General features: G+C 49.1%; 209 protein-coding genes, 7 tRNA genes, 1 pseudogene and 1 riboswitch (1 of these 218 cut by a window edge). Of the genes and pseudogenes, 111 read left to right on the forward strand and 106 right to left on the reverse strand.

Annotated features, from left to right (window positions below; all coding sequences use genetic code 11):
* The first annotated feature begins 72 nt into the window (after positions 1 to 72).
* Genes V5J35_RS06655 through rimI form a run of 3 tightly spaced genes read left to right on the forward strand, consistent with a single transcriptional unit; the run spans position 73 to position 2,936 of the window.
* On the forward strand, positions 73 to 1,620 hold the full coding sequence (locus V5J35_RS06655) for a 2-isopropylmalate synthase (RefSeq protein WP_354010496.1): 1,548 nt from the start codon (positions 73 to 75) through the stop codon (positions 1,618 to 1,620).
* Between the two features lie 6 nt (positions 1,621 to 1,626).
* Positions 1,627 to 2,472, forward strand: coding sequence for a uracil-DNA glycosylase family protein (locus tag V5J35_RS06660; RefSeq protein ID WP_354010497.1), 846 nt, complete (start codon positions 1,627 to 1,629; stop codon positions 2,470 to 2,472).
* A gap of 11 nt (positions 2,473 to 2,483) precedes the next feature.
* The gene (gene rimI, locus V5J35_RS06665; RefSeq protein WP_354010498.1) at positions 2,484 to 2,936 is read left to right on the forward strand and encodes a ribosomal protein S18-alanine N-acetyltransferase; all 453 of its coding nucleotides are present in this window, start codon (positions 2,484 to 2,486) and stop codon (positions 2,934 to 2,936) included.
* A 9-nt stretch (positions 2,937 to 2,945) separates the two neighbouring features.
* On the opposite strand, the gene V5J35_RS06670 is transcribed toward rimI, so the two are convergent.
* On the reverse strand, positions 2,946 to 4,259 hold the full coding sequence (locus tag V5J35_RS06670; protein WP_354010499.1) for a hypothetical protein: 1,314 nt from the start codon (positions 4,257 to 4,259) through the stop codon (positions 2,946 to 2,948).
* 252 nt (positions 4,260 to 4,511) lie between these two features.
* On the opposite strand from V5J35_RS06670, the gene V5J35_RS06675 reads away from it, so the two are divergent.
* From V5J35_RS06675 to V5J35_RS06700, 6 genes are all read left to right on the forward strand, one after another.
* A complete protein-coding gene (locus tag V5J35_RS06675) occupies positions 4,512 to 5,528 on the forward strand; it encodes a GIY-YIG nuclease family protein (RefSeq protein ID WP_354010500.1) in 1,017 nt (338 codons plus the stop codon).
* A 761-nt stretch (positions 5,529 to 6,289) separates the two neighbouring features.
* A complete protein-coding gene (locus tag V5J35_RS06680) occupies positions 6,290 to 7,597 on the forward strand; it encodes an NCS2 family permease (protein ID WP_354010501.1) in 1,308 nt (435 codons plus the stop codon).
* 107 nt (positions 7,598 to 7,704) lie between these two features.
* Positions 7,705 to 8,790, forward strand: a complete 1,086-nt coding sequence (trmA, locus tag V5J35_RS06685) for a tRNA (uridine(54)-C5)-methyltransferase TrmA (RefSeq protein ID WP_354010502.1) — start codon at positions 7,705 to 7,707, stop codon at positions 8,788 to 8,790.
* A 66-nt stretch (positions 8,791 to 8,856) separates the two neighbouring features.
* On the forward strand, positions 8,857 to 10,080 hold the full coding sequence (locus tag V5J35_RS06690) for a hypothetical protein (protein WP_354010503.1): 1,224 nt from the start codon (positions 8,857 to 8,859) through the stop codon (positions 10,078 to 10,080).
* A gap of 74 nt (positions 10,081 to 10,154) precedes the next feature.
* Positions 10,155 to 10,823 carry a SanA/YdcF family protein gene (locus tag V5J35_RS06695; protein WP_354010504.1) on the forward strand — a complete coding sequence of 223 codons (669 nt, stop codon included), beginning with the start codon at positions 10,155 to 10,157 and terminating at the stop codon, positions 10,821 to 10,823.
* A 24-nt stretch (positions 10,824 to 10,847) separates the two neighbouring features.
* On the forward strand, positions 10,848 to 11,603 hold the full coding sequence (locus V5J35_RS06700) for a substrate-binding periplasmic protein (protein WP_354010505.1): 756 nt from the start codon (positions 10,848 to 10,850) through the stop codon (positions 11,601 to 11,603).
* 5 nt (positions 11,604 to 11,608) lie between these two features.
* Here the strand turns inward: V5J35_RS06700 and V5J35_RS06705 are convergent, their stop codons facing one another.
* The 5 genes from V5J35_RS06705 to V5J35_RS06725 all read right to left on the reverse strand — a co-directional run bounded on the left by V5J35_RS06705 (position 11,609) and on the right by V5J35_RS06725 (position 16,255).
* Positions 11,609 to 12,316, reverse strand: coding sequence for a P-loop NTPase family protein (locus tag V5J35_RS06705; RefSeq protein WP_354010506.1), 708 nt, complete (start codon positions 12,314 to 12,316; stop codon positions 11,609 to 11,611).
* Between the two features lie 13 nt (positions 12,317 to 12,329).
* A complete protein-coding gene (locus tag V5J35_RS06710; protein WP_354010507.1) occupies positions 12,330 to 14,930 on the reverse strand; it encodes an SLBB domain-containing protein in 2,601 nt (866 codons plus the stop codon).
* 172 nt (positions 14,931 to 15,102) lie between these two features.
* A complete protein-coding gene (locus tag V5J35_RS06715; protein WP_354016295.1) occupies positions 15,103 to 15,342 on the reverse strand; it encodes a hypothetical protein in 240 nt (79 codons plus the stop codon).
* Between the two features lie 78 nt (positions 15,343 to 15,420).
* Positions 15,421 to 15,951, reverse strand: a complete 531-nt coding sequence (locus V5J35_RS06720) for a hypothetical protein (RefSeq protein ID WP_354016296.1) — start codon at positions 15,949 to 15,951, stop codon at positions 15,421 to 15,423.
* Entirely contained in the window at positions 15,923 to 16,255 is a 333-nt protein-coding gene (locus V5J35_RS06725) for an STAS domain-containing protein (RefSeq protein ID WP_354010509.1), read from the reverse strand. The genes V5J35_RS06720 and V5J35_RS06725 overlap by 29 nt, the downstream gene beginning before the upstream one ends.
* A 501-nt stretch (positions 16,256 to 16,756) precedes the next feature.
* On the opposite strand from V5J35_RS06725, the gene V5J35_RS06730 reads away from it, so the two are divergent.
* From V5J35_RS06730 to V5J35_RS06780, 11 genes are all read left to right on the forward strand, one after another.
* Positions 16,757 to 17,803, forward strand: a complete 1,047-nt coding sequence (locus V5J35_RS06730) for a GGDEF domain-containing protein (RefSeq protein WP_354016297.1) — start codon at positions 16,757 to 16,759, stop codon at positions 17,801 to 17,803.
* On the forward strand, positions 17,754 to 18,809 hold the full coding sequence (locus V5J35_RS06735) for a putative bifunctional diguanylate cyclase/phosphodiesterase (protein WP_354016298.1): 1,056 nt from the start codon (positions 17,754 to 17,756) through the stop codon (positions 18,807 to 18,809). The genes V5J35_RS06730 and V5J35_RS06735 overlap by 50 nt, the downstream gene beginning before the upstream one ends.
* A 25-nt stretch (positions 18,810 to 18,834) precedes the next feature.
* A complete protein-coding gene (locus V5J35_RS06740) occupies positions 18,835 to 19,923 on the forward strand; it encodes a glycosyltransferase family 4 protein (RefSeq protein ID WP_354010511.1) in 1,089 nt (362 codons plus the stop codon).
* 58 nt (positions 19,924 to 19,981) lie between these two features.
* Positions 19,982 to 21,412 carry a lipopolysaccharide biosynthesis protein gene (locus V5J35_RS06745; protein ID WP_354010512.1) on the forward strand — a complete coding sequence of 477 codons (1,431 nt, stop codon included), beginning with the start codon at positions 19,982 to 19,984 and terminating at the stop codon, positions 21,410 to 21,412.
* Positions 21,413 to 21,421: 9 nt separating this feature from the next.
* The gene (locus V5J35_RS06750) at positions 21,422 to 22,951 is read left to right on the forward strand and encodes an O-antigen ligase family protein (protein WP_354010513.1); all 1,530 of its coding nucleotides are present in this window, start codon (positions 21,422 to 21,424) and stop codon (positions 22,949 to 22,951) included.
* A 35-nt stretch (positions 22,952 to 22,986) separates the two neighbouring features.
* Positions 22,987 to 24,117, forward strand: coding sequence for a glycosyltransferase (locus V5J35_RS06755; protein WP_354010514.1), 1,131 nt, complete (start codon positions 22,987 to 22,989; stop codon positions 24,115 to 24,117).
* Between the two features lie 202 nt (positions 24,118 to 24,319).
* Entirely contained in the window at positions 24,320 to 24,832 is a 513-nt protein-coding gene (locus V5J35_RS06760; protein WP_354010515.1) for a hypothetical protein, read from the forward strand.
* Positions 24,825 to 26,333 (forward strand): GumC family protein, encoded by a 1,509-nt coding sequence (locus tag V5J35_RS06765; protein WP_354010516.1) that lies wholly within the window; start codon positions 24,825 to 24,827, stop codon positions 26,331 to 26,333. Before V5J35_RS06760 ends, V5J35_RS06765 begins: the two co-directional genes overlap by 8 nt.
* Positions 26,330 to 27,454 carry a glycosyltransferase gene (locus V5J35_RS06770; RefSeq protein ID WP_354010517.1) on the forward strand — a complete coding sequence of 375 codons (1,125 nt, stop codon included), beginning with the start codon at positions 26,330 to 26,332 and terminating at the stop codon, positions 27,452 to 27,454. The genes V5J35_RS06765 and V5J35_RS06770 overlap by 4 nt, the downstream gene beginning before the upstream one ends.
* Positions 27,447 to 28,676 carry a glycosyltransferase family 2 protein gene (locus V5J35_RS06775; protein ID WP_354010518.1) on the forward strand — a complete coding sequence of 410 codons (1,230 nt, stop codon included), beginning with the start codon at positions 27,447 to 27,449 and terminating at the stop codon, positions 28,674 to 28,676. The genes V5J35_RS06770 and V5J35_RS06775 overlap by 8 nt, the downstream gene beginning before the upstream one ends.
* A gap of 4 nt (positions 28,677 to 28,680) precedes the next feature.
* Positions 28,681 to 29,322, forward strand: a complete 642-nt coding sequence (locus V5J35_RS06780; RefSeq protein WP_354010519.1) for a sugar transferase — start codon at positions 28,681 to 28,683, stop codon at positions 29,320 to 29,322.
* Between the two features lie 15 nt (positions 29,323 to 29,337).
* On the opposite strand, the gene V5J35_RS06785 is transcribed toward V5J35_RS06780, so the two are convergent.
* The 3 genes from V5J35_RS06785 to sctC form a co-directional block, all read right to left on the reverse strand.
* Positions 29,338 to 30,261 (reverse strand): gluconeogenesis factor YvcK family protein, encoded by a 924-nt coding sequence (locus V5J35_RS06785; protein ID WP_354010520.1) that lies wholly within the window; start codon positions 30,259 to 30,261, stop codon positions 29,338 to 29,340.
* A 79-nt stretch (positions 30,262 to 30,340) separates the two neighbouring features.
* Positions 30,341 to 31,909 (reverse strand): glycerol-3-phosphate dehydrogenase, encoded by a 1,569-nt coding sequence (gene glpD, locus V5J35_RS06790; RefSeq protein ID WP_354010521.1) that lies wholly within the window; start codon positions 31,907 to 31,909, stop codon positions 30,341 to 30,343.
* A 103-nt stretch (positions 31,910 to 32,012) separates the two neighbouring features.
* Positions 32,013 to 34,202 (reverse strand): type III secretion system outer membrane ring subunit SctC, encoded by a 2,190-nt coding sequence (sctC, locus tag V5J35_RS06795; RefSeq protein ID WP_354010522.1) that lies wholly within the window; start codon positions 34,200 to 34,202, stop codon positions 32,013 to 32,015.
* 309 nt (positions 34,203 to 34,511) lie between these two features.
* Here sctC and sctX point away from each other — a divergent pair, with 309 nt between their 5' ends.
* From sctX to sctV, 3 genes are all read left to right on the forward strand, one after another.
* Complete coding sequence (gene sctX, locus V5J35_RS06800) at positions 34,512 to 34,883, forward strand: type III secretion apparatus assembly protein SctX (RefSeq protein ID WP_354010523.1); 372 nt, start codon at positions 34,512 to 34,514, stop codon at positions 34,881 to 34,883.
* Between the two features lie 12 nt (positions 34,884 to 34,895).
* Complete coding sequence (locus V5J35_RS06805; protein WP_354010524.1) at positions 34,896 to 35,195, forward strand: tetratricopeptide repeat protein; 300 nt, start codon at positions 34,896 to 34,898, stop codon at positions 35,193 to 35,195.
* 61 nt (positions 35,196 to 35,256) lie between these two features.
* A complete protein-coding gene (gene sctV / locus V5J35_RS06810; protein WP_354010525.1) occupies positions 35,257 to 37,344 on the forward strand; it encodes a type III secretion system export apparatus subunit SctV in 2,088 nt (695 codons plus the stop codon).
* An 11-nt stretch (positions 37,345 to 37,355) separates the two neighbouring features.
* Here sctV and V5J35_RS06815 read toward each other — a convergent pair whose 3' ends face one another.
* Both V5J35_RS06815 and V5J35_RS06820 read right to left on the reverse strand, forming a co-directional pair.
* Positions 37,356 to 37,880 carry a GNAT family N-acetyltransferase gene (locus V5J35_RS06815; protein WP_354010526.1) on the reverse strand — a complete coding sequence of 175 codons (525 nt, stop codon included), beginning with the start codon at positions 37,878 to 37,880 and terminating at the stop codon, positions 37,356 to 37,358.
* Positions 37,881 to 38,175: 295 nt separating this feature from the next.
* Positions 38,176 to 38,328: a hypothetical protein gene (locus V5J35_RS06820; RefSeq protein WP_354010527.1), complete on the reverse strand. Its 153-nt coding sequence runs from the start codon at positions 38,326 to 38,328 to the stop codon at positions 38,176 to 38,178.
* Between the two features lie 227 nt (positions 38,329 to 38,555).
* Here V5J35_RS06820 and dcuC point away from each other — a divergent pair, with 227 nt between their 5' ends.
* Positions 38,556 to 39,914, forward strand: a complete 1,359-nt coding sequence (dcuC, locus tag V5J35_RS06825; protein ID WP_354010528.1) for a C4-dicarboxylate transporter DcuC — start codon at positions 38,556 to 38,558, stop codon at positions 39,912 to 39,914.
* Between the two features lie 188 nt (positions 39,915 to 40,102).
* Here dcuC and mnmL read toward each other — a convergent pair whose 3' ends face one another.
* Positions 40,103 to 41,008 carry a tRNA modification radical SAM protein MnmL/YtqA gene (gene mnmL / locus V5J35_RS06830; RefSeq protein ID WP_354010529.1) on the reverse strand — a complete coding sequence of 302 codons (906 nt, stop codon included), beginning with the start codon at positions 41,006 to 41,008 and terminating at the stop codon, positions 40,103 to 40,105.
* A gap of 172 nt (positions 41,009 to 41,180) precedes the next feature.
* A complete protein-coding gene (locus tag V5J35_RS06835; RefSeq protein WP_354010530.1) occupies positions 41,181 to 41,486 on the reverse strand; it encodes a hypothetical protein in 306 nt (101 codons plus the stop codon).
* A gap of 205 nt (positions 41,487 to 41,691) precedes the next feature.
* Between V5J35_RS06835 and V5J35_RS06840 the strand changes: the two genes are divergently transcribed.
* The 3 genes from V5J35_RS06840 to V5J35_RS06850 all read left to right on the forward strand — a co-directional run bounded on the left by V5J35_RS06840 (position 41,692) and on the right by V5J35_RS06850 (position 44,894).
* Positions 41,692 to 41,976 (forward strand): hypothetical protein, encoded by a 285-nt coding sequence (locus tag V5J35_RS06840; protein ID WP_354010531.1) that lies wholly within the window; start codon positions 41,692 to 41,694, stop codon positions 41,974 to 41,976.
* Positions 41,977 to 42,168: 192 nt separating this feature from the next.
* Positions 42,169 to 44,373, forward strand: a complete 2,205-nt coding sequence (locus V5J35_RS06845) for a DUF1631 family protein (protein WP_354010532.1) — start codon at positions 42,169 to 42,171, stop codon at positions 44,371 to 44,373.
* Positions 44,374 to 44,534: 161 nt separating this feature from the next.
* Positions 44,535 to 44,894, forward strand: coding sequence for an Hpt domain-containing protein (locus V5J35_RS06850; protein ID WP_354010533.1), 360 nt, complete (start codon positions 44,535 to 44,537; stop codon positions 44,892 to 44,894).
* Here the strand turns inward: V5J35_RS06850 and V5J35_RS06855 are convergent.
* The 4 genes from V5J35_RS06855 to V5J35_RS06870 form a co-directional block, all read right to left on the reverse strand.
* Positions 44,885 to 45,505: a MarC family protein gene (locus V5J35_RS06855; protein ID WP_354010534.1), complete on the reverse strand. Its 621-nt coding sequence runs from the start codon at positions 45,503 to 45,505 to the stop codon at positions 44,885 to 44,887. The two genes, V5J35_RS06850 and V5J35_RS06855, sit on opposite strands and share 10 nt — an antisense overlap.
* A gap of 87 nt (positions 45,506 to 45,592) precedes the next feature.
* Positions 45,593 to 46,543, reverse strand: coding sequence for an MBL fold metallo-hydrolase (locus tag V5J35_RS06860; RefSeq protein WP_354010535.1), 951 nt, complete (start codon positions 46,541 to 46,543; stop codon positions 45,593 to 45,595).
* Between the two features lie 62 nt (positions 46,544 to 46,605).
* On the reverse strand, positions 46,606 to 47,295 hold the full coding sequence (locus tag V5J35_RS06865) for an SDR family oxidoreductase (protein WP_354010536.1): 690 nt from the start codon (positions 47,293 to 47,295) through the stop codon (positions 46,606 to 46,608).
* Positions 47,288 to 48,295, reverse strand: a complete 1,008-nt coding sequence (locus V5J35_RS06870) for an adenosine deaminase (protein ID WP_354016299.1) — start codon at positions 48,293 to 48,295, stop codon at positions 47,288 to 47,290. Before V5J35_RS06870 ends, V5J35_RS06865 begins: the two co-directional genes overlap by 8 nt.
* A 92-nt stretch (positions 48,296 to 48,387) precedes the next feature.
* Here V5J35_RS06870 and V5J35_RS06875 point away from each other — a divergent pair, with 92 nt between their 5' ends.
* Positions 48,388 to 49,101, forward strand: a complete 714-nt coding sequence (locus V5J35_RS06875; protein ID WP_354010539.1) for a hypothetical protein — start codon at positions 48,388 to 48,390, stop codon at positions 49,099 to 49,101.
* A gap of 201 nt (positions 49,102 to 49,302) precedes the next feature.
* Here the strand turns inward: V5J35_RS06875 and frdD are convergent, their stop codons facing one another.
* The 16 genes from frdD to V5J35_RS06955 all read right to left on the reverse strand — a co-directional run bounded on the left by frdD (position 49,303) and on the right by V5J35_RS06955 (position 63,892).
* Complete coding sequence (frdD, locus tag V5J35_RS06880) at positions 49,303 to 49,653, reverse strand: fumarate reductase subunit FrdD (protein WP_354010540.1); 351 nt, start codon at positions 49,651 to 49,653, stop codon at positions 49,303 to 49,305.
* 13 nt (positions 49,654 to 49,666) lie between these two features.
* Positions 49,667 to 50,053: a fumarate reductase subunit C gene (locus V5J35_RS06885; RefSeq protein WP_354010541.1), complete on the reverse strand. Its 387-nt coding sequence runs from the start codon at positions 50,051 to 50,053 to the stop codon at positions 49,667 to 49,669.
* Positions 50,053 to 50,802, reverse strand: coding sequence for a succinate dehydrogenase/fumarate reductase iron-sulfur subunit (locus V5J35_RS06890; RefSeq protein WP_354010542.1), 750 nt, complete (start codon positions 50,800 to 50,802; stop codon positions 50,053 to 50,055). The genes V5J35_RS06885 and V5J35_RS06890 overlap by 1 nt, the downstream gene beginning before the upstream one ends.
* Before the next feature lie 12 nt (positions 50,803 to 50,814).
* The gene (gene frdA / locus V5J35_RS06895) at positions 50,815 to 52,599 is read right to left on the reverse strand and encodes a fumarate reductase (quinol) flavoprotein subunit (RefSeq protein WP_354010543.1); all 1,785 of its coding nucleotides are present in this window, start codon (positions 52,597 to 52,599) and stop codon (positions 50,815 to 50,817) included.
* Positions 52,600 to 53,152: 553 nt separating this feature from the next.
* Entirely contained in the window at positions 53,153 to 53,815 is a 663-nt protein-coding gene (locus tag V5J35_RS06900; RefSeq protein WP_354010544.1) for an HrpE/YscL family type III secretion apparatus protein, read from the reverse strand.
* A complete protein-coding gene (locus V5J35_RS06905) occupies positions 53,794 to 54,489 on the reverse strand; it encodes a SctK family type III secretion system sorting platform protein (protein WP_354010545.1) in 696 nt (231 codons plus the stop codon). Before V5J35_RS06905 ends, V5J35_RS06900 begins: the two co-directional genes overlap by 22 nt.
* A complete protein-coding gene (gene sctJ / locus V5J35_RS06910) occupies positions 54,486 to 55,241 on the reverse strand; it encodes a type III secretion system inner membrane ring lipoprotein SctJ (RefSeq protein ID WP_354010546.1) in 756 nt (251 codons plus the stop codon). The genes V5J35_RS06905 and sctJ overlap by 4 nt, the downstream gene beginning before the upstream one ends.
* 101 nt (positions 55,242 to 55,342) lie before the next feature.
* Positions 55,343 to 55,783, reverse strand: a complete 441-nt coding sequence (locus V5J35_RS06915; protein ID WP_354010547.1) for an EscI/YscI/HrpB family type III secretion system inner rod protein — start codon at positions 55,781 to 55,783, stop codon at positions 55,343 to 55,345.
* A gap of 86 nt (positions 55,784 to 55,869) precedes the next feature.
* Positions 55,870 to 56,244 carry a type III secretion system chaperone family protein gene (locus V5J35_RS06920; protein WP_354010548.1) on the reverse strand — a complete coding sequence of 125 codons (375 nt, stop codon included), beginning with the start codon at positions 56,242 to 56,244 and terminating at the stop codon, positions 55,870 to 55,872.
* 37 nt (positions 56,245 to 56,281) lie between these two features.
* Positions 56,282 to 57,490 carry a TyeA family type III secretion system gatekeeper subunit gene (locus V5J35_RS06925; RefSeq protein WP_354010549.1) on the reverse strand — a complete coding sequence of 403 codons (1,209 nt, stop codon included), beginning with the start codon at positions 57,488 to 57,490 and terminating at the stop codon, positions 56,282 to 56,284.
* Positions 57,491 to 57,545: 55 nt separating this feature from the next.
* Complete coding sequence (locus V5J35_RS06930) at positions 57,546 to 59,081, reverse strand: hypothetical protein (protein ID WP_354010550.1); 1,536 nt, start codon at positions 59,079 to 59,081, stop codon at positions 57,546 to 57,548.
* Positions 59,082 to 59,109: 28 nt separating this feature from the next.
* Positions 59,110 to 60,243: a type III secretion system translocon subunit SseC family protein gene (gene sctE / locus V5J35_RS06935; protein WP_354016300.1), complete on the reverse strand. Its 1,134-nt coding sequence runs from the start codon at positions 60,241 to 60,243 to the stop codon at positions 59,110 to 59,112.
* Between the two features lie 4 nt (positions 60,244 to 60,247).
* Complete coding sequence (locus V5J35_RS06940; RefSeq protein WP_354016301.1) at positions 60,248 to 60,691, reverse strand: hypothetical protein; 444 nt, start codon at positions 60,689 to 60,691, stop codon at positions 60,248 to 60,250.
* Positions 60,669 to 61,163 carry a SycD/LcrH family type III secretion system chaperone gene (locus tag V5J35_RS06945; protein WP_354010552.1) on the reverse strand — a complete coding sequence of 165 codons (495 nt, stop codon included), beginning with the start codon at positions 61,161 to 61,163 and terminating at the stop codon, positions 60,669 to 60,671. The genes V5J35_RS06940 and V5J35_RS06945 overlap by 23 nt, the downstream gene beginning before the upstream one ends.
* A 23-nt stretch (positions 61,164 to 61,186) precedes the next feature.
* Complete coding sequence (locus tag V5J35_RS06950; RefSeq protein ID WP_354010553.1) at positions 61,187 to 62,053, reverse strand: hypothetical protein; 867 nt, start codon at positions 62,051 to 62,053, stop codon at positions 61,187 to 61,189.
* Positions 62,054 to 62,197: 144 nt separating this feature from the next.
* Positions 62,198 to 63,892 carry a hypothetical protein gene (locus V5J35_RS06955; RefSeq protein ID WP_354010554.1) on the reverse strand — a complete coding sequence of 565 codons (1,695 nt, stop codon included), beginning with the start codon at positions 63,890 to 63,892 and terminating at the stop codon, positions 62,198 to 62,200.
* A gap of 142 nt (positions 63,893 to 64,034) precedes the next feature.
* Between V5J35_RS06955 and V5J35_RS06960 the strand changes: the two genes are divergently transcribed.
* From V5J35_RS06960 to V5J35_RS07045, 18 genes are all read left to right on the forward strand, one after another.
* A complete protein-coding gene (locus V5J35_RS06960) occupies positions 64,035 to 64,655 on the forward strand; it encodes a trimeric intracellular cation channel family protein (protein WP_354010555.1) in 621 nt (206 codons plus the stop codon).
* 7 nt (positions 64,656 to 64,662) lie between these two features.
* Positions 64,663 to 65,688, forward strand: a complete 1,026-nt coding sequence (locus V5J35_RS06965; RefSeq protein ID WP_354010556.1) for an ABC transporter substrate-binding protein — start codon at positions 64,663 to 64,665, stop codon at positions 65,686 to 65,688.
* The gene (locus V5J35_RS06970) at positions 65,672 to 66,397 is read left to right on the forward strand and encodes an ABC transporter ATP-binding protein (protein ID WP_354010557.1); all 726 of its coding nucleotides are present in this window, start codon (positions 65,672 to 65,674) and stop codon (positions 66,395 to 66,397) included. The genes V5J35_RS06965 and V5J35_RS06970 overlap by 17 nt, the downstream gene beginning before the upstream one ends.
* Positions 66,397 to 67,149, forward strand: coding sequence for an ABC transporter permease (locus V5J35_RS06975; RefSeq protein ID WP_354010558.1), 753 nt, complete (start codon positions 66,397 to 66,399; stop codon positions 67,147 to 67,149). The genes V5J35_RS06970 and V5J35_RS06975 overlap by 1 nt, the downstream gene beginning before the upstream one ends.
* A 74-nt stretch (positions 67,150 to 67,223) precedes the next feature.
* Entirely contained in the window at positions 67,224 to 67,490 is a 267-nt protein-coding gene (locus V5J35_RS06980) for a hypothetical protein (RefSeq protein ID WP_354007673.1), read from the forward strand.
* Complete coding sequence (locus V5J35_RS06985) at positions 67,487 to 68,530, forward strand: UPF0236 family transposase-like protein (RefSeq protein WP_354007956.1); 1,044 nt, start codon at positions 67,487 to 67,489, stop codon at positions 68,528 to 68,530. The genes V5J35_RS06980 and V5J35_RS06985 overlap by 4 nt, the downstream gene beginning before the upstream one ends.
* Before the next feature lie 132 nt (positions 68,531 to 68,662).
* Positions 68,663 to 69,190, forward strand: a complete 528-nt coding sequence (gene ppa, locus V5J35_RS06990; protein ID WP_354010559.1) for an inorganic diphosphatase — start codon at positions 68,663 to 68,665, stop codon at positions 69,188 to 69,190.
* Positions 69,191 to 69,292: 102 nt separating this feature from the next.
* Positions 69,293 to 71,197 (forward strand): protein-disulfide reductase DsbD, encoded by a 1,905-nt coding sequence (gene dsbD / locus V5J35_RS06995; RefSeq protein WP_354010560.1) that lies wholly within the window; start codon positions 69,293 to 69,295, stop codon positions 71,195 to 71,197.
* Between the two features lie 144 nt (positions 71,198 to 71,341).
* Positions 71,342 to 71,785: a type II 3-dehydroquinate dehydratase gene (aroQ, locus tag V5J35_RS07000; protein WP_354010561.1), complete on the forward strand. Its 444-nt coding sequence runs from the start codon at positions 71,342 to 71,344 to the stop codon at positions 71,783 to 71,785.
* Between the two features lie 106 nt (positions 71,786 to 71,891).
* Positions 71,892 to 72,350 carry an acetyl-CoA carboxylase biotin carboxyl carrier protein gene (gene accB, locus V5J35_RS07005; protein ID WP_354010562.1) on the forward strand — a complete coding sequence of 153 codons (459 nt, stop codon included), beginning with the start codon at positions 71,892 to 71,894 and terminating at the stop codon, positions 72,348 to 72,350.
* Positions 72,351 to 72,360: 10 nt separating this feature from the next.
* Positions 72,361 to 73,716, forward strand: coding sequence for an acetyl-CoA carboxylase biotin carboxylase subunit (gene accC / locus V5J35_RS07010; protein WP_354010563.1), 1,356 nt, complete (start codon positions 72,361 to 72,363; stop codon positions 73,714 to 73,716).
* 163 nt (positions 73,717 to 73,879) lie between these two features.
* A complete protein-coding gene (gene prmA / locus V5J35_RS07015; RefSeq protein WP_354010564.1) occupies positions 73,880 to 74,764 on the forward strand; it encodes a 50S ribosomal protein L11 methyltransferase in 885 nt (294 codons plus the stop codon).
* Between the two features lie 111 nt (positions 74,765 to 74,875).
* Positions 74,876 to 75,724: a DUF3426 domain-containing protein gene (locus V5J35_RS07020; RefSeq protein ID WP_354010565.1), complete on the forward strand. Its 849-nt coding sequence runs from the start codon at positions 74,876 to 74,878 to the stop codon at positions 75,722 to 75,724.
* 449 nt (positions 75,725 to 76,173) lie between these two features.
* On the forward strand, positions 76,174 to 77,223 hold the full coding sequence (dusB, locus tag V5J35_RS07025) for a tRNA dihydrouridine synthase DusB (RefSeq protein ID WP_472924761.1): 1,050 nt from the start codon (positions 76,174 to 76,176) through the stop codon (positions 77,221 to 77,223).
* On the forward strand, positions 77,220 to 77,522 hold the full coding sequence (gene fis, locus V5J35_RS07030; protein ID WP_082212067.1) for a DNA-binding transcriptional regulator Fis: 303 nt from the start codon (positions 77,220 to 77,222) through the stop codon (positions 77,520 to 77,522). Before dusB ends, fis begins: the two co-directional genes overlap by 4 nt.
* A gap of 341 nt (positions 77,523 to 77,863) precedes the next feature.
* Positions 77,864 to 79,465 (forward strand): bifunctional phosphoribosylaminoimidazolecarboxamide formyltransferase/IMP cyclohydrolase, encoded by a 1,602-nt coding sequence (gene purH / locus V5J35_RS07035; protein WP_354010566.1) that lies wholly within the window; start codon positions 77,864 to 77,866, stop codon positions 79,463 to 79,465.
* A gap of 220 nt (positions 79,466 to 79,685) precedes the next feature.
* Positions 79,686 to 80,972, forward strand: coding sequence for a phosphoribosylamine--glycine ligase (gene purD, locus V5J35_RS07040; protein ID WP_354010567.1), 1,287 nt, complete (start codon positions 79,686 to 79,688; stop codon positions 80,970 to 80,972).
* A gap of 194 nt (positions 80,973 to 81,166) precedes the next feature.
* Complete coding sequence (locus V5J35_RS07045; protein WP_354010568.1) at positions 81,167 to 81,874, forward strand: hypothetical protein; 708 nt, start codon at positions 81,167 to 81,169, stop codon at positions 81,872 to 81,874.
* On the opposite strand, the gene V5J35_RS07050 is transcribed toward V5J35_RS07045, so the two are convergent.
* Positions 81,799 to 82,974, reverse strand: a complete 1,176-nt coding sequence (locus V5J35_RS07050) for a hypothetical protein (protein ID WP_354010569.1) — start codon at positions 82,972 to 82,974, stop codon at positions 81,799 to 81,801. The two genes, V5J35_RS07045 and V5J35_RS07050, sit on opposite strands and share 76 nt — an antisense overlap.
* 308 nt (positions 82,975 to 83,282) lie before the next feature.
* Here V5J35_RS07050 and V5J35_RS07055 point away from each other — a divergent pair, with 308 nt between their 5' ends.
* Positions 83,283 to 85,640 carry a response regulator gene (locus V5J35_RS07055; RefSeq protein ID WP_354010570.1) on the forward strand — a complete coding sequence of 786 codons (2,358 nt, stop codon included), beginning with the start codon at positions 83,283 to 83,285 and terminating at the stop codon, positions 85,638 to 85,640.
* Here the strand turns inward: V5J35_RS07055 and hemE are convergent, their stop codons facing one another.
* The 10 genes from hemE to V5J35_RS07105 form a co-directional block, all read right to left on the reverse strand.
* Entirely contained in the window at positions 85,641 to 86,702 is a 1,062-nt protein-coding gene (gene hemE / locus V5J35_RS07060) for a uroporphyrinogen decarboxylase (protein WP_354010571.1), read from the reverse strand.
* A 98-nt stretch (positions 86,703 to 86,800) separates the two neighbouring features.
* A complete protein-coding gene (locus tag V5J35_RS07065; protein WP_354010572.1) occupies positions 86,801 to 88,231 on the reverse strand; it encodes an FAD-dependent oxidoreductase in 1,431 nt (476 codons plus the stop codon).
* Between the two features lie 59 nt (positions 88,232 to 88,290).
* On the reverse strand, positions 88,291 to 92,748 hold the full coding sequence (gltB, locus tag V5J35_RS07070; protein ID WP_354010573.1) for a glutamate synthase large subunit: 4,458 nt from the start codon (positions 92,746 to 92,748) through the stop codon (positions 88,291 to 88,293).
* 450 nt (positions 92,749 to 93,198) lie between these two features.
* The gene (gene aroB, locus V5J35_RS07075; RefSeq protein WP_354010574.1) at positions 93,199 to 94,296 is read right to left on the reverse strand and encodes a 3-dehydroquinate synthase; all 1,098 of its coding nucleotides are present in this window, start codon (positions 94,294 to 94,296) and stop codon (positions 93,199 to 93,201) included.
* Entirely contained in the window at positions 94,296 to 94,820 is a 525-nt protein-coding gene (aroK, locus tag V5J35_RS07080; protein WP_354010575.1) for a shikimate kinase AroK, read from the reverse strand. The genes aroB and aroK overlap by 1 nt, the downstream gene beginning before the upstream one ends.
* A 125-nt stretch (positions 94,821 to 94,945) precedes the next feature.
* Positions 94,946 to 97,072, reverse strand: a complete 2,127-nt coding sequence (locus V5J35_RS07085; RefSeq protein ID WP_354010576.1) for a type IV pilus secretin PilQ — start codon at positions 97,070 to 97,072, stop codon at positions 94,946 to 94,948.
* A gap of 123 nt (positions 97,073 to 97,195) precedes the next feature.
* Entirely contained in the window at positions 97,196 to 97,720 is a 525-nt protein-coding gene (locus tag V5J35_RS07090) for a pilus assembly protein PilP (protein ID WP_354010577.1), read from the reverse strand.
* Complete coding sequence (locus V5J35_RS07095) at positions 97,717 to 98,337, reverse strand: type IV pilus inner membrane component PilO (RefSeq protein ID WP_354010578.1); 621 nt, start codon at positions 98,335 to 98,337, stop codon at positions 97,717 to 97,719. Before V5J35_RS07095 ends, V5J35_RS07090 begins: the two co-directional genes overlap by 4 nt.
* A complete protein-coding gene (locus V5J35_RS07100) occupies positions 98,334 to 98,903 on the reverse strand; it encodes a PilN domain-containing protein (RefSeq protein ID WP_354010579.1) in 570 nt (189 codons plus the stop codon). The genes V5J35_RS07095 and V5J35_RS07100 overlap by 4 nt, the downstream gene beginning before the upstream one ends.
* A complete protein-coding gene (locus V5J35_RS07105) occupies positions 98,903 to 99,967 on the reverse strand; it encodes a pilus assembly protein PilM (protein ID WP_354010580.1) in 1,065 nt (354 codons plus the stop codon). Before V5J35_RS07105 ends, V5J35_RS07100 begins: the two co-directional genes overlap by 1 nt.
* Positions 99,968 to 100,268: 301 nt before the next feature.
* On the opposite strand from V5J35_RS07105, the gene V5J35_RS07110 reads away from it, so the two are divergent.
* Positions 100,269 to 102,788: a penicillin-binding protein 1A gene (locus tag V5J35_RS07110; RefSeq protein WP_354010581.1), complete on the forward strand. Its 2,520-nt coding sequence runs from the start codon at positions 100,269 to 100,271 to the stop codon at positions 102,786 to 102,788.
* On the opposite strand, the gene V5J35_RS07115 is transcribed toward V5J35_RS07110, so the two are convergent.
* Positions 102,766 to 102,954 (reverse strand): hypothetical protein, encoded by a 189-nt coding sequence (locus V5J35_RS07115; protein WP_354010582.1) that lies wholly within the window; start codon positions 102,952 to 102,954, stop codon positions 102,766 to 102,768. The two genes, V5J35_RS07110 and V5J35_RS07115, sit on opposite strands and share 23 nt — an antisense overlap.
* Before the next feature lie 188 nt (positions 102,955 to 103,142).
* On the opposite strand from V5J35_RS07115, the gene V5J35_RS07120 reads away from it, so the two are divergent.
* The 3 genes from V5J35_RS07120 to V5J35_RS07130 all read left to right on the forward strand — a co-directional run bounded on the left by V5J35_RS07120 (position 103,143) and on the right by V5J35_RS07130 (position 106,163).
* Positions 103,143 to 103,937, forward strand: a complete 795-nt coding sequence (locus V5J35_RS07120) for a hypothetical protein (protein ID WP_354010583.1) — start codon at positions 103,143 to 103,145, stop codon at positions 103,935 to 103,937.
* 97 nt (positions 103,938 to 104,034) lie between these two features.
* Entirely contained in the window at positions 104,035 to 104,214 is a 180-nt protein-coding gene (locus V5J35_RS07125) for a hypothetical protein (protein WP_354010584.1), read from the forward strand.
* Positions 104,215 to 104,366: 152 nt separating this feature from the next.
* A complete protein-coding gene (locus V5J35_RS07130) occupies positions 104,367 to 106,163 on the forward strand; it encodes an RCC1 domain-containing protein (RefSeq protein WP_354010585.1) in 1,797 nt (598 codons plus the stop codon).
* Between the two features lie 41 nt (positions 106,164 to 106,204).
* Here the strand turns inward: V5J35_RS07130 and V5J35_RS07135 are convergent.
* The 3 genes and pseudogenes from V5J35_RS07135 to rpmE all read right to left on the reverse strand — a co-directional run bounded on the left by V5J35_RS07135 (position 106,205) and on the right by rpmE (position 108,797).
* Positions 106,205 to 107,456 (reverse strand): annotated as a pseudogene (locus tag V5J35_RS07135) (malic enzyme-like NAD(P)-binding protein).
* A 232-nt stretch (positions 107,457 to 107,688) separates the two neighbouring features.
* Positions 107,689 to 108,573: a thermonuclease family protein gene (locus tag V5J35_RS07140; protein WP_354010587.1), complete on the reverse strand. Its 885-nt coding sequence runs from the start codon at positions 108,571 to 108,573 to the stop codon at positions 107,689 to 107,691.
* An 8-nt stretch (positions 108,574 to 108,581) separates the two neighbouring features.
* The gene (gene rpmE, locus V5J35_RS07145; RefSeq protein WP_354010588.1) at positions 108,582 to 108,797 is read right to left on the reverse strand and encodes a 50S ribosomal protein L31; all 216 of its coding nucleotides are present in this window, start codon (positions 108,795 to 108,797) and stop codon (positions 108,582 to 108,584) included.
* Between the two features lie 293 nt (positions 108,798 to 109,090).
* Here rpmE and V5J35_RS07150 point away from each other — a divergent pair, with 293 nt between their 5' ends.
* A complete protein-coding gene (locus V5J35_RS07150; RefSeq protein ID WP_354010589.1) occupies positions 109,091 to 111,319 on the forward strand; it encodes a primosomal protein N' in 2,229 nt (742 codons plus the stop codon).
* 12 nt (positions 111,320 to 111,331) lie between these two features.
* Here V5J35_RS07150 and V5J35_RS07155 read toward each other — a convergent pair whose 3' ends face one another.
* Together V5J35_RS07155 and V5J35_RS07160 are read right to left on the reverse strand one after the other, a co-directional pair.
* Positions 111,332 to 112,099: a DUF2059 domain-containing protein gene (locus V5J35_RS07155; RefSeq protein ID WP_354010590.1), complete on the reverse strand. Its 768-nt coding sequence runs from the start codon at positions 112,097 to 112,099 to the stop codon at positions 111,332 to 111,334.
* 79 nt (positions 112,100 to 112,178) lie between these two features.
* Positions 112,179 to 112,889 (reverse strand): 16S rRNA (uracil(1498)-N(3))-methyltransferase, encoded by a 711-nt coding sequence (locus tag V5J35_RS07160; RefSeq protein WP_354010591.1) that lies wholly within the window; start codon positions 112,887 to 112,889, stop codon positions 112,179 to 112,181.
* 204 nt (positions 112,890 to 113,093) lie between these two features.
* On the opposite strand from V5J35_RS07160, the gene V5J35_RS07165 reads away from it, so the two are divergent.
* Positions 113,094 to 114,299, forward strand: coding sequence for a hypothetical protein (locus V5J35_RS07165; RefSeq protein WP_354010592.1), 1,206 nt, complete (start codon positions 113,094 to 113,096; stop codon positions 114,297 to 114,299).
* Between the two features lie 40 nt (positions 114,300 to 114,339).
* Here the strand turns inward: V5J35_RS07165 and V5J35_RS07170 are convergent, their stop codons facing one another.
* The 14 genes from V5J35_RS07170 to V5J35_RS07235 form a co-directional block, all read right to left on the reverse strand.
* Positions 114,340 to 114,636, reverse strand: a complete 297-nt coding sequence (locus tag V5J35_RS07170; RefSeq protein ID WP_354010593.1) for a hypothetical protein — start codon at positions 114,634 to 114,636, stop codon at positions 114,340 to 114,342.
* 157 nt (positions 114,637 to 114,793) lie between these two features.
* On the reverse strand, positions 114,794 to 115,546 hold the full coding sequence (tatC, locus tag V5J35_RS07175) for a twin-arginine translocase subunit TatC (RefSeq protein WP_419095789.1): 753 nt from the start codon (positions 115,544 to 115,546) through the stop codon (positions 114,794 to 114,796).
* Positions 115,534 to 115,902: a Sec-independent protein translocase protein TatB gene (gene tatB / locus V5J35_RS07180; RefSeq protein ID WP_354010595.1), complete on the reverse strand. Its 369-nt coding sequence runs from the start codon at positions 115,900 to 115,902 to the stop codon at positions 115,534 to 115,536. The genes tatC and tatB overlap by 13 nt, the downstream gene beginning before the upstream one ends.
* A 35-nt stretch (positions 115,903 to 115,937) precedes the next feature.
* Positions 115,938 to 116,183 carry a twin-arginine translocase TatA/TatE family subunit gene (gene tatA, locus V5J35_RS07185; protein ID WP_354010596.1) on the reverse strand — a complete coding sequence of 82 codons (246 nt, stop codon included), beginning with the start codon at positions 116,181 to 116,183 and terminating at the stop codon, positions 115,938 to 115,940.
* A 42-nt stretch (positions 116,184 to 116,225) separates the two neighbouring features.
* Positions 116,226 to 116,570, reverse strand: a complete 345-nt coding sequence (locus V5J35_RS07190) for a phosphoribosyl-ATP diphosphatase (protein ID WP_354010597.1) — start codon at positions 116,568 to 116,570, stop codon at positions 116,226 to 116,228.
* The gene (hisI, locus tag V5J35_RS07195) at positions 116,548 to 117,012 is read right to left on the reverse strand and encodes a phosphoribosyl-AMP cyclohydrolase (protein ID WP_354010598.1); all 465 of its coding nucleotides are present in this window, start codon (positions 117,010 to 117,012) and stop codon (positions 116,548 to 116,550) included. The genes V5J35_RS07190 and hisI overlap by 23 nt, the downstream gene beginning before the upstream one ends.
* A complete protein-coding gene (ubiB, locus tag V5J35_RS07200; protein ID WP_354010599.1) occupies positions 116,994 to 118,595 on the reverse strand; it encodes a ubiquinone biosynthesis regulatory protein kinase UbiB in 1,602 nt (533 codons plus the stop codon). The genes hisI and ubiB overlap by 19 nt, the downstream gene beginning before the upstream one ends.
* A 55-nt stretch (positions 118,596 to 118,650) precedes the next feature.
* On the reverse strand, positions 118,651 to 119,310 hold the full coding sequence (locus V5J35_RS07205) for a ubiquinone biosynthesis accessory factor UbiJ (RefSeq protein ID WP_354010600.1): 660 nt from the start codon (positions 119,308 to 119,310) through the stop codon (positions 118,651 to 118,653).
* Complete coding sequence (gene ubiE, locus V5J35_RS07210) at positions 119,310 to 120,173, reverse strand: bifunctional demethylmenaquinone methyltransferase/2-methoxy-6-polyprenyl-1,4-benzoquinol methylase UbiE (RefSeq protein WP_354010601.1); 864 nt, start codon at positions 120,171 to 120,173, stop codon at positions 119,310 to 119,312. Before ubiE ends, V5J35_RS07205 begins: the two co-directional genes overlap by 1 nt.
* A gap of 128 nt (positions 120,174 to 120,301) precedes the next feature.
* Entirely contained in the window at positions 120,302 to 120,679 is a 378-nt protein-coding gene (locus V5J35_RS07215) for a gamma-butyrobetaine hydroxylase family protein (protein WP_354010602.1), read from the reverse strand.
* Between the two features lie 67 nt (positions 120,680 to 120,746).
* Positions 120,747 to 122,084 (reverse strand): hypothetical protein, encoded by a 1,338-nt coding sequence (locus V5J35_RS07220; protein ID WP_354010603.1) that lies wholly within the window; start codon positions 122,082 to 122,084, stop codon positions 120,747 to 120,749.
* A gap of 241 nt (positions 122,085 to 122,325) precedes the next feature.
* Entirely contained in the window at positions 122,326 to 123,663 is a 1,338-nt protein-coding gene (gene hslU, locus V5J35_RS07225; RefSeq protein WP_354010604.1) for an HslU--HslV peptidase ATPase subunit, read from the reverse strand.
* A gap of 107 nt (positions 123,664 to 123,770) precedes the next feature.
* Entirely contained in the window at positions 123,771 to 124,316 is a 546-nt protein-coding gene (gene hslV, locus V5J35_RS07230) for an ATP-dependent protease subunit HslV (RefSeq protein WP_354010605.1), read from the reverse strand.
* A gap of 79 nt (positions 124,317 to 124,395) precedes the next feature.
* Entirely contained in the window at positions 124,396 to 125,004 is a 609-nt protein-coding gene (locus tag V5J35_RS07235) for an SPOR domain-containing protein (RefSeq protein ID WP_354010606.1), read from the reverse strand.
* Between the two features lie 293 nt (positions 125,005 to 125,297).
* Here V5J35_RS07235 and argS point away from each other — a divergent pair, with 293 nt between their 5' ends.
* Positions 125,298 to 127,043, forward strand: a complete 1,746-nt coding sequence (gene argS / locus V5J35_RS07240; protein ID WP_354010607.1) for an arginine--tRNA ligase — start codon at positions 125,298 to 125,300, stop codon at positions 127,041 to 127,043.
* Between the two features lie 51 nt (positions 127,044 to 127,094).
* Here argS and dtd read toward each other — a convergent pair whose 3' ends face one another.
* On the reverse strand, positions 127,095 to 127,532 hold the full coding sequence (dtd, locus tag V5J35_RS07245; protein ID WP_354010608.1) for a D-aminoacyl-tRNA deacylase: 438 nt from the start codon (positions 127,530 to 127,532) through the stop codon (positions 127,095 to 127,097).
* A gap of 192 nt (positions 127,533 to 127,724) precedes the next feature.
* Here dtd and V5J35_RS07250 point away from each other — a divergent pair, with 192 nt between their 5' ends.
* The gene (locus V5J35_RS07250; RefSeq protein WP_354010609.1) at positions 127,725 to 128,990 is read left to right on the forward strand and encodes a hypothetical protein; all 1,266 of its coding nucleotides are present in this window, start codon (positions 127,725 to 127,727) and stop codon (positions 128,988 to 128,990) included.
* Between the two features lie 86 nt (positions 128,991 to 129,076).
* On the opposite strand, the gene pip is transcribed toward V5J35_RS07250, so the two are convergent.
* The 4 genes from pip to V5J35_RS07270 form a co-directional block, all read right to left on the reverse strand.
* Positions 129,077 to 130,033 (reverse strand): prolyl aminopeptidase, encoded by a 957-nt coding sequence (pip, locus tag V5J35_RS07255; protein ID WP_354010610.1) that lies wholly within the window; start codon positions 130,031 to 130,033, stop codon positions 129,077 to 129,079.
* A 237-nt stretch (positions 130,034 to 130,270) separates the two neighbouring features.
* Positions 130,271 to 131,116, reverse strand: a complete 846-nt coding sequence (locus V5J35_RS07260) for an alpha/beta hydrolase (protein WP_354010611.1) — start codon at positions 131,114 to 131,116, stop codon at positions 130,271 to 130,273.
* A 387-nt stretch (positions 131,117 to 131,503) separates the two neighbouring features.
* Positions 131,504 to 133,318, reverse strand: coding sequence for a translational GTPase TypA (gene typA, locus V5J35_RS07265; RefSeq protein ID WP_354010612.1), 1,815 nt, complete (start codon positions 133,316 to 133,318; stop codon positions 131,504 to 131,506).
* Between the two features lie 13 nt (positions 133,319 to 133,331).
* Complete coding sequence (locus V5J35_RS07270; protein WP_354010613.1) at positions 133,332 to 134,003, reverse strand: protein kinase family protein; 672 nt, start codon at positions 134,001 to 134,003, stop codon at positions 133,332 to 133,334.
* Positions 134,004 to 134,444: 441 nt separating this feature from the next.
* Between V5J35_RS07270 and V5J35_RS07275 the strand changes: the two genes are divergently transcribed.
* Complete coding sequence (locus tag V5J35_RS07275) at positions 134,445 to 136,310, forward strand: DNA cytosine methyltransferase (protein WP_354010614.1); 1,866 nt, start codon at positions 134,445 to 134,447, stop codon at positions 136,308 to 136,310.
* Positions 136,311 to 136,363: 53 nt separating this feature from the next.
* Here V5J35_RS07275 and V5J35_RS07280 read toward each other — a convergent pair whose 3' ends face one another.
* The 3 genes from V5J35_RS07280 to V5J35_RS07290 form a co-directional block, all read right to left on the reverse strand.
* Positions 136,364 to 137,506 (reverse strand): hypothetical protein, encoded by a 1,143-nt coding sequence (locus tag V5J35_RS07280; protein WP_354010615.1) that lies wholly within the window; start codon positions 137,504 to 137,506, stop codon positions 136,364 to 136,366.
* 9 nt (positions 137,507 to 137,515) lie between these two features.
* Positions 137,516 to 137,728: a helix-turn-helix domain-containing protein gene (locus V5J35_RS07285; protein WP_354010616.1), complete on the reverse strand. Its 213-nt coding sequence runs from the start codon at positions 137,726 to 137,728 to the stop codon at positions 137,516 to 137,518.
* Between the two features lie 198 nt (positions 137,729 to 137,926).
* Entirely contained in the window at positions 137,927 to 138,982 is a 1,056-nt protein-coding gene (locus tag V5J35_RS07290) for a PDDEXK nuclease domain-containing protein (protein ID WP_354010617.1), read from the reverse strand.
* A gap of 364 nt (positions 138,983 to 139,346) precedes the next feature.
* Between V5J35_RS07290 and V5J35_RS07295 the strand changes: the two genes are divergently transcribed.
* The 3 genes from V5J35_RS07295 (at position 139,347) to hldE (ending at position 142,719) form a co-directional block, all read left to right on the forward strand.
* On the forward strand, positions 139,347 to 140,297 hold the full coding sequence (locus V5J35_RS07295) for an ABC transporter permease (protein ID WP_354016302.1): 951 nt from the start codon (positions 139,347 to 139,349) through the stop codon (positions 140,295 to 140,297).
* 52 nt (positions 140,298 to 140,349) lie between these two features.
* Positions 140,350 to 141,162, forward strand: a complete 813-nt coding sequence (locus tag V5J35_RS07300; RefSeq protein ID WP_354016303.1) for an ATP-binding cassette domain-containing protein — start codon at positions 140,350 to 140,352, stop codon at positions 141,160 to 141,162.
* Between the two features lie 111 nt (positions 141,163 to 141,273).
* Positions 141,274 to 142,719 (forward strand): bifunctional D-glycero-beta-D-manno-heptose-7-phosphate kinase/D-glycero-beta-D-manno-heptose 1-phosphate adenylyltransferase HldE, encoded by a 1,446-nt coding sequence (hldE, locus tag V5J35_RS07305; RefSeq protein WP_354010619.1) that lies wholly within the window; start codon positions 141,274 to 141,276, stop codon positions 142,717 to 142,719.
* A gap of 83 nt (positions 142,720 to 142,802) precedes the next feature.
* Here hldE and V5J35_RS07310 read toward each other — a convergent pair whose 3' ends face one another.
* The 3 genes from V5J35_RS07310 to V5J35_RS07320 all read right to left on the reverse strand — a co-directional run bounded on the left by V5J35_RS07310 (position 142,803) and on the right by V5J35_RS07320 (position 146,744).
* Complete coding sequence (locus V5J35_RS07310; RefSeq protein ID WP_354010620.1) at positions 142,803 to 144,440, reverse strand: hypothetical protein; 1,638 nt, start codon at positions 144,438 to 144,440, stop codon at positions 142,803 to 142,805.
* Between the two features lie 266 nt (positions 144,441 to 144,706).
* Positions 144,707 to 145,513: an aldo/keto reductase gene (locus tag V5J35_RS07315; protein WP_354010621.1), complete on the reverse strand. Its 807-nt coding sequence runs from the start codon at positions 145,511 to 145,513 to the stop codon at positions 144,707 to 144,709.
* Positions 145,506 to 146,744 carry an NAD(P)/FAD-dependent oxidoreductase gene (locus V5J35_RS07320; RefSeq protein WP_354010622.1) on the reverse strand — a complete coding sequence of 413 codons (1,239 nt, stop codon included), beginning with the start codon at positions 146,742 to 146,744 and terminating at the stop codon, positions 145,506 to 145,508. The genes V5J35_RS07315 and V5J35_RS07320 overlap by 8 nt, the downstream gene beginning before the upstream one ends.
* A 143-nt stretch (positions 146,745 to 146,887) precedes the next feature.
* Between V5J35_RS07320 and V5J35_RS07325 the strand changes: the two genes are divergently transcribed.
* Both V5J35_RS07325 and rsuA read left to right on the forward strand, forming a co-directional pair.
* Positions 146,888 to 147,625 (forward strand): YccT family protein, encoded by a 738-nt coding sequence (locus V5J35_RS07325; RefSeq protein ID WP_354010623.1) that lies wholly within the window; start codon positions 146,888 to 146,890, stop codon positions 147,623 to 147,625.
* 27 nt (positions 147,626 to 147,652) lie between these two features.
* Entirely contained in the window at positions 147,653 to 148,345 is a 693-nt protein-coding gene (rsuA, locus tag V5J35_RS07330; protein ID WP_354010624.1) for a 16S rRNA pseudouridine(516) synthase RsuA, read from the forward strand.
* Positions 148,346 to 148,353: 8 nt separating this feature from the next.
* Here rsuA and V5J35_RS07335 read toward each other — a convergent pair whose 3' ends face one another.
* The 5 genes from V5J35_RS07335 to V5J35_RS07355 form a co-directional block, all read right to left on the reverse strand.
* On the reverse strand, positions 148,354 to 149,298 hold the full coding sequence (locus V5J35_RS07335) for a CNNM domain-containing protein (RefSeq protein ID WP_354010625.1): 945 nt from the start codon (positions 149,296 to 149,298) through the stop codon (positions 148,354 to 148,356).
* A gap of 105 nt (positions 149,299 to 149,403) precedes the next feature.
* The gene (locus V5J35_RS07340) at positions 149,404 to 149,976 is read right to left on the reverse strand and encodes an ATP:cob(I)alamin adenosyltransferase (RefSeq protein ID WP_354010626.1); all 573 of its coding nucleotides are present in this window, start codon (positions 149,974 to 149,976) and stop codon (positions 149,404 to 149,406) included.
* Positions 149,977 to 150,060: 84 nt separating this feature from the next.
* Complete coding sequence (locus V5J35_RS07345; RefSeq protein WP_354010627.1) at positions 150,061 to 151,926, reverse strand: TonB-dependent receptor domain-containing protein; 1,866 nt, start codon at positions 151,924 to 151,926, stop codon at positions 150,061 to 150,063.
* Positions 151,927 to 152,850 carry a cobalamin-binding protein gene (locus V5J35_RS07350; RefSeq protein WP_354010628.1) on the reverse strand — a complete coding sequence of 308 codons (924 nt, stop codon included), beginning with the start codon at positions 152,848 to 152,850 and terminating at the stop codon, positions 151,927 to 151,929.
* Positions 152,851 to 153,042: 192 nt separating this feature from the next.
* Positions 153,043 to 153,239: riboswitch (cobalamin riboswitch) on the reverse strand.
* 57 nt (positions 153,240 to 153,296) lie between these two features.
* A complete protein-coding gene (locus V5J35_RS07355) occupies positions 153,297 to 153,884 on the reverse strand; it encodes a cob(I)yrinic acid a,c-diamide adenosyltransferase (protein WP_354010629.1) in 588 nt (195 codons plus the stop codon).
* A gap of 174 nt (positions 153,885 to 154,058) precedes the next feature.
* Between V5J35_RS07355 and V5J35_RS07360 the strand changes: the two genes are divergently transcribed.
* From V5J35_RS07360 to V5J35_RS07395, 8 genes are all read left to right on the forward strand, one after another.
* Positions 154,059 to 155,432 (forward strand): glutamine synthetase family protein, encoded by a 1,374-nt coding sequence (locus tag V5J35_RS07360; RefSeq protein WP_354010630.1) that lies wholly within the window; start codon positions 154,059 to 154,061, stop codon positions 155,430 to 155,432.
* 18 nt (positions 155,433 to 155,450) lie between these two features.
* On the forward strand, positions 155,451 to 156,842 hold the full coding sequence (locus tag V5J35_RS07365; protein WP_354010631.1) for an aldehyde dehydrogenase family protein: 1,392 nt from the start codon (positions 155,451 to 155,453) through the stop codon (positions 156,840 to 156,842).
* Between the two features lie 25 nt (positions 156,843 to 156,867).
* Positions 156,868 to 158,037, forward strand: a complete 1,170-nt coding sequence (locus tag V5J35_RS07370; protein ID WP_354011376.1) for an iron-containing alcohol dehydrogenase — start codon at positions 156,868 to 156,870, stop codon at positions 158,035 to 158,037.
* Entirely contained in the window at positions 158,037 to 158,741 is a 705-nt protein-coding gene (locus V5J35_RS07375; protein WP_354010632.1) for a type 1 glutamine amidotransferase, read from the forward strand. Before V5J35_RS07370 ends, V5J35_RS07375 begins: the two co-directional genes overlap by 1 nt.
* The gene (waaA, locus tag V5J35_RS07380; RefSeq protein ID WP_354010633.1) at positions 158,731 to 160,128 is read left to right on the forward strand and encodes a lipid IV(A) 3-deoxy-D-manno-octulosonic acid transferase; all 1,398 of its coding nucleotides are present in this window, start codon (positions 158,731 to 158,733) and stop codon (positions 160,126 to 160,128) included. The genes V5J35_RS07375 and waaA overlap by 11 nt, the downstream gene beginning before the upstream one ends.
* Complete coding sequence (gene nth, locus V5J35_RS07385; protein ID WP_354010634.1) at positions 160,128 to 160,763, forward strand: endonuclease III; 636 nt, start codon at positions 160,128 to 160,130, stop codon at positions 160,761 to 160,763. The genes waaA and nth overlap by 1 nt, the downstream gene beginning before the upstream one ends.
* Before the next feature lie 85 nt (positions 160,764 to 160,848).
* Entirely contained in the window at positions 160,849 to 161,991 is a 1,143-nt protein-coding gene (dapE, locus tag V5J35_RS07390; protein ID WP_354010635.1) for a succinyl-diaminopimelate desuccinylase, read from the forward strand.
* Positions 161,992 to 162,006: 15 nt separating this feature from the next.
* Positions 162,007 to 162,393: a hypothetical protein gene (locus V5J35_RS07395; RefSeq protein ID WP_354010636.1), complete on the forward strand. Its 387-nt coding sequence runs from the start codon at positions 162,007 to 162,009 to the stop codon at positions 162,391 to 162,393.
* A 143-nt stretch (positions 162,394 to 162,536) separates the two neighbouring features.
* Here the strand turns inward: V5J35_RS07395 and V5J35_RS07400 are convergent, their stop codons facing one another.
* A complete protein-coding gene (locus V5J35_RS07400) occupies positions 162,537 to 163,580 on the reverse strand; it encodes a hypothetical protein (RefSeq protein WP_354010637.1) in 1,044 nt (347 codons plus the stop codon).
* 235 nt (positions 163,581 to 163,815) lie between these two features.
* A complete protein-coding gene (locus V5J35_RS07405) occupies positions 163,816 to 164,010 on the reverse strand; it encodes a hypothetical protein (protein ID WP_354011397.1) in 195 nt (64 codons plus the stop codon).
* A 71-nt stretch (positions 164,011 to 164,081) separates the two neighbouring features.
* Here V5J35_RS07405 and V5J35_RS07410 point away from each other — a divergent pair, with 71 nt between their 5' ends.
* Together V5J35_RS07410 and plsB are read left to right on the forward strand one after the other, a co-directional pair.
* Complete coding sequence (locus V5J35_RS07410) at positions 164,082 to 165,458, forward strand: ETS domain-containing protein (protein ID WP_354010638.1); 1,377 nt, start codon at positions 164,082 to 164,084, stop codon at positions 165,456 to 165,458.
* A gap of 175 nt (positions 165,459 to 165,633) precedes the next feature.
* Positions 165,634 to 168,123 carry a glycerol-3-phosphate 1-O-acyltransferase PlsB gene (gene plsB, locus V5J35_RS07415; protein WP_354010639.1) on the forward strand — a complete coding sequence of 830 codons (2,490 nt, stop codon included), beginning with the start codon at positions 165,634 to 165,636 and terminating at the stop codon, positions 168,121 to 168,123.
* 65 nt (positions 168,124 to 168,188) lie between these two features.
* Here plsB and V5J35_RS07420 read toward each other — a convergent pair whose 3' ends face one another.
* The 3 genes from V5J35_RS07420 to V5J35_RS07430 all read right to left on the reverse strand — a co-directional run bounded on the left by V5J35_RS07420 (position 168,189) and on the right by V5J35_RS07430 (position 171,575).
* Positions 168,189 to 169,619, reverse strand: a complete 1,431-nt coding sequence (locus tag V5J35_RS07420; RefSeq protein ID WP_354010640.1) for a PAN domain-containing protein — start codon at positions 169,617 to 169,619, stop codon at positions 168,189 to 168,191.
* 203 nt (positions 169,620 to 169,822) lie between these two features.
* Positions 169,823 to 170,629: a class I SAM-dependent methyltransferase gene (locus V5J35_RS07425; RefSeq protein WP_354010641.1), complete on the reverse strand. Its 807-nt coding sequence runs from the start codon at positions 170,627 to 170,629 to the stop codon at positions 169,823 to 169,825.
* A gap of 142 nt (positions 170,630 to 170,771) precedes the next feature.
* Complete coding sequence (locus V5J35_RS07430) at positions 170,772 to 171,575, reverse strand: undecaprenyl-diphosphate phosphatase (RefSeq protein ID WP_354010642.1); 804 nt, start codon at positions 171,573 to 171,575, stop codon at positions 170,772 to 170,774.
* A 212-nt stretch (positions 171,576 to 171,787) separates the two neighbouring features.
* On the opposite strand from V5J35_RS07430, the gene V5J35_RS07435 reads away from it, so the two are divergent.
* Positions 171,788 to 172,936, forward strand: coding sequence for a C1 family peptidase (locus V5J35_RS07435; protein WP_354016304.1), 1,149 nt, complete (start codon positions 171,788 to 171,790; stop codon positions 172,934 to 172,936).
* Positions 172,937 to 172,940: 4 nt separating this feature from the next.
* Here the strand turns inward: V5J35_RS07435 and tsaB are convergent, their stop codons facing one another.
* Positions 172,941 to 173,612, reverse strand: coding sequence for a tRNA (adenosine(37)-N6)-threonylcarbamoyltransferase complex dimerization subunit type 1 TsaB (gene tsaB, locus V5J35_RS07440; protein WP_354010644.1), 672 nt, complete (start codon positions 173,610 to 173,612; stop codon positions 172,941 to 172,943).
* Between the two features lie 12 nt (positions 173,613 to 173,624).
* On the reverse strand, positions 173,625 to 174,275 hold the full coding sequence (gene adk / locus V5J35_RS07445) for an adenylate kinase (protein ID WP_354010645.1): 651 nt from the start codon (positions 174,273 to 174,275) through the stop codon (positions 173,625 to 173,627).
* A 263-nt stretch (positions 174,276 to 174,538) separates the two neighbouring features.
* Between adk and V5J35_RS07450 the strand changes: the two genes are divergently transcribed.
* Complete coding sequence (locus V5J35_RS07450) at positions 174,539 to 175,027, forward strand: hypothetical protein (protein ID WP_354010646.1); 489 nt, start codon at positions 174,539 to 174,541, stop codon at positions 175,025 to 175,027.
* 52 nt (positions 175,028 to 175,079) lie between these two features.
* Here V5J35_RS07450 and V5J35_RS07455 read toward each other — a convergent pair whose 3' ends face one another.
* Entirely contained in the window at positions 175,080 to 176,693 is a 1,614-nt protein-coding gene (locus tag V5J35_RS07455; protein ID WP_354010647.1) for a hypothetical protein, read from the reverse strand.
* Positions 176,694 to 176,906: 213 nt separating this feature from the next.
* Between V5J35_RS07455 and V5J35_RS07460 the strand changes: the two genes are divergently transcribed.
* Positions 176,907 to 177,218, forward strand: coding sequence for a hypothetical protein (locus tag V5J35_RS07460; protein WP_354010648.1), 312 nt, complete (start codon positions 176,907 to 176,909; stop codon positions 177,216 to 177,218).
* A 79-nt stretch (positions 177,219 to 177,297) separates the two neighbouring features.
* Here the strand turns inward: V5J35_RS07460 and ppc are convergent, their stop codons facing one another.
* Positions 177,298 to 179,931, reverse strand: coding sequence for a phosphoenolpyruvate carboxylase (gene ppc, locus V5J35_RS07465; RefSeq protein WP_354010649.1), 2,634 nt, complete (start codon positions 179,929 to 179,931; stop codon positions 177,298 to 177,300).
* A 480-nt stretch (positions 179,932 to 180,411) separates the two neighbouring features.
* On the opposite strand from ppc, the gene V5J35_RS07470 reads away from it, so the two are divergent.
* Entirely contained in the window at positions 180,412 to 181,080 is a 669-nt protein-coding gene (locus tag V5J35_RS07470; RefSeq protein WP_354010650.1) for a nucleoside recognition domain-containing protein, read from the forward strand.
* Between the two features lie 2 nt (positions 181,081 to 181,082).
* Entirely contained in the window at positions 181,083 to 181,547 is a 465-nt protein-coding gene (locus tag V5J35_RS07475) for a YjiG family protein (RefSeq protein ID WP_354010651.1), read from the forward strand.
* 86 nt (positions 181,548 to 181,633) lie between these two features.
* Here V5J35_RS07475 and V5J35_RS07480 read toward each other — a convergent pair whose 3' ends face one another.
* Entirely contained in the window at positions 181,634 to 183,220 is a 1,587-nt protein-coding gene (locus V5J35_RS07480; protein WP_354010652.1) for an alpha/beta hydrolase family protein, read from the reverse strand.
* 619 nt (positions 183,221 to 183,839) lie between these two features.
* Here V5J35_RS07480 and V5J35_RS07485 point away from each other — a divergent pair.
* The 13 genes from V5J35_RS07485 (at position 183,840) to V5J35_RS07545 (ending at position 195,358) form a co-directional block, all read left to right on the forward strand.
* On the forward strand, positions 183,840 to 184,505 hold the full coding sequence (locus V5J35_RS07485) for a nucleoside recognition domain-containing protein (RefSeq protein ID WP_354010653.1): 666 nt from the start codon (positions 183,840 to 183,842) through the stop codon (positions 184,503 to 184,505).
* A gap of 2 nt (positions 184,506 to 184,507) precedes the next feature.
* Positions 184,508 to 184,981 (forward strand): YjiG family protein, encoded by a 474-nt coding sequence (locus V5J35_RS07490; RefSeq protein WP_354010654.1) that lies wholly within the window; start codon positions 184,508 to 184,510, stop codon positions 184,979 to 184,981.
* A 151-nt stretch (positions 184,982 to 185,132) separates the two neighbouring features.
* On the forward strand, positions 185,133 to 185,417 hold the full coding sequence (locus V5J35_RS07495) for a DUF406 family protein (RefSeq protein WP_354010655.1): 285 nt from the start codon (positions 185,133 to 185,135) through the stop codon (positions 185,415 to 185,417).
* 336 nt (positions 185,418 to 185,753) lie between these two features.
* Positions 185,754 to 186,173 (forward strand): DoxX family protein, encoded by a 420-nt coding sequence (locus V5J35_RS07500; RefSeq protein ID WP_354010656.1) that lies wholly within the window; start codon positions 185,754 to 185,756, stop codon positions 186,171 to 186,173.
* Positions 186,174 to 186,650: 477 nt separating this feature from the next.
* Positions 186,651 to 187,265 (forward strand): hypothetical protein, encoded by a 615-nt coding sequence (locus V5J35_RS07505; RefSeq protein WP_354016305.1) that lies wholly within the window; start codon positions 186,651 to 186,653, stop codon positions 187,263 to 187,265.
* 169 nt (positions 187,266 to 187,434) lie between these two features.
* Positions 187,435 to 188,691, forward strand: a complete 1,257-nt coding sequence (locus V5J35_RS07510) for a hypothetical protein (protein WP_354016306.1) — start codon at positions 187,435 to 187,437, stop codon at positions 188,689 to 188,691.
* A gap of 68 nt (positions 188,692 to 188,759) precedes the next feature.
* Positions 188,760 to 189,467, forward strand: coding sequence for an alpha-ketoglutarate-dependent dioxygenase AlkB family protein (locus V5J35_RS07515; protein ID WP_354010659.1), 708 nt, complete (start codon positions 188,760 to 188,762; stop codon positions 189,465 to 189,467).
* On the forward strand, positions 189,454 to 190,077 hold the full coding sequence (locus tag V5J35_RS07520; protein WP_354010660.1) for a tRNA-uridine aminocarboxypropyltransferase: 624 nt from the start codon (positions 189,454 to 189,456) through the stop codon (positions 190,075 to 190,077). The genes V5J35_RS07515 and V5J35_RS07520 overlap by 14 nt, the downstream gene beginning before the upstream one ends.
* A 171-nt stretch (positions 190,078 to 190,248) precedes the next feature.
* Entirely contained in the window at positions 190,249 to 191,727 is a 1,479-nt protein-coding gene (locus V5J35_RS07525) for an ArnT family glycosyltransferase (RefSeq protein WP_354010661.1), read from the forward strand.
* An 82-nt stretch (positions 191,728 to 191,809) separates the two neighbouring features.
* On the forward strand, positions 191,810 to 192,418 hold the full coding sequence (locus V5J35_RS07530) for a TetR/AcrR family transcriptional regulator (protein WP_354010662.1): 609 nt from the start codon (positions 191,810 to 191,812) through the stop codon (positions 192,416 to 192,418).
* A 21-nt stretch (positions 192,419 to 192,439) separates the two neighbouring features.
* The gene (locus V5J35_RS07535; protein WP_354010663.1) at positions 192,440 to 193,372 is read left to right on the forward strand and encodes a phosphatase PAP2 family protein; all 933 of its coding nucleotides are present in this window, start codon (positions 192,440 to 192,442) and stop codon (positions 193,370 to 193,372) included.
* Positions 193,373 to 193,416: 44 nt separating this feature from the next.
* Entirely contained in the window at positions 193,417 to 194,409 is a 993-nt protein-coding gene (locus V5J35_RS07540; RefSeq protein ID WP_354010664.1) for a nucleoid-associated protein, read from the forward strand.
* A gap of 145 nt (positions 194,410 to 194,554) precedes the next feature.
* The gene (locus V5J35_RS07545) at positions 194,555 to 195,358 is read left to right on the forward strand and encodes a hypothetical protein (protein ID WP_354016307.1); all 804 of its coding nucleotides are present in this window, start codon (positions 194,555 to 194,557) and stop codon (positions 195,356 to 195,358) included.
* Positions 195,359 to 195,362: 4 nt separating this feature from the next.
* On the opposite strand, the gene V5J35_RS07550 is transcribed toward V5J35_RS07545, so the two are convergent.
* Positions 195,363 to 196,031: a class I SAM-dependent methyltransferase gene (locus V5J35_RS07550; protein WP_354010666.1), complete on the reverse strand. Its 669-nt coding sequence runs from the start codon at positions 196,029 to 196,031 to the stop codon at positions 195,363 to 195,365.
* 183 nt (positions 196,032 to 196,214) lie between these two features.
* Between V5J35_RS07550 and V5J35_RS07555 the strand changes: the two genes are divergently transcribed.
* Entirely contained in the window at positions 196,215 to 196,403 is a 189-nt protein-coding gene (locus V5J35_RS07555) for a DUF3094 family protein (protein WP_354010667.1), read from the forward strand.
* A 37-nt stretch (positions 196,404 to 196,440) separates the two neighbouring features.
* Positions 196,441 to 197,766: an NAD(P)/FAD-dependent oxidoreductase gene (locus V5J35_RS07560; protein ID WP_354010668.1), complete on the forward strand. Its 1,326-nt coding sequence runs from the start codon at positions 196,441 to 196,443 to the stop codon at positions 197,764 to 197,766.
* Between the two features lie 90 nt (positions 197,767 to 197,856).
* Here the strand turns inward: V5J35_RS07560 and V5J35_RS07565 are convergent.
* From V5J35_RS07565 to V5J35_RS07600, 8 genes are all read right to left on the reverse strand, one after another.
* Positions 197,857 to 197,932: transfer RNA gene (locus V5J35_RS07565), tRNA-Lys, on the reverse strand.
* A 50-nt stretch (positions 197,933 to 197,982) separates the two neighbouring features.
* Positions 197,983 to 198,058 (reverse strand) — tRNA-Lys (locus V5J35_RS07570).
* 88 nt (positions 198,059 to 198,146) lie between these two features.
* Positions 198,147 to 198,222: transfer RNA gene (locus V5J35_RS07575), tRNA-Asn, on the reverse strand.
* 7 nt (positions 198,223 to 198,229) lie between these two features.
* Positions 198,230 to 198,305, reverse strand: a tRNA-Lys gene (locus V5J35_RS07580).
* 36 nt (positions 198,306 to 198,341) lie between these two features.
* Positions 198,342 to 198,417: transfer RNA gene (locus V5J35_RS07585), tRNA-Asn, on the reverse strand.
* A gap of 41 nt (positions 198,418 to 198,458) precedes the next feature.
* A tRNA-Lys gene (locus tag V5J35_RS07590) sits at positions 198,459 to 198,534 on the reverse strand.
* Positions 198,535 to 198,608: 74 nt separating this feature from the next.
* Positions 198,609 to 198,684, reverse strand: a tRNA-Asn gene (locus V5J35_RS07595).
* A 181-nt stretch (positions 198,685 to 198,865) separates the two neighbouring features.
* The gene (locus V5J35_RS07600) at positions 198,866 to 199,423 is read right to left on the reverse strand and encodes a TetR/AcrR family transcriptional regulator (RefSeq protein WP_354010669.1); all 558 of its coding nucleotides are present in this window, start codon (positions 199,421 to 199,423) and stop codon (positions 198,866 to 198,868) included.
* A 95-nt stretch (positions 199,424 to 199,518) separates the two neighbouring features.
* Here V5J35_RS07600 and V5J35_RS07605 point away from each other — a divergent pair, with 95 nt between their 5' ends.
* Positions 199,519 to 200,058, forward strand: a complete 540-nt coding sequence (locus V5J35_RS07605; protein WP_354010670.1) for a dihydrofolate reductase family protein — start codon at positions 199,519 to 199,521, stop codon at positions 200,056 to 200,058.
* A gap of 124 nt (positions 200,059 to 200,182) precedes the next feature.
* On the opposite strand, the gene V5J35_RS07610 is transcribed toward V5J35_RS07605, so the two are convergent.
* On the reverse strand, positions 200,183 to 200,785 hold the full coding sequence (locus tag V5J35_RS07610; RefSeq protein ID WP_354010671.1) for a peroxiredoxin: 603 nt from the start codon (positions 200,783 to 200,785) through the stop codon (positions 200,183 to 200,185).
* 293 nt (positions 200,786 to 201,078) lie between these two features.
* Here V5J35_RS07610 and V5J35_RS07615 point away from each other — a divergent pair, with 293 nt between their 5' ends.
* Both V5J35_RS07615 and bfr read left to right on the forward strand, forming a co-directional pair.
* The gene (locus V5J35_RS07615) at positions 201,079 to 201,846 is read left to right on the forward strand and encodes a class I SAM-dependent methyltransferase (RefSeq protein WP_354010672.1); all 768 of its coding nucleotides are present in this window, start codon (positions 201,079 to 201,081) and stop codon (positions 201,844 to 201,846) included.
* A 179-nt stretch (positions 201,847 to 202,025) separates the two neighbouring features.
* Positions 202,026 to 202,499 (forward strand): bacterioferritin, encoded by a 474-nt coding sequence (gene bfr, locus V5J35_RS07620; protein ID WP_354010673.1) that lies wholly within the window; start codon positions 202,026 to 202,028, stop codon positions 202,497 to 202,499.
* A gap of 90 nt (positions 202,500 to 202,589) precedes the next feature.
* On the opposite strand, the gene grxD is transcribed toward bfr, so the two are convergent.
* The 3 genes from grxD to V5J35_RS07635 form a co-directional block, all read right to left on the reverse strand.
* Entirely contained in the window at positions 202,590 to 202,916 is a 327-nt protein-coding gene (gene grxD, locus V5J35_RS07625) for a Grx4 family monothiol glutaredoxin (protein WP_354010674.1), read from the reverse strand.
* A 104-nt stretch (positions 202,917 to 203,020) separates the two neighbouring features.
* Positions 203,021 to 203,830, reverse strand: a complete 810-nt coding sequence (locus tag V5J35_RS07630; RefSeq protein WP_354010675.1) for a M48 family metallopeptidase — start codon at positions 203,828 to 203,830, stop codon at positions 203,021 to 203,023.
* Positions 203,831 to 203,926: 96 nt separating this feature from the next.
* Positions 203,927 to 205,195: a pyridoxal phosphate-dependent aminotransferase gene (locus V5J35_RS07635; protein WP_354010676.1), complete on the reverse strand. Its 1,269-nt coding sequence runs from the start codon at positions 205,193 to 205,195 to the stop codon at positions 203,927 to 203,929.
* A 203-nt stretch (positions 205,196 to 205,398) separates the two neighbouring features.
* Here V5J35_RS07635 and V5J35_RS07640 point away from each other — a divergent pair, with 203 nt between their 5' ends.
* Positions 205,399 to 205,797 carry a hypothetical protein gene (locus tag V5J35_RS07640; RefSeq protein WP_354010677.1) on the forward strand — a complete coding sequence of 133 codons (399 nt, stop codon included), beginning with the start codon at positions 205,399 to 205,401 and terminating at the stop codon, positions 205,795 to 205,797.
* Positions 205,798 to 205,833: 36 nt separating this feature from the next.
* On the opposite strand, the gene metE is transcribed toward V5J35_RS07640, so the two are convergent.
* From metE to V5J35_RS07655, 3 genes are all read right to left on the reverse strand, one after another.
* Positions 205,834 to 208,116 carry a 5-methyltetrahydropteroyltriglutamate--homocysteine S-methyltransferase gene (gene metE / locus V5J35_RS07645; RefSeq protein ID WP_354010678.1) on the reverse strand — a complete coding sequence of 761 codons (2,283 nt, stop codon included), beginning with the start codon at positions 208,114 to 208,116 and terminating at the stop codon, positions 205,834 to 205,836.
* Between the two features lie 171 nt (positions 208,117 to 208,287).
* Complete coding sequence (locus tag V5J35_RS07650; protein ID WP_354010679.1) at positions 208,288 to 209,877, reverse strand: ATP-binding protein; 1,590 nt, start codon at positions 209,875 to 209,877, stop codon at positions 208,288 to 208,290.
* 59 nt (positions 209,878 to 209,936) lie between these two features.
* Entirely contained in the window at positions 209,937 to 210,650 is a 714-nt protein-coding gene (locus V5J35_RS07655; protein WP_419095778.1) for a winged helix-turn-helix domain-containing protein, read from the reverse strand.
* Positions 210,651 to 211,472: 822 nt separating this feature from the next.
* On the opposite strand from V5J35_RS07655, the gene nrdA reads away from it, so the two are divergent.
* The 16 genes from nrdA to V5J35_RS07735 all read left to right on the forward strand — a co-directional run.
* Entirely contained in the window at positions 211,473 to 213,743 is a 2,271-nt protein-coding gene (nrdA, locus tag V5J35_RS07660) for a class 1a ribonucleoside-diphosphate reductase subunit alpha (protein WP_354010681.1), read from the forward strand.
* Between the two features lie 57 nt (positions 213,744 to 213,800).
* Positions 213,801 to 214,931: a class Ia ribonucleoside-diphosphate reductase subunit beta gene (gene nrdB, locus V5J35_RS07665; protein WP_354010682.1), complete on the forward strand. Its 1,131-nt coding sequence runs from the start codon at positions 213,801 to 213,803 to the stop codon at positions 214,929 to 214,931.
* A gap of 58 nt (positions 214,932 to 214,989) precedes the next feature.
* Positions 214,990 to 215,271 carry a class I ribonucleotide reductase maintenance protein YfaE gene (gene yfaE / locus V5J35_RS07670; protein ID WP_354010683.1) on the forward strand — a complete coding sequence of 94 codons (282 nt, stop codon included), beginning with the start codon at positions 214,990 to 214,992 and terminating at the stop codon, positions 215,269 to 215,271.
* 55 nt (positions 215,272 to 215,326) lie between these two features.
* Positions 215,327 to 215,821 (forward strand): hypothetical protein, encoded by a 495-nt coding sequence (locus V5J35_RS07675; protein WP_354010684.1) that lies wholly within the window; start codon positions 215,327 to 215,329, stop codon positions 215,819 to 215,821.
* Positions 215,822 to 215,969: 148 nt separating this feature from the next.
* Positions 215,970 to 217,781, forward strand: a complete 1,812-nt coding sequence (locus V5J35_RS07680; protein WP_354010685.1) for an extracellular solute-binding protein — start codon at positions 215,970 to 215,972, stop codon at positions 217,779 to 217,781.
* 80 nt (positions 217,782 to 217,861) lie between these two features.
* Positions 217,862 to 218,758 carry a bile acid:sodium symporter family protein gene (locus V5J35_RS07685; protein WP_354010686.1) on the forward strand — a complete coding sequence of 299 codons (897 nt, stop codon included), beginning with the start codon at positions 217,862 to 217,864 and terminating at the stop codon, positions 218,756 to 218,758.
* A gap of 332 nt (positions 218,759 to 219,090) precedes the next feature.
* On the forward strand, positions 219,091 to 220,011 hold the full coding sequence (pyrB, locus tag V5J35_RS07690) for an aspartate carbamoyltransferase (protein WP_354010687.1): 921 nt from the start codon (positions 219,091 to 219,093) through the stop codon (positions 220,009 to 220,011).
* A 30-nt stretch (positions 220,012 to 220,041) separates the two neighbouring features.
* Positions 220,042 to 220,497, forward strand: a complete 456-nt coding sequence (gene pyrI / locus V5J35_RS07695) for an aspartate carbamoyltransferase regulatory subunit (RefSeq protein ID WP_354010688.1) — start codon at positions 220,042 to 220,044, stop codon at positions 220,495 to 220,497.
* 144 nt (positions 220,498 to 220,641) lie between these two features.
* Positions 220,642 to 221,559, forward strand: a complete 918-nt coding sequence (locus V5J35_RS07700; protein ID WP_354010689.1) for a DMT family transporter — start codon at positions 220,642 to 220,644, stop codon at positions 221,557 to 221,559.
* A gap of 91 nt (positions 221,560 to 221,650) precedes the next feature.
* On the forward strand, positions 221,651 to 221,956 hold the full coding sequence (locus V5J35_RS07705) for a hypothetical protein (RefSeq protein ID WP_354010690.1): 306 nt from the start codon (positions 221,651 to 221,653) through the stop codon (positions 221,954 to 221,956).
* Between the two features lie 66 nt (positions 221,957 to 222,022).
* The gene (locus V5J35_RS07710) at positions 222,023 to 222,172 is read left to right on the forward strand and encodes a hypothetical protein (protein ID WP_354010691.1); all 150 of its coding nucleotides are present in this window, start codon (positions 222,023 to 222,025) and stop codon (positions 222,170 to 222,172) included.
* 247 nt (positions 222,173 to 222,419) lie between these two features.
* Positions 222,420 to 223,622 carry an ATP-dependent RNA helicase RhlB gene (rhlB, locus tag V5J35_RS07715; RefSeq protein WP_419095790.1) on the forward strand — a complete coding sequence of 401 codons (1,203 nt, stop codon included), beginning with the start codon at positions 222,420 to 222,422 and terminating at the stop codon, positions 223,620 to 223,622.
* Between the two features lie 283 nt (positions 223,623 to 223,905).
* Positions 223,906 to 225,309: a PhoH family protein gene (locus V5J35_RS07720; RefSeq protein ID WP_354010693.1), complete on the forward strand. Its 1,404-nt coding sequence runs from the start codon at positions 223,906 to 223,908 to the stop codon at positions 225,307 to 225,309.
* A 190-nt stretch (positions 225,310 to 225,499) separates the two neighbouring features.
* Positions 225,500 to 226,945, forward strand: coding sequence for a TolC family protein (locus V5J35_RS07725; RefSeq protein ID WP_354010694.1), 1,446 nt, complete (start codon positions 225,500 to 225,502; stop codon positions 226,943 to 226,945).
* A gap of 1 nt (position 226,946) precedes the next feature.
* Positions 226,947 to 228,215: an efflux RND transporter periplasmic adaptor subunit gene (locus tag V5J35_RS07730; RefSeq protein ID WP_354010695.1), complete on the forward strand. Its 1,269-nt coding sequence runs from the start codon at positions 226,947 to 226,949 to the stop codon at positions 228,213 to 228,215.
* Positions 228,212 to 230,686, forward strand: the 5' portion of a protein-coding gene (locus tag V5J35_RS07735; RefSeq protein ID WP_354010696.1) for an efflux RND transporter permease subunit. It continues 690 nt past the right edge of the window; only the first 2,475 of its 3,165 coding nucleotides appear in the window; it begins with the start codon at positions 228,212 to 228,214; the stop codon falls past the right edge of the window. Before V5J35_RS07730 ends, V5J35_RS07735 begins: the two co-directional genes overlap by 4 nt.

A 230,686-nucleotide genomic window follows, 5' to 3' on the forward strand; every position in this document is an offset into this window, starting at 1 on the left:
GGTTAAAAGGTCGCCAGGATCACGGTTAAAAACAAATTACTAACTATTCCCAAAAAAACCAAGGACTGCATTATGGACAATGAACAGGTGATTATTTTTGACACCACTCTGAGAGATGGTGAGCAAAGCCCCGGCGCATCAATGACCAAAGATGAGAAACTGCGCATCGCCAAAACACTGGAAATGCTGAAAGTGGACGTGATTGAAGCGGGCTTTGCCATGGCCAGCCCCGGCGACTTTGATGCTGTCAAAAGCATTGCCAAAACCATTAAAGACAGCGCCGTCTGCAGCCTGTCGCGGGCTCTGGAAAAAGATATTGACCGGGCAGCAGAAGCCTTGAAACCTGCAGATCGGGGGCGTATTCATACGTTTATTGCCACATCTCCCATCCACATGCAGCACAAACTGCGCATGACTCCGGGGCAGGTTCTTGAACAGGCCGTCTTTGCCGTCAGACATGCCCGCAACCTGATTGATGACGTGGAGTTTTCCTGTGAAGACGCAGGTCGTTCAGAGCTGGACTTTCTGTGTCGTATTATTGAAGCAGCCATTGATGCCGGAGCGTCGACCATCAACATTCCGGATACCGTCGGTTATGCGGTACCCCATCAGTTTGGTCACACCATTGCTCAGCTGATCGAGCGCATTCCCAATGCTGACAAGGCTGTCTTCTCGGTTCACTGCCATAACGATCTGGGGCTGGCTGTTGCCAACTCCCTGTCTGCTGTGGTCAATGGTGCGCGTCAGGTAGAATGTACCATCAACGGTCTGGGCGAACGGGCGGGTAACGCTTCCCTTGAAGAAATTGTTATGGCGATCAGGACCCGTAAAGATGAGCTGAATGTGACGACGGGCATCAATACCGCTCAAATCGTACCCGCCTCGCGACTGGTTTCCGGTATTACCGGCTTTCCGATTCAGCCCAACAAAGCCATTGTGGGTGCCAACGCGTTTGCCCACGAGTCCGGTATTCATCAGGATGGTATGCTGAAGCATCGTGAAACCTATGAAATCATGAAGGCAGAAGACGTAGGCTGGCACGCCAACCGCCTGACGCTGGGGAAACTGTCTGGCAGAAATGCATTTAAGACGCGAATGTCAGAACTGGGCATCACATTTGCTGATCAGGAAGAGTTGAACGAAGCATTTGCCCGCTTCAAAGTGCTGGCAGACAAAAAATCAGACATTTTTGACGACGACCTGCAAGCATTAGTGAGTGACGTTCGCAACACCACCCCCCGGGAAAAATACCAGCTGGTTGACCTGCAGGCCTATTCCAGAATGGGAACCATGCCGGAAGCGAAGCTGGTTATCAACATTGATGGTGAGGCAACAGAAGTGCGCAGCCAGGGAGATGGCCCCGTAGACGCCATTTTCAAAGCCATTGAAACAATTGCTAATTCACGCGCCCGTCTGGCATTGTATAATGTCAGCGCAATTACCAGTGGTACCGATTCTCAGGGCGACGTCAGTGTTCGCCTGGAGAGGGAAGGTCGCATTGTGAATGGCTCTGGCGCAGACACTGACATTGTCATTGCTTCTGCCAAGGCTTATATCAATGCGCTTAACCTGCTGGAATCGGATCACAGCAAAACCAATCCACAAACAGGAAATGTCTGACCGTTAATGACTGGCAGGATTACAGAACAGAGTCGACAGGACTATCTGGATGCGATGGGAATACAGACGTGGTTCCCTCGCACCGTCCTGCCTAACGCCCTGGCTCATCGCGACTTCGATTTTCCGGAAGCGGTCACGGAGCCGGAAGAGTCTCAGGAGCTTACCGCCCGGGAAGCTATGCTGGCACTGGGTTTACCGGAGCATCTGGAGCAGCCGGAACCCGTTCCGGAGCCACCTGCCCGCCCGACTCTGGTGACGACTCCGGCAAAGCAACCAGAAAAGCGGGCGTCAAAAGCGCCTGCAACGGTTAAAAAGGACAAACCGGCACCAGCCACCAGCAAATTCCGTCTGGTGACCCTGGCACCCAATGACGAGTGCCTGGTGATTGCAGAAATGCCGCATTCGGGTCTGAACCAGTTCACACGCTTCCATATGCGGCTGCTAAACGACATTTTACGTGCGATCAGGCACACCTCACAACCAGACCTGCCCATGAGCGAATTTGTCTGGCCTCTGGGTAATGTCGGTTTGATTGGACAGATGGACCAGGACGACCATGCTGCCACTGACGCTGTCTGCGCCTACCTGAGCAACCAGTTCGGGCTGGCACGTCGTAAACTGGTGTTGCTCTTTGGTCCGGCTGCCGCCCGTTTTGTTATAGACCCTGAGCGCAGTTTCGAAGAACTGCGAGGCGTCCAGCCCGGCATGCATTCCGATCAGCGTTTTGCTGTCAGCCACGGACTGAACGAACTCATGAAACTGCCCAACCTGAAGGCTGAAGCCTGGAAAGACCTGAAGCCTCTGCTGACTGGCCAGCCATCATTGCCAAAGCCTTCCACTGAAGAGAATTGATACCGCACAGTATGCTGTCCTTTCGTGATATGACACTGCAGGATCTCCCCTGCGTTACCCGGTTGGAAACTGAAGCCAGCGAACACCCCTGGAAAGCCCGTCACTTTGAAGACAGTCTGGGCAAAGCCGGATATATCTGCTGCATTGCCAGTCTCAATGACCAGCACATCGGACACGGTGTGTTAATGACCGTTGCCGATGAGGCGCACCTGCTGATCATAACGATCAGCAAAGCCTGTCAGGGCAAAGGCTATGGCAGACAGTTGCTGCAATACCTGGTTGAACAGGCTCGCCAGCACGCCAATACACTGTTTCTGGAAGTCAGGGAGTCCAATGTGCCGGCGTTTAATCTGTACCTGAATGAAGGACTGAGCGAGATTGGCCGACGCAAAAACTACTACCCGGCAACGGGGCTTCACCCATCGGAAGACGCTATTGTTATGGCGCTGGACCTGAGTGTTTAACTTAACGGTTCAGGGGCAGTCACTCATCGGGCTGCCTGTCGCCGGATCAAGCCCACAGCCCTCATCAGGCGATGAACGAGGCACCAGAGAGTATTCCACTTCAAATTCCTGCCCTGGCGGCAGCTCAGGTGCCTTGAGAGATTTACGATAATCGTAACTGGCTTTCAGGCTGAAAAACCGTAGCTGCTTATCGTCGAACACTGCCCGGTGCTCTCTCCGGGCAAAATACCATTTCTGTTCTATAGCTCCTCCGGCAAAACAGCTTTGCAGGGATAACATCTGATTCATCCAGGTCAGACAGTAGCTATATCCCGCCAGCTTGTTGAACAGTCGTTTATTCTCCAGGTCAAAACGCCAGATACGATCATCACCGTCACAGGGTTTCACAATAACCCTGGTTCCCACATAACACTGTTCACCTTGTACAACACCTGACTCACACCCTTCAGGCAGGTCTAACCCGAGACAGGATGTACTTTCTCTTACCGAAAGACGGAGATCACTGGTTAGCCATTCTGACAACCAATAGAGATTGTCAGGCTTCTCTTCCCAGGTCACTGGTTCCGAAGGCAGGGACTGCACCTTTTCCGGCTCTTGTTCCGGCTCTTGTTCCAGTTCTTGTTCCGGTCTTTGTTCCGGTCCTTGTTCCGGTCCTTGTTCCGGTCCTTGTTCCTGCTCTGGTTCCTGATTCCTGTCCTGATCGCCACCACTGTCAGGCAGCCAGATTACATTATCTCCAAACTCCAATGTGCCACACATTTTTTTATCATTAACCGGGCTTAGAAAACACTGCCACTGGCCATAATAAATGTACTTAAACTGCAAAGGCTGAAGAACAACATTATCGCCTTTCAGCAAATGCAGGTAACTGCCACGACCGTCTTTGTCTACAGCACTGGACAGCAAGCCCGACTGATCAAATGTCCAGACCTGACCGCGAATACTGCGGCTACAGGGCAGAAGCTCAACCGAATCCACCATTCTGCTAAGACACATGGAGACAGGATAAGCTTTACTGTGAAGAGTTTTTGCAGCGAAATTATAAGTCCATAGTTGTTCAGATTTCTCTGCATTACAGCTGATAAGGGCAGTGCGGTTGCGTGGATAGCATTTACTACTGTCATCCGGATCCTGATAGACACAGGTACCCGAATCCAGATCACTGGTGGTTATTTCCAGACATGCAGCCCCATAATGCTGCAATACAAAAGCTTCAGCCACCACCGGTTCTTCAACGATGACAGGCGCTGCACAAACCGATAAAGAGATCATTCCGGATAGCACCAGAGACAGACAACAGGTTGGCAGATAAAGTCTGGTCATTTGTCCCTCCATGGACAAAATGAAGTGGTTTCCCGAGATACCGATTCAGAAATTAAAAGTTCTTTTTCTTATATTTCACTTTAGAAAAAGTAGAAATTTCGGCAACTAACATGAAGAATCAGTTGAAATAATGCCTATTTATTCATCAGGCAACAAACATAGCGAAAAATACTGAACAATACCCACTACCCAGCTGCAAATCGGCAGGTATAATTGCGCGCCTGTTATCGTCAGTAGAAAGGTTCTTCAGCGTTGATTATCTTCACCGTCACCAGCAACATCACAGGTCAAGTCTATGTCGGCAGTACCCGTAACGAGCTTGAAAGCCAGTGGGAAAGAATGGTGGCTGCAGCGCAGCAAGACTTGGACTACCCGCTCTATCGCGAGATAAGAATCAACGGCGAAGACGCCTTTACCGTTGATGAGTGGGACAGAGCCGAGGATCGTCAGGAACTGCTTGAACTGGAGCAGGAAGCCATTGACCATTTTGGGGCCAAGAGCCTGCGGGGCTACAAAACCAGTACCGTCAAAATTCTTCCGAAGAAGAAAACCCGCCAGCGCAAGTCGTCTATCGAAAAAGAGCTGGCAGCCATTTTCTCCGGAGAGGAGTCTGACAGTGAAACACCACCAAGTCTGACCATCAAGTCTTCCGATTCAAAAAATACGGCTACAGCCTCTCCCTCAAAGGCTGCACCTGCAACCAGCAAACCGGCTGAACCCAAGCCTGTCAGCAAACAAGAGATTACCAAAGAGAGCATCAAGGCCGCCCTGGCAAAAATTGCCGAGGAAGAAAAAGCAAAAGAAGCCGCTGAAGCTGCCAAAAAAGCAGCTGCCGTTCAAACCACTGCCGGCTCCCAGGCTAATGCCACGGTACAGATGAAAAGCATCAGTCTGAGTGATGACATCAGCGCACAGCTGGCCGCCATCACAGCCGCTGCAGACGCGGTTCTGTCGGGCGACAGCCAGGCAGCAGAGAGTCTTCAGCAGATGCCTGAAGCAGAACCTGAAAGTGCCGCAATAGAAGAAGAGGTCGTTGCAGCTCCTCAGCCTGTTGTCGAGGAGATCAGGTCAGAGCCGGAACAAATCGCTAAGCCGGTTTGTCCAAAAGAGCTGCGTATTATTGAAGCGATTGAACGCCATCGTACTCAGCGCGCCCAGAAAAGCCAGGAAGCCATTGAGCAGGAGCGTAACAGCCTGGCTGGTCTGCTGGCAGAACTGGATGCTCGGGCTAAAAATATGGAGACAGGAGTGCTGGCAGCGGTTGCCTGATTGCAAAGAGCTATTCAGTATACAGCTATTCAATATACAACTCTGGCCCGCTATGGTCTGACCATAGCGGGCTTTTTATTTTGCACTGAGACAATTAACACTCTGTCCTGTCAGGCCGTAAAGGTATTTATCCACCGTTGCTACGCAACTTCGCCAGAAGACCAGAAATACCCACAAAATACATTACACATGTTGTATAAAAATAATAAAAAGCATGGATAAAGGCACACCTTTCTGATTCAGGCTAACCACTCTGTTCAGAACCTTCCCCCTGAAAAAAACAATACTTAAGTCGTATAACAAGTTGAAAACGCTGTTTTTTCTGTCAGATATCTCTTACAACCTGAAGATATTTCATTCGTAAATATAAATACTTAGACGTATAAATGCAGAGTATTTTTCAGGCAGATTTTACCTTATGAAATAGTCACAACTTCTGTGGATAACTCTGTGAAGTACTCAATAAAAATGTCACAGACCCCTTGAAAGACAACCCTCACAACAAATTGACTATTTTTTATACAGCGCTTTTCAGCACCTCAATATATTGTGGTACCGGTACTGACCAGCCCCTAGCAGACTGAAGACTGAGTGATAGAACCGCTATGAGTACAGCGCAGCATTTCGATAATCACCAATATTCCACCAAGGAATTAAAAGCATATAATTCAAAACTTTAATTCAACGCCAGCGTAACCAAGATACCTGAACGAACGTTCAATCTTAAAGAACGCAACACCGCTGTAAACAAAGAGGAACCTATGCTCAGCAGGGACTCACTAGATCGCTTTTTTGGGCTGAAAGCTCATGGAACAGATGCCAAAACGGAGGTGATCGCCGGTTTCACCACTTTTATGACCATGGCGTATATCCTGATCGTCAACCCGCTGATCCTGAAAGATGCTGGCATGGATTTTGGTGCGGTATTCTCGGCAACAGCGATTTCTGCCATTATCGGTACGCTGGTTATGGCGCTGTGGGCCAAACTGCCCTTTGCCCTGGCTCCGGGTATGGGTCTTAACGCTTTCTTTGCCTATGGCGTTGTACTGGGCATGGGCTATTCCTGGCAGATGGCACTGACTGCCATCTTGCTGGAAGGTATCATCTTTCTGATCCTGACAGCGTTCAATATTCGTGAAGCCATCGTTAACAGTATCCCATTAAGCCTGAAAAAAGCCGTTTCCTGCGGTATTGGTTTGTTCATTGCCTTTATCGGCCTGCAAAACTCCGGCATCGTCGTAGGGAATGAAGCCACAATGGTGACTGTTGGCGCCCTGACCGATCCACAACCTCTGCTGGCCCTGATTGGTATTCTGATTACCGGTGTTATGCTGGTGAAAGGGGTTCAGGGTGCGCTGCTGATTGGTATCTTCGCGACCACCCTGATCGGTCTCCCCATGGGCGTGACTGCGCTGCCTGACTTCAGCAATGGCCTGACACCACCGGATATTTCCCCTATCTTCTTCCAGTTCCAGTGGGATCAGGTGTTTACCATTGATATGGCTATCATTCTGTTCACCTTCCTGTTCGTTGACATGTTCGACACCGTTGGAACCCTGGTCGGCGTATCAACCAAAGCGGATATGCTGAATGAAAAGGGAGAGGTACCGAACTGTAAGCAGGCCCTGTTTGCCGATGCGATTGCAACGACTGCCGGTGCGTGTCTGGGTACCAGTACGGTGACCACTTTCGTTGAAAGCGCGTCGGGCGTATCCGCTGGCGGCCGCACAGGTCTGACGTCCCTGACCGTAGCAGGTCTGTTCTTTGTAGCCCTGTTCCTGTCTCCACTGTTCCTGATGGTACCTGGTGCAGCGACGGCTCCTGCGCTGGTTCTGGTCGGCCTGTTTATGATGTCACCGATCAAGGAGATCGACCTGGATGATTTCAGCGAATCCATCCCTGCCTTCCTGACCCTGCTGTTCATGCCTCTGACTTACAGCATTGCTGAAGGTATTATCATTGGCATGCTGTCTTACATTGGTCTGAAAGCGCTGAGTGGCAACGCCCGCCAGATCTCCATCGTTTCCTACACTGTTGGTGTTCTGTGCCTGGCCAAGCTTGCCATGTAACACCCGACCAACGAGTCTAACTCACTGTAGAGAATAAAAACCGGCGACCTCGCATTCAGTACCTTGTATAATGCGCGCCGGTTTTTATTTACCCCCTGAACATCATCATGTCATTAGCCGTAGTACAGCCCGAAAGATACGAAGAACAACTGACAGAGAAGGTCAGCCAGGTTTATGCCGAGTTTGAGGCTTTTGATATTCCGGAACTGGAAGTTTTCCGGTCCCAGCCTGAACATTACCGGATGCGTGCCGAGTTCCGCATCTGGCACGAGGGAGAGCACAGCTTTTACCGCATGTTCGACCCCGAAACCCGTCAGCCATTCAGCGTACAGGACTTTCCGGCGGGTTCCAGACGTATCAATGAGTTGATGCAGCCATTGATGCAGCAGATCGAACAGAACGATCACCTGCGTAAGCGTCTGTTCCAGATCGAATTCCTGACCACACAGACCGGAGAAGCCCTGGTTTCACTGCTCTATCATCGTCAGCTCGATGATGCCTGGCAGGAAGCGGCAACAGCCCTGCAGGAAACTCTGGATATCAGCATTATTGGCCGGGCCCGCAAGCAGAAAATCGTGCTGCGAAGGGATCATGTGACGGAAGAGCTGACCGTCAATAACCAGCCATTCCGCTACCAACAGGTTGAAAACAGCTTTACACAGCCTAACGCTGGCGTTAACGAGCACATGCTGAGTTGGGCCAGTGATGTCTGCCAGAGTGCCGGACAAGATCTGGTTGAGCTTTACTGTGGTAACGGCAATTTTACCTGCGTTCTGGCAAAACAGTTTGACCGGGTTCTGGCTACCGAGATTTCCAAAACTTCCGTTCATTCAGCCCATGAAAACTTCAGAATGAATGGCGTTGAGAATGTTGCTATCGCGCGCCTGTCCAGTGAAGAGTTCACCCAGGCAATGAATGCTGAACGAGAATTCCACCGCCTGAAAGACATTGATCTGGAAAGTTACAACTTTTCAACGATTCTGGTTGATCCTCCCCGCGCCGGTCTGGATAAAGGCACAGAGGCTCTGGTTCAGCGGTTTGAAAAAATTGTCTATATTTCCTGCAATCCTGAAACACTGAAAGAGAATCTGGAAACGATTAATCAAACCCACAAGGTTGAACGAATCGCCCTGTTTGATCAGTTCCCTTATACCCATCATCGTGAAATGGGCGTTTTTCTGACCCGCCGTTAGCCTGATGGTCGAGCACAGCTCCCGGTGGCGCTGTGCTCAACTACACTGAAACCTGCTTGAACAAGAATGATTAATGCAGGTTATCTTCACCCGATGGAAAACAGGGATTTTTTATCACGCTGGCCTGGGCTGTTCCTGAGCATAGTTCTATTCGTCGTTTTAGTGCTATTAGCGGGTACAGTACTAACAGGATGCCTGCCCGCCAGGCATGACTCCCGTCAGCTGGATGTGCTGTTTGTTGCCTACGACCAGGGAGAAAGCAATGCTTTCCTGCAACTGGAAAAAGCTTTACAACAGCACCAGATCAATTACCGGATCCTTGCCTTTGGCCGGGCCAGCGAAATTTTCAAAGAGCACCCATACCGGCTGGAAGCTTTGGTAGAAAACCAGTTATTACTGCAAAACGACCGAACCAGAGAACTCTCATCATTTGAGCTTGAAGACATTATCAAGCCCATTCGTCCCGGCATTGTCTACTCAGGCATGTCCAGTGTTGTTCAGGCTCAGCTACTCAATGCCTTTAAGAGCAAGGGCAGCTATACCATTGCTTTCTATGACAACTTTGACCCTGTTGCAGATAAAGAGTATGTGCAGCCATTCCTGAACAGGGTAATTCCGCCCGATGAGTATCATATTCCGAGTATCGCCACACGCAGCAGCTTTGATGGTCAGCCTGCCTTTGCAACAAGCGTCCTTACAGTCAGTGGCACTCCTGCTCTGGAAGCCTGGGACAACATTTATCAACAGACCAGTACCGATATTGTCCGTCAGGAGCTGAACATTGACAAAAACCAGCCCGTTGTCGTTTTTGCCGGGGGGTATGACACCACTTATGAAACTTACCTGAGAATATTTGTCGAGGCAGTAAGGGCTATGCCGTCCATCCTGTTCCTTGTTACCTCTCACCCCAAAACCGACGGCAGTCTGGAAAGAAAGGTTGTAAAAGAGTTGGCCGCAGGTAACGTCAGAGTGATCGACAAGGGTGCGCATTCAACCACGGTTTTAAGCAAACTGTCCGTAGCCGTTGTGGTACATAAATCCTCGATTGCTGCCCAGGCCCTCTACAAAAAGAAACCTGTTCTTTATGTTGCAGAGCCCGAATTCAACAACTTCCTGACTCGAAAGCAACTGGCATTTGTTGCGTCATCACCAGAGCAGGTGAAAAGCAAACTGCTGTCAGCCATCCAGACGGACAGGGACAGCCTGGGGCTGGAAAGTATCGGAGTGCCAGATCATCCTTCAGAGACCGTTGCCGGAATTCTTCAGCGCCGACTTCAAAGCAGTAAATAGAAAGCCTCTATTGGTTGAAATAGCGGTTTGTGGTTAACTGTGCAGAGCATCAATTTGTTCAAGGAGAGCTCTGCATGGGAGCCAGCCTGACCCGTTTACAGGTTGTAATGGGTTTGCTTGCCACTGTCGTTATTGTTGCATCCACGTTGTTGGTGGTTGCCAATCTACTGATCAATGTAAGCACAGAAAGTTACCTTTATTCCGATATCGACAAACTGCCTGACAATAAAGTCGGGGTATTACTGGGAACCAGTAAATACTCAAGAACCGGTGGCCAGAACGACCATTACCGGCTTCGTGTCGATGCTGCCAGCAAATTATTCAAAGCCGGTAAAATTCAATACATCCTGATCAGTGGTGATAATGGCACCCCTTATTACAATGAACCCAGCACCATTCGCAGGGATTTGCTCAAGCTCGGCGTGCCAGCAGAGAATATCTACAGGGACTACGCGGGCTTCAGGACCCTGGATTCAATCATTCGCGCCAGAGATGTATTTGGGCTGAGTCAGTTTACCGTTATTTCACAGGCGTACCATAACAAGCGGGCGATTTATATTGCCCTGAACAACGGCAGCAATGCCGTTGCATTCAATGCCGGAGAGGGCAAAAACAGTGACCTGACCAATCGCACCCGGGAGGTTCTGGCCAGGATGCTGGCGCTTCTGGAGGTACACTGGTTTGATACCGAGCCTAAATATTTGGGGCCAGTGATAGATATAGGAAGTACACCCCCTACATAAAAGCCAGACGGACAGCAGACAATAATGTACAGATTTCCCACCCTGATTATTGCTGTTATTTTTAGTGGATTTGCCTTCGCCAACCCGGACGTCAATACAAAAAATGATGCCAACCAGCGGGAAACCCTTCTGGTTGGTGTTTTCCCTCAGGATTACCCTCCCCTTTACTGGCATGACGAGCGCAAAGGGATTATCGAAAAGCTACTGGATAAAGTCAGCTCTGTCAGTCGTTTTGACTTTGCCTACAGAAGTGTACCTTTTCATCGCCTGATACAGAGAGTGGCAAAAGGAAAGATCGATCTGGAAGCCTGGACATCCCGATCCTGGCGGTTCCGGGTAAAAGATAACGTGTATTTTACCTCACCTTATGCTGATCATTGTGAAATCATGATTTTCCAGAAAGATCACGTTTTTCCTGTCAACCAGCCTGCCGACCTGGCTGGAAAGCGCCTGGGGGTGGTAAAAGGTTATGTTTACAACTCCTTCACAGAGCTATTCGCTAAAAAAACCATCTACCGAATCAATTCCAGCAACGAAGAACGGGTACTGAACCTTCTGAGCTACGGAAGAACCGATGCTGCCCTTATTGACCAGCTGATTGCTGATTACCTGCTCAGTACCACTTATCCACAGGCGTTTGCCAGAGGCAATAAATTTGACTGCGTACCAGTGAGCTTTATGTTCAGCAAGACTAAAATCAAACAGGGAATGGAAATCAGTAAAGTGTTACAAACACTGAAAAATGAGGGTTTTATTGACCAGCTGCTGGAAGAGTTCTGAGAAGCTTACAGTTCGAGATTGAGAAATGACGACCTTCTGACATATTTCCTGATTTTTTCCATCGTCTTGGGAAGCCATTTATCAAGACGCCTTGTTTCCCTGACCAGCTCATCAGCCAACCTGGGGTTGTGCAAATCATTGAAGACAAACCCAACCAGGGTAGCTTCGTTAAGTCGCAGCTTTTCCACGGATTTCTGTAAGTCAGTCTGCCGGGTAACACCCGCCATGACCATCATCACAACCCCATCCACCATGGCGCAAATGGATTCTGCCGGAATGTTATTGCGATTTATTGCCCTGACCGGCGAGGTATCAAACACGACCACGTCATAATGCTCCAGCCAGTGCTCCATCAGTTTATTCATATTGCTGAGGTTACGAAACATCAGGGCATCGGTATCACAGGGAGCCGGAAGAATATCAATTTCTGCTTCATCATCGTGCATGATGCAGGCATCAGCAGAGTTGGGATCAGGCATCCAGTCAGTATGAAGATGGCCCGATAAGTCGCCCAGTTCCGGGTGCAAAAGATTTACTTCCACCAACAGGGCATGTTTGCCGTCAGCCTCTGCCCGTTTACTCAGGGCATAAGCCATGGTACTGCAACCTTCTCCGGGATTCGTCGAAGTAACGGCTAATGAACGTAAACCGCGCCCAATAGAATTACTGTAAACCATCTCGACTTCGATGTAGTTAATCGGCAGTTTTATCATTTGCTACCAGATTCTACTTAGCCAACGCAAATATAGACACTATACCTACAGCATCTCTTACAATATCCATGAAGTAAGCCCACTTTGTATTTTTTACATCAGGAATAAAAATCGTATCGCCCGCCCTCAAAACCGGCAATTTGTCCAGATCCGGGTCTTTCATAAACTCGACAAGGTCAAATGTATAAGCCTGATTTTTATCAGCGACAGTGTTTACGATAATAATTTTTTCAACCAGTGCAGTATTCGTAGGGCCTCCAGCCTGAGCCAATATATCAAGGATGGTCATGTCAGAACTGAAATCATATCGTCCGGTTGTTTTTACAGAGCCAAGAACACGAATGGTTTCGTAGCTTTTTTTCTGAACCCAGCTTCGGTTTCGGGAAGGTATGAAAATACTGTCGCCATTGGAGACATGGGGTAACAGGGTTTCATCGCCGGTTTCGAAATATTCAACCAGATTCAGGCGACTGACCCTGGGAGCCAGACCGTTTCTGTGAATAATCCGGATATTGGTCAGATCAGATTCTTCTGTTGGCCCCTGGGCAGCAGACAGAATATCAAGAACACCCATCTCATCACTGAAGGCATAACGCCCCGGGGTAACAACCGCCCCCATGATGTAAATAGCCTGCTCACTGGATAAACGAATCCATTGAGCCTTATTATCAGACGGGTCTTCCGGCAGTTCTGGAAAAATCACTGTAACACCACCACTCAACTTCGGCAGTGAATTCCAGTTGCCGCCACGTTCTATAAAATGCTGTAGATTGAACTCCCTGCTGATAGCTTTACCATTATCCCCGGTGCTGACAATCCTTACACGGGCTATATCCGCTTTGGCATTGGGTCCTCCGGCATGCGACAGCATATCCATAAAATTAATGCCTTCAGACCATAAATAGCGTCCGGGTTTCTGAACCGCGCCGATTATTCGTACTGATGTATTGGTAGGAATCTTTAACCAGGAGTCATCAACGAGCGTACTTTTCTGAGGTATAAATATTGCGTCGCCCGGCAGTACCCTGGGCAATTTAGCGTCACCTCCCTCGGCATACTCCTGCAAGTTGAAACGAATAACATTCCCGTCAGCTCTGAGAATACGAACCATACTATTATCCGCATACCGGTTTGGTCCCCCCGCATTAGCCAGAACATCCAGAAAACTGACTTTTTCACCAGTTTCAAAAGCACCGGGTTTCTGAACCTGTCCCATAACATAAACGGTTCGGCCACCACCATTAACCGCATCAACCTGCTTGGGTACAAACACGGTTGCCCCTTCCTTCAAAATAGGCAGTTGTCCTAAGTCGCCGATATCAAGGTAACTTTTCAAATTAAACAGAATCGGCTCACCATCATCAATCACCCGAATTTGCTCAACGCTCGAATAACGAGTGACCCCTCCTGCCCGAAGCAAAGCATCAATAATCGTCATCCCTTCAACAAAAGCGAAACTACCGGGTCGAATCACTTCACCAAAAACTCTTATGGCTGTTCTGTCTTCTGTTGGGTCGATACCAGAAGCAGAATCCGTCCCCGCCTGACCATAAACGCTACTTAAATCAGGGGAAGAAGGAACAAAAATTGTATCCAGAGACTTCAGTGGCGGAATCATCACTGCGTCACCGGTATCCAGATATTTTTTAAAGTTAAACTCTATTATTTTGTCACCACGCTGAAGCTGGAGTTTGTTGAGCTGAGCACCGTCCTTCAGCCCCCCTGCCAAACTGATAGCTGTCTGGACATTGCCGGTATCTGGCATTTCAACCTGCCCGGGGGTTTCCACAAAACCCAGAACGGTTACTAATAAGCGACGCTCTTTAACCAGAACCGATAATTTATCCAGGCCAAGGTAAACACTGGAAAGAGCCTGATAAATATGTTTTTCAGCTGCCTCAAGTGACATACCACCCAGCGATACCTGACCAACCTCAGGCAATGAAAGAGTCCCATTCCTGTCAATAAGAAAATCGTTATTAAAGCCTTCTTCTCCAGGCAGATTAACTGTAACAATATCTCCGGGCTGAATGATATGACTTCTGGACAGGCTAATGTCTGAAAGTGCTTCTTCTTTCTTTTCTGAAGCCTGCTTCTGACTGTTTTTTTCCGATATTTTATTTTGAGAAGCTATCAGATTACGAAGCTGATTAGCCATATCGGTTTGTTTTTGAGTGTGCTTCTCCATCATCACTCTATTATTTTCTGAAGTCAGTGATTTTGTATTCCGACTGGTATGAAGTTCAGGGTTGCTCTCATTGTCTGATATTTCATGATCAGCTTTTTTCTGGCCTTCAGTGTTTTTTCTTAGTGACAATAAATAAATATCACCATCCATAACCACTACATCTTTCAAAGATTTCTCAGTAAGTCGTTTTTCACTATTACCCCGAATCACGGTAATATCAGCTTCGAATAATTTGTGATCATATAACGTGTTAAAATAGTTCAACTGCCACACAGGTGATGATTTTGGCTGTAGGTAGCTTCCAGGCTGCTTAATATCACCAAGAATAGTTACTCTGGCCAGTTCATTATCTGTGTAAATAACAGCGGAATTGATCGGATAGACCTCCCCTATGATTCTTTTGAGCGTTTCAGAAACAGAGGTCAACTCAATTCCAGCAAGGTCAATACTCCTTTCACCAAGTATGAGGACTCCGTGTTTATTAACTGAAGTTATTGGAATTATGGGAACATTTTTATCATCAAACAGAACAATACTACTGCCCGGTTTTACAGTGTTAGACCAGGAAAAATCCGGTACTAACAATATAAACAAAAGGCTAATCAACGAGGTGAATTTCATTGTTCTCCTCCTGTTTAAGCTTGATGACTCTCAAATTCTTATTTAAATCTTTTATCAATGCTCGCTGCTCAGGTTTTACCGATGCAACTTCAAACCACATACCATCTTTACTCACGTTATGTTTACCAGGCTTAATGTAACGAACCTGAATCTGCTCCTTTCTGGCACCATGATTAGAAAAATAAAGCACTATTTCTTCAACCTGCTCTGAAAACATACTTGAATAAATATTGATACTCAGCTGATTAAAACTATTCAGAGAGTTAGCTGCCAGCTTGAGTCTTCTTTGAAAGTCCTAAGCCAGTTTTCCATCATCAGTAATCTGATCGCACTGGCAGTTCAACAGATCACTTAACGTATCTAAATACTTAGTCACTACGTCTTTATCTTTGTTTTTAGCGTTATATTTGAAACTGTTAAGGCATTCACTACCTTCAACCAGTCCTATCATCAGGTCTGCGGTATAATCGAGCTGCCCCATAAGCTGAACAAGACTGAACTCAGCGCCAAGATATAGTCTTTTATCAAGTTCCCTTTTCGCAACTGACAGCAAATTTTTGGCTCTGTTCACTTGCCCCGGTAAGCAGTATGAAGCGCCATTACTTTCAAGAATTTCCAAACGCGCAATAGATATGTTCAGGATTCCTTCTACATACCCCTTATCAGCATCTTCCTCAATACTACCAACAGGCTCTGGCCAGCTACTACAACCAGTTAATACTGCAAACAGCAAAAATACCCCGAAGGAACGACCTTCAGGGTATTTGTTATTCAGTACGGCTTTTCTGATAAACGATTTAATGATTCGACATATAATCATCAACATTATCGTATTGTTTAATCGTTTGATTGATTCTCAGCATAGTCAACAATTCATTAGGTTTACCGCTTACACCCAATAGAGCCAACTGACGATTTTCAATTTTCAATCGCTTATAGAGAAAGACCAAAGCTCCGATCCCGGAAGAATCAAGTTCTTTAACCAAACTCATATCAACGAGAACATCACCTGCGCAATCTTTAATGAGACGATCAAAATGAGATCTTACATCATTGACTGTCTCAGCATTAAACTGACTATTCAGAGCAATAACATCACAAGACTGGGCATTCCATGTTGCGTAATCCATTACCTTCTACTCCTTTCCTTTCAATACAGCAGCCAGATATTGTTAATGTTCTGAAACCACTGATGAACTAACGCATTTTCATTAAGGCTACCTTCCAGATTAGACAAACAGACCAGACTAATTAGCTATAGATATAATAATTAGAAATATTCAACAGCAGTAAAATAGTGATTTCCACTCAAAATCTCAATTAGTCAAAACATTCACTCTTTTTTTATAAAAACAACAAAAGCAGAAAGCCAACAGACAATTAATAAGCCTACAAAACAATAATTTATAGCGAAAAAATAATTTCGTTTTTTTATTAAAAAAAACTGTTGATCTCTCTATAGTTAAAGTCACGATGTTTGAAGAATCATGAACAGCTCGACTTTCTAGCCAGACAACCTGATTCTTCTATTCAAAAATACGAATGAAAACATTTCTATCAGCCAGACAGCATTCATCGACGTATTTCTGTAGAGATTTTTTGAATGGATGGCATTACAGAAGTAAGACTGTATGAATACTGAACAGGATTTAAACCTCAAACAGAAACTCTCGATGAAGCTGCTGAAAGTGGTGCTTCTGGCAGCTTTCTGTCTGGGATTTGCACTCAGCCTGATTCAAATCTTCATTGACGCCAGACAGTCCAGCCTTGCCATTGATTCTGAAGCCGAACAAATGCTCTCCATGATTCGGGAACCATCCCTGAGAGCTGCTTACCGAATTGAACCCCAGATGGGCGAAGAAATTCTTACCGGGCTTCTTGAGCACAAGTCTGTCCATGTAGCCGCTATAAAAATCCCCGACGAGCCCGAACTCGCTGTTGTTGAAAGACCCCTGTCCACCTCAAGGTACAGGCAGTTTTCAGATTATATTTTTGAACCAATCCGCATCTATCGGGTCAGCCTGGATACCAGGCCCCCTGACAGAGAGCATTACGGTGAACTGCTGCTGGCCATTGACACAGCCTATTATGGTCGGGAGTTTATCCAGCGCTCCTATATCGTTATGTTATCAGGACTAGTGCGTTCACTGGCAATGGCGCTGTTACTGTATTTCATCTACACACTGTTATTAACCAAACCATTAAACCGGCTGATTCGAAATCTGGCAAAAATCAATCCGGACCAGCCAGGTCAGCACAAGCTCCCTATGCCCAGTGGACACAGGCAGAACGAGCTGGGCCTCTGGGTTCGAACAGCCAACCAGCTGCTTGATTCCATTGAACGCAACTTCCAGCTTCGCCAGAAAGCCGAAGAGCAGATTATGCGTCTGTCTCAATACGATTACCTGACGCGCCTGCCCAATCGCCGTACATTGCAGAAACACTTACAGAAGCTGATCTCCCAAATCGATGAAAACCAGCAGAAAATGGCAATCCTCTGTCTGGGGCTCGATGATTTCAAATCGCTGAATGCACAGTTCAATTTCAATGCAGCAGAGCATATTCTGGTCAAAATCTCCGACCGCCTGAGAAACCAGATTGGTAACCGGGCTTATATCGGCCGTCTGGGTGAAGACCAGTTTTGCCATTGTCCTGTCACCACTGGAACAGCCCTATGAAGCGGCTGAAATGGCTCAGGAACTGCTGAAGCAGCTCGCCAGGCCTTTTGCAATCAATGGCGAACATATCACCATCAGCGCCACAGTAGGCATTACCCTTTACCCCGACGACGGGCAGGATGTCGACAACCTTTTACAACAATCTGAATTTGCCATGATCATGGCAAAGTCCCGCAACAAAAATCGTTACCAGTTTTATATTGCCACGATTGATACTGAAATCCGCCAGCGCAAAAAACTGGAAATGGATTTACATCTGGCACTGGAGCAGAGTGAACTGAGCCTGAGGTTTCAACCACAGGTCAACCTGAACAGTTCAAGAATCATTGGCGTTGAAACCCTGTTGCGCTGGAAGCATCCGGACAAAGGGCTTATTTCACCCGATACATTTATCCCCATGGCCGAAAACAGTCTGGATATTATCCCTATTGGCGACTGGGTGCTGGAATCTGCCTGCAACCAACTGAATGTCTGGCGTCAATCCGGATATACAGAGCTGAGAATGGCCGTCAACCTGTCTGCGGTTCAGCTTCAGGATAAAAATATTGTTGAACGGGTGGAGTATTTGCTGAACAAGTACCAGATTCCTGCCAATAAGCTGGAACTGGAAGTAACCGAAACCTCGATTATGGAAGATATCGAAGTGTCTTCCGCACAACTGCAACGCCTCAAGCAAGCAGGCGTGATTCTGGCACTTGATGATTTTGGCACAGGCTATTCATCACTGAGTTACCTGAAACGATTCCCGTTCGACAAAATCAAAATCGACAAATCCTTTGTTGATGGCCTCCCGGGCAGCAAAGAGAACACCGTGATTGTCGAGGCCATTATCCAGTTAGGAAAAAGCTTTGGACTCGAAGTGATTGCCGAGGGCGTTGAAACCGCTGCCCAGGAAAGCCATTTGCGCCAGGCAGGCTGTCTTGAGGGGCAGGGATATTTTTATGGCAAGCCAATGCTTGATGATGAATTCCTCGATGTACTGAAAAACTGGGACAGACACCAATAACGCAACAGAGCATGGAATGGATGTTATGGACAGCCCTGATATTGCAATATTTCTGGACTCCCGTCAGCAGGGAGGTATCGAAACCCATGCACTCCATCTTGCCAGAGGCCTGAAAAAATTCGGTTACTCGCCTTCCATCCTGTTTTATTGCCGTTATAACGCAGATCATCCTATCGAGCCATTGTTGCACCACCACCAGATACCTTTTGAATACCTTGATGGCAAAATCAACAGTGCAGGCTTGTGGTGCCGCAGACATTCGCCTCTGCTTATCCATACACACGGCTATAAAGCAAATATTATTGGCAGACTCGCTGCCAAATTGACCGACACACCGATTGTATCCACTTTTCATAATGGTGACCGGGGCAGCGGGCTGATAAGGCTCTATCACTGGTTTGACGAACTCACCAGCAGACTTTCACACAATATTGCCGTCAGCCCGGAAATAGCCCTGCGCCTGCCAGAACCGGTCAAGCTGATGAATAACTTTATCGAAGCGCCCCGGTGGTCAGCCACAACCGGTCAGGAAGTAGCCTTTGTAGGGCGACTAAGCCATGAAAAAGGTCCTGATTTATTCCTGCAGCTGGCCAAGCATCTGCCTGATTTGCATTTCACGGTCTACGGCTCTGGCAATCTGCACGAAACTCTGGCTGCCAGTAAAGCACCCAACGTCAAATTTGCCGGGCAAGTCACCAGTATGGAGCCTCACTGGCAACAGGTTGGCCTGCTTTGCATCACGTCCAGAGAGGAAGGTCTGCCACTGGTCGCACTGGAAGCCATGGCCCACGGTATCCCGGTGTTGAGTTTTGCCGTTGGTGCCTTACCTGAACTGATTGAAGCAGGCAGCAATGGCTGGATTATTTCAGAGGGAAATATTAAGCAGATGAGCAAGCAGATAAGGCACTGGCAATGCCTGTCGGATGAAGATAAGAAAAAACTGGCCCAAACCTGCATTGAAACGATCAGAAAGAATTACTCTTATGACGCTGTTATTCCTGAGCTTCTGACGCTCTACCGGCATGCCGTCAATAAAGCCGGCTACATCTGGCCTGAAATGCCAGTACAGGAACAGGCACAGGAACTATTACAAGAACTACCGCGAGAGCAATAACGGAGCCGTCAGCAGTCACTCCTGCCATTTATTGCCGTATAAACAATGAGGCAACCACATGGAAGTGGGTCATAACGTTATAAAAGGTCTGAAGGTCGGTGCCATGCTCAGACTGGCTGCCCAGATTTTCACCTGGTTAAGTACCCTGATTCTTATCCGTCTGTTGACGCCGGATGATTATGGTTTATTTGCCATGACTATGGTGTTTATCGGCGTATTTGCCCTGATGGGTGACTTTGGCATCGGAAAAGCCATTATTCAGGTGGAAAACTTAACACCACAAATGCTAAGACAGTCGTTTACCGTCAATATTATTTCCTGTGTGGCATTTTTTCTGCTGTTTTATTGTTCGGCCCCGTTGATTGCAGACTTTTTTTCCGAACCCAGAGTGGCCATTCTGGTGCAGGCCATGGCGGTTCAACACCTCATCATGATTTTTCATACCCTGCCCTATTCGCTGGCCAGCCGTAATATGCTTTATAAGCAAAGGGAAAAAGTACAGTTTGTCACAACCCTGAGCACCAGTGTCTTTACCTTGATACTGGCAGCATCAGGAGCAGGTGTCTGGTCCCTGGTGCTTGGACACCTGTTTATGCGTACCGTTGCTATGATCGGCTTTTTCCGGTTACAACCCTGCTGGATTCTCCCGGCCATGAGCTTTCGTGGTTTCACTAAGGTCGCAGTTTTCAGTGGCATCGCCACCATTAACGATGTTCTTCGCTATGCCTATAACGTTTTTACCAGCATCAGTATCGGACGCCTGCTGAGCAAAACCGAGCTGGGAGTATTTTCTGTCGCGCATAACCTTGCCAACCTGCCTGGCGATAAAATGGGTGAACTGCTGACTCATCTGGGTCTGTCATCCTTTGCCAAACTCCAGAATGAAAAAGAAGTTGCCGGTCAGTACCTGCTAAAGTCAGTGCAGCTGGGTAGCCTGATCCTGTTTCCCATGTACTTTGGTATGTGTGCCGTGTCGCCGGAACTGGTTATTCTGGTACTGTCCGAGAAATGGCTGGCAGCCATCATTCCCTTCCAACTTCTTTGCCTGGCCAGCCCGTTCCGCTTAATGTCAGAAATACTGGCGACCGCTATTACCGCCATTGGCAAACCTGAACGCAACACCTATACACTGGCAGGCTCTATCCTGATGCTGCCTATGGTTTTTCTGGGTATTCAGTACGGAGTGGAAGGCGTTTCCATAGCGTGGTTAGGCATTTCCGTGGTTAGCTTTGCCCTTCATGCAAAAATCATGCTTCCCCTGTTTTCGGTGTCAGTCAGGCAATTGCTGGGGGCTATGCTGCCAGGCTTTATCAGTTCTGCCATCATGCTGGCAGGTCTGCAGTGGTTCCGGTCATTTTTTGCAACAGAACTTAACAGCTGGCTGTTCTTTACCCTAACAGTCGTCATGGGCGCTTTGTTGTTTGGGTCAGTCATGCTGACGGCCTTCAGGCAGCAGGCTCTGACTGTCGTGCGATACCTAAGGCACTGAGTAATCCAGATGAACACCATAGAGGAGCTGAACAAAGCAGCTTTACAGGAATCCTGGATCGGATCACTCCTGAACAGTAAGTACAAGAACAAGTTCGTGATGGTGTACTGCCTGCTGGCCGCCTTACCGCCGTTGATTCTGCCTCACCCTGTAGCGTTGATGCCGCTGGCGGTTATACCACTGGGTTTGCTCTTTATTCTCAGAAAACCCTTTGTCGTCTGCCTCACCTTTATCCTGTTTTCATTTTTCCGGCTGCATGAAGTCGTTCCGCAACTGGACCCGATCAAGATACCGTTATTAACGGCACTTGGTTCTTATTTCGTACTGGCATGGCACATTATTCTGACCCGAAAAGTTAAGGTTTACTGGCGGCGCGAACACACTATTTTCGCCCGCTTTTTCGGCTGGGTCGTTCTCGGCATATTGTTCTCCAGCCATCCCCCTTCAGCCTTTGGCACCTTCACCAGCGTTTATGTAAAGATCGGCATCATGGTACTGGCCATCTCCTGGCTGATGACCGAGAAATGGCACTTTAAACTGGCACACCTTCTCATTATCTGTGCAGGACTGATCGTAGGAGCTGTCACCCTGTATAACAAAGCCAATGGTATCGGTATGGTTGAAGAAACCCGTGTAACCATACCCGGCACCAGTCTGGGTGACCCCAATGACTTATCTCTGGTGCTGAGCTTTCCAATGAGTTATGCCATTGCTTTCGCGGTCACCCGGGGGACTGGAAAATTTAAAACACTGCTTGGTCTTATTGGATTTGGCGTCTTTATTTCTGCCATTATCGCTACCCAGAGTCGGGGTGGCTTGCTGGCAACCATTGCGGTCCTGGGGATCTTTGGTCTGCGAATCATCAAGTCCAAATTACTATTGATCAGTATTGGCAGTTTTGGCCTGATGATTCTGGTCGCCGCAGCCGGTATCAGCGACCGTAAATCCGGCGGCGCCCAGGAAGAGGGAGTGGACGAGTCCGCAATGGGTCGAATACATGCCTGGGAGGCCGCTTTCTATATGGGACTCAGAAACCCGATGACGGGAGTAGGATTATCGATGTTTCTGGATAATTACTGGGACTACGCCACCCATAGCAAGGCAGAAGGAAAGGCTCATGTTACCCACAGTACCTGGTTTCAGGTGCTGGCTGAGTCTGGCTTTGTTGGACTGGGGCTGTTCCTGTTTATGATTTACACCATTTTTCTGTCAATCCGCGCCAGCCTTGCCCGGCTGGATAAGCTGAGGGGGACACCGGACTACAACCCGCCGATATCAGCCATCACTGTAGGAACCTATGCCGGTCTGGTGGGTTTCTGCATTTCCGGCAGCTTTCTTAGCCAGGGCTTCTTGTGGCCCATCTACATTATCACCTCTATCAGCATCGCCATTGCCAACTTCATGGATAACCATTACCCCGAATCTGAGTCTGAATTAAAGAATGAAGAAGGTACGGCAGATAAAAAAGGAAAGTCTGCCAATCCCCTGAAGGGAAAAGGTTATTCGAATGCTAAACCGGTTAAAGTCCCGGATTATTAAGACGCTATCCACAATCGCTCCAGTGGAGAATTACGATGGCTGACCTTGTGGTGTTCGGAGAAGACTGGGGAGGACTGCCATCCAGTACGCAGCACCTGATCAGCCATTTATTAAAAAAACACAGGGTGATCTGGATTAACTCGATTGGCATGCGAAGCCCAAGGCCCGGCTTTAAAGATTTAATGAGAGTGATTAACAAACTCAGGGCTATGATCGGACTGTCTAAAACACCTGAAATAATCAACAATAGTCCAAAACCCATTATCCTGAACCCCAGAGTTATCCCCTTCCACGGGCTGTCACTGGTTCGAAAAATCAACAAACGCTGGCTGACCAAACATATTCAGTTAGCCTGTGCCAAACATGACTTCAAAGACATTGTTCTATGGGTTTCTCTGCCTACTGCGGTTGACGTGGTTGGAGCGCTCGATGAGAAAGCTTCCATCTATTATTGTGGCGATGACTTTAACGCTCTGGAAGGCGTCGACCATTCAACCGTTAACCCCATGGAGCGCGAGCTGGTCAGAAAAGTTGACCTGATTCTGGTCGTCAGTGAAGAGCTTGCCCAAAAGTTCCCCGGACCAAAAACCGTTATGCTGCCCCATGGCGTTGATTTTGATTTGTTTTCAACGCCTGCCCCTCACCCCGGTGACTTTCCGGATGAAGGCCCAACGGCCGGATTTTATGGCAGCCTGTCGGAATGGCTGGATGTAGAAATGATGGCACAAACAGCCACCGCCATGCCCAGCTGGAACTTTGTATTTGTCGGAGCGGTAAAAACAAAAGTTGGCGTTCTGGAAGAACTCCCTAACGTTCATTTCCTTGGTCCCAGAGCCCATTCTCAACTACCAGGCTATGTCCAGCACTGGGATGTTGCCATGCTCCCGTTCAGACACAATCGTCAGATTGAAGCCTGTAACCCATTGAAACTACGTGAGTATCTGGCTTCCGGAACAGCGATTGCCAGTACCGATTTCCCGGCAGTCAGGGTTTATCAGGAGCAGGTAGCCATTCAAAAACACAAGGAACCCTTTTCAAGGGTAATACAAAGAGCTTTTGAAAATCGCGACCACACACAAACAAGGCAGACCATGGTAATTGATGAGTCATGGCAGCATCGGGCAAACCAGCTGGAAGACCTTGTCAATCATCTGGCAGAACATTGATGACTGCCACCCCGCCAACCCTGAAAATTACAACTACAATTAAATATAACCTGAGCATCTAAGGGACTGATGTAGAAGTAAAAATCCGTCAAAAACCAATAATAAAACGACTGCTTTCTACTTCCAGAACTGAAGCTCTTACACATAATTGACGCTACAGGTATTTAACTGGCAAACCTGTGATGTGAAAGGAAACCTTGCAGTGAAAAGGATATTCAGTTTCCAGACAATCACTCTCTGGCTCATGATCATGCTGCCAGTGCTCTCTGGCTGTGCCAATAAAAACGGCCAAATGGGTCCGATTCAGGCAACCATGGCTGGTACTGAGGCAGAACCAGCAACGAATCAGCAATTACTGGCTTCCATCGAAAAGATGATTGAAGAGCATAGAGGCAAAGGTTACAGCGACCATGCTTTTGTGCGCAAAATGTCGCTTCACTATGAACCCAGTATTCGAATGCTGACCGATCAGCAAAAGAAAATCATTGAGTTATTTTTTCAAACACTACCAGCCAATGATTCGATCAGTATTATTATTTCGATCTCTCCCACATCCAAAGAAAATGGTTTTGAAGACCTGCATACCTCCTGGTTGCGAATACAGGGTCTTAAAAACCTGTTACAAAGCTATACACCAGACATTGAAGAGCTGTACCAGCCCGGTCAGGCCAGGGACACAGTAGTCATTCAGGTGTTCGGAGGAAAAGGTGTCTAACGACGTACTATTAAACCTTTTCCGACTCCTGAATATTGCCTGGGTGAGGCGTTATACCATTGTCATACCCATGTTGATCATGCCTGTGATCGGTTTCGCTGTAAGTTTTCTGACACCCAAATTTTATGAAGCTCACACCACGATTCTTTTGCAGGATACCAGTGAACTCAACCCGATCCTGGAAGACTTTTCTATATCTACCAACCTGGAAGAACGACAGGCGGCTCTGAAAATTCTTCTCAAAAGCCGGAACGTTCTTGGGGCTGTGGCAAAAGATCTGGGCTATATCAACGACGATTCCCCACAGAATGTAGTGGATGAGCAGCTGGCTGAATTGTCTAATTCACTGTCAATTGTTTTTGGTGGTGAGCTGATCAAAATCTTCTATCGTTCAGAAAACAGAACAGACATCGCCTTTCTGCTTGAGACGGTCACCAAACACTTTCTGAAAATTGTACTGGCTCCCCATAAATCCTGGACCAGTACCTCAGAAGACTTTTTGGAAAATCAACTTGACCGGCAAAAAACGGATTTGAAAGCGGCGGAAAAAAGGCTGTCTGATTACAAAGCCAGATACGCACTGGAACTGCCTCAACTTCATAAAGCCAATATCACTCGTCTGGCTGAGCTAAGACAGCTGTTGACGGAAAAAATGACAGACCTCGCTGGTGCTGAAGCGTCTATGGAAGAATTCAACGACAACCTGGCCCAGACCAATCCTGTAATCGGTAAACTCGAAGAGCGCCTGATCGCCATTCGTGCCGACCTGAGTATGCTGCGATCCCGTTACACAGAGCAGCACAGTAAAGTGCGTGCCGCTGCCAGAGAGTTCGAACGTCTTGAATCCGAGAGAAAACGGTTAATATCGGAAACCTCTCAGCTAACGCCGGAAGACATTAAGCGACTCTGGAACCTGGCTGCCACCAGTGCTGGCAATATGGATATTGGCAACCAGGGTACAACCACCACCATTCTGGCATCCCAGTTACAGGCCGTGCAGGATGCTAATGCCAGAGTGATTGGCTTGAAAAATGAGGTAGAAAGCATTCGAAAACAGTCCGAGAATCTTGAAAACAGCGTTCGGGATTTTGCGGAGGTGGAACGCAGCCTGACGGAATTACAGCGGGATTACGACGTCAAGCTCAAACTCTATGAAGACTTCCTGAATCGTTATGAGATGGCCAGGGTGTCGGGCGACCTTGGCCGCTATGAAGAGATGGAGCGGGTAAAGGTCATCGATAAACCTTTTACTCCCAGCCGGCCTAATGTCATACCAGCTGCCCTGTTTATTGTTGCCGGCTTATTTGCCGGGCTTGGTATAGGCACAGGCCTGGCCGCTATTTCAGAAATCTCAGACACCAGTCTGCGTTTACGAGAAACCGTGGAGACAATGACCGGTTTACCGGTTATCACCCGTTTGCCAGCCATGCCCCAGGCACTGCCACTGACTTATAACCCGCAGACCGACTCATTCTCACATGAAGAGGGGGCCAGCGCATGAAACAACCTGTTATAGCCCAGATTGCACAGCAGCTTGCTCCCGGCGGCATTGAGACAATGGTTCTCGATCTGCAAAGCGGTGCAGAAAACCCTGAGCAGGTACACATTATCAGCCTTGAAGGAACAGAGACTTCTCTTAAGGACAACTGGCCAAGATTGCAGAATGTTCCCCGCCTGCATGCCCTTAACAAGCCGCCGGGTATTCAGCTGTCGACTATCCGCCAGCTGGCAGATTTACTTCGCTCTCTTAAGGTTGATGTCGTACATACACACCATGTTGGCCCTATGCTGTATGGTGGGCTGGCCGCAAAAATGGCAGGCTGTGGTCATGTTCACACGGAACACGATGCCTGGCACCTGGCCAACCTGAAACGCAGAATCCTGGTTGGCACCTTTTTCCATCTGCTCAGGCCAACTGTTATTGCTGACGCCCGGCTGGTAGCACAGAGCATTCAGCGTTACATTCCAATGTTCCCTACTGAAGTCATCATGAATGGCATCAGCACTGAGCGCTTTAAACCCGGTGACCAGAATCTGGCCCGTCAACATCTTGGGCTTCCTACAAATGTGCCTGTTATTGGCTGTGCAGCCCGGCTGACCGCCGTAAAATCTCACGATATTCTTCTATCCGCTTTTGCCTTACTGCCCAAAAACACGCACCTTGCACTGGCGGGTGGCGGCGAGCTGGAGACATCATTGCGCCAACAGGCTGTATCTCTTGGTGTTTCAGACCGGGTGCATTTTCTGGGTGTGGTCGAGAACATGCCGGAATTTTTCCAGGCCATTGACGTCTTCTGCCTGGCTTCACAGCGGGAAGGTTTGCCCTTGTCGCCTTTAGAGGCACAGGCCTGTGGCAGACATGTTGTTATGACCGATGTCGGGGGCTGCAGTGAAGCCACTGCTCCGGATTATGGTTTACTTGTGCCTGCTGGTGATATCGACAGCTTATCAACCGCCCTGCAACGTCAACTGGAAGAAGGCTGCTCTGACAATGCCAGACAGTCTGCCAGAGCCTTTGTGAAAGAACACGGCGACCTGAAGCGCATGATTGCCCAGTATCAGGGTTATTACCTGCACAACCTCGGCAGACAGGAAAGACCCGGGGAGGGCTGTGATGCTTGACGGATTAGCCCTTACCCTGTTTATTGTCGCGTGCATAGTGATTATTTATCACCATGCCGGATACCCTTTGTTACTTCGCGTACTGTCTAAAAAACACCCCTCGCCGCCGCCCTATTTTCACCGCCATTTTAACGTTACGCCTCTGGACCTGATGTTGCCCAGAATCTGTCTGGTCATGCCTGCCCACAATGAGGCCGACACCATTTCAGACAAAATCTACAACCTTGGCACACTGGACTATCCGGAAAATAAACTTCGCATCATTATTGTCTGCGATGGCTGCACCGATGAAACGGCTGACATCGCCCGGGGTGCCGCAAAAGCCAGAGAGAACAGGCATCTCATCATTGACGTGGTCGATAAGCCGGACAACTGTGGCAAAGTCGCTGTTCTGAATGAAGCGATCAGTCTCTGCGACTGTGATGTAGTGGTTCTGTCTGATGTTTCAGCCCTGCTATCGATAGACAGCTTATTGATCACAGCCTCCCAGCTTAGTGAAGAAGATACCGGTGTTGTGTGCGGCAGCTATCAGTTTTTCCAGTCACTGAGTGCAGGCGAACAGGCTTACTGGGCGTACCAGCGTCAGATTAAGACCCATGAGAGTGCGATTGGCGCTACTCTGGGGGTCCATGGCGCATTTTATGGATTCCGTCGCAAACTGTTTGAACGACTGCCTCCGGATACCATCAATGACGATTTTGTTCTGCCCGTCAATATCGTCATTAAGGGCTACAAATGTCTTTATGACCCAAGGATTGTTGCCGTCGAACTGGAACAGGCCTGCAACGAGATGGACTTCAGTCGTCGCAAACGAATTGCGGCAGGCAATGTTCAGCAGGCTATTCGCTGCATTGGTTTATTGCAGCCACGGTTTGGCAAAATCGCCTTTAACTTTTTCTCTGGCAAATTCCTGCGGCCAATGATGCCTGCTTTTCTCTTGCTGGCACTGGTCTCATCAGCCTGGCTGGCTCCCAACCACTGGTTTTACGCACTGGCTTTTGCCGGACAGTTGGTCGCTTATCTGGTTTCAGTGCTTTACATACTGACAGGCAGCCAGCCCGACTGGAAGCCTTTGAGAGTGATTTATTACATCGTTTCCGGACACCTTGCCATGGGCATCGGGTTACTCCGATACGTCCTTGGCCTGGAGTCAGGGCAATGGAAAAAGGTCGAATCCGATTCGGCAGCCAAAAGAAGTAAGGGAAGTACCCAAGGAGTATAACGTTATGAAAGACGTCACTTATGTTCACCCTGTTACTGCCATTGGTAAACGGGCAATGGACATGACGGTAGCTATTATCGGGCTGGCGCTGACACTGCCGCTGTTCCCGCTTATCGCCATTGCGATCAAAATGGATAGCCCCGGGCCTGTCTTTTACCGGCAGATGCGAATCGGCTACCAGCGCGACAACTATATCAGCCTGTTCCAGATGATTAAGTTTCGCTCCATGTGTGCCAACGCCGAAGCCAAAAGTGGTCCGGTGTGGGCGCAGAAAAATGACCCCCGAATCACCAAACTGGGTCATTTCCTGAGAAAAACCCGTCTGGATGAACTGCCACAGCTATGGAATGTACTGGTTGGCGATATGTCCATTGTCGGACCAAGACCAGAGCGCCCCGGCATGTGCAACAGGCTGGAAAGTAATATCCCCTTTTATACAGAGCGCACCTACGACGTCGTACCGGGTCTGACCGGTCTTGCGCAGGTTAGTCTTGGATACGATGAAAGCATTGATGACGTTCGCAACAAAGTGGCCTACGACCACGCTTATGCGCTGGCGCTGAGCAGCCCGCTGGACTGGTTGAAAATGGACACGTTCGTTATGCTCAAGACATTTTCGGTCATGGTACTCGGGAAGGGGCAGTAATCCGGATTACTGCCCTTAACAGACTTTATTGGTGAGATGCTGCTGGACAAGAAGGTCCAGGGCATTTCTCATGGCTTCCCGGCTGTGCGCACCTTTCTGATGCGGATCAGAAAGTGACAGCTGTCGTATCGCACAACGAACCCCTTCCGGACGGTCATACTCTTCAGGCCATAACAACACATCAGGATAAACCCCCGTCATCTCTTGCATCCAGCCCAGTTTTTCGGCAATAGGCTGTTTTCCGACAACGGTTGTTTCCGGATTGATATTACCCACAAACACCTTCAGGGCATCGTGGTTATTATTAATCGCTTCAGCAATATCATTCATCAGCAAAGAAGGCAGGATACTGGTCATGAAGCTGCCAGGTCCCAGAATGATCAGATCGGCCTGTTCAATAACGGAAACAGCTTCAGAGGTCGGCTTGATATCAGGGAGTAGCATCAGCTGGTCAGGCCGTTTATCCAATGCGTCGATGACAGTTTCACCGACTATTTTTTCACCATCCAGCATGGCAGCCAGTCTGGCTGGCTCCTCAGACATTGGAATAAGCTGCGCCCCAACCTGCAACATTTTGCGAATGAGGTTAACAGCATCCAGAGGACGAACACACATTTGGTCCATTGCCAGCATAATCAGGTTGCCCAGGTTGTGGCCACTGAACTCCCCGCTGTTTTTGAAACGATATTCAAACAGGATTCTGGCAAGATTGGGGCTGTCAGAACATAGCTGGTTGAGGCAGTTGCGCAGATCGCCCCAGGCAATACAACCACTGGCTTCCCTGAGCCTGCCTGTTGAGCCTCCATCATCCGTTGTAGCAACGATACCCGCCAGTTTTTCTTCCATAAAACCAAGGCTGGCCATGACACGCCCCAAACCGTGGCCACCACCGATGGCAACAATCTGGCGACACTGATAGAGTGCTTTTAAAGATTCCATTGAATGTTGGATAAGCCAAATAAGAATAATAAAAAGATTATAGATTATTAATAAAACTATAGTCTCGTCCCACCTCTGACTATCCGGCCTTATCAAGGTCTCCTTCAGGCGGAGTGAACCGTTCAGGTATTAACTCGGGAAGCCGTTTCTGCAGGTAATTTTCCAGTACACCAGCCTGGTCATCTGACAGAAACATCCCCAGTTTACTGCGGCGCCAGAGTATATCATCCACACGGTAGGCCCACTCGTTGAGTATCAGATAATCCACTTCGGCGGCATAAAGATCGGCTCCAAAATGTTGCCCAAGGTCATCCGGACAGGACGCTTCCTGTAACCATTGCCTGGACAAAGAGCCATAACTTTGACAAAGCCTGTAGGCAAATGAATCACTCAGCCATGGCCAGGCATTCTGAAGACGTTCCATAAATGCCTCGGTGGACTCAAACCCGTCAGCTCCCGGCAAACGGTGACCCGATGTCCATGACGACTGCATATCCGGAAAATAGCCAGACAACTTATCAGAAGCCGCCTCCGCCAGTTTTCGATAGGTCGTCAGCTTGCCTCCAAAAACTGACAACAACGGCGCCCGGTCTTCCGCAACGTCAAGCTCAATGGTGTAGTCTCTGGTAATCGCCTGTGGCGAATCGGATTCATCTTCACATAAAGGCCGGACACCGGAGTAACTCCAGATCACATCCTCTGGTGATACCCTGCTTTTAAAATGCTGATTAACAACGTCACATAAGTAGCGCTGTTCTTCTTCAGAACAGGACGCTGAAACCGGATCACCATTAAATTCAACATCCGTAGTACCGACCAGAGAAAACTGTCTCAGCCAGGGCGTCACAAAAACAATACGTCCATCCTGATTCTGTAGAATAAAGGCTCTCGGTTCATCGTGAAGCTTTGGCACCACTATATGACTGCCTTTAATCAACCGTATCCGGCGGGGAGCCTGTTGACTGAGTACTGAATCAAATACGGAACTCACCCAGGGACCTGCTGCGTTCACCAGGGCATGACAGGTCACTTCGGTTTCCCTGCCTGTCAGACGGTCTTTCAGCAAAACATGCCAGAGTTGATTGTCACGCCATGCCTTCACCGCTTCTGTCCGGGTCAGAACCGTGCCATTCAAACACTGCAAAGACATCGCGTTCAACACCACCAGCCGGGCATCATCAACCCAGGCATCAGAGTATTCAAACCCCTGAACAAACTCCGGCTTCAAGGGAGATGTTTCTGAAAACCAGACTTTCTGCGACCCGGGCAAAGACACCCGGGAACTGAGGTAGTCATAGAGAAACAGTCCTGCCCGAATTAACCAGGCGGGTCTTAGTTGAGGCCGGTGAGGCAGGCAGAAGCGCATGGGTCTGGCGATATGGGGCGCCATCTTCAACAACACTTCACGCTCAGCCAGGGCTTCCCTGACCAGTCGAAACTCATAATGCTCAAGATATCTGAGGCCGCCATGAATCAGCTTGCTGCTGGACGATGAAGTCGCACCAGCCAGGTCACCTTTTTCGCACAGCCCAACCTTCAGGCCACGCCCGGCGCAATCGACCGCAATCCCTACGCCATTAATACCACCACCAATAACGAAGACATCAAACTTTGTTGTTTTTATTGTTGTTTTTGAAGTGACAGCCATCGCTTTTCCAGCCTTTCAGGTCATGGAAAACTATCATACGACCAATAGTGAATGATTACGAATCGTAAGGGCAGAATGGGTTTGCGGGTATCGTTCAATCTGATCAGGTATCGATACTGATGATCCGGGGAGTGATAAGGAACAGGCGAACCTGCTGGCGATTAACCTTTTTTTCATTCCTGAACAGCGTACCCAGAACGGGAATATCCCCAAGAACCGGAACTTTTGTCGCATTCTCGGTTTCTGTTTCCTGAACAAAACCACCGATCAGCAGGCTTTCAGACTCATTAACAACCGCCTGTGTACTGATAGAGCTGTTACTGATTTTAGGCAGTGAAGCGCCTTCTGCAGTCTCGTCACCACCATTCTGGATATTCACACTCATGTGAATTTTCCGACCTTTTTTCTCGCTAACAATTCTCGGGGTCACCTGAACAACGGTTCCGGATGTCACCGGAAACAGTTCAGCGTCTTCGGTACTTTCCACTTTGACATAAAAGGTGCTGCTGCTATCAAAAACGGCTTCAAGGTTGTCCAGTGTCAATATGGAGGGTCTGGACACTACTTTTGCACGACCTTCATCAGCCAGCAAGCTCAGCCGCGCATTAAAACTTCCCAGATTCATACCCACCACCGTGGTGAATGACTGAAAATCCTGGGCATGAGCAGAACCCGCTGTATCAAACTGAACCTCAGCGCTTTCGCCACGCTTATTATTCCAGTCAACGCCTAATGCTGAGATATCCTGGGAATTCACATCAATAATCGAAACACTGACTTCCACCTGAGCTGAGGGTTTATCCAGCGATTTAATCAGCTCTTCGTACATAGGCATCTTAGACTCAAGATCATGCACAATAATCGCGTTCAGCCGGGGGTCTGCATTAATTAATACTTTCTCAGCCTCTGCTCCTGCATTCAACTGCTGCGCCCCGGAACTGGCAGCATCCTGAGTGGCTCTCGCAGCGGCTTTTCTTTCTGCTGACCGTGTCACGCCCCGGGCAGGCATGAGGGAAGGATTTGCCAGAGTCTGTCGGGTAACCTGGGCAACCCCGCCACCGCTGATAATACTGCGCAACAGCGTAGAAACGCCCGGCACCACAACCTGCTGACCCCGAAAGTTAAACTGCTTGTCTGTCGCCCAGGCGTATTTCAGACGGAACATTCTTACAGACAGCTGACTCTTTTGCCGGTCACCTTCTTTTTGATCCAGAAGCTCTGCGGTCTGAGTCACCATTTCGACATAGCGGGGCGGACCGGACACATAGACCAGCCCATTCTTTGGCTGTTCTTTCCAGAAAAAACGACCATCCCAGATTCCTACACGCTTGAGTGTTTTCTTGAATTTATCAATGCTCATGTAGTTCAGGCTGATAATCTTCTGCTGAGCCGCATTACCGTTGTAAACGTAGAGCGTATGTCCATCGAAATACCAGATAAAGCCATAGACATTCGACATGTGATCCAGAAAGTCAATCGGCGTCAGCGGTCCGATCTTACCATTAACCTGCCCTTCCAGATCTTCAGCCAGAATAGTAGGAATATAATAACTGGCCGCAAAATTCTGCAGAACTTCCGTCAAGTCCTCTCCGCTGCCGTAATAGGCATAAGGACGTTCACCAAAAGCTTCCAGCGATGGCGAAGAATCATCAGGTACGTTTTCCGATGTATTGTCGGACTCATGCATTTCTGCTTCAGTATCTCTTTCCGTTTCAGCTTTTGCCTCGACAGCTAAGTCCTGATTCAGCATTTTGGCATCATTATCAAAAGGCAGATCAAAGCCAGTCTGTTGCGGGCTTTGATTTAAAGGTGGCTTCTGATTCGCTGAATTCAGCTGGTAGTTATAATCAACGCTGTCTACACCTGGACCCATATTCTGGTTGTCCAGCCATTGCTGCAATTTATAATATTCTTCCTGGGTTGGTCTGGCTTCTCTTGGGGGAAATGACTGGGCATCAAGAGAATTCATCTCCTGCATCCCTGGCTGAACCGGCAACTGTTCTATCGGAATATAAATAGTCTGCCCGGTCATCAGCCGGTCAGGATTGGTAATATTGTTGTAGGAAATCAGTTCGTAAATATCGAACCCGTAATTTTCAGCGATAATGGCCAGAGTTTCATCAGGACGAACAATATGACGGCGAGCATTTTCTTTATCAATACGAGCCCAGTTGCTGTTTGAGATAGCATTTGAAGCAACCAGCGTGAACATCACAGGAATAAGCAATGCCCACTTAATGCACCGTTTTTTACACTGATCAATACAACGATGCAGGTTGATAAGAAAGCTCATTACACGAGTGCCTCCATGCAAGTCTCGCTACAGCTTACATCAACTACTTAATCAAACAGCTAACTATTCATTGCAGCTAACTATTCATTACAGTTAGCTGCCCATTACAGCTAACTAGCCATTATTAGTACATCGTCAATTTGCACAAAAAAATAAAGTTTTAATGCTGAAATCGAACAAAAATTTCATTTAATTGACAGTGTATCCAACTCCGCCCCCTAATTCTAATGCTTTTAGACTGATCGCTTTCAGGTCATCACCAGATGGCCGATGAAATGCCTATTCAGTTTTCCCGGGAAGAATACGACTATGGATGTTTCATTTAACAGTGGCCTGTCTGGAATTTCCAGAATTGCCGCAGATGCGGTCGATAAAGACTTTCCTAAAGATAAATCCTCATTTAAGCCTTCTGGCGAAAGCATCCCCGCGCACTTCTGGACAGCCCTTGAAATGGGCCGGACTTTTCAGAATCGGGAAAAACGCTTCGCCATGAACGTCGACTCGTCCTCATTATCATTGTCACCCGATGAACATCACATGATGACCAATCTGGCATTAGCCATTTTTGAGCAACGCAAAAATGAAAGCCCGGAATTTCAAAAGGCGCTTGACGTTTTACAGGAGTCTAAAGAGCTTCAGGAAATGTTGATGATGAGCCGTAACATACTGGTAGCCGGGTAAAGGAGGCCGTCTATGGATAAGACGCTGAAAGAATGGTTATTCGCTCAGGCTGCTTATTATCTTGAATATTTACAGCCCCGCAAATCCATCGCTCTGCTCGAAGCCATGCGTCAGATGGAACCTGAGAACCCTGATGTTCATCGCATGCTGAGCTATGCCTACCTTCAAACTGACCAGCCTGCAGAGTCCATTAAGGCGGCCGATAATTTTCTGCAGTACGTGAAGCCCGGCACCGATATCCGTGCCATAAAATGGATCAAGGGACGCGCCCTGCTCAGGAAGAAAAAGCTGAAGAAAGCAGTTGTACGTTAACCCCTGCTTTCCGTCTGCTTTCTGCCTGAAAGGTTACGCCCCGAACAATCAGGCTGAATGCATGAATCCAGTTCTTATCGGTCTCCAGAAAATGGGCCAGCGCAATGACCTGATGCTGGCTGTTTTGCTGGTAGCCATTGTTGGCCTGATTATCCTGCCCATGCCCACCCCGGTGGTGGATTTCCTGATTGCCCTGAATATGGGCCTGTCCTTTATTCTGATGATGACGTCTATTTACCTGAAGTCGCCCCTGGAGTTTTCGTCATTTCCTGCTGTACTGCTGGTGACCACTCTGTTCAGACTGTCACTGTCCATTACCACGACCCGTCTGATCCTTTTGCAAGCCGACGCCGGTGAGATTGTCTACACCTTTGGTAACTTCGTGGTGGGCGGTAACCTGATTGTTGGTATCGTTATCTTCCTGATCATCACTATTGTTCAGTTTCTGGTGATTACCAAAGGTTCAGAACGTGTTGCAGAAGTGAGCGCCCGTTTCTCTCTGGATGGTATGCCCGGCAAACAGATGAGTATCGACGCTGATCTGCGTGCAGGCTCTATTGAGATGGAAGAAGCTCAGAAGCGCCGTGAACTGGTGCAGAAAGAGAGTCAGATGTACGGGTCAATGGATGGCGCCATGAAGTTCGTAAAAGGGGATGCCATTGCCGGTCTGATTATCATCTTTGTAAACATCACAGCCGGGGTAGCCATTGGTTCCACCATGCTGGGACTGAGCGCTGGTGAAGCCCTTCAGCTGTATGCCATTCTGACCGTAGGGGACGGTTTGATTTCCCAGATCCCCGCCCTGCTGATCTCCATCACCTCTGGTATTATCGTTACCCGGGTATCGAACGAGGACTCCAAAGACCTTGGTAATGAAATTGGCGGGCAACTGCTGGACAAACCCAAAGCTCTTATGGTCGGCGGTATTCTGTTGCTCTGCTTCGCGCTGATTCCCGGCTTTCCAACACTGATTTTCCTGTTTCTGGCAGCCTTTATCGGCGGCGGTGGTTACTACCTGTTGAAGAAAGCCGCCAAAGCTGAACACGATGAGGCAGAAGGCGGTATTCCTGCCATGGCAGCAGCTACCGAATCACCGGACAAAGCCAGATCACGTCTGGATCAACAGGAAGAGTTCACCCAGACTCTGCCACTGATTATTGATGTCCCCACTTCCATTCAGGAAAGTCTGGATACACAATCGTTGAACGACGAGTTACTTAAAGTCCGCAAAGCTCTTTACATGGATCTGGGTGTACCTTTCCCCGGTATCCACCTGCGCTTTAACGACTCCATGGCAGACAACACCTACTCTATTCTTTTGCAGGAAGTCCCCGTCGCCAGCGGCTACTTCCGGCCTGGCCATATCTTTATCCGTGAATCCATTGACCATCTGGAAATGCTGAAAATCCCTTTTGAACAAGAGGACGATTTTCTGCCCGGACTGGATACCATCTGGGCAACCGAAGATAAGAAAGAACGTCTGGAAAAGAACAACGTTAACTTTATGGATGCTCCTAAAATCCTCACCTTCCATCTGGCCCATGTATTGAAAAAATACTCTGAAGAATTTATCGGGATTCAGGAAACCCGTTACCTGCTGGAAAAAATGGAAAGCTCTTTCGGTGAGTTGATCAAGGAAGTACAGCGTTTATTGCCCGTTAATAAAATTACCGAAATATTTCAGCGGCTGGTATCCGAAGATATTTCCATTCGCAACCTGCGCTCTATCCTGCAGTCACTGGTTGTCTGGGGACATAAAGAGAAAGAAGTCGTGCAACTGACGGAATATGTTCGTTCATCATTAAAGCGTTACGTCAGTTACAAATACTCTAATGGTAAAAACATGCTGCCGGTGTATCTGCTGGATCAGGATGTTGAAGACACCATTCGTGGCGGTATTCGCCAGACTTCTGCAGGCAGCTATCTGGCACTTGATCCGTCACAATCGGCACGGTTTGTGGAAAACGTTAAAAATACCGTGGGTAAAATAGGCCACCTGGAACACAAACCCGTACTGATTACATCCATGGACATTCGTCGCTATGTGCGCAAGCTGCTGGAGCTGGAAGTGTATGATCTGGCCGTACTATCACATCAGGAACTGACGGAAGAAATCACCGTTCAACCGCTGGGCCGCATCTCTTTATAAAAGGCTCTTTATTAGGCGTCGGGGTTAACCCGTGCATACAGAAACTGGTCATAAAAGCGTTCACCTTTGTAAATGTGTTTTCTCAGAATACCTTCACGCTGATAACCACACTTCTCAAGGACTTTACAGGAACCTTCGTTGTACTCCACAACATCGGCAAACAAACGGACAATGTTCTTCTTTTTGAACGCATAATCCGAAGCAAAGTCGAGGGCTTTAGACATGATCCCCCTGCCCCAGTGTTCTTCCGATATCCAGTAACCTATCTCGGCGGAATAGCGATGCACATCCAGCTGCACAACAAAACCGATTTCACCGATGGCTTCCTGTCCACTGGCGATCACAAAGCGGGTATCCGATTCGTACTCCTTTACGTGCTGAATCCACGCCCTGGCATGCTCAATACTATAAGGGTTGGGAAAGCTGTCTCTGAGGTTCCGGGCAATATTGGTATTGTTGCCATGGCGGGATAACGACGATGCATCGCCATACAGGAAGCTTCTGACACTATAGCCATCACCCAGATCAAATCGCATATCCATTGCCTTTGAAAAATCATCAACAGATATGTCATCGGCTTAACAAAGATAGCCTTGAAAGTCCTCAGCGGGCTCGGGCTGAATTTTGTCAGACATCCAGTTAACTCGGGTATTTTGCATCTCACAAATTTATGAAAACAAAGAATTTCAAACAATCGTTTGAATCTTGCTTGTACAATTTATTTATGTCGGGAACGCTACTTTCAACACATCCTCCAAAATTTTTCATTCTGTAAGCGATTCAGGTGATAGAGTCTGCCGATCCGTTTCACTCAGGTGATACTCCATTTTTTCAGGTACGTTGCCACTGAGTGCGCCACTGCTTGGTCTGGGCTTTCAGTTCGATGAAGTCCAGTTTGCTGAGTGTGACCTGGGCGCAGGCAAAGGGGACTTTGATCGGATCAGCCGCAACCTTTGAATTGGAGAAAACTTCACGAGAAGGCATGGATGAAATACGGTTGCTCTGGAAAAAATGACAGCTGAAACTATGGGTCACGGAATGCTTACGCTGAAGATCAATACATACGCCCAACATGTTGTTTTTAAAAATAATTATTAATAACAGATGCTTTTTTGACCAGGGTCAATTTAGTTCACATATTCAATATATCAAAACTCAAACTATCTAGGTAAGGTCATCGGCAATCAATTTGTATCCATCAGGAGTTACCCATGCAAGCCTATCTGGCACTACCCATCGTTATCATTGCAGGCTTTTTGATAGTCAAAAAATATAATACCCAAGCCGTATTGTTTTCCACCGGCTTATTAATGATGCTTCTGGGTGTTACTTTTGGAGCAGGTGAATTTCTGCCGAACGGAGTAAACAGTTCCGGTTCCGTATTTTTTGATTTCTTCCTGACTATCAAATCCCTGGCTTCTTCCAACATGGCAAACCTGGGCTTGATCATCATGTCGGTAGGTGGTTTCGCTAAATATATGGATCATATCGGTGCTGCCGATTCCATGGTACGAATTGCAACCAAACCTTTGTCCAAATTCAGCAGCCCCTACATTGTTCTGGCTCTGGCTTACATTCTGGGTCAGATTCTGAACATCTTCATTCCAAGTGCAGTTGGTCTGGCGATGCTGTTGCTGGTTGCTCTGTTCCCGGTACTGGTGCGTATTGGCTGTACTCCGGCATCCACTGCTGCTGTGCTGGCTACCACCGCATGTCTGGACCTGGGTCCTGGCTCCGGTAACTCTAACCGTGCTGCGGAAGTGATTGGTATTGACGCTGCTTCTTACTTTGTTGAATACCAGATGCTGGCTGCACCAGTGATTATGATCGTTATTGCGATTCTGCATTACTTCACCCAGAAGTACTTCGATAAGAAAGACTCTGAAAATGGGGTTGTTAATACGCTGAAAGAGCAGAAGACTGAAGACAAGGGCGCTCCAATCTGGTTTGCCATACTGCCAGTCATGCCTCTGGCATTCCTGCTGATCTTCAGCCGCTTTGCTATCGACAGCATTAACGTTGATGTTGTAACAGCCATGTTTGTCAGCCTGTTCATTGCTATGGTGGCTAACTTCATCGTTACCCGGGATGGCCACAAAGTAGCTGATTCCATCAAGGTTTACCTCAAAGGCATGGGCGATGTATTTGCTTCTGTTGTATCACTGATTATTGCGGCGCAAACCTTTGTTGCTGGTCTGGCTGGTATAGGCTTTATCAGTCTGCTGTTGTCCAGCACTGCCAACCTGGGGCTGGGCATACTGGCAATGACCATTATCATGGTCACTATCATTGGTCTTACCGCTGTTCTGTCCGGTTCCGGTAATGCTGCATTCTTCAGCTTCTCCAGCCTGGCTCCGGATCTGGCCGTTCAAACTGGTGGTGCTGTAGGCTCCATTACTCTGTCCATGCAGCTGACTGCAGGTATTATGCGCAGCGTTTCCCCGGTAGCCGGTGTGGTAATCGCCTGTGCCGGTGTTGCAGGCATTTCTCCAACAGACGTAGCCAAGCGTACCGCTATTCCAATGATTGGTGGTGTTGTAACGCTGCTGATCATGAGTGTTTTTGTCTGATCCTTTTCAGTTAAAGCAGGCAGTGCAGGCGTTGTTCCTGCCCTGCCATTCTCCATTACACTTTTAAAAATTCATAAGCGATCCATCCAGCATTTTTTCCAACCATTTATCTTGAGTCCAGACAGTAATCAGCCAAAAATTCCTGATATAATTGTCATAATTTCCAGGTATTTGGAAAAATTCCCGACTTAATTAGATATCAGACAATTTGCCTCAAGCTTTCTATAAATCAACCCAAGGATATCCCACTTTTTCATTGCCCATTCAGGCGACAGCAGATACTGACGCTCTCCAGACCCTGTCAGGCGATGAAACAGCAAATGCTCAGGCGCACGACGAATGACTTCTGCCATGACATCCGTATATTCTTCCATAGTCATTTCACGGACATTTCCCTGCTTCCAGTCTCTGGCGAGCTGTGTACCTTTAACAATGTGTAAAGGGTGAACCTTAATGGCATCGACGCCCAGGTTAATAACTCTGTCAAAGCTTACTAGCGTGTCTTCCGGTTTTTCACCCGGTAACCCCATGATCAGATGGGTACAAAGCTTTAAACCAATCGCTTTAGCCCGCTTAACCGCATCTTCGTATTCCGCAAATCCATGACCACGATTAACAGCGATCAAAGATGAATCAAACGTAGACTGCAAACCCAGCTCCAGCCAGACTTCATAACCTTTGTCCTGATACTCTTTTAGTAGTGCCAGTACCGGGTCGGGTACGCAGTCCGGGCGAGTGCCAACGGCCAGGCCAATAACATCAGAATCAGACAAGGCTTCGTCATAGTAACGACGCAGGTCTTCAACGGAACCGTAGGTATTACTGTATGACTGAAAGTAAGCAATGAATTTACCCGCACCAGTGCGTTTGGAAACCTTCACTTTTGCGGATTGAATCTGGGCAGTAATGTCACCCGCGTTGGTGGTGTCAGGACTGAATGAAGCATTATTGCAAAACGTACAGCCACCGATTCCCTTGGTGCCATCCCGGTTTGGACAGGTGAAAGAAGCATTAACTGAAATTTTGTGGACTTTCTCACCGTACTTTGCACGCAGATAGCGTCCAAACGTATTGACGAATCGTGTCATGTCCATACAAGAAGGCACCCGGAGTTTAACAAAAGGACGACAACATAATGCTTGTTGGATCAGCCGCCTATACGCACATCACGTGGAATTGGGAGAAGGTCTGACAGACTGTCCGCAGGAACTCTTGGAATAGCAAAGCTACACAGGCTGATTCGGTCAAAAAAACCTGTGTATTAAGTCAATCTGCTTTTTTCATACGGTCAATGACTTCATCAACAACTGCTTTGACCTGTTCTTCATTAGCCTGGAGAGACAGAGTGTTATCATCCGGAGCTACTCGCCATTCAATGATACGTTTAGCCAGTTTGCGAGCCATAACTCCGACGATGTCATCAAGGTAAGTGTCATTAAACATTGGTAGATGCATGAACCGTAAGTGGACCAGCAGTTGCTCCGGCTGCCCGTCTTCTTTCATGTGAATTGCAAAGTCACCTGGGTCTGTGGTGCTCTGACTGATCGTTAACGTGAAGTGTTCACCGCTCATAACATTCTCCATATCTGACTAAGTCAGTTGTCGGCCCTGACATCAACGGCTGAAGATCATTTTTACACAGATTGGAAATAACGATTCAGCCTGTTTAGAACCGGCACCCTTTGTCTGTCGCACCAGATAAGCAGCTATCTAAAACGGGGCCGATATATCTATCTATAGTAAATAGGTGAATCAGCCCATAAACGGAGACCCCGACATGATCAATAACACGGATGCTGAACCTCTCCGCCCTGATGGCAGTCGCAACCCGGTCGATCCGGTTCAACCCAAGAGTCCGGTTGATGCCATTGAAGCAGATCGCTTCTCTGACATGATGAAGAAAAACAAGGACATGGAAGCCGCTGCAAGTGATAACCAGACAGCTGAAGGGGAAATATCTCCGGAAGAACTTCAAAGGCAAATTCGGGAAGGAATGTTCAAAACCGGATTCCAGAAAGCTATTGAAAGAGCAAAAGAAATGACAAAAGAGATGAAACAGTAATGTCTGATGTTATGCCTCCCTTACTGACAAAAAATTGACAACAAGAATATAGTTACGTACTGATATGAAGTAATTATCTAAAAAACATCCTGTAAATAAATTACAATAATTAAAATATGTTTTTTTCAAGCTCAATCTCAATAACCAAAACATTTTCTAATGAGATACGCATAGTACAGGGAGTTAATGTACATGTCTGAGCAACGTAGCAACGTCGTTTCTATCAATACAGCTGCCTCACCTGTTGTGCAGTTTGAGATTGAAATGCTATTTGAGAACCTGTTAAACCAATATATTATTCCCCATATCAATCCTGCCGTTAATGCTTTAGCTGATTATGTATCAGAAAAGCAGCTGGCTGCTGCCAGCGACATTGACCTGATGCAATTAATTGAAACAGAAAAAAAAGTAAAGTCATCCAAAACAGAGATTATCGAATCATTCACCAACCATCTGTTCAACCGTATTAACGACTGGACTGAAACTGACAAAACAACGGATGCTTCCCTGCCTGTAAGCGACTTATCTTTGGTTGACAACACAATTCTGGAACAAAAACTGTCCTGGCAAGCTGCCGCCAGGCAAATGGAAATGTGCGAACAACTGCAGAATCTTTACAACTGTGAATCACGCCTGCAAGACTTTACACCTTCAGACTCTATGCAACTACCCATTGGGTCAATGGCGCTTTGTGAAACGTTTGCCAGTGCGCTGGCATCATTAAATCTGGAGCTTGATACGGTTCACGAATTTTTATCACTGTTCGCTAAACATCTAAAGTTCCCAGCTTCACAAATGTGGCAACAAGCTGATACCGATCTTGCAGAGATGGGGCTGAAACTGAATACACCTAAAATATCTTCTTACACGGAAACGGTTGGTAATAGCAGCTCTCAAAATAATACTAACCAGTCAGAAGAAACTAATACTGAGACTGAGATGGTAAACCAGATTGCTCAACAGGTAGTTTCAAAAGTTGAATCGATGATTGGTCAGCAATTTAGCAAAACCATGAGTGAAACAGGAGCCGACTCCTTTATAATTTCTGCAGCGAGTTATCCAACTCAGGATCTTGCCTTAACGTTAACCAGCATTCAAGATGAGTTATCAGGACAACATTCAGCCATTTCAAACTTATCAGAATCCATTAAAAATGCATTAACAGACCGTGGAATTACTCAGAGTCTTTCCCCCAGACAGGAAGACCTGATTAATATGGTCGGTCTATTGTTTGAATACATCATCGACGATCACGAGCTACCCGATATCATAAAAAAAATTATTGGGCTTCTACAAATACCCGTTTTGAAGCTGGCTTTAATTGATCATGATTTTTTATGCAACAGAGAACATCCCGGCAGACAATTACTGAATGATATGACATCCGCAGGCATGCACTGCAAAGATGATGATGAACCGATTGTTCAACTCATTGAAAATAACGTCATGACGATTATCCACAGCTTTACAGACAATCCCAATATTTTTTCTGAATGCCTCCGTGAATTTAACAAAAATCTGTTATCAATAAACAGACGTTCAATGCAGGCTGCTGAAGAAGATCAGTGGGATACCGAAGGTGCAGAGGAAGCAAATCTTAACAGTGTGGAGTCAACAAAAGAATGTTCAGAGCCGGTCACCGACCCAGCCAGCAATACGATCGCTGCATCCCCTGTGGATGACATCGTGGATTCTTATCTCACCCGGCATAATGTCCCGAAGTCGCTTAACGACCTGGTATGCTCAGCCTGGAAAGACGTTTTACAGTTCTCTCTTGAGCAAAACAGTTCCGATGAACACTGGTTCCACAGAGTCAACATTCTGGATATGCTACTGTGGAACCTTCAGGAGAGTCACCAGAAAAGCATACCCGACGATGACTGGAAAATACTGAAAGCCTATCTTATTGAACAGTTTCATGAAGTTGATATGAATCCATTTGCCGTAGCGGAATGGTTTCATATCATCGACTCCATGACCAATAAACATATTGATCTGGAAGAAGAAATTGTTATCCAGAAAACTACCGACCAGCAAAAAAACCAACAAATATTTACAACGGATGAAATCAGGGAGTCTGAACTCTCGGATCAAGAATTCGACATTACCGTTCCTGATACCCGGCGACAGCCATTTTCTGATACAGAAATGCCTGTTGTTGGTCAATGGGTTGAGTTCATCGGTAAAAATGACCATCGTCTGCGCTGTAAGCTGGCGACTATTCACTTACATACAGACCGTTATATCTTTGTTAACAAATCGGGCATGAAGGTAGCTGAGTGGTCAGGTCTGGAGCTGGGAAAAGCCATACAACATCACAGAGTTGAACTGCTGAACGATCAGCAATTTTTTGACCGCGCGTTACAAGCGGTCATGAATAAATTCACAAAATTTTAAATTACATGGAAGATTAGTACCCAACCACATGAAATCATATTTTCTGACTCATTGTTCAGGCACTCTGACTGCGTTGCAACTCTGGTCACATAGCTTGCTATGCTCCCGTCGTTGCGCCTTGCATAGTACCTGCTCAATAAGCCAGAAATATTCGATTCCACATGGCTGGGTACTTACAGGATCGGAGAAAAGCCATGCTGGACCTGACTAACCTTCAGCTGATCACTGATGGTAATAAAACCTTGCTTAACTCTCTCTTAACGGAGTTTATCCGCACGACAGATGACGACCTAAAAGAGTTAAACAATGCCATAAAGGACCAGCAACACGACTCAATAATCAGACTCTCTCACCGAATAAAAGGGGCGGCTGCGATCGTTGGTGCCTCTGAACTCGTTGAGTTAACCGCTGAACTGGAAGCTGCTGGCTGTCAATCCGGTCTGAATAATTCATTAGAACTTCTGAAAAGAATCATGCATTGCTACGAAAATGTGTCTGAGGAAATCAATCACTACAATTGAGTGGGCGGCCCGACACCCAGCCCTGCAAACCCCTGTAGTACAATTTCAACCGCCAGCGCACAAAGCAGCATTCCCATAACTCGAATTAAAATTGCAGAACCGCCATCACCCAGCCAATGATGAAGTGTATTTGCCATCCTGAGCAGCAGATAGGTAATCACAAGGACACTCACCATAACCAGTGCGGTCAGTGCCTGATCCTCGATCCCATGCAGACGGTTATCGGTTAACACCACAACAGCAGTGAGTGCGCCAGGACTTGCCATCGAAGGAACTGCCAGAGGGAATACGGCTATATCATGACCAGGTTCCGCACGATCTTTAGAGTGAGATACATCATCACTGAAGATCATCTTCAGGCCAAAAATGAACAGGATGCAGCCACCTGCAATCTGGAATGAAACGAGCCGTATTCCCATTGCACTCAGCAATAACTGACCAATGATCAGGAATGTCAGAAGAATAGCTCCACTGTACAGTGTGGCTCGTAAAGCCACCCTGTTTCGATCTTTAGCTGAATATCCACCAGTGATCGCCAAAAACAGTAGAAGTGAGCCTATGGGATCAATAACAGCGAAAAACAACACAAAGTCATGGATCAGTTGCTGCATAGATGCGCCGGTTAGTTGAGAAACAGAAGGCTACTGGTAACTACCTATTGGTAACTATCTACTGGTAGCTATCGACCATTCTCAAACTTACTTCTGTAATGCCTGCCAAACCTGTTTATCCCGCTCCGCTGTCCAGATGGAAGGCGTGCTTAAACCGGAAGCTTCATCAAAAGCTCTGGATACATTAAATGGCAGACAGTGCTCGTAGATCACCCAGGACGAGTAATCCCTGTCCATTTTCATGCGGATATAGTCGAAAGTATCAGCGAGCTTCATACCCAGGGCGACAGCCTCACTGGCATATTCATAAAGCCGTGAAACGTAGCCTCTGGTGGCGGATATGGCAGTTTGCGAACATTCCTCAGTTCTCATCGCTTTGCCGCGACCCGGGAGTAACTGCAAAGGTTCCATTTCCAGCAGTCGACTCAGCGTTTGTGGCCAGCATTGCAGATAGGCATCACCACAATAAGGCGTAGCACCCGACTCGACCAGATCTCCAGCGAACATTATGTGCTGCTCAGGAAGCCAGAGAATCGTATCCCCCCCTGTATGCCCGGGACCTGGATGAATGATTTCAACCTTCAGATTACCCAGATCGATTGTCAGGCACTCATCAAACAGAATATCCGGCCTTGTAAGGCCGGTGATTGTCTCTTTGTTTTCAAACAACCTCGGAAAACGTCTCAGTTCCGATTCCCAGTCCTGCTCTCCCCGCTCGGTAATCAGTTCAGCCGTTGCATGGCTGGCAACCACCTTAGCCCCGGAAAACGCTGAAGCCCCAAGCGTTCTGACCGCATGGTAGTGACTGAGTACCACGTAGCTGACCGGCAGGTCTGTCACGTCTTTGAGTGCATCCAGAACCTTCTGTGCCATTGCCGGTGTGGCCTGACTGTCAAAAACCAGAACCGCCTCACTGCCTATCACTATACCGGTATTCGGATCACCTTCTGCTGTAAACGCATAGACACCTTCAGAGAGCCTTTCAAAAGTCATCGTTTTTGAGGTCAGATCCGCTGAAGAGGCAAATGATTTGGGCATGATAGAGGTCGCACTGGAGAAAGATGGAACCTCAGTATAGTTCCATCTTCAACAAGCATGGCTTACCAGGAGATGGTCGAGCCGTCGTAGCTGAAAAACTGCCCGGACGTATCAACAGTTAGCTGCTCCATGACTTCACGTAAACCATGAATGGATGTTTCAGTGGTAATCAAAGCGTTAGGGCCACCCATATCGGTCTGAACCCAGCCCGGATGACAAATAGCAACACTGATGCCTCTGCCAGACAGATCATGGGCAAGGCTTTTACCAACAGCGTTTAAGGCGGCTTTAGACGAACGATAGATATAGCTTCCACCGGAAGTATTGTCTTCAATACTGCCCATTTTGCTGGTCATCAGCAGGACTTTTCCGTCATCAGCCATCAGGTCAACCAGTTCCTGAACCACCAGCAAAGGAGCGACCGTGTTAACACGCAGAACCTTCATCCACTCCTGTTCAGTCACCTCACCAAATGACAACCGCTCACCATACATCCCGGCATTATTAATCAACAGGTCAATGCGCTGCCCCTGCAATGTATATTTCAAATTAGTCAGCTGAGCTGTGTTAATAACATCCAGTGGAACGGTTTCAAGCCGATCTTCAGCCTCCTGCTTAAGCTTCAGCAACTCACCCGCAGATTCCGGTGAACGACAGCAGGCGTAAACCTTATGACCGTCAGCCAAGTATTGTTTGCAGAATTCCAGCCCCAACCCTCGGTTGGCACCGGTAATAACGATGGTTTTACTCATGCTTGTGAGACTCCTTAAAAGCGTTTTCAAGTTGTAGCAGATAACCGGCTCTCAGCTCATCACTGATAAAGCTGGCATTAAAACTGTTTTTTATTAGCTGGTAGATTTCATTGTCTGTTAGCGACAAGGCTGCCTGAACCGCCCGAAAGTTGTCATTAACATAGCCACCAAAGTAAGCCGGATCATCAGAATTGACCGTCACCAGCAGCCCTTTGTTTAACATAGATTTAAGATTGTGTTCTTCAAGGAGGCTGAATACTTTTAATTTTTCATTCGACAAGGGGCAAACGGTTAAGGGTACCTGATGGTCAACCAGATAACTGACCAGCTTAGGGTCATCCTCACACCGGACACCGTGGTCAATGCGTTCAACCCCAAGGCTCTTTATAGCTCCCCAGATATAATCTGCAGGACCTTCTTCACCGGCATGAGCGACGGCTTTTAAACCATAATGTCTGGCCTTATCAAATACCGCCTGAAATTTTTCAGGTGGATGACCGACTTCAGAAGAATCCAGCCCTACACCAATGATCCATTGATGCCATGGGCGCGACATTTCCAGAGTATCCATAGCCGCTTCGGCACTTAAATGACGCAGAAAGCACATGATGACCTGGCTGGTAATGCCCAGCTTCTGTTCGCCGTCCTGCAAAGCTGAATGAATACCCTCTATGACCGTTTCAAAGTCAATACCACGGTCTGTATGGGTTTGAGGATCAAAAAAGATTTCGGTATGGACGACATTGTCCTGCTGGCAGCGCAGCAAATAAGCCCAGGTCAGGTCATGAAAATCCTGTTCGGTTTGTAATACCCCTGCTCCGGCATAATAAATATCAAGAAACGATTGCAGGTCATTAAACTCATAGGCTCGACGAACGTCCTCGACACTGTGGTATGGCAACTGAATGTTATTTCGGGCAGCCAGTTCAAACATCAACTCCGGCTCTAATGTTCCTTCAATATGCAGATGCAACTCAGCCTTTGGCAACGCATGGGTCATAGAAGAAGCTCCATCAGATAATTCGGGCTATTATGTCAATAATGGAGTAATAATAAGTCTAATGATACCTCTAAACTCAGGGATTGAAGGTCATGTCAAAGATTGACGGCAACTCAGGTGTTACACCACCCCAGCAACCTGCAGATCACAACAAGACCGAAAAAGCTGTTGGGACATTAGGCGACAAAACGGTTTCCCCTCTCTCTCTTGATGAAAACCTGCAACAGGAACTGCAGACCAAAGTCTCCCCTGACATAGACATTTCAGACCGTTTCGTATCTCATCCACCGCTGAATAAGGAAACACTCAGCCTGCTTCGCAACCTGGTCAGGGAAAAGTCGTGGGAAGGTGTTCGTGAGGCATTGGATCAGCGGGTAAAATCACTCGAACACTTTGACCAGCTGGCGCAGATTGCTCCCGATAACCTTCCTCTGGAAGCTCAGCAACTGATCATTAATCGCTACGCCGGTATTGCAACAGAACGGATTGTGGGTCATCTGACTAACCTGAAGGGCAGTGCGCAGGAGCAGCTCGACAGCCTGAATTTATACTTTATTCGCCCAGACAGCCCCCATAATGCCGTCAAAACCGTATGCCGGTCTGTCAGTGATGATTTTATGCAGGCCAGCAAGTTTCAGTCTTCTTTAGGGCAATCGCTGAAAGATCAGCTGGAAACCCGTTCATTTGGCTTGTTAAAGCAACACCTGATCAGTCTGGACCGACAGGTTGCCGCTAAAGGCAGTCCGGAACAGATACAAAAAAATAACTGGCAGATTAACCAGCGTAACATTGAAGTAAGAGAATAAGCCGGGAATTTAAGAAAGCACCAGCGTAGAATAAATCCATCACACCCAAAACAAATAAGAATGGTTTTTATTTAGATTGCTATTTGAATTAAGAGGATTTTAAATTATACTCAGTTCGCTAATACTTGTCGTACTCTTACAAACTAAAAAAGGGGCAAGCCCGGAAGCTAACCCCTTCTTTTTCAGCTGTTTAGCTCTTTATCAGAACAGTACAGCGACTACCGTAGCAATGCTCAGTACCAGAGTACCGCCGTAGCACAGGGCTTTAACAGCAACACCAGGGTGCATACCCAGGTCATGGGAGCCGTGGTAGATACGGTGGATACAAGCCCAGTAAGACGGTACCAGTACCGCCAGCAGGGCCAGCTGACCAAACAGATTGTTCAGGAAGAAACCGGACATACGCTCATAAGACAGAGCTTCAGCCGGAATCACACCCAGAGAGGACAGCAGGACAACCAGGATCATCGCCGGGAAAAACAGTGCGATGGTGGTACCGCCAGCGCCAAACAGGCTCCACAGCAGGGGTTCAATATGACGTTTCTGACTCATCTTATTTACTCCCTTAAACCAGTGCCGCTGCAGCCAGAATCACAACAGAAATACCTGCCAGACCTGCGTACATCAGCTTGTTAACAACATTGTCAGCGACTTTCTTGCGAATGAACTGAGGCAGTACGCGCGGAGTCATGTCGAAGTAAGTCACTGCGTGGTACAGGGTCATACCCAGAGTTACGACAGTAAACAGGATCATCAGCGGGTTAGCCTGGAAAGACAACCAGCTGCTCCATGCTTCTTCACCTTTACCCAGCTGCAGGATACCCCAGAACAGGTTAACCGCGTACAGGGCATCGAACACACAGGATGCTTCACGCACCATGTAGTTACGGTAGTACGGGTGGTCCATGAACCAGGTACGCTTCATCGGGCGTACGTAAGGGCGACGACTCATCACTTTGCTCCTTTGCGTGGCATCAGGAAGGACAGAGCCCAGTCCTGGGAGCCTTGCAGCTTGTTCTGGTTGATAGCAGCAGCCGGGTCAACGTTCTTAGGACAAACCTCTGAACAGTAACCAACAAAAGTACAGGACCAGACACCGTTCTTGCCCTGAATCACTTCAGTACGCTGATCGTAACCGTCGTCACGGGAGTCCAGGTTGTAACGGTGACCCAGAGCGAGCACCGCAGGACCCGTGAACAGAGGGTTCAGACCCATCTGCGGACAGGCGGAGTAACACAGCATACAGTTGATGCACATGGAGAACTGCTTGTACAGGCCCAGCTGCTCAGGTGTCTGCTTGTTCACACCTTCTTCAACCGGCTTCTCCATCGCATTGATGATGTAAGGCTTAACAGATTCCAGCTTCTTGATGAAGTCAGCGGAATCGACCACCAGGTCACGCTCGATCGGGAAGTTAGCCAGAGGCTCAACTTTGATGGCATTCGGGTAGTAGTCGCGCAGGAAGGTTTCACAGCCCAGCTTTGGTGTGCCGTTGATCACCATACCGCAGCTACCACATACCGCCATACGGCAGGACCAACGGTAGGACAGGGAAGAGTCCAGTTCGTCCTTAATGTGCTCAAGAGCGTCCAGCATGGACCAGTCTTCAACGTAAGGAATCTCAAAGGTGCCGTAGCTTGGCTTTTCATCGGTTTCCGGATTGTATCGCAGAATCTCGATGCTAATCGTTTTATTGCTCATTCACGCAACTCCTTACTTGCCCTTATCCGCTGCAGCGCCTTTCTCAGCTTCCGCACCGTATACACGGGCTTCTGGCTGATAACGGGTAACGTTTACGTCCTGGTAGTCCAGACGTGGTTCAGCGTCACCATTGAAGTAAGTCAGGGTGTGTTTCAGGAAGTTCTCGTCATCACGGGCTTCGAAACCGTCGATACGCTGGTGCGCACCACGGGATTCCTTACGGTTCACACCACCAACAGCCATACAGTGGGCAACGGTCAGGGAGCTTTCCAGCTCGAACGCCTGCAGCAGTTCAGTGTTGAAGACCTTGCTCTTGTCTTCAATTTTCACGTTCTTCATGCGCTCACGCAGTTCGGCCATCTTGTCAACGCCTTCCTGCATCTCTTCACCGATACGGTAGATGCCGAAGCATTTCTCCATAGTCAGTGCCATTTCCTTACGGATATGGGACAGTTTCTCTGTGCCGTTAGCATTGCGCATGCTCTCAATGCGATCCAGATGAGCACGAGCCTGATCCAGCAGCTTCTTCTCGTCAGACATAGTGGCCTGCTTAGCGAAGTCAGCCGCACGGTCACCGGCAACCGCACCGAAGACTACGGTTTCAGCCAGAGAGTTGGAGCCCAGACGGTTCGCACCGTGCATACCTACAGAAGCACACTCACCCGCAGCGTACAGGCCAGTGATGTCAGTCGCAGTGTTGATGTCAGTGCGGATACCCCCCATGGTGTAGTGAACCGCAGGACGAACAGGTACAGGTTCTTTAACCGGGTCAACGCCCAGATAGTTCTTGGCCAGGGAGCAAATCAGAGGCAGACGTTCCATCAGCTTCGCCTCACCCAGGTGGGTCAGGTCCAGCATGACTGCATCACCCAGTGCAGTTTTTACAGTATTGCCCTTACGCTGTTCCTGCCAGAAAGCCTGAGACAGCTTGTCACGAGGACCCAGTTCCATGTATTTGTTCTTTGGCTGACCAACCGGAGTTTCCGGTCCCAGACCGTAGTCCTGCAGGTAACGGTAGCCGTCCTTGTTCAGCAGGATACCGCCTTCACCACGACAACCTTCGGTCATCAGTACACCAGAGCCTGGCAGACCGGTTGGGTGGTACTGAACGAATTCCATGTCACGCAGAGGTGCGCCAGCACGCAGAGCCATACCGTGACCGTCACCGGTAACGATAGCGCCGTTGGTGTTGAAGCGGAAAATACGACCGGAACCGCCAGTTGCGAAGACAACAGACTTACCCAGAAATACCTTAGGTTCACCGGTCTTAACTTCGATAGCAGTAACACCTTGAGCACGGCCATCTTCCATGATCAGGTCAGTCGCGAAGTACTCGTCGTAACGCTCGATAGACGGGAACTGAGTGGAGGTCTGGTAAAGGGTGTGCAGCATATGGAAGCCGGACTTGTCCGCAGCGAACCAGGTGCGCTCGATCTTCATACCACCGAAAGCACGTACGTTTACGTCGCCGTCGGCTTTACGGTTCCATGGGCAGCCCCAGTGTTCCAGACGAATCATTTCGTTGGTGGAGTTCTGAACGAAATAGTCTACAACGTCCTGGTCACACAGCCAGTCACCACCGGAAACAGTATCCTGGAAGTGGTTTTCAAAGGAGTCGTGATCCTGGATTACACCTGCAGAGCCACCTTCAGCGGCCACAGTGTGGCTACGCATTGGGTAAACCTTGGAGATCAGAGCCACTTTCAGACCCGGATCTTTTTCCGCTACTGCAATGGCAGCTCGCAGACCGGCACCGCCAGCACCTACGATAACTACATCGGCCTTAATGACCTGCATTATGCCAACCTCTATGAAGGTCCGGTGTACCCGAATCGCAAGCGCCTCTGGTTCCGGACGGGTTATTGGAAATTGCTCGAAAAGCATGAACCAGAATGGGAATAGCAGCTTTTACGACGACTATTCACATTCGGATTAAGGCTTTCTGAAAATTAACCAGACTCATTCATCAAACAGTCATCTTAACGGTTGGTTACGACACGAAATCGAATACTGAATGTATCAGGCTGGCTTGACAGTATTGAGCCATAATCGCGTAATCAGGAATAAAAGCTCTGAAGTGTCACAGAAACTGGACTGAACAGGTCATCAGTATAGCTGCGATAATGACTTCGGCTTCCCCACTAGCCACGACGTCGATTTATACATACTGTCAACAATTAATTTGTTAGCGAAATTTAGAGATTTAGGGGGGAAAACACAATCACGAAATCCCTCAATTAAATCCGTATTTGACGTAGGACAAAGGCAGGAACGAAGTCATTCAGAGGCGCAAAAACATGAACAGAAACGTCAGTAAAAGCTCGTAACAAGTGCAACAGCATTAACAGCTTCAATCAAGCCCCAAAAGGCTGTCGTCATTACTGATACTCTTAACGGCAGAGCTGTGGATTTTCTCAAAGCGCTTTTGCAATGCAGCAATCTGCAGATCAACACTGGCGTCAACGACACCGATTTCACTCTCCATAATACAGTCACCGGTTGAAAGACGCTGGTCGGCTACAAGGTCAATAAAGCCAACGCCCTTATATTCAGCGAGAATGTCGTTTACTTTCGCCTTGACCATCTTGAACTGACTGGGGGGAATACGAATCGTTACCTGTTTTTCATTTCGGACATGCTGCAGGGCATTGCGAACCAGGTTAACGGCCAGTTCTTCCTGGTCAAATTCACCAATGATCTTTTTCACTCCGGACATAAGGATCTCGGCCAGCGCTGTTTCCACTTCCGCAAGATAATTAATCGTACGGCTGACGACCTTCAGCATCTGGTCGGCCTGATCGATCCTGCTTTCCGTCACACCGTCTTCATAGCCTTTTTGCTTTTCCTGCTCATAGGCGGCTTTGGCGGCTTCAATAATCTGCTCCGCTCTTTGCTCAGCTGACTGGATAATATCTTTTGCTTCCAGATAGCGGGCATAATCCGTGGCTTTTAAAACTCTGGCTGCCGGATCTATATGCAGCATTCCATCAGTCAGGACAACAGGAGACGCCATTCTTTGTCCACCTCCCTGTAAGTCTTGACCAGTAAATTCACACAGTCGGTTTCAGACAGGTTCACTGTACTGGTATTCGTCAATGCGTCTTTGCATGACTGGGGTAGCTTTAACTCCAGACGCTTTCTGAAAGAGAGCGGTGCCTGAGAAAAAGCCTTGCCAATCACCTGTACCCCACTGGTTTGGAGATACTGTTTGAAGCGTTGCAGATGATTCCAGTCAATCAACAGGCTTGGTCCCTGTTTGCTGGCAGCACGGCTGACAAATTGTGCTTTTTTAACCGCAAACCGATAGGCATCAGCCCCAAGGCATTGTTCCAGAGCTGCCCGCTCATCCCGGCGAACAGCATTCCGAATAACATCTTCGTTGAGAATAATGCCAATATAAGTAGCCGTTTCTAAAAGCACTTCTGTCTTTGCCAGTACGATGCGTTTAGCAGGCTCCTCAAAATCGTAATCATAATCTTCGTGCAGGGAGAACTGGGTCAGAAGATAATGGGAAAGGTGGAAATCGGCATTCCCCGCTTTTCGCAGCTGTGACACTAATGGCGACAGTTTCACCGTTTTCAGCCAGGTCGAGTCGATATACCGGACAAGATAGAGGTTGAACTCAGCCACCCGCTGAAACAGGTCCAGACTCTGTCGACCATCAATTAGCGGGTGAGAGGCATTCATTTAGCCTTACCTCCGGAATTAGCCGGAGTCCGCATATAAAACCACCAGTAAGCACCACCTGTTCCCCCCAGAATAAGAACCACCAGCCCAAGCAGGATAAAAATAATCATTGTGAAGTTTGATCTGGTCTTATCGGGAGCCAGCAGATTGTCCTGGTTGATACGAGTGGCCGGGAACAGGGAAACGGTAATTTTGTCCAGAGACAGACCTTCAATACTGTTTGAAACCAGTGTTTTTACTTTAGGTATAAAGCCAGCCAGCTCCAGTTCTGGTGTGTATTTTATGAAAACAGACGCTGAAGATGGGTAGTTTACATCGCTCAGGGTGTCCTGTTCCTGTGGCAATACCACATGAACACGAGCGGTTATCACGCCATCAATCATCGACAGGGTTGATGACAGTTCCTGAGACATTGAGTAAGTGTAACGAGCCCGTTCTTCTGTCGGTGAAGAGATCAGACCGTCTTTGGGAAAAATATCACCAATGGAGGAGTACTTTACTTTAGGGTAACCCAGGCTCTTGAGGAGTTTGATGGAGTGGGATACTTCATCCGACCCAACCATCAGCGTGACCTGCTTGTCTTTGTCGAGTGTTTTCTCCGCAGCCACTCCGCCATCCAGCAAAATAGCCAGCATTTCATTGCCTTCTTTCTCACTGAGACCGGAATAGAGTTCAACCTTACAAGCCGCAAGCAGTAAACTGAAAAAAATGACGCCCAGTATTCTGAGCCTGCGTTGTAAGTTGTGCTTCATCAGGGAGCAACCTGCTGGTTACAGTGTTCCAATACTATGTTCCAAACTACTGCTTTTACACTGCCGCTTTACACTACTACCTTCAAACCAGTGCAGAAGGCTTACTGGTTCTTCAACAGCGTATCGAACGTTTGAGTGCTCTTACTGACGATTTTACCGATGTAATCCTCAGTCACCATCAGGTTGGTCATCGCCATCTGAGTCTTAAACATCTGTTGCATGTTCATGACCTCACCTTCCTGAGGTGGTGTCATGGCACTCTGGACATCAGCCCTTCCTGCCTCTACATGGTCTCTTAAACCTTGCATACCCCTGAGGATTTTATCCCCAAGAGTTAATGCCTCCCCATCAACCGGAGGTGTTTGTTCAACACCTTCTGCCAGAACATTTTGTCCGTTAGCATTTTTCCCCGGGTTTTGTGAGAGCAGTTCTCCAAACTTTTCTGCTGCTGAAGCATCGGCCTGATCGGGAGATGCCACCGGCTCCAGAGATTCCAGAGCCTTTTCAGCCAGCTGGCTGGAGTTGGTAATATTTTCGGCCATTTTCTGGACCTCTTGAGTCGCTCTTGCGTCGCTGTGGTACTTCCCTTCAGGTGATTCCAGTAAAAGACCAGACCACCAGTTTTAATTCAGGCATTACCAATTTTTTCAAATTGCTGAGTTAGTGTATCGATAGTCGTTTCAATATTAGGTCTGGAAAACTCCTCATTAGCCAGATAGATAAACAGCAAAAGCTCTTCATCACCTTTTAAGCCCACCTGCATTGGAAACTTCGACGCTTTCGTGTAATGGCATTCTTTTAAGGCCCCAACAAGTAGCCCAAGGCAGTCATGAACTGGAATAGAGCGCACCAGATACATCAATACGCCATCTTCCTGCTGTTCAAGATACAGTTCCCCGCGATGCTCAAAATCAAGACTGAGTACACCGCTCTCGCCAAAGCTGAGATTCTCAATCCCCATTCCTTTGCCTATATCGGCAATGACGTCATCTCGCCAGTCCATAGCGTTATTATCCCAAGCTGTTATTTTTTACGGGTGGTTAACCATTACCACCTTCACGGGGTCTTTTAACAGACGACAAATCAACAGCAATTTCACCAATAATACTGTCTGAATCCTGCTGACTGATGGCCATATCCTCTTCAGCTTCCTGCTCAATCTTCGAGTCCAGCCCTTCGGTAGCAGCAGCGATAATAGCCAGTTTGGTATCGTCATTAGCAAAGACTTCTTCCGGAATCATTCTGACCATGGCAACCACTTTCGTCAGAGTAAATATCTGTGCGTCAAGCTGCTGAACATTCATGGCATCGGGTATTTTTTCAAAGTCTGCTTCAGTCACCCATTGCTGCTGAACCAGGTTGAGCAACTGCCCCATCAGGATATTCTCATTCAGTTCCGTTTCCGGATACGTTCTTACCAGCTGCTCTTCTGTTTCAATACAACTATCGTGAATAGCCACCAGCTGTTTCAGCTTGCTCAGGTCTTTAACAATGGCATCGAGATGCTCAGGTGGCGCTGACGGTTCCATGGATGCCATTTCAGATGAAAGCAACTTCAACTGCATAAGAATGGCTTCTTCGACATCGTCGGTACCGTAGTTTTCAGTAAGGAACTGGTGCAGTTTTTCCAGCGACTGGTCGTCACGAACGTAGGACTGAACATTGCTGTTGTAGGCTTCCCGAATATCCCGTACACCACCCAGATGAGAGAATTCAGCAGCATCTTCCGAGATGTTAGGCGCAGCAGTGATCAGTGATTTATGTTCAGCCCTGATATCATCCCTGACTCCCCGTAACTGATCCGCTTTTTGTTTGTCACCCAGTTGCTCAAAGTAATCAGCCGCAATATCCAGAGCGGTAAACTGATCAACAGGATCATCCGAAAACTCTTCCAGCTTTTCACGAATTTGCTGATTCGTGAGATTTTTCAGGGCCTGGAAGTTATTCAGAAGGTCTTTAACGCCCTGTACACCCTGAATGGTCTGGATTTTCTTGACGCGCTCGAGGATAGAAGCAGATAGTCCGCTACCTGTTTTGAATTTACGCTTATCAGACGTTTTGTTTTTAAATTGTCCTGCAACGAATGACATTTCCTCTGCAGCATCAGCAAATTTGGATGCAGCGTTAGAGGTGGCAACCAGTCCTTCACCCTGCAGCTTGCCCTGAAGTCCCTGAGGGCTTTTACCGCCTTCAAGTTGCTTGGTAGGGCCTGGATGCTGAGTGAAATGTACACCACCGGTATCAATCATTCATCTTCTCCCTGAAAACAAAAAGCCAGCTCAGATGAGCTGGCTTATTTTTGTGTTATCCGTTTACTTTTTTGAACGTATCGTTCCAGGAGCGGATAATTTCATCCATTCGATTTTGCACATTCTTAACCATGTCACCCTGTAACTGCATCCACTCACTTTCACTGGTTGCAGTATTTTCATGAGTTTTCTGCAAGGCTTCTTCTTCTTTCTGTTGTGCCTGTTCCTGAGCAACCTGATATTGAAAGCCTGCCCCTGCAGTCTCACCAGTACTTCCCACCATGGTTCCGACAGCAGATGTCTTCTGCAACTGGGAGTTGGTTGCAGTGGATTGCATTTGAGACTTGGTATTAAGGTCAGCACCTTCCGGAGTATCCACTTTGGTGCTTTTTGCCGCACCGGCCATAGAGATACCACCCGAAGCGATTTTCATGGTACCGCCAACAGTACCTGCTAACAGCGAATGAAAACCTGCTTTCCTTATGTCATCTGCCTGACTGAGTACTGACTCTTTGGCTGCATCATACTCAATAGCCCTTGACTCCCTGGCAATCTTACGACCGATAATACTCATCTCAAACATGAGTTCGAGTACGACAAAGATATCAGCCAGTGCCTTGACCAGAGGGTCGCCTGGATAGTTACCCTGCAACAGATTGTTGGCAGTGTTCACCGCTTGTTTCAAAAGGCTTATTTGCTGGCTGTTGTTACCCGAAATGACACCCTGACCTTTAAGCGTTCCCGGATCGGAAAACGCCAGAGCAACCTTTGCCTCTTGCTCACTGAGTCCGAGATTCATCAGCTGTTGTAACTGCTGGGCATTTCCCTGTGTTTTCCCTTCAAGTAATGCCAGAAAGCGCCCGGCCTGTTCCTGACTGAAGCCCAGAACCCCCAGTTTGGCTTTATTCCCGGTTGCCTGGTGCATGGATACCAGCGCATTTCCTTCATCATCAGGGTCAGCCAGTGCCATCAGCGCATCGATCTGTGCGTCACTGAATCCCATACTTTTCAGTGAGTCTTTTTTACCCTGCAAAGCAGCCGAACCACCGTGCATGGACTCAAGAGAATTGCCTGCATCATCAGGGTTTGCCAGCGACATTAATGCATCCATTTGCCGCTCACTGAAGCCCATTGAAGCCAGTACTGATTTTTTCCCTTCTGAACCGGAAGCGTGTCTGCCACTGATCTGATTCAGGAACGAAACCGTACCCTTTATCGTTTCAGAGAACTCCTTCAGCTTTGCCATCTGCTCAGAAGAAAGCTTACCCTCTTTGGCATTTCGAACCATATCAAAGGTGCTGCTCAGAGCGTTCTCGGTGGCCTTTTCCACCTCATCCAGATCACTTTTTGCCTGCGCAAGGTGATTGGGCTTAACCCCGCCCGGCTGATCAATGTCCGGCATTCGGGTTTCCTGTCCCTTGAGAACATTAGATTCATCTGCTTTTTTGCTGGCACTGATATGCTGTCCGTCAAGGTTGCCGGAGCCGACCTTATCTACATTGTCTGCATTTTCACTGCCCTGTAACGCACTGGCTTGTGACGCCACATCTACGTTAACGGTCGAAGCTACCTGCCCTGGTATATTTGACATAACCAATCTCCTTTTAAAAACAAATCACTCAAGCTTTTACGTTACGTGCAAGAGTCGATTTCGTATCATGGTTAGCTTTAATGATGTTGGCAGCAACGCTGTAGCCTGCCTGAAGTTCATCTATAGCTCTTTGAATCCCTTCCATTGCATCATCAATCTGCTGTTGAATTCTCAACATGAACGCTTTTTCTTCCAATGCATCGGCTTTAAGATTTTCTGCCTGATAGGTATAGGTGGAAGAAGCCGCCTGAGAGCTTCCGTCTCCCATGGTGGCAGCCCCCTGTATCGCCTGGGCAATCTTTTTAAGCTTATTCATCATCTCGGTCATTTTGGATGTTGTGGCTGCAGCCGTGGAAGCCGTATTGGTAGCCGTTGCAGTCACTGACGCTCCGGTTGAAGCACCTGTGGCAGCACCTGAGGTCGCAGCATTAGCCGCTACTTTGGAAGCTGTGGACGCCGCATTAGCAGTACCACTTGCGGCACCTGCTGCACCCAGAGACAACACGATAGAAAGACCCGTCCAGAAAGCCATTGCCCCTATTTGTGCATCTTTACTGTCGCCAAAAATTTTCATCATAAAATTGTTAGTCTCTGATGAAACAACCATTGTGGCTGTAAGCGCCAGAGCCGCGATCATCATACCCGCTGCCACGGCTCCAACCCCTGTCGCCACCATTGCAACAGCTGCGACAGCCATCACAGCCATGGCAATATAACCGAATATTTTTCCAAAGAAGCTGCTTTGCCTGGCTTTATTGGCCTTCTCGATAGCTTCTGTAATCTGACTGATTCGCTTATCACTGGCTTCATTTCTATTCATTTGCCCCAGTCGAATAGTCTGCTCATCAAACTTGATTCTTTCGTTTTGAAGCTGACTCTGAAGCTTGGTAATCATTGTTGTCGCAGAATCAATATCCAGAAGATCCTTACTGTTCAAAACGGATTGCGTTAACTTTGTTACATCTTCCTGAATCCCTTTTTTCAGATCATCAGGTATCTCTCTTATCGCTGAAAATCGAGTTAAGACATCTTCAAAAGCATTGTATAGTTTGTTGAGCTTTGGCTGACCATTGGCCGCAAACAGATCTTTCATACGCGCAGGGGCTGAGTGCATGGATGACAGAGAGTTATCCGGATCATCGGGGTCTGCAAGGGCTGTCATACCATCAATTTGAGCTTCGTTTAAAACCCATTTTTTGCAACTCAGCCTTTTTACCCTGAAGGGTCGAAATCTGATTCGCCAATGGCTTTTTCTGGAACTGTTCAACGCTTTTACCCAGCGTTTCAGCTAACGGCGCACTCTCATCCTTCTCATACGTCTTTAAAGCTTCCGTTGTCGCTTTTTCTGACTCACCTTTATCAGAAGGTTTATCCAGATTCGGTTTAGGAATTTGGGAGGCTGGAGCAGCGTCTTTCTGATCCCCTTCAGTTCTGGAGTAAGAGTTTTGCCCACTGAAACCTCTATCTACAGGTTTTTCAGCTTCCTGAACTTCGGTTTCTGCTGAAACCAAACCAGCCAGTTTCGTTTGGTCTGCATTCCCTACAGAACTTGTATTAATTCCGCCCATTGATACTACTCCCTGTGAATTATTCGCTTTCGTCAGAATCACTCAAGTTATCAAGCATTTCTACAGCACGCTGTTTTTCATCATCGTACTCTGAAGACTCAGAAGCCCACTCAATAGCTGATTCATAAGACTGCCTGGCTTTTTCCTTATCTCCCATTGCCAGATGACAATCGCCTATGTAAATCATCGGGCGGGGATCATGCTCATCCAATACCAGGGCAAAAGTAAAAATTTCAATCGCATTTTCAAATTGCTTTTGCATTTGCTGGCAAGCACCTAAACCTAAAAAGTACTTGCGATTAAAGTGGTCATAAAAGCAAAGAAACTGGAATACCTTCTGAGCTTCCTCGTACTTACCCCCCTGGTAGAGATTGTATGCAACGCTGTAAATAGCCTCCATTGCATCCTCACTCATGTTTTTCAAGTCTTTGAACGTTCCACCTTTGCCAAAGAACTCCATGAGCATATCTTCCATTTCTTCACCAGGTATCTGGTCGATATTTTGATTATTCACGCGTCATTCCTCCTTGAATTAAATCAGCGTAGATTCTGTATTATTGTACCTATTGATTGATAGTACTTATTAATAAAGTTAGACAACATCTCGAAAGACTGGTTGTATTTATTAATCGTTTGTTGAAGCTTAGTTGTTTCCAGTTGAGACTGACTGGTCAGGGCTTCTATTTCCTTTTTCAGGCCTTCAATATTAACATCCCATTGAGAGGAGTTATGATCATTGCTTTCGTCATAGAACTTTGCACCATAACTATTCCAGAACTTTTTAAATTCATCTGTAAATGTGGTCGTTCCGGTAGACCCTTTTTTAGCCGCTTTGGCTTTTTCATTTTTTGCCTTAACCAGCCAGTCATTCGCCTCTTCTAACCGTTTATTTTTTGCCTGAATCGATTCAATCTGTTCACGAAGCTGAACTTGAATAATATCAGCCCTGGCAGTCAGAACCGACATAACCAGCGCATCCAGACTGGGCTTGGAAAAATCTACTTTCTCACCCAGAGTGTATGCATTGATCGTGGCCGCGCCAGGCCCTATATAATTGTCGCCTTGCCAGTTTGAGGGGTTACTGACCTGATTCAGCATTGAAACGGGTGTCTGAACATAAACAATTTGCTTAGCCGCTTCATTCAGTTCACCGGCATATTTAAGGGCATTTAATGTCGATTTATCAACCGCATAAAAGTGTGTTGGAGTCAGCGAATTCCCCTGGTCATCCGGATCAGCCAGAGCCATCAGAGCCTCTATCTGGGCATCACTAAAACCTGAAGCCCTGAGAGAGCTTTTTTTACCCTCATTGATAGTGACAGGCGTCGTTCCTGTTCCGGTGCCAGTTCCACCACCATTAACAACCCCACCATTGCCTGCCCCATCTACTGACGCATCTGCCATCTGTTAAGAACTCCCTGTCTTTCGTGCAAAGAATTAATTTTGCACATTACCTTTAATCTAGGTTATTCCTGCCATTCGGCATTAAAAATGTCTGAGACTTCGGTATTAAATCTCAATTGGTTATATTTAATATTTTTTTAATTTCTATATAGTTAATTTTCTGAAACGTCTCTGACCGTTCACTATTTCATCAACTACCTGCTGATGAGCGACTACAGCCGGGTCCTGTTTAAGCCGCTCTATAAAAGATGTTCCGGGAATTCCATCCGGAGAAGACAATACACCATAAGCAGCATACAGAATCTTGTTGGCTTCCTGTTCTGAAAAATCAGGACTTATTTTATTAATAAGCTCCGCTTTCAAAAGGAAATAGTGACGCCTGTTTGTTAAGTTTTCTAAATTAAGATGATCATTTGGACCCAAACCCAGATTTTCACCTCGTTCAACTTCTGCAATCTTACCTTTCTTATGAAGTCGCTCTGGTTTCCTGGCCACCGGTGGTGGCTGCCTGCTTTCCTCTGTGCTTAGTCGATTCAAACGATCATCAATAGCATCAACATGAGCTTTTAAAACCACTTTTGCTCTATTTGGCAGACCCGGAGTCTGCATCAGAGCAACGGCGCTTGGGCGATATTTCATCAGCATATCTTTATTCAGGTTTGGCAGGTGGTCCAGCATTCTCTGAGTGCTGCCATACATTTCTCCCGCCAGCTCGTCTTCTGGCATCTGTGGACTCTCCACCACTCTTTTTACGGCATTACAAACCCCTGATACTGCCTTCCAGCCTGCTTCAGAACAGTCAAACCCTGCTTCACGCAATACAGGAGCCAGTATTTTGGCAATTCGGTTTGAAAGCGGCTCGCTGCTATCGCCCCTCATCAGCTCTGCTTCAAGTCTGTTAATATCCTCCGGGTTTATCCTGCCTCTTTTCTCCAATAACTCCTTCATCCTTCGCTGAGCTTCTTCCTGCTCAGGCGTTAAACCTTCAGCACCCCGGAAATCAGGATTTTCCACTGCCAGAAAATCATTCTTTGGCACCGAAGGCTCAGGAGTATCATCCGGCTGATTACTATCATTTTCTTTTTTCTTCTTACCTGAATCCGGAGATGGAGGAGGCGGAGAGGGCTGGGAACCATCATCACTGTACATAAAAGCCAGTGACGTCGACAACATCATGGCACCCACCGAATAAAGGAGCGCACCAGCAGGGAAGGTGGCCATCCCGACTCCAATCAGAACAGCCCCGATAACAGATCCTGTCAGGTATTTTTTATAGGGTATTTTATCTATAAAAGAGAGACGCTTAGTAAGCCCTGCCTCAATTTCCTGCTCCCTCGCCTGATCAGGATCACCATCAACGTCTTCTGTTGATGTTATTTGAACATTTCTTCTGCCTGTAGGGGCAGGAGGCTCCTCACGAACCGGGGGCGTTTCTTCCGGAGGCTGGTCAGGAGCGGGCAGGTCTTCATCAGGTCGGCGTGGCTGCCTGGAAGGTCTGGCGGAGCTTGTGTCGTCAGGGTGTTTCCTTCTTAATTCCTCATTCAGAAGCTCATCCAGATCACCTGAAGCATAACTTTCATCTTCAGATTGATCATCAAGCCCCTCCGGGTCCAGGCTGTCAATGTATTTCTCGGCAGTACGCTCGTGGATGCGCTTGCCAGGACGACTCTCATCAGGAGCTTTTCCTCTGCCCACAACCCTTCTGCCACGCTCAGAAGTAACACTGTTACTGCGATGCCTTCCTACTTCCGGGTGCTTGGTTCTTTCCGGATCCAAAGATCCGCCAATCGAGCTAGCTGGTCGGCTCGCGCCATCGGCTCCGCCTGGTGGGTGTGCCATAAAAAGCTTATTCCAAAGATCCTTTTCGTATACTTGATAAAGTCTAGTTTAATTGTCTCTGTATAATCGGCATTCCAGAGCTATATAGAGACAGAGCCTCCACATTTGCCCCAGACTAACCGCTGATACAGGTAAAGCCGCCTTGCTCGAAATACTCTACATCGTAGCGATCACCGTAGAAGCCATGTCCGGAGCCATTGCTGCTGGCAAGAAACAGATGGACCCTTTTGGCATACTCATTATTGCCTGTGTGACGGCTTTTGGTGGTGGAATGCTGCGCGATATTGTTCTGGACAATCACCCCCTTGTCTGGATTGGTCGACCTGATTTTTTGATAATTACCTGTTCAGCTGCTTTACTCATCATCCTGATTCGCCCGTGGATTCGGTACCTGACAGAAGCCTTTATGGTTCTGGATGGCATAGGGCTGATCACGTTCAGTATTATTGGCGCTCAAAAAACACTTCAGTTAGGCCACAGCTATTTTATCGCCAGTATTATGGCGGTATTTACTGGTGCTTTCGGAGGCATTATCAGGGATATTCTCTGCAATCAGGTGCCACTGGTTTTCAGAAAAGAGCTTTATGGAAGCATCTCTTTTCTGGCGGCATGGTTGTACTTTGGCCTGACCATGACATCACTGTCGATGACAACCTGCATTGTCATCACCCTGATTACAGGCTTTGCCCTGCGGATGCTGGCCATCACTATGAATCTCGAGCTGCCTAAATTTAATTTCGACGATCAGAATAAAAAAGGCTGACAACGTCATGAAAATGCTTCACACCCTGTGGTTGGGTTTGCTGGCCTCATTCCAGTTGCTGGCTGCACCTGTACCACATCGGGACTCCCTGCATATCTCATTACTGCCATTTTTTTCCTCTGCCGCTGTTTTTATTGCAAAAGAAAGAGGCTACTTCTCGGAACAAAATCTCGATGTTGACTTTATACACGCCGGAGCCGCACAGAACGTAGCCCTTGCCGTCGCATCCGGGCAAGCCGATGTTGGCGTAACCGCACTCACTGCCGGTTTCTATAACCTCGCAGGCAAGGGTGAGTTGAAAATTATCGCCGGTCAGTATCAGGAAAAAAAAGGCTGGCCCGGAGCCACTTATCTGGCCTGTAATTCAGCCTTTGAAAAAGGCTTAACCTCTCCGGAAATGACCCTTGACCATAGAATGGGCATCACCCAGACCGGTTCAACCTTTCATCGCTGGTATGGCGCAATGGCTCAAAGTCAGGGAAAAACACTGGAAAACAATCGCCTGATACGGCTGCAAAGCGTTCCGGCCATGATCAGCGCCCTGGTTTCCTGTCAGGTGGACAGCATCATTATGATGTCACATGTTGCCTTTAAACTATCCAGTGAAAACAAAGCGCATATTATCGGCAGAGTATCAGACTACACCCCCGGACAAATGGGCATTGTTTTCACCTCACCTGAGTCTCTAAAGAAACAACCCAATACAATATCGCGGTTTTTGAATGCCTATAAAAAAGCCAGCCAGGACTATTTTGATATTCTCATTACTGGCAATGATGATCATGCCAAACTAACCCTGCTAACCCAGATCAACCAGTATCTGACCCCCAGACTTCCAGAAAAGCTACTTCCCAAAGCAGTCGTTTATCTGGATAGAAACGCTCAGCCCGACATTCCATCCATGCAGGAAAACCTGAACTGGTATCAACAACAGGGATTAGTAAAAAAAAGCTTCAACCTGACCGATATGCTGTCATTAAATCTGCTGAACAACCCTGATGAAAACCCGGATAGCAATGGAAAACTGCATTGAGATCTCTGATCTTGGGTTTGCTTATGAAACCCGGCCAGTTCTTGCCAATGTAAACTTTGCACTGAAAAGGTCTGAGTCCCTGGCTATTCTGGGTCAGTCAGGCTGCGGAAAATCAACGTTACTGCGCCTGATTCATCAGCTTTTGCCACCTGATGACGGCACTATCCATGTTAACGGTCAATCATCCATTCTCTTTCAGGACGACCGCCTGCTGCCTTGGCGAACCTGCCTGGACAATGTGGGGCTTGCCCTTACCCGGCAGTCGCTAACACGCCCGGCTAAAACAGAGCAAACTACGGCTCTGTTTGAAAAACTTCGAATCCCGGAAGTCTGCCATCAGTATCCACACGCCTTATCTGGAGGCATGCGACAACGTGTTGCCCTGGCACGGGCTCTGATAAACCAGCCAGACTTGCTGCTTCTTGATGAACCATTCGCAGCGGTTGATCATTTCACCCGGCAGGCACTTATTGTTGAACTGCACCAGCTGCGCCAGACCAACCCCGTCTCAATGGTTCTGGTTACCCATAACATTGACGAAGCCCTGTTTCTCAGCGATCGAATACTCATTCTGGGCAACATGCCAACATCCGTTCAGCATTCGGTGGAAATACCAGAGCTACCAACAGACTGGCAAAGTTTCTATCGGTCAAAAGAGGTCGCCAGCATAAAAGTCGATATCCTCAGCACTCTGGAAACTGTGCAGTAATGAATTTACCAACAAAATCACGATGTCATTCATCGCTGCTGAGCCTGATAGCCACAGCAGCCATTATCCTCCTTTGGCAGACCGGCTGTGACACCGGCATGATTAACACCAACTTTCTACCTTCCCCCCTTGTCATTGGAACAACATTGTTTGAAGAAACGATGCAGGGTGAGCTTCTTCAACATATACAGGCATCCATCATTCGTCTTCTGAGCAGTGCATCCTCCGGTATTATCTGTGGACTGCTGGCTGGTCTGGCGATACACCTCTCTACAATGACCCGTTCAGTACTCTCACCCTGGATTTCCAGCCTGTTTGCAGTGCCTAAAATAGCCCTGCTGCCTCTATTGGTGATGTGGCTGGGAACCGGCGAGAGCAGCCGCTTTGCCATGATCGCACTGGGGGTTGCCTTGCCCACGGCGATCTACACCTGGCACTCACTGGATCATGTTGAATATAAATGGATAGAGTTGGGTAAAGCATTGCGACTGTCTCGTTACCAGGCGATTCGTCATATACTGTTGCCAGCCGCGTTACCCAATATTCTGACGGGCATTCGCCTGTCCACCACCATTGGCATCATTCTGTTAACAGCTGCTGAAATGCTCGGGTCATCATCCGGAGTAGGCTTTTACCTTATGAATGCAGGGAATCTGGCTCTGGTCGAACAAATGATGTCGGGGATCGTTGTACTGATACTGCTTGCCAATGGTTTTAACCTGTTACTGGCTCTGGTCAGCGGGTGCAATTAAAAGTGTTCCCCGGTCAGCAATTTCCCAGAACTTGGCCATAATGCTAAGAGTTCATTTTTCACCCGATGCGTTCCATGTCTACTTCCAAAACCCTTGCGGAAAAACTTGCTGCCCATCCAGAGCTTGAAAAAAGAGTATCTGAATTGATCAGTCTGGTAGAAGCCAAGTCCGGTCATCTTGACCGGGCTGATGAAGCAGAGGAAGCTGTCATTGAAAACCTTAAAGAACTGGGGAATGAGCTTCTGACGGACTGGGGAGCCCATAAAGAGAAGCAAAAGTTTGAAGAGGCCCACGATCTTCACTCTGAATCAAATACTAAAAAAAAGACCTCCACTGGATGACCACTTACGGCAAAGTTCGTCTCTGTGAGCGATGCTTGACCGTTGCAGGGCATCGTATACGCCCTTTTTCCGAGAATGCCCATATCCACTGTCGTGACTACTCTTTACCGTTACAACGGCGATTGGTGGATTTTGCATCAGACAGTTCTTTTGCAACAGCTTCACAGAAAATGGAAGAGCATTATGGCGTTATCGTACCTGAGTCATCAGTACGAGCCATTACCCTGGGTCACGCCCGCTGCATGAGTGAGCAATCTAAAGCTTCCCTGAAAAATTGTCAGGAATGTGTAGGAGAAGGCAAGCAGCTGATTGGTGAAATGGACGGCAGCATGATTCCAGTGGTTCTTTTTGATGAAGAAGCTGAAGGCGACAAGCGCAAGGCCAGAAAAGTTGACTGGCAAGAGGCCAAGCTTTGCTTGGTTTATGAACAAGGAAGTTGCGATAAGCGACATCGTGTAGTTATGGGAGAGCCCGGTGAAGCAGGCGATCAGTGGTTGAGTTGCGCTATTGAGCAAGGTTTGAATCGGCAGTCATCTATTCATTGTGTAAGTGATGGGGCTAAGTGGATTGCCAGCCAGGCAGACCGCGTATTCGCATCTCAGGGAAGTTTTCTGGTGGATTACTATCACCTTTGTGAGTACATCGCAGATGCTGCTAAAGAGTGCATTGGAAAAGATGAAAAAGCCCGTAAAAAATGGACTGATGAACAAAAAACAAGAATGAAAGCAGGTGAGTCAGAGAGAGTTCTGGCAGAGCTTGAGCCTTATCGTAACGGTAAGGTTGGAAAGGAAGCCAACAAATCGGAAGAGTGTCATCGCTATATCAGGAATCGTCCCGGACAATTTGATTATCAGGCGGCAGAAGCTGCCAATTTGCCTATCGGTTCAGGTGAAATAGAGAGCTCCAATCGTTCTGTTGTTCAAACCCGGTTGAAACTTCCCGGAGCATGGTGGAAACCAGAGCATGCTCACGATATGTTGAACCTTAGAACTTTAAGGGCTAATGGTGACTGGAATAAGTACTGGAAAGCCACTGGATAGAACACTTTTAATTGCACCCCTGGTCAGCCGTTATCTGCTCCAATGGATGGAATAACGAAGACTATTTCGCAAATGCGCATTATAATATCGGTTTTTAACTAGCCTCTAAAAAGCCTGAAAAAGATTTACTATATGAGTTACGCTAACATTCCAGCAGGCAAAAGCCTTCCAGAAGATATCTACGTTGCCATTGAAATTCCGGCCAACGCATCACCCATCAAGTACGAGATTGACAAAGATATTGATGCCCTCATGGTAGACCGCTTTATGGCTACCCCGATGTTTTATCCGGCCAACTATGGCTATATCCCACAGACTCTGGCTGACGATGGCGACCCGCTGGATGTTCTGGTGGTAACACCTTATCCGGTCGTTCCGGGTTCTGTGATTCGCTGTCGCGCGGTCGGCATGCTGAATATGTCGGATGAAAGCGGCCAGGACGAAAAATTGATTGCCGTCCCACACGACAAACTGACCCCAATTTATCAGGACGTTCAGGAATACACCGACCTGCCCCCTCTGCTGTTACAGCAAATTGAACACTTCTTCGAAAATTACAAAGATCTGGAACCCGGCAAGTGGGTTAAAATTGATGGCTGGAAAGGACGTGACGCGGCCTTTGAAGTCATCAAACAGTCTGCTGCCAATTACAAGGGCTGATTAATAGCAGGGTTGATGTATTCCGGTTTGCAGGCTAACTTGCAAGCCGGATATTAACTTCCACAATCAGGGACACTAGAACCACAAGAAAAGCCATACAGAATGTCCGGTAAATCATCCACAGCCTTAATAAAAAGCAGTGCTGTCGCAGGAATATTTCTGTTCCTGGGCCTGTTTCTATTTAGCCAACTGTTACGTGCTGAAGGGTTACAGGGATTAATCAGTTCGTCACCGTCTGGCCAGCAAACCTTCATCCCTGTTGAAGAGGCCTTTCAGCTGTCCGGCGAAATCCTCAACAATCAGGCACTGGTTCATTTTACGGTCACTCCCGGTCATTACCTTTATAAAAAGCGGTTCAGCTTCACTGCCCGGCACTCTGAAACAACACTGGGTGAACCGGTTTATCCATCAGGTAAAGAGAAGTTTGACGAAAACTTCGGAGAGCTTCTGGAAGTCTTTGACCAGAACATAACCATACAACTGCCTGTCAGCAGCTCTCAGAACATGCCGGAAATTGATGTTCGCTTTCAGGGCTGCGCCGAAGCGGGTCTCTGCTATCCGCCCCATACAAAAACTCTGGCCCTGGCCGCCTCTGATGGTTCATTTGTTCCTGTCAGCACCATTCGCTCGCCGGATTCAACCTCTGTTGACGCTTCTGACAGCTATTCAAGTAGCTATTCAAATAACTATTTAAATAACTATGAATCCACCATTTCAGAAAAAAGCTTTGTCGCTTCACTACTACTATTCCTGCTGGCCGGCATTGGCCTTACATTCACCCCCTGCGTACTGCCAATGGTGCCTATTCTATCCAGCATTCTGGTGGGTAACTCAACGGCTTCACGTCCAAAAATCATCAGCCTGACACTGGCTTACATCCTTAGTATGTCACTGACATTTGCCATAGCCGGCACCTTGATGGGACTCTTTGGTGCCAGTCTCAATCTTCAGGCGAAACTGCAGTCTCCCTGGCTTATCGGCCCCTTTGCAGCACTGTTCGTCCTGCTGGCTCTGAGCATGTTTGGGCTTTATGAGTTACAACTGCCTGAAAAACTGCGTAATAAACTGGGTAACTCTGACCAGTCGCAGGGCAAACTGTCCGGAGCCATGATAATGGGAGTTCTGTCCGCTCTCGTTGTATCACCCTGTGTCTCTGCGCCACTGGCCGGAGCCCTGATCTACATAGGAACAACGGGTGACGCCCTGTTAGGCGGGCTATCCCTGTTTGCTCTTGGACTGGGCATGGGGCTGCCACTGTTGCTAATCGGTATCGGTGGGCGCCACCTGCTGCCAAAGGCCGGACAATGGATGGATTCCGTCAAAACATTCTTTGGCTTTCTGCTTCTGGCGGTTGCGATCTGGATGCTGGAACGGGTTATCCCCGGTCCCATCACTCTTTTACTCTGGGGAAGTCTGCTTGTGGGGGGGGGAGTCAGGCTCGGAGCCATAAACTTTCAACCGAAAACAGGCCGGGCAATAGTCAGCCAGACTCTGGGAATCATTCTTCTGGTTTATGGTGGTTGCCTCATCGTGGGAGCCGCCAAAGGCAACACAGACCCTTTACAACCACTTGCTGCAACCATTTCAACAGACCCTGCTTCAGCAATCAGTCCTGCGACCAGTTCTGTGAACAACCGTTTAATCTTTACCAAAACCCATTCAGTTACAGAACTTGACAATTTATTACAGCAGGCCGCACTTCAGGAACGACCCGTTATGGTGGATGTGTATGCCGACTGGTGCCTGTCCTGCAAAGTGGTAGAGCGTACCGTTTTTCCTGACCCGGATGTCCGCCCGCTGCTTGAACAACTGCAACTGCTCAAGCTGGATATCACCGATAACACCCGACACCATCAGGCCTGGCTGAATGACTACCAGCTGTTTGGCCCTCCTGCACTGCTGTTCTTCGACCCTTCAGGGCAGGAAATAAGTCAAATCAGGACACTTGGGGAAATACAGGCTCCGGCTCTGGCCAGCAAGCTGAAAACCCTGTTATCAGGCCAATAACAAACCAAAACAGATCACTGAGTAAAATTCATGCAACAAATTAGCTGAAATGCTTCGTAACTGTCATTAACGCACCGTAACAAGCACGAACTGGACGATTTTCTAACATTACGGCACAATGCAATGCGATTGTGAGAGGAATACATGGCAAGCATACTTGTACTCAACGGCCCAAACCTTAACCTGCTCGGAAAACGTGAGCCGGGGATTTATGGCGCAACCACTTTGAAACAGATTAACCAGAACCTGGTCACACTGGCAGACAGCCAGGGGCATCAGCTGGACACCTTTCAGAGCAACGCCGAACACGAGCTGATTGAGCGTATTCATCAGGCCGGTGAAGAGGGTGTTGCTTTTATCATCATCAACCCGGCTGCCTATACCCATACAAGTGTTGCTATCCGAGATGCCATTCTGGGTGTATCCATCCCCTTTATTGAAGTGCATCTCTCCAATGTCCACCGCCGTGAACCTTTCCGTCATCATTCCTATTTCAGCGATATCGCCGAGGGCGTTATTGCCGGACTGGGGCCCAAAGGTTATGAGCTGGCCCTGAGCTACGCTCTTGAACACATAACCCGACAGTAAGACAAACAAGAACAATGAATTCGAGCTTTCGACCGGGCCTATCCCGTCCAACTCGTACCCCTTTCAACCCTGGCACAAGGTGCCAAACAGAATTTGAGATTGAACCATGGACATCAGAAAAGTAAAAAAGCTCATTGAGCTGCTGGAAGAATCCGGAATTGATGAGCTGGAAATTCATGAAGGGGAAGAGTCCGTCCGCATCAGCCGCTACTCCCAGAACGCTCCGGCTGCCAGCTATGTTGCCCAGCCGGCTCCGGTAGCCGCAGTAGCGCCTGCCCCTGCCGCAGCACCTGCGGCCGAAGCCGTTGCCCCGGCAGCACCTCAGCCAACCGGCCACCAGGTTGCATCGCCCATGGTAGGCACGTTCTACACAGCACCTTCCCCAAGCTCGCCAGCGTTTGTGGAAGTGGGTCAGAACGTCAAGGAAGGCGACGTTCTGTGCATCGTCGAAGCCATGAAGATGATGAACCAGATCAAAGCCGACAAGTCCGGTACTATTGAAGCCATTCTGGTTGAAAACGGCCAACCCGTTGAATACGACCAGCCATTATTCACGATTTCCTGAGAGTAATGCCATGCTGGATAAAATCGTTATTGCCAACCGGGGTGAAATCGCCCTGAGGGTGCTGCGAGCCTGTAAAGAGCTGGGTGTTAAAACCGTTGCAGTCCACTCCAAAGCCGATGAAGACCTGATGCATGTCCACCTGGCTGACGAGTCAGTGTGCATTGGCCCAAACAGCCCGGTCGAAAGTTACCTGAATATTCCGGCGATTATCAGCGCTGCCGAAGTGACGGATGCCACCGCTATTCACCCCGGTTACGGTTTCCTGTCTGAAAACGCTGATTTTGCCGAACAGGTTGAGCGCAGCGGTTTCACATTTATCGGACCGTCCGCTGACGTAATTCGTCTGATGGGGGACAAGGTTTCCGCAATCGCCGCCATGAAAAAGGCGGGCGTACCCACCGTTCCCGGTTCCGATGGCCCTCTGACCAGTGACACCGAACGCACGCTCTCAATCGCCCGTCGCATTGGTTATCCGGTTATTATCAAAGCGTCCGGTGGCGGCGGTGGTCGCGGCATGCGTGTGATTCATGAGGAATCCGAACTGCTGAACGGCATCAGCCTCACCAAGTCAGAAGCCAAGGCGGCTTTCAATAACGATACGGTTTATCTGGAAAAATTCCTGCAAAACCCCCGTCATGTTGAGTTTCAGGTGCTTGCTGACGGCCAGGGTGGTGCAATCCATCTGGGCGACCGTGACTGCTCCCTGCAGCGTCGCCACCAGAAGGTGATCGAAGAAGCACCCGCTCCCTACATCGACGAAGATGCCCGGGCAACGGTTGCAGCCGCCTGCACCCGCGCCTGCATTGAAATCGGCTACAGGGGCGCAGGTACGTTTGAATTCCTGTATGAAGACGGCCACTTTTATTTCATTGAAATGAATACCCGTGTTCAGGTTGAACACCCGGTCACCGAGATGATCTCCGGTGTCGACATCGTCAAAGAGCAGCTCCGCATCGCCAGCGGGCATCCTCTGAGCATTACTCAGGAAGACGTTGTGCTGCAGGGGCATGCCTTCGAATGCCGGATTAACGCAGAAGACTCAACCACCTTCATGCCTTCTCCGGGCAAAGTGACCCAGTTCCATGCGCCTGGCGGCAACGGTGTTCGCGTGGACTCGCATCTTTACAACGGCTATACGGTACCGCCTTACTACGATTCGCTGATAGCCAAACTGGTGACCTTTGGGCCGGATCGCGAGACCGCCCTGAAAAGGATGCGCAATGCACTCGACGAAGCCGTGATTGAAGGTATCCGAACCAATATTCCTCTGCATCAGGAGCTGGTTCGTGACACCAATTTCCAGAAAGGTGGTGTCAATATCCACTATCTTGAGAGCAAGCTGGCAAACAAACTGGCTGAAGACTGATTCGCCAGAGCATCAGCCTCGTTCTCACCGCCGCTGGTTTTACAGCGAGCAGTGGGAGCGAGTCTTGCGTGCAGACCTGAAGCCAACTCCCTGCTAGAATTACCCCCGTTTTCTGCAGAATTCCTGTTCTGCCTTTCTTCTCTTTTTTACAAGTTCTCTTCTCATGCCCTGGATACAAATCAGACTTGATACCAATTCCGATCACGCCGCAGAACTGGAAGATCTGCTGCTTGAAGCCGGAGCCAGCGCCGTTACCCTGCAGGACGGAAAAGACCAGCCCCTGTTTGAGCCAGAGCCAGGCAGCACCCCACTCTGGCACCATACTGTCGTCATTGGCCTGTTTGATGCCCACACCGATATGGATGAAGTGATCAGCATTCTCAAACACCAGTACCAGCGCGACCCCTTCCCGAACCACAAAATTGAAATTGTGGAAGACAAGGACTGGGAACGCGAGTGGATGACTCACTTTGTCCCCATGCAGTTTGGTACCCGTCTCTGGGTTTGCCCCAGCTGGAAAGAAGTACCAGAACCCGATGCTGTCAATCTGATGCTGGATCCTGGCCTGGCCTTTGGAACCGGTACTCACCCAACAACAGCACTGTGTCTTGAATGGCTGGAAAAACAGGGAGACCTGAGTGAGAAAAGCGTTGTCGACTATGGCTGTGGCTCTGGCATCCTCGCCATTGCTGCCCTGTTGCTGGGTGCCAGATGTGTTACCGGTGTTGACCTGGACCCTCAGGCACTGACCGCTACCATCGACAATGCCGAGCGAAACAGGATTGCTCCGGAAAAGCTGCAGGTATTCCTGCCGGAAAAAGCACCGCAGGAAAAAGTGGATATAGTCCTCGCCAACATTCTTGCCGGACCTCTTGTACAACTGGCCCCTACCCTGGCTGAGTATCTCGAGCCAGGTGGCAAAATCGCCCTGTCAGGTATTTTGTCTGAACAGACTGATAGCATCGTTGCCACCTACTCCGAATGGTTTGATCTTGAGCCTGTCGTTCACAATGATGACTGGATTCTGGTCACCGGCACCCGCCGCTAACCTGTTTACTGCCAGTGCAGCACTCTACCCCGAAGGCTGCACTGGACTCACCACCGGCTCTTTGCTCTAATTCCAGAGTAACTGTTTATTACTCTGGAATTGATACGCTAAATGACGCCCTCAAGGGTTAACACAACCCGCTGCCCCAAATGCCAGACATCGTTTCGTGTCACACAGGCCCAACTACGCGCCGCCGGAGGCTCTGTTCGCTGTGGTTCCTGTCTCCATGTCTTTAACGCTGGCACTGATTCACCAGAAGACACCATAAGCCCTTCAGAGCAACAGGCAGGCGCTGCGCCTCCGGAAATCCAGTCTCCGGAGCAGCTGTCTGAAAAAACGACGCCAGAGTCCTCTCTTACTTCGCCTGCCATAAACAGTCAAAGCAGTCAGAGCCAACCCTTAAGTTCATTACTCAATAATCTGGATAAAGAGCAGGTAGACATTCGTCAGGAGAAACGACCACGTCGGCCAGAAACCAGCAAAAAGCGAATGATTCAATACATCGTCGCCTTTGCTGCCTGTCTGACTCTCGGGACACAGTACCTGTGGTTCAACAAAAATGAGCTGTCTCTGGACCCTTCATTTCGTCCCTGGTATCAGTGGCTGTGCCAAACACTGAACTGCACCTTGCCCCCCGTTGTGGATATCAATGAAATCCAGAGTTCCCAGCTGTTGGTTCGTATACACCCAGACATCAGCGAGATAATGATGGTCGACGCTGTCATTATTAATAAAGCCGATCACCCCCAGCCCTGGCCAAAACTGTCACTGACATTCTCCAACCTTCACGACCAGCCCGTTGCCAGCCGCACCTTCAGTCCGAAAGAATATCTGGGCGGAGAGCTGGCAGGTACAAAAGAAATGCCTGCCAATCAGGCGATTCGCCTGAGCCTTGAACTGCTTGACCCGGGTCAGGACGCAGTGAACTATCGCCTTACCTTTAAGAACAAAACACCATAGATAACGGAAAAACACCTGTAAACACTATCAAACAAATACTGATAGATACTTAATATTTAAAGTATTAAGCATTTGATTTAGATCAAGAATCGGTCAGATTCCAACGGCAATAGCTTGAGGTTTTTACCAGATAAGTCACTATATAAAGGCCGATGAAAAAGATTATTTATCTTTAGTTGCCCCCATGAAGGTTAAATTCACCTTTTAAATATGACTTTATGCATATCCTTATGGTCAGGTAACTGAAGCGGCTGACTGACTGAAAAATTTCGTACTTTTCCACTTCCGTACATTTTTTGTACAGAGTATGATGAAAAGTCGGATCATGCTTAAGCAACTGTTCGGCTGATCTGTCAGGTGGCTATTTACCGGAGCTATTTTACAGTAGCTATTCACCCGGAGCTGTCCACTCACGTTGTACGTTGTTTTTCGTAGTCAGAGGCATCCTTTTGTTGAAGATTGGCCCATACACCATCGAGAACCCCGTTATTCTGGCGCCTATGGCAGGAGTAACGGATCGCCCATTCCGACAGTTGTGTCTGGAGATGGGGGCTGGCATGGCGGTATCCGAAATGGTTACCAGCAACTCGAAGCTCTGGAATACCCGAAAGTCCAGGTTGCGTATGGACCACAGCGGTGAGCACGAACCACGTTCTGTGCAGATAGCCGGCAGCGAACCCGTCCAGATGGCGGAAGCAGCCAGGGCTAATCAGGAACGGGGTGCGCAGATCATTGACATCAATATGGGATGCCCGGCCAAAAAAGTATGCAATAAAGCCTCTGGCTCCGCTCTGATGAAAGAACCGGAACTGGTCAGGCAGATACTGCAGGCGGTGGTAGCGGCAGTCGATATTCCAGTCACTCTGAAAATCAGGACAGGCTGGAGTCCGGAGCAGAAAAATGCCCTGGATATAGCCAGAATGGCGCAGGATTGTGGCATACAGGCTCTTTCCGTACACGGAAGAACACGACAGTGTATGTATAAAGGCGAGGCCGAATACGACACCATCCGCACCGTTTGTGAGGCTATAGACATACCGGTGATTGCCAATGGCGACATAACAACACCGGAAAAAGCGAAGCAGGTGTTTGAGTGGACCGGCGCAGATGCCGTGATGGTAGGCAGGGCAGCCCAGGGAAGACCCTGGATTTTCAGGGAGATCAACCACTACCTGAAACAGGGTGAGATACTGCCTGAGCCTGCTGCGGATGAAGTACAGCGAATCCTTCTCGGACACCTCAACGCCCTTTATGAGTTCTACGGAGAACATCAAGGCGTGCGCATCGCCAGAAAACACGTTGGCTGGTATTTGCAGGCTAAGCCATCAGGTTCCGAGTTGAAGAAACAGTTCAACAGCCTGGAATCTGCAGAAACACAACAAAACTGCATACTGGAGTATTTTCAGAGTTTTTCAGAAAACAACACAACCAGATATTCAGAGACCTCACTGGAAAGTGCGGCTCAGGATAGGGGTAACGGAAAGGACATAGCAGCATGACAGCCACACAAGTGTTTGTAGAAGACCGAAATGCAGGCGCTCATCATCTGGTCGGCAAAGTCGAGAGCGAAAGCCAGACTCTGCGTGACAGCGTTGAGAAAGCCATGAACAATTACTTCGCACACCTGGACGGCCAGGAAGTGACCGACGTATACGAAATGGTTCTGTCCGAGGTTGAAGCACCTCTGCTGGAAACCGTAATGGCTTACGTTAAAGGAAATCAGACAAAAGCAGCCATCCTGCTGGGTCTGAACCGTGGCACTCTGCGCAAGAAGCTGAAACAGTACGGTTTGCTGTAATAAACGGCAACGCTATTATGAAAGGCGGCTTTTTAGTCGCCTTTTTTGTTGTTTCAATTTTTTTGAACGAATATTCAGAATAATTGCTGCAAAAAGAGGCAGTTCCGGCTAAAATCTGCCAGCTTATACCAGTTCCGCCCTCTAAACATGACCATGAGCAAGCCATTTTGGGCAGCTGGGCAAGGCGGAATGACGAGTAATAGCGAGCTATTGCGAGGAATTCCAACGCAGATCCAGCTGTTCAAAGTGGCTGCGCAATTTATGTTTAGAGGGTGGAATTGGTATTAACAGGCAATACTAACCTTTAGTCGCATCATGCGGCTATTTCAGAGAAAGGAAAGATGGCAGTAGATTCCCCTGTATCTCCTATTCGTCGAGCCCTTATCAGCGTTTCTGATAAATCCGGTATTATAGAATTTGCCAGCGCGCTGCATCAGCGTTCTGTAGAAATTCTCTCCACCGGCGGCACCTATAAGCTGCTGGTTGAAAACAACATCCCTGCCATTGAGATCTCCAGTTACACCGGTTTTCCTGAAATGATGGATGGCCGTGTTAAAACCCTGCACCCGAAAGTTCACGGCGGCATTCTGGGACGCAGTGGCCAGGACGAAGCAGTGATGGCAGAACATGGCATCAATCCGATTGACCTCGTAGTCGTGAATCTTTATCCATTCGAGCAGACCATCGCCCGTGATGACTGCGATCTGCCAATGGCCATCGAAAACATCGATATCGGCGGCCCGACCATGGTGCGCTCTGCGGCCAAAAACCACCGTGACACTACCATCGTCGTTAATGCCAGTGACTATACCCGGGTTCTGGAAGAAATGGATAGCAACGACAATGGCGTTTCTGCCGCTACCCGTTTCGATCTGGCAGTCAAAGCCTTTGAACACACTGCTCACTACGACGGCGCTATTGCCAACCACCTGGGTAAGCTTGTCAACCCTGTCAGCAAGAGTGACAACGATTCAGACGCTCATTTCCCTCGCACGTTCAACACCCAGTTCCATAAAGCGCAGGACATGCGTTATGGTGAAAACCCTCACCAGAAAGCGGCATTCTATGTTGAAGAGAACGCGCCTGCCGGAACCATTGCCTCCGCTCAACAGATTCAGGGTAAAGCACTGTCCTACAACAACATTGCTGACACCGATGCTGCCCTGGAATGCGTTAAAACCTTTGAAGAACCAGCCTGTGTGATCGTCAAGCACGCTAACCCATGTGGTGTAGCCGTTTCTGAAACTATTCTGGATGCCTACGATCTGGCTTATGCTACTGACCCAACCTCGGCTTTCGGAGGCATCATCGCCTTTAACCGTACGCTGGACGCTGAAACCGCTAAAGCCATCATCGACCGTCAGTTTGTTGAAGTGATTATCGCTCCTGCAATAGAAGACGCGGCCAGAGACATTGTTGCGCAAAAGAAAAATGTCCGCCTGCTGGACTGCGGTTCTCTTCCTGAGAGCCCCGTTCCATTCCTCGACTTTAAACGTGTTAACGGCGGCCTTCTGGTTCAGGATTGCGACCAGTTTGTGACCACCCACGCCAACATGAAAGTCGTGACGGACCGCGCTCCAACCGAAGCCGAGCTGAAAGATCTGCTGTTTGCCTGGAAGGTAGGAAAATTCGTTAAATCCAACGCCATCGTTTACGCTAAAAACAGCCAGACCATTGGTGTCGGTGCCGGTCAGATGAGCCGCGTTTACAGTGCCAGAATTGCGGGTATCAAAGCAGCGGATGAAAATCTGGAAGTCCCCGGATCGGTCATGGCATCCGATGCCTTCTTCCCGTTCCGTGACGGCATTGATGCAGCAGCCAAAGCTGGTGTTACTGCAGTGATTCAACCCGGCGGCTCCATGCGTGACCAGGAAGTGATTGATGCGGCGAACGAAGCCGGCATCGCTATGGTCTTCACTGGCGTTCGACATTTTCGCCATTAAAGAGCGTCATTGAAGAGCGCCATTGAAGAGCGTCATTAAAGAGCGCCACTGAACATTATTGTTTTGTAGGTTGGGACGAGCGAAGCGTTTATGCCCTTGGGTAATTCCCAACACGGTGAACAACAATTAGCTCCCTTATTGGGAACCCAACCTACATGATTCAATTTGCATGATCGGCAACAGCCGATCCTTACAAAAGCACCTGAAGGACAGGCAAATCATGAAAGTGCTGATCATCGGAAACGGCGGCCGCGAACATGCCCTTGCATGGAAGGTGGCCCAGGATCAAAGCGTACAACAGGTTTTTGTTGCCCCCGGTAATGCCGGAACCTATCTTGAACCTGGTATTACTAATGTCAGTATCGGCGTTCTGGAGCTGGACAGACTGGTCGCTTTTGCTAAAGAAGAAGCCATTGACCTGACCATCGTTGGTCCCGAAGCTCCCCTGGTGGCAGGTGTTGTTGATCGTTTTGAGGCAGAAAGCCTGAATATCTTTGGCCCGACACAGGCGGCTGCCCAGCTTGAAGGCTCCAAGGCATTTACCAAAGACTTTCTCGCCCGCCATAAGATTCCAACCGCTGACTACCAGAACTTTACCGAAATCGAACCCGCCAAAGCCTATGTGCGTGAAAAAGGCGCTCCGATTGTTGTTAAGGCTGATGGTCTGGCAGCCGGTAAAGGGGTCATTCTGGCACAAACGGAAGAAGAAGCCTTTGCCGCTATCGACGACATGCTGGCTGGCAATGCCTTTGGTGAGGCCGGACACCGGGTGGTGATCGAAGAGTTTCTGACCGGCGAAGAAGCCAGCTTTATTGTCATGGTCGACGGTAAAAATATTTTACCAATGGCCACCAGTCAGGATCATAAAGCCCGTGACAACGGCGACAAAGGTCCAAACACGGGTGGTATGGGGGCTTACTCACCCGCGCCGGTGGTCACACAGGCTATTCATGACCGCGCCATGAAAGAAGTCATTATTCCGACTGTGGAAGGTATGGCGGCGGAAGGCAATGTTTACAAAGGCTTCCTGTACGCCGGCCTGATGATTGACGCTGAAGGGACACCCAAAGTACTGGAATACAACTGTCGTTTTGGTGATCCGGAAACCCAGCCAATTATGATGCGTTTACAATCCAGCCTTGCTAAGCTGTGCTTTGCCGGAGCCAGGGGTGAGTTGGATTCAGTGCAGCCTAAGTGGGACTCTCGCACTGCCTTGGGGGTTGTCATGGCAGCTGGCGGATATCCTGCCAGTTACCGCAAAGGCGACCTGATAACAGGTATTAACGATGCCAACAATGACGACTGTAAGGTATTCCACGCAGGCACCCAGCTGGAAGGTAAAGATGTATTAACCGATGGTGGCCGGGTACTCTGTGTGACGGCGCTTGGCGGCTCTGCCGGAACGGCGCAAAAGGCCGCTTATGAAGGTGTTACAAAAATTCAGTGGAACGACGTTTATAACCGAACAGATATAGGCTACCGTGCCATTGCCAGGGAAGAAGCATAAATCGGTATCAGATCAAACCAGCTCTGTTACTTTATCGTAATGACCGGATGAGAACCGGATAAAAGTTTCTGTGATCAACCAAGGGAAAGATCTGGCTGGTGAGCGTCATCCGCCAGATCACCTCAGAGCTTATTCTCCGGAACATTTCGGTGTCATAAGTTTTTGACAAATGAGTAATAACACAGGAGCTTTTTATGCCTAAGTCGCGTCATGGCTCTCCCCCCTCTGGCAAGCTCGATCGCTTTGCTGAAGGCAATGTCTTACATTTAACCAACCCCGAAAAGTTTCAAAATACGACAATAATACCGGGTGCTCGCTATATCCCTGCTAATAGATCCACATCCTATGGGGCAACCGGCTATTTTTCAGGTTATGTCTTTCGGGCTGACGAAAATCCTCCTGAAATTATTTTCAAAAAGGGGATTGTAAAGCACTCACCAGTCGTCTCAATGAGTCAGGTTGAGGTAATAGCAGGGGCAACCAGCACCGGGTCAAGGTGGGATCTGAGCATTTGTACACACGTTTGCGCTCAGGCTGCTGCCATGCATGACGAAATCTGTGGTTTTGACGAATTACTTGGATACATCTACCTTTTGGACGCTATGGATATTTCTGGTTATACCGTTTTTACCCATCGCAGCACCGGCCCAATGGCAAAAAGGTTTCCCATTATGCAGGAAATAGATGAAGTCAACTTTATGCATGGCATCCCAAACACCAGCGTTATAGGTGCTGTATCGGATGTAGAACCGTCATGGTTTTGTCCGTTGCAGTTTCACTGGGACCAGGAACCCAAAGAACTTTGGCTGACTGTAAATACTGATTATCAAGGAGGCATAGAGGGGGCCAGGGAAGTTGTAGACCTCTTTAATGCATCTGAGGCCGAGGAAGATGCCCGTTGACACTCGATCAACGCTTCAACACCCTCCCGGGTATTTTTATCGGTCAGGTATCTCCCGAGACGATAAGAGGAGAACATATACCCAAGGTAACCTTCAAACGAGCAAAGATTTATATACTGTTCCTTCCTGTTTTTATTGATGCCAATATCAATCAGCTCAATCTTGCCAATCCGCTTGATTTCACCAGACTCGTATTCTACTTCGACATGAATATTTTCAGGAGACAACGACGTATAATGATCCGGGTTTTCTTTCATGATTTGCAGCATTTCCATCACGGCTTCAGCCACAGGTTCCAACTTATCCATCACGCTCGCATCCATCAGCCTGTTCACATTGAGATAAATGGTCGGATCAGTTGGGTTATCAAGGTTAAATCCGTAGATGCCCAGCTCAAGAAGTACTTTGGTCAGCGATACACCTTCACTTTTCTCCGCTAGCCGGAACATGCCCGCCGGATCACAGTACAGGTATTCTGGAACAGAGAATGCTCCGGGCTTACACTCCATCCAGAACTTTGAACTCTCAATATCCTTTAATACAGAGTTCAGAGATTTGTCATTAGGGTGGGTAATTTTAATCACTTTGCCTGGTTCGTCCCCGGATTGACTAATGACTTCGTAAACTCCGGAGTTTGATCCTATTCCAAGAAGGTTGCTCTTAAACGTTATGCTCTGATTATCTCCGTACCGAAAGCTAATGGTATTATCAGGAGCATTGGCCGCTCCCGGTTTCAGTTCCGCAGCAATTTTCTTCATATAGTCGTTTAATTCGCTTCCATTTCGGGGCCGCTCAATGACCTTATCGTTTATAATTAAACGCTGGCAATTTCCAGCCACCTCATCAGAATCGAAGTTTACAGGCTTTTTAGGCTTGGTTTTCTTCAATTCGATCGGTCTTTTAGTGCTTAATACACCGCTATCCGACCCGGCAGACTTTTTACAAGACTCACTACTGAGTCCCACCACACTGGTATATCGCTCAGGAGCAGCGGTCTTTTCTACCTGAAGTGACAACCAGCTTGCACTTCTTTCAAGCTTTGAGAGAGCTGCATCAGAAGAAGGGAATATTGTGGCTCCCGGGCGCTGTATACCATCCATGTTCGACTTGTCCTTATCATCTTATACTTTTCTTCCGGACAGACGCATTTAACCCCCTGCTGATCAGAGGGCAGTTACAGGTTTGCCCGACTACTGGTTAAGACAAGGAAAAGATAAAAACGTTCAATATCATTGTCGCCCCCCTCTCTAACCACACTGACCGTGCAGCTGACTTTTTAAATCCTCGTAAAAAAAGAAGGGCATCTCAACAAGTGTAAAGTATTGACAATTTAGTATTACCCGGCTTTTTATCAGACACCTGTTGCGTATAATCAAAGCTAATAAGAAAAAGGAATTTCGTGGTTGTTATGGCTTTATTATCACGACAACTCTCTCATTTAGCCGCTCTGGCCGCACTGCTTATCCTGATTACAAGTGCAGGCATATTACACGCACACCCAGTCCCTCTGAATTCTGACATTGCCATACTGTTTGATCCGGACAGCAAACTGACTATCAAAGAGGTCAGCTCCGAACGTTTCCAGTTTCGCTTTGAGCCATGGCAGAAAGAATCATTCAGTTTTCGACAGCAGAAAGGCAGTGCCTGGCTGCGGATACCACTCTCTCCCAGTCAGCCAAAACCAAAGGAAACAGACCTGTTAAGTGTTCAGGCTCTCAGCACTGTCAATCTTAATGTGTACAAGGTTTACGGTAACCGTATTGAGCCAGTTACCGTCCATTACAACAGTCACCTTAATAACCATCTGTTTAATCTGTCAGGTTCGGAGCAGGCAGGATTTCTCTATATAAATACCGATGCCCGCAGCATTCGTACTCTGTACCTGAACGTCGGACCCGCCGGTCATCTGCTAAAACATCTGGAAAGTCTGAATTCCCACAGCGGCTGGCTTTTTGCTCTTTTTGCAACTATCGCAGGCATCAACCTGATTGCCTGGCTTAAAACCCGACACCAGCAAACCCTGATGATGGCGCTGTCCAGTACAACCATCATCAGCATTATGCTGCTGTGGCATGGTTATGTTCAGTGGCCCTTCAGCACCAGCGATGCAGTACCACGAACGCCGTTGTCTATATTGTTGCTCATTGCCACTTTATTGCTGGTGTCCGGTATCCGTCATTCCTATGAATCAAGAACCCGGTTACTAAATGGCTATTTCACCAGTATTGTCTCGATATTGATTCTGACCGGCGCCAGCATTCTTCAGGGTGTAGCGCTGTCCAGCGAAGTTCTGCTGACACTGATACTGGGTATCGGCATTTCCTGCTGCCTGACCTACCTGATCTCCAGAAGCAGGCACCCTGTCGGCGCTAATACACTGGTCGCTGCAATCATGGCTATAGCCCAGCTGGTTGCCCTGTTGTCGATTTCGGGTGCTGTCAGCCTGAACTTTATTGAAACCACGTTAGTTCTGGCTCACTGTCTGGCTATCTCTATGATCATTCTCACTTGTGAACCGTTGCTCAGACATCCCTTCCCAAGACATCCCTTCCGAAGACACTATGATACTGCCCATAACGTGGGCAAATTGTCTGCCGGCAGCACCATGACAAAACCAGCGAGAAGCATCGATTTTACTGTTTTTGACGCAATGGGACATGAACTAAGAACACCACTGAATGGGGTTCTGGGACTGTCTGAACTACTGCAAACCACGCAGCTGTCACAAAAACAGAGTGAATACCTGTACACTCTGCAAAGCTCGGGCAATGACTTAAATAATCTGGTGAATCTGCTGTCTAACGCCTGGCAGGAGAACTCGCCAACTGAAATGACGCTGTACAATCCACAGGAGCTGATCAGCAACAGTCTCAGCAAATTTTCCCATCAGGCCGAGCAAAGCCAGGCAGAAATTATCAGCTCAATCGATTCCAGTGTCCCTCATTACAGTGAAGGAAGCCCTGCCATGGTTTCTCTGCTGCTGGAAAGCATACTGACTCATGCGTTTCAGCATCTTGAGCAGGGCGATATTGTCCTGAATGTTACAACCGCTGGAAATAAACATCAGCAGATTATTTTTGAAATACATCTGGATCATTCTCACAAAGTACTGAGTTCATTTGATCAAAAGATGAGTTATAAAGCGTACAGAAACAGCATGGGAATGGAGCTGAGCCTGTTCCTTGCCCTGCAGCAAACGGCGCTTGGTTCTTCAAATATTCCAGAACTCAGTGACGACCTGAAGCGCTTCAGGTTTGCCGTTGATCACTCAGCACAATCACACTTTGGTAATAAAGCAGACGATGATCGCCTGTTCTACTCCTGCCACTCTCTCAAAGTACTGATCGTAGACGACAACCTGACCTGCAGGCGGGTACTGGCAGAACAGTGTTCACTGCTAGGGCTAAACTGTATCGAGGCAGGATCAGGCCATGAAGCTCTGGCCATAATCAGAAACGAGCATCACCTTAAACGACAGTTTGACGGCATTATCCTGGATCAGGATATGCCGGGAATGAAAGGCATCCAGCTGTTAGAGAGGGTTGCCGAGGAACTCCCTGAAGCAGAAACTCCTTCGGTCATAATGCTTTCTGGCACCAGCAACCCGCCAGACTATGCTCAGGCTCAAAAGCTTGGTATTCAGGTTATCCTGACAAAGCCGGTTACCCGCTTTACCCTGAAAAAAGCACTGTCGCAAACCATCGACAGAACAAAGCAGCCTGCCTGCAAAATCAGGCCGCAGATTAAAACGACTGAACCAGCTTAATCAGTGGTAATCCTGAGATAACTCATGCACCGCATGAATAAATACCGCTGCTTTTTCCGGCTCTACAAACTGATGAATACCGTGTCCAAGATTAAAGACATGCCCTGTGCCAGAACCAAAGCCCTGAAGGATGCTGCCCACTTCCTGACGTATACGCTGATGAGAGGCATATAACACCGACGGATCCATATTGCCCTGCAAGGCTACCTTGTCACCCACCCGGTTCCGGGCATCATCAATAGACGTTGTCCAGTCCAGTCCAAGAGCATCCGTTCCTGTTTCTGCCATCCACTCCAGCCACTGCCCGCCATTTTTGGTGAACAGAATCACCGGCACCGGGCGACCTTCGTTCTCCCTGACCAGCCCGGAAACAATGTTCTGCATATAGTTCAGAGAAAATTCCCGGTAACAGTCCGGAGACAAAACACCGCCCCAGGTATCAAAAATCTGAACCGCCTGGGCTCCGGCTTTTATCTGGGCATTCAGATACGCTTTAACGGAATCAGCCAATACACTCAACAACTGATGAAGCGCCTGAGGCTGGTCGTACATCATCGCTTTTATACGTCGAAAATCTTTGCTGCTGCCACCCTCGACCATATACGTTGCCAGTGTCCACGGACTACCGGAAAAGCCTATCAGGGGAACACGCCCATTCAGCTCACGCCGAATGACCCGTACTGCATCCATCACATAGCCAAGGTCTTTTTCCGGGTCAGGAACACTTAACTGTTCAATATCGGCAGGTGTCCTCACCGGCTTTTGAAACCGGGGGCCTTCACCGGTTTCAAAATAAAGCCCAAGCCCCATAGCGTCAGGAATCGTCAGAATGTCAGAGAACAGAATCGCAGCATCCAAGGGAAATCGTTCCAGCGGCTGCAAAGTGACTTCACAGGCAAACTGCGGGTTCTGACACAACGACATAAAATCGCCCGCTTCCTTCCTGAGCGCCCGGTATTCAGGCAGGTAGCGCCCGGCCTGTCGCATCATCCAGACAGGCGTTACATCGACCGGTTCCCGCAACAGAGCCTTTAACAGACGATCATTTTTTAATTCAGTCATTTTTACCTCTGACTCTGACCCGAAGCTTTTTTTACCGTGAAAATTTTTTCATCACCGGAGGTGACGAAAAAATATTTCATTCGCTCATGGCTGTTTATTCAAACATCCAAATAATCCAGAATGCCTTCGGCAGCCTGTCGTCCTTCCCATATTGCCGTCACAACCAGATCTGAACCCCTGACCATATCGCCCCCGGCAAAGACTTTCGGATTAGAAGTCTGGAAGCTGAATTTCGCCTGCTCCGGTGCTACTACACGACCACCTTCGTCCAGCTGAATATCGTGGTCTTCAAACCATGTGGCCGGGCTTGGGCGGAAACCAAAGGCTACCAGCACGGCATCCGCTTCCAGGATTTCCTCACTGCCGGGAATCACCTGTGGACGACGGCGACCGTTTTCATCCGGTTCCCCCAGTTCAGTAGACACCAGTTTAATGCCTTCTACCTTGCCATTACCGACAATTTCAACGGGCTGACGATTGAACAGGAACTTCACACCTTCCTGTTTGGCATTGGTTACTTCACGACGGGAGCCGGGCATATTCTCTTCATCGCGGCGATAGGCACAGGTAACACTGGCAGCCCCCTGACGAATGGAGGTACGGTTACAGTCCATAGCCGTATCACCACCACCGAGTACCACCACCTTTTTACCTTTCAGGTCAATAAAATCCGCTTCGTCCTGCTCATGACCAAGGTTACGGTTTACATTGGAAATCAGGAACGGCAGGGCTTCATAAACACCCGGCAGGTTTTCGCCCGGAAAGCCGCCTTTCATATAGGTGTAGGTACCCATACCCATAAATACGGCGTCATACTCCTTCAACAGCTCAGCCATCTGCACATCTTTACCAATCTCCGTATTCAGCTGGAACTCAACGCCCATCTCGGTAAAGATTTCACGACGACGGCTCATTACATGTTTTTCCAGTTTGAATTCCGGAATACCGAAGGTCAGAAGCCCGCCAATCTCAGGGTATTTATCAAATACCACCGGATTCACACCATTGCGTGCCAGAATATCGGCACAGCCCAGACCAGCAGGACCAGCGCCAATAATGGCCACCTTTTTATCCGTCCACTCAACCTTCGACATATCCGGACGCCAGCCCAGCGCCAGTGCCGTATCCGTAATGTATTTCTCGGTAGCGCCAATGGTAACGGCACCAAACCCGTCATTCAGGGTACAGGCACCTTCACACAGACGATCCTGTGGACAGACCCGACCACAGACTTCCGGCAGGCTGTTGGTCTGGTGCGACAACTCCGCCGCTTCAAACAGGTTGCCCTCTGACACCAGTTTCAGCCAGTCCGGAATATAGTTGTGTACAGGGCATTTCCATTCACAGTAAGGATTACCGCAGGAGAGGCAGCGATGCGCCTGCCGCTTTACCTCGGTTTCACTGAATGGCTTGTAAATTTCTACAAAGTCCTGCTTTCGGGCTCTGAGTGTTTTTTTCTCAGGGTCTTTGCGGTTCACTTCCACAAACTGGAAGTTATTGTTTAATCGGTTGCTACTGTAATGTGACATTCTGTCTGACCTCATTCGCTGTAATCGTTAACGTTTATGCAACACGTCTGCAAAGCGCCCTATTCAGGACGCCCGCGAGTGGTTGCCAGCAATGAGTCCAGATCCGCAGCCTTGGGCTTCACCAGCCAGAAACGACCACGGTAATCATAGAACTCTTCATACAGCTCTCGTCCCCATTCGCTGCCGGTTTTGTTGGCGTAATCTTCCAGCAGTTTCATCAGGTGCGACTGGTACATTTCCATGCTTTCGGTATCAATACGGTGAATCTCTACCAGTTCATGGTTGTAACGGTCTACAAAGTGGCGGTGCAGATCGAGTACATAGGCAAAACCTCCGGTCATGCCCGCGCCAAAGTTGTGGCCCGTCTCTCCCAGAACCGCGACCAGACCACCGGTCATATACTCACAACAGTGGTCGCCTGCCCCTTCGACAACAGCAGTAGCACCGGAGTTACGAACGGCCAGTCGCTCACCTGCACGACCAGCGGCGTACAATTGTCCGCCAGTTGCGCCGTATAAGCAGGTGTTACCGATAATAGAGGTTTCATTGGATTTGAAGGTACTGCCCTGTGGTGGACGAATCACCAGTTCACCGCCCGTCATGCCCTTACCCACGTAGTCATTAGCATCCCCTTCCAGATGCATGTTCAGACCACCGGCATTCCACACACCAAAGCTCTGTCCGGCAGAACCGGTCAGGTTCAGCTGGATCGGGTTGTCGTCCATACCGTGATTGCCATAGCGTCTGGCTATTTCCCCGGATAAACGAGCGCCGATAGAACGGTCACAGTTGCCAACGGTATAAGTGAACTCACCACCCCGGCCACTTTCAATAGCGGCCAGACAGTCTTTCACCATCTGTTCTGCCAGTTCACCTTTATCAAACGCGGGGTTACGCTCGACCTGACAGGTGTGTGGCTTGTCTTCCGGAATCAGGTCACTACCGAGAATGGCGCTTAAATCCAGATGCTTCTGTTTGTCGCTGACACCCGGCAACTGCTCCAGCAGGTCAGTACGGCCAATAACCTCCTGCAGACTGCTGACACCCAGTTTTGCCAGAATCTCACGAACTTCTGTGGCCACGAACGTGAAGAAATTCATGATCATTTCAACAGTGCCGTTGAAATGGTTGTCGCGCAGATTTTTATCCTGGGTCGCCACACCGGTCGCACAGTTATTGAGATGACAGATTCGTAAGTACTTACAACCCATAGCAATCATGGGAGTCGTACCAAAGCCATAACTTTCAGCACCAAGGATGGCTGCCTTCACCACATCCAGACCGGTTTTCAAACCACCATCCGTCTGCAGACGCACCTTACCCCGCAGATCGTTGCCACGCAGAGTCTGGTGCGCTTCACTCAGTCCCAGCTCCCAGGGAGAACCGGCATACCGAATAGACGTCAATGGACTAGCGGCTGTACCACCGTCATAACCGGAAATGGTAATCAGGTCAGCATACGCCTTGGCAACACCGGCAGCGATAGTACCTACGCCGGGTTCAGAGACCAGCTTCACTGAAATCAATGCTTCCGGATTCACCTGTTTAAGGTCAAAGATCAGCTGTGCCAGATCTTCAATAGAATAAATATCGTGGTGGGGTGGCGGGGAAATCAGCGTGACACCCGGTACCGAATGGCGCAGACGGGCGATCAGGCGATTCACCTTACCACCCGGTAACTGACCGCCTTCACCCGGCTTGGCACCCTGTGCCACTTTGATCTGCAACACTTCAGCATTGACCAGATAATGAGGGGTTACACCGAACCGACCCGAGGCAATCTGTTTGATTTTGGAAACACGATTGGTGCCATAGCGATTCGGATCTTCGCCCCCCTCACCAGAGTTAGAGCGACCACCCAGGGTGTTCATGGCCTGTGCCAGCGCTTCATGGGCTTCCGGAGACAGTGCGCCCAGACTCATTGCGGCAGAGTCAAAGCGTTTAACGATATCCCCCACAGACTCAACCTTTGCAAGATCAATCGACTGCCCTGTTTCTTTCAGGGCAAACAGATCACGCAGGGTGGCTGCCGGGCGCTCATTCACCAGCTTTGAGTACCGGCGATACTCTTCGTAATCCCCAGTTTTGACAGCTTTCTGTACCTGCTGTACCACGTCGGGATTGAAAGCATGGTATTCACTGTCGTGTACATACTTAAGCAACCCGCCCTGCTGGATAGGCTTGCGTTTTTTCCATGCGTCATTCGCCAGCAGCAACTGTTCATACTGGAACTCAGCAAAACCAGCGCCTTCAATACGACTCTGAACGTCTTTAAAGCACAGATCAACGACTTCAGTCGCCAGACCAATGGCTTCAAAAAGCTGTGCCGCACGATAGGAAGCGACGGTGGAAATACCCATCTTGGACAGAATTTTCATCAAGCCCTTATCAATGCCTTTACGGTAGGACTTATAGGCATCCAGAGGGTCAGCCAGTACCTCACCGGAACGAATCTGGTCGTTAACGATTTCATAGGCAAGGTACGGATAGATAGCGGTCGCACCAAAGCCCAGCAACACCGCAAAGTGGTGAGAGTCACGGGCAGTGCCTGTTTCCACCAGCAGGTTAGCGTCAGAACGAAGCCCTTTGTCAATCAGCCGGTGATGAACAGCACCGGTTGCCATTGCCGCATGAACGGGCAGTTTGTCTTCAGCAATATCACGGTCAGTCAGGTGAATAACGACCTTGCCATTTTTAACCGCTTCTTCAGCCTGGTTACAGATAAATTCAATGGCGGCTTTCAGGCCCACAGCCGGATCGTAATTCAAATCAATACGTTCCACCTCCAGATCGTCCATCTGATGGTGGGCGTTGATCAGGTTCAGGAATTTAGTGGTCGACAGAACCGGAGATTTCAGGACAACCCGGTTAGCCAGCTCTGGTGATTCCTGAAACAGGTTTTTCTCACGCCCCAGACAGGTTTCCAGCGACATAACTATCGCTTCCCGCAACGGATCGATAGGCGGGTTAGTCACCTGGGCAAACTGCTGACGAAAATAGTCGTAGACTGAACGGGTCCGGCCAGACAGTACCGCCATAGGTGTGTCGTCACCCATGGAGCCAACCGCTTCCTGACCGTTCTCTACCAATGGGCGAATCACCTGATCCCGCTCTTCAAAGCTGACACCAAACAGCTTCTGATGCGTATTCAGGGCTGGCGTATCGAGATGTTCGATCCGGTGTGCGTCTTCACGGAAATCTGATCGGATACGGTAAGAATATTTCTTCAGCCATTGCTTGTAAGGCTGACGGTCTTTCAGCTGTTCATCAATATCGTGCGCCTGCAGCAGTTCACCCGTCTGGGTATCAATCGCCAGCACCTCGCCCGGGCCAACACGACCTTTGGCCACCACGTCTTCCGGTTTGTAATCGTAAACGCCAATTTCAGACGCAACGGTCAGATAACCGTTACGGGTAATCACCCAGCGGGATGGTCGCAGTCCATTACGGTCCAGGGCGCATACGGCTTTGCGACCATCAGACAGTACCAGTCCGGCAGGGCCGTCCCAGGGCTCCATATGCATGGAGTTGTACTCGTAGAAAGCACGCAGCCCGGGAGCCATGGTATCAACATTCTGCCAGGCAGGCGGAATCAGCATGCGGATCGCCCGATACAGGTCCACACCTCCCGTCACCAGCAACTCCAGCATATTATCCAAAGTGGAAGAATCGGACCCTGTGCGATTGACCAGCGGGTTAACCTGATCCAGCCCCGGCAACAATTCTGACTGGAACTTCTTGCGGCGTGCCTGAGCCCAGTTGCGGTTCCCCATAATGGTGTTGATCTCACCATTGTGGGCCAGCAGACGGAAGGGCTGGGCCAGTTTCCAGCGAGGCATGGTGTTGGTAGAAAAACGCTGATGGAAGACACAGATGGCGGTTTCAAAACGCGGATCGCCGAGGTCTTCGTAGAAGTTGGCAAGATCCACCGGCATCATCAAACCCTTGTAGGTGATCACGCGGGTCGAGAGGGAGCAGATATAAAAGTCGTCATCGCTTTCCAGCGCCATATTGGTAAAACGGCGCGCCATATACAATCTGGCGGAGAAAGCCACATCATCCAGATCCGCATCACCGATAATAAACACCTGCTCAATAACAGGCAGCTGCTCCAGTGCAATGGGTCCCAGACACTGGTTGTTGACTGGGACTTCCCGCCAGCCTGCAACAGACAACCCCTGATCAGCCAGATCATGTTCAATCTGACGGCGAGCCGTTTGTGCTTTATCTTTATCCTGGCTCAGGAAAATCATGCCAACGGCATACAGTTCTGGCAGAGGTTTGCCAAACTGTTCTCTGGCAATGGTACGGAAAAAGGAGTCAGGGGTTTGAATCAAAAGACCACAGCCGTCGCCTGTTTTACCATCGGCTGCAATCCCCCCCCGGTGTGTCATGCAGGTGAGTGCTTCAATTGCGGTCTTCAGGAGGTCATGACTTTTGTTCCCCTCCATATGGGCAATAAGGCCGAAACCGCAGTTATCCCGAAACTCCCCAGGATTATACAGACCTGATTTCATAGGCAATTTTCATCCACTCAGTCGTCAGTCGTTTGTTATAGGGTTCGAGTGCTGTCTTCCTGACATTGATGACTGCTGATTGAGAAACACTTCCGTTTTTAACGAAAACAACTCATGACCCGACGCCGGTTAATGGCGCAGACTTCTTACAGCAGAGGCTGGCAACCTTTCCTGATAGCAGACAATGATGAATTATTATGATTGAGAAGCCGCCATCTGAAGCAACAACTACCTTACAGGTAAGCGTTTTTATCAGGACAGTGTGGTCACCAGTTCGAACCAACTATTTTGTTTGTTATCCCCCCTTTGCCCCGAACAATGCCGCTTACAATCATTATTGAATAGCATTTTATAGACAAAGGGCTGTCCATTTTACATGGACAGCCCTTTAATCACAAATCTCAAAAAATGACAATAGGTGTTAACTTTTAACCGACTGACGCCCAACCACTAGCAAACACACATTTCAGCCAGCATTTCATCCAACTTGCTTCGGTCAAACTCACTGGTCACCACTGCCTTACCCACCTGTTCCAGCAGCACCAGTCTCAGGCGACTGTCCAGAACCTTTTTATCCACAGCCATAATGCTGAGAAAGTCATCAGGTGTCATACCTTCCGGGGGAAGAACCGGCAGGTTCGCCTGTTGCAGCAGAACTTTGATCTGTTCAACCTGATCCTGTGCAATATCGCCCAGCCTACAGGAGAGTTCGGCAGCCATCACCATACCTGTGGCAACCGCTTCACCGTGCAACCATTCGCCATAGCCAAGATGCGTTTCAATGGCATGACCAAAAGTGTGTCCAAGATTTAGAATGGCACGAATACCAGACTCTTTTTCATCCTCTGCCACGACTTTCGCCTTATCGGCACAAGAGCGATGAATGGCGTAAACCAGTGCATCCGTATCCCGTGCCATCAGTTTGTCGATATTGGCCTGCAGCCAGGCGTAAAACTCAGGATCACAGATCAAACCATATTTGATGATTTCCGCGATACCGGCAGACAACTCGCGATCAGGCAGGGTAGCCAGCAGATCTGTATCAATGATGACTGCGTTCGGCTGATGAAAAGCCCCGATCATATTCTTACCGAGGGGATGATTGACGCCGGTTTTACCACCCACCGATGAGTCCACCTGCGACAGCACGGTGGTAGGAATCTGGATAAACTCAACACCACGCTGGTAACAGGCCGCAGCAAAGCCAGCCATATCGCCAACAACCCCCCCACCCAGGGCAATCAATGTCGTGGTACGGTTATGACGTGCCTGCAGCAAACCATCAAAAACCGCTTCCAGGGTTTGCAGGTTTTTAAAGGCTTCACCATCTGGCAGCACAATGTCGATAACATCAAAGTCGATAACGTCAAAGTCATTCAGCAGGGATTTCAGCTTATCCAGATACAGGGGGGCAATGGTTTCATTGGTCACTATGGCGACTTGCTTCGCCCTGATCCGGGGCGTCAGCTTTGAAGCATCAGACAGTGTTCCGGAACCAATAAAAATAGGATAACTGCGATCGCCAAGATCAACCGTCAACTCAAGCATTATAATCCTCGACTTCGCTCTACGGTCTTGATGATTTCATGAATCAGGGATTTGGGAGAATACCGTTCCGTATCCAGGGTAAGGTCTGCCAACCCTGCATACAGTGGTTCACGCTCTGCCAGCAGGTTTTCCAGCACAGCCTTGCGGTCAGGTCTTTGCAGCAGCGGGCGCTGTTTGTCCTTTGCCGTACGCTCCAGCTGTGCGGCTACTGACGCTTTCAGAAAAACAACCAGCCCATTGGTACCCAGGTGTCGACGATTCTCCTCCTGAGTGACAACGCCCCCGCCGGTCGCCATTACAACCCCACGTTCTTCACACAATTCACGAATCACCTGACGCTCACGCTGACGGAAGCCTTCTTCCCCTTCAACGTCAAATATCCAGGGTATATTCGCCCCGGTACGAGCTTCAACCTCGTGATCCGAGTCATAAAATGGCAGTCCCAGCTCTTTTGCCAGCATCCTGCCAATGGTACTTTTTCCAGCCCCCATGGGACCAACAAGATAAATATTTGTTAACGGCATGTCTTGTCGCCCGACCTCCTGCCTATGTGTAGGCGAGACTAGCGCATAGTACGAGTGTCTGACAAATAAAAAACGGGAGCACTGCCTGTAAACAATGCTCCCGTTCAGAAAATGTTCGCCCGATATCAGCGCAGCGCGACATTCTCATTAATTACGCGAGGTGTGATAAAGATCATCAACTCAGACTTAACATCTTTGTTTGTTTTTCTCCTGAACAGGGCTCCAACATAAGGGATATCCCCCAATAGTGGAACTTTTGCAGCAGTATTGTTTTTAGTTTGTGTGAACACCCCACCCAAAACAACCGTGGAACCATCTTTTACCAACACCTGAGTATTGACTTCATTCTTATTAATGGTTGGCACACCATTAGGAGCAGGATCGCCCTCAGAGTCGTTAGTCACTTTCACATCCATAATGATACTACCCTCAGGTGTAATCTGCGGCGTTACTTCCAGTGATAAAACAGCATCTTTAAAAGCAACAGAGGTTGCGCCGCTTGAGGTCTTTTCTTCATAAGGTATCTCTTTACCTGCTTTTATAACCGCTTTGGTTTTATCCGCAGTGATCACCTTAGGCTGGGAAACCGCCTCACCTCCACCATCGGAAAGGATAGCGGATAGCTCCAGATTCAGTATGGTGCTGTTTGTGGCAAAACCAATAGCCAGACTGGTTGCGTTGGTGGTGCCTGTACTAAGATCAACAAAGGCATTATTGCCCAGAGTCAGTGACGGATTGGCTGCATCCCCACCTTCAGGAGCGTTGCCACGGGTTGTCCCACCGTCGGCGCTGGCAATGGTACCCCTCCCTCCAAGCCCTATTTTACGATGCTCACCACTGGTTAATTCTGAACTGCCCCCCCACTTAACACCCAGCTCGCGGGAGTAATTGGAGTTAATATTGACAATACGCGCCTCAATCATCACCTGCCGGACCGGAATATCCAGCCGGGTAATCAGCGCCCGTATTTCATCCAGCTTTTCCTGCGTATCTTTCACCAGCAGGCTATTGGTTCTGTCAACCACCTGAACCGAGCCCCGATCCGTCAACAAACCGGAATCATCACTTCCAGACAGAACATCAGCTATTTCCTTGGCATCCGCATAGTTAATCTGAATCAGATCGGTATAGACCGGTGCCAGCTCGCGAATCTGCTTGTCGTTCTCCAGCTGTTGACGCTCTCTGGCAGCAATCTCTTCTGCCGGAGCCACCGTCAGCACATTGCCCTCCTGACGCTTATCCAGCCCCTTGGCCTTGAGTACGATATCCAGTGCCTGATCCCATGGGACATTCTGCAACCTCAGTGTCACATTGCCGGTGACGGTATCGGAAGCCACAAGGTTCAGGTCAGTGAAATCTGCAATCAGCTGCAACACTTCACGCACTTTGATGTCCTGAAAGTTCAGGGAAAGCTTGTCACCCTTGTAAGAAAGACCACGACGACCCCGGTTATAATTCTGCTGAGTAGCCGGTTTAACACTGACCGTCACCACATTATCAGCCTGATAGGCGAGATAATCGAACTCGCCTTTGGACTCAATAACAATCACCGCATTGCCATCTTCCGTTTTGGCGTCGATATATTTCACAGGCGTGGCAAAGTCCATAACATCCAGACGGTTTCTTAAGCGTCCGGGCAATACATTTCCCTGAAACTCCAGACGGATACGTCCGGCGACTTCATTCATGTCCATAGGAATGCCAGCATTGGCCAGCGTAATAACAACATTACCCTCACCTTCCTCACCGCGCTGGAAGTCAATATGGGTGATCCCTCTACCACCAGGTTCTACCATCGGCGCACCTGACTCGGCCACCATGGGGGACAGCCCCGGATCGTTGGAATAAACACTCTGCTGGCTATCACCCCCGAGATAAACATAAAGGGCATTGCCATCATTTTTAGTGGAAAAGCTGGTAGGGGTGCGCAGATTTACAACCAGGCGGGTACGGTCACCCGCTTCCAGAACCGTGACACTCTGGGCGTTATCAAAGCCAATTTCATTATATTTAGCCAGAGAACTGCGGGTATAAGGCAAGTCGATGGATATTCTGGGCGGTTGGTCAACACTGTAGCCTTTTGCCTGTGGGGCAGGTCCGTCAAACATCAGTCTCAACTCCACCATACCACCCGGCAGGGAACCTGCATCCATTTTCTTAAGGGTGACGGCCCAGACCGAAGTTGGCATCCACGCCAGCAAAACAAACAGCAGTATGGCTGCCGAAGTCTGCACTACGGGCTTTGTATTCATCGAAATGCCCCATCCCTGAATTTATTATTATTCTTCTATTCGGCACTGTCAGGGAAAAATCCAGCCTCCTTGTGGACCTTATCCGCTTTGTGCCTTTTGGAGAGGCAAAGTTGAATTTACAGGTTACTGGCCACCCAGAATCAGTGACCGTGGTCGCTCTATCCAGAGGTCATCACCTGCCGGAATAATCTCTATGACCCGAAGCTCCTGTTCATCAATGTAATCAATGCGCCCGTGGTTGCGACCCATATAGTCGCCCACCCCCACACGATGAACACCTTCACTGGTACGCACCAGCCCCCATAATCCATCTTCATTACTGATTGAGCCCACCAGAGAAATGGATTCAATATCGAACTGCTCCAGAAAGCTTTTCTCCCGGGTCAGATTCGGCTTAACGTTACTGTTGATCTGGTGATGATTGGATTTAAGAATGACCGGTGGCTCAAATGGACTACGCATTCCTGCCGCCTGGTAAGCAAAGGCTTCATAAGGCTTGAATTCAGGCAAAGGCTCAATTTTCCCGGTAGGCTTGGCGCGCATTTCCCGCATGTACTGATCAATATCAGCCTTACCCGATTGTCCGCCACACCCCATGACAGACAACATTACTCCCGCCAGAAAAACCCACTGCCACCGTTTCATCATTCGGCCTCCCTATCGTTATAACGATAAGTTCTGGCCACAATATCCATTTTCAGTTTATTGCTGCCAGGCAAAGGGTCAATGGAGAAATCGTGCAGGGTAACAATTCTTGGAAGACTGGCAACACCACTGACAAAACTGCCCAGATCATGATAATTCCCCTTCACGGTAATGCTGATAGGCAGTTCAATATAAAATTCCGTCGTTTTTTCCGGCTGCAGCTTAATGGCCTCAAACTGCAGCCCCGCTCCCCGACCGGTAAAGGTAATGTCTTCCAATAACCCCGGCACTTCTGTATCACTTGGCAGCTGCCTGACCAGCGCACCAAAAGAATCCTCTATCTGCCGCATCTGCTCTCGATAGGCTCCCAGGTTTGCTGACTGAAACGCCTTGGTCCGGAACTGCTCTTTAAGCTCTTTCTCCCTGGCGACTTCCCGGTCAAGCTGGGTTTGAAGCCCGCTCAAATGAAACTGATACCCCAGAAAAATAACCAGCAACAAAACCAGCAGGCAGGAAATGATGCGTATCGGCAGGGGCCAGGCACCCACATTTTCAAAATCCAGATCCGCCAGATCCAGTTCCGACAGATTCAGCTTTTTCAGCGATTCACCAATATTCATGATCTGTCACCATCATCATCAGAGTCGGGGGTAGTTTGCTGAATGGTCAGATCAAATTCATTCTGTCGTTCGCCATTAACGGTAACTTTTCTGACAGCAGTCAGGTTAGGAGCGGCAAACCAGTCGGAGCTGTTAAAATTTCGCATCAGGGCAGATATCTGGTTATTAGACTCAGCAATTCCAACCAGTTTCACTGTGCTGTCTTTCATAGACACTTTTTTGAAATAAACTCCCTTAGGCACCACCCTGACCAGCTGATCAAAAACCCGAACACTAACGGGCCGGTTGCCCTGCAGGCTCTGGATAACCTTCATACGTTCCAGCAGTTGCTCACGTTTTTTGCGAAGGTCCTTAAGTTCAGTAATGCTCTTGTCGAGCTTTTTGATATGACTTTTCAGGTACTGGTTGCGACTGACCTGGGCATCAACAGAACCCCTGCTCATCATGTCGCCAGTGAAAATTACAGCGCCGCCAATCATGGCACTCACTGCCAGTGCGGCCAAAAACCGTTTCTTACGTTCTTCCCTGAGCTGTTCCCGCCAGGGCAGCAGGTTGATTCTGGCCATCAGTCAAAACTCCTCATGGCCAACCCACAGGCAATGGCAAGCGCCGGAGCGTTAGAAGCCAGTTTGCTGGCATCCACTTTTCCGGCCACAGACATTTTTGCGAATGGGTTGGCAACAATGGTTTGTGTTCCCAGCTTTTCCTGCATCAGGGCCGCAAGACCATTCAGGGAAGAAGAGCCGCCCGCAAGAATAATGGCGTCAACATCATTAAACCGGGTGGCCGAGTAAAAGAACTGGAGGGAACGGGAAACTTGCTGAATAATGGCTTCTTTAAAAGGCTCAAGCACTTCGGATTCATAATCCCCGGGCAACCCCCCTTCACACTTGGCTTTTTCCGCCTCCTCAGGCTCCAGCCCGTACCTTCTCTGAATCTCATCTGTCAGCTGACGACCGCCAAACAACTGTTCACGGGTATAAATATTCTGACCTTTACTGAGGACATTAAGGGAGGTATTGCTGGCACCAATATCAATAATGGCCACCACCGGATCATCCTCTGGCAGCTCCAGTAAATCTTCCAGCAATTCAAAAACGCGCTCCATGGCAAACGCTTCAACATCCACCACCTTGGCTTTCAGACCTGCCGCTTCCAGTGCAGACTCGCGCAGTTCTACATTATCCCGCCGACAGGCTGCCAGCAGCACCTCGGCACGCTCCGGATTTTTTTCTTTAAGTCCCAGCACTTCAAAATCAATAGCCACTTCATCCAGTGCGTAGGGAATGTACTGGTCTGCCTCTACCGCAATCTGGGACTCCATCTCGTCATCGCTGAGTGAAGCATCCATTTCAATGGTTTTTGTGATCACTGCAGAACCGGACACCGCAATAGCCGCATTCTTGACCCCGGAACGGGAAAGGGCAACGGCTTTGCTAATGGCTTCACCAACCGCTTCGGCTTCCTGAATATTATTTTCAACAACAGCACCCGGCGTCAGCGGTTGCTCGCCAAACGCCTCAACGCGGTACTTATTACCACTGCGGCTGAGTTCAAGAACCTTAACAGACGTCGAACTGATATCGATGCCCAGGACAGAATTAGATTTATTTTTGAACAGTCCTAACACGGATCTGATCCCTGTTCATTTGTTATAAAGGGTATAATTTCAATTAAATATCAGTATTTGCTATTCCGCAATTACCGAAACAAACGAGACCTGATCCTCACCCCGGACTCACCAGAATGTGACAGCTACGGACACAAACCGCCACAACCACCGGGTAACATCGTCAAAATTATTTCAGGGTAACGTAAACTTCCCCGTTTTGTAGGGCATCAGAGTGTTTTCCCTTTATAATGCCCCCACAGGATCGGCTCAATGAGCTGAGAGGCTCAGATAAACTGGATATCCCGGCAGAATGAAGCGAATGGTTAAATTTTTAAAATTCTTACTATGGAGTGGCCTTGCCGGTGGCGGTGGCGCACTGCTGATCGCAGCCAGTGCCTATCTGTACCTGAGCCCTTCCCTGCCATCTGTTGAAACTCTGCGGGACGTTCACCTGCAAACCCCGCTGCGGGTTTTCACCCGTGACGAGAAGCTGCTGGCCGAATTCGGTGAAAAGCGCCGGACACCGGTTCGTATTGAAGAAACCCCGGAATTCCTGGTTAAGGCGTTTATGGCTGCCGAAGATGACCGCTTCTATTCCCACCCGGGCGTTGACATTGTTGGCCTGGCACGTGCAGCAGTGCAACTGGTATCGACCGGCAGCATTCAGTCAGGCGGTAGTACCATTACCATGCAGGTGGCGAAAAACTTCTTTTTGAGCCATGAACGGGTCTTCTCGCGTAAATTCAATGAAATACTGCTGGCTTTGCAGATTGAGCGGGAACTCGATAAGTCTGAAATCCTTGAACTGTACCTGAATAAAATTTATCTGGGCAACCGCGCCTACGGTGTTGAGGCTGCCGCCCATGTTTACTACGGCAAGTCCATTGACGAACTGAACCAGGCCCAGCTGGCAATGATTGCCGGCCTGCCAAAAGCGCCTTCCCGCTATAACCCGATCAACGACCCGGAAAGAGCCCTGATTCGCCGTGACTGGATTCTTGGCCGTATGCTGGATCTTGGTTATATCGACCGGACCGATTACCAGACAGCGGTCAACCAGCCAGTAACGGCCCGCTACCACGGCGCCCGCATTGAACTACAAGCGCCGTATGTCGCAGAAATGGTTCGTCAGGAGATGATCGAAATGTACGGCCCTGAAGCCTATACAGAAGGGTTTCAGGTGTACACGACAGTCGACAGCTCCCTGCAGGAAGCCGCAAATCAGGCCGTAGTCGATGGTCTTTTTGCCTACACAGAACGGCATGGTTATCGAGGCCCTGTTACCAACCTCAACGAAGCAGACCGTAATCTTGAAATCAATAACAGTGAGATTAAGTCTAACGTTGACGTCTGGAAAGAGGCTCTGAAAAATGCCCGTTCCAACAGAATTCTTATGCCAGCAGTGGTCACCGCCGTTGAAGACAAAACAGCTCATATTCTGCTGCGTAACGACAAAATTGACGTTATCGAATGGGACAACCTGAACTGGGCAAAGCGTTACATTAACGTGAATGCTTTTGGTTACGATCCGAAATCTGCGGGTGAAGTTTTAAAAGTCGGCGACCTGATTCTGGTGCGCAAAATGCCGGACGGTCGTTATCGCCTGAGTCAGGAGCCTGAAGCCCAGTCTTCACTAGTGTCCATGAACCCAGAGGACGGTGCTATCCTGTCCCTGGTGGGCGGCTTCAACTTCTTCGACAGCATGTATAACCGCTCAACCCAGGCTGTAAGACAGGCTGGCTCATCGTTCAAACCATTTATTTATGCTGCAGCCATTAATGAGGGTCTGACCGCTGCCACCATGATTAACGACGCTCCCATGGTATTTGCCGACGAAGGACTGGAAGGCACCTGGCGTCCAAACAACGACAACATGAAGTTCAATGGCCCAATGCGCCTGCGGGAAGGTCTATACCGTTCCCGCAATCTGGTCTCCATTCGATTGCTGCGGGAAATCGGCATCAACCGAACCATTAACTTCCTGGAAGGTCTGGGTTTTGAAGACGGCACCATGGAACGAAACCTTGGCCTGGCCCTGGGTAATGTCTCCATGACACCGTTGCAGCTGACCACCGGTTACGCCACCATCGCCAATGGCGGTTATAAAGTCAGCCCCTATCTGATTGACCGGGTTGAAACCATGGATGAAGTACTGTTCAGGGCTTCGCCAGCAACCGCCTGCCCCGAATGTGAAGACCTGCCGGACAACCCTGAAGAACAGACCGCTGCACAGACAGAAATCTCTGAGGCCGGGTCAGGTTCTGCCATCGTTCTGGCCCAGGGAGACCAGAATCACAATGTCGTTGACCTGACCGGCGAGCGGGACACCCAGCGCATAACTCCTGCTGAACAGGTAATGGATCCGCGGGTTAACTACATCATTAACGACATCATGAACGACGTCATCTGGAAAGGTACAGGCCGTCGTGCGCAGGTGCTGAAACGCCGCGATATCGGCGGCAAAACCGGTACCACCAACGACAGTAAGGATGCATGGTTTGTCGGCTTCAACCCGGAAGTGCTGACCAGCGTCTGGGTCGGCATGGACGATTACACGACACTCGGTCGCTGGGAATACGGCGCAAACGCCGCTCTGCCAATCTGGATTGACTTTATGAAAGTCGCACTGGATGGCAAGCCAGAGCAGCGCCTGCCACAACCGGAGGGCATGGTAACACTGCGAATTGATCCGAAAACCGGTCGCCTCGCACGACAGGGCGACAACGACGCGATTTTTGAAATCTTCCGTCAGGAAAAAGCCCCTACGACGGTGAGTGAAGGCTCTGTACCTTCTCTGGATGACTTTGGGCAGTCGTTTAAGCCTGAAGATTTGTTCTGATTACTTGCCATACTGTGGGTACCACACCATTGGTACCCGGCAGTTTATCCTTTTGCTGTTTTATTGTCTCAACCACACCCAGATTGTAATCGTCACCCCAGTTACTCCTGTCACGCATCATCGCTTCCCGTACCGTCTTCGACGTGGATAAAGAATCTGAGGTCATCACAACCTATTCCTTCCAAATCAATCAAAGTTATATAGACCAATTATTTAATAATGATTGCATCCAAAAGAAATTCTATAAATACCATCAGCGTGGTCTTTATAAAAAGTTCATACTTCTTGCCTGAATAATAATTACTCAACCATATGAATTCATATTTTTTGACTCATTGTTCAGGAAAGGTGTATATGAAAAAAGAGCAGTTTAAAGAATTGGTATCTGACTACGCCCTGGATGGATTGTCTTTGGTGGCATCTATTGTTGACGAGCTGACGAACACAAATATTGGTTCTATGATTTCTGACGGTGTTGCCAATATTTCTGAAGCGGCCGGAAGTTCTGAGCCGGCAAGTACCCCTAATCCTCTTTTTATATCGCACGGACACATTTTTGACGGTCAGTCAAAGATAGTTCAACACTATTTTTTTAACAGGAAACTCAAAAAAATTGGTGGTGGCATTTTTTCAGCGGTAGGAAATCTTGGTTCAGCCGCTACCCAGGTTAATGCCACAGGTATTGCCCGTCACGCAAGGGCCGAGGCCAAAACAATCGCACATATCACCAGATTAAAGCAGCTCTCCAGCCGATTTAGCCAAAGTGAATACCTGACTCAACTATGCGCTGTGCTTCTTAAAATGAAAACGCTAAAAGCCATCAGCCGTGGTGGTCAGCTTGCCGCTGATTGTATTCCCATGTCTATTGCCAGTGGTGTAGTGGGGGCAGCCAGTGGTATTGGCGGTGGTATCGTGGCAAATAAATACAGCAGCCTGGTGTTACAAACCTCAATACTATTACATTGGCGAGCCTTCCAGGAATTACAGTTAAGCTCTACATTTGGCGGTAGTGGACCAGCCACGCAGATGGTACACGAATTATTTGGCCAGACCCTGCGCCGTGGTGCTCCTGACTGGTCAAAAGTAGATAGTTATGTTCGCGACCCGGCAGGATGGACTGTCATTCAGGATAAAATCAACCTGATTTGAGGAAGCCACGCATGGAAAAATGTCCGACCACCCTCCCTCTTGCAGTCTCCTCTCTTGTCAGTTTGGCCGTTAGGCAGCCAAACCTGTTGAACTGATAGTGTATACAGCTGTTGAAATCGACCTGCTGGCTCGCTACAAAAAGGCGTTTGAAAAAGATAACCCTGACGTTCGTATTCTCTGGGTGCGTGACTCTATCGGTGTGATGACCGCTAAATTACTGGCTGAAGAATATAGTCCGGCCCGAAACTTAGCTTTATGCCGTCGTATGCATCCGTGACTTATGATTTGCTCTAATCCTGCCCTTTACCAAGCATCCTTCCTTTGATGACTGCTTCTGCGCTGTATTTTCACCTATTACCCATACGTCAAATGACTAATAAAATCTGTCCTGTTGCACAACACAACTAAACACATTTAAGAAGTATTAAAATGGACAGATTAGTCAAAACCGTTGCCATTGTGGGGTTATCTGGCTTGATGGTGGCTTGTAATAGTGATGATTCCGGTTCATCAACTCCACCAAAACCAGTAATTACCAGCCTGACCAAAGCTGGTGACTTAACTCCTGGCTCGATAGTCAAAGCCATCTCTACTTGTGATGATTGCTCGCCTGAAAACACCAAGTACACATGGGTTGTTGAAAAAGAGGGTGCGATAGATATAACTGAAGACAAATACTTCAAAGTACCAGATGAAATTGCTGGAAAAACAGTCAGATTGATAGCAAAAGCACATGGTTCTGACACTGAAGAGTATGTCGTCTTTCAGCGAGTGACTGTAGACTCTATTTACCAGAATGATTATTCATTTGTAGCATTAAGAGACAATGGAAGTATTGTCGCTTGGGGGAACAATAAGTACGGTGGCGATATCCAAGTCGGGAGCAGTGGTGATTTTAGTTCAGGGATCATTGATATAATCTCCACTCCATATGCCCATGCTGCTCTGAAAGAAGATGGTAGTGTCATGGCATGGGGCTGGGACTATGGCGGCGGTGATATCAATATGGGCAGTGGTGGAAACCTTTCATCTGGAATCAAAAAAATCTTTTCCACACAGCAAGCTTTTGCAGCCCTTAGAGATGACGGCAGTGTTATTTCGTGGGGGCATCCAGAGATTGGCAATGTAAATAATGGATCAGGAGGAGACCTCAGCTCTGGAGTTATTGACATAGTTTATGCTTGGTCAGCATTCGCTGCTCTCAAAGATGATGGAAGTGTCGTTACCTGGGGCTTTGGCTATGGTGCAGATTCAAGTAGTTGTGCCAACTTCCTTAGTTCTGACATTACACAAGTTTTTGGGAATACCTATGCATTTGCAGCATTAAAAGAGGATGGAAGCGTATGTGCCTGGGGTGACCCTAGAGGCGGTGGAGATATCACAGTAGGGAGCGGGGGGGATTTAAGCTCTGGAGTAGTCAATATCATTCCGGGAATAATGACCTTTGCAGCTATTAAAGAGGACGGTAGTGTCGTTGCCTGGGGAAATTCAAGATATGGTGGGGATGTAACTGTTGGCAGCGGAGGAGATTTAAGCTCTGGGGTAAAGCAAGTCATTCCTACAACAAATGGCTGGGCATTTTCAGCTTTAAAGGATGATGGAAGTGTCATTGCCTGGGGTAGTTTTACTAACGGTGGTGATGTCAATTTTGGCAATAAAGGTGACCTTAGTTCTGGTGTTGACAGAGTTGTTGCAGGAACCAGAGCCTTCGCAGCAATAAAAAAAGACGGGAGCGTTGTTACTTGGGGGGGCTTAGATACCTCAGTCGACCCAAATAACCCTGATCTTAATTCCGGAGTTATAGATGTTATTCCAACAAATCCATCTGGTCATGATGGCAGTGCTTTCACAGCGATCAAAAAGGATGGCAGTATTGTCGCATGGGGCGATGAGAGCCAGGGAGGAGATATTACCCACGGTAGCGGCGGAGACCTCAGCTCGGGAGTTAGCCATATCTTCGCTACGAGTACTGCCTTTAGTGCCTTAAAAGATGATGGAAGTGTAGTTGCCTGGGGCAACCTGGAGCGCGGAGGGGACACATCTTATGGAAGCAGTGGCGATTTAACGGCTGAAGTTAAGCAAGTTTACAGTAACCGTAACGCGTTTGCTGCGCTAAAAGATGACGGACAAGTTATTACTTGGGGAAATCTGGAAACTGGAGGTTTCAGTCATCATATTGAGAGTGAATTGCAACCCCACGACATAATTATTGAAAGCAGCCTATGATTGGAAGTGCGCCTTTAATCACCAAAGGCGCACTCTGAAAATCAAACGTCGTCCAAAGACTTCAGCGGATAATGCGCCGGATACCCCAGCTTAGCCACACCTACTCTCAATGGCTGCCTCTGCCACCGCCGCAGACACCTTACCCAGCAAACGTGGGTCAGTTGGCTTTGGAATAATATAGTCCGGCCCGAAACTTAGCTTGATGCCGTCGTATGCATCCATCACTTCCTGTGGCACTTCTTCTTTTGCCAGATCACGAATCGCATTCACTGCCGCTACTTTCATGGCTTCGTTAATGCGGCTCGCACGCACATCCAGTGCGCCACGGAAAATAAACGGGAAACCCAGAACATTGTTGACCTGATTCGGGAAGTCGGAACGGCCGGTCGCCATAATCACATCGGAACGGGCTGCGTTCGCTACTTCAGGATGAATTTCAGGGTCCGGGTTGGCACAGGCAAAGACAATCGGGTTCTCTGCCATCGTTTGCAGCTGTTCAGCAGACAGCAGGTTTGGACCGGAAAGACCCAGGAATGCATCGGCACCCAAGATGGCATCGTCCAGTTGACGACGGTCGGTGTCTACTGCAAACAGGGCTTTATACTGGTTCAGGTCATCACGGCCGGTGTGGATAACCCCTTTGCTGTCCAGCATCAGAATGTTTTCCGGATTCATGCCGCAGCTGATCAGCAGTTTGACACAGGCGATGGCTGCAGAGCCGGCACCCAGACAAACCAGTTTTGCTTCTTCTATCTTCTTGCCTGCGATATCCAGAGCATTCAACATACCGGCAGCCGTTACAATGGCGGTTCCGTGCTGGTCGTCATGGAATACCGGAATGTCGCATTCCTCGATCAGGCGTCGTTCAATTTCAAAACACTCTGGCGCTTTAATATCTTCAAGATTGATTCCGCCGAAACTGCAGGCGATATGCTTTACCGTATCAATAAAAGCCTGAGCGCTTTCTGTTTCCACTTCAATATCAATGGAATCAACACCGGCAAAGCGCTTAAACAGCAACGCCTTGCCTTCCATCACCGGCTTACTTGCCAGAGCGCCAAGATTACCCAGCCCCAGAATAGCGGAACCATTACTGATGACCGCTACCAGGTTGCCTTTGCCAGTGTATTTGTAGGCGTTTTCAGGGTTAGCAGCGATTTCACGTACAGGCTCCGCAACGCCCGGACTGTAGGCCAGAGAAAGGTCCCTGGCCGTCTCCGCTGATTTGGTCAGCGCAATTTCAATTTTGCCGGGTTTGGGATGAGCGTGATAATCAAGAGCCGCTTGCTTCATAATGTTTTTGTTCCAACCTACTCAAGAACAGGGAGAGCTTCAATCAACGAAATAATCAAATCGCTTTGATTGACATTGAACTGGCAGAATATAGGAACCCTATTTTGTGAACAAGCTCAGGCAGGTTAAGAAAAGTACATCTACAGACCAAATTCCACGAAATGGAACCGAATTACTTATCGCTGCAACGGTTTAAATACAATTGCACTGACTTTTACGGGTACTGTTTTCTCTAATTTATGCGCTTAATGGCAGGGGAATGATAGATACCCATAATCCAGGGTTTGTACTTTTTGGATTCACGCTTGCGTGGAGTGCTTTTCATTACCCAGCCTCGGGCTTCAATTTTCCGGCCAATCGCGTTTCTCAGCCAGCGTTCATCAGCACCGGACTTGAGTACGCGCAGCACCAGAGGTCCGTTCAGGTCAACCCAGTAGTAATCGCTGTCGCGGGGCGCACGAACCGCCATGACAATACCGCTGACCAGATGAAAGCCTGACGTCATGGGTTGATGACTGATATCAAGAACAGGGTGTTTTGACCAGACGCCACGTCCCGCTTTTCGGGCATCGTTTTCCCGTTCGGAAAAGCAGTCGTTATAGGCACTGCGATCATCGGGGAACAGCTGGAAAGCCAGCCCTTTCTCCAGCAGTATGGCTTCTACAGAACGACCATCCGGCATAAACAGGTGTGCCAGCACTCTGCCATGCTTATCCTCCCCACGTTCGGCTCTCTGCATCTGCAATCTGGGAGAGTTTTTTAACAATCCTCGCAGGGCTTCCGTCGCCTGATCGCCAAAAGGCTCATCCTTCAGCCCATCGTGTGCTGTTTCCGGAGTATTCACCGAAGCAAGGCGTACCTTTCTGCCATCTTCAAGCCAGAGGGTATCGCCATCAACGATATAATCCCAGACAACGGCTTCTGACCTGCCCTTAATAAAGCAGTTAGCTTCCGCATCCACTTCAGCCCATGAAAAAGGAACGAAAGTACAGCTTAAAAAAAAGGCGCCTACCCAATGGTAAAGCGCCTTTTTTTTAAGCTGCTTTAATCGCAGCAACCTGCCCCCGGGCAGAGAGCCCCGAACGAATACGGGGCTGAGTCTGTCCAGGGTAGGCATACTCACAATTACTTGCGAGTGCTGAGCTTGCCGAAACGCTTGTTGAAGCGTTCGATACGGCCGCCGGTATCCATAACTTTCTGGGTGCCGGTGTAGAATGGGTGGCACTTGGAGCACACTTCAATGTGCAGGTCCTTGCACAGAGTAGAGCGAGTCTGGATTTTGTTACCGCAGGAGCAGGTAACTTCGATCTGGTCGTAGTTCGGATGGATTTCCGGCTTCATGATATCTACCTCAAAAAACGCATGCCGCCACTGCACAGCGCCAACATTATAGCTATACAGCATAAGTATGATGTCGGTTATGGAACAGCACCGCACACAAGCAAGCTGGCGCTTTCAGTCTGAAAACACCAACCCCTGGAAATTGAGGGCGAATCATACCAGAGTATCGGTGTCAAGCAAACCTCCCCTGCTGCCCTTACGGTTCAAGGGCTGGCACCCGATTTCTGTACATTGAGGGTACAACCCGAAATGGACTCAGGGTAAACTGCCAGAACCAGTCAAGAGTCCGCTTCATGAGTTCCAGCAACGACATCATTCTCAGCATTGCTGTCCCTACACCATTGCGTCAGCTGTTTGATTATCTGCCGCCCAAAGGGGTTGATTCAGCCCTTTTGCAACCGGGTATGCGGGTTCAGGTTCAGTTTGGCCCCCGCAGACTTCTGGGCATTATTGAAGCGATAAAAGACCAGTCCGACTGCCCGCCCGATAAACTGCGCCATGCCAGCGGCATTCTTGAAAACAGCCCCATTCTACCTGACAGCATTATGACCCTGTGTCGTTGGGCAGCCAGCTATTACCATTACAGTCTGGGTGAAACCTTATCTCTTGCCCTGCCTCAGGTACTCAGGCAGGGCAAACCCGCTTCAGCAGGCTCCATTACGCTCTGGAAAAGTAGCTGCGAGCTGGACAATGCCCTGAGAAAACAACTGAAAGGCGCGAAACGCCAGCTGCAGGCTCTGGAATTAATCCAGGACGCCCCCCTGGGCATCAGTGAAGTGGAACTGAAAGAAGCGGGAATCAGCAAAACCATTCTGACCAGTCTGGCCAAAAAACAGCTGGCCAGCCGCTGCGAACTGGAAGTCCATGACGAACCGTTTGATTCAGCCACCCAGATTCTCAGGGAAGCCCCCCTGACTCTCAACCCGGAACAGCAGTTTGCCCTGGAAGGTATACTGGAGACACCGTCCTTTCACCCGGTACTGTTAGAAGGGGTCACCGGCAGCGGCAAAACCGAAGTCTATTTACAAGCCATTGCTGCCAGTCTGAAGGCTGGCAGGCAGGCTCTGGTGTTGGTGCCAGAGATTGGCCTGACGCCGCAGACCATTGAACGGTTCAGAAGACGCTTCAGAGTTCCGGTAGTCTGTATCCATTCTGGCCTGAGCGATGGCGAGCGCCTGCAATCCTGGCTGGCAGCCAACCGGACCAGCGCAGGCATACTGATTGCCACACGTTCCGGCGTGTTTACCCCCATACCGAAACTGGGGCTGATCATTATTGATGAAGAACACGACGGCTCCTACAAACAGCAGGATACCCTGCGCTACAATGCCAGGGATCTGGCCATCTACCGCGCTAAAATGGCAGACTGCCCGGTTGTCCTTGGTTCTGCCACCCCTTCGCTGGAAAGCCTGCAGAACGCCCGTACAGGCCGCTACAGCCACATTCAGATGAAAAGCCGCGCCGGTGGCGCTAAAGCCCCAACGATTGAATTGCTGGATATTCGCCAGCAGTTGCTAACCGACGGTTTTGCCCGGCCCATCCTTGACCGTATGCAGCGTACTTTGCAGCAGGGACATCAGGTCATGGTGTTTCTGAATCGCAGAGGCTATGCGCCGTCCCTGATCTGTCATGACTGTGGCGCTATTTCAGACTGCCCGCACTGTGACGCTCACATGACCCTGCACCGTCAGCCACCTCACATGCACTGTCACCATTGCGATTACCAGACCGCTATTCCCTGGGCCTGCCCGTCGTGCCACAGCAAAAAACTGCAACCTGCCGGTCAGGGAACCGAACGCAGTGAACAGGTGCTGTCACAATTGTTTCCTGATTACCCGGTGTTAAGGGTGGACAGAGACTCCACCCGAAGGAAAGACGCTTTGCCTGCATTGCTGGATAAGATCAATGAAGGCAAGCCCTGCATTCTTCTGGGTACTCAGATGCTGGCCAAAGGTCATCACTTTCCGGGGGTTACGCTGGTTGCCATTATCAACGCTGACGGTGGGTTATTCAGTTCAGACTTTCGGGGGTTGGAAAAAACCGGCCAATTGATTATGCAGGTGACAGGGCGTTCAGGGCGTGGACAGATGCCCGGTCATGTGATTATCCAGACCCACAATCCTCAGCACCCGGCACTGCAGATGCTGTCGATGAACGATTACACACGCTTTGCCAACAGCCTGTTCAGCGAACGACAGCATTTGCGCCTGCCGCCCTGTGGCTATCTGGCTGTATTTCGCACCGAGTCTGCCTATACGCAGGACGGGATGGCTTTATTAAAGCAGTTACGGGAGCTGGTCTTACAACACTTTGGAGAAACATCGTCGCTCACCCCGCTGGGGCCTCTGCCTGCCATTATGGAAAAGCGTCAGGGGCGTTTCCGGCAGCAGCTGCTGTTGCAGTCCGGTGAACGACCGGTTCTGCACCGGGCGCTGAAATACCTGGTGAGTTATCTGGATGGTTTAAAGCTGCCAAAGCACCTGCGCTGGACGCTGGATGTCGATCCTCAGGAAATGACGTGAAAGGCTTAGTTCTTACAGCATCCGGGCCATTGCCTGCATCTGTCCCCGCTGAAAGTTCTGCATGGCGGATGACCGGGCAAAATCCAGATAAGCCCTGATCTCGTTATCCGGCAAACTGCGATAGGTGTAGAGATAAATGTTACGCATCTCATCACTGATCCCTTTGCGTATAGCCGGCTTTTCCCTGGCCTTGAGAATTTCCGGCGGACGTGTGGGATATCCGTTCTGCACCGGCATGATTTCACGCAGCAATCGCTGAGCCCCCACAGACGCACTGGCCACCAGTTCGGTACCCAGCTCTTCGGCATCCATGGTTTCCATCAACTCTTCAATCAGGCGAATCCGGCTGGTACGGGGCAACTGCTGACTCAGCTTCTCTTCGATATACCCCTGCATACGCAAACGGTTGGCGGGGTCGTTGGCAGCCATTTCAAGGAACAACACCTTCTGGCCCAGATTAGAATTGTACCAGTCCAGAAGCCTGAGCAGCTCTCCGACACTCAATGCCTCATCCAGGGTAGCCAGCATGGAAGACCGGTAAAACGTGCGACTGTACCGCACCTCCACCACCCGGTTGACAGTGTTGATTACGGTTTCTGGCAGTGCGTACTCCTCACGGTTCAGCGTCATACTGGCACGCACCCAGTCAAGCTGCCGCTCCAGCTGGGCATTATCATAAAGCTCATTAAGAAGAACCTGTTTATCGGCGGAGAATGCCTGACCAGACGACAGCAACAGTATGATCAGCGCAACAGCAAATCCTTTTCTGTTTACGCTCATAACCAAGCCATAGTTAGAATTGTTAAAAAATAAACGAACGACTACCCAACAACTCTTCCAACAATAACGCCAAACAGGGTTAATCGTAAAGTTTCGACGTAATGGCCGTGACGGCCGTTTCTACTCTGAGGATTCTTGAGCCAAGGTGAATGCGTTCAAAACCCGCCTCTTCCAGTTTTTCAACCTCGTAAGGTATAAAGCCACCTTCCGGGCCAATCGCCAGTACCACTTCATCCGAGATCTGGTGTGGGCAGGAAATGCCCCCCACTGGGTGCGCCACCATTCCCCGCTTGCCGGCGACCATAGCGGGCAAACGATCTTCAATAAACGGTTTAAAGCGTTTTTCCTGAATCACTTCCGGCAATACCGTATCACGAGCCTGCTCCAGCCCCAGCACCAGCTGTTCATGAACCTTTTCTTCCGACAGCCAGGGGGACTGCCAGAAGCTTTTTTCAACCCGGTAGCTGTTCATTAACACAATGCGCTTCACCCCAAGGGCTGTCAGATGCTGAAGGCTGCGTTTCAGCATCTTGGGTCTGGGCAGTGCCAGCAATACGGTGAGAGGTAAAGCCGCTGGGGGCTGTTCCGTCAGAGACACATCCATTTCCATAAAATCAGCCGACAGGGCAGTGATTGTCCCCTCCCCCATCAGGCTGTTGACCCGTCCAACCCGCAGCGTGTCACCCACCTTTGCCTGATGCACACTCAGTACATGCTGCAGCTGCCGCCCCTGCAGTTTAACCAGAGAGTCCGATACAAAGTCGTCAGGTGTCAGCAACAGTAAATTCATAAATGCGCAAAGTCAGTAAAGTGATCAAATTGGACGCTTATTGTCCGGATTTACAGCCAGGGAGCAAGTCACACACCGCTCTGCTCTGGTTACTGAAAGATGGTTGCTGAAGAATGGATACTGGCTACTGCAATGGAACAGCCAGCAAATGCTTATAACTATAATAACGTCTGCAGGGGAATAAGGTTCTACAGGAGCATAAACATGATAAAGGGATTTTCTGACACGCTGTCATCCGGACTGGGGGCAAAGGGTAAGGATATTAAAGGACTGCTGACCAGCTGCGTCAGCTTGATTGGTAAAGACGCCGACATCTTTAAGCTCGCTTTTCGCATGACCCTGTTCAAAACCATAGCCATGACAATGTGCCTTGCCTGTGTCTACTACTTCATGATTGCTCAGGACTATCTGACAGGAATGCTGTTAATTCTGCTCACTCTTATGGCCGGGCCGGTATTTTCATTTATTCAAATGAGGTACAAAGCCGTTGGGTCATGGATGATTTACGATATTCTGCAGGGAAAAGACACCGATATATCCAGTGGTACCAGAGCTATAAAGGGCATGGGAGTCTCTTTATTTCTCTACTCAATCATTGACTATATGGTCAGATCAAAAAGCTCTGAAGGCTCTGACGAAGATTCAAATGCAGGCAGTAGCTTTTTTACCAGCCTGTTGCTGGGTGTTTTCAGTGAGGTCTGGGATCTGGTAAAAAATTTCTCCATGCCTGCTATTGTGATTGATCAGTCAACCATTCGACAGGTACCGGAGAAGCTGTCCCTTATCAAGAAAAACGTACCGGGAGCCATGGTGGGCGCGCTGGGTATTGACCTGATTGGCAGCCTTATTGGTTCCCTTTCCCTGGTGTTGTTTCTCCCCGCCCTGGCTTTGGGGGCAGGTGTTGGCTATTTGGGTCACTCTCTGTTTCCGGAAAGCTGGCTGATTCTGACAGACAACAATGAGGTGGTTGTTAATACACTGCCAATATTTATATTGTTGTTCATCAGTTTTGTCCTGTCTTCGCTGTTCACTTCCATTGTCGACATCGTTAAAACTTCTTATTTCACAACGTTTTACATAGCGCTCACCCGTCCCGACGACATTCAGGAAGAGCTGCGGTCGAAGGTGACCCATTATCTTGATTACGAAGGCAAGACCGATAACTACACATTCTTTAAAAAACAAGTGCCTGAAGATGAAAAAGGCTATGACTTAAATCCACAGACAGGCGATGACCAGAAAATCATTAGCCGGCTGGCCAATACCTTCAAAATCAATATCAAAAAGGGCATGACTAAAGAAAAAATCCATCAGGCTCTGCTGAAAAAGGGATATTCCAGGGAGCAACTGGATGCAGCCTTGAAACTTTATCAGGCGCATATCAATAAAAGAAAACGTAAACAACCATAAGTGAATGAAACAACAGAGATAAGGTTTCGCTCTTCTGGTCTCAGAGAAGCGCGACACCTTTGCGATATTCATCAATGATGATGTCAATTTCAGCAAGTAGTCTGCGCGCCAGCTGTTTGTCATCCATTTCGGCGATGGCCGCTTTCAGGTCATCAAGGTCTTCAAACCCTTCTGACAGAAGCGATTGCAATGGTGTCAGGCAGAATTCGCGGGCAATGACATTCAATTCGTACAGAATCACCTCGAAAGGTACTTCAAAGGGATTAAACTCCCGGGTAACCTTTCGTTCGGAGTCCTGACCAGACGAGTTACTGGCTGAGGGCTGGGGATACGACATACTTCCTCCCTGAGTACTGCAGCTCTTTTTTGTGGCTCTTTTTTAACTATCTCATAAACACAATAGACAAATATGAGCCGACCGGGCTGCCAACTGTATGACTTCTCCCTGCCATAAAAAACCAGTCTGAAAAAGGAGTCAAAGCGGTGACAGAATGTTACTCCGGACTGGAAGGCTTCAGTTTTGAAAAAACAATGCCTGCCTCGAACAGCAGCCACATGGGAATAGCCAGTAGTGACTGAGAGATCACGTCCGGTGGGGTCAGCAACATACCCATAACAAAGCAGCCCACGACAATATAAGGTCGTTTGACTTTCAGTCTTTCAACGGTAGTGATGCCTGACCAGACCATCAGAACCGTCGCAACCGGTATTTCAAACGCCAGCCCAAAGGCAAAAAACAGTTTGAGAATAAACTCCAGATAGCGGTTGATATCGGTCATCACCGTCACCGATTCTGGCCCCACACTGGTAAAGAAGGCAAAAATCAGCGGAAACACCACATAGTAGGCAAACGCCATCCCCAGATAGAACAGCACCACGCTGGCCACCAGCAGGGGAATCGCCAGACGCTTTTCACGGCTGTACAGACCCGGCGCAATAAACGCCCAGACCTGATGCAGGACGAAAGGAATTGCCAGAAAAAAAGACAGCACCAGTGTCAGTTTGAACGGTGCCAAAAACGGAGAAGCCACCTCGGTAGCAATCATGGTACTACCTTCCGGAAAATGGGCTCGTAACGGTTCAGACACGTACTGATAAATATCGTTGGCAAACCAGATCATGCCGATAAAGACCACCCCGATCACCAGCAGACTGTGGAGTAGCCGGCGGCGCAATTCCAGCAGGTGTTGCACCAGTGGTTGTTCTTTATCGTTTTCCGGTTCCGGAGCTTCGCTCATAAGGCAGATGGCTTATTGTTAGAATGACCTTTACTGTTTTTACTGGCTGGAGTCGCTTCGGAATGAGAGCTTTCGCTATCGACTGCTTCCTTCGAATGTTCATTTACAGGGTCATTCAACGACTCCTGCAAAGAGGCTTTGGTTTTTTCCAGTTCCCGCATGACATTTTCATTGTGAATCTGTCGTTTGATATCTTCGACATTCAACTCCCGTTCCAGTTCCTCCCTGGCGTTTTGAAAGCTGCGCCGCAGTTTGCCCACCCAGTAAGCGGTTGTCCGGATCGCACCAGGAAGGCGCTCTGGTCCCAACACCACCAGAGCGATCACTGCAATCAGAAGAAGTTCCGTGAAACCAATATCCAGCACCCGCTACCTCGTCAGGTTCCCCTTGAAAAAAAAGATCAGACCTTTTTATTGTCCTTCTCATCAGCAAAAGAAGCATCTGCCTGATCTTTTCTGTGATCCGCTCCGACGCTTTTTACATCCTGTTCTTTTCCGTCTTCATCGGTGTTAAGGGCTTTCTTAAACCCCTTAACGGCACCACCAAGGTCACCACCCAGCCCCCTCAGTTTTTTGGTGCCAAACAGCATGACGACGATCAACAGAATGATTAACAATTGCCACAGGCTAATTCCACCTACGCCCATAATTACCCCTCCTTTTCACTATGAAAATGCTGTTTAACGAGATCATTGCCCTCGCGAGGCTTTTTCTTCCAGCCCTGACAAGCCAAAACGACGTTCCAGCTCCTGCAATACATCCTTATGGGACAGGCCAAGATGAGAAAGCATGACCAGAGAGTGAAACCAGAGGTCAGCCGTTTCATAAACCAGATCCGACGTTGCGCCACCGGCTTCACAGGCTTTGGCAGCAATAATGGTTTCCGCCGACTCTTCGCCAACCTTCTTGAGAATTTTGTCCAGCCCTGCCTTGTGCAGGCTGGCTACATAGGAAGCCTCCGCTTCTGCGGTACGTCGCTGTTCCAAAATCTTTGCCAGTTGATCCAGCACATCACTCACTGTTCGTTTCTCCATTCTTTCCATGGGAGCTTCCATAACTCGCCCCATAAATCGCTTCAGGGTCTTTCAAAACAGGCTCAACTGTCACCCACTCGCCCTGCTCCAGACGACTGAAGTAACAGGATTCTCGTCCCGTATGACAGGCCATTCCGCCAACCTGTTCAACCAGCATCAGAATGGAGTCACTGTCGCAATCCAGTCGCAACTCTTTTAACTGCTGCACATGACCGGACGACTCGCCCTTGCGCCACAGTTTCCCCCGGGAGCGGGACCAGTATATGCCACGCTGTTCCTTTACCGTTAATGCCAGTGCTTCCCGGTTCATCCAGGCCTGCATCAGCACCTTGCCGGTTTTCCAGTCCTGGGCAATGGCAGCCACCAGACCATCACTGTTCCAGCGAACGGCGTCCAGCCAGTCATGATTTTCAGTCTGCTTAATCAACGACTCAGAAGCCATACACCTGCTCCTCCCATCATAATTCCCTGCCAGGGCATGACACTGACCCAGCCGGGTTCAAACAACAGGGTACCACCTGCCAGCATCAGGCCAGCGCCCAACCAGTTTAGCCACTTCCTGCGACGTTCTGCCTGCTTATACATATCCATCAGTTTCTGCTGATGTTCAGACAACTGCCTCAGGCTACCCAGAGCATTCTGAGCCATATTCGGCACACTCAGCACCCAGTCTGCTGCGTTCTTTTTTATGGATTTGGCAATGCCCAGCGGCCCGACCTGATCCTTCATCCACTTTTCCAGATACGGCTGCGCTGTTGCCCACAAGTCCAGGTCAGGATAGAGCTGACGTCCCAGCCCTTCCACATTCAGCAGGGTTTTCTCCAGCAGCACCAGTTGCGGCTGAACCTCCATATTAAAACGCCGTGCAACCTGAAACAGCCTGACCAGCAGATGCCCGAAGGAAATATCTTTTAAAGGTTTCTCAAAGATGGGTTCACACACGGTACGAATAGCTGCTTCCAGCTCGCCAACCGCGGTATCTGAAGGGATCCAGCCGGAATCTACGTGCAGTTGGGCCACTTTGCGGTAATCGCGCTTGAAGAAAGCCAGAAGGTTCGCCGCCAGATAGTACTGATCTTCCGGCTCTAACGTTCCAATAATGCCGCAGTCAATACCAATGTATTTTGGTTCCGCCGGGTTTTCGATATCCACAAAAATATTGCCGGGGTGCATATCGGCATGAAAAAAGCGATCCCTGAACACCTGGGTAAAAAAGATTTCGGTGCCACGCTCTGCCAGCTTTTTCATATCCGTACCCCGTGCTTTCAGGGTTTTAATATCCGATATGGGGACACCATAGATACGATCCATCACCATCACCCTTGAGCGACAGTAATCCCAGTGAACCTGAGGCACATACAACAGGGACGACGTCAGAAAATTGCGTCGCAACTGCGAGGCATTAGCGGCTTCACGCAGCAGATCCAGTTCATCCAGAATGGTCCGTTCATAATCCCTGATCACTTCCATGGGACGCAACCGTCTGGCTTCCCAAATCAGGGTCACCAGAATACGGCTGAACAGATACATCAGGGCAATGTCTTTGCGAATCACCTTTTCAATGTCAGGCCGGATGACCTTGATCACCACTTCCTCACCAGAATGCAGCTTCGCGCTATGTACCTGAGCCACCGAAGCGGACGCCATGGGTTCATGATCGAAGCGGGCAAAGAGTTCATCCACCGGCCTGCCCAGGTCTTTTTCAATGATGCCAACCGCCTCACTGGCGGGAAAAGGTGGTACCTGGTCCTGTAATCGCGCCAGTTCGTCACTCACATCTTCTGGCAGCAGGTCTCTACGAGTGGAAAGCAACTGACCAAACTTGATAAAGATAGGTCCCAGTGCTTCCAGTGATTTTCTCAGGCGAACGCCTCTGGGGTCGTGGTTACGAATAAACAGACGCCACGGCAATAAGCGGACAAACCACCTTGCCAGAAAAGGCAGTCGTTCCGGATCCACCAGTTCATCCAGACGATAGCGGGCAATAGCGCCAATGATTTTCAGTAAACGGGTCAACTGCAACACCCTTCACTCCCGTTCCTATTATTAACTGCGTTCATGGCTGACCATGAGCCCGGGTTTATTTATGTTTCGCTTTTATCTGCTCTTCCAGAGCGGAGATTCGTTTAGCTAATTCGTCAGTGCGGTCTTGTAAAGCATTCGCTTCAGACTGCGCGAACTCCATATCAGTCCGGGCAGGCAATACCTGTAGCTCCTCCTGAAGATAGTCCTGAAGACAGTCCGGCACCTGACGGGCAGAGCGTTGAAAAATCTGTTGAAAGCCATCGGATACACGACGAACCCCTTCTGATACAGCATGTCCGGCTACATCTCCCAGGTAGCGACACACCAGACCTTCCCAGTCCAGCTCCATGCCTTTGTGTATTTCCCCAAGATCGGCAAGCAGCGCTTCATCCCCTTCTGTCACCAGTCCCGCCACGTCTTCAAAGGTAGCGAAACGTCGTCCTGCCAGCTCCATAAACGACACCAGAGAGCCTTTAACCGAGGCATCCACCTCACCTTCGTGGTATCCAGCCAGACGTATGCCGTCGGATTCAATCCACAACCACGAAGTGAAGCCCGGCTCCAGGCATTCCACCCGAAGGACCGATCCCTGATGCTTACCCAGCCTTTTTATGGTCACCGGATCAAGGTGAAGTGTTTTGTTTACAACCCCTTCAACAGAAGCAAGAAATCCGGTTTTGATGGATGGATCAAACGCACATTTTTGTTCTGGCATCAGGGCTTGACCCCCTTATGCAGGGCAACAATGCCACCGGTCATATTGTGGTACGTGGTATTCACAAAACCGGCATCTTTCATCATGCTCTCCAGCGTGTCCTGATCCGGGTGTTTGCGAATGCTTTCCGCCAGATATTTATAACTCTCTGAATCATTGGCAATCAGTTTGCCCATTACTGGCAGCAGATTAAAAGAGTACGTATCGTAGACTTTGGTCAGAAGCGGATTACGGGTTTTGGAAAACTCCAGTACCAACAATCGTCCTCCCGGTTTGAGAACCCGGCACATGGACGCCAGGGCAGCCGGTTTGTCGGTCACGTTCCTTAGCCCGAATGCAATGGTGATACAGTCAAAGGTATTATCCGGAAAGGGCAGGCATTCAGCATTGGCCTGAACGTATTCAATATTGCCAGCTATGCCAGCATCCACCAGCCGGTCGCGCCCGACTTTCAGCATGGAGTCATTAATATCCGCCAGTACCACCCGACCGCTATCGCCAACCCTTCGGGCAAACTGTTTCGTCAGGTCTCCCGTGCCACCGGCAATATCAAGCACCTGATGCCCACGCCGGACAGCAGACAGTTCAATGGCAAACCGCTTCCATAGTCGATGAACGCCCATCGACATCAGGTCGTTCATCACATCGTAATTGTTGGCGACGGAATGGAAAACACCGGCCACCAGGCTCTCTTTTTCGTCAGGAGGCACTTCCCTGAAACCGAAATGGGTACTTTCCTGATCCCGAACATTGCTCTGAACATTGCTCTGAACATTGCTCCGAACCTGATGAGTTGTCCGGCACTCACCGTCATTATTATTGAACTCTGACGATGGTCTCCCGCTGTCATGGCTGCTGGTCATCTACTCCCCCGACTCACAAAGGCATTCAATCCGCCTGACTGATACACAGTGTTACGAGATAAACATGCGTACAAATGCGGAGTTCATTGTATATGAATCGCGAGGAGAGTGTAGGGAAATATAATCAATCACATAAGTTTTACAACAGACGCTTCCGGGTCACGGCTGGCACCGGCTGCATGAATCTGACGCAGGTAATCTTCCCAGTGACTTTCCTTATTAATACACAAGTCGTGAAGATAGTCCCAGCTGAACAGACCGCTGTTATGGCCGTCATCAAAGGTCAGCTTGATAGCGTAGTTGCCCACGGCTTCAATGCCTGTGATGACGACATATTTTTTACCGGTCTGAAGTACCGGATTGCCATGCCCCTGAACTTCTGCCGAAGGACTGAAAACCCGGAGCAGTTCGCAGGGGAGTTTAAAGCGTTGTCCATCGCTGTAGGTCAGCTCCAGTTCTCTGGAACGTTTATGCAGGTTAATAGCTGAAGGTACAGGGGGTGTCATCGTAATAGTCTTCCACAAAAATGACGAAGGCAATGAGCTGGCACTATACCATAAAGGTTATTTGAACTTATCCGGACTCTCCCCCACGGATCACTCTGTCGAGATCACCACACACATGATCGTAGGCTTTATCACCTGCAGGCGTGGCATATCCATGAAGCGAAAAGCCGGGCGTATGGCCCCATTGTATAGCTGCCCGGGTATCCTCTAAGGCGGAGCGTAAATTGCCTGCCAGTCGCTTCTGTCCGCAACACAGGAATGATTCAGGACTTTTAAGAATGGCAGGCGGAAGACCATAAGCCATCAGCAGAAATTGCAGCAGAAGTGTAAACGTTCTGCCGTTCGCAGACTTGAAGGGATGAAGCTGTTGTAACTCGGTGGTATAACGGCAAAGAACAGCGATCAGTTCATCTTCATTCCTGCACCGGGCCAGTTCCTGATTCAGCCGCAACAGTGTGTTTTCAGTCAGGTTTTTCAGTTCTGAGCGTGGCGGAGAGACCTTTCGGATATAATGATCGAAATCCTGAGTCAGGCACTCTGTTAGTTTGTCCAGAACTCTTCCTTCTTTATCGCCGCTAAAGAAACGACCAAAGCAAGACGTTGTACGAGTGCTAAGATGCCTGGCCATGACGGAATAAAACTGTTGAACATTCGGATAACTGGCTTCCTGCCTGTTTTGTTTGTGAGCGAGCAGAATAGCCCTGACCGCTTCAGGATTTTCAATATGCCTGAACAATTCTGCGGTCACATTTTTCCCGAGAAGGAGAGGCGCACGAATGGACTCATCTTTATAGCGAAATATAAAGGCTGCTTTCTTCAAGACCTGCTCATCACTCAGACTGCACTGATAGATGTGTTGCTCATAAATATCTTCCGCTTCTGAAAGCCCTTCAGCATCAAAGTAAGGGAGATCACTGTAACAGGAATGGCTCAAAGGCATTATCATATACCTTTGATCAGGCGTTACAAACTCTCCGGGGGAAAATTCCGCATCATGTGCCGCTACCACACTGTGAAGCTGGCACAGTTTTTCAGAGGTTATAACCGGCGCCTCCCCCGGTTTCAGGGCATCTAACCAGCCCAGTATCATCCCCCAGCCTTGAGACAGGGTTTCAAGACAGCGAGGCTCGCGTTCTGCATACGCCCCTAAACCTTTTTCTTTCATCAGCAAGTCCCCATCGACCAGAAGCCTTGGCAGCTGGGGTGCTGGGATATTTTTCACATACTCAACACCTTTAGCAGGATTTGTGGTGAAAGGAACAGCCACAGACGGCACAACCGGTTCCGCTGACACCTCTGCACTCCGGTGTGTCAGAGAAGGTGAGTGATCTCTGTGACCAGAGACAGGTTCGGGGCTACTGATGCCCTCATCTGTGCGCCTGTCCCTGAAGGCAGAAAACTGCATGCTACTGTCTGAAACGGGTTCCATCCTCGTCGACACTCCCTTAGCTTAAAATCAACGGTTTCCAGTCAGGCCTATGCCAACCGGATTTTACAAATTACCGTGTTTAGACAGGGGATCAGCAGAAAAGTGCCACATCGTAGAGAAAGGATGACAGAGGCAGTCGGGTAGGCAGGCAGACAATGAAAGGAAAACGGCTGGCTTCCGACAGAGCGAAAGCCAGCACGCGGTCATTAAACCGTTATCAAAGAATGTAGCGGCTCAGGTCTTCATCCTGAACCAGCTCACCCAGATGATCGTTGACATAAGCCTGGTCAATCAGCAGCGGCTTCTCAGCATGCTCCGACGCCAGGTCCGCAGCACTGTAGGAAATTTCTTCCAGCAGGCGTTCCATAACGGTGTGCAGACGACGAGCCCCAATATTTTCAGTGTTTTCGTTGACCGCCCAGGCCACTTCGGCAATACGATTGATACCGGTCTGGTCAAAATCGATATTCAGGTCTTCAGTCTTCATCAGCGCCTGATACTGCTCGGTCAGGGAAGCGTCCGGCTCAGTCAGGATGCGGTTAAAGTCCTGGGTACTCAGAGCTTTCAGTTCAACACGGATTGGCAGACGACCCTGCAGTTCCGGAATCAGGTCAGAAGGCTTGGCCAGATGGAAAGCACCGGAAGCCACAAACAGAATATGATCGGTTTTGATCATGCCGTACTTGGTGGAAACCGTGCAGCCTTCAATCAGAGGCAGCAGGTCACGCTGAACCCCTTCACGGGATACATCGGCAGAAGAGCCGCCGGCACGCTTGGCTACCTTGTCGATCTCATCGATAAAGACAATGCCGTTCTGCTCTACCGCTTCAATCGCTCGGGCTTTCAGCTCGTCTTCGTTGACCAGTTTGGCGGCTTCTTCATCCTGAACCAGCTTCAGGGCATCTTTCACCTTCAGCTTGCGGGTTTTTGTCTTACCCTGATTCAGGTTGGAGAACATGCCCTGCAGCTGGTTGGTCATCTCTTCCATGCCCGGAGGCGCCATGATCTCAACACCCATGGCCGCTTCGTTAACGTCGATCTCAATGTCCTTGTCATCCAGATCGCCTTCACGCAGCTTTTTGCGGAATACCTGACGGGTACCGGATTCCTTAGGCTGGGACTCTTCGTTGAAATCACGGGCAGGTGGCAGCAGAGCATCCAGAATACGCTCTTCAGCGGCATCCATGGCACGAGGCTTCACTTTCTCCATTTCCTGCTCGCGCAGCATTTTGACGGCGGCGTCCATCAGGTCACGGACAATGGATTCTACGTCACGACCCACATAACCCACTTCGGTGAACTTGGTGGCTTCAACCTTGATAAACGGTGCATTCGCCAGCTTCGCCAGACGACGGGCGATTTCTGTCTTGCCCACGCCGGTCGGGCCGATCATCAGAATGTTTTTAGGGGAGATTTCATTACGCAGCTCTTCATCCAGCTGCATACGACGCCAGCGGTTACGCAGGGCGATGGCCACCGCACGCTTGGCGTCATCCTGACCGATAATGTGTTTGTCCAGTTCGTGAACAATTTCACGAGGTGTCATATTAGACATGGTTAAAACTCTTTAAACGCTGTTTATTCCAAGAATGTTTATTCCGAGAATGTTCGTTCTGGAAATGCCAAACTCATTCAGTAGACACTTCCTGTACGGGAGTGTGTTTATTCTTTAGTGGAAATTTCTTCAATCACGCGGTTGTGGTTGGTGTAAACACACACATCCGCCGCAATTTCCAGACTCTTTTCAACAATCTCCCGGGCGCCCATCTCTGTATTCTGGTACAGCGCCTTGGCGGCAGACTGGGCAAAGAAACCACCGGAACCAATAGCCAGAATGCCATCTTCGGTGACCATCACGTCACCATTACCGGTAATAATCAGGGAGGCTTTCGCGTCAGCCACGATCAGCATGGCTTCCAGACGATTCAAAGTGCGATCAGTGCGCCACTCTTTGGCCAGCTCTACCGCAGACTTTTCCAGACGCCCCTGGTGCTTTTCCAGGTGTGCCTCAAAACGTTCAAACAGGGTAAAGGCGTCAGCAGTACCACCGGCAAAACCGGCAATCACCTTACCTTTGTACAGACGACGTACTTTGTGGGCATTGCCCTTAATAACGGCATCGCCCAGGGAGACCTGGCCATCACCGCCTACCACCACACTGTCAGCTCGACGGACAGACAGAATAGTTGTGCCACGATACTGTTCCAAGGTGGACTCCTTTCATTCAATGATGTAATTCAGGAGTCTATATTGGGCGCATCCACGCATTATCAAGGGTAAAGGCCAATTATTTTAATTTCAGCAGAAGGCTGTCGATCTTCTGTTCAGCCAGAATCCGCCGGGCATTGTCCAGACTTCCCTGGTCATCAAACGGCCCTATCTGCACCCGGTGCCAGGTTTCTCCACCCGCTACATTAACTTTCGAAATACGGGGCGTCAGTCCTGACAGAATCAGATTGGCTCGCAATCGTTCTGCATCCTTTTCACTGCGAAACGAGCCGGCCTGCAAAAGGTAACGGTTATGTTCTGCTGGTTTTGGAGCAGGAGTCCGTGTTGTTGTGGCAGGCTTGCCCTGAGCAGCTGGTTGCGGCGCGGAACGGGTGAGCGGAGTGACTTCCGGCTCAGGCAGAACCACCTCACTTTCCGGCAACAGCGTATAAAAATCGAAAACCGGATTCGGCTCACTGCCTTGTTCCGAAGCCTTGCCATCCGGACGCTGCGGCACAGGTACGTCTATGGCGGACGGCGTCAGGTTGATCAGTGACGCGACAAAAAAGCCCAGTGCAAAACCGGTCACCAGGAATAACCATCCCGGCACCTTGGGTTTTCCGCTACTGGATTTACGGGCGTTGCCTTTACTGGCTCCCCGTCGGCTGGTTGCTCTCTGGGCACTCATTCGGCTGACATTCCAATCTTCAATCTTACAGAGTCACTCAGCCCCTATTATCACCGCTGGAACCAGCATCAGGTCAAGCCTCACAGGTCAATGTATGTTGTTTAAATGCGCTATTTTCGCTAGCATTCGCAGCCAAGATCGCCCTCATTCACCCCTGTTATCCCGCCTGTTTTCTCCCTCCGGGCGAACCTTTTCAGGGAACCGACTGAGAGCAACCCCAACATAACGACTGTCGACGGCCGGGAAGGTTGTCGAAGTAAAATTGACACGAGTTTCACATCAAGGACTCATCCATGAATATTCTCAAGCTGCTTGAAGACAGAGTCATCAAGGCGCTGAACGCCGCCGGTGCTCCAGAAGACACGCCTGCCATGGTACGCCCAAGCGCCCGCGCTAACTTTGGCGACTACCAGTGCAATGCGGTAATGGCAGCTGCCAAGAAAATGGGTCAGAAGCCCCGTGATCTGGCTCAGACCGTTGTTGATCATCTGGATCTGGACGGTATCGCAGAAAAAACCGAAATTGCCGGTCCGGGCTTTATCAATATTTATCTGGCACCAGAGTTTCTGTCTAAGGGTTTGCACACTGCCGTGTCTGATGAACGCATTGGTGTCGAGAAGGTAGAAAAGCCGCAGACCGTTATTGTGGACTACTCTGCCCCCAATGTTGCCAAAGAGATGCATGTAGGCCACCTGCGCTCTACCATCATCGGTGACTCTACTGCCCGCACCCTGGAGTTTCTGGGTCACAAGGTAATCCGCCAGAACCATCTGGGCGACTGGGGTACCCAGTTCGGTATGCTGATTGCTCACCTGGAAGAACTCGAACAGAGCAACCAGGAAGAAGCCATGGATATGGAACTGTCTGACCTGGAAACCTTCTATAAAGCTGCCAAAAAGCGCTTTGACGAAGACGAAGCCTTTGCCGCAAAAGCCCGTGACTACGTGGTTCGCCTGCAAGCGGGTGAACCACATTTCAAAAAGCTGTGGAGACGACTGGTCGACGTTACCCTTTCTCACAACCAGGAAGTCTATGAGCGCCTGAACGTGTCCCTGACTCCGGGTGATGTGATGGGCGAAAGCGCCTACAACGACAGCCTGCCAGTGATCATCAAGGCACTGGACAGCAAAGGTCTGCTGAGCGAAGACCAGGGTGCCAAAGTGGTCTTTCTGGATGAGTTCAAAAACAAAGACGGCGACCCGATGGGTGTGATCGTCGAGAAGTCCGGTGGTGGCTTCCTGTACTCTACCACCGACCTCGCGGCTATCCGTCACCGTGTTCACACTCTGAACGCTGACCGTGTCCTTTATTATGTTGATGCCCGTCAGGGCCAGCACTTCGAACAGGTTTACACCATTGCCCGCAAGGCAGGTTTTGCGACAGAAGACGTGCAACTGGAGCACCACGCATTTGGCATGATGCTGGGCAAAGACGGCAAGCCGTTCAAAACCCGTGCTGGCACCACCATTAAACTGGTTGACCTGCTGAACGAAGCAGAAGAACGTGCTGCCCGCCTGATCGCCAGCAAGGACAGCGACCTGAGCGAAGAGCAGAAAGTCAACGTGATCAAAGCGGTGGCCATGGGTTCCGTGAAGTACGCTGACCTGTCCAAGAACCGCACCAGCGACTATGTGTTCGACTGGGACAACATGCTGGCCTTCGAGGGCAATACCGCTCCTTACATGCTGTACGCCTACACCCGTGTACAGAGCATCTTCCGTAAGGCGGGTCTCAGCGAGTCTGACCTGCAGGGCGATATCGTCATTGGTGAAGCAACCGAGCGCGAACTGTCCCTGAAGCTGGCACGCTTCAGTGAAACCGTTGAACAGGCAGCCCGTGAAGGTATGCCACACATCGTCTGCGGTTATCTGTACGAGTTGTCCGGAGCCTTTATGAGCTTCTACGAAGCCTGCCCGGTGAACAAGGAAGGCGTTTCTGAAGAACTGAAGAACTCCCGACTGCAACTGTGTTCCCTGACCGCCAGAACCATTAAGCAGGGTCTGGATCTGCTGGGTATTGAGACTGTCGAGCAGATGTAACTAGCGGCAGGTAATTACCACATCGTCATCCCCGCGCAGTGGGGATGACGTTTACACGTTCAGATTAAACGTCACCGGGCCATCATTAAGAAGAGAAACTTTCATATCGGCAGCAAACTGGCCGGTTGCAACATCAGCATGCAGCGTTTTTGCGTGCTGGACAAAATAATCATACATCGCCTCTCCGTGTTCAGGGCTGGCTCCTGAACTGAAACCGGGTCGCAACCCTTTGCGGGTATCAGCCACCAGAGTGAACTGCGAAACGATCAGCAGACCGCCTCCGGTATCTTTCAGTCCCAGATTCATCTTGCCCTGCTCATCCGAAAAAACACGATACTTCAGCACCTTTTCCAGCAGTTTATCGGCTTTGGCCTGGTCGTCGTCTTTCTCTACGCCCAGAAACAATAACAACCCCTCACCAATCTCACCGACTGTTTCACCATCAACTTTTACACTGGCAAACTGAACCCTCTGAATAAGTCCGCGCATAACCGGATCAACTCCTTTAGTTTCTTCAAAAAAATGGCAACCCGCAGTGAACTCTGCTTTTTACATAATCTGAGAAAGCAACCTGTTAGCTGAGGTAACAAAAATGGTCAGTATTCCTGACACCACTGAATTTTCCACAAATAAATGATCCAAACAGGCAGAAATTTATTTTAAACAGGAATTTTGACTGCCATGGACATTTCTACACCATCTTCCTCAGCCCAAGAGTACCCATACTTAGTAAGCAGCGAGCCTGCACCTACCAGCTCCCCACTGTTCTCTGGCTGGTATACGACAGCCAGGGCAGGAAGCTCTACCTTTAAACCCGAGGCATCCTCTCAACCATACAGATCAGGTAATATCTCATCAGGCAAGAGCATAAACACCTATTCCGTGAGAAACGTGATGCCCGGTGAAAAAAATTCTCAGGTATCTACCTATAAGGACATGATTAAGAAAGCGATTGAAAGTGCGCCTGGACAAAAAATGCTGCTTAACGAAATATACCAATGGTTCCAAAATGAACAGCCTGCTTATATCGCGAAAAAAGGTGACTGGAAAAACTCTATCCGTCATAACCTCTCTTTACACTCCCAGTTCGTTAAAACTGGGTTCAACAAATCAGCTAAAAGCAATTATTGGGGAATTAATTCTTCCAAATCAAAGCAAGATAAAAAATCCAGCAAACAACGAAAGCGGCAAAAATCAGGGGCATCAGCGAGTAGTACTACACTGACCAGTACCTCTTCTACTGTGCGTGTTAATCAGCTACCGGCAAAGGATAGAGTTGAGACACCGGTATCCACTACTCATTGGGAACCCAGATTAAACCTTTCAACAAACATCGGATTCAGTCAGAGTCACTTCCACACACCTTCCAAAATTCTGCCGGAGTATTGCTCAACAGCCATTGATCGGTCTGACTCAATGACCTCAGAATATAGTCTGCCTGGAACCTCCTCATTAAAGCCAAATTCTCCACTGCTTCAGAGCTGGCCGGTCAACAATAGGCTGCAAACTCCACCATCTATAGAGATTAGTGAGGATAGTTCACCAGCGTCAGCCGACTTTGGCTTACATCAGGAAGCAACTTTAACAGGCAAGAACCCAGACAATACGGAAGTACCGGTGGATAAGCTAGAACCATCGTTAGTTAGCCCACCTTTTCAAAGATTCACCCCAGACGTCATTTCATGGCTACTTGATCCTGATAGTACTGATAGACCTTATGTAGGCTGGCAAAGCCCCCAAATGAACAATCCGACCAGTAATACCACTCACGGATGGACAACCCACACTGGCGACACACCCTATTATCTGGCTCCTTTGGATGGCTTCTCACCTGAACCATATGGTTACTTCCGACCTACAGACAATCCATACGGTGGAAGCAGCACGTACAGCTCAGAGCTATCAGCCAAACCAAAAGGCGCCGGAGGCAGTTCTGGAAACGACTGACGGCGGAATATCAGGCCAGAGAAGCCGTATGTGCGCTTTAATTAATCGGAGAGAACTCTCTCCTTGCTTGTTACGATTAAAGCCGGCTAGGCTTCGAACTGGCGGGCAAACTTGTCCGAAGCGCGCACCAGAGCATCGGTAATAGATGCTTCACTGGCAGCATGGCCGGCATCCCGAATCACCAGCAACTCGGCCTTCGTCCAGTGTCTGGCAAGTTCTGATGCATTATCCAGTGGACAGACCATATCGTAACGACCATGAATGATAATGCCGGGAATCTGGTCGATCAGCCCCATGTTACTGATGATTTGTCCCGGTTTTAAAAAGGCATCATTAACAAAGTAGTGGGCTTCAATCCGTGCGATAGCCATAGCGAAGTGTGGGTCAGCCGCTTCATCTTCCATCTCCTGACTGGGTCGCAGTGAACTGATTCTGCCTTCCCAGAGAGACCAGTGTTTGGCGGCATTCATACGGGCCAGTTCGTTATCTCCCATTAAACGACGATGATACGCCTTCAGCATATCGCCGCGTTCTTTTTCAGGAATAATCTCTTCAAAATGCGCCCAGTGGTCAGGAAAGATCCGGGCGGCACCATCAGGCTTGTAAAGCCAGTCCTGATCCTGCTGCCGGGCAAGAAAGATGCCGCGTAGGATAAGCCCCTTAACCTTTGCCGGATGAGCCTGGGCATAGACCAGAGACAAAGTCGATCCCCAGGAACCTCCAAACAGCACCCAGCTGTCTACTTTGAGAAAAGTGCGAATCTTTTCAATATCCTCAACCAGATGCTGAGTGGTGTTGTCTTTCAGTTCCAGATGCGGTCTGGAATGACCACAGCCACGCTGGTCGAAAACAATAATCCGGTACTTTTCCGGATCAAAAAAGCGCCGGGACTTTTCTGTACTCCCTGCCCCGGGACCACCATGAATAAACAGAACCGGAATGCCATCCGGGCTACCACTCTCCTCGACATACAGTTCATGAAGCTTATCCACTTTCAGAAAATGGGTGGCGTAAGGTTTGATGGCAGGGTAGAGCGTATGCATGGGTATTCCTTCAAATGCGACTAATGGTCACAAACTGGCAAGTCAACCATTACTAAAACATACCCTGAAAACCCGCTCAGTAGAAGTCAAAGCGACAGAGAAAACCACTAAACCTCAACTGGGATCCCGATAACCGGGACAGGCAGGCTAACAGCCTGCCGTTGCATACATCCCGCAAGTACTGACAATGACTCTTTTACCTACATAAAGCCGTGTCGTTTTATTTTCTGTAAACGATTACAGGTCTGATTTCAGTAACCATCGCAGCATGTCAGGGAACCGCTTTGCCCAGTCTTTCTCTGAATGCATACCTTCGTGGTCAATGTTCAGGCACAGCCGTCTGGTAAAGGGTTTCCGGGACAATTGCTGGTAGAATGACCGGACACCCTCAAGGTAGATATCGGGAAAGCACTGCAATGATGAATCGCTGGTTTCTCTGGTGCCAATATCCATGTAGATGGAGAGTGATTTAACAAAATCAGTCTCATCAATAAACGTCCTGAGTGGTTTTTCTGCAAACCAGAAAGCAGGGGACATGGCACCCACATTACTGAAGATATCCGGGTATTTCAGAGCCGTATAAAGGCTGATTACTGCCCCCATTGAACTACCTGCGATCAGAGTTGTTTCCCGACCCGGGCGGGTTCTGAAATGCTGATCTATAAATGGTTTCAGTGTCCGGGTTAACCAGTCAGTGTAAAGGTCACCTTTGCCACCCCTGGTCAGTTTCTGGTTTTGCCAGTGATTCAGCCCAACGGCTGGCGCAGCATACCATGGTGAATACTCACTCATGCGATCAAGTCCGGCGTCCTCAACAGAACAGTCAATAGCAACCAGAATGACCCCTGATGTGATGCCTGTTTTCTGCAGCTGGTCGAGCTGTTCACCTGCCTGCCAGCTGGCACCTGAAACAGGGGACCCCGGGTAGAAAAGGTTTTGACCGTCATGCATGTAGAGAACAGGGTAAGTGTTAATTGAGCACTCATAGTCAATCGGTAAATACACTTTTACCAGGCCTGCACGCTGCAGAGGGGATTGTTTTAAGTTCTGAACAATTTTAAGGCGTGTCTGTTCGTAATCCATGATCTTTATAAAAAAAGAGTCAGCAGCATCTGTTGTGGGACAGAGTAAGCTGACTGCTGACCATAAGGATATTAAATGAAACGCATAACGATCCGGCCAGAAACTGCGAAGGAACGTTATGGCTTCATTCTAATTGAAAATGGTCAGCCAGTAGCGCTGTAAACGATTACAGTCTGACCTTCAGAATGGCAGGGGATTATGCACAAACAAGCCGTTAAAAAGCTGCTGAGTGAATGGCTATAGCCGGGTACAATCGAATGCAAAATTTCAAGGACTTCGAGCTGCAGGTTGATGGCTTATGGTTACTCACTGACCAGAATGTTCAGGCAGCAAAGGAGGCACAAAGCCTCCTCCCACAGCAAATGCTGTTAATACCAGTCGCAATAATTATTTAGAACGGCTGGCACGCTTGCGCTCATGTTCTTTCAGGAACTTCTTACGCAGGCGAATGTGGTTAGGTGTTACCTCTACCAGTTCATCGTCGTCGATGAATTCCAGAGCCTGTTCCAGAGAGTGACGAATAGGTGGTGTCAGCTGAATGTTTTCATCAGAGCCAGACGCACGAACGTTGGTCAGTTGCTTGCCTTTGGTCGGGTTAACCACCAGGTCATTGTCACGGTTGTGCAGACCGATGATCTGGCCTTCATACACGTCAACGTTAGGCGGCAGGAACAAACGACCACGGTCTTGCAGGTTCCACAGGGCATAACCCAGTACCTTGCCGTTTACCATGGAAACCAGCACACCGTTCTGGCGATGAGTCACTTCACCGTCTTTTACGACACCGTAGTGATCAAAGACATTGGTCAGGATACCGCTACCGGATGTCATGGTCAGGAACTGGGAACGGAAACCGATCAGGCCACGGGCTGGCATGACGAATTCCAGACGTACACGACCTTTGCCGTCTGGTACCATATTGGTCAGTTCGGCTTTACGCAGACCCATCTCTTCCATCAGGGAACCCTGATGTTCTTCTTCGATGTCAATCACCACCTGTTCGTAAGGTTCCTGTTTGACACCGTCGACTTCGCGTACCACCACTTCAGGACGGGAAACACCCAGCTCGAAGCCTTCACGACGCATGGTTTCAATCAGAACAGACAGGTGCAGCTCACCACGGCCTGATACCTTGAACTTGTCGGCACTGTCGCCCGGCTCTACCCGCAGGGCAACGTTGTGCAGCAGTTCCTGCTCCAGACGATCCTTAATATTACGGGAGGTCACGTACTTGCCATCCTGACCGGCAAACGGAGAGTCGTTCACCTGGAAGGTCATGCTGACCGTTGGCTCATCTACAGTCAGTGGTGGCAGCGCTTCAACATTATCCGGGTGGCACAGGGTGTCAGAGATATTCAGCTTGTCGATACCGGTCACACAAACGATATCTCCCGCACGAGCCTCTTCTACGTCAACACGCTCCAGACCCAGATGGCCCATCACTTTCAGAATTTTGGCGCTGCGTACATTGCCATCGGCACCAATCAGCTTGATCGGAGTGGAAGGCTTCAAGGTACCACGGGTGATACGACCCACACCGATAACACCCAGGAAGCTGCTGTAATCCAGGGCAGACACCTGCATCTGGAAAGGTGCTTCAACATCAACTTTTGGAGCCGGTACATTGCTGGTAATCATCTCGAACAGTGGCGTCATGTCTTCCGCCATGTTCTCAGGGTCATCACCGGCAATACCGTTCAGGGCAGAAGCGTAAATGACCGGGAAGTCCAGTTGTTCTTCCGTCGCACCCAGACGGTCAAACAGGTCAAACACTTCATCCATTACCCAGTCTGGACGGGCGCCCGGGCGGTCAATCTTGTTGATCACCACAATCGGGCGCAGTCCCTGTTCAAACGCCTTCTGGGTTACAAAACGCGTCTGGGGCATTGGGCCATCCACGGCGTCTACCAGCAGCAATACGGAGTCCACCATGGACAGAACCCGCTCTACCTCACCACCGAAATCAGCGTGTCCCGGCGTGTCCACAATATTGATGTGGAAATCCTGCCAGTTGATCGCCGTGTTTTTCGCCAGAATGGTAATGCCGCGCTCTTTTTCCTGGTCGTTGGAGTCCATGATGCGCTCAGCACCCTGATCCTTGCGACCCAAAGTGCCTGACTGCTGCAGCAGTTTGTCTACCAGCGTCGTTTTACCGTGGTCAACGTGCGCGATAATCGCAATATTACGAAGTTTTTCTATCACTTTCTTTCTCTCATCAAATCTCGTTTACAGTCCCTGACTGAATAACACGGGTCACTTCTTCAGCGTCTATATTGGCCTGTTCCGCGTACACCGAAGGGAATGTGTTATTTTCAAGCAGGTAAGCCACATCGGCCTCGTAACGGGCCATGTGACAGAAATTCCTCAAGCACAGCTCTTTTTTCAGAGCGCCGAAGCTAAAGCGCATATCGGCAATATCGATCAACCCGAGAGTTCCATCGGGCTGCTGCACAATATTGCCCAGGTGTGCAGAGCGAAAATACACGCCCAGCCTGTGCATTCTGGCGATCAGTCGGGCATTGTCTGCCAGTAACTGCTGCCTCTGCTGTGCGCTGACCAGAGGCAGCGCCTGCCGCAGGGTTTTGCCTGGTAGAGGCTGATAATGCACTGCGGTTCTTGCAACAGAAGGTATACGGTAGCAGTTAATTATCTCTACCGTCGGAATATTCAGTTGATGCAGCCTGTCGGCATTTCGTGCAAAACGAACAGAATAGGGCAGGAACCGGGCAGAGCTGAACCGGCTTTTTACCATAAACAGTTTCAGGAACGAGCCATCGTTCAGACGCAGGACTTTATCGCCGTCCCCATCGCGCTCGATAACCTCTGCGCCCTTGCACAAGGCCTGAAAATCCCTGTCAGAAAGTCGCTTGCCAAACAGCCGCCGCATCACCTGAAATCTACCTGTAATAACCGGGGAAAATTAAAAAGCGCTGAATATTAACGCATACCGATGAAAAATGCTCATATCAATCGCCTTAGTAGCCTTAGTAACGTATTCGAATTTTGGCGTACCATCAGGGCAACCACAGCTCAGAGCTGTGCCAGCTCACCTGTGCTTGTGGGTTCCCGGCAGGCTTTTCCACATAGTGAATAGGTTTTTTCTCTGCTTGAAAAAAACAACAATCAAGACAAAGATGTAACATAAGTAACCTAAGTCACATTGTTATGAGCAGAAGTAATAGCGGCAGAGTCGTCGTTGATATCGATGTCTCCTTGAAAAAACAGTTATATGCACAGCTATCTATAGATGGGCTAACCCTCAAGGAGTTTTTCCTCAGTTCTGTCAAAGCTTATATAGAAAAAGGCGGGACTGGAGCCTCCACCAAAATTGAAGCAGCAAGCTCAGGCAACCATTCGAACAAAACAGAGTAAAAAAGCATATATGAAAGTTCTTTCTCTTTTCACTGGCGGTGGCGGACTAGACATTGGCTTCAAGGAAGCTGGCTTTGACATTGTTGCTTGTTTGGAAATTGACAAACCATCCTGTGGAACCTTGCAAATGAATAAAGGACACTACGTTGGTGACCAATGCCAAATATTTAACAACGATATTACAAAAACAGCCCCAGAGTCGCTTAGCCTGGACTCCATAGATTTTATTATCGGGGGGCCTCCATGCCAGAGCTTTTCTGCTGCAGGCCGTCGTGCTGGAGGCGTTTATGGTATAAACGATACAAGAGGCTCGTTGTTCTGGTATTACTGCAAATTTCTGGAACACTTCCAGCCTAAGGGCTTCCTCTTTGAAAACGTCAAGGGAATTTTACAAGCAAATAAGTCTGACGACTGGAACACCATCAAAAAAAGCTTTGAGCAGGTTGGCTACCGTTTGAAGTACATGGTGCTTGATGCTGCTGATTATGGTGTAGCACAGCATAGAGAGAGGGTCATCATGGTTGGTATCAGGGAGGACCTTGAAGCTGACTTTGCTTTTCCTCTGCCAACACACGGCCCTGATAGCCTAGACAGAAAAGATTATGTCACTGCCGGTCAAGCCCTGGATGACTTAGATGATCCTAACGAAATAGTTCCGCCCTATACAGGAAAATATGGTCACCTGATTCCAGACATCCCTCCTGGTATGAATTATTCATTTTACACTGAAAAAATGGGACACCCATCGCCCAGGTTTGCTTGGCGCTCTAAATTTTCCGGTTTTTTATATAAGTTGTCACCAGATCAATTATCAAAAACAATTGTTGCCAATCAAGGAAAATACGATGGGCCATTCCACTGGAAAAATCGAAAGCTTCACGTATGCGAACTGAAGAGATTACAAGGATTCCCTGATGACTACAAAATGATCGACTCAAAAGCAGAAGCAACCAAACAGATTGGTAACTCTGTATCTCCAAAAATGGCTAAACAACTTGGGCTCGCTGTTAAGAAACAGCTTTTCGGAGAAGATTCCAATGTAGACCTTATGCCTGAAGGTTTTTCGCTTTCACATGGCGCAAGGAAAGCAATGAAGTCTAAAAAAACTAGAAAACTTACAACACAAAACACAGTAAGCGATCAGCTCTCCCTGATAGGAAAAAAACATTACAATAAGTCGATGATCTTTGAAGACGTGATTCGATACAAAGATAATATTCAGTTCAAAATATCAGGAAACCTTAATGCTGGAGACTGGGTTATTCACGTAAATGAACAGGGTAGCCACCAACCCAAGATAGAATACCAACTCAATTTGATGTTTACAGAGTTAGCTGGGTGCGAGTTCAAACAAATTGATGCAACAATCTCTACCAGTGATATTTTTAAGTTGGATATTTTATGGGACAGCATCCATGAGGCTGTAAACCTGAGCAGCAGCTATGAAAACTTACAACCGTTGTATGGACATTTTACTGAACCATATCCGAAATTCAGGCTACGACTGTCAGTAAAAAAGCTACAGCAGCTTACTGAACACGAACAGTTCATTGTTGACTTTTTTGAAAAAATGGTTGGCTTTCATTTTTTATCAAAAGAGCAAGCTCTATCAGCAATCAACCCTGATAAAGAAATCGCCAGGCTTCTATCCAGACAATTGAGAGAACATAATTTTGACGTCAGAACTCATGAGACAAACCGGGCTATTAAGGAGGGCTATTTTAAAGCTTGTTACCCATTCTCCCTGAGTAGCAAGTCTCATAGCTATGTAACCTGGATAGAAAAAGGCAGGCACAAAACAGCAGACATCTTAACTGCATAACATAGAGCCGACTGGCGGGGTGTCCTTTTCAGGACACCTTTTGCTAGCTTTGCTTAAGAATAAAAAGAAAGCCACTGTTTTAGGGTTTCTTTTTTAAGATCGATAGCTGTTACAAGATGTTTATTTAAGTCACTCATGACATCTGTAACAGAGGCTCCATTAAATGATGCCAAAGCCACCAAGTCATAAACACTTAAAGGCAAAACAGCAATATCGAAGTCATCTCTCAATCTATTAATGTATTCAGCCCAAAGACGGTCTTTTGCAACATACTCCTTCACTGCAATTTTTGCTGCTGACACTGCAAAATAGTACTTCATTCCGCTATTATTTTTCTTTCTGTTCTCAATAGCTCCTAATATTTCAAAGCCAATGGTTTTGGTTTTATCTTTTACCTCTACACCTACTTCCGCAACACCATCCTGATTGTTGAACCAAAAATCCCCAGGAGCTTTAGACTGAGAGTCAGCTGCTGTTTTATGACCCTCTACACCTTCCAATATCAAACTTTTGTGCGTATTCAATACAAACGGGGTCATCAATGAAACCACCAACAGCTTGATAAACTGGGGGTCTGAAATATCATCTGCAAACTTAAGAAGATCAGTAAATGACTTACCGGACTTACCAGACAGGCTTAACAATTTATTTTGTTCAGTTTCCCTACCCTTTCTTATTTTCAGTCCAATGCTTAGCAGATAACAGAAACATTGGTGCGCTTCATCTGAGGAACAGTCATTAATATCGTTCATAATGTTCTGGAACAAGGCCATATCAAACTTCACAGACTGTTCAATAGCTTCGTTCCTATTAATTCGCTCAGCAGAGCGCATTTTCTCAATAGCTCTAGAACCTTGCATACCAGAATTAGGAGAACAAAAACCTTGAGCGATCCTAGCTTTGTTTACCAAAGGCACTGTATAGTTTTCATCGTTGGACCTGATAGCAAACCCTCCCTCTATTCTTGTCTTATCATGGTGTTGAGACCAGATTCGACAAACATCCTGCTCAGGATTCAACCATTTATACCAAGCTGCTGTAAGAAACAAATTAACGGGAGAAGTCCAGCCATAACCTCCAAAATTCCATTTATTTATATTTTCATAAATTGCTGTTGGCACCAAATTCTGTGTTTTTTTTGCCATAGCTTCGCTGTCAGCCAATGCGCTATCAAGCGCAGACCTAATATCAGTCATAGTGGTACCCTAAATCAAATCAGACACATTTATGCCAAGACCGTGAGCCAGTTTTTTTAAAACTTTTAAAGACGGGTCCTGTTTTCCTCGTTCCAAACAACTGATGTAAACCCTGCTTAGGCCAGTCCTCTCAGCCAAAACTTCTTGAGAAAAACCATTCTCTTTTCTATGGCTTCGAAGTTTGGCTCCAAAAATTTTTTTGGGATCAACTAGCTGCTCCATCACCTAACCCTGCATAAGCCTTTAGTCATCAACGTTTGAATAGAAATGCATCCTAATGCTTCGGGTACTATTGTTCTATAAGTGATAATTTACATTTTTTAAAAATCTTGATTAAGTTTTAGTTACTATGGAAACAACTCCTACAAGATTGCGTAACCGCATAATGGCTTCCATTCACAGCAAAAACACGGAGCCGGATTATTCGTCTCCCTTCTCTTTTTCCAGCCACACTAAACGCTCATGCTGCAACTGTTCCTGCAACTCCTGCTCGCTGGGCAGATATGTTAAATATTTGGAGGCAAACAGCTGTTTACTGCCGGTCAACACCGAATATTTAGCCACCGCTTCGCTTTTCTCACTGCACAAGATCAAACCAACGGTTGGATTATCATCATCACCTTTGCGGTGCTGGTCATAAATGCGAACATACGTATCCATCTGCCCCACATCCTGATGACTGAGTTTGCCAATTTTCAAATCGATCAGTAGAAAACATTTGAGTTTGAAGTGGTAGAACACAAGATCAATATAAAAGTCCTGATCTTCCGTACTGATCCGCTGCTGTCGCTCTACAAAGGCAAAACCCCTACCCAATTCCAGTAAAAAAGTTTGCAAATTGCTAATCAGAGCCTGCTCCAGCTTACTTTCCTGAACTGGGCCACAAGGCAGATTTAGGAAGTCGAGAATATAGGGGTCACGCAAATAATCCTGAGGCCTGTCAGCCAGAGCAGATGTTTTCTCTGAGGCTTCATTCAGAACAGGTCTGATATTTTGCTTATTATGCCGGGTAGTCAGCAAGCGTTCGTAGTAGAGTTTGCTCACCTGCCGCTCCAATGCCCTGGCACTCCAGTTCTGATCTATGGCTTCCTGCATATACCATTCCCTGGCCTTTGGGTTGTCGATACGAATCAGGCGGCGATAGTGTGTCCAGCTCAATTCGCGGCGCACTGCGTCTCGTTTTGGAAACGTCTGATAAAACTGACGCATTCGACGTAAATTAGTCACATCAAATCCTTTTCCGAACTCTTTGGTGAGTTGCCGTGACAGGGTTTTGAGCTGCTGCTTGCCGTATTCCGAGCGTTCTTTACCCTGCTGCTCTTCCTTAACGATCAACCGCCCCACCTGCCAGTAGGCCTGTACCATTGTGCTATTGACGGTCTGTTGAAGATGTTGCCGTGCCTGACTTAATACGCCACGGATGGCTTGGAGCAGTTCCGGGCTATCCGTTTTGCGTGAAGGTGGTTGATCAGTCATGGGATACCTGTTGTCTGGCGCTGTTGCCTGTTCTTCCGCTGCGATGAACCGTTGCATTTTTTGCAATGGTTAAGAAATCCTCAGGTGTTGAACCCTACGGAAAAACTGAAGAGTGGTGTCACTCATTTTCTGCTTTTTCCGCTCAGAAGAACTGCATAATAAGGTTATCGGGGAGTTTATCTCAAGCAGGTGGTAACGACCTTTTTGAAACACGACCCGTTATCAGGATGCCCAATACCCATCCCCATTGCACATTTGTGCTAATATTCCCGGCTTGCCGCTTTTTCATAGTCTTGACTCGGTTTGCATTGAGCAATGCTGTGACTTCATCCACAATAGCGAACACTTTAACTGATTGATTTTAATGGCCATGTCAGAACCAGCCAAGGCCAGTGGCCTGCAGATTTATCTGCGGCTACTGGCCTATGTAAAGCCCTATACCGGCTTCTTTGTTATCAGCCTGCTCGGCTACGCCCTGTTTGCATTAAGCCAGCCTGCCTTTGCCCGGCTGTTGGAATACTTTGTAGAAGCCCTGGAAGGCAGCCATGCCACCATCAGCAAAGACCTGGGTGGCTTTATTCCCGTTGAAGTGTTTGCTTCTGCGGTACTGATACCAGTCGTTATGACCGTTATTGCTATTTTGCGTGGCATTGGCTCTTTTATGGGTAACTACTACCTCGCAAAGGTGGGTATGAATATCGTTCATGACCTCCGCTGCCTGATGTTCAACCACATGGTGCAACTGCCTAATGAATATTTCGACAACAACAACTCCGGTCATCTTATAGCCCGTATCACCTACAACGTCAGCATGGTGACCACCGCCGCTACCGACGCCATCAAGGTGGTGGTTCGTGAAGGCCTGACCGTGGTTTTCCTGATCCTGTACCTGCTGATGACTAACTGGCAGCTGACGCTGGTGTTCTTCGCTGTTGGCCCATTGATTGCGCTGGTTGTTACGACAGCCAGCAAACGTTTCCGCAAACTGAGTTCCAAAATTCAGGATTCGATGGGTGACCTGACCCATGTCAGCTCTGAAACCATTAATGGCTACAGAGTCGTGCGGGGCTTTGGTGGTGAAGACTACGAAAGCGATCGTTTTAGTGGAGCCAGTACCAAAAATACCCGACAAAGCCTGAAAATGACCAAGGCTTCAGCTATTCACACCCCAACCCTGCAACTGCTGGTTAATTCCGCCCTTGCGATCCTGTTCTTTCTGGTACTCTGGCTGAAGGGTGATGCAACCACTGCCTCTCTGGTCAGTTTTGTGACCGCAGCTGCCCCTGCTCCCAAAACCTATTCGTCAGCTCAGTGAAGTCAATGCCAATATACAAAGGGGTATTGCCGCTGCAGAAAGTATCTTTAAAATGGCGGATGAAACGCCTGAGCCTGACCATGGTTCCTTCACCTCTGAGAAAGTCGAAGGTCGTCTGGAATTCAAAAACGTCACCTTCCAGTATCCAAATGCAGACCGTCCTGCACTGGACAATATCAGCTTTGCCGTAGAACCCGGTCAGACCATAGCCCTGGTGGGCCGTTCCGGTTCGGGCAAAACCACTCTGGCTAATCTGGTACCCCGCTTTTACAATCATGGACAGGGGCAGATTCTGCTGGACGGCACCGATGTCGAAGACTTTACCCTGAGAAACCTGCGTAGTCATATCGCCCTGGTCGACCAGAATGTCACCCTGTTTAACGACACGGTCAGCCGGAACATCGCCTATGGTTTGCTGGATAAAACCAGTGAAGCCGACATTAAAGCGGCTGCCGATGCAGCTTATGCCAGCGAGTTTGTGGCCAACATGACAGAAGGCTTTGACACTCTGGTTGGTGAAGACGGTGTACTGCTCTCCGGTGGTCAGCGTCAGCGGCTGGCAATTGCCAGGGCAATTTTAAAAGACGCCCCGGTTCTTATTCTCGATGAAGCGACCTCGGCGCTGGATACTGAATCCGAACGCCATATACAGGCAGCACTGGAAGAGGTGATGAAAGGACGAACCACGCTGGTCATTGCCCACCGGCTGTCCACCATTGAAAATGCCGACCGGATTCTGGTGATGGATAAGGGCCAGATTATCGAAACCGGCAACCATGCCGAATTGCTGGCCAAAGGTGGACACTACGCCAAACTGCACAAACTGCAGTTTAAGGAAGATCAGGAAGCCCTGCTGGAACTGTAATAACAGACGCCAGCCTGATACTGTTTTAACCCTGTTCGATGTGAGGGCTGGTCAATACGACCAGCACCTCGCCTTCCACAGGAAGGCAAAAATGAAAGTGGAATACACTGAATGAAATTGACTCTGCCCCGTTTCGACCAGGCCCGGGTCCTGGTGGTTGGCGACGTAATGCTGGACCGCTACTGGCATGGTGCGACTTCACGAATCTCTCCGGAAGCCCCGGTACCGGTTGTTCGTATTGGTCAGGTGGAAGACCGTCCGGGTGGCGCCGGTAACGTTGCCCTGAACATTGCCTCACTGGGCGCGCCTGCATGGCTGATTGCAGCAACCGGTGACGACGAAGCGGCTGACGCTCTGCAAACCCGACTTGAAGCAGCAGGGGTTTTCTGCGACTTTGCCCGTATGTCGGATGCCCCGACCATCACCAAACTGCGTGTTATCAGCCAGCACCAGCAGCTGATTCGCCTGGATCATGAAGAAGCGTTTCACAGCCTGAGTAGCGATATTCTGGAAGAGAAAACCGCAGCCCTGCTGGACAACATGGGTGCAGTGGTACTGTCTGACTACAACAAAGGCACACTGCAAAACCACCAGCAGCTGATTCGCACAGCTCGCGCCCGCAATATTCCGGTTCTGGTGGACCCTAAAGGTACCGACTTTGAGCGCTATCGCGGAGCCACCGTGATCACGCCAAACCTGCATGAATTTGAAACCGTTGTCGGTCACTGCAAAGACGAACAGGAGCTGGTCGACAAAGGCCAGAAGCTGATGCAGGAACTGGAGCTGGAAGCCCTGCTGATTACCCGCAGTGAACACGGCATGACCCTGATCTGCAAAGACCGTCAGGAAGTTCACCTGCCTGCACGAGCCCGGGAAGTGTTCGATGTGACCGGTGCAGGCGACACTGTTATTTCTACTCTGGCAGCAGCGCTGGCAGCGGGTTCTGAACTGCCCCAGGCTGCGGCCATTGCCAACATTGCGGCAGGCATTGTGGTGGGCAAACTGGGTACGGCCACCATCAGCATGCCCGAGCTGCGCCGTGAAGTGAACCGTGAGCTGGGCGCAGAGCGTGGTGTTGTTACGACTGACCAGTTGATTATCGCCATTGAAGATGCCCGCGCCCACGGTGAAAAAATCGTCTTTACTAATGGTTGTTTCGATATCATCCATGCCGGGCATGTGGGTTATCTGGAACAGGCACGCAAGCAGGGTGATCGTCTGGTACTGGCCATCAACAGTGATGACTCTGTTAAGCGTCTGAAAGGCGAAGGTCGCCCCATTAATACCGAAGATCGTCGTATGGCGGTGCTGGCAGGTCTGGAAGCGGTAGACTGGGTCGTCAGCTTCAATGAAGACACTCCGGAAAACCTGTTGCGTATGGTCAAGCCTGATGTACTGGTAAAAGGTGGAGACTACAGCATTGACGAAGTGGTCGGCGCAGACATCGTTTACGAATACGGCGGTGATGTAAAAGTGCTGGCGTTTCTGGATAACTGTTCAACGACAGCTATCGTTGAAAAAATCCGTACGGATCAGTCAGTAGAAGAAACAGCATAAGTGCATAGCGGGAAGATGATTAATCTTCCCGCTTATTTCAAAAGCACTAACCATTTGAACCGTTGAAACGGCACCCTGTGCCACTACTCTGACATAAAACTGGTCTCTCTGGTCAGGGGGCAGGCGCAATCCTCATTCTCTTCATCCATTCCCTGGTCACTGTTACCCCGTACTTCTAAAGGCGTATCTCCCGGAACTGCGGTATCATCAGGAATACGACCCAATTCCGGAGCAGGTGGAAAGTATTGACTCAATGGGGCTGAAGTCACCGCCAGCGCACTGGCATGCTGTTGAACGGATATGGATACGGGGCTCCAGCGCATCACTGAGGTCAGAAAGCTGGTTGCTCCATCCAGACCCGGAACCTGTTGAAGAGTATCTGTTTCCTGACATTCATCGGTGATATAGCTCACCAACATAAAGTTGACACGCGTTCTGTCCGCTTCGTCCTCAATGTTGATAAATCTGAATTCAAGATTCAAACCCGATGTATCAATGTGTCTCCTGATCGCTTGAATGTCTCTTATGACAGCCTCTAATCGCTGGATCAAATACTCCATGTAAAACTCACCACTAGAGGGTGTCATCAAAACAGAAGTAATCCGAAAGTATCGGATTGAGCGCCAGCTTTGCCTGTCGTGATGGAAATTTCGGTGTACAGTTGTCAGGTTATCATTGTACAGGCGCTCAATGGTTCTCCAATACTCTGCGGACAACGTACTGGAATACTCGCGGGGTGGCCATTGTTGCCCCCATGTGGCCTTGTTCGGTTCAATATCCCCGGAAATGTTTTCAAAACTCTGGTTTATTATTTGCCGCGCAAAAAGAGATACTGTGCGGGCATCGTAAGACCTTCTATGACTTTCACGTAGAGAGTCATTCAGAGCTATATAAACCGCTCGGGAATAACCAACCTGAAAGACCAGACAGTTGCAGCCATCCCAGCTTGCCTCTAAAAATCGAGTAAGCAGGATTTGCAGCCTGTCCGTTCTGTAAGAGCTACTTCCCGAAAGCGCCTGGCTGCCGGGGGCAAACAGGCCTGATAACACAAGAGTTAGCATATTTTCTACAGGCCGCCTTATGCTTTGGGACTGATGTCGCCAGCCACTGATAACACCCTCTTCTACCAGGCTGTCTGCCAGAGAACTGGCGTTGTCCATTGTTGAGCCGTCAGCCTCTGAATGGCTTGTGATAAAGTGAACGTACAGATCAGACTGATTGCCTTCGTTCACATAATTTACCCCGGAAATTTCCTGAATGCCGGAGCGGGCCAGCTTCCCTTCAATCATTTGCAGTGCAGGAAGCACTGTTCTTGCCAACTCCACACCAGGGTTGATCCTGTACACATCATTATTATCGGGTGGACAGTCTGCTCCTGTCGATTCATCTGGGTTGTGAAGCAGAGTACTCATCTCCGGACCGCCAAGAATATTGAATACAAATTGTCCCAGCGTATCCGCTTCCTGAACGTGTTCTACCGTGTATCTTCCAGCCCGCATCACAGTGAATGAGCCAAACGACAAAAAAGTGGAATGCTGTTGTAGCCAGCCAGTATTGAGGCGAACTTCCCTCCCTCCCACAAAAGCATTGGTTTTTATGTAAAAGAGAACAGTTTCTCCGGAAGTATTCTTATAGGAAATTTTGTAAAAAAACGCATAAAGAGAACTTGAAATCACGCAGGGCAGGATAAGCCAGATCAGACAGTAAATTGCTTTTTTCATTTTTCCTGAGCGCAACATCAGAACTGAGCCCTCGAAAAAATTATTGTTTAAATCAGTTGGAATAGTGGTTGAAAAATTAAAACAGTGAAATCATTTTAATTTTAAGCCCGAAAGTTAATGGTCTGTTTTTTTTGATCTGTCATTCAGGAGATCTTTCGGTAGCAGGAGTTATAATAGTTGAAATTTCCGGAGACTATCAGAAATTTTAATCTGATAGTCTCCGGAACGAGTATTCAGCGATTCACGGCTTTAATACTTTAAAAACCTTAAACTCTGTTTCTCAACACTCTGGCACAGGTTTCAACATTTTCCCGAAGGTGTTTTGGATTAATCGTTCCGATAATCGCAGAAGCCACCGCCGGATGACCAAACACCAGCTCCATGCTTTTCTCAACCGGGTCTTCACCTTCCAGGCAGGCATGCCCACTGGCTAGTGCCTTTTTGATCAGAATGCCTTTGTCGTGTTTTGCGGCGTAGTCCAGAACCGGTTTTTCAGCCTGTTCATTAAGGTTATAAGTCACCATGGCCATATCGGATTGCTCCAGTGCCAGAATGCCGCCGTCTATTGTTTTGGTGGACATACCAGTGGCGCGAATCAGACCTTCTTTCTTCAGGTCTGCCAGCACTTCCAGACAGCCATACTGCTGAATAATATTGACATCATCGCCACTGGAATGAACCAGCACCATATCAATGTAATCCGTCTTTAATCGTTTAAGACTGCGCTCAATACTGAAGCGAATGTGTTCCGGTGAAAAGTCAAAACGGGATTCACCCTCAACAAACTCTTCACCCACCTTGCTGCAAATTACCCAGTCCTGACGCTGGCCTTTCAGCAATTTACCCAGTCGTTCCTCACTGGTGCCGTAGGCTGGCGCAGTATCCAGCAAATTAATGCCCAGGGACCGGGCCAGAGCCAGCAAATCGCTGGCCGCCTGATCGTCAGGAATCTTAAACCCCTGCGGGTATTTCACCTGCTGGTCACGTCCCAGTTTGACGGTGCCAAAACCAACAGGCGACACCGCAATGTCAGTACCGGCCACTGGCCGGGTTGATAACAGGGGTTCAGTCAAAATGCTTGCTCCAGAACTGTTCACAGACTTGAGGGTGCTTCAGATTGTCTGGCAGTGCAAATGACTCATTGTCTGAAGGTTGAATACCGTCTGCATCAAGAAGATGACCGACTTCGTCCGCAAGGTTCGGAGCCAGCGCCAGTTTGGTAGGCCAGGTCACAATGCCATTGCCCACCGACTGACAAAAAGCAGCGTCCGGACGCAGCAGTTTGCTCTGTTTGGGTTCGGCACGGTTAACCCGCAGGGTCGACCACTGAGCATTGTCGAAGTTTACCCAGGGCAGGATGGCCGCCAGTTCCCGACGGGCAACACGAATCTGTTCTTCCGACGTACGCTCCACACCGTCCTCTGCAATCTCTCCGCCCAGATACCAGACCCACTGACCATCTTCTGTCGGGTGGCTGGTTACGGTCATCCGGGGTACAGTTTTGACACCCAGGCAGTGGGCATAGAGAGGATCGGGATGAGCGTGCTTCACCATCACCATGTGTAGCGGACGCAGTTGCATTTCAGGTTCGCTGATGCCCCAGCGCCCCATCAGGGTGCGTGCGCCTTCTCCGGCAGTCAGCACAAATTTGCGGGCATGGATACGATAGGTCACATTACCCTGAGTATGTTCAATAAAGGCAATTTCACCATTATCCGTCACAAGACGCGAATCGCCACTGTCGGGAGTCCAGTCAACCTTCAGGGTGCGGGACTCCAACCCTTTGACCAGGCTTTTTACTACCGTCTGGATATCCAGAACAATTTCGTTCAGCTCATAAACCTTGCCGCGAAAACTGTCGTTACGGAAAATCGCTGGCAGGTTTTCACGATCTTTGACCTGATTCACACGTCCGCGCAGCGCCTTGCTGGCAAAGAATGATGTCATGCGCGATGCAATATCACCCGGAGACCACAGGTAGTGGTATTCAGACAACACCCGGGCATCGCTCAGGTCAACATCCCCCTGGCCTGCCAGGGCATCGCGCCAGCGCTGCGGCATACCGGCAATACACTCCGCTGCCTTGGTCAGATTGCCAGACAGAGTGTACTTGGTTCCACCATGAACAATGCCCTGAGACTTGATCGTCTGCCCGCCCCCCAGGGTTTCATCTTCCAGCAGCAGTGCCTTGTACCCCTGTTTATTCAGGGTATTAAACAGCCAGAGTCCGGCGATACCGCCACCGATGACTACAACATCTGTGTTAATCCCGGTCACGTTATCTGTTTCTACGGTTTGGTTCATAAGTCTGATTAGTTACTGTTAAGTGCGGCAAGTATAAGTAGTTAGCATCAAGAATTCACGCCCTGAAAGCCTTCTGCGGAGACATTCACGCTTGCTTTTGCAGCATCTCTGCGGCATTTTGTGCCTTCCCCGGATGTTCACTTATGAAGGTAGTTACCATGCGCGTTACTATGAGAGCCGCCAGCACATTGCAAGCTCTGTTGTTCTCGTTTTTTACCCTGACACTGATAAGCTCTCCTGCCCTTGCCGAGATAAAAAGCACTCTCAAACTACCTGTCAAAGCAGAACTGCTGGTGCTTGATGGCAAAGCTGCCAAAGACCTTGACCTGAACAGAGGTGAGCCCATCAAGCTGACCAGAAAGCGTCATCAGGTAGTCTTTGAACTGAAAGAAACCCTCGGCTCTGGCAATAATGTCGAACAGTTCACTTCCAGACCTTTTGTGATCAGTTTTCACCCGCTGGATGGTCATCAGTATGTGATTGAAGCACCACGACTGATTAACAGACGACAGGCTGACGCCATCAACCGTAACCCTGGCAGCAAGATCACTGTGGTGAACGAAAAGGAGGAAGAAGTTTCCTTTGAGATTGCCACACTGCCTTCCCGAGGTATTCAGATTGGTCGCAACTACGCTGCCGATGTTCGCAGATTTAACCTGTCCGAGAATGAAGCCGCCTTCCCGGAGCTGGCTGGCGTTCAGGTGGCCGAGTCTTCCCACGGCTTTGCCAATGCACAGCAGGACACGACCATTTATTCCGGTGCGGCAAATAATACTCCGGAAGAGAACGTGACCGCTGAGCGCATGCTGAAATACTGGTTCAAAGAAGCTGACAGCGCCACGCGCCAAAGCTTTCTGGACTGGGCTGCAAAGCAGAAGTAATCACTCTATATCTTGTTGATATGAACCATGCGTCTCGATAAATATTTGTGTGAAAGCACTGAACTCAGCCGCGCAGAAGCCAAACGCCTGCTGCGTGGCGGCGAGGTCACCTGCAACGGCAAGGTGATCAAAACCGGCAGCTTTAAAGTACCGGAAGGGGCAGAGGTTCGAATTGAAGGCAATCTGTTGTCTTTACGCGGCCTTCGCTACATCATGCTGAACAAGCCGGTTGATTTCATCAGCTCTACAGCAGACGACGATTACCCTTCCGTCCTGAACTTGCTGGACATTGATAAAGTCAGCACCCTGCACATTGCCGGTCGACTGGATGTGGATACCACCGGTCTGTTGCTGATCACTGACGATGGACAGTGGTCGCATAAGCTGATGTCGCCTAAAAAAGTATGCGGTAAGCGTTATCGCGTCGAATTAGCCGATGCCATTCAGGACGATGCCGTTGAAGCCTTTGCCAGAGGCATTGAGCTGCGCAGTGAAAAAACCGTCACCAGACCGGCAAAGCTGGAAATACTCTCACCCACCGAAGTGTTGCTCACCATTACTGAAGGTAAGTACCACCAGGTTAAACGAATGTTTGCTGCGATGGGTAACAAAGTGGTGGGTCTGCACCGGGAACAGGTCGGTCTGATAGAGCTGGACGACTCACTGGCTCCCGGTGAGTGGCGCTATTTGACCGATGCCGAAATCGACTCGGTCGAATAACGCTGCATTCAGGCACTCTGGAGAATAGCCCGATAGATCTGCTTGGCAGTCACCATTCGGGTCTTCTCCGGGTCGGTTCCACGCAGCAGCGCAACGGATGAACGGGTTTCATGCAGGGTCTGCATAGCTTCCAGCAGCGTGGCATCAGGCTCCAGCCAGGCGACCTGTCTGGCCAGCTCGCCTACCTTTTTGTCGTAATGCCCACGTATCAGACTGCTGGTTAAGTGTCGGTAGAGAACAACGCCTGTCGTTTTACCATTGTCTACCACCAGGTAACGCTTATAAGGCTGGTCCAGAACCCGCTCCTGAACATTCCCCAGGGTTGCCTCGGCTTTAAGGCAAACCGTTGGCCCCGTATCTTCCAGAAAATTGTTCAGTGTCGTGCGGTTAGAGGTCAGTGCCTGCTCCAGCATCTTGCGTTCATCTCTGGCAATAATGCCAGTCTTGCCGTAGTGCCGAATAATGCCTTTCAACTCGTCAAGGGTGGGCTTTCTCTTGTCTTCAATGCCAAACAGCCGTGTCCACACCAGGGTAAAGCGAATAACCGGCCGTAACAGGAAGGCCACAACGCGGACAAAAGGTGCCGTGTAGTCCAGTATCTGATCGGCAACCTGTACGGCATACAGTTTGGGAAGAATCTTTGCAAATACCAGCATGCAGTAAGTCAGCAGTACAGTAAAAATTGCTAAACCAAGGTCGTTAAACTGGCGGGCAGCAATCGCACCAATAACAGAACTGCCGGCAATGCTGATTAAAGTAATCAGCACCACCATAGACGACAAATGTCTGTCTTTCTGCCGAATAACGTACTTTATATCGTCCCGGTTTTTCGGGTTGTTTCTCAGAATGGTCGCCAGTCTCAATTCATCAACATAAATAATGGCAGATTCAATCACAGACAAGGCAGCGGTCAGCAAAACAATCAAAGCGGCAACAACTACTACAAGAAGCATCCTTGCTCCTCCTCAGCATTCATTCAGGTAAGGTCTTCAGAACTTTTAAATATCGGCGTCTCCCGTATTTTTTTAGCCCTTTATAGTAAACATACGTGCAAAATTTCAGTTTGTCTTGGCTTTTACAGGCTTTGGCGGCTTGAGGTTGTAACTTTTGCTGGTATAAGCCGGTTCAACAATGCCCAGCCGACCATTAATCACAACCGTCAGACGGAAGAACAGATTACAAAGCATATTGGCAAAACGATGCAGTTCGTCAGGCACATCAATACCTTCTGCATCGACAGCCACCAGCGCCCGTACAGTTTTCTTGCACTGGGAACGGCAGGCATGGATCAGCTGAACCGCACGCCCGCCACGAGGCAGAACAAAACCTTTAAGTCGCCCTTCAATTTCTGTCTGATAGCGATCAAAGTGCTCTCTCAGCCACTGGATTTGTTCTTCAAATATCGCCTGTTTCCCACGAATCGAACCATTCAGGTTAAATATTTTCGGCTGAAGTTCATCCAGAAACCGGTAAATATCGGCAAACCGCTCATCATCTTCCAGCTCTGAAATAACACCGCCCAGTGTGGCGCACAACTCATCGGTAATGATCTCGTAGTCGCACAGGGCGGACTGTTCATAGATAAACGGGTAACAGAGTTCCCGGATGTCTTTGGATTTTTTGAGAGACATAGAAGCAACCTTTGTGAAACCAAACTAAAGAGTGTGAAAGTGTTCCCTCGTACAACGAGGGAACAGTCAGGCAATCAAAGTGATTTAAATCTCTGGAGACCAGATAAATGTGACAAACATGCCCCTGGGCTCTCCACGGTAACCTAAAGCAGTGGAGTAATCTTTATCCATTAAGTTGGTCAATTTAATCTCTGCTTTTAGCTCTTTAGAGACCTGCATCCCAGCTCTTAAATCCACAGTAGCAAACCCTGAAAGGCGATTAACCGTTCCAGCGAAGTCATTATATTCATAAGAATGCCCCTGAGCCCGGAGTGTGGAGCCCAGGCTATATTTACCAAACTGTTTGTCAGCGTTAACATTAAACAGCTGCTTTGCTCGTCGATCCAAAGTTCTTTTTGCCTTAAGGTCTTCAGGATCAACAAAGGTCAGATTTGAATTAATCAACCAACCTTGCCATTCTGTGACATAAACAAATTCGACACCTCGAATACGAGCTTTATCAACATTATCCATCCGTCCGAAGCTACCAAGATCATTATTCCATACCAGCAAATCATCAATTTCATTTTGATAAATTGAAACCGACCAGTTAGTTGTATGATTGACCTTGCCTTTAAGCTCTACCTCAAAATTTTCCGATGACTCAGGCTTCAGGTTGGGTGCTTCAGCACCCGGATAGTACAAATCCAAAAAGGTAGGAGCCCTGAACGCTGTTCCATAGGACGTGATCAAGCGATGGTTACTTGAAAGATCAACACCCCAGGCAATGTTGCCTGTTGTGTTGTAACCATAAACTTCATTCTTGTCCCGTCGTAAGCCCAGCTGTAAATCACTTCCATCAAAGGTCGTGTGGTTTTGGGCAAAGACACCGACATTGTATCTGGAGTCCACTGCATAATTGGAACTGCTATCCATATGCTCTTTGGAATAATCGATACCCGCCGTCAAAAGCTGATTGTCTGACCAGCCAATATCATTCAGCCAGCTGCCAGTATATCGCTTGGATTTACCATAACTGGTCACAACTGGCTTAGGATTGCCACCCTCTTCAAAGCGTTTGATATTTTCATAGCTATAGCCAAGATTGAACGCTGCGCTCCAGTCTTCAAGAATATTAGCATTCGCAAAGGTGCTGATATTTGTCAGTTCAAAGTCACTGTATGGCTTGGTATTCGTATTACCCCAAGCTGAGTTATGGTCGTACTCTGACTTGCCCTGAAAATGAGAAACCGATGCTCCTGCTTCGAAAGCATCGTTAAACACCCGAGAAACACTGGCTGCTATGGATTTATTTCGATATCCATCGTCATCACCATCCCGTCCTAAAGTAGAATCCGTATGGTCGTAGCCTGCGGTTTCAAAAAATTTACCACTGATATCAAAGCGGGTTCCATCAACTTCCCCACCATAATTCAAACCCAATTCGCTGGTACCACGACTACCTGCCCCGGCTTTAACCTGAAAACGGGGCTTGCCTGTACCTTTACGAGTAAAAATTTGAATAACACCACCCACCGCATCCGCCCCATAGAGGCTGGAACGGGGACCTCGCACAATCTCAATGCGTTCAATCTGGTCAGGGTCAATGTATTCCAGCGGGGCTTCATTACCGTTTGGAGAGTTAAACCGGTGACCATCAATCAAAACCAGTGTTTGAGCGGTTCGGGTGCCTCGTAACATTACGCCTGCTTTACTACCCGGCCCACCATTCGTCGCTATCTGCAAACCCGGTGTGCGTTGCAGGAGTTCAGTCACTGAACTCGCCTGACTCCTCTCAATCTCCTCCCGGGTAATCACCGTCACCGGTGCCAGCGCCTGATCCACCGTCTGAGCGGTACGCGAAGCAGTGACAACCACATCATCCAGACGATACACATCGTCGGCTGCTAGCGAAGCATTAACAAAACCCGCAACAGCAACCCCAACGGCTGCCTGTAATTTATACGACATTCAGTGTTTTCCTTGTGCAGTGCGCTTTTTAGCAGCTCTGACATTATCGAGTTGTTGGCAGAGAACTTCGGCACCTTTCAGGGCTCTGGGGGTTGGTCGGGCGATCAGGTCGCCGGGAATCGTAAACAGAAAACCATTTTTGACCGCGCTGATCTGCGAATACGGCTTCCAGCGGCGGTTAATATCATGGCTTTTCTGCACAATTTCCGAGCTGACGATAGCATCGGGATTTTTTGCCAGCACCGCTTCAATGCTCACCTTGGGAACTCTGGGGCGAGCACCGGCAAAAACATTCACACCACCACACAGCTCAATGGACTGACTGATAATCTGCCTACCATTGACCGTCATCAACGGGTTATCCCAGATTTCAAAAAACACAGTGACAGGCTCTGCCTGACTGAACTGTTTTCTGATCGATTCATAGTGCTGCCAGAAGGCATCGGCACTCTTTTCAGCCACCGCTTCTGTCCCCATGATTTTCCCCATGCGTCGTATAACCGATGCAATGCCAGCAAAATCAACAGGATCAGCATAGAAAACATTCAGCCCGATTCTTTCCAGCTGTGTCGACAACCGTGAATCATTCCCTCCTGACCAGATCACCACCAGATCAGGCTTCTTTGCCAGAATCGCCTCAGCACTGGTGTTGGGATATCCCCCCACTTTAGGCAGAGCTTTTACAGCTTCGGGATAATTACTGTGATCATCAACGGCTATCACTTTTTCGCCACCACCAGCGGCATACACCAGCTCAGTGACACCCGGAGCCAGAGAGATAATGCGCTGTATGGGTTTAGCCGCGCACACCTGTCGATTCAGGTCATCCTGAGCACAGCGGGGCGACTTTGGCGAAGAGACCTGGTCGGTAAAACCCGTGGCAGAAAGAAGAGATAAAGTCAGAAAGAAAGCAATGCGTTTCATGACATCCCTGAGGTTAATCGAAGTTCTCAGGGCGGCAGGCAGCCGTCAGACCAGTACGATCCGACAGAGAAGCAGATGTGTATTTAACAAATGCCTCTGGAGAGGAAATCCACAGATTTTCTCAACCGCCAGGTAACCCGCCCGGTGTTTATAAACGGTAAACACGTCATTCATCAGTGTTGTTCCTCGTTTACTGGTTGTTTTGCAAAGGCAGGTTTCCTGGCTTCGGAGTCATAAAGTCTGGCTACCTTCCCAAACACAATGTTCAGTGGTGTATCACCAGACTCTCGTCCGTCACAGTTGCGGGTACAGCCGGGTTTAAAACCCAGTTCCCTGAAAGCCTTCCGGCTCTCCGTGCGCATAAGTAAATCTCAACCAAGTATGCGCAAAACCCTTACAAGGGCGCACATCATAACGGAACTATCGTTTTGATGCACTGGGAAATTTTACAGCTTTTTCTTTGCCGAAGCTTGCCATAACACTTCGCCTTCATCCTTTCTGGCACAGTGGCGCGACAGCACATACATAACATCTGACAAACGATTCAGATAGGTAAGAAGCGGCGCATTGATCTCCACACCAGACTCCTGAAGTCGTACGACAGACCGTTCTGCACGCCGGGCAACGGTTCGAACCATATGACAATGACAGGCCGTTGTTCCGCCTCCGGGCAGGGTAAAATTGGTCAGCGGCGGTAAGGGGGCATTCAGTTCATCGATCAGATCTTCCAGGTCTTTGGTGTGCTCTTCCTGAATCAGCTGATAGCCGGGCATCGCCAGTTCGCCACCCACATCAAACAGACTGTGCTGTATCTGCTCAATCCGCGATAACTGATCCGCTGTTACATCGCCGCCGGCTCTTAAGCTGTTTAACAACATCCCCATCCAGCTGTTCAGTTCATCCACTGTACCTATCGCTTCAAACCGTGCGTCACTTTTGGACAACACCTGTCCATCGCCCAGCCTGCTGGTGCCTTTGTCGCCGGTGCGGGTATAAATCCGGGTTAAGCGGTAACCCTGTTTTTTTTCAGTCATTGATAAGCCCCATCAGTAGCCTGTCAGATGAAATCATATTTTCTGGTTATTGTTCAGGCATTCTTTCCGCTATAACATTTTGTAGATATCAGAATTTTGGTGCTTCCACATAATAACCATAAAAAGCCGTGAGTGAATGAAACATTTTTTCACGGTAAAAACCGGTGCAACCCCATGCTGAATCCCAGAAACGTCAAGACTGTAGCCGATGCCAGACAGATCGTCGAAGAACGCAAACTGACCCATGTGAAAGTGGGCCTGTTTGATAATGACGGCATTATGCTGGGCAAATACATGAGCAGGGAAAAGTTTTTTTCTTCTCTGGAAAAGGGTTTTTCCTTTTGCGATGTCATTCTGGGCTGGGACAGCAAAGACCAGCTGTACGACAACGTTAAGTATACTGGCTGGCATACCGGATACCCCGATGCCCCCGTCAGAATCCTGCCGGAGTCCTGCCGTGAAATTCCCTTCGAAGACGGTATGTTGCTGTTTATGGGAGAGTTCAGCGACCAGGCTGAAGCCATTTGCCCCAGAGGCACGTTAAGAAGGGTTATCCAAAAGGCAGAATCACTGGGCTTTGAGGTTCAGGCTGCGCTGGAATATGAGTTTTTCCTGTTCAGGGAAACGCCGGATTCCGTCCGTGAAAAAGGTTTCCGTAATCTTCAGCCTTTTACCCCGGACTGGTTTGGTTACTCCATTCTGCGCAACTCCGTACACTCTGACCTGTATCAGCAGATTCTGTCTCTGTCCCAGACCATGGACTTCCCACTGGAAAGCGTTCATACCGAAACCGGCCCCGGCGTTATTGAAGCAGCCATTGCTGTAGATTCTGCCATTCAGGCAGCTGACAAGGCTGCTCTGTTCAAAACCTTTATCAAGGTGCTGGCGCAAAAGAATGAACTCATGGCAACCTTTATGGCAAAATGGTCAGCGGATTACCCGGGCCAGAGTGGACACATACATCTGTCACTGCGCCATTCAGACGACAATCGTTCAGCATTTTATGACTCAGCCCAAGAGCATGGAATCAGCCAGATCCAGAGACACTTTATCGCCGGGCAGCAGCGTCTGATGCCAGAGTTTCTCGCCATGCTGGCTCCTACCGTAAACAGTTATACCCGAATTATTCCCGGTTTCTGGGCGCCTACCGATGCCACCTGGGGCATAGAGAACCGTACAACCGCACTGCGGGTGATACCCGGTTCTGACCAGTCCCAGCGTGTTGAATACCGACTTGGCTCTGCCGATGCCAACCCCTATCTGGCACTGGCTGCCGCTCTGGCTTCCGGTTTGCAGGGCATTATTAATGAGTGGGAGCCAGGTGACCCGGTGCGGGGCAATGCTTATGAGCAACAACACCCAAAGGAGCTTGCCCTGCCTGCTACGTTATGGGAGGCAGCACAGCGATTTAAACAGTCTGAATCTGCGCGATCCATGCTGGGGAACGATTTCGTAGAGCATTACGCCGCCTCCCGGGAGTGGGAAGAGAGAGAGTTCAGAAAACACATCACTGACTGGGAGATGGATCGCTACTTCGAAATCATTTAACCCAACCGTGGATGCACTATGACAAAGGTTCAACATACGATCTCCCCTATTGACGGCTCAGTGTATGTCGAGCGGGAACTGGCTAACAGGAAACAGATTGATAAGGCTCTGCTCAAAGCAGAAGAAGCACAGGTCTTATGGAAGCAGACATCGCTTTCTACACGACAGTCTATTTGTAATAAAGCCATCGGGGCTTTTGTCCGTCAGAAAAACGACATTGCTCATGAAATCTGCTGGCAGATGGGACGACCCATTAAGTTTGCAGCCGGGGAAGTAGATGGTTTTGAAGAGCGAGCCCGGTTTATGATGACGGCAGCCGAACAGGCTTTGCAGCCTTTAGAGCTACCAGAAAAAAACGGCTTTACCCGCTATATAAAAAAAGAACCTCTTGGCGTTGTCGTAGTCATTGCTCCCTGGAATTACCCGCTGCTGACCGCTGTTAACAGTATTCTGCCCGCACTGATGGCTGGCAATGGGGTACTGCTCAAACATTCCGCGCAAACGCCACTCTGTGCCGAGCGGATGGTTGCCGCTTTTGCAGAGGCGGGTCTGCCTGACGGGTTATTTCAATACCTGCATCTGTCCCATGAAGATACGGAATACCTGATTCAGTCGGACACCGTTCAACACATTGCATTCACCGGTTCCGTATCAGCCGGAAGTCATATCGAAAAAACTTCAGCAGGACGGTTTATCGGTGTCGGGCTGGAACTGGGTGGCAAAGACCCGGCTTATATCCGTGCCGATGCTGATCTTGAAGCGGCCACAGAAACCGTTATTGATGGCGCTTTTTTCAATTCTGGTCAATCCTGCTGTGGTATTGAACGTATTTACGTCCATGAACGTGTGTTTGATGCTTTTATTGCCAGAGCGGTTGCGCTGATCAAGGCTTACCGGTTGGGTCGTCCGGATGATCCTGAAACAACACTGGGGCCTATGGTTCGCACCAGCGCTGCGGAGTTTGTTCGTGAACAGGTGAATGAAGCCGTACAACAGGGGGCTATAGCCCATATTGATCCGGATCTGTTCCCCATGAACAAAACAGGAACACCTTATATGGCACCACAGCTGCTTACCGGGGTTGACCATACTATGAGAATAATGACGGAAGAAAGTTTTGGCCCCGTGGTTGGCGTACAGAAAGTGTCGTCTGATGAAGAAGCCATTGCGTTAATGAACGACAGTGAGTTTGGCCTTACAGCATCTGTTTTTACCTCTGATATTAATCAGGGGATCGCTCTGGGAGAGTTGATAGAAACAGGGACTTTCTTTATCAACCGTTGCGACTATCTGGACCCGGCACTGGCATGGACAGGCATAAAGAACTCCGGACGTGGCTGCACACTGTCATCCTTAGGTTATGACGCCCTGACCAGGCCTAAATCGTTCCATATAAAACACGCTTTATAACCCTTGCTGACGCGAGTATTGCATGATGGATTTTGAACAGTATACCGCCAACTGGCATTACCCAACCGCAGTCCGGGCAGGGGTGGGTCGCATCCGGGAGCTGCCTGACACCTGTCGTGAAGCAGGCATAACGAATCCTCTGATTATTACAGACTCCGGACTGGTAAACCTGCCGTTTCTGAAAAATGCTGCGGAACATTGCAGAACAGAGTTGGCAGGATGCTCGGTTTTCTCTGCCATTAAAGCCAATCCTACCGGCGAAAACATTGATGCGGGCGTTGCTGCCTACCAGAAAAACAACCATGACGGGGTTATCGCCTTTGGGGGCGGTTCGGCACTGGATGCAGGCAAAGCCGTCGCTTTGATGGTGGGGCAGGATCGTCCTTTATGGGATTTTGAAGATGTCGGAGATAATTATCTGCGTGCCAACACGGCCACAATGGCACCGGTTATTGCAGTACCAACAACAGCGGGGACAGGCTCCGAAGTAGGGCGGGCCTCTGTGATCACCCACCAGCAGGATCAGGTCAAGAAGATAATTTTCCACCCCAATATGCTACCGGCGACGGTTATTCTGGACCCGGAATTAACCTGTGGTCTGCCAGCCGCTATTACCGCCGCAACCGGTATTGATGCCCTCTCCCACAACCTTGAAGCGTTTTGTTCACCGTCTTATCACCCAATGGCAAAAGGCATTGCGGTCGAAGGCATTCGCCTTATTAAAGATTTCCTGCCGGTCGCTGTCAGCCATGGTGACGATATTGAAGCGCGTACCCAGATGCTGGTTGCGTCAACAATGGGAGCAACGGCTTTCCAGAAAGGATTAGGTGCCATGCACGCTCTCGCTCATCCTCTGGGTGCCATTTATGATGCTCACCATGGTTTATTGAATGCTATTCTGATGCCCTATGTTCTCAAGGCAAACGAGTCCGTTATCAGCGATGATATTGCTCGCTTAAGCCGCTACCTGGACCTGCCAGCACCAGACTTTTCAGCCTTTTTTGAATGGGTTATAACCCTTCGCCAGCAGTGCAATATTCCTCACCGTCTGGCAGAGATTGGTATAGACGACACCCTTAGCGAGAGAGTTGGAAAAATGGCTTTTGAAGACCCCTCCGCCGGAACCAACCCCATTACTTTTTCCGCTACGGACTACCAGACAATTTTTGCAGCCGCCATACAGGGGGACATTTGATGAATATTGGCCTGCTGCTATGCGATGATGTGCAGACTCAGTTTCAACCAGAACACGGCAATTACCCCGATATGTTTCAAGCCTTGCTTGAGCAACATGACCCGACTCTGCAAATCACCACTTATCGTGCGCTTGACGGGCAACTCCCTGAAAATACAAATGACTGCGATGGCTGGGTCATCTCTGGCAGCCGCCATAGTGTTAACGACCCTTTCCCATGGATTTCAGCCCTGGAAGCCTTTGTAAAACAACTCTACATTGACAGGCAAAAAACAGTGGGCATCTGTTTTGGGCATCAACTGATGGCGAAAGTACTTGGTGGAAGAGTCGCCGAATCGGACAAAGGCTGGGGAATTGGCGTATCTGTGAATACGTTGACAGAACATCATGACTGGATGCAGCCGTCGCTCAATTCGCTGAATGCGCTGGTCAGTCATAAAGAGCAGATAGAACATTTACCCGAAACCGCCACTATTATTGCAACCAGTGACTTCTGTCCCTATTACATGGTGACGTACTGTGACCATTTTCTAAGTATTCAGGGACACCCTGAATTCACTAAAGCCTATATGGAGGCATTAATTCACAGCCGGGAAAAAGTGATACCCCATTCCAGAATCATTGAGGGTATGCAATCCATTAAACAACCTGTCGACAGTTCTGTTATTGGGCAGTGGTTACTGAATTATCTGGGTGGATCGTAATAACGGATTAACAATCTGTTATTATTTCTGGTTTTTAACCACCTGGACAAGGCACAACAACACGGGCATGAACCGCTTTATCTACTCTGCACTGCTCTATCTGGCGACTCCTCTGGTTATGCTGCGGATGCTTGTTCGCGCCCGCAAAGCACCGGCCTACCGCAAACGCTGGGGGGAGCGGTTTGGGTTTTTCCCCACCCTGCCACAGGACAAACCGGTTATCTGGGTACACTCGGTGTCGGTCGGGGAAACCATTGCCAGTGCGCCCATGGTCAGGGAGCTGCTGGAACGTTATCCGGAACATCGTATTCTGGTCACCACCATGACTCCTACCGGCTCGGATCGCGTTAAAGCGCTCTATGGCAACCTGTTGGGCAACCGGGTCAGGCACATTTACTGCCCTTATGATTTGCCTGATGCGCAAAACCGGTTTCTGAATAAAATAAAGCCAGAGCTGGCACTGATTATTGACACGGAACTCTGGCCCAACACCATTGCAGCCTGCCACAAAAGGGGCATTCCAGTCATTATTGTCAACGCCCGCCTGTCTGAACGGTCTGCCCGGGGCTATGCCCGTATGAAAGGGCTGGTCAGCACTATGCTGAAACAGATCCCCATGGTCGCCTGCCAGAGCAAAGACGACGGTGAACGCTTTATTCGTTTAGGACTGCCACAACAACAACTGACCATTACCGGCAGTGTAAAGTTTGATCTGTCCATCAGCCCTGAAATAGTAGAACAGGGCAAGCATTTAAAAAGCACATGGAAAGAAGGGTTAGGCCGACCTCCTGTTGTCATCACCGCAGCCAGCACCCATGAAGGTGAAGACCAGCAGATTCTTGATGCCTTCAACAGCCTGCGGGAACAACACGACAACTTACTACTGGTTCTGGTACCAAGGCATCCGGAACGCTTTGACGCTGTCAATGAGCTGGTAAAAAATAGCCGGTGTAACGTTGTCCGACACAGCGAAAACCAGCCCCTGACACCGTCCACCAGCGTTGTACTGGGTGATACCATGGGCGAAATGATGACGTTCTTTGCCGCATCCGACATCGCTTTTGTGGGCGGTTCATTGATTGAACGCGGAGGCCATAATATGCTGGAGCCCGCCGTACTGGGTCTTCCTGTATTGTCCGGCCGGCACGTGTTTAACTTTCAGGACATCAGCGACTCCCTGGTCAGGGCTGGCGGCATGCAGCTGGTTGACTCGCCGCAACAGTTGGCTGAAGCCATTGCCAGACTCATTACCGACAAACCACACTATAAGGAAATGAGCCAGAACGCCGCCCACTTTGTCGCCTCTAACCGTGGCGCACTGGAAAAAACACTGAATCTGATTAATCATCAACTTCCTGCCAGTGACGTTTCGGATAACATCGATTAATGAATAAACAAAAACGTACCGAAATTTTTAACCGTTTAAGGGATCAGAACCCGAACCCGACTACGGAACTGAACTACAGCTCGTCTTTTGAGTTGCTGATAGCCGTTATCTTGTCCGCCCAGGCCACCGACGTAGGGGTAAACAAGGCGACCGATAAACTCTACCCGGTAGCCAATACACCGCAGGCGATTCTGGATCTTGGGCTGGAGGGTTTGAAAAGCTATGTAAAAACCATTGGCCTGTATAACGCCAAAGCAGAAAACATTATCAAGACCTGTGAGATGCTGCTGACATTGCACAATGGTGAAGTTCCCGATAACCGCGAAGCTCTGGAAGCCCTGCCCGGCGTTGGCAGAAAAACCGCCAATGTAGTCCTCAACACCGCATTCGGACAACCGGCCATGGCGGTGGATACCCATATTTTCCGGGTATCCAACCGTACCGGCATTGCTCCCGGAAAAAACGTACTGGAGGTTGAAAAGCGACTGCTGAGGCTGGTTCCAAAAGAGTTTCTGGTGGACGCCCACCACTGGCTGATCCTTCACGGTCGTTATGTCTGCAAAGCCCGAAAGCCTCAATGCGGCAGCTGTATTATTGAAGACCTCTGCGAATTCAAACAAAAAACATCCGATTAAGTGCTTGCTAAGTAGTATCCACAATAAAACATGGAACCAGTGCTACAATCGACGTTTAATAAATCATAAAGACTGAAGAACCTGCATGACTTCTGAAACCCTGAAACTCGCCATGGATTTGATCAGCCGTGCTTCCGTCACCCCGGAAGATAAAGGCTGTCAGGAACTGATGATCAGCCGGCTGGAACCTTTAGGGTTCAAAGTAGAACGATTACGCTTTGGCGAGGTGGATAATATCTGGCTGCGCAAAGGCGACACCGGCCCTGTACTCGCCTTTGCCGGTCATACCGATGTGGTTCCCACAGGTCCTGAAGACAAATGGGGCAATCCACCCTTTTCCCCCATCATTGACGACGAAGGCATGCTCCACGGTCGTGGCGCTGCCGATATGAAAGGCAGCCTTGCCGCCATGGTCACCGCCTGTGAAGCGTTTCTTCAGGAGTCTCCTGACCACGAAGGTTCCATCGCTTTTCTGATCACCAGTGATGAAGAAGGGCCGGCGAAAAATGGCACCGTCAAGGTGATTGAACATCTGGAAGCCCGCCACGAAAAAATCGACTGGTGTATCGTTGGGGAGCCTTCCAGCACCAGTCTGGTGGGCGATGTGATCAAAAACGGCCGTCGCGGCTCCATGCACGGTCATCTGGTGATCAAGGGTATTCAGGGACACGTGGCCTACCCGCATCTGGCCAGGAATCCGGTACATGAAGTGGCAGTGGCACTGTCTGAGCTGACTGGCGAAGTCTGGGATAATGGCAACGAGTACTTTCCGCCCACCAGCTTCCAGATCTGGCATATTCAGGCGGGTGAAGGTGCCAGCAATGTTATTCCGGGCAAATGCGAGGTAAACTTCAACTTCCGCTTTTCCCCGGAAGTCTCTGCCGAACAGCTGCAACAACGCGTTCTGACCATTCTGGATGCCCACAAACTGAACTATGACATTGAATGGCATATCAGTGGACAACCGTTCCTGACCCAGCCCGGCGCCCTGGTTAACGCCACCCGTGACGCGATCAGTGCGATTACCGGCAGGGCTACCGAACTGTCGACTTCCGGAGGAACGTCCGATGGTCGATTTATTGCGCCAACAGGTACCCAGGTGGTTGAACTGGGACCTGTGAACGCCACCATTCACAAAGTCAATGAGTGTGTTAAAGCGTCTGACCTTGATGATCTGAGCCGGATTTATCAGGGCATTCTGACCCGCTTGCTGACCAATAAGCATTAACTGCTGACAACAGATATGACAACGCCTGATACGATTCAAGACATCGAAATTTATGCCAAAAACCTCAAACTGGCTGATATTCAGAGCTGGCTTGAAAGCTGTTTTTCCTCCATTGAAACCGTACAGAGCGGTAAAGTGGTTCACGATTTCATCCTGGATGGGCATATTCCCCTGATGATCGTCGAGAACGCCGTGGGCAAAGCCTGGACCAGCATCTGGTTCAAATCACCACAAACGCCCTGGTCTGATGACCGGGAGTGCGCCCGCAGCCTGCAGGCGTTTGCCCGGTGTCGGGTTCGTGCCAATGCGGCACCCTGGTCGGATGGTGAAGATATGGATGAATGGTGGCAGATCACAGAGTCCGGCGAAGAGGGAACCCTGTCCTGGCCGAATGCCGGGTAATACCTAAAGGGCATAAATACCCAGAGGGCATAAAGACGCGTAAGGAGTCATAGCCTTTATGCCCTGTGGGGAGTAGCTATCGCAAGGGTTTATGGACAGTTTGTTAATGGCAGAATGTGCTGCTTAATTCTGCCAACTCATTATCAAGACGCTGTATTCAAGCTTTTGCCCAGTTGTACCTTAAGCTTTTCATCAAGAGTCCTGAAATCCTGTTCCAGCATCTTGAGTTCTTTATCGAGGCCGGCCTGGCTTTTCCCCCCATAGCCTTCTTTTTCCACTGTTTTTTCTACTTCCAAAAAACGGAACTGCAGGTCTGTACTCTCGCTAATAAGCGCAGACGTTGCTTGGTTCCTGCTATGAAATTCAGCCCAAAAATTCTCACAGGCATAAAAGCTGGATTTGACACTCTTATAGCGGCTTTGCAGAGTTTTTGGGTCAATCGGTTCGTTGGCTGTCGCTTTTGGCCAGAGGGAGGATGTCAACCAGCTACCTAATGATGTTGCAGCCGAAGCCGCCTTTGGCACGAGATAAGAACCCATTGAGACAGCTAGCATCAGGGTGCTACTTTTTAAGCAGGCTTGTACATGAGGAGCAGAAAGTGAAGCGTAAGCGGTTGCCTCTCCAAAATCCTGCATCAACATTTTAGTTGGAAAGTATTCCACAAAATGTCCCGGGTACGACGTTTTTGAAAATGCAGTTTGTGCGAAGTCGACACAGTTAAATGTGAGTGCCTGATAAATACAACCGGGGAGGTTCTTATTACAGGCATCTGCGTAATCCATTACAAATTCTTCTATTTCCATGGCTTCTTCTTCCAAAAGAGGGAATGTCACTTTGGGCTTGCTCTCAAAGCCATTTTGACTCTTATAACTGTCGAATTCATCACCAATGGCTCCCGGCAGTTTAGAAACAAGTATCTCTGGCAAAGCAGCATAGCCCGTTTTCATTTCTTCACTTTCATTAGGATAAAGGCCTGCTGCAATAGCTACATCTCTCTCCTTATCCTCCAGCTTGATAAAACTATGATTATTAGCGAGATAAACGGACAGTTTGTATGGAGAGGCATCCGCTTTTGAAACAGCACGGCCATGAAAATTTATATTGTCCGGGGTTATTGTCCCGGTTTGATGACAGGAGGTACCCCCTGTCGTCACTATTGGCTGTTTTATTTGAGCTGTTGTAACCATGCTCTCTCCTCCCTGATCACATTAATTTATTTATGCACCAAGGTTACTGTTTTGATCATGATTTATTAATAACAGGTTGGTTAGGTATTTTAACGGGCAGATTAAGGCCTCAGACTCCACTATCTGCCACTTTGCATAAACTACTCGTACTGGTGACAAGACCTGCGGTTCAGAACAACAGGGCAATTGCATCAATTTGAAAACCTGAAGGAGACTTCGTTGTAAACTCGCTCCGTCATTTTCTCAGAGCAAAAAATTCGCATGGAAGCACGTAGTACCAGACCCACGTTGCCCGGGTATGTGTGATCACAACCTGCTCGATATACTCATCATCACCGTATGTGCTGTCATAGGAGCCGATGAGTGGCAAAAGTTCTCTGCGCGCCAATGCGTTTTTCTTCACCACCGGTGATGAAAATTTTATTTCCATAGAGAAAAAACTGACTACACTTCCAGCTCCCTGAAAGCTCTGTCATACAAATAGCAGAAAGGAGCTGAAAAGTGTTGAATGGAAAAATACCCGGCTCCCGGAGCTGTTTAATTCTGCTGCTGCCACTTTTCAGCCTACTCTTTCAGCCTTTGCTTTTTGCAGAGCCACCTGCGCCCCTTGCTGCCCCTTATCAGTCCTTCAATCCTATTGAAGTTTCATGCCTGACCACAATGCTGCCTCCTGAACTCACAGACCAGGAGCTGCCCTCTCTCTTTTCTCATTACCCGGTTCATAGTGAAGACCCGAAATCCGGTTACACGCTTCATGAGTGCAGGTTCCATTTTTTGCCGGGGTTCCGAAGTGCTGTTGCCACGATTCTGTCTATTGGTCTCTCCTCTGGCGAAAGCCTTTCAGCAACGCGGCAGATGATCAGGCAGGTTGCATTGATGTTTATGGCTCTGGTGCTTTACCAGGCCGCTGTCACCCAGCCTTCTGACATGACCAGTCAGCACCCGTCAAACCACGCTTATTGCTATTCCAGCGGATCAGACTCAAACTGCCCTACCGGCCATTGCACACTGATATCTCTGTGCCAGAGGCACCCCTGTCATCAGGATGGTGGTGACGATAATAACCCGGACTCTGACCACACTTATAATCCAACAGAATACTGCCCCAAATGCGGTACGACACCCTGTCGTGAAGCCTACCCCAGAAGCTGGGTTGCCTTGCTTGATTTTGATTATGAATGGCTGTTTAAAGATGAGGAGATTGTTGATGTAGTGTCCATTGACACGCTTCCCACATCTGATGATCTTACGGTATCCACTCGTCTTGAACTTGAGTCACTGCTTTGCACAGAGGAAGAGTTTATCGGTATTGAGTCCATGGACATATTTCCTGACTGGGAGCCATTCAGAAATTTTGAAAGTAACCTTGTTGAATCAGCTTGTAGTAGTGGAGAAACCAGTAACAGTGAGGAATCCAGTGACAGTAAAGAAACCAGTAGCAGTGAAGAACCCAGTGACAGTGAAGAGATCAGTGAAAATGAAGAGGTCCGGATCGATGATAACTATTCACCAGAACCGAATAACCGGATAACAAGAGGCACTTCCCGCAACCGCTCCAGATTGCTGTTGCTTCCTTTTTTATGGCATCTCGTTAATAGCGGTGAACATCCGGATATTGTTAACTGGAGCGATAAAAAAACGGGGCTGTTCCATGTTCGCAATACTTTCGAATTTTCCAGATTATGGAATATTCATAAGGGGAACAAAAAAAACAAGGTATGCTATGACAATCTGTCCAGATCAATGCGCCTTCTGCAGAAGCGTAAAGGACTTGTCCCTCTGGAAACACCGAAAAGGTGTCATTTTCGGTTTGATCTAAAGCACCGGGACGTTTTAAACCTAAAGTCTCAGTCCCGTCAGACGTCGAATCAAGACTAAAGTCCGACCAAACAGCCATAAATGCATTCCCATGATAATTACCAACAAAGGAATTGATCTGCCGCTTTGCGTCATCAAACACAATCAAGCTAAAATCACGCCGTTTGCAAAGGTGCGCTACTTTACCACCTTTCACCCGACCTAATTCATCTGTTTTGCAGGCTATAGCCATTCCATGCATAAACCCATTACACTCAGCCGCTATGTTTTTCACAGTTTGCGTAAACTGCTCGCACTGGTGACAAGACCTACGGTTCAGAACGATAGCGCTGAAGCCCTTGGCCTTCAGCCTGACAAGCCGGTTTGTTACGTTCTGCGCAACCGCTCCCTGTCTGATCTGCTGATACTGGAGAGCGTCTGCCGGAAAGCCGGTCTGCCCCGCCCTTACGCTTACATTGATGCCGATGCCCGGGAGGGCGACCGCGCTCACTTCTTCCTGACCCGGCAGGAAGGCCTTATTTTACAACGAGAACGCCCAAAGCACTCCAACACTCTGGAAAACCTGCTGAAACAGGTAGAAGAACAGGAAGGCAGTGACGTTCAGCTGGTTCCTGTCAGCGTGTTCTGGGGAAGAGCCCCGGACAAAGAACATTCAGCCCTTAAACTGCTGTTCGACTGGAATTTCAGCCTGGGTGGTCGATTTCGCAAGTTTATTGCCATCCTGCTGCATGGCCGCCATTCCATGGTGCACTTCAATCCAGCCATGTCTCTGCGCGAGATTGTTGATGAAGGCCAGGATCACCCGCGAACCCTGCGCAAAGTTGGCCGGATACTGAGAGTTCATTTTCGCCAGCTGCGCGAGTCGGTGATAGGCCCCGACCTGTCGCACCGTCGCAACCTGGTCAATACCCTGATCCATACACCACAGATTCGTCAGGCCATTGAAGCAGAAGCTGCGGCCCACGACATTACACTGGTAGAGGCAGAGCAGAAAGCCCGCACCTATGCCAATGAAATCGCGTCAGACTATTCTTATCCGGTGCTGCGCTTTCTGGATATCCTGCTGACCTGGTTCTGGAATAAACAATACGACGGCGTTTCCATTAACAATGTCGAAAAGATCCGTGACCTGGCTCAGACCCACAGTATTGTGTATGTACCCTGTCATCGCAGCCACATTGATTACCTGCTGCTGTCGTATGTTTTGTACTATGAAGGTCTCACACCCCCGCATGTTGCCGCAGGCATCAACCTGAATATGCCGGTGGTAGGCACCATTCTGCGTAAAAGCGGTGCTTTCTTTATGCGCCGGACCTTCCGGGGCAACCCGTTGTACAGCAACGTGTTCCATGAATACATGCACACGCTGTCGACGAAAGGTTTCCCGATTGAATACTTTGTGGAAGGTGGTCGTTCCCGCACCGGCCGCACCCTGAACCCGAAAACCGGTATGTTGTCGATCAGTATGCGCAGCTATATTCGCGACAACCGCAAACCCGTGACCTTTGTGCCAGTGTATATCGGTTACGAAAAATTGCTGGAGGTGAAAACCTATCTTGGAGAACTGCGTGGCAAGTCCAAGAAAAAAGAATCTCCTTTTGACGTATTCACAACGCTGACCGCACTTAAAGACCAGTTCGGTAAAGCCTGGCTGAACTTTGGTGAACCGATTGACCTGGGAACCATGCTGGACAAAGACGTACCGGGCTGGGAAAGCCACTCTTCTGCCAGCGAAAAACCGGCCTGGCTGAAAGATGCCACCAATCAGCTGGCTTTTAATATCGCCAGTGGCATCAACTCCGCAGCCGTCCTGAACCCGATCAATATGGTGGCGATGGCTCTGCTGTCTTCTCCGAGGCATGCGCTGGGCGAGCAAGAGCTGGTTCTGTTGCTGGACACCTACTGTCGAATCATGAGCCAGTGTCCATACAGTTCAAAAACCGTAATGACCGACCTCGACGGTCACGCCATGCTGCGTTATGCGGAAAAACTGAACGTTGTCACCAAAATCAGCGACTCCCTGGGCGACGTGTACGCTCTGGAAGAAAAAACCGCCGTCGCCATGACGTATTATCGCAACAACGTGTTGCACATGTTTGCCGTGCCATCGTTGCTGTGCTGTCTGTTTGTTAACAACGATCGATTGACCCTGCGCGAAATTTACCGCGTCTGCACGATTCTGTACCCCTATCTGAAAGCAGAGTTGTTCCTGCACTGGAGTGAACAGGGCTTTATGCGGGTGGTGCGCAAGTGGCTGAACACCCTGCTGGACGAAGGGCTGATTACCGTTGACAGCGACAAGGTCTTCTATCAGCCAGAACAGAGTTCTGCCAAATATGTGATGCTGACCGTGTTGTCCCGCGCCATCTCCCAGACCATTGAGCGTTTCTATATGGTCATCAGTCTGCTGATCAGCAATGGCAGTGGTTCCATTGAGCAGGAGACCCTTGAAAACCAGAGTCGCGACCTGGCTCAGCGCCTGTCTATTATTCACGGCCTGAATGCGCCGGAGTTCTTTGATAAAGCCCTTTTCAAAGGCTTTATCGAGCAGCTGCGCCTGAACGGTGTACTGGACATCTGCCAGACCAACAAGCTGAACTTTGGCGAAGACGTTGTAAGGGTGGCTGAAGAAGCCTTCAAGGTACTGACCAGCGAAGTGCGCCACAGCATTCTACAAACCACGAAAAGCCAGCCAGCGCCTATTCCGGAGCCCGGGGAGGAATAAATCATAGAAAGGCTCAGGGTTTTAAAAGCAAAAGCCCTGAGCTGACTTCTATCGTGACACAGCTATCAGTAACCGCAGGCAGGATGCCTGCTCCCAGCGGTCTGATAATCCAATCCCAGAAAATCAATAATATGGGGAGCTGCACTATCAACCTGAGTCATACCCTGATTGTTCAGGTTACCCAGACAATAAGCCGGTACAGCAGGGTTACTGTAGTTGTTGTTCAAAATAACAAAGGTATTTCGTTCCTCTGCGCTCTGACCTCCATGCCCGCTACCCAGCCCGCCATGATCCGATGTCACAACAATTAACCATTCTTCACTGGCATAATTCGGACGACTGCTGAGGGCGTTAAGCACCTGACCAATTTGCTGGTCTTCCTTCTCTATGGCTGCTTGATAATAGGCACTGTCAGGGTCATAGCTGCTGGTGTGAATATCAATGTTATGAAGATAGTAAAAAATGGCTGAAGGCGCATGCTCCCAGCTCAACCATTCAATCACCTTGTCCGTTGCCTGTTGCGAATCCTTATTATTGTTGCCGTAAACATAGTCGACATTTTCCGGCAGTAAATTCGTCGTCAGGTTAACCCAGTCTGCTACCACGGCACTGGTTGCTGTCGGATAACTTTGTCTGATCAGGTCGAACACATGAGGTTTTCCAAGCTTCAGGCTGGTGCTGTTTGAGGTGATACCATGATCATCATCCCAGTAGCCGGTAAAAACGCTGGCCCAACCAGGTCCACTGACCGTCACCTGCTGACCTCCCGCCAGAACATTATCATGAAACGCACCGCCTTCGATCAGGGCATCCATGTTTGGGGTTTCAGCGCAGCTGTTACACTGAATGCTGTCACCACGCAGTCCGTCAAGACCAATCAACAGCACATGCTTGTTACCAGGAATCGGATTAGCCGGAGCCTCGCCACTGATTCTGCTGTAATGGTTATACGGGTTATTGGGGTAATCTGTTTTCAGGTCTCCGACATCTGTGGCCCTTTTATCACTGAGGTCACAGGCTTTAGCCTCTTTATAGTAATCAAACGACTGACACCAGTAGGACCGGTTGGCTCCCGTACAGGCTTCAGCACACTGTTCCGGAGTCACCTGCGTCAGGTGCTCATTGTTATGACCATAAATGGCCGCATTCGGTGTCTGGATAAAACTATCAATCGGGTTGCTGATCAGAGAATAATGATCATAAGGGTTACCGGGATAATTGGTTTTAAGCCCTCCCACACCCTGTGCATTTTTATTGCTCAGGTCGCACTTGTTACTACCTTTATAATAATCAAACGACACACACCACTGAGAGCGGGATGAGTCCAGACAACTCGCTGCACACTGATCCGGGGAAACATTCGACAGCTGTTCAATGTTATGTCCGGATATAGCGGCATTCGCTGTAACAGTAAACCGATCCAGAGGTACAGCGAAAGCCAGAGAGCTGGATAGAAAAAGTACTGCAAGAAGTGCAGTCAGTCCAGATTGATTCATTTGATCCCCCAAAGAGTTAAGCTCGATTAGAACTCATCATTTTCTTTGAAGGTCGTGACAGCTTTATGTCCAAACGGTAACCAGTTCATGGCATTACTGTGACAGCATCCGTAAGGAAATAAAGTCTGGACAGGGAAAGGCCCTCAGCCGAAAAAGCGTGCAGTTTGCCAATGGCCTGCACTACACGCCTTAACTATGCCAATTTATTGATCGCTACTAAACGCTTTAAAAGCGTGGATATCATAGCGGCATGCCTTGCCTTCCAGGCGGTAGGTCGGCTCTTTACCCGCCAGGTCAGGAGCCAGCCTTGGGCGCTTGACCACCACCCGGTATTCAGCCAGGGCTTCTGCCGGTGCCAGCAGTTCATCGGCATCAGGATCGCCACTCAACAGATCCTGAAAAATGCGCATCTCTTTTTTCACCAGTGCCGACTTTTCACGGTGTGGAAACATAGGGTCAAGATAAACGACATCAAACTGTTGACCATCGGTCGCCATGGTCTGCATCGCCAGACGACTGTCTTCATTGATCAGTTCCATACGACTGGCAATACCGACTGTCTCCGGGGACAGCCTTGCCCGGTCAATACCATCCTGCAGCAGGGCTGCAATCACCGGTGAACGCTCAATCAGGGTGACTGTACACCCCAGACTGGCCAACACAAAGGCATCACGTCCCAGCCCGCCAGTACCATCAAGCACATGAGGGGTCACGCCTTTATTCAAACCCACCGCTTTGGCGATATCCTGCCCTTTACCACCACCAAACTTGCGGCGATGTCCTGCCTTACCGCCAACAAAGTCAACAAATACTGGTTTTTCCTTATCTCCGGCACGACGCAGGCAGAGTACATCATCCACAAAACCGAGGATTAATGAGCCTTTCGATAAGCTTCTGGTATCTGTCACCGTTTCAGAACGTGAGATTGTTTCATGCAGGTTTGTCAGACAACGATGTTTTTCCAGCCCTTCAACCAGGCCGGAACAATCAATATAAAGAGAAAAGGACATCCGCAGCTTTCTCATTTAAACAGCCATGAGAGAAAAAATGCGATTTTCTTCACCTCTTGTGATAAGAGGCGATGAAAATCGCATTTTCATATAAATAGAAAATGAGAGTTTACCATTTTGACAATGCCGGAGTGTGTCGTTTTTAACCCAGCATCACCCAAAGCAGCACCACCCCCAGACAGAACCGGTAAATAACAAACGGCATCAGCCCGATACGGTTAATAAATGCAAGAAAGTAATGAATACAGACCCAGGCACTGACCGCCGCAACCACTGCACCACTCAACAGTACTGACCAGTCAACCGGAGCGGCATCCTTAACCAGATCCAGAGTGAGCAGAGAACCCGCCCCAAGGATGACCGGAATGGATAGCAGAAAAGAAAAGCGGGCGGCAGCCTCTCTGGTCAATCCCAGCATTAAACCGGCGGTCATGGTGATACCGGAACGGGAAGTCCCCGGAATCAGGGCAATGGCCTGGGCAAAACCTATGATCATCGCCTGCCTGAATGTCAGCTTTTCCAGAGGCTGAATACGCTTGCCTTTAAGGTCTGCCCAGCCCAGCAGCGCACCAAAGATCAAAGTGGTTCCGGCAATGACACCAATCGTCCGCATGGCTTCATCAAGCCCGATGGCTTTCAGGGCAAAGCCAAACGCCACAGCGGGAATGGTGGCAAAAATCAGGTACCACCCCAATCGGCTGTTAAAGGTTGAACCTCTGCCCACCAGCGAACCGAGCCAGTCTATGGCTATTTTGAGGATATCGTTTCGGAAATAGCCAATGACAGCAGCTAGCGTACCGATATGTACCGCCACATCAAACGCCAGCCCCTGATCACTCCAGCCTAACAGCTGTGCCGGAAGAATAAGATGCCCCGAGCTGGACACCGGCAGGAATTCGGTAATGCCCTGTATCAGAGCAAGAACAATAATCTGCAGAAAGTCCATGAGGGTGCTCCTGAATCCGTTTCAAAGTTATACAGTATGTCGCCCAGCATTAAGGTATCTCAAGTATTTTCTGCCAGTGTCAGGCAAGCTGCGACTTAACAATCAAAAAGAATCTTAATCTAACAGACTAATGAAAAAACGTTCATACAACATAAGAGAGAAAAACTAACATTGTGCATTGTGTTTATCCGTTAATACCGTGAGATATCCTTATGAAAATATGGTCAGCTTCGGTTTTATGCTTTTTTACACTGTTTATTTCACAAGTGTATTCAGCACCCGTTAAAGATTCCTCCATCCTTGATCTGAAATATTACTCTGATCAAAACGCGGATTTATTTTACGCACTGTTTCTGGAGAGATATAAAGATGAATCAGAAAAACCTGAACGTAACACTGCCAATTATCAAAAACGCAAAGCCAATTTCATTGAAAATGTGAATTATGCTTTGATTTACAACGCTGAAAGAAAAACTTCAGGAAAAGATGAAACAGCAAATATAAATGCTTTTTTTGATCTCAGTTTTGATGACTTTAAAAACAGCAACCTTGGCCATAAGCAGCTAAAGAGCAGTGAGAAAAAAAATACATTAGCAAACCTTTCTAAAACGCTTATTGGCACACCTTATAAACATTCTAATAAGGTAATACCCGATGCCTTAGACTGGAGGAAAAAGGGAGCTGTAACTGCTGTTAAAAACCAGAAACAGTGTGGCAGTTGCTGGACTTTTGGCTCCATAGGAGCGCTGGAAGGCTATTACAAGATTCAGGGAAATCCCCTGACCTCCCTTAGCGAGCAGTTTATTGGTGCCTGCAACGGAGTAAGGCCTATTTGTGAGGGAGGGACTTCGCTGGTTGTTTATTCTTTCGTGGTCCGAAACAATTTCACGCTTTGCACAGAAGAAAGCTATCCATATAGTTCAGGCTCTGGAGTCGATAAAGCCTGTTCCACTGATCATGTGAATGATTGCAAGAAGATTAAAATTCCAGATGGGATGAAAGTCCGGTCTATAGAACCAGGAAATGATAAGGCGCTGATGGAAGCGTTGCAGGACGGTCCTATATCGGTTGCCATAAAGGCATCACTCAAAAGCTTCATGCTGTATAAAGGGGGGGTTTATGACGATAGTCAGTGCCTACAGAACAGGACAGACTCTCTGGATCATGAGGTCCTGTTAGTGGGTTATGGAACTGACAACAACATCCCTTACTGGATAGTAAAAAACAGCTGGGGAGAGCAGTGGGGAGAAGATGGTTACATCAGAATGAGAAGAGGGAAAACAGGCTCGTCAGACGACCAGTATAATGATATGTGTGGCATTTCACTGGATGCTTTCCAGCCTGTATCCCTGAACAGATAAAACCCTATCGTTCACTCTTCTTGAGTGCAACCTTGTCTCGCAGGTAAACGGGCATCGCCTGTTCCGCTGAAACAGCGTGCCCGTTGCCATAATGATCAGCCGCTAATATCGCAATGTCTCCGGCACGCGGGTAGCTGTCAGTATGGCAATCCAGTACCGACGCGGCTGTTTTCTCACGAAAAGCCCAGCCAGTACCCATGCCCAGCCACTGGTCATCACCTTCTGGCACCATCACTTTTTCCGGAGCAATGACCACTTCATCCTGAACCGGCTGCATTAAGCCATCCTGTTCCCTGAACGCTCCCCAGTAAACCTCATTCATGCGGGCATCAATGGATGACAGCACGGATGTTGCTCCGAAACGACGCAGTCCTTCCTGCGCCAGCGCCGCCAGTGTGGAAATACCGATCACCGGCTTATCCACAGCAAATGCCAGTCCCTGCACCATGGCGGTTGCAACCCGTAAACCAGTAAATGCTCCCGGTCCCCGACCAAAAGCCAGGGCATCAATCTGGCTTAATGTGAGACCTGCATCCCCCAGAATCTGCTCAACCATCGACAGCAGTTCACGGCTGTGACGACGAGGCAGCATCTGAAAGTTTTCAATTATTTCACCATCAAGGTTCAATGCGACAGAGCAGGCCTCGGTGGCAGTATCCAGCGCCAGTAACTTCATGAGTTTCTCGACTTATGCAGCCACCGGCTTCAGCGCAACCAGCACTTTGCCTTTTATGTCATCAACGCTGCCAACACCTTCTACACAGGTGTAGCGGGTGTCACCTTCAATGTTCTTGTAGAAGTCCACCAGCGGAGCAGTCTGTTCGTGGTATACACCCAGACGGTGACGTACGGTTTCTTCTACATCGTCTTTACGCTGAATCAGGTCTTCGCCGGTTACGTCATCCTTACCTTCAACCTTTGGCGGGTTGTAAACGACGTGGTATGTACGACCGCTGCCGGGATGTACGCGACGACCACCCATGCGCTGAACAATTTCTTCGTCTTCAACGGCAATTTCAACCACGTGGTCAATTTCAACACCGGCATCGCGCAGCGCTTCTGCCTGAGGAATGGTACGAGGGAAACCGTCAAACAGGAAACCACCAGCGCAATCCGCTTCAGCAATACGCTCTTTCACCAGGGCAATAATGATGTCGTCAGAAACCAGAGAACCGGAATCCATGACTTCTTTCACTTTTTTGCCCAGTTCGGTGCCATTCTTGATCGCGGCACGCAGCATATCGCCAGTAGAAATCTGGGGAATACCGAATTCTTCCATGATGAACTGGGCTTGTGTACCTTTACCTGCGCCCGGGGCACCCAACAGAATCACTCGCATGAATAATGCTCCTGTCTAAAGCCGGCCTCAGGGTGCAACTACCCGGAAGCCTGCTTCGTTTGACCGATGTCTAAAAAGGCACACAGCATATACACACCCGCAGTGCGATACAAGTTTCGAACTGGAATTCACAATGAATAAATAAAACACCTTTTTACCATGAAAATTTTTTCATCACAGGGGGTAACGGAAAATTGTTTCTTGCGCTCATGGCTGTTTATGCCGATAGATTATTTTAAGGATTGACCATCAGGAGCATGGTTATGTACAGAAGCTGGCTCAGAACCCGACTCAAAGCAGGCTTGCGATCTGTGTTTTTTTCAGTCTTAACTCTGCTGCCTTTAACTGCACAAAGTATTCCCAACAGCCGTATTCAAGGCTATCCCTGGCTGCTGTCCGCCATCAGAAATAATCACATGCCGAGCGGCTACCTGGATCTTGCCAAATGTCGTATGACGAAGAATATCAGCGATATGAAGGCAGATCGTCGCACTTATGGGGTCAGGTTCACTGATAACTTCTCCTTTAATCCGGACAACGGAGAAATTGTCACGATCATGAATATCCTTTATTTGCAGACCAAAGACCTGAATGGAACACCTGTATTAATGAACCGCCCGGCCACCACCATTCTGTCAGGCAAACCACAGACTGGCTTTCTTAATTACCAGATTGTTATGAGTTTTGATGGCAAAACATTGATGCAGCTTTATCAGTGTCCCTGGGACAAGGCGGTTTTTCTATGGAGATGATCAGGCTTCCGTAACGGTACACCGAAGCCTGATACAACACAGACCTACTCAATCAACCAAGGGAATCTTCATCTGAATCTTCAACATCCTGCTCTTCAACCTGAGTGTCTTCAGCAGGTGTTGCTGTGCTTTCTGGTTTCTGACGCTTACCAAAAAGCTCGGGCGTTTTGCCCATGACAGGGATTCGAAGCAGACTCTTGGCATTGTAAGCCAGAGCGAAGTGGGCGGGCTCAAGGTTATAAACCTTATTGAAAACTTCAACCATCCACCAGAGATCAGCACGTTGATTCTCAGCATAAATTATTTGCATGCTCTCAACAGAGGAGCCCATCTCTTTATACATCAGAAAGACCATCAGCCCCTCCAGAATCTGCTCAATACCCGAGTCGCTTTCGGCCAGTCTCTCCAGGTTCGTTTTGTAACCAGCATAAGGGACAGAGTCAGGGAGTAATGCTGCGGCCACGGACATGAATCCCTTGATACTCGTTCTGGCCAGCCCTGTTAACTCCTCACTTTCTTCTTTGATTTTCCTGATTGCGACCTGAGTAAGAAACCTCACTATCGCATCTGTCACTGCCTGACCAGTAGGCATTCGGGCATCCAGCAATGTCATACCCGAATACCGCTTAGGATCAATATTGGTTTCAGGGTGATAGATGGCTATCCCCATTTCTCTTTCATTAGCAAATGTCAGCAAGCTTGCAAAAGATACCTCCCCATGTTCAGCCTGTTGCGAATATTTTTTGATAATACCGCTGATTTCATCAGACATTTTTTGGGGGTTAACACCTTTTATCTGCGCAAGTGCCTGGTCATGAATTACTTTGATGTCCATTTCAAATCTGGCTGGCTCAGCACCTGAAACACCTGCGGCCTGGCGCTCTTTCTCCAACTTCTCTTCAAGCTGCGTGACTTCATCCTTAGTGAAAGACTGGCAGTGTTCAATTTTCTGATCGGGATATCTTGTTTGCAGACTGGACTCAGGCTGATTGTAGTGAGTGTAATCATGTCCTTCTATATTATTAGCCCCGGCCGTGTGGTTGTAACGTTTATAGGGCAGACCCAGTCTTCTCAGATTTTTGGTTTCCTGCACTACCTTCAGTCCTTCAGCAAATAAATTCCATTCTTTTTCTGTGAATTCAATGGGCTTTCTCACTGGAGACTGCTGATTGTCTGTATATCTGAGAGCCACTGCGGATTCGCCCGGTACCGTTGCTGCCTGTTCACCGGTGTTCGCTGGAGGCACAGAGGTCAGACGGCCATTTGGGCTTATCCTGACGGTAACATAATCATCAGTCTGTTTTGGTGTTCCGTAAAACTCTGGCTGATGAAACGAAGGACTGAGAACAGCTTCAGGCACACCATGGTCAGAAGCCTGTAAAGGCTCCTGAATCTGATCATCCGACGAAGAGGGTAACAGAGGCTGAATATACTGGCCGGTTTTCGCATCAAAAACGCCACTTAGCAATTCACGATCCAGTTCAAATTCGCCTGATTCCGATATTTTAATTACAAATACTTTTTCTCCGGTATGAAATTTAAGAACTTCTGTTCCATCTTCCAGTTCTTCTTTATAGCCCGGTATTTTATTGTCAGCAAAGGCGGTATGAACGAATGACAGGCTCATCGCTGGTATTAAAAGAGCCAATCGAAAGGCTGGTTTCATTGTAATTCCTCACCATTATTTTTCATGAAAAAAAGTCCATGAATACTGGTTCTGTAATGTTGTTAGTTAATACCCAGAACGGCGAAGTATAGACCTCATTACCAAATGTGCTTTTCAGCCAACTGGTTGAAATTTACCAAAAAAAACATAAATTGATACTTATTCGTTCGGGCTATACTAATAACTCCAAGGACAGTAAAAGGATGTACAGCTATGAGTAAAAAGAAAGACGTCCTGGTACTTTGCAAAGACAATAAAGCCAGCACAAAAAGCCCTGTTGAAGAATATTTCGCCTATCAGCTTGACTTTGAAGCTTTCAGAAAATGGCGGGAAGGCAAGAATAAATGGCCAAATGGCATCATAATCAAAGGCACTGGAAAACCACTCTACAAAGGCGCTGTTTTTCCATTTACACAAAGTAAAGGCAAACCTGTTACCGCTGATTTAAGCGAATGGAAAGAATTTGCCAACAATTCTCCGGATTTAAACCCGAATCCAAGAGTTATTAATCCTGATTCTTTATAAATATTTATTTTTAAATACCATCGGCTATAAAAAAGCCCGAATACCATTCAGTATCCGGGCTTTTTCAGTTTGTTAACAATCAGCCGGTATTACGCATACCCGCGGCAATGCCTGCCACAGTGATCATCAGCGCCTGTTCCAGATTCTTACATTCCTTATCTTCCTCCAGGTGGCGGAGGCGATAGAGCAATTCAGCCTGCAGAACATTCAATGGATCAATGTAAGGGTTACGCAGCGCAATGCCCTGTTTGTTCACAGGGTGAGCAGACATCAGCTCACTGCCACCTTTCAGCTCAAGCACAGTATTGATTGCGCTGTCGAGAAGCGTTCGCAGCTTATCACCAAGATGCTGCAGACCCGTAGGTACCAGACGATCCTCATAATATTCAGCCAGCTTGGGATCGGTCTTCATAAAGACCATTTCCAGCATTTCCAGTCGCGCTTTGAAGAATGGCCACTGCTCCATCATTTCTTTCAGAGTGTCGCGCTGTTCTTTGTCCAGTGCATTCTTCAGTGCCACACCACAACCCAGCCAGGTAGGCAGCATCAGGCGAATCTGAGTCCAGGCAAAAATCCATGGAATAGCACGCAGGCTTTCTACGCCACCATTAGGCTTACGCTTGGCAGGACGGGAACCCAGTGGCAACCCTGCCAGCTCCTGTTCAGGGGTAACGGAACGGAAGTAAGGCACAAACTCAGGTTCGCCCCGCACCATACCGCGATAAACTTCCAGAGAGTCTCGGGACAACTGGTCCATCATATCACGCCAGCTCTGCTCAGGAGCCGGGGGTGGCAGCAGGGTGGCTTCCATCGTTGCACTGGCGTAAAGCATCAGACTCTTTCTGGCAACATCCGGGAAACCAAACTTGAAACGAATCATCTCGCCCTGTTCGGTAACACGCAGATGACCATTCACAGAACCCGGTGGCTGTGACAGGATCGCAGAATGAGCCGGGCCGCCCCCGCGACCAATGGTACCACCACGGCCGTGGAAGAAGGTCAGGTCTACATTGTGTTTCCTGCACACCTCAGTGACTTCTTCCATGGCGCGATACTGCGCCCAGCCTGCTGCCATCCAGCCAGCATCTTTGGCGGAGTCGGAGTAACCGATCATCACCATCTGACCATCTGCACTATAACCACGGTACCAGGGCAGGCTCAGCAGTTTTTCGATACAGTCTGCCGCACCGTCCAGAGCCGTCAGCGTCTCAAACAGAGGCGAAATCGGCATTGGAAAATCAACACCGCACTCTTTCAGCAGCAGCGCTACTGCCAGAACATCAGATGGGTTGTATGCCATGGAAATCACGTAAGCTCGCAGGGCTTTTTCCCCTTCACGGGCAATCACACGACAAGTCTCAACAACCTCTTTCACATCCGGGCTTGGCTGCCAGTTATTGGGCAGCAGGGGACGAGGGTTCTGCAGTTCACGCAGGAGGAAAGTCTGACGATCATTCTCATCCCAGCTGGCGTAGTCACCCATACCCAGAGCGCGGGTCAGTTCGCTCAGAACTTCTGTATGACGGTCTGCTTCCTGACGGATATCCAGTTTGATCAAAGTCAGGCCGAAACTGTGGGCGCGGCGGATCATATCCAGCAGAGGACCGTCGGCAATCACACCCAGCCCCACCTCTTTCAGAGAGCGGTAGCACAGCTCCAGAGGTTCAATCAACTCCTGATTGTCTGTCATGATGTCGGAAGCGTCAGCCATATCGACCAGTGAACGCTCACACCAGCTGCGGGTATGACGCAGACGCTCACGCAGTTTCTTCAGAACCGCACGGTAAGGCTCACGACATTCGCCCATCACCTGCTTCATCTCTTCACTGCACTCAGTCATGGACAGCTCGCCAATCAGAGGCTTCAGGTCACGCAGATACAGGTCAGCCGCCACCCAGCGACTCAGCAGCAAGACTTCCTGAGTCACTTTGGAAGTAACAAACGGGTTACCGTCACGGTCACCACCCATCCAGGAAGAGAAACGAACCGGTACGGCATCAATAGGCAGACGAATGCCGGTATGCTCTTCCATTCGCTCATCCATGGAGCGCACAAAAGCAGGAATGGCTTCCCACAGAGAGTGTTCAATGGTGGCATAACCCGCTTTGGCTTCATCAATAGGAGTCGGGCGCTGGGTACGGAATTCCAGTGTGTGCCATGCCTGCGAGACCAGCTGCTGCAGACGATTCTCCAGGCGTGCCTTGCGGCGCTGGCTCAGGCTGGTGTTTTCCAGTTCAGTCAGGCACTCAAAAATGGATTCCTGTTTCTGGATCAGGGTACGACGGCTAACTTCGGTTGGGTGAGCGGTCAGCACCAGCTCCATATCCAGCTTGCTGATGCTGCTGGCAATCTGTTCATTGGTCAGGCCCTTGTCTTTCAGGCGCACCATCAGCTCATCAAAGTGATCAGGAACATCAAAGGCTTCTTCACACTCTCTGGAAACACCATGAAACTGTTCGGCCAGGTTCGCCAGGTTCAGAAAGTGGCTGAAAGAACGGGTGACCGGCACCAGCTCATCATCCGACAGACCTTTCAGCTGGTCCAGAAGAACCTCACGATCTTCATCATTACCGGCGCGGGCTGCTTTAGCCAGCTGCCGGATGTTTTCAATTTTGTTAAAAAATTCTTCACCATGCTGATCCTTGATGGTTTGCCCCAGCAAAGACCCCAGTACGTTGACATTTCGTCGCAGGCTGGCCTGACTGTCTGCCATAGTGTTTGTCCCTGAATAGTTTTAAATAAAAAATATCTGCCTATACATTCTGAAAATGAGTGATTGATGAAATGGTTCATTTCAATCAAAGCGATCACTTCAGAACCCATAAACTGATACTTTTGCACTGGTTAATACCCGAACAGCGACTTCGGGAGTTCCGAGCCTATAACAGAATTTCCGAATTTTAAAGCATTATCCACTTCGCCCACTCGACAACAAAATCAAACAATTACGCAATTCGCTTCGTGATTTTTACTGGCCTTTTTTGTTCGCATGTTAACCAAATACGCAGGACAGGAAATAAATCTAAGTGGGGCAGCAATTAATGTAGATATTAACTGTATAAATTCTTCGCAATTCCCCGATAGGCGATACATTCAAGGCTCTCTATCCTCCCTGATCGATTCTTTTTTGTACGAACGTTTCGCGAAATAGAAAGAATCCAACACTCCAACACAACATCCAACAGGTTTTATAATGAGCGCTACTGACGACCAGAAAGTCACGCTCGGAAATTATATTGCGCTGGCTTTTGCTGTCGCATTTTTTTCCGGCTTACTGCAGTCCAACGAATGGTACGGTGTATTTGACTTCACCACCCTGAACGGTACATTCGGTTCTATTGCCGGCAGTGGTATGTTCCGTGGTGCAGGTGGTGACGGCGCCCGTGACGGCTTCCTGTTCGCCCTGACCCTGGTGCCTACCTGTATGTTTGCCCTGGGTATGATCAACGTTCTGGAACACTACGGTGCTCTGAAAGCTGCCCGTAAACTGCTGTCTCCTCTGCTGCGTCCTCTGATGGGTCTGCCTGGCTCAGCTGGTCTGGCTATGATTGGTTCCCTGCAGAACACCGATACCGGTGCTGGCCTGACCAAAAACCTGATCGAAGATGGCGAACTGAACCAGGAAGAAGCTGAAATCTTCACCGCTTTCCAGTTCTCTGCCGGTGCGACCATTGTTAACTTCTTCAGCTCCGGTGCGGTGCTGTTCACCCTGACAAACGCTGATGGCTCCATGGCTGTACCGACTTCCATCGGTCTGACTGTGGGCATCATGTTCATCTTCAAAATCATTGGCGCCAACGTCCTGCGTCTGATTCTGAAGGCTCAAGGCAAGAAAGTTAACGCACAGGCGAAGGTGGCATAATCATGGCTCAAGCTAGCAAAAAGATGATCACTGACGTCTTTGTTGAAGGCGCTCGCAAGGGTTGGAACATTGGTGCTATGAGCACCATCCCTAACGTAATGATGGCTTTCATCATCATCAAAGCTCTGAACATCACTGGCGCCCTGGGCGCACTGGGTGCTCTGTTTGAGCCACTGATGATACTGGTTGGCCTGCCCGGTGAAGGCGCTGCGGTTATCATGGGTGCGATCATGTCCATGGGCGGTGCAGTTGGAATCGTGATGGGTCTGTTCTCTGAAGGCATCCTGACCGGTGAGCACATTGCCATCCTGGCCCCAGCTATCTACCTGTGTGGTTCCACCATCCAGTACGCAGGTCGTATCCTGGGTGTAATTGGTACCCGTGGCAGCCTGTACCCGATCATGTTCGCGATTTGTATCGCTAACAGCTTTATGGCGATGTTTGTAATGAACCTGTTCTTCGTTTAAAACGGCTGTCAACCTGACAACCACGCCATAATGATGCGTTGAGCCCATATCCGGAACTCAACGCATCATCACTCAGGTTCATACCATTACCGAGTTGATTGTTTCATTAACCAGGCTGGATAAAACTTCATACTGGCAGTCGCTTCGGCATGGCTCTTCAAATTGCGAAACGGATAAGTCTCAAGTTCGACAGTCGTTGCAGGATTTTTCTTTAAAAGCCTTTTCAGAGCTAAGGCACTACGCGAGTCAATGACATCATCGTTGTGCATTATTTCAAAACCGATTCTTTTAGGCCCTTGCGAATGGGGAGTTATGTTGTCCATATAATGTATTCCATCCAGAACAAATCCATCCTGCATCATAGCCAGAAAGATGGCTTCTTTTGGCTTATTGAATGCCTCAGGAACGATCAGGCGACGGAAAAAACCAAGGTCCGCCCCTAAAGTAAACATCTGTCCTATATTGACCCCTCCCGTTTTAAAATAAGCGCTTTTTACATTACCTCTCGCCACAGCCAGCTGCCCCACTATTGCTCCCAAGCTTATACCAAGATAGCTGACTCTTTGCTGGTCAAAGTCAGCTTTACCATTTTCCGGAAATAAATCCAGTGAACTCAGGGTTGTACCCAAAGCATGAGACAACGAAAGCATATCAGCTGCCCCCTGATTGAACAGGTACAATATGCTTTTTAGATTAATACTCAATGAGCCTCTGTTACCATGGTACGGAAGGTCTATTCCAATAACGGCATAACCCTTTTTCAGAGCTGGGTAAATGTATTTCATGCTGTTATCAATAGAACCATTTAATGGATGACCAAACAATAATACCGGTCCTGACTCTTTATAGAAGCGAGGGTAAAAAACAGAAAACTGAACACAGTTGCATCTTGTTTTATGCTCAGAAATTAACCAGCCATTCTTTTTGTTGAAAAACTTACGAAATGCGAGTTTCCCGGTAGCTTTGTGGTACCGTAATGATTTTTCAGTATGCATCGTCGCTATTTCAGCCAGCATTTCAGACTCGTTACTACCACCACAGAAAGTGGGAACAGATGACTGTATTTTATTCACTATTGAATTAACGGGTTGTAGGTAGGCATCTTTCGAGGCAACGGTAAACGTCTTCAAATCGATAAGATTATCAACCGGAATTCCCCGCTCAGACAGGAATGCAACAACGTCAGAGCGATTTGAATTTACATCCATAAAAGGTGAAGTTTTAACAGGCACACCACCACTCTTCAAATCCTTTGTAATTAAGGCAACATGCCTGCCTGACGCAAACTTACGTTCAGGGTAGATATAAAGAATACTGACGTCATCAGCCGCCTGAACACTGGTAACCGATGTCTTAACCTCTTCACCGGTTGCCATGTTATAAATTTTGACAGGATTAGCGCGTCCGCCTCCTCCGCGAGCAGGTAATGAACCTTTATCCGGGTGAGCAGCCACCTCAAACAACACCGGCCCTGCTGGTGAAAACCCATCCCTGCCATTGGTATTTTTGATATCTAACCCTTCAAGGGAGATTTTATTTGAGAAACGACTCTTTCTGAAATCCACAACCAGTCCGGTTTCCGATTCAGGTTTATGCCTGGTGTACAGATCATCGTCAGGAAAACGCACCAACACCGAATCAGGATTAATACTCGTTATTATTTTGTCTGACACTGATGACTTTTCTGACGTTAGCGGCTTTGCATCAACCGGTGAAAACCATGATCCCGCCAGCCCAAAAAAAATGAAGCAGGAAATGGCACCTCGCCATAGCCGGGATAAACTCCTTACCCGACAATACGGAAAACGCGATGTATCAATGATAGTAAAACGATTCGTAGGATACCTCACAATACAACTCTCCCAAAACCTCCGGGTTCCTTAGCTTGTGCCGTCTGCTTTATCACAAACAACATGAGCAACACCGACTAAACCTAGTACAACCTCTTGTTTTTTGCTTATTGGGACAACATTAATCACTGATAAGAGCGGTCCTGCGGGTTCGTATCCACTCCAGATTAGAAAATACTGAATTTTCCAGTTAAGGGAAGCAACAAAAGCCTGCTTACGTATTAACCCGCACTTTTTATCTCACCAGCACGAACCTCCAAGTTCGATTCATTACCTTTTTCCTCCCGCTTTAGCAGGCAACAGAATAAATGGAAAGAAATACAAAGCTCCGGATCAAACGGATAGAGGCAAAAGCCATGAATTACTCGTTTTATCCCTGTGTTGCATTGTGACATAAGTCCTTATTCTGACCGCTATCACTTCAAACAAGGTTCTGGTATCCATGAGTGCAACCGACGATCAAAAGGTCACGATCGGGAATTATATAGCACTGGCATTTGCAGTTGCGTTCTTTTCCGGTTTACTGCAATCCAACGAATGGTACGGTGTTTTTGACTTCACCACACTGAACGGTACATTTGGCTCCATCGCTGGCGGCATGTTCCGTGGTACTGGTGGTGACGGCGCCCGTGACGGTTTTCTGTTTGCCCTGACACTGGTTCCTACCTGTATGTTTGCCCTGGGCATGATTAACGTCCTGGAACACTTTGGCGCCCTGAAGGCCGCTCGTAAACTGTTGTCTCCACTGCTGCGCCCTCTTATGGGACTGCCTGGTTCTTCAGGTCTCGCCCTGATTGGCTCGCTGCAGAACACCGATACCGGTGCTGGTCTGACCAAAAACCTGATGGAAGACGGCGAGCTGACTGAAAAAGAATCTGAAATTTTCACTGCTTTCCAGTTCTCTGGTGGCGCACTGATTGTAAACTTCTTCAGTTCCGGTGCTGTACTGTTTACCCTGACCAACGCTGATGGCTCCATGGCGGTCCCAACCTCCATCGGCCTGACAGTCGGTGTAATGTTTATATTCAAAATCATTGGTGCCAACATTCTGCGCCTGATTCTGAAGGCTCAGGACAAGAAGGTTAACGCACAGGCGAAGGTGGCATAATCATGACTCAGGCTTCTTCTTCAGCTCCAAAGAAAATGATCACTGACGTTTTCGTTGAGGGTGCTCGCAAGGGCTGGAACATTGGTGCAATGAGCACCATTCCAAACGTCATGATGGCTTTTATCATCATTAAAGCCCTGAACGTAACCGGCGCCCTGACAGCTCTGGGCGCACTGTTTCAGCCGCTGATGGTTCTGGTGGGCCTGCCGGGTGAAGGTGCTGCGGTTCTGATGGGTGCCATCATGTCCATGGGTGGTGCGGTTGGTATCGTGATGGGTCTTTTCTCTGAAGGCATTCTGACCGGTGAACACATTGCGATCCTGGCTCCTGCTATTTACCTGATGGGTTCTACCATTCAGTACGCTGGCCGAATCCTTGGTGTTATCGGTACCCGTGGCAGCCTGTACCCAATCCTGTTCGGGATCTGTATCGCAAACGGCTTCATGGCAATGTTCGTGATGAACCTGCTGGTTTAATGGTTCCCGCTTATGGTGGTTTGGTATAAGATGGCCTTGCCCCATGAGACTGGACAGACACATTGCTGACAGCTAATCGACTCTGTCTGATTCTCTGCCATGACAAAACTAAAACCGGGCCAACTGCCCGGTTTTTTTATGAGGTACGTTCATGAAAGATACCGGCGATTACGAAAGCGTTGCCTGCAACTGCGTTGAGGTTGGCACTCTGATCCGGGAAGACGACACCCTTCTGACTCTGGACTTCTGCGACAATGACCAGATGTCTGCCAGAGAACAGTTCGCCCGGATGGAGAAAGATGCCCGATCCGTTGGCTCCGGCAACTGCCAGATTAAATCAGAAGTATTAGAAGAAGGCGGCACGCCTTATATTCGAGCCATGTTTGACTTTGACTGCACGGCGGAAAAACTGATTTTCCAGCTAAAGCATAAGTAATACCAATCAAAATAATTAGCTTCGTTATGAGCATGATTTTCTGAGCGGTTAGGCAATACCCTAAAGGGCATAATGGCGGTGTGAGAAGCCATAGCCTTTATGCCCTTTAGGGTATCAGAAAGTCAGCGCAATAGAATTGCTAATTATTGCGATGGGTATAACTGTGAAAGTGTGATTTTTATCGCCTGAGGTGACAAAAATCACACTTTCATAGCCCAGACAATCATACGTCTACAGTCTCTTTTTATCGCCCGCTCTCTTGACCTGCATCAACACCTTTCCGGCATCGGCAGCGATAATAAAACGGCAATAACCACAATAAAACAGTAGTCTGATATGCAACACATTATCTCTTCCTTTTATGGAACAGCCAGCCCGGAATTACGTCAAAAACTATCCAGCCTTGGGTTACTGATCATGCGTGCAGGCCTGAGCATAGGCATGTGGACACATGGCTGGCCGAAACTGGTTAATTACGCAGAAAGAGCCCCAAAGTTTGTCGACCCCTTTGGTGTTGGCCCCGAAGCTACCATGGCGCTTGCCATAATGGCTGAGCTGCTGGGCAGTATCGCCCTGACAGTGGGTCTGTTCTCTCGCCTGAGTGCTTCCGCCCTGGCTTTTTCCATGGCCATTGCCGCTTATTACTTTGGTCATGAACTGGCTTACATTTATATGCTGGCTTATATCGGCCTTATTTTTACCGGCCCCGGTCGTTATTCCATTGACCAGTTCATCTACAAACGTTACGTCGCCTGATACTTAATCAAGAGCAGGCAACCTCTGCCTGCTCTGTTATCCTTCCTGAAACACTCCACTCCAGACAGAAACCATGCCTGCTTTTGAGACCATTTCTGTGAAGGCTGGAAAAACAACATGAAGAGTTAGAGAGACAACCACACCCGGCTGAAGTGCTCTCGATACCCTCAATGCCAGTGGCAAAATGGTAGGCGTCATCTCCCATGTAGAAACCCTGAGAAAGTGTACCCTTACCCAAATGGTGGTAAGCAAAGAAGCCGGACTTGGTTATAGCAAGTTGGCCCGTTGTTATTATGTAGAGCCACCGCAAAGCAGGCCGCAAAACCAGGCAGGAAAAATCCCGTTCAGAGGCGGCGCACCAGCGCCGTCAAACTCAAAAAAAAACTGCTTCGGTCGAAATAAAACCTGATAAAACAATGCATGAAGGTTAACACTGTGAGCATTCCACCTGCTGACCGCCCATCCAACTCAGGAGGCATGCCTCCTTCTCGTCCAAAAAAGAAAAAACAGCCGTCTTCCCGGAAAGCAAGCCCACAGATTCCTCCAAATCAATCAACCTCCACGGCTCCTGCAAAGAGGAGCATACGGCAATACCGCATTATTACCGCAGCCAGGGAGACCAGATCCCTTAGCATGGAGGATATACAAATATATTTCAGGGATGCCATGTCTCAGGCTCTCCGGGCAGAAGAGTCTCCGGAGAGGCTCTATCTTCTGACCGTATCTTATGACTACTTAGGGAACCCCCGGAAAGCACTGGAATGTGCCGAACTCTTCATGAAGAACTCTCCGCCAGGGCATCCATATCACGGTCTTGCCTGTTATTGGCTGGGAATGTGTCGATTCTCCGCTAACCACAGTTTTAGTGAAGAAGTAGCAACGCTGTTTCAAAAAGCCTACAGGTCCGGTATTGCACCTGCAGCCAAGTATTTGATGGCAGCGCACAGCGGTACTCAGGCCAATATGAGCCTGTTAAAGTGGTTCGATTCTGAAGAATTCATGCGTATAGCTGTCACATACCCGGCTGTTCAGAGTGAGCATTTTGCCAATCTGGCTTTGGGCTCCGATGATACAACGCTCCAAAAAAAATAAAATAAAAAAAATATTCCATGAGGTCAGGTATGGTACGGAATCCTTTAATAATGAGCCACACCCCACAGCAATTATCCAATTTTCCAAATTGCTATGTGATTTTTTCGCCGCACCTGACGATCAGACACAGACCGTTTGTATAAAAATTGAAGATGCCATCAACTCCTTTATGAAGCGGTGGGGTGATGCTGAGATACTGAGGGCTTTATACCACTACGCTCGGTGCAAAAGATTAAAAGATCACGCTGAATCGCTGGATTTATTAACTCGTTCAACAGGCGAGCTCCCCTGTTTTTGTGCTGCCAGAATCATCAGCAAAAACGAACCCGTTGATGAAAAAAAGTGTATTGCTTTATTTACGGAAGGATTCAAGATACTGCACGGTTATCGATATTTAGCTGACTTCTACATAGGCCGGGAACATTATGAAAGTGCGCTGCAAACTTACCGTGAGGCAATAAGAGCTTTAAACCGCTTTACCCAGGGAACAGAAAAAATTCTTGATCATACGGTGGGCGAACAGGCCACAAAATTGTTTTCGAAAAGAGCCAATGATGAAGAAGCCAAACTGATTGATTTTGAAGAGCTGGCTGCTGTAGATCTGCATATCCGCTTTTTTCAGGGACAGGTAGATATTCTTGAAGAAGTTGTTAACCAAAATCAAGCCGTAGCCGGAAAAATAGCTAAAGCCCCCCTTCTCCTTCGTCTGGACGATAACTCGTCATCAGATTCTGATGACGAATTTTATACAGCCCTGACTCAACAAACTGAAGACAACTCAGACAGTGATGAATACCTCTCTGCAGATGAATTCCCTGACGACGTATCTTTGGATGGGTTTACCACTGTTGAAAAAAAACGCCCCCCCAAAAAAAAGCTTACCCAAACGAGAGAGTTCATAAAAAAAAGCCTGAACAAAGCCAATGCACTGGCTGCTGCCAGGCATTACGAGGATGCGGAGAAAATGCTGAATGACCTCCAACCCGACGCAACTTCAGTTGAGTGGTATAGAAAAGAGCAGTCTCTGTGCTGGATAAAACACTTACAGGCTATCGATCCGGAGTATCTGGCACAGCACCAAACCATTGAAAAACCCGCCCAGACGTTAGCCCGTGAACTGCTGGATACCAGTGAAAAACGCACAATAGAACTGATTCATTCTCTCACTAACCCGACCACTCCGACGCCAACCCTTACCACGCCCGGTACGAATAAGACAAAATGCATGAGAATCGCCAGGCAACTGGAGGCAAAAGACCCCAAACTGCGCGCCCAATTTGGAGGGCTCTACTCCGTTTTGGGGCATTTACAAAAAGCCAAAAGGGATAATGCCGGTCCCAGCCCGGCAGATATTTCCCATCTCATCCAAATGGGTACGACCTATTACAACCTTGCCAACCTTATTCGTGGACGCATTCCCGAATGACAGTTTCCTGAAAATTTGAAGTAGCCCAAAACCAATCCACTCTCCTCCTTTGAGCGTGGTGGTCTATAGTGTCCTCAAACTCACAATGGGTAGCCCTCCATTGCTATGGTGCCGGTGAAGACAAAGTGCTGCTAAACCAGAACGCCCTGCTCTACGGTTTGCAAAGGGATTTTTCCGGACCGAACAGTATTGATATAGATAAAGACACACAACTTCAGTTGTGGCCCGGGGCATTAACACCTGCTGAATCAGGAAAATATTATGACGACCTTATCGCCAGCACCCCGTGGCGGCAGGATAAAATCCGGCTGTTTGGCCGACACGTTGCCATTCCCAGGTTACAGGCATGGTATGGTGACACACACTGCCACTACAGCTATTCAGGGTTGCGCCTCGCCCCTCTGCCCTGGACACCTCAACTACTGCAACTCAAAGCAAGGGTCGAACAACTGTGCCAACACCGGTTCAACAGCGTTCTGCTCAACCTGTACCGGAACGGCAATGACAGTAACGGCTGGCACAGCGACGATGAGCCAGAGCTGGGGGAACAACCCGTCATCGCTTCCCTGAGCCTTGGCGCTACCCGCCGGTTTAAACTACGGCACAAATACGACAAAACCGTAGCAGGCATCACAATCAACTTAAATAATGGTTCCCTGCTGGTTATGTCTGGACATTCCCAGTCACACTGGCAACATTGCCTCCCGAAAACGGCTCGCCCGATTGAGCCCCGTATCAACCTGACCTTCAGGAATATCCTGCATGGCCCGAATTGAGTGCCCCCGCTGCCTTCGTCCCTTGTCTGCCTGTTACTGCAAAGGGCTGGAGCCGGAAAAAGCCTGTATCGACCTGCTTATCGTGCAGCACCCTTCCGAAACCCGCCACCCCATCAACAGCGCCAGAATTGCCAGCCTCGGCATCAGCAATTGCAATATTCTGGTGGGTGAAAACTTTACAGAATCCAAAGCACTGGAAAAGCAACTGGCAAACCGGCACGCCTGTCTGCTGTTTCCTTCAGAGAACGCTGTCACCGTTAAAACCTATACAGCCACCCATGCAAAGCCTGAACTGTGTGTGATTCTTGATGGCACCTGGCGTAAGGCAAAAAAAATCTATTACCTGAACCCTGTTCTGCAAAAGCTGCCCGCACTCACCCTGTCAGAAGCGCACACATCGGCTTACACCATCAGAAAAACGCCGGGAAAAGGCGCCCTTTCCACCATAGAAGCAACGGTTGCTCTGCTAAGGGAGACCAGTAAAAAGCCTGACCAGCATCAGAACTGCCTGGATGCCTTCAACCGGATGATCAATGCCCAGATTATTGCCATGGGAAAGGATACCTTTGAAAAAAACTATGCCAGTAGAGCAAACAGCCCTGAACGATAAAATGCGGTTTTCGCCACCACTGGTGATGAAAATTGCATTTTTGTAAAAAAACTCGCGACGAATAAGTCAGAATTGTTCAGACTGTGAATTAGCAGGAAAAATAAGACTCTTTTACAATCTAAGTGGGCTAACCTGAATCGTACTCAGGCATAGGGAGTAATAACAAGAATAATGAATCCGGACAGTCACCACCCGAAAAAACTCTGGCTCTACGGTACGGTCATTATTGCCGTTGCCCTTATTATGCGTCTGCTGTCGCTGGGAACCTATCCTCTGATGGATACCAGCGAAGCCCGCTACGGCGAAATGGTACGTCTGATGGTTGAGACCAATGACTGGATCACCCCCTACTTCGATTACGATGTACCATTCTGGGGCAAGCCTCCCCTGTTTATCTGGATGTCAGCCATCAGCTTCAAACTCTTTGGCATCAACGAGTTTGCCGCCCGTCTGCCTTCCCTGCTCGCCAGCATTGGTACCCTCTGGCTCACCTGGAAGCTGACATCCTTTCAACTTAATCAGCAGGCCGGAAAACTGGCCATTCTGATTCTGACAACCAGTGCCATGTTCCTTGTCCTGTCCGGCGCGCTGCTGGCTGATCCGGTTATGGTGTTCAGTATTACCCTGGTTCTGACCGGTTTCTGGATAGGCTTTCACAGCAGCAACGCTTCACAAGCCATTCGCTGGCGCTATCTGTTCTTTGTCGGTTCAGCCATGGCACTGCTGGCAAAAGGTCTGGCAGGGCTGGTTCTGGCAGGGCTGCCCGTTTTTTTCTGGTGTCTGCTGCGGAGGCACTTTTTGCAGCTCTGGAAACGCCTGCCCTGGATCAGTGGCAGCCTGATGGCGGCGATTATCGCCCTGCCATGGTTTATTGCGGCAGAACTGAAGACGCCGGGCATGCTGGAATACATGATTATCGGTGAACACTTCAGCCGCTACCTGAGCAGTGGCTGGGAAGGTGACCAATATGGTTCAGCCCATATTCGCCCTATAGGCATGATCTGGCCTCTTTTCATAGCAGGGGGTTTCCCCTGGTCTCTGATTCTTGCTGGTTATGCCTGTCGGGCATTGCTTAATAAAGTGTTTAGTAAATGGCGGCACAGGCAACCACTGGCGCTCTCTGAATGGGTATGGTTCCTGTTGTGCTGGTTATTTTCCCTGCTGTTGTTTTTCACCTTTGCCCGCAACATGATCTGGACTTATGCCCTGCCCCTGATGCCACCTTTAGCCATGGCACTGGCAACCATCTGGCATAAACACCTGACTCCCTCCCTGCATCGTCGCGTTGTCGCAGGTGCATGCATCACACCCGTGATGATGGCAGTCACCATCTATGTACTCATAAACGACGGAGGCAAAAATTCCCAGAAAACCATGATTCAAGCCATGCACGCTGAAAAAGTCAGCGATCCGGGAGAGCTGCTCTATTTTAATAAGCGCCCTTTTTCCTCACGCTTTTATTCCCATGGAAAGTCTGTACTGGTTGATACCGCAGATGAGATAAATGCCCTGATAAATAATGGTAAAACTGATTTTCTGGCAACAAGAAAAGGTAATTTTGAACACCTTCCAGCTCATTTGAAGGAGCGTTTCATCGCTGTCCATCGTTACCGGAAATGGACACTGTGGAAAGAAAAACCAGAGCGTTAAAGCAATAAATGTTCACAGTAAAAAATAACTGCTACATTGGAGTAACCCTGTTTAAACCACTCGTTTTTAAACTAATAGTGTAATGGGAAGACATTCAGCTTTTGAGAAAGATACCGTACTGAAGAATGCCCTGGCCTTATTCTGGTCAAGGGGTTTTACTGCGACTTCCCTGCGACAACTTGAGGAAGTGACCGAACTGCACCCGGGAAGCCTGTACCATCATTTTAAAAATAAAGAAGGCTTATATATTAGTGTGCTGAAGTACTATCTGGAACATGATATGCAGATTCGCATCAACCGATATTTAACCGGCGATTCCCCATTAGACGGAATCCGTCGTTTTTTAACCACCAGTTATCGAAATCACCAGGAAGAGCACTATCGTAACTGTTGTTTTCTGGCATGTTCGAGCGTCGAACTCCACCAGTTACCACAGGAAGCCCGGGATCTGGTCAATAAGGGCATTACAGACATTCAGTCCGCCTTTGAAAAACAGCTCAGTCAACTCGCTGATAAAAACTATAAACTCTCAAAAGACTATCTCTCAAAAGATACGGCAGAAATGGCAAGGCAACTCACCTGCCTGTTTCTGGGTTTACAATTATTTGCTCGGATCAGACCCAATCAGCACCAGCTCGATACGATGATCAAAAACAGCCTTCAGCGTATTTTAATGCCAGATAACCACTGAACGACAATCTTGAAAAATACCATGGATGCCTACACTGTTATTTCCAGCCTCCAGCAACATCTCGCTTTCATGGATGGTCCATTAAGAGCCTTATCCAGCTACGGTTACTCGTATCATCATTTACTCATTGCTGCCGTCGTATACTGGAGCGGCTATACCCGCATCGGTGGCAGGCTGGCATTGGGGACACTGATCAGCTGCATTATATTTGGTGTCTGTCGTCATTTTTTTGCATCCCCCCGCCCATACTGGAGCCATCCCGAGTTATTTAACGGAATGGTGGAACAGTCTTATGGAATGCCGTCAGGTCATACCCAGAATGCAATCCTGTTCTGGGGGTTGATTGCATACAGTCTCAGAAATAAGTGGGCATGGCTTGCAGCAGGGCTATTGATTCTGTCTGTCGGTGTATCCAGGCTTTATCTTGGTGTCCATTACCCCCTACAGGTAGCCTTCGGACTATTACTCGGTTTAACCCTGCTTTTTCTGTTCATTACTTTTGAACAACGAGTTATCGATTTTATCAAGCCGCTTCCTGACTGGAAAAAAATAGTGCTGACGATATTTGTTACGCTTCTACCACTTATATTCATCCTCATTTTCCGGGAAATTTTCCACATCAACTCCGGCAACAGCAATCCACTCCCTTACAGCCAGTTCCTGAAATTTAACGGGTTGCTGACCGGTTGTGCCATCGGCTTATTGTTTACCGCCCATGCGACTCCATCCTTTCAACTGTTTTTCACCCGGGCTGTTCCCGGTGTCATCAGCATCATTGCATTCTGGTATCACCTGCCTGACCTGAGCGAACTCCAGGGCAAACCGTTACTCTATTACTCTGCACGATTCAGTGTATTCGCCTTTCTGGCTCTCTGGGCAACCTGGCTGTGGCCATTGCTGCACAAGCAGCTACATAAGCAGTTACATAAACAGCTATGCTCCCGTTTAAACTGACTGTAACATTAACCGATTACTGACCGTCGATTCCCAAATACCCCATGGCTATAAAACAGATCCTTGTACATCAGCTGGAACAAAACCCGGAAAGCAATGCCCTGACCACAACGACGGGCCACCTATTGCCACCCACACCGGCTCTGGAAGCCATGCTGGACGACCTGCTGCAAACCTATAACAAGAAACAGGACAAACGATATGGCCAGTTTGCAGAAGAGCCTGAAAGCCCGTTTCCTTCAGAGCTGAACCAGTATCTGAATGACGAGCTGACCTTTGAAGAGCTGACCGTTCATACCCTCAGCCAGATCAGCGACAAGCTGGGTGAAGCAGGCGCTCTTGGCGGTGGCTATGTCCTGTTTGCTGACTATCAACAGGGACTGACCCGTTACCTGATCCTGTGCATGCTGAACAGCAATATCAGTGTCACGGTCACTGAAGACCTTTCTATACAGGACTGTGCCTACCTCGACACCGGCAAAATGTCACTGGCCTGTCGCATCAATGTGACCGAATGGCAGGGCAACACCAACAGTGGTCGCTATCTGTCCTTTTTACGGCCTCGTGGCGGCCGACGCCTCAGTGATGTTTTTCAGGAAGCCCTTGGGTGCAGCGAAACCAGCGGCAGCAAGGAAGAGGCAGACACTCTGGTGAAAGCCGTTAAAGACTTTGCCAGCGAAGCACCGTCGCTGGAAAACCATAAAGAAGTAAGCCGTCAGGTATACGATTTCTGCCAGACGAAAGTAGATGAAGGCGATGCCCTGACACTGGAAGAGTTAACGGGCTACCTGAGTGAAGCCGGGTCTGATGAATTTGCCCGATTTGTTAATACCCGCGACTACGACATGACAACGCCGATGGCTCCGGAAAAACGCACCCTTACCAAACTGGTTCGATATACAGGACGAAGCAAGGGATTAACCCTGGCATTTGATGCAGAACTTCTCGGCACACAGGTGCATTACGATGAAACCAGTGACCAGCTGGTTATTAAAGGTGTACCGGAAAAACTGAAAGAACAACTGAAAGGTCAATAAAAAGCGGTAATCGGTGGCAGAGAAAATGGCTTTTCTCTGTTGCCAATCCTTCCTTCATGCTGAATCGCCGCACTATTCATGCAATGATGATTAAGTTAGCCCAGAGTGATCCGATACAACAGGCATCAGCCGAATAAATACACCCATGCCGGAGCGACCTGTTTTGCAGCCACTCTATTCGATACTCCTGGCCTTCCTTCTGTTAAGCGTACCAGTCTCAGCTTCTGCTGAAACAAGAGCAGCAACACCTCTGACCGCAGAACACATCCTGCATCAGGAGCTTCTCCTCAATCAGCTTATTGTCAATATCTACCTGTTGCAGCTGGATTTTCTCAACAGCGACGCCCGTGAAAAAATACAGGACAACCTGACCCTGCTCGACACAACCATTCCCAATCTTCCCACTCAGGGTAAAGATGGAGAAACCAGCGGCCTGCTGGTCACCACCAAAGCACTCTGGCCTGTCATCAGTCGCCATACGACCTGGATGGGCAACCTGCCCAAACAGTCACGCCCACCGGAAGCAGACAGCCTGCTGATGGCTCTGGCGAAACTGGATCGTCAGTTACTACTGCTGAGACAGAAGCTGATGACCCAGACTCCCAGACAAAAGCCCGAGCTGAATATACTCGAACAGGCATTGTTGATGCAGAGACTCTCCAAAGAGTATTTAGCACTGGCTGTTTATGACCAGTCATCGGATATTGCCCGATCCAGTCGGCAGCAGCTCCAGACGCTGGCCAGACACTTTGGTGAACGCATGAACCGGCTGAACGATCAGTATCAGAAACACCCCTATGCGGGTAAACCTATTCGCCAGGCACAGGCGACCTGGCTGTTTATCGCCAACAGCATTCAGAACTATCCGCAAAAGGCGGTCCCGGAAATGGTCGCGATGTATAGCGATCGCATTGCCGGCAAACTAACTTCCGTTCACAAAATGTTCTAGTCGATCAGACAACTTCCTGAACATAAACATCTGCCTTACCCCACGGAAAACGAGTTTCAAACCGGTCAGCCAGTGCAAAGACCGGCCGCTCAATATAAGGCTGCAGAGGGTAACTGACGGTGACAATGCGGGTACCCGATGGCAGGGCTGCTAACCGTTCCGCCAGTTCATTAACGATCAAATCCTCCAGATTGGAAGCAAACAGATAGATGACCGTTGCGTTTTCAAGAGATGCCTTCAGGTAGTCCTCACAGCGTACCTCAATACCCGAAAGCTTTAAGACCCTGACAACCCAGTTCAATCGATACACAAAACCAGGTATCCACTCAATAGCGGTAACCCTGCAGCCTTTTACCAGGCTGAGCCAGAGTGCAGTAAAGCCACTGCCGGACCCCAGCTCAAATACATGATCGCCTGCATGAATGCCAGTACGATCTGCTATCTCTGCCAGCGACGTCAGGGGCGTTTCACCGTAGCTGTAGACATCGTCAGCATTAATCCACTTCAAATAACGCCGGCTGACACTGTAAGGACTGGAGAAAAGATAGAGGGTAGCAAGCAGGCAGTAGCCCAATAAAAACGCCTGACAGGATCGAAAACGCCATAGTACACAGACAAACTCCCTGCACTCCTGCCATTTAACCTTAAGCCCAAGCCACAACAGTTTCAGCACAACGTTTACCGGTTATGTTCCTGCTTTTATTAAATCAGCCCGGCAACACCATTCCAATAGCGCCGCTATAACCTGTCACTATAAATAGAAACTGAGGTTTTACAGCCTGTCCCGACACAAGGTATGGTTAGATTGTGAGCGTAAGAAATATGTACTACCTTACCGAACAGTTAGGGAATTTTAATGATGGACAGAACCCAGACCCGACTGAAGCCGGAAGACCAGGCAAAAGTAGATGCCTTCCTGAAGCAGGGCATAAATGCCACAGAACGCAGTCGCTTCAAGCCCTTTAAACTCATGCTATGGCTGGCAGCTATTATTGTTGCATTGGGTCTGCTCAGCAGAGCCATAGGTGTTTTTATTCTGGGCTAAAGCCGTATAAGACAGCCATTAACCGTGTGATAACCAAGTGAATAATGTAAATAACAATGACCCTTTACACCGGATTGTAATTGTCGGCGGCGGTGCCGGTGGACTGGAACTGGCAACCCTGCTTGGAAAGTCTCTTGGCAAAAGGAATAAAGCCTCCATAACGCTGGTTGATGCTCAGCGCACTCATTTCTGGAAACCGTTACTGCACGAAGTGGCGGCGGGTTCTCTCAATGCCTTTGAAGACGAACTCTGCTATTTAGCTCAGGCTAAATGGAACCACTTTCACTTCCTGCTCGGGCGAATGACCAACCTGGACAGGGACAGTAAAACCATTGAGCTGGCTCCTATCTGCGACGATTACGGCAACGAAGTGGTGGCTCGTCGCACACTGGAGTATGACACACTGGTACTTGCAGTAGGCAGTACCGCCAACGACTTTGATACACCTGGCGCACCGGAAAACTGCCTGTTTCTGGACAATCGCGAGCAGGCCGAACGCATTCACACGACACTGCTCAATCATTATCTGCATGCCCAGGCTTCAGGCAACCATCAGTCTGAACTGAATATTGCCATCATCGGTGCAGGTGCGACAGGCGTTGAACTGTCGGCAGAACTCCACAATGCTGCGATAGAGCTGGTCCATTACGGATTAGACGCGATATCCCCGAAAAATGTAAAAATCACCCTGATCGAAGGCGCTTCCCGCATCCTGCCGGTCCTGCCTGAACGAATCAGCAGCAGTGTGCATAAACAGCTGGAAAACATGGGGGTTACCATTATGACCGGGCAGCTGGTGAGCGAAATCCATCCGGACTCGCTGGTGACCCGTAGCAAAACAACCCTCAACTCCGACCTCAGTATCTGGGCCGCTGGCATAAAAGCACCTGGTTTTCTTGGAAAACTGACGCTTGAAACCAATCACATTAATCAACTGGTCGTTCGCCCTACCTTACAAACGACACAAGATGACCATATCTATGCATTTGGCGACTGTTCCAGCTGCACCCTGACCCTGAAAAACGGCAACAGCATCACTATCCCTCCCCGCGCACAGGCTGCACACCAGCAGGCATCGCTTCTGGCAAAGAGTTTGAAAAAGGTTGTGGCAGGAAACGAGCCCATGAACTTCACCTACAAGGACTACGGCTCTTTGATTTCACTGAGTCGCTTCAGTGCTGTTGGCAATCTTATGGGGGCTGTAACGGGTGATATGATGGTGGAAGGTGCTCTGGCCAAGTTGTTTTACATCAGCCTTTATCGCATGCACCAGACAACCCTGTTCGGAAAGGCCAGAACCGGCGCATTAATGCTGAAGGATGCCCTGGGGAAAACAACACGTCCCCATCTGAAGCTGCACTGACGCCTGGGCTCTCAACAAGAAAAGTCCACAACAAGAAAAAATCACCACAACAAAAAAAGCCGTCCTGACGAATCAGAACGGCTTGAAAGATGGTGGGTCGTGTAGGATTCGAACCTACGACCAATTGGTTAAAAGCCAACTGCTCTACCAACTGAGCTAACGACCCACAAGTTATCAGTCACGCAAACTGTTAACTTCAAATTGAGAAATAAAAAATGGTGGGTCGTGTAGGATTCGAACCTACGACCAATTGGTTAAAAGCCAACTGCTCTACCAACTGAGCTAACGACCCACGTCGTTTGATGGATACGCAATCCAACAAACAATCTCAATAAAACAACTCAACAACCTGTCCTGAAACAGGAAAAGTTGCAGAAAAATGGCTCCCCGAGCTGGACTCGAACCAGCGACCAATAGATTAACAGTCTACTGCTCTACCAACTGAGCTATCGGGGAACGAAAATGGTGGGTCGTGTAGGATTCGAACCTACGACCAATTGGTTAAAAGCCAACTGCTCTACCAACTGAGCTAACGACCCACAAACAACCAGCTACGCAAGCTGATCATTCAAAAATGGCTCCCCGAGCTGGACTCGAACCAGCGACCAATAGATTAACAGTCTACTGCTCTACCAACTGAGCTATCGGGGAATAAAGCCAGACAACTTAACACATAAACGCGAGAGAAGGAATGGTGGGTCGTGTAGGATTCGAACCTACGACCAATTGGTTAAAAGCCAACTGCTCTACCAACTGAGCTAACGACCCATGCCGTTTATCAGATACGCAACCTGACAAACCCTGCCACACTTCAACCTGTTGAAAATTCAGTTAGGAAAAAGTGGCTCCCCGAGCTGGACTCGAACCAGCGACCAATAGATTAACAGTCTACTGCTCTACCAACTGAGCTATCGGGGAATCGCGCTTGGTGATGCGTTGTCGTCATCACCTGACGGCAGCGAATATTAATGAGATTTCCGGCTGAGTCAACCCTTAATCTAAAACAATGTATAAAAAAGGCTCAAAAAAAGTTTCCGAGATAACAAAGAGATATATCAAAACCCTGTACTGCCTTAGCCTGGAGAGCTTCCGTACAGACTCATGGAGTTATTTCATTTTCCAGTACACGCATGACCAATCTGAGCGGACCTTCAATATCGTTGACCGGAAGCTTATCCGGCTCATCCTGACAATCAACTGCCAGGGCAAAACCATGTAGATAGTCTGCAATAAGATTCAAAAGATCATCTGCAGTCTTTTGCCGGAGGGACAACGGAGATAAAGCCAGTTCAAACCGTTGCCTGAAGACTTCTGCAGGCCCGTACTTTTTCATGGACAACATGGTCTCCAGCAATCCCGGATGACGGTTTAACAACAACAGATAGCTCCTGCACAATCGCAACACTTCGCTTTGCCAGTCTTCATTGCCTTCAGGCCGATAAATGTCACTCACCAGAGCCACGGTGACAGCTTCCAGCAAAACGGCTTTACTGGAAAAGTAGTGATAGATCGCCATCGCATCGACCCTCAACTCTGCTGACAATCGACGTATGCTGGGTATTTTTCCTTCTGCAGTTAACAGCTCCCTGGCGCATTGGATGATTTTATCTGCAGAAAGGCTGCTACCTGCCCCTGACGGCCTGCCCCGTTTTTTCATACTTCTGAACTTCCACGTATACCAACCCGTTTATTCTACATTGTAGAATAAATTTACATATCACTAATTCACAAACAGATTGATTGTAAAAGCTTATGAGTAACATTGTTTACATTGCCACCAGCCTCGACGGTTATATTGCTGACAGGAATCACGGGCTGGACTGGCTCCACAGCACCCCGAACCCGGATCACGACGATATGGGGTTTGCCGAATTTATTTCCAGAATTGATGCGCTGGTAATGGGCAGAAAGACCTTTGAGATCGTCTCAGGCTTTGATTGTGAATGGCCTTATCCAAAGCCGGTGTTTGTCTTGAGCAATACCCTGAAAAGCATTCCCGAACATCTTCAGGATAAAGCCTTCCTTATTCAGGGCAGTCCGGAAGAGGTGACATCAAACCTTAACCAGCGTGGTTATCAGCACTTATATATAGACGGTGGTACGACAATTCAGCAGTTCCTGCAGCAGGACCTGATTGATGAACTGATTATTGCGCGAATTCCAGTGGTGCTGGGTGGCGGCATCCCGTTATTTGGAACCCTTGAGCAATCTCTTTCTTTTGAACATATTGAAACGAAAGTTCACTTAAATGCCATTGCCCAGAGTTTCTACAAACGAAGCCGTAAAAACTGAACGGCTGTTATTTAAAAGACAGCCATTTGAAAAGACAGCCATTTGAAAAAAGTAAGGCGCTACCTATCAATGGCAACGCCTTTACGTTCTTGGAAAAAGCTTATTGGGCTGTATTCAGAGGAATTTACAGCTCTTCTGCACTTTCAGCCAGATATTTAGCTACACCGTCAGGAGAGGCATTCATGCCTTTGTCACCCTTGCTCCAACCAGCAGGGCAAACTTCACCATGCTCTTCATGGAACTGAAGTGCATCAACCAGACGGATCAATTCGTCCATATTACGACCCAGTGGCAGGTCGTTAACGACCTGGGAACGTACAACACCTTTGTCGTCAATCAGGAAGGCACCACGGAAAGCAACACCACCTTCGGACTCAACATCATAGTCTTTACAGATCTGGTGAGTCATATCGGCAGCCAGGGTGTATTTCACCGGACCAATACCGCCTTCATTAACTGGCGTATTGCGCCAGGCGTTGTGAGTAAAGTGAGAATCGATGGAAACACCAATCACTTCAACATTGCGTTCTTTGAACGCATCCATACGGTGATCCAGGGCAATCAGCTCCGATGGACAAACAAAAGTAAAGTCCAGCGGGTAGAAGAACAGAATACCGTATTTTCCACGAATGGCTTCCGAGAGGGAAAATTCATCAACTATAGTGCCATCACCCAGAACCGCAGGAACGGTAAAATCAGGAGCCTTCTTGCCTACCAGTACGCCCATTTATTCATCTCCGGTTAGTTAACTGTGTTCAACAACACGCAGAGCCAACCTGTCCGCGTTGGCTGATACAGAGCCTCAGTGTTCTGAAGCCGTTGCCAATCATACACATCGCAGGTATTTTTGCCTACTCGTGCGACAAAAATAACTACAAATCCCACCAACCATTGATCTGGCTCAGATCGCACATAAGGACTAATCTTCCGACAGCCAGAAAATTGCACCTATACTTTCTTGTGGTCGAAATTGTCTTGTGATCGAAATTGTGCCTGAAATTCATATTCTAAGGTGAAGCCATGTCACAGCCAGACAAGCTCTATCACAAAATGGCACACCCGGCAGGCGTGGCATTCTCCGTTACCAATCCACTGATTGATCACTGGCTGAGTAGCTGGAACACTACCAACCCATTGCTGGATATTGGTTGTGGCAACTGCCACAACAGCCTTATCGCTGTTAACAGTGGTGCCAGAGTTTATGCAACCGAGATTGATGAGGGCAGTCTGCAACTGTTACAGCAGGAGCATCATGACAAAGCCAATCAACTCAGTTTTCATCAGGCTAAACTGCCTGACGACATCCCTCTGCCCGACAACTATTTTTCCGGAATACTCTGCTCGGAAGTCTTCCACTTCCTTAACCACGAAGAAACCCTTGCTTCAATACATCAGCTTCGCCGTTTATTAATTCCCGGCGGAAAGGTTGTATTAACCTGTGCCTGTGAAGAGTCACAAGCATTTAAGCCAGTTAATCTGAAAGGAATAAAAGAATCCCAGCGGCAGAAGCATCCTGACCGCCTTGATCCTGTTGATGATTTTCTCAACCTCATTGACCAGGCGATCAGCCATTTCGAACCTGATCATGAAGCCTGGGAGTTAAGAGATTTAGCCCGCTCAATCATGCCCAGAAGCTTTTTCAATTTTTTTAATCCCGGTCAGCTGGCCTGTGCATTTTCTGATGCCGGTTTCAGAATTGATCTGATCACAACAGGCCCGGCACTTTATTATCCTGTATGGGAACATGGAGATCACGATCAGGTAAGACTCGTGGCTGGCAAACGTTAAAGTCGCTATGAATTAAATACAGCTTTAATTTAACCAGCTAAACACAAATGATAAATATTATCGTTATCTTTCAATAAGATAGTATTGAAAGATAGCTTTGACAGATGGCTATGTCACATCATACTTGATAGGTGGACGGGCAACCGTTTTTTTATCTTTTCCTGTACCGGATACCTATCATGACTGGCGATCAAACGGTTATCGAACACCTGAACAAGGCGTTGATGAATGAGCTGACAGCCATTAACCAGTATTACCTGCATTCCAGTATGCTGAAGAACTGGGGAGTTAAAAAGCTGGGCAAAGAAGTCTATAAAGAATCCATTGACGAAATGTGGCATGCCGACTGGCTGATGGAGCGAATATTATTTCTGGAAGGGATGCCTGACTTTAAACATCTGGACAAACCCATTCTCTCCAATTCGGTTCAGGGCATTCTTGAATCGGACCTGAAACAGGAAAAGAAAGCCATACCGGTTTTAAAGGAAGGAATTAAGTACTGCGAGAAAGCCGGAGATTTTGGTTCAAGGCAACTGCTGGAAAAAATACTGACCGCTGAAGAGGAACACATGGATAATCTGGAGGTACACCTGCACCAGATCAAAATACTGGGCATGGAAAACTATCTGCTGTCCCAAAGTGCTGACGAATAACCGCACCGCCCCGTTCAACAGGTTGGACTGCATCTGCAAAACAGTCCAACCCCGGTGCTGTTGGCTGGCGCTAATTGTTAGCGCCAAAGCTTACTCGCTTTTGCCTGCCGCCTCAGAGATCAGTTTCTGCAGGTCACCACTGTTGTACATATCAATCAGAATGTCACAGCCACCAACCAGTTCACCACCTACCCACAGCTGAGGGAAGGTTGGCCAGTTAGCGTATTTTGGCAGGTTGGCACGAATTTCAGGGTTTGCCAGAACGTCAACAAAAGCAAACTGTTCGCCACAGGCCATCAGTACCTGAACGGCTTTAGACGAAAAGCCACACTGAGGCAGTTTTGGGGAACCCTTCATATAAAGCAGAATGTTGTGGGTTTTGATTTGTTCCTGGAAGTCTTCGAGTTCAAATGCCATTAGAACAGCCTGTTTATTAGTAAGAATAAGTCTGGAGCATCATAGCAAAGGTATAACCCAGCGGTACACTGGGTTATACAACATTAAAGTAAGCGTCAAACAGGTTAATCCCGCCCTCCCAGGTGTTTCACCTTGGGAATATTGGCACGTAAGCCGGAAATTCGCGTGTTATGCGCTGGGTGAGTACTCATGAACTCGGGTGGACTGCCCTCAGCCGCCGCTGACATTTTTTCCCAGAGCGTGACGGCTGCATGAGGGTCATAACCAGCCCTTGCCATCAGTTCCAGTCCAATCAGGTCTGCCTCCACCTCATTGGTTCTGCTGTTTGGCAGGGTCATGGCGTAATTCACTACAACATCAGCCATTTGCATCGTGTTCTGATCGGCCCCCAGCAAGGCTGCAGCGGCACTGAACCCCAGTTGCTGTACATAGGCGCGGGACATGGCCTCCCGACCGTGTTCACGCAAGGCATGAGCCATCTCATGCCCCATAATCGCGGCGATCTCGTCATCCGTCAGCTCTAACTCATCCAGAATACCGGTGTAAAACATAATCTTACCTCCCGGCATACAGTAAGCATTCAGCTGTTTACTGGTGAGCAGGTTAACTTCCCAGTCCCAGTGCAGGGCATCCATCCGGAACACTCCAACGTGCTTCACCAACTGGTCAGCAATTTTCCGCAATTGTTTCAGCTGTTTCTGATTCTGGTTAAGCGTACCGTCCTCTTTTCCCTTTGCCAGCTCCTGACGGTATGCGTCAGCAGCCATCTGGTTGACTTCACTTTCAGAAAGCATGGTCACCATTCGCTGCTGTCTCTGCACACCAATGGTGCCGGACGAAGTAGTAGAAACCGACTGGCATCCGGCCAGCGTTATTGCTGCCCCTACAGCAATCGTCCTGAAAAATTTCTTCATATTTGATTTACCAAACAGCAAAAAACAATGCAGCCGGTGCAAAACACCGGCTGCATTTGTCTGAACCATCTATCAGTAATGGTTATTTTTTGTCTATTATTTCAACCAGTTTTCGATTCGATGGCAGGCCTGTACCAGCTTGGGACAGTTCACTTCAATAAACGCCTCTTCAGAAAGGCTGTTGTCGTCTATTGCACCCAGCGCCCTGTCACCATCAAAATCAACAAATGCCATGCGAGTGTACAACTGATTGTCGTCTAAACCAAAATCTGAACCCGGTAATAAGGCGACACCGGTCTCTTCCAGCAGCTTCTCGCAGAGCCGTTCCGATGAAAAAATGCCCTTTTTTTCCAGCTTTGACCTCAGGGCTTCAAAGCTGGTCAACAGATAAAAGCCTCCTACCGGCTCCTCCATTTCCAGCCCGACAGCCCTCAGCCTTTTCACCATATACGACGAAATTCGTTTTAACACATCCCGGGTTGCCAAGAGATAAGCATCCAGAGCAGCCGACTCAGAAAAAGCCGTACAGGCTGCATACTGGGTCGGCGCGCTGATAGAAGTAAAGGTTTCACTGGCAATGACAGCCATGGCATCCTGCAAAGGTCTTAGCTCATCTGGCAGCAACATCACCCCCAGTCGCCAGCCTCCGGCACCACACCATTTACTGAGGCCACTGCTGATAACCGTTCCTTCGGGATAGTACACTGACATCGACTGATGATTGCCAGCAAAGGTGGTTTCCGCATAAATCTCATCAGCCACCACGATAATGCCGTATTTTCGGGCAACTTCCGATAACGCTTTCAGGCTGTCTGCATCATAACTGCAACCGGTTGGGTTACTGGGGTAATTCAGAATCAGAATACGGGTTCGTTCAGGTTCCTGCTGACAGAACGCATCCAGCTCATCCGCCTGAAGCCGCCAGTGATTTTGTGGGCTGGTCGGCAAGTGAAAAACCTTACGTCCTAACAGCTGAGCCTGGGGAGCATAGGAAACCCATGAGGGCGCAGGAATCAAGAGGTCCCCTTCACAAGCCATCTGCAAATTAAAAATTAACTCTTTGGAACCCGGACCCACCAGAACATCTTCAGCCTGCCTTGGAATACCATCCCTTCGCTGGTAATAACTGGCAACCGCTTCGCGTAATGAGTAAAGACCTTTGACAGGCAGGTAGTCTTTTTCATGAGCGTGCAACCTTAACGCACTGGTCACCACTTCCGGAACCGGGAACGGGGATTGCCCAAGCCCCAGTTTAATGATGTCCCGCCCCTGTCGGATCAGGCGATTGCTGTCTTCGTTAATCCGCAGTGTGGCTGAAGGTTTCAACCCTCTCACGTTCCTGTTGAGCTGATCGACTTTAATCATTGTTATTTTTCTGGTTCGTCCCTGTGACACGTAATACCTGCCAGAGTGGGGTAAGATTTTCAGGCAGGTATAAATTGATTTAACACCCTATTGATTTCAGAGAACAACTGTTTTTTTCTCAGGCTTGTGTTTTTTTGTCAGAAACACGGTTTTACCCTGTTTGCTAAACTGGTGCTCAACTTTCAGAATCAGAATAACTAACCATGAAACCAGCTCCCAAGCTTTTGATATTGCCGCTGTTATTGTTTTTATCGGCCTGTGGAAGCCTTTCCAGAACCGGTACTGACAACGTTTATTATCATCTGGAGACCAATCTCCTGATTGATGGCAGGCCTCTGCAACAGCAGACTATTGAGTTACCGGGCTATACAACCAGAAAACTCTATTTTCTCGATGATGTGATGAATCACACCTACATAGTGAAATATGCCGTCATGCCGGGAGAAGAGGCGCAAACCGTGCTTATCGACACCATGATATACCGCTCGGTCAGAAATATAAGCATTCTGGCTCCTGATAACGAGGAAGCCGGATTCGCCTTTAAAGAACCCTCCCCGGAGGTTGAACTACAGGTCAAAGCCAGAAAAATTCCCCATCCCTGAAGCCTTCCGCCAGCAAAGCTGGCGGAAGCAACCTGTTCAATATTCAGCTCTCAGTTCTCTGGCAACCTGCACCATATTGGTCAGGGCCTCTTCCACTTCTGGCCAGTCACGGGTTTTCAGGCCGCAGTCCGGGTTTATCCACAACCGCTCAGGCGGAATCTTTTCAGCCGCCTTCTGAATCAACTGTTTAATCCATTCCCGTTCCGGCACATTAGGCGAATGAATGTCATAAACCCCGGGGCCAATTTCATTGGGATACTCAAATTCCTCAAAAGCATCCAGCAGTTCCATGTCGGACCGGGAGGTTTCAATGGTAATCACATCAGCATCCATGGCAGCAATGTATTCGATGATGTCATTGAACTCGCTGTAACACATATGGGTGTGAATCTGGGTATCATCCTTTACACCACTGGCTGCCAGCCGGAAACAGTTTACCGCCCAGTCCAGATACTCTGGCCAGTCCTCTTTTCTCAGAGGCAGACCTTCCCTGATCGCCGGTTCATCAATCTGAATGACTTGAATCCCGGCCTGTTCCAGATCCGTCACTTCTTTACGCAGAGCCAGAGCCAGCTGCTCACAGGAGGTTCTTTTCGGAACATCATCCCTTGGAAATGACCAGCAAAGAATCGTCACCGGCCCTGTGAGCATACCTTTCATAATTTTTCTGGTCTGCTGCTGGGCAAACACACTCCAGCTAACCGTCATAGGCTCAGGCCGGCAGATATCACCATATATAATGGGCGGCTTTACACACCGGCTACCGTAACTCTGCACCCAGCCATACTCAGTGAAGACAAAACCTTCCAGCTGTTCGCCAAAATACTCCACCATATCATTGCGCTCTGCCTCACCATGAACCAGAACGTCCAGCCCCAGCGTTTCCTGTCGTTTTATGGTGGCCTGAATTTCCTGTTGCATGGACTCAAGATAGGCCTGCCTGCCCAGCTGTTTTTTCCGATAGAGGCCGCGCTGTCGGCGTATTTCTGTCGTCTGGGGAAAAGACCCGATGGTGGTGGTAGGAAACAGCGGCAACTTCAGTTTCTCCCGTTGCAACTTTTGTCTTACCGCATAGGGGGAGTGTCGCTGCATCAGCCTGGGAGAAATGGCATTAACCTTTTGCGCAACCTCTTTTCGATGCACTCTCCGGGATGTTTTACGACTGCAGGCGACCGCATCCGACAAGGCAAACAGCGTTCTGATTTTGTCGCTGTTATCTCCTGACAATGCCCTGCCAAGCACTGCAATTTCATCACACTTCTCTACCGCAAAAGCAAGCCAGGATTTAATTTCATCGTCCAACCGCTCTTCTGAACTGAGGTCAACGGGAACATGCAGCAATGAACAGCTGGAAGATACCCACAGTCGTTCACCCAGCTTCTCACGAGCCGGCTTTAACTGTTCAAGAATACCTGAAAGGTCAGAACGCCAGATATTTCTGCCATCAATCACTCCGACAGACAGTGTTTTATAGGCAGGCAACCGGTCCAGCTCAGACATTAACTGTTCAGGCGCGCGAACCAGATCTATATGCAAACCTTCAACCGGCAAATTAACGACAGTAGTCGTTGCCTCCTGCAAACCACCAAAATAGGTCGCCAGCATAATCTTGATATCGTGTGTCTGGAGCCTGTTATAAACGCTTTCAAATGCCTGCAACCACGGTTGTGGCAGATCCAGAACCAGAATGGGTTCATCTATCTGCACCCATTGAACACTGGTTTTTGCCAGTTCCGACAACACCTGTCCATAAACAACCACCAGATCATCAAGCAACTCCAGCCGGTTGAAGTGTTCTCCTTTAATTTTTCCAAGCCATAACCAGGTTAATGGTCCAATCAGAACCGGTTTAGCATTAAATCCCTGCTCCTGAGCTTCAGCTGTTTCTTCTATTACCGCCCGGCTGGTTAGCTGAAATGTCTGACCTTTGTGCAGTTCAGGCACAATGTAGTGGTAATTGGTATCGAACCACTTGGTCATTTCACAGGCCGCTGTCGCCTGACCACTGGGCGCACGTCCTCTTGCCATCCGAAACTGGGTATCCAGCTGGTTATCTTCAATGCCATCTTCAAAGCGTTGAGGAATCGCTCCCAGCATCATGGAATGGTTCAACATCTGGTCATACCAGGCAAAATCGCCAGTAGCGACCCAGTCCATACCGGCATCCTGTTGCATTCGCCAGTGCATTGACCGTAAACGACTGCCTTCAGCCATCAGGGCTGACTGGTCAAGATCGCCTCTCCAGTAAGCCTCTGTCGCTTTTTTCAGCTCACGATATCTGCCAATTCTGGGAAAACCAACACAATGCGAAGTCGCCATTGCCACCTCCCTGAAGGTGATATGTCATACGTTTTATTGGATTCGTTCCAATAGTGATCGGGTAATGATCCCGTGATGAGATAAGGCGATGTGGTAAGTAAATAGTATCAACCACTCTCATTCACAGGCATGAATGAGTGTGGTCGATGAATTGGAATGCTTCAAATGGATTTATCGTCGCTGCTTGCGAGGCCATACCAGACTGAACCGGGCTCCCCCCATCGGGCTGTGACTGACCATCGCCCGACCGTTATGCCAGTACATAATCCTGCGGACAATGGAAAGTCCCAGACCATAACCGCCGGTATTACGGGTACGACTGTCGTCCAGACGACTGAAAGCAGAGAAAACCCGATCCCACTCTTCCTCGGCAATACCAGGTCCGTCGTCGTCTACATCCACTCTGCAGGTTTCCTGAGTGGATGAAAAACGTACCTGAACTTTGCCACTGGCATAGCGGCAGGCATTGCCAATCAGGTTCTGGATAGCACGGTGGATATAGCGTCGGTCAACGTCCGCAAAGCGTCTTGGGTCCAGCACATTGCAGGGAATATGTTCAATCTCCACACGATCCTGCAAGCGCCCGTATTCACTGACCACCTGCGCCACCACTTTATCAACATCGTGTCGTTTATAACGAATCTCCGGAGCGGCCTGTTCCAGATTGGCATAGGTCAGAAATTCATCAACCAGATTATCCAGCTCTTCGATATCCTTATCCATTCCTTCCAGCTGCTTCTCACGCTCCTCACTGGTTTCAGCGTCTGCAATCAGATCCAGACCAAAACGCAGACGGGCCACCGGCGTTCGCAGCTCATGGGAAACACCACGAATCATCTCCTTCTTCAGGCTCAGTAGTCGCTGAATGTAGCCCGCCATCGCATTGAAGGCAGAAGCAAGGCGCCCGATAGAGTCGGTTCCACCAATAGTGACCCGTACATCAAAATCGCCCCGGCTGAAACGGGTAGCAGCGCGCTCCAGACGACGCAGGCGTTTCTCCATGCCGCGAACCAGGATATAAATCGCCAGACTGATCGAGGTCAGCACAAACAAACCGATGGAAATCATCAACTTAAAGGGGTAAGGATTCAGTAACCTCAGAGGCCCCAGCCGCAACAGGCGGCCTGTATCCGGCAGGCTGGTGTACATGGAAATGCTCTGCCCCTCATCGTCCAGCAGCATCAGCATACTGCCCTGACGCAACTCCTTCTGCTGAACAGGCAACAGCCGGGTCTGGGCTTCATTAAGCAGATGCACCGGATAGCTGAACGAGCTGACCGACAACGCCTGCAAACGCTGTTCCCGTTCTTCGGGCGGGTAGCGCAGAAGCTTTTCCCGGAGCAAACTCAGTGTGCCATTGATAATCTGCTCCGAAATATTCAACACACTGCCCTGCAGTAACCGGTTCTGGTCAAGGCGGGTAGACACCAGAGCCCGACTGTCATCCAACATCTGAATAGACACACCGGATCGATCCATGTGCTGCAAGGCTTTTTCACTGAGTCCGGACTGATCAACCGGTACGATTGAAAAAGGAATGGCTACCCGGTAAGCCCACTCATCCAGCCACGCCTGACGCTCCTGTTCGGGCAGTTCCTGAAGGCTTTCTGACATCAGCCGGAATGTGCCCCGGACCATATCTTCACGGTACTCACCCAGACGGTGACCATTGATCAGCGTCACCGAGATGCCAGACAAAACAGCCACCAGCACCAGCGTGAAAAGAAGCCCGCCATATATTCGGAGAAAAATACTACTCACAAATCTAACCTGTCAGTGCCATGAGCCTGGCGGATGCTATTCCCGGCCAGGCTCATGACTCAATCACTTTTTACAAACAGATAGCCTTTACTGCGTACTGTTTTGATAAGGCGGGGATGCATCGGGTCATCGCCAATTTTGGGACGAATTCTGGATACCCGTACATCGATAGACCGGTCCTGACCGTCGTATTCGATGCCACGCAGCTGGGCAAATATCTCTTCCCGGCTCAGGACACGACCCGCATTGGAGCAGAGCAGCCACAGAAGGTCGAACTCGGCGCTGGTCAACTCAATGCTTTCCTGATTCAGCCAGGCTTCGCGCATCGCATTATCGACAACCAGCGGACCAAACGTCAGGCGACTGGCATCCTGTTCCTGCTCTTCTTCAGCCGGCGCAACAGCCCGGCGCAGCAAAGCCCGGATACGAGCCAGCAAAACTCTGGGGCGAACCGGTTTGGCCACATAGTCGTCAGCCCCCATTTCCAGACCCAGAACCTCATCAAGGTCTTCAGCCCGTGCCGTCAGCATCAGAATCTGGCCGTGATACTGTCCCCGAACCCGGCGACAGATCGATATGCCATCCTCTCCGGGCAGCATCAGATCCAGCACGACCAGATCAGGGCGTTCCTGCAGAATGCGTTCAACGGCCTTGCCGCCGTCGCCTTCCACGGTGACCTGCAGGCCATTGTTCTCAAGATAATCCCTGGTCAGGGCTGCCAGCCGCTCATCGTCCTCAACGATCAGTATTCGACCTGTCTCTGTATTTTCCACAACCAAACTTCCAGCGTATAACTTAGTGTGCGTGATACTACTACAGCCCTGCGCCAGAATCCTGCCTGTAATGCCTTCACAGCGCGGTTTGTTACAATATCACGACACATTCGTTGACAAACACCGACACCAGATGGATAAAAACAGTTCAGGGCAAAGGCATTATTTCACAGAAAAATTTGCGCAGATCCGTTAAAATCTCAAACACTATATGTTGTGGTTAGTGAAAATCGCACAGCTGCCGGAATCAGGAAAAATCAATAGTATTTTTCTTATCTAAAAGCCAAATTGTATTTCTTTTTATTATAAAAAAATTTGGGTCTCAATCATGACCTGTTGGATACTGTTTGAGGGCGATAAGAAAGACAAACTGCCAGTTTGCAAACACTAACATGAAAATAAATTCGCAGGTTTTTCACTGCATTTCCACGACAGCGTCAACTTGAACTTATCTCAATACCGCATTATCTTGTGTATATAGACAGGTCGCACACAACATGTTGTATGCATCGTGTTCAGCACCCCACAAGATGTTATGGCAGTACCGCTGACTGCGAGTACTCAAAAGCACAGATTATGGTGCTGCAAGAATGCTAACGATCAGGGAAGAATGCTTTAAAGACACTTGGATGACCAGTAGTCAGGGCTTGCTTTCTAAGATACATGTTGCAGTTGATTCTGGTTTTTTATCGATCCAGGTTATAAGCAAGCCATCAGCATCTCCCATTAGCTTTCTGGTTTCTGCCTCCTGAGACGGGCGCAGTCGACGGGTTTCGTGTCGACAACGAAAACACAATATATTGATTTACAGGTAAGGGTTGAATGAACAAAAACATCCTGGTCACCAAGCGAAACGGCGACAAGGAGCAGCTGGATCTGGACAAGATTCACAAGGTGATAGCCTGGGCTGCTGAGGGATTAAACAATGTTTCTGTCTCAGAAGTTGAACTAAAGTCTCATATACAGTTCTATGATGCCATCCAGACCACCGACATCCATGAAACCCTGATCAAATCTGCTGCTGACCTGATCTCTGAACAGGCACCTGATTATCAGTACCTGGCCGCCAGGCTGGCCATTTTTCATCTCCGTAAAAAAGCCTACGGTCAGTTTGAGCCTCCGGCACTGTACGACCATGTCCAGAAACTCTGTGAAGCCAAAAAATACGACATTCACCTCTTAACAGACTACAGTGAAGCTGAATTCAGCCAGATGAACAGTTTCATTGACCACCAGCGCGACATGAATTTCAGTTATGCGGCTGTTAAACAGCTGGAAGGCAAATATCTGGTTCAGAACCGTGTCACCGGAACCTACTACGAAAGCCCGCAGATGCTCTATATGCTGATCGGTGCCTGTCTGTTTTCCAGCTACCCTAAAGCTACCCGAATTGACTACATTCGTCGCTTTTATGATGCGGTGTCTACCTTCAAGCTATCTCTGCCCACCCCCATCATGGCTGGGGTCAGAACCCCCACACGGCAGTTCAGCTCCTGCGTCCTGATTGAGTGTGGTGATTCACTGGATTCCATCAACGCCACCTCCAGCGCCATTGTTAAATACGTCAGCCAGCGGGCTGGCATTGGCATTAACGCTGGCCGGATTCGTGCCATTGGCAGCCCGATCCGGGACGGCGAAGCCTTCCATACCGGCTGCATCCCTTTCTACAAGCACTTCCAGACGGCCGTAAAATCCTGCTCTCAGGGCGGTGTCAGGGGCGGAGCCGCTACGCTGTTTTACCCTCTATGGCACTACGAGGTTGAAAACCTGCTGGTACTGAAAAACAACCGTGGGGTCGAAGAAAACCGGGTACGGCATCTGGACTACGGTGTTCAGTTTAACCGCCTGATGTACCAGCGCCTGATCCAGGGTGGCAATATCACCCTGTTCTCCCCCAGCGATGTACCCGGTCTTTACGACGCCTTTTTCCAGGACCAGGAACAGTTTGAAGTACTGTATGAACAGTATGAAAAAGACGACAGCATTCGCAAAAAGACCCTGAAGGCCGTTGAGCTGTTCTCTCTGTTTGCCTCTGAGCGTGCCAGTACCGGCCGCATCTATCTGCAGAACGTTGACCACTGCAACACCCACAGCCCGTTTGATCCTGCTGTAGCCCCTGTACGCCAGAGCAACCTCTGCCTGGAAATTGCCCTGCCCACCAAACCATTGCAGCATGTAATGGATGAAGAGGGTGAAATAGCCCTGTGTACCCTGGCTGCCTTCAACCTTGGTAAGGTGGAACAGCTGGATGAACTGGAAGAACTGGCAGATCTGCTGGTACGCGCGCTGGACAGCCTGCTGGACTATCAGGACTACCCGCTGCCTGCCGCCTATAACGCCACCATGGGGCGTCGTCCGCTGGGTGTGGGGGTGATCAATTTTGCCAACTATCTGGCGAAAAATAATGTGCGCTACTCCGACGGTTCTGCCAATGGCCTGACCCATAAAACCTTTGAAGCGATCCAGTACTATCTGCTGAAAGCCTCCAACCAGTTAGCCAGAGAACAGGGAACCTGCACCAAATTCCATGAAACCACTTACGCCAAAGGCATCCTGCCTGTGGACACCTACAAGCAGGACCTTAACGCAGTCTGCCCGGAACCTCTGCATCTGGACTGGGAAGCCCTGCGGACTGAGATTCGTGAATACGGGCTGCGCAATTCAACCCTGACCGCCCTGATGCCCTCAGAAACGTCATCACAGATCAGCAATGCCACCAATGGCATAGAGCCTCCACGAGGCTATGTCAGTGTAAAAGCCAGCAAAGACGGTATTCTCAAGCAGGTCGTTCCGGATTATGAAGAACTCCGTGGACGCTACGAACTACTGTGGGACATCAAGAGCAATGACGGCTACCTTCAGCTGGTTGCCATTATGCAAAAGTTTGTTGACCAGACAATTTCTGCCAACACCAACTACGACCCGGCTCGTTTCGAAGGGGGCAAGGTACCCGTCAAACTGTTGTTGAAAGACCTGTTAACCGCCTACAAGCTGGGTGTTAAAACGCTCTACTACCACAACACCCGTGATGGCGCAGCGGATTCCCACGAAGAGGCCGATGACGGTTGTGCCGGTGGAGCCTGCAAAATTTAACGACAATTCAACTCAACCCAGTCGTGGTCGCTGCGGCGACCCGGATAGACCAATACTATGAGCTACACCACTTTCAACCAGGAATTGTTTAATGCCACTGAAGAACCCATGTTTTTTGGTCGCAATGTCAACGTCTCCCGCTATGACGTGCAGAAACACCCCATCTTCGAAAAGCTGATTGAAAAACAGTTGTCGTTTTTCTGGCGACCTGAAGAAGTGGATCTGTCAACAGACCGCAGCGATTTCGCTGCCCTGCCAGAACATGAAAAGCACATTTTTCTAAGCAACCTGAAGTATCAGACCCTGCTGGACTCCATCCAGGGGCGGTCACCCAATGTTGCCCTGCTGCCGATTGTCTCCCTGCCAGAGCTGGAAACCTGGCTTGAGACCTGGGCTTTCAGCGAAACTATTCACTCGCGCTCGTACACTCACATTATCCGCAATATTCTTCCGGATCCTTCAGCCGTATTCGATGATATTGTCACCAACAGCGCCATTGTCCAGAGAGCCACCGATATTACCCGTTATTACGACGACCTGATTGAGGGTATCAACCAGTACAACGTGCTGGGTGAAGGCGAGCACCGGGTGAATGGCACAACGATACATGTGTCGGTCACCGACCTGAAACGGCGGCTCTACCTGACGGTGGTTTCGATCAACGTGCTGGAAGCCATCCGTTTCTATGTCAGCTTTGCCTGCAGCTTTGCCTTTGCTGAGCGTTCCACCATGGAAGGCAACGCCAAGATCATCAAACTGATCGCCCGCGATGAAGCCCTGCACCTGACCGGTACCCAGCACATGCTGCAGATCATGGCGGAAGGTAAGGATGATCCGGAAATGGCTCAAATCGCAGCGTCACTGAAAAGCGAAGCCAGAGAGATATTCATAGAAGCCGCAAGGCAGGAAAAAGAGTGGGCTGAATACCTGTTCCAGGACGGTTCAATGATCGGCCTGAATAAAGATATTCTCAGCCAGTACGTGGAATACATTACCAACCAGCGCATGTCCGCCATCGGCATGGAACCGGCCTTTGCTCCGATCCAGAACCCTCTGCCATGGATGAACAGCTGGCTGAACAGCGACAATGTACAGGTAGCGCCGCAGGAAGTTGAAGTCAGCTCTTACCTGGTGGGACAGATAGACAGTGAAGTGGGATCAGAAGACTTCAGTAACTTTTCGCTGTAGCTTCTGCTCACTTTAACTCCATCTCCTTAACGGACTGACTAACGACAGGAGGCTTCCATTGGCCAATATCATCAAGATTATGGAAGGGTTCAGCTTTATTCCCAGAAGCGAGCTGAACCTGCTGGAAGCCCTGGAGTCTCAAAAGGTCGATGTCGAATATCAGTGCCGGGAAGGCTTCTGTGGCAGCTGTCAGGTGCAGCTGGTTGAAGGCGAGGTGGAATACACCAGCGACCCCATAGCCTTTGTACCGGAAGGCCGGATTCTGCCTTGCTGCTGCCACGCTAAAAGTGACCTGACCATTGAAATTCCCGGCGGCTGTCACTTCAAAAAACCGGAATAACATACATTTGAAAGCGGAGCGTGAATCCGGAAAGAATTGCGAGATGGAAGTGACTATGTACTACCCTGCCGTAGAAAAAATATTTTATGACTTGAGCAAAATAGTCCCATTAAAACTACAAGGCCAACCACACCCGCCAGGCAATGTTAACAGTGTCTTTTTGTTAGAGAAAACTGGCAGGCGTTACTATCTGATGCCTGCTTCCTTTTTCCCGGAACATACCAGTGTAAATGTTCCTGTACTTTTTGATGGCTATTATTTGTATGCCATTCTGGCTGACTATCCTCAACAAGTCATGGTAGGGCCTGATGTAACGAACGACCAATTTGGTGAAGAACAGACTGTCGCTGGACACTCATCCATTTCACTGGGTAGTGATGTGTTGTATGCCGGTGTATTAGACTTCCTTCACGGAGAACTTGTCATGTGGAACAACGCTTCAGGACATTACCTCCCCAGCGCCACATCACGTCACACACAACTCACTTCCAATGTGAAACGATTGCTGCCTGAAGCCTTGTTTTGTAATGGCGAGTCATGGTTGCCTTAATTGTCGTCCCCCCAGCGCAAATGGCAGGAAGCTGGCAGTCCTGCGGCCTACCACTGTCTGCGCCCGATTTTTGGCAACATCATACCGAAGAAGCCTGAGCAGGTGTTTTGGCTATCATTGGCTGCTATAACGACAGAATGAGAGCAATATGCGGCTTTTTCTACCTGCCATATTTCTGGCAATATTCTGCGCTACACATTCAGCCATTGCCCGGACTACCATCAGCCATCAGTTCACCCTGATTGGCCACAGCAAGTACCCGGCCGACTTTACCCATTTTGCTTACGTAAACCCTGAAGCCCCCAAGGGCGGTACACTAAAGCTGGCGACAACCCTGAATTTCGATTCACTGAATCCCTTCAACAACCGGGGAGTTGCCCCCCCTTATATCCACGATACCCATGCCCGGCTGATGGTTCGTTCAGCGGATGAGAACTACTCTCTATACGGTTATGTGGCTGAACAACTGGAATACCCTGACGATTACAGCTGGGTCATCTTTCATATTCATCCCAAAGCCCGGCTCTCTGATGGCCAGAGCATTACAGCCAGTGATGTTGCCTTTACTCTGGATCGCCTGAAAACAGAAGCCTCTCCGTTCTTTAGGAACTTATACAAAAACACCTCTGCCGAAGTCCTTAGCCCGAAGAAAGTTCGTTTTACTTTTGCCACACCCGGTCCCAAAGCCATAGCGCTGTCAGCTTACATGCCCGTTCTGTCAAAAACTTACTGGGAAAAGCGTTCACTGGATGACAAATTAACAGAACCACCCGTACACAGTGGCCCTCTACGCCCCGGTAAATTTATCAAAGGCCAGAGCATTGTTTACGAAAGGGTTAAGGACTACTGGGGAGCTGATCTTCCGGTCAATAAAGGCCGTTACAATTTTGATGCAATTCGTGTTGATGTCTACCGGGATCAGCACGCTGCCGCAGAGGCTTTTAAAGCAGGGCTTTACGACCTTCGCTATGAACAGGACGCCAGTCAGTGGCCGGATGGCAGCAAACGGTCAGACAGCCAAAAGTCAGACAAGAAGCTCCCCGATAAAAAGAAAGACCGCATCCGACACAAAACACTGCTGCTGGAATACCCACCGGGCATGGCTGGACTGGTCTTCAATACCCGTTTAGACAAGTTCAGGGATCTACGGGTGCGCAAAGCGTTAACGCTACTGTTCGACTTCGAGTGGATTAACCAGAAGCTGTTACATTCAAATTACCAGCGTACGGTCAGTTTTTTCAGCTACACCGCCCTGCAGGCGAAAGAACCACCGGATAAAGACGAACTCAGCCTGTTGCAACCTGTAAAAGCGCATTTGAAGGATTCTGTCTACGGCTACCCGGAACTACCTCCGGTAACAAAAGGGGATGGCAACAACCGCGACAACCAGCGCAAGGCAATCAACCTGCTGAAAGAGGCTGGTTGGGTTCTGCAAAAAGGCGCGATGAAACACCATAAAACCGGAGAGCGACTGACCATTAGCGTTCTCAGCGATGATCACTCACAGGAACGCCTGCTGGTTCCCTTTCGAAAAATGCTGGGCAACATTGGCATTGATCTGGATGTTCAAACCGTCGACAAAAGCCAGTTCCGTAAACGCATAAAGCAGTTTGACTTTGAAGTGGCTAACTGGCACTTCTGGCACTCCCTGTTTCCCGGCTCCGAACAGCTGCATACCTACAGCAGCAAAGCGGCTCATCAACCAGGCAGCGGCAATATTGCCGGTATTCAAGACCCGGCGATCGATTACCTGCTCGGCAAGCTCGTAAACTGCCAGAGCTACAACGAACTGATTCCGGTGGGAAGATCTCTGGATCGGATTCTGCGAAGCCATTACTATCTGATCCCCAAATGGCATACCCGCCAGTTACACATTCTGTACTGGAACCGAATTGAACATCCCGATCAGAAAAGTCTCTACTGGCACTCCCATAATGACTGGTGGTATCGCACCGGCTAGCTCCAAAAACCTGCTATATTGTCGCAACAAAATTCCCGGAAACAAAAAGGATCATAACCCTGTTTTCCAGATTACTCCCTTTGTGGGCGCTGTGCGGTCTGGCCACTGGCTACTGTTTCAGTTCTGCCATTGCCCCTTACAAGTTCGCTATGTCTCCCCTGCTAGCCATTATCATGTTCGCCATGGGACTGACCCTGACGATAACTGACCTGCGTGAGGCATTAACCGATGTGCGCCCGCTGGCTGTGGGCGTTTGTCTGCAATTTATCCTGATGCCTTTGCTGGCCTGGACCATCAGTCAGGCGCTTTCGCTTCCAACAGAACTGCTGATAGGTATGATGCTGGTAGGCACTGCCCCCGGCGGCACGGCTTCCAATGTGCTTGCTTATCTGGCAGGAGGACGGGTCGCGTTGTCGATTGGTATGACAACGCTCTCGACGTTGATGGCCGTTGTTGTTATGCCCTTTCTGTGTTCCCTGTATCTAAGTACCGTTATTCAGGTTGATCAGGCCGGTATGCTGCTCAGCATCCTGAAAATCGTTATCCTGCCAGTGGCTGGGGGCGTGCTTCTAAATTTCCTTTGTCCACGGCAGATCAGCCGCATTAAGCCCTGCTTGCCTGCGGTTGCGGTGACAGGCATTTGCTGTGCGATTACCCTGGTGATCGCCCTGAACGCTGACGCGCTTGCCACGGTTTCTGCCGTAGCCATTTTCGCGGTACTGCTGCATAACATTCTGGGGCTGGTGTCAGGGTACTTTTCTGCCAGGCTGTGTGGAATGGATATACCTACGGCCCGCACTGTTGCCATAGAAGTTGGCACACAGAACACCGGGTTGGCAGCCGCCCTGGCTTTCAAGCACTTTTCGACTCTGGCGGCCCTGCCGGGAGCCATATTCAGCATAACCCAGAATTTACTGGGTGCCTGGCAGGCCGGTTACTGGTCCAGAAAACCACCTGCGGAAACAGCAAAACCCTGATTGATGGCTTGACCGGCCAGACGTCATACGTAAAATGTCGCTTAATTTGCAAGGCTGTTTATCAGCGATTCCGCAGCAATATTGACTTACTGCAGCTTTTTCACTGCAATAACTTGTTAGAATGCTTTATTAAGCCTGCCAAAAGCAGGTTTACAGGACGAACGGAAACTTCCGAGGCTAAGCAAACTCGTGTTTATATTAGTCACAGTAAAACGTGAAGCACTGGCTCCGACTCTCTATGCCAGCCGTCGTCGATTTCCCGTTTTTTAAAAAGCCCCTTTTATAAGGGGCTTTTTTTTGATTTAAAAACCCACGCAGACAGGTGTTTATTGATGGAAAACCGACTCTACAAAAGAGATATCATTTCCATTGCTGACTTTAACCGGAATGACCTTGAACTGGTTCTGGAAACAGCAGCAGAACTGAAAAACTCACCACGCCCCGACCTGTTGAAAGGTAAGGTTATCGCCAGTTGCTTCTTTGAGGCATCCACCCGCACCCGCCTGTCCTTTGAAACCGCAGTACAACGGCTGGGCGGCACCCTGATTGGCTTTTCCGATGCAGGCAATACCTCTGCCAAAAAAGGCGAGACCCTGGCAGACTCCGTCAACATCATCAGCTCCTACACCGACGCCTTCGTGATGCGCCACCCCCAGGAAGGCGCAGCCCGACTGGCATCAGAGTTTTCCAGCGTCCCCGTCATCAATGGTGGAGACGGCTCCAACCAGCACCCAACCCAGACCCTGCTCGACCTGTTCAGCATTCGTGAATGTCAGGACAAACTGGATGGTCTGAAAGTCGCGTTTGTTGGAGACCTGAAATACGGTCGCACCGTGCATTCCCTCGCCCAGGCACTGTGCCATTTTGGGGCGGAGTTTACCTTTATCGCGCCGAAAGCACTGGCAATGCCGGATTACATTCTGGAAGAGCTGGACGAAAAAGGGATCAAATACCGCTTCTCGGACTCTATCGAAGAGACTGCCCCGCAGGTGGACATCATCTATATGACCCGTGTCCAGAAAGAACGCTTTGACGAAACCGAGTACAAGCACATCGCTTCCAGATACATTCTGGACGTGGACTCGCTCAAAGAAGCGAAAGACAACCTGAAAATCCTGCACCCACTGCCACGGGTGGATGAAATTGCTGTTGAAGTCGACAAGACGCCTTACGCCTACTATTTCCAGCAGGCTGAAAACGGTGTCTATGCCCGCCAGGCATTGCTGGCGCTGGTATTGAATGAAGTCGTGTAAACGGCATTGAAACGAATTGAGGATAAGACAATGAGAAAGAAACTTCAGGTTGAAGCCATTCGTCAGGGTACCGTGATCGACCACATTCCTGCCGGACAGGGCATTAAAATCCTGGATCGCCTGCAACTGCTGGACTCCAACGCCAGCATTACCGTGGGTTTTAATCTGCCCAGCAAGGACCAGAGTCACAAAGATATCATCAAGGTCACCAGCCGAATGCTCACTGAGCAGGAGGCAAACCAGCTGGCGTTGTTTGCCCCCACCGCGACGATCAATGTGATCGACAACTATGAGGTCGTCGACAAGTTCAAAATGGCGCTGCCAGAAAGCCTTCAAGGCGCTTTCTCCTGCCCGAACTCTAACTGCATCACCCACAACGAACCTGTCGATACTCACTTTTCCCTGCGTGAGCACAAAGGTGACGTTCGCCTGAAATGCAGGTACTGCGAAAAGAGTTTCAGCAAAGACATTGTCGCTGAGCTGTAGTTGCTGAGCTGCAATGACTGACTGAGCCCTGCCTGGCTCAGTCATAAACAGGGCAGCCTTTGATGAAAAAGCTGCCCTGCGAAACCTTCCGGAGTTTTTCGTGTCTATACTGCATCGAATTCCAATAAGCAGTACGGACAGGATGTGAATAATTTCTCTTCTTTAAAGCCGCTCATCCCCTATATAAAGCTGACCGCCATGAGTTTTTTCTTTGGTGGTGTGTTTGTTGCAGGAAAAACCATTGTCGGCGAAGTTGAACCCGCCATAGCGGCATTCCTGCGTTTTGCCATTGCTACTCTGATGCTCCTGCTGATCCTGCTCTGGAAAGAGAAGCAGATACCGATACCCACACCCTCCCAGTTTGCAGGACTGGCAGCCCTTGGCCTGACCGGCGTTCTTGGCTACAACCTGTGCCTGTTGATTGGTCTGGAAACCGTCTCTTCCAGTCGCAGTTCTGTCATTGTTGCCAGCAATCCGGTCTTCATCACCCTGATGTCAGTTCTGTTCCTGGGCGACCGGCTCACCCGTCGCAAGCTGGTCGGTATTGGCCTGTCGGTCTCTGGTGCCATTCTTGTCGCTTCACACGGCAGCTGGAACAACCTGACTGATTTCAGCTCCGGTGACCTTGCCATACTGGTCTGTGCCATTTGCTGGGCAAGCTACTCCGTCATTGGCAGATACGTTCTCAACTCCCTGTCACCGCTGGTTTCAGTCACTTATGCCTCAGCCATCGGGCTCACTATGCTGCTGCCTTTTGCCCTGCATACCGCCGACTTTCAAACGGTTCGCTCATTGGGTACCAGTGCCTGGATAGCCATTATGTATATGGGAGTGTTCGGCACCGTCTGTGCTTTCCTGCTCTACTACCAGGGCATACAGGCATTAGGGGTTATCAGGGCCGGAGCCTTCATTAATCTCATTCCGGTTAGCGCCATTATACTGGCTCTGTTCATCCTCAACGAGGAAATAGACGTATCCATCACGATTGGCACATTAATCACTATTTTGGGTATTTTTCTTATTAATTCGAGACAAAAAACTGCCATTGGAACCAATCAGTGATACCTATGTCTAATACCAAAATTCACTAGTTAACCATAAAATTCAGTAATTACGGTTATAAGTCCGCCCTGGGTGGCTGAGGATAGACAGTATGGATTTCAATCCGGTTCAGGCGCTTGTACAAATCATTTCAGGCTCGGATCGCCATGATACCCCAACGCCTGAAACTGCTGCGGCAAAAGCCCAGAAATCCTTCGAAGAAGCCAGTTTCTTTGCAGCCCATTTTAAAGACTTTACCGTTCGTCCCATGCCAGATCAGCCTTTGATGCAAATTCTCCAGAGAGGCAAATGGCGCCGCAAACTGCGTAAAGTAGGCAAAAAAGAAAAGCCAGGACGCACTTATATGCGCAAGCGCAAAGACAAAGAAGAAAAAGAAGAGCACCACGAAGAACTGTAAAACAGGTTCGAAAACAATATCAATTGGCTCAAAAGTGGTTCTTCTGCCCTGTTTAACTTAAAATCGATGGAATCAGCCGCAGAACCCCAATCAACACTCTGCGACATCATGCTGCACCATGTTCCCCTGAGGCAGGTGGATTTTTTACCTGACCTGTTACCCGCCAACACCATCTGGCAGGAGCTCTGGCGGCAGCTGCTCAGCCTGTACCTGTAATTCAATCAGGTTCAGGAAATTGATAAGGAATGAGATCAAAGCATTGAGTGGTTTACTAAGCATTTTCCGCAAAAAAAAGGCGGCTTCAGAATCCGGGCAAAAGCAAACCTCTGCGTCTGCCCGGAAAAATGAAAAAAAAGCTCAGAGTCACAACTCCGAGCCAACAGGTTCCCGCAAAAAAAAGCACCATCAGAAACACACCAATAACCCCCGAAAAAGCCACTCCAGACAGGCACATAAAAAGCCAGTGCCAGCCTGGGACATCAACCAGTTTGCGGTCGAACCGGAAGAAGGCAAAACCCGTTTCCACGATTTCGACCTGCCAGACGGCCTGATGCAGGGCATCCATGAGCTGGGTTTCAAATACTGCACACCGATTCAGGCAGAGGTTCTGGGCAGTACCCTGGCAGGGCGCGATGCCATTGGTAAGGCACAGACGGGTACGGGTAAAACAGCTGCGTTCCTGATCAGTACCATCAAACAACTGATTGATATTTCACCACCTGACACCCGTTATATTGGTGAACCCCGGGCTGTTGTTATTGCCCCGACACGGGAACTGGCCCTGCAGATTGGCAAAGACGCTGAAGCCCTGACCAAACACCTGCCACTGCATGTAGTTACTGTGGTAGGCGGTATGGATTACGACAAGCAGCGCCAGAAGATCAATGCCAATTACATCGACATTCTGGTGGCAACACCGGGTCGACTGCTGGACTACTGTGAGCGCAAGGATCTGTACCTGGACCTCACCGAAACCATGATCATCGACGAAGCTGACCGCATGCTGGACATGGGCTTTATCCCCCAGGTGCGTCGAATCGTGCGCATGACACCACGCCCGGGTGATCGTCAGACCCTGCTGTTTTCCGCAACCTTCACCGATGAAGTCCTGCGCCTTGGTGAGCAATGGACCTGGAAGCCGGTCAAGGTTGAAATCGAACCGGAAAGCGTTGCCACCGATACGGTTGACCAGAAACTCTACCTCGTTACCAACGAACAGAAGTACGCCCTGCTGACCAACCTGATCAGGCAGGACAAACTGGATCGTGTCATTGTCTTTACCAACCGCCGGGACCAGACCCGACGCCTGACTGAGCGTTTGCAGAAAGATGGTTTCAAAACCGACCAGCTGTCCGGCGAAGTGCCTCAAAAGAAACGCATTAAAACCCTGGACAACTTCAAGAACGGGAAAATCAATGTGCTGGTCGCTACCGATGTCGCGGGACGCGGGATTCACATTAAAGGCATCAGCCATGTGGTGAATTACTACCTGCCCGAAGACCCGGAAGATTATGTACACCGCATTGGCCGTACAGGTCGTGCCGGGGCATCAGGCATCAGCATCAGCTTTGCCTGCGAAGATGACTCCTTCCTGATCCCTGACCTGGAAGAGATGCTGGGTGCCAAACTGACTATGGAATACCCACCTGAAGAATTATTGAAATAGTTCACATAATGGCCGGTTTATCCGGTCATTTTTTTGTCAAAAATACAGAATCAGTCATTAATCAGTCACAAAAAACGGGTTAAATAGTGGGCATTCGAAAGGTGTTCAGATAGCAGAAAAAGAAGCTTATTTCTTAAATTTTAGAACCAAAACAAGTGGAATAAAAGCCGTTTGAAGTTACATTTGAATTTTTTATTTCAAACTGAAATTTAAACTTGCTGACCTTCATTTTTTCGATAACTATTAAATATGAGAGATCCACAAACCGACGAGGAAGTCGCTTATGGGAAAAGCCTTGGAAGCCAAGCCGATCATCTCAACCCAAACAACCACCTACATACTCGATAGCAATGTCCTGATACACGATCCAAACTCAATACTGAACTTCGAAGAACACCGCGTTCTCATTCCAATGACAGTTCTGGAGGAACTGGACAAACTCAAAAACGGTAAACAAACCATCGCTGCCGATTGCCGTCAGGCTATCCGCATTATTGATCAGATTCTGGGCAGCGCTTCTCCCGGCGAGATTGAAGCGGGTGTAGCCATAAGCCGTGGAGAAAAAGCAGAACCTCAGGGAACCCTGTCCATTCTGTCACATCAGGAAGCAGACAACGTCAGAACTCTGCCTACCACTAACAACGACAACAAAATCATCAACGACATCTGCCAGTATCAGCGCAACCACCCCGACACTGAAGTGATACTGGTGACCAAAGACATCAACATGCGCCTCAAGTCCAGAGGCTGCGGCATTCACTCAGAGGATTACCACAGCGATCAGCTGCTGTCCGATATCGGCATGCTGACCAATGGTTATCTCCACTTTGAAGGAAATTTCTGGGATCGTGTTAACGAAGTCAACACACAACAGGTGGAAGGAGCCACTTATCACCGCATTCCCAGAGAGACATTCAGCGAAGACCTTTACCTTAATCAGTTTTTCCTGGACGACACCGGTTTTGTCGCCAGGGTACACAGCCTGACGGACGATGAGATCCAGCTGCTGCACATGAGCCACGAAACCCTTATGAATCAGGAGGCATGGGGGTTACAACCGCTCGATATTTATCAGGCGATGTCACTGAACCTGTTGCTTGACCCGGATATCCATCTGGTGAACCTGACAGGCGCAGCCGGTTCCGGTAAAACCATTCTGGCTCTGGCAGCGGCTATCGAAATGACGGTTGCCACCAAACAGTTTCGTCGAATTATAGCGACTCGCTCAACCCGGGGGCTGGACGAAGATATTGGCTATCTGCCCGGCACCGAAGCGGAAAAAATGGAACCCTGGCTGGGTGCCATTACCGATAACCTTGAAGCCCTGCACTACGATGATGAGTCGACCAACGGCAGTGTGGATTACATTCTCAAACAGGTGCCTCTGCACTTTAAATCCCTTAACTACATTCGCGGTCGAAGCTTCCAGCAGAGTCTGATTATTATCGACGAATGCCAGAACCTGACGCCACACCAGATCAAAACGATCATCACCCGTGCCGGAGCGGGCAGTAAGGTCATCTGTCTGGGCAACCTGGCACAGATTGACACACCCTATCTTGCCCCAACCAGTTCCGGCCTGACGTACATGACTGAACGCCTGAAAAACTTTCCTCATGGTGGAGCCCTACAGCTGAAAGGAGTACCTCGTTCGCCATTAGCAGCATACGCTGAAGAATACCTGTAATCCTCCAGGGAGCCTGTCCTGCAGGCTCCATCCTCTCCTTCACACCTGCTGAAATACGATCGAATTTGTAACATTCTTATACAAATTAAGAGAAACTGTCGAAACATGATCAGTGTCATACCCATCAAAAACCCTATTCCGATATAACACCCGACCAGCACTAATACTTCTTCTGCAGTAAAGCTCACTAATGCACAGATATCGACATCACACCATTGCTCTGGTCACACTGCTGACGCTCGGCCTGTCGGGCTGCTCACTCATGCCTGCAGAACATACGACAGACTCAGCAAGCTTGCCGGACAGTTTCTCCCAGACCGGACAACACAGTTTTTCTGAACAATGGTGGCATGAGTTCGAAGACCCACAACTGAACCTGCTTATTGAAGAAGCGCTGACCAGCAACTTCACTATTCAGTCCGCCCTGGCCAGACAGGAACAGGCTGCCGCCCAGGCTAATGTGACACAAGCCGGGCTATACCCGAACGTAACAGGCAATGCCGGCCAGAGCTACCGACGCAACCAGCAGCAAAATGGCAATATCAACAAGAATGAATCATTTGATGTAGGCATCAGTACCCGTTGGGAAATTGACTTGTGGGGACGCATGCGCCACCGTTCCGATGCTGCCATGTATGATTACCTTGCCAGCTCCGAAGCATTGCAGTCAGCAGCCATCTCTCTGGCAGGGAATATCGCCAGAACCTGGTATCAGCTGTCTGAACAATCTGCCCGCGTCGATATTTTGTCCCGGCAGTTAACCAATATCGAACACATCACTGAAGTCACGAACCTGCGCTATACCAGCGGACAGGGTTCAGTCAGTGCTATCTGGCGACAGGAACAAATCGCAGAATCCACCCGTGCCAGTCATTTGCAGGCCGTTAAACGACAGGAAATTCTGACTCGCCAGCTCAACGTTTTACTGGGCAAACCGCCAGCCAGCAAACCGAGATGGCAGGTATCTGCGTTTCCAACACTGCCAGCCCTCCCCTCTACAGGCATTCCTGCCAATCTGGTAGAAACACGCCCGGATATCAGGGATCGCTGGTATCAGTATCAGGCAAGACGTCATCAGGTCGCAGAAGCCAGGGCCGCCCGTATTCCTTCGTTTATGATTTCAGCCGGTACCGACACCAGCGGTGACCAGCTGGAAGACCTGTTTGATTTCTGGGCGACAGACTTTGCGCTCAGCCTGAACGTACCCATTTTTCGCGGCGGTCAGCTGAAAAGCCAGCAGCGACGGGCCGAAGCAATATCGACACGGGCGTTTTACGACTATACACAAACCGTTCTGAACGCGCTTCGGGAGGTGGAAACCAACCTGCTGGAAGAACAGAGTCAGCAGGAACAGTTAGCCAGCCTGCAGGAACAGACCCGGTCAGCCCAGAAAATCCTTGATGTAGAAAGCGCCCGCTATGCCACTGGCATACAGCGCTATCTGGATGTATTAAACGCCCAGGAACGCCTTTTCAACCTGCAACTGAGAAGCCTTGCCGCAGAACGCCAGCTCATGGAACGCCGTATTAACCTGTACCAGTCACTGGGCGGAAGCCTGCTTAATATTGACGACAATGGAGAACTAATGATTCAAATGCCCATAACGAAAGAAGAACAACTGCAGGAGGCTGTCTGACATGGGTTTATCGATAGCCAACAGTAAAAAATGGGCCAAAATTATTGCCCCCTGCATTGTCCTGATAATGGGTGTTGCCGCAGCCAGTTATTATCTGGAAAGCAAGCCCAGAATACGTTCAAGACAAGGCCAGCCCGTTGCCCGGCTGGTGCAGGTGCAAACCATCGAATCCGGAAGCCAGCAGCCGTGGATAACCGGCAATGGTCAGGTAGTAGCCAAACGGGAAGTTGATTTGCGCTCCCAGCAACGTGGTACTGTGGTCAGCCTGCCTGATACCTTTATTCCCGGCGGCTTTGTCCACAAAGGCGAAGTATTACTGCAAATTGATCCCAGGGATCATCTGCTGCAAATCGAGCAGTCACAGGCTGGTCTGGCAAAAGCCAGAGCCACTCTGGAAGAAGAGCGAGGTCGTCATCGTGTAGCACAGCTGGAATACGATCTGTCCGGAAAAGAACTGCCAGACGATGAAGTAGGACTGGTTTTGCGTCAGCCACAGCTGGCTGATGCTGAAGCCAACCTGAAACGGGCGCAGGCCGCCTTGTCCAAAGCCCGTATTGATTATGAGCGCACCCGGATTGAAGCACCGTTCGATGCCCAGATCACGGCAAGGCATATCTCCATAGGCAGTATGGCGCGCGACAATATGAGCCTGTTTGAACTGGTGGCGACTGACGCCTTCTGGGTAGAAGTCAGCCTGCCAACACAATACCTGCCCTGGCTGAAATTCCCCTCTAATAACCAGCATGAAACCGAAGACGGACATTGCACAGGCTCTGTCGTACGTATCCGGAATGTCGCCGACTGGCAGGAACACGTTTACCGGGAAGGCTGTGTTATCAGCCTGTTGCCGGAACTGAACAGCCGTGTTCGTACCGCAACAGTACTGGTTGAAATCAAGGACCCGCTGGCACTGCTCCCTGAAAACCGGGGCAAGCCGCAGGTGCTGGTTAACGAGTTCCTGCAGGCCGATATCCTTGGCAAGCAGGTAGACAATGTCGTCAGCCTGCCTCGTCGTTTGTTGCAGAATGGCAACCGCGTCTGGCTGATGAATACGGAGAACAAACTGGAGTCCAGAGAAGTTACCCTGTCCTACCGGGGTCGTGACCATGTTCTGGTGGATGGCGGCCTTGTTGCCGGTGAAAAACTGGTCACATCAGCAATACCGGGAGCCGTTGAAGGTATTGCCCTGCGTACAGAGCCTCGCAGGCGCCGCAGGGATATGGTAGCCCAGCAGGAGCCGTCTGAAGCCGCTGACAAGGAGTCTCTATGAGTCAATCGCCCGGGGGGAAATTGCTGGAGACTCTCACCAGCAAAGGGCCAATTGCCTGGATGACTAAAAACAGTGTAACCGCCAACCTGCTTATGCTGTTTTTTATCATTGGTGGCCTGGTCACCTCTTTTCAGATTCGAAAAGAGGTCTACCCCAACTTTGAAATGAACTCGGTACGGGTCACTGTTTCTTACAACGGTGCCACTCCGGATGAAATGGAAATGGGCATCGTCCTGCCCATAGAAAACGCCATTCGGGGCATTGAAGGGATTAAGCAGGTCAACTCCCGGGCGCCGGGAGGGTTTGCCAATATCACCGCCGAACTGATGAACAATGTCAACGTTGATCAGGTGCTGCGGGAAATTGAAAGCGCCGTGAACCGGACAAACCTGCCAGCCGGTGCCGAAAAGCCCCGGGTTGTCCGGTCTGCTACCCGTCATGAATCCATGGAACTTATCCTCTATGGTGACGTAGACGCCATTGCCCTGAGAGAAGCCACCAGTCAGGTGCGGGATATCCTGTTGCGCTCGGCTTACCTGACCCAGGTTGAAATGCACTGGGCATCCCGTTACGAAGTGAAGGTTCTTGTCGACCAGGCCAACCTTGAACGCTACAACCTGACGCTCAACAACATTTCCAGCACCATTGCCAACCATGCGCTGAAACAGTCTGGTGGCAAGCTGGATACCGAGGGGGGCGATATCCTGCTTGAAGTCGACAACCGTCAGGAGTGGGCAAAGGACTTTGAGTCGGTTCCGGTAGTGACAACACCTCAGGGCGGGTATATCTACCTGGATGAAATAGCCACCGTGGAAGACGGCTTTGCAGACCGCAAATTCCAGTTCTATTACAACGGCAAACCATCCACCAGTATCAAGATTTACCGAATAGGCGAACAAACCCCCATTGGCATTTCCGATGCGGTGCATGACATGCTGCCCCAGCTCGAAGCCGCTTTGATACCGGGTGTTCAACTGGAGATTGTTAACGACGACGCCATTTTATATCGGGCGCGTATGGGGCTGTTGCTGAAAAATGCTTTCTCCGGTCTGGTGCTGGTACTGATTGTTCTGGCGCTGTTTCTGGAACTGCGCCTTGCGTTCTGGGTCACTATGGGCATTCCAACCGCCTTTCTGGGCTCACTGATCTTTCTGCCAGTGATGGACGTGTCGATCAATATGATTTCCATGTTTGCCTTTATTATCGCGCTGGGAATTGTGGTCGATGACGCCATTATTGCGGGGGAGAATGTCTATGAACGCATGAGTCAGGGGATGCCATTTACCCGGGCGGCCATCATTGGCGTTAAGGACATTGCTGTTCCACTGACGTTCAGTATCCTGACTAACATTGTCGCCTTTATCCCCATCTGGTTCCTGCCCGGAACACTGGGCATGATGTTTCAGGTCATACCGCTGGTTGTAGCCACCGTGTTTGTTATTTCCTGGATTGATGCCCTGTTTATTCTGCCTGCTCATCTGGCGCATCTGAAGGAAGATAATCCTGCCGCACTGTTCCGCTACGCTAATGCCATACAGTCGAAGTTCAGCAAAGGACTGGAATGGTTTATTGAACGACTCTATAAACCGGCCATGAGAGTGCTTCTGGAGTTCCGCTACCTGATTGTTGCCATCGGCGTCGCCATGCTGGTGACCTCCATCAGCTACGTAAAAGGCGGACACCTTGGCTTTACCACGATGCCCAGGGTTGAGGCTGAGTTTTCCGTTGCCCGGGTGACCCTGCCACTGGGTACCTCACTGGAAGAAGCCAACGACGTTCGTCAACGTCTGGAACAGTCTGCCCAACAGGTAATGGATGAAAATGGCGGACGCGACCTTGTAAAAGGTATCTCCAGTATGCAGCGCAACAGTGAAGGCGAATTCCACGTTGTGGTCCGGATGTTCCTGCAGCCTTCTGAAATTCGGGAGATGAGTACCCGGGATGTTTCCCGCACCTGGCGGGCTGTCACCGGCGATATCCCTGGCGTCGAAGGTGTTCGCTTCTCTTCCGCCGGTGGTGGGCCGGGTGGCGACGTGGCAGGTGTTACGGTAGAACTGCGCCACCACGATAACGACCTGCTGGAAGAGGCCAGCAATGAGCTGACAGGCCTGCTGAGCAGCTATGCCGGGGTGGTTGATATTGAAAACTCCTTTGCTTCCGGCAGCAGTAAACTGAACCTGGTACTCCTTCCTGCCGGACAAACCCTTGGCCTGAATGAGCGGGAACTGGCGCGTCAGGTTCGTGCTGCCTTCAATGGTGTGCGGGCTATACGACAGCAACGGGGCAGTGAGGAAGTCGATGTCATGGTCATGCTGCCCGATCACCAGCGATCCAGCGAGTTTGACCTTGAGCAACTGCCGGTTCGGGTGGGTAACAGCTATGTTCCCCTGTCGCAGGTAGCTTCCCTTGAGAGGGACTATTCTGCCTCCCTGATTCAGCGCCGGGAAGGTCGTCGTCGGGTAACGGTCAGC

This window comes from Endozoicomonas sp. NE40 (assembly GCF_040549045.1).
GTDB classification, from domain to species: domain Bacteria; phylum Pseudomonadota; class Gammaproteobacteria; order Pseudomonadales; family Endozoicomonadaceae; genus Endozoicomonas_A; species Endozoicomonas_A lisbonensis.

Coding starts and splice junctions, on each gene's coding strand:
- V5J35_RS07360 (WP_354010630.1), top strand. CDS start 154,059: ATGCTGAATCCCAGAAACGTCAAGACTGTAGCCGATGCCAGACAGATC.
- V5J35_RS06740 (WP_354010511.1), top strand. CDS start 18,835: ATGGACAGCCCTGATATTGCAATATTTCTGGACTCCCGTCAGCAGGGA.
- V5J35_RS07215 (WP_354010602.1), bottom strand. CDS start 120,679: ATGACACCCCCTGTACCTTCAGCTATTAACCTGCATAAACGTTCCAGA.
- frdD (WP_354010540.1), bottom strand. CDS start 49,653: ATGAGTCAGAAACGTCATATTGAACCCCTGCTGTGGAGCCTGTTTGGC.
- V5J35_RS06965 (WP_354010556.1), top strand. CDS start 64,663: ATGAAAATGCTTCACACCCTGTGGTTGGGTTTGCTGGCCTCATTCCAG.
- V5J35_RS06925 (WP_354010549.1), bottom strand. CDS start 57,490: ATGATTGATACCGGTGGTGTACATTTCACTCAGCATCCAGGCCCTACC.
- sctC (WP_354010522.1), bottom strand. CDS start 34,202: ATGAGCTTTCTTATCAACCTGCATCGTTGTATTGATCAGTGTAAAAAA.
- V5J35_RS06905 (WP_354010545.1), bottom strand. CDS start 54,489: ATGAATGCCTCTCACCCGCTAATTGATGGTCGACAGAGTCTGGACCTG.
- V5J35_RS07490 (WP_354010654.1), top strand. CDS start 184,508: ATGACTCAGGCTTCTTCTTCAGCTCCAAAGAAAATGATCACTGACGTT.
- nrdA (WP_354010681.1), top strand. CDS start 211,473: ATGAACAAAAACATCCTGGTCACCAAGCGAAACGGCGACAAGGAGCAG.
- V5J35_RS06660 (WP_354010497.1), top strand. CDS start 1,627: ATGACTGGCAGGATTACAGAACAGAGTCGACAGGACTATCTGGATGCG.
- V5J35_RS06670 (WP_354010499.1), bottom strand. CDS start 4,259: ATGACCAGACTTTATCTGCCAACCTGTTGTCTGTCTCTGGTGCTATCC.
- V5J35_RS07460 (WP_354010648.1), top strand. CDS start 176,907: ATGAGTAAAAAGAAAGACGTCCTGGTACTTTGCAAAGACAATAAAGCC.
- metE (WP_354010678.1), bottom strand. CDS start 208,116: ATGGCGACTTCGCATTGTGTTGGTTTTCCCAGAATTGGCAGATATCGT.
- V5J35_RS07520 (WP_354010660.1), top strand. CDS start 189,454: ATGGCCCGAATTGAGTGCCCCCGCTGCCTTCGTCCCTTGTCTGCCTGT.
- V5J35_RS07475 (WP_354010651.1), top strand. CDS start 181,083: ATGGCTCAAGCTAGCAAAAAGATGATCACTGACGTCTTTGTTGAAGGC.
- V5J35_RS07495 (WP_354010655.1), top strand. CDS start 185,133: ATGAAAGATACCGGCGATTACGAAAGCGTTGCCTGCAACTGCGTTGAG.
- V5J35_RS07725 (WP_354010694.1), top strand. CDS start 225,500: ATGCACAGATATCGACATCACACCATTGCTCTGGTCACACTGCTGACG.
- ppa (WP_354010559.1), top strand. CDS start 68,663: ATGAGTTACGCTAACATTCCAGCAGGCAAAAGCCTTCCAGAAGATATC.
- V5J35_RS07545 (WP_354016307.1), top strand. CDS start 194,555: ATGCCGGAGCGACCTGTTTTGCAGCCACTCTATTCGATACTCCTGGCC.
- purH (WP_354010566.1), top strand. CDS start 77,864: ATGGCAGTAGATTCCCCTGTATCTCCTATTCGTCGAGCCCTTATCAGC.
- gltB (WP_354010573.1), bottom strand. CDS start 92,748: ATGAAATCAGGTCTGTATAATCCTGGGGAGTTTCGGGATAACTGCGGT.
- V5J35_RS06870 (WP_354016299.1), bottom strand. CDS start 48,295: ATGACCCATGCGTTGCCAAAGGCTGAGTTGCATCTGCATATTGAAGGA.
- V5J35_RS06690 (WP_354010503.1), top strand. CDS start 8,857: ATGATTAATGCAGGTTATCTTCACCCGATGGAAAACAGGGATTTTTTA.
- V5J35_RS07335 (WP_354010625.1), bottom strand. CDS start 149,298: ATGCTTCTTGTAGTAGTTGTTGCCGCTTTGATTGTTTTGCTGACCGCT.
- V5J35_RS07425 (WP_354010641.1), bottom strand. CDS start 170,629: ATGTCCTTTTCTCTTTATATTGATTGTTCCGGCCTGGTTGAAGGGCTG.
- V5J35_RS07530 (WP_354010662.1), top strand. CDS start 191,810: ATGGGAAGACATTCAGCTTTTGAGAAAGATACCGTACTGAAGAATGCC.
- V5J35_RS07300 (WP_354016303.1), top strand. CDS start 140,350: ATGGCGGATGAAACGCCTGAGCCTGACCATGGTTCCTTCACCTCTGAG.
- V5J35_RS07320 (WP_354010622.1), bottom strand. CDS start 146,744: ATGAACCAAACCGTAGAAACAGATAACGTGACCGGGATTAACACAGAT.
- V5J35_RS07555 (WP_354010667.1), top strand. CDS start 196,215: ATGATGGACAGAACCCAGACCCGACTGAAGCCGGAAGACCAGGCAAAA.
- V5J35_RS06755 (WP_354010514.1), top strand. CDS start 22,987: ATGGCTGACCTTGTGGTGTTCGGAGAAGACTGGGGAGGACTGCCATCC.
- V5J35_RS07610 (WP_354010671.1), bottom strand. CDS start 200,785: ATGGGCGTACTGGTAGGCAAGAAGGCTCCTGATTTTACCGTTCCTGCG.
- V5J35_RS06770 (WP_354010517.1), top strand. CDS start 26,330: ATGAAACAACCTGTTATAGCCCAGATTGCACAGCAGCTTGCTCCCGGC.
- ppc (WP_354010649.1), bottom strand. CDS start 179,931: ATGGCAGACAGTCAGGCCAGCCTGCGACGAAATGTCAACGTACTGGGG.
- V5J35_RS07540 (WP_354010664.1), top strand. CDS start 193,417: ATGGCTATAAAACAGATCCTTGTACATCAGCTGGAACAAAACCCGGAA.
- V5J35_RS07055 (WP_354010570.1), top strand. CDS start 83,283: ATGGCTTTATTATCACGACAACTCTCTCATTTAGCCGCTCTGGCCGCA.
- V5J35_RS07510 (WP_354016306.1), top strand. CDS start 187,435: ATGAAGCGGTGGGGTGATGCTGAGATACTGAGGGCTTTATACCACTAC.
- V5J35_RS07050 (WP_354010569.1), bottom strand. CDS start 82,974: ATGGATGGTATACAGCGCCCGGGAGCCACAATATTCCCTTCTTCTGAT.
- V5J35_RS07310 (WP_354010620.1), bottom strand. CDS start 144,440: ATGAAAAAAGCAATTTACTGTCTGATCTGGCTTATCCTGCCCTGCGTG.
- V5J35_RS06745 (WP_354010512.1), top strand. CDS start 19,982: ATGGAAGTGGGTCATAACGTTATAAAAGGTCTGAAGGTCGGTGCCATG.
- V5J35_RS07085 (WP_354010576.1), bottom strand. CDS start 97,072: ATGAATACAAAGCCCGTAGTGCAGACTTCGGCAGCCATACTGCTGTTT.
- nth (WP_354010634.1), top strand. CDS start 160,128: ATGAATAAACAAAAACGTACCGAAATTTTTAACCGTTTAAGGGATCAG.
- V5J35_RS07500 (WP_354010656.1), top strand. CDS start 185,754: ATGCAACACATTATCTCTTCCTTTTATGGAACAGCCAGCCCGGAATTA.
- V5J35_RS06785 (WP_354010520.1), bottom strand. CDS start 30,261: ATGGAATCTTTAAAAGCACTCTATCAGTGTCGCCAGATTGTTGCCATC.
- glpD (WP_354010521.1), bottom strand. CDS start 31,909: ATGGCTGTCACTTCAAAAACAACAATAAAAACAACAAAGTTTGATGTC.
- V5J35_RS07270 (WP_354010613.1), bottom strand. CDS start 134,003: ATGCGGCGGCTGTTTGGCAAGCGACTTTCTGACAGGGATTTTCAGGCC.
- V5J35_RS06900 (WP_354010544.1), bottom strand. CDS start 53,815: ATGGCGTCTCCTGTTGTCCTGACTGATGGAATGCTGCATATAGATCCG.
- V5J35_RS07435 (WP_354016304.1), top strand. CDS start 171,788: ATGAAAATATGGTCAGCTTCGGTTTTATGCTTTTTTACACTGTTTATT.
- V5J35_RS07110 (WP_354010581.1), top strand. CDS start 100,269: ATGGTTAAATTTTTAAAATTCTTACTATGGAGTGGCCTTGCCGGTGGC.
- V5J35_RS07355 (WP_354010629.1), bottom strand. CDS start 153,884: ATGACTGAAAAAAAACAGGGTTACCGCTTAACCCGGATTTATACCCGC.
- V5J35_RS06695 (WP_354010504.1), top strand. CDS start 10,155: ATGGGAGCCAGCCTGACCCGTTTACAGGTTGTAATGGGTTTGCTTGCC.
- V5J35_RS06820 (WP_354010527.1), bottom strand. CDS start 38,328: ATGCCTTCTCGTGAAGTTTTCTCCAATTCAAAGGTTGCGGCTGATCCG.
- V5J35_RS07140 (WP_354010587.1), bottom strand. CDS start 108,573: ATGCCTACCCTGGACAGACTCAGCCCCGTATTCGTTCGGGGCTCTCTG.
- grxD (WP_354010674.1), bottom strand. CDS start 202,916: ATGGCATTTGAACTCGAAGACTTCCAGGAACAAATCAAAACCCACAAC.
- V5J35_RS07710 (WP_354010691.1), top strand. CDS start 222,023: ATGGAATCAGCCGCAGAACCCCAATCAACACTCTGCGACATCATGCTG.
- V5J35_RS07115 (WP_354010582.1), bottom strand. CDS start 102,954: ATGACCTCAGATTCTTTATCCACGTCGAAGACGGTACGGGAAGCGATG.
- accC (WP_354010563.1), top strand. CDS start 72,361: ATGCTGGATAAAATCGTTATTGCCAACCGGGGTGAAATCGCCCTGAGG.
- V5J35_RS07405 (WP_354011397.1), bottom strand. CDS start 164,010: ATGGAAATAAAATTTTCATCACCGGTGGTGAAGAAAAACGCATTGGCG.
- V5J35_RS07160 (WP_354010591.1), bottom strand. CDS start 112,889: ATGAATTTACTGTTGCTGACACCTGACGACTTTGTATCGGACTCTCTG.
- V5J35_RS07375 (WP_354010632.1), top strand. CDS start 158,037: ATGAATATTGGCCTGCTGCTATGCGATGATGTGCAGACTCAGTTTCAA.
- V5J35_RS06845 (WP_354010532.1), top strand. CDS start 42,169: ATGTCTGAGCAACGTAGCAACGTCGTTTCTATCAATACAGCTGCCTCA.
- V5J35_RS06835 (WP_354010530.1), bottom strand. CDS start 41,486: ATGAGCGGTGAACACTTCACGTTAACGATCAGTCAGAGCACCACAGAC.
- V5J35_RS07535 (WP_354010663.1), top strand. CDS start 192,440: ATGGATGCCTACACTGTTATTTCCAGCCTCCAGCAACATCTCGCTTTC.
- V5J35_RS07450 (WP_354010646.1), top strand. CDS start 174,539: ATGTACAGAAGCTGGCTCAGAACCCGACTCAAAGCAGGCTTGCGATCT.
- V5J35_RS07365 (WP_354010631.1), top strand. CDS start 155,451: ATGACAAAGGTTCAACATACGATCTCCCCTATTGACGGCTCAGTGTAT.
- V5J35_RS07605 (WP_354010670.1), top strand. CDS start 199,519: ATGAGTAACATTGTTTACATTGCCACCAGCCTCGACGGTTATATTGCT.
- V5J35_RS06950 (WP_354010553.1), bottom strand. CDS start 62,053: ATGGCAGATGCGTCAGTAGATGGGGCAGGCAATGGTGGGGTTGTTAAT.
- V5J35_RS07260 (WP_354010611.1), bottom strand. CDS start 131,116: ATGGATTACGAACAGACACGCCTTAAAATTGTTCAGAACTTAAAACAA.
- hemE (WP_354010571.1), bottom strand. CDS start 86,702: ATGACTGAATTAAAAAATGATCGTCTGTTAAAGGCTCTGTTGCGGGAA.
- aroB (WP_354010574.1), bottom strand. CDS start 94,296: ATGCTTGAGTTGACGGTTGATCTTGGCGATCGCAGTTATCCTATTTTT.
- mnmL (WP_354010529.1), bottom strand. CDS start 41,008: ATGGACATGACACGATTCGTCAATACGTTTGGACGCTATCTGCGTGCA.
- dsbD (WP_354010560.1), top strand. CDS start 69,293: ATGTCCGGTAAATCATCCACAGCCTTAATAAAAAGCAGTGCTGTCGCA.
- V5J35_RS06875 (WP_354010539.1), top strand. CDS start 48,388: ATGTCAAAGATTGACGGCAACTCAGGTGTTACACCACCCCAGCAACCT.
- V5J35_RS07295 (WP_354016302.1), top strand. CDS start 139,347: ATGGCCATGTCAGAACCAGCCAAGGCCAGTGGCCTGCAGATTTATCTG.
- accB (WP_354010562.1), top strand. CDS start 71,892: ATGGACATCAGAAAAGTAAAAAAGCTCATTGAGCTGCTGGAAGAATCC.
- V5J35_RS07395 (WP_354010636.1), top strand. CDS start 162,007: ATGACAACGCCTGATACGATTCAAGACATCGAAATTTATGCCAAAAAC.
- V5J35_RS06720 (WP_354016296.1), bottom strand. CDS start 15,951: ATGTTGATGATTATATGTCGAATCATTAAATCGTTTATCAGAAAAGCC.
- V5J35_RS07170 (WP_354010593.1), bottom strand. CDS start 114,636: ATGTCGTATCCCCAGCCCTCAGCCAGTAACTCGTCTGGTCAGGACTCC.
- V5J35_RS06980 (WP_354007673.1), top strand. CDS start 67,224: ATGTCTACTTCCAAAACCCTTGCGGAAAAACTTGCTGCCCATCCAGAG.
- rpmE (WP_354010588.1), bottom strand. CDS start 108,797: ATGAAGCCGGAAATCCATCCGAACTACGACCAGATCGAAGTTACCTGC.
- bfr (WP_354010673.1), top strand. CDS start 202,026: ATGACTGGCGATCAAACGGTTATCGAACACCTGAACAAGGCGTTGATG.
- V5J35_RS06815 (WP_354010526.1), bottom strand. CDS start 37,880: ATGCGATTTGATCTGGGTGATGGCTATAGTGTCAGAAGCTTCCTGTAT.
- V5J35_RS07090 (WP_354010577.1), bottom strand. CDS start 97,720: ATGATGAAACGGTGGCAGTGGGTTTTTCTGGCGGGAGTAATGTTGTCT.
- sctJ (WP_354010546.1), bottom strand. CDS start 55,241: ATGAAGCACAACTTACAACGCAGGCTCAGAATACTGGGCGTCATTTTT.
- purD (WP_354010567.1), top strand. CDS start 79,686: ATGAAAGTGCTGATCATCGGAAACGGCGGCCGCGAACATGCCCTTGCA.
- rsuA (WP_354010624.1), top strand. CDS start 147,653: ATGCGTCTCGATAAATATTTGTGTGAAAGCACTGAACTCAGCCGCGCA.
- rimI (WP_354010498.1), top strand. CDS start 2,484: ATGCTGTCCTTTCGTGATATGACACTGCAGGATCTCCCCTGCGTTACC.
- V5J35_RS06930 (WP_354010550.1), bottom strand. CDS start 59,081: ATGTCAAATATACCAGGGCAGGTAGCTTCGACCGTTAACGTAGATGTG.
- hisI (WP_354010598.1), bottom strand. CDS start 117,012: ATGGCTTCTGAGTCGTTGATTAAGCAGACTGAAAATCATGACTGGCTG.
- V5J35_RS07285 (WP_354010616.1), bottom strand. CDS start 137,728: ATGGAGCAGCTAGTTGATCCCAAAAAAATTTTTGGAGCCAAACTTCGA.
- V5J35_RS06865 (WP_354010536.1), bottom strand. CDS start 47,295: ATGAGTAAAACCATCGTTATTACCGGTGCCAACCGAGGGTTGGGGCTG.
- V5J35_RS07400 (WP_354010637.1), bottom strand. CDS start 163,580: ATGGTTACAACAGCTCAAATAAAACAGCCAATAGTGACGACAGGGGGT.
- sctV (WP_354010525.1), top strand. CDS start 35,257: ATGAATCCAGTTCTTATCGGTCTCCAGAAAATGGGCCAGCGCAATGAC.
- V5J35_RS07280 (WP_354010615.1), bottom strand. CDS start 137,506: ATGACTGATATTAGGTCTGCGCTTGATAGCGCATTGGCTGACAGCGAA.
- hslU (WP_354010604.1), bottom strand. CDS start 123,663: ATGTCTAATATGACACCTCGTGAAATTGTTCACGAACTGGACAAACAC.
- V5J35_RS07615 (WP_354010672.1), top strand. CDS start 201,079: ATGTCACAGCCAGACAAGCTCTATCACAAAATGGCACACCCGGCAGGC.
- V5J35_RS07430 (WP_354010642.1), bottom strand. CDS start 171,575: ATGGACTTTCTGCAGATTATTGTTCTTGCTCTGATACAGGGCATTACC.
- V5J35_RS07165 (WP_354010592.1), top strand. CDS start 113,094: ATGATAAAGGGATTTTCTGACACGCTGTCATCCGGACTGGGGGCAAAG.
- V5J35_RS07250 (WP_354010609.1), top strand. CDS start 127,725: ATGGACATTTCTACACCATCTTCCTCAGCCCAAGAGTACCCATACTTA.
- sctX (WP_354010523.1), top strand. CDS start 34,512: ATGGATGTTTCATTTAACAGTGGCCTGTCTGGAATTTCCAGAATTGCC.
- V5J35_RS07345 (WP_354010627.1), bottom strand. CDS start 151,926: ATGTCGTATAAATTACAGGCAGCCGTTGGGGTTGCTGTTGCGGGTTTT.
- V5J35_RS07455 (WP_354010647.1), bottom strand. CDS start 176,693: ATGAAACCAGCCTTTCGATTGGCTCTTTTAATACCAGCGATGAGCCTG.
- V5J35_RS07205 (WP_354010600.1), bottom strand. CDS start 119,310: ATGCCAGAACAAAAATGTGCGTTTGATCCATCCATCAAAACCGGATTT.
- fis (WP_082212067.1), top strand. CDS start 77,220: ATGACAGCCACACAAGTGTTTGTAGAAGACCGAAATGCAGGCGCTCAT.
- dapE (WP_354010635.1), top strand. CDS start 160,849: ATGACTTCTGAAACCCTGAAACTCGCCATGGATTTGATCAGCCGTGCT.
- sctE (WP_354016300.1), bottom strand. CDS start 60,243: ATGACAGCCCTTGCAGACCCCGATGATCCGGATAACTCTCTGTCATCC.
- V5J35_RS07420 (WP_354010640.1), bottom strand. CDS start 169,619: ATGAATCAATCTGGACTGACTGCACTTCTTGCAGTACTTTTTCTATCC.
- V5J35_RS06975 (WP_354010558.1), top strand. CDS start 66,397: ATGAATTTACCAACAAAATCACGATGTCATTCATCGCTGCTGAGCCTG.
- tatA (WP_354010596.1), bottom strand. CDS start 116,183: ATGGGCGTAGGTGGAATTAGCCTGTGGCAATTGTTAATCATTCTGTTG.
- V5J35_RS06970 (WP_354010557.1), top strand. CDS start 65,672: ATGGAAAACTGCATTGAGATCTCTGATCTTGGGTTTGCTTATGAAACC.
- V5J35_RS07505 (WP_354016305.1), top strand. CDS start 186,651: ATGCCTCCTTCTCGTCCAAAAAAGAAAAAACAGCCGTCTTCCCGGAAA.
- plsB (WP_354010639.1), top strand. CDS start 165,634: ATGCATAAACCCATTACACTCAGCCGCTATGTTTTTCACAGTTTGCGT.
- V5J35_RS07220 (WP_354010603.1), bottom strand. CDS start 122,084: ATGCAGTTTTCTGCCTTCAGGGACAGGCGCACAGATGAGGGCATCAGT.
- V5J35_RS07485 (WP_354010653.1), top strand. CDS start 183,840: ATGAGTGCAACCGACGATCAAAAGGTCACGATCGGGAATTATATAGCA.
- V5J35_RS06705 (WP_354010506.1), bottom strand. CDS start 12,316: ATGATAAAACTGCCGATTAACTACATCGAAGTCGAGATGGTTTACAGT.
- pyrI (WP_354010688.1), top strand. CDS start 220,042: ATGAGAAAGAAACTTCAGGTTGAAGCCATTCGTCAGGGTACCGTGATC.
- V5J35_RS07020 (WP_354010565.1), top strand. CDS start 74,876: ATGACGCCCTCAAGGGTTAACACAACCCGCTGCCCCAAATGCCAGACA.
- V5J35_RS07525 (WP_354010661.1), top strand. CDS start 190,249: ATGAATCCGGACAGTCACCACCCGAAAAAACTCTGGCTCTACGGTACG.
- V5J35_RS06890 (WP_354010542.1), bottom strand. CDS start 50,802: ATGAGCAATAAAACGATTAGCATCGAGATTCTGCGATACAATCCGGAA.
- V5J35_RS07730 (WP_354010695.1), top strand. CDS start 226,947: ATGGGTTTATCGATAGCCAACAGTAAAAAATGGGCCAAAATTATTGCC.
- V5J35_RS06840 (WP_354010531.1), top strand. CDS start 41,692: ATGATCAATAACACGGATGCTGAACCTCTCCGCCCTGATGGCAGTCGC.
- V5J35_RS07235 (WP_354010606.1), bottom strand. CDS start 125,004: ATGAGTGCCCAGAGAGCAACCAGCCGACGGGGAGCCAGTAAAGGCAAC.
- ubiE (WP_354010601.1), bottom strand. CDS start 120,173: ATGACCAGCAGCCATGACAGCGGGAGACCATCGTCAGAGTTCAATAAT.
- aroK (WP_354010575.1), bottom strand. CDS start 94,820: ATGCCGTTAACAAATATTTATCTTGTTGGTCCCATGGGGGCTGGAAAA.
- V5J35_RS07630 (WP_354010675.1), bottom strand. CDS start 203,830: ATGAAGAAATTTTTCAGGACGATTGCTGTAGGGGCAGCAATAACGCTG.
- V5J35_RS07045 (WP_354010568.1), top strand. CDS start 81,167: ATGCCTAAGTCGCGTCATGGCTCTCCCCCCTCTGGCAAGCTCGATCGC.
- V5J35_RS06850 (WP_354010533.1), top strand. CDS start 44,535: ATGGCTGGGTACTTACAGGATCGGAGAAAAGCCATGCTGGACCTGACT.
- dcuC (WP_354010528.1), top strand. CDS start 38,556: ATGCAAGCCTATCTGGCACTACCCATCGTTATCATTGCAGGCTTTTTG.
- V5J35_RS07155 (WP_354010590.1), bottom strand. CDS start 112,099: ATGAGCGTAAACAGAAAAGGATTTGCTGTTGCGCTGATCATACTGTTG.
- V5J35_RS07350 (WP_354010628.1), bottom strand. CDS start 152,850: ATGAAACGCATTGCTTTCTTTCTGACTTTATCTCTTCTTTCTGCCACG.
- V5J35_RS06750 (WP_354010513.1), top strand. CDS start 21,422: ATGAACACCATAGAGGAGCTGAACAAAGCAGCTTTACAGGAATCCTGG.
- V5J35_RS07680 (WP_354010685.1), top strand. CDS start 215,970: ATGCGGCTTTTTCTACCTGCCATATTTCTGGCAATATTCTGCGCTACA.
- V5J35_RS06715 (WP_354016295.1), bottom strand. CDS start 15,342: ATGTTTTCAGAGCAGGTTGAAGAAATAGTGCTTTATTTTTCTAATCAT.
- V5J35_RS07470 (WP_354010650.1), top strand. CDS start 180,412: ATGAGCGCTACTGACGACCAGAAAGTCACGCTCGGAAATTATATTGCG.
- V5J35_RS07120 (WP_354010583.1), top strand. CDS start 103,143: ATGAAAAAAGAGCAGTTTAAAGAATTGGTATCTGACTACGCCCTGGAT.
- V5J35_RS06680 (WP_354010501.1), top strand. CDS start 6,290: ATGCTCAGCAGGGACTCACTAGATCGCTTTTTTGGGCTGAAAGCTCAT.
- V5J35_RS07290 (WP_354010617.1), bottom strand. CDS start 138,982: ATGACTGATCAACCACCTTCACGCAAAACGGATAGCCCGGAACTGCTC.
- V5J35_RS07640 (WP_354010677.1), top strand. CDS start 205,399: ATGAAACCAGCTCCCAAGCTTTTGATATTGCCGCTGTTATTGTTTTTA.
- V5J35_RS06780 (WP_354010519.1), top strand. CDS start 28,681: ATGAAAGACGTCACTTATGTTCACCCTGTTACTGCCATTGGTAAACGG.
- V5J35_RS07340 (WP_354010626.1), bottom strand. CDS start 149,976: ATGTCTCTCAAAAAATCCAAAGACATCCGGGAACTCTGTTACCCGTTT.
- frdA (WP_354010543.1), bottom strand. CDS start 52,599: ATGCAGGTCATTAAGGCCGATGTAGTTATCGTAGGTGCTGGCGGTGCC.
- V5J35_RS06855 (WP_354010534.1), bottom strand. CDS start 45,505: ATGCAGCAACTGATCCATGACTTTGTGTTGTTTTTCGCTGTTATTGAT.
- V5J35_RS06860 (WP_354010535.1), bottom strand. CDS start 46,543: ATGCCCAAATCATTTGCCTCTTCAGCGGATCTGACCTCAAAAACGATG.
- V5J35_RS07065 (WP_354010572.1), bottom strand. CDS start 88,231: ATGTCACATTACAGTAGCAACCGATTAAACAATAACTTCCAGTTTGTG.
- V5J35_RS06655 (WP_354010496.1), top strand. CDS start 73: ATGGACAATGAACAGGTGATTATTTTTGACACCACTCTGAGAGATGGT.
- dtd (WP_354010608.1), bottom strand. CDS start 127,532: ATGCGCGGACTTATTCAGAGGGTTCAGTTTGCCAGTGTAAAAGTTGAT.
- V5J35_RS07635 (WP_354010676.1), bottom strand. CDS start 205,195: ATGATTAAAGTCGATCAGCTCAACAGGAACGTGAGAGGGTTGAAACCT.
- nrdB (WP_354010682.1), top strand. CDS start 213,801: ATGAGCTACACCACTTTCAACCAGGAATTGTTTAATGCCACTGAAGAA.
- V5J35_RS06920 (WP_354010548.1), bottom strand. CDS start 56,244: ATGGACTGGCGAGATGACGTCATTGCCGATATAGGCAAAGGAATGGGG.
- pip (WP_354010610.1), bottom strand. CDS start 130,033: ATGCATACGCTCTACCCTGCCATCAAACCTTACGCCACCCATTTTCTG.
- V5J35_RS07150 (WP_354010589.1), top strand. CDS start 109,091: ATGAGTTCCAGCAACGACATCATTCTCAGCATTGCTGTCCCTACACCA.
- V5J35_RS06955 (WP_354010554.1), bottom strand. CDS start 63,892: ATGGCACACCCACCAGGCGGAGCCGATGGCGCGAGCCGACCAGCTAGC.
- prmA (WP_354010564.1), top strand. CDS start 73,880: ATGCCCTGGATACAAATCAGACTTGATACCAATTCCGATCACGCCGCA.
- V5J35_RS07370 (WP_354011376.1), top strand. CDS start 156,868: ATGGATTTTGAACAGTATACCGCCAACTGGCATTACCCAACCGCAGTC.
- V5J35_RS07100 (WP_354010579.1), bottom strand. CDS start 98,903: ATGGCCAGAATCAACCTGCTGCCCTGGCGGGAACAGCTCAGGGAAGAA.
- pyrB (WP_354010687.1), top strand. CDS start 219,091: ATGGAAAACCGACTCTACAAAAGAGATATCATTTCCATTGCTGACTTT.
- V5J35_RS06985 (WP_354007956.1), top strand. CDS start 67,487: ATGACCACTTACGGCAAAGTTCGTCTCTGTGAGCGATGCTTGACCGTT.
- V5J35_RS06700 (WP_354010505.1), top strand. CDS start 10,848: ATGTACAGATTTCCCACCCTGATTATTGCTGTTATTTTTAGTGGATTT.
- V5J35_RS06885 (WP_354010541.1), bottom strand. CDS start 50,053: ATGAGTCGTCGCCCTTACGTACGCCCGATGAAGCGTACCTGGTTCATG.
- argS (WP_354010607.1), top strand. CDS start 125,298: ATGAATATTCTCAAGCTGCTTGAAGACAGAGTCATCAAGGCGCTGAAC.
- V5J35_RS06730 (WP_354016297.1), top strand. CDS start 16,757: ATGAATACTGAACAGGATTTAAACCTCAAACAGAAACTCTCGATGAAG.
- V5J35_RS06805 (WP_354010524.1), top strand. CDS start 34,896: ATGGATAAGACGCTGAAAGAATGGTTATTCGCTCAGGCTGCTTATTAT.
- V5J35_RS06725 (WP_354010509.1), bottom strand. CDS start 16,255: ATGGATTACGCAACATGGAATGCCCAGTCTTGTGATGTTATTGCTCTG.
- V5J35_RS06775 (WP_354010518.1), top strand. CDS start 27,447: ATGCTTGACGGATTAGCCCTTACCCTGTTTATTGTCGCGTGCATAGTG.
- tsaB (WP_354010644.1), bottom strand. CDS start 173,612: ATGAAGTTACTGGCGCTGGATACTGCCACCGAGGCCTGCTCTGTCGCA.
- V5J35_RS07705 (WP_354010690.1), top strand. CDS start 221,651: ATGGATTTCAATCCGGTTCAGGCGCTTGTACAAATCATTTCAGGCTCG.
- V5J35_RS07190 (WP_354010597.1), bottom strand. CDS start 116,570: ATGGAGAAACGAACAGTGAGTGATGTGCTGGATCAACTGGCAAAGATT.
- aroQ (WP_354010561.1), top strand. CDS start 71,342: ATGGCAAGCATACTTGTACTCAACGGCCCAAACCTTAACCTGCTCGGA.
- V5J35_RS07130 (WP_354010585.1), top strand. CDS start 104,367: ATGGACAGATTAGTCAAAACCGTTGCCATTGTGGGGTTATCTGGCTTG.
- V5J35_RS07325 (WP_354010623.1), top strand. CDS start 146,888: ATGAAGGTAGTTACCATGCGCGTTACTATGAGAGCCGCCAGCACATTG.
- V5J35_RS07600 (WP_354010669.1), bottom strand. CDS start 199,423: ATGAAAAAACGGGGCAGGCCGTCAGGGGCAGGTAGCAGCCTTTCTGCA.
- V5J35_RS07095 (WP_354010578.1), bottom strand. CDS start 98,337: ATGAATATTGGTGAATCGCTGAAAAAGCTGAATCTGTCGGAACTGGAT.
- hldE (WP_354010619.1), top strand. CDS start 141,274: ATGAAATTGACTCTGCCCCGTTTCGACCAGGCCCGGGTCCTGGTGGTT.
- adk (WP_354010645.1), bottom strand. CDS start 174,275: ATGCGAGTGATTCTGTTGGGTGCCCCGGGCGCAGGTAAAGGTACACAA.
- V5J35_RS06915 (WP_354010547.1), bottom strand. CDS start 55,783: ATGGCCGAAAATATTACCAACTCCAGCCAGCTGGCTGAAAAGGCTCTG.
- trmA (WP_354010502.1), top strand. CDS start 7,705: ATGTCATTAGCCGTAGTACAGCCCGAAAGATACGAAGAACAACTGACA.
- V5J35_RS07720 (WP_354010693.1), top strand. CDS start 223,906: ATGGGAAAAGCCTTGGAAGCCAAGCCGATCATCTCAACCCAAACAACC.
- V5J35_RS07675 (WP_354010684.1), top strand. CDS start 215,327: ATGTACTACCCTGCCGTAGAAAAAATATTTTATGACTTGAGCAAAATA.